Below are 187,421 nucleotides of genomic sequence, written 5' to 3'. Positions count from 1 at the left end.
TGTCGAACCCCTATACCGGCGTGATCTCGATCTTTGCCGACCAGATCATGCAGGGCAAGACGCTCAACATCTTCGAGGACGGCGACATCACCCGCGATTTTGTCTATGTCGACGACGTTGTGCGCGCCTTTGCCAGCACCGTCGCACTGGACAGTTTCTCGGATCAGATCGTGGATATCGGCGCGGGCGAGGCGGCGACCATCATCGACGTGGCCCGGCAACTGATCGACCTTGTCGGGGACGCGCGCAACGGCGTCCAAGTCACCGGCGATTTCCGCGCCGGCGACATTCGCTATGCTTTGGCCGATATCTCGAAGGCAAGCCGCCTGCTGAACTGGTCCCCACAGGTCTCCGTCAGGGACGGCCTCAACCAATTCAGCATATGGGCAAAAAAGGAGCAGGGGTGATTTGGCAGCGGAGACAAGGATGAGTGACGTCGTTCTTTATGACTACTGGCGGTCATCGGCCAGCTACCGGGTTCGGATCGCCCTTAATCTGGCTGGCATCCCCTATCGGTCGGAAGTCGTCGATCTGGTTGCGGGCGAACATAAATCCAAAGCCCACCTGGCCCGGAATCCACAGGGTTTCGTTCCCGTTCTGGAGATTGACGGCCTGCGGCTGACCCAGTCTCTGGCAATCCTTGAGTATCTCGATCAAACGCGAAATCTGGGGCTGCTGCCAGCTGACGCAGGCAAACGTGCCAAAGTTCAGGCCCTGGCGCATTCCATTGCCATCGACCTGCATCCCGTCTGCAATCTTTCCGTCGCGCGCCATGCCACCACGCTGAGCGGCGGGGCCGGTGACATGCCCGGGGACTGGATGCGTCACTTCATTCGCCCCGGTCTGCTGGCGTTTGAAGACCTGCTGGGCGGGTTCGATCAAACCCCGTATTGCACCGGAGACGCGCCCAGTCTGGCCGATCTGTGTCTGATGCCGCAGATGTACAATGCGCGCCGCTGGCAGGTCGACCTGAGCGGAATGCCCCGAATCCTGCAAGTTGAGGCCGCGTGCACCAAACACCCGGCCTTTGCAGCGGCACATCCTGACGCGCACGCCCCAACCTGATTCAGCGCACAGTCTCTGTGTGTTTGGCAAGGATGGCTAGGAAGCCGTGCAGCCGGTACACTTTGGCCAGTGAATGATGATCGAGGTCCTATATGACTGAAATTACCGGCTATCACGCCCATGTCTATTTTGACGCGGATACACAGGAAACCGCCCGGCTTGTCTGTGAAGAAGCCGCGCGCCTGTTTCCCGTTCAGGTGGGCCGAATGCATGCGCGCAATGTCGGCCCCCACCCCCGGTGGAGTTGCCAGTTGGGCTTTGGGCCGGAGGCATTCGACCAGGTCATTCCCTGGCTTATGATAAACCGCAGGGGTTTGACCGTGTTCACCCACCCCGAGACCGGCGAACATCTGAGCGATCACCGTGACCGCGCGATCTGGATGGGAGAGATGCTGCCTCTCGATCTGTCAATATTCGATGACGCCAGGACCTAAGAAAGCCCTCGCGCCTGATCACGCAGCTTGAATTTCTGGATCTTGCCGGTCGAAGTCTTGGGCAATGCGCCGAAAACTACCGTTTTGGGCGCTTTGAAATGGGCCATGTTGTCCCGGCAGAAGGTGATAATTTCAGCCTCAGTTGCTTCCCTGCCCGGCTTCAGCTCGACAAATGCACAGGGTGTTTCGCCCCACTTGTCATCCGGGCGCGCGACCACTGCCGCCTCCATCACGGCGGGATGCTTGTAAAGGATCCCCTCAACCTCGACGGATGAGATGTTTTCGCCTCCCGAAATGATGATGTCCTTGGATCGGTCTTTCAACGCGACATAGCCGTCGGGATGCATCACCCCAAGATCGCCCGAAGCGAACCAACCACCCCGGAACGCCTTGTCCGTGGCATCCGGGTTTTTCAGGTACCCTTTCATCACGACGTTGCCCTGCATAAAAATCTCACCCATGGTTTCGCCATCGGCCGGAACAGGTTCCAGTGTTTCCGGATCCGCGACCATCAGGCCGGACAGCGCCGTGTATTTCACACCCTGCCGCACCTTCAGCGCGGCGCGTTCATCCGCGCCCCGCTCGTTCCATTTCTCTTTCCACGCACAGACAACCGAAGGGCCATATGTCTCGGTCAGCCCGTAAACATGGGTCACTTCAACGCCCATGGCCTCCATCTTTTCGATGACGGCGGCTGGCGGCGGCGCACCGGCAGTCATCACCTTGATGGGATGATCAAAAACCTTGAGGTGGTCCGGGGCATTGGCCAGCATGTTCAGAACAATGGGGGCACCGCAGAAATGGGTTACTTTCTCCTCTCGGAACGCGGCATAGATCGGCTCATCCCGCACTGCACGCAGGCAGACAGAAACCCCGGCATTGGCCGCCATGGCCCATGGGAAACACCACCCGTTGCAGTGAAACATCGGCAGGGTCCACAGATACACCGAGTGTTTCGGCATGTCCCAGTCCAGAATATCCGATTGCGCGTTCAGGGCAGCACCCCTGTGGTGGTAGACGACGCCCTTCGGGTTTCCGGTCGTACCGGAGGTATAGTTCAGCGTGATGGCGTCCCATTCATCTGCCGGCAACGACCAATTGTAATGCGGGTCACCTGTGGCCAGAAAATCATCATAGGTCACTGATCCGATCTTTTCGCCACCGGCAAAACTTGGGTCTTCAATGTCGATGACCAGAACCTCGTGATCGACCTGTTTCAACGCCTCGTTGACCACGCCCGAAAACTCGGGATCCACCAGCAGAACCTTGGCTTCGGCATGGTTCAGGATGAACGCAACGATCGGAGCATCCAGCCGGGTGTTGATCGCGTTCAGCACTGCCCCTGCCATTGGCACGCCAAAATGCGCCTCGTACATTTCAGGCAGATTGGCCGCAATGATCGACACCGTATCCCCCTGCCCGATTCCGTGCGCCGCAAGCGCCCCGGCAAGCTGGCGGCAACGCGAGTAGGTTTCCTCCCACGTATACCTGCGATCACCGTAAACCACGGACGGATAATCCGGATAAACCTGAGCCGTCCTTTCGATAAAGCTGAGCGGAGACAACGGTGTGTAGTTCGCGCCGCTTTTATCCAGATGGCGGGTATAGATGTTGGTGCCTGACATCCGCTGGTCCTCCCAATTCGTGCCGGTAGACTTCACCACAAAGACAGGGCTGTGCAAATCCGTAAAAATACTCTGGCGTATGCTCTGGAGATACGGGATGATGCGATCTGGCCCTATCTACAAAGCACCTTTCAAGGTGATCTGGGCCATCGGAAACACTTCCCGGGACAGGGCTGATTTCGCCGCCGGGCACTGCATTTTGGAAAGGACATGTCATGGACGGCACGTTCAACGAAAACGATCTTTCGCGCGTAGTCGAAGCCGACCGCGCCCATATCTGGCACCATCTGCTGCAGCATAAACCTTTTGAAACCAGTGACCCGCGCATCATTGTCGAAGGCAAGGGCATGCGCGTCTGGGACCAGAAAGGCAAAGAGCATCTGGATGCCGTATCCGGCGGGGTCTGGACGGTCAACGTAGGCTATGGCCGCGAATCGATCTGCAAAGCGGTGTACGACCAGCTGATGAAGCTGTGCTATTTCGCCAATACCGCAGGTTCGATTCCCGGTTCGATCTTTGCTGAAAACCTGATCGAAAAGATGCCGGGGATGAGCCGCGTCTACTACACCAACTCGGGCTCGGAAGCGAACGAGAAAGCGTTCAAGATGGTCCGGCAGATCGCGCATAAGCGCTATGGCGGCAAGAAGACCAAGATCCTGTATCGCGACCGCGACTATCACGGCTCGACGCTGGCGACCATGTCGGCAGGCGGTCAGGACGAGCGCACCGCGCAGTATGGTCCGTTTGCGCCTGATTTCGTACGCGTTCCGCACTGCATGGAATACCGCAAGCACGAGCTGGACGGCGCGCCCGAGGAAAACTTCGGTGAATGGGCCGCAAACCAGATCGAAGAAGTGATCCTGCGCGAAGGTCCCGACACCGTTGGCGCGCTGTGCCTTGAGCCCGTGACCGCCGGTGGTGGCGTGATCGAAGCGCCGGAAGGCTACTGGCAGCGGGTGCAGGAGATCTGCAAGAAGTACGACGTGCTGCTGCATATCGACGAAGTCGTCTGCGGCGTCGGCCGGACCGGCACATGGTTCGGCTATCAGCAATACGGAATCAAGCCGGACTTCGTGACCATGGCCAAAGGCGTTGCCTCGGGCTATGCGGCGATTGCCGTGATGGTCACCACCGAGGAAGTCTTTGACCTGTTCAAGGACGACGCATCCGATCCGCTGAACTACTTCCGCGACATCTCGACCTTTGGCGGCTGCACCGCAGGTCCGGCGGCCGCGATCGAGAACATGCGCATCATCGAAGACGAGAACCTGCTGGGCAACTGCACCGACATGGGCAACCGCATGATGGGCAACCTGCAGGCGCTGATGGAAAAGCACAAGGTGATCGGCGACGTGCGCGGCAAGGGCCTGTTCCTGGGTGCCGAACTGGTAACCGACCGCGCCACCAAGGACCCGATGGACGAGAAAAGAGTTCAGGCGGTCGTGGCCGACTGTATGGCACAAGGTGTGATCATCGGGGCCACCAACCGCTCGATCCCCAGCCGCAACAACACGCTGTGCTTCTCGCCTGCGCTGATTGCAACGGCAGACGACATTGATCAGATCACCGACGCCGTCGACGGCGCGCTGGGGCGTGTGTTCGGGTAAAAAAACTCGAGGTGATTTGCAAATTGAGCCGGCGCTTTTAGCGCCGGTTTTTTGACCACAATCTGGTTTCTTGTCAGCAAAAACCGCAGGGCCAGCTATTATTCGGAAAGCGCGTCCAGATTGATTTTCATGAGAACAGCGTTTGCCGAGTTTCCTGCATCCCGTGCGCGATCATCTATCTGGAAACCACTCGCCAGATAAAGGGCCAGAGCTTCGTGGTGGCGCGGCAGGGCGCTCAGCGTCATGGTTCTGAAGCCCATTTCACGTGCCCGCCGTTTGAGTTCCTGGACCAGAGCCCGGCCTACCCCCAGCCCCCGCGCGGTTTCGCGAACGAACATCCTGTTCATTTCGCAAGTCCTGTTTCCGAGATCCTTCAACATCAGAATTCCAATCGCTTGCCCATTATTGACCGCAAGCAGGCATTCCCCTTTTGGCGGGGTGAAATGGAACAACACATCTCGGATCTGCTCATCAAACTTCTGGTGTTTGAGGTAAACATCAATATCTGCCGCCATTTCCGGATAGCGTTCGCGCAGCCAGTCCGTGAACTCGTATGCCAACGAATAAACGGCATCTGCCTGTGTTTGGGTTCTGACAGCCTGAATTTCCAGCATCGCTCCCTCCAGAGCCACTGCTTGAGCCCAGCATAAGACAAGAATTTCTCTGTCAGAAGAAGTTACTTGTCGGAGATGCCGAAAATGCACTGCAACGAGAAAAAAGGCCGCCCCAACGGGACGGCCCTTTATTCACTGTCTCTCGAAAGAGGATCAGGCAGTCAGAGCAGCCTGAGCTTTGGCGACGATCGCGCCGAACGCTTCCGGTTCGTGCACGGCCAGGTCGGCCAGAACTTTGCGGTCCACTTCGATACCGGCCAGGTTCAGGCCGTTGATGAAGCGGGAATAGGTCAGTGCTTCGTCATGCGAACGGACAGCAGCGTTGATACGCTGGATCCACAGCGCGCGGAAGTTGCGCTTGCGGTTCTTGCGGTCGCGGGTTGCGTACTGGTTGGCCTTGTCGACGGCCTGACGGGCAACCTTGAAGGTGCTCTTGCGGCGACCATAGTAACCTTTGGCGGCCTTGATGACCTTCTTGTGACGGGCGTGAGTTACGGTTCCACCTTTAACGCGGGACATCTCTTAATCTCCTCTTAGCGGTCGTAGGGCATGTAGCCCTTGACGATCTTGGCGTCGGGGGCGGACAGGGTGGTGTTGCCACGGGCGTCGCGGATGAATTTCTTGGTCCGCTTGATCATGCCGTGCCGTTTGCCGGCCTGGCCAGCAAGGACCTTACCGGTCGCAGTCACCTTGAAGCGCTTCTTGGCGCTCGCTTTTGTCTTCATCTTAGGCATTTCCGTCTCCTTTTCCGGGTTCGGTTTCAAACGCGACTCGGCATGCCATCTCGGCCGGTCACGCGATCAGAAGCGCCGTTTACGCAAGTTCCGCCATACTGGCAAGGGGGTTTCGACCAGAATCTTCGCTTTTCCAGCCCGGCTCAGGCACCCCGGCGACACACCGGGGCATCGTTATCTCTTCAACCGGGGTCGGTGTTGTAGATCAGCCGTTCGTCACAAGGGGCAATGCGCAGAATATTGGTGGTGCCCGGCACGTTGAACGGCACCCCTGCGGTAACCACGATCTGATCGGACTCGGACGCAAATCCACCGGCGCGGGCAGCACGGGCCGCGTTGACCACCGCACCTTTGAACCGCTCAAGCTCGGGCGTCATGACACAATGGCAGCCCCAGCTCAGGCACAGGCGCCGTGCGGTGCCTCGGGCCGGCGTCATGGCGATGATCGGAACACCGGGGCGCTCACGGGCGGTCAGCAAGGCTGTTGTGCCGCTTTGGGTAAAGCAGCAGATGGCCTTGATATCCGTCTTTTCAGCAATCTCGCGGGCGGCGGCAACGATACCATCGGCGATCGTTGTCCCCTTGGCCGAACGCGAGGCCGCGATGATCTGCGTGTAGGTCGGGTCGGCCTCGACCTCGATGGCAACCTTGTTCATGGTCTGAACCGCCTCGACGGGGTAGTCCCCGGCAGCGGATTCCGCGCTGAGCATGATGGCATCGGTACCCTCATAGATCGCCGTGGCCACGTCTGAAACTTCGGCGCGCGTTGGCATCGGGCTTTCGATCATGCTTTCCAGCATCTGCGTGGCCACAATCACCGGCTTGGCTGCGGCCCGACATCTGCGTACCAGTCGTTTCTGGATCGGGGGCACAGCCGACACCGGCAGTTCAACGCCCAGATCGCCGCGTGCGACCATGATCCCATCAGACGCATCAAGAATGTCCTCGAACGCCTCGACAGCGGCGGGTTTTTCGATCTTGGACAGGATCGCGGCCCGGCCATCGGCCAGCGTGCGGGCCTCATAAACATCCCGTGCCCGCTGCACGAAGCTGAGCGCCAGCCAGTCCACGCCCAGTTGGCAGACAAATTCCAGATCGTCACGGTCCTTGGCCGAAAGGGCCGCCAGTGGAAGCACCACGTCCGGCACGTTCACCCCCTTGCGGTTCGAGATCGTACCGCCGACCTCGACCGTGCAATTGGCGAAATCCTGACCGCAATCGGCAACGATCAGACGAATTTTGCCATCGTTGACCAACAGGCGCGCACCCGGTTCCAGTGCGGCGAAAATCTCGGGATGCGGCAGGCAGACACGCTCGGCATCACCAGGCGCCGGATCCAGGTCCAACCGGAACGCGGCCCCTTCCTGCAATTCCTCTTCGCCATTGCCGAACACACCGACCCGCAGCTTCGGGCCCTGAAGATCGGCCAGAATCGCGATCGGGCTTTCCAGGTCCTTTTCCACCTGCCGGATGATCCGGTGCCGTTCGCGGATTTCATCATGGCTGCCGTGGCTCATGTTCAGGCGGAAGACATCCGCTCCGGCTTCGTGCAGGGCGCGAATGGTGTCATAGTCGTTGGACGCCGGTCCCAGCGTCGCCACGATTTTCACATTTCTCAGGCGTCGCATCGGTCTTGCTCTCCTCGATGACTCAATGTTACCGCAAACAGTGCTTGGATGTGCTTATTGCGCAATTCCCTTTCCGAAGCAACTGCCCTACACCTGCGGCAAACTTGATGACAGGCTCATGACGTACACTCCGTTTTTCATTCACGGCGAGGATCGCCCGTCCCGCTGGCTGATTACCTGCGACCATGCAACCAACACCGTACCGCCCGAAATCAACGGCGGAGACCTTGGCCTGCCGCGCGAGGATATGGAGCGTCACATCGCCTATGACGTAGGCGCCTACGAGGTGTCGAAACATCTGGGCGAAATTCTCAACGCTCCGGTGATCGCCGCCAATTTCTCGCGTCTGGTGATCGACCCGAACCGCGGCGAGGACGACCCGACGCTACTGATGAAGCTCTATGACGGTTCGATCATCCCCGGCAACCGCCACGCGGACGCGGCCGAAAAGGAACGCCGCCTGAACATGTGCTACCGCCCCTATCACGAGGCGCTGGCGCAGTTGGCGGCCCTGCCGCACGCGGTGATCGTGTCGATGCATTCGTTTACCCGTCAGTTGCGGGGCCGCGAACCGCGCCCCTGGCATATCGGAATCCTGCACACGCCGGATGAACGTTTCTCACGTCCGCTGATCAACCGGCTCAAGGCAGAGGGCGATTTGTGTGTTGGCGTTAACGAACCCTATACCGGGGTTCTTCCCGGCGATGCGATCGATAAGCACTGCACCAGCTTCGGTCGCCCGAACGCGCTGATCGAACTGCGCAATGACCTGATCGCAGACCATACCGGACAGCGTGAATGGGCCGAACGTCTGGCCCCGATCTTGCAAAGCGCCTTGGAAGACAGCGACCTGTGACGTTGGGTCACCTCGGGCCGTTTCCCGACCTCACGTTATTGTGAGCATACCCCGCGAACCCCATATATTTAGGGAAAGGAGACGACCATGACTCAGGAAATCCTGACGACCGTCTTCGGCTGGATGACGGTCCTGAACATCGCCCTTTTGGGCTTTACCACATTGATGATCATAGTCCTTCAGGACTGGATCGCGGGGATTCACGGCCGGATGTTCCAGATGGAACGCGCCGACGTGAAAAGGGCATATTTCAGGTATCTCGCCAACTACAAGATCCTGACAATCGTATTCTGCCTGATGCCCTGGCTGGCGCTGAAACTGGCATGAATTCGATTTCAAAGGCTGGGAGGATTCCGTTAGGCCCTTCCTGTTTGTTGTAACAAAGCCGCCGGATTGTTAGTTCAGGCTCGGAACACAAGACAATAACTCGGAGCCATCTCATGGACAAGCAAACCGAAATCGAACTTCAGGCCGCGGCCTTCCGCCGGTTGCAGAAGCACCTGATGGAAGACCGCACCGATGTGCAGAACATCGACATGATGAACCTTGCCGGATTCTGCCGCAACTGCCTGTCGCGTTGGTATCAGGAAGCGGCCAATGAAAAGGGCATTGAGATGGGCAAGGAAGAAGCCCGCGAAGTTTTTTACGGCATGACGATGGATGAGTGGAAAGCCAACTTCCAGACCGAAGCCAGCCCCGAGAAGCAAGCCGCCTTCAAGGTCGCCTTCGAAGAGAATGTCACCAAGAAAGGCTGACGCCTGAAAAAAGGCCCGCCAATGCAGCGGGCCTTTTCTTTAGATCGCGGCCTTGCGGCTTTCGTCCAGATAAATCTCGCGCAAACGCTTGGCAATCGGACCCGGCGTTCCGTCGCCCAACGCCACACCGTCAATCTCGACGACGGGCATGACAAATGCACTGGCCGAAGTCGTGAAAGCTTCATCCGCCTCTTTGGCTTCGTCGATGGTGAACAGCCGCTCTTCGATTTCCATCTGCGCTTCTGCCGCCATACGCAGCACGGCCTTGCGGGTAATGCCGTGCAAAATGTCGTTGGACAGCGGACGGGTGACGATCTTGCCGTTCCTGACGAAATAGGCGTTGTTGCTGGTGCCTTCGGTCACATAACCGTCCTCGACCAGCCACGCATCGTCACAGCCCGCTTTCTTGGCCATCATCTTGCCCATCGACGGGTACAGCAACTGCACGGTCTTGATGTCGCGGCGGCCCCAGCGGATATCCTCGATCGAAATGATCTTGGCACCCTTTTTGGCGGCCGGGCTGTCGGCCAGACCCGGCTTGTTCTGAGTGAACAGAACAAGGCTGGGTTTGGTATCCGCAGAGGGGAACACAAAGTCACGGTCGCCGTCCGATCCGCGGCTCACCTGAAGGTAAATCAGACCCTCATCAATGCCATTCAGCTCCACCAGCTTTCGGTGGATCTCAAGCAGTTCTTCCTTGGTGCAGGGCTCGGCCATCTCCAACTCGTCCAACGAACGTTTGAGGCGCACGGCATGACCTTCAAAATCAATCAGCTTGCCGTCCAGAACGCTGGTGACTTCGTAAACGGCGTCTGCAAACAGAAAGCCTCTGTCAAAAATGGATACCTTCGCCTCGGTCTCGGGCAGGTACTCGCCATTCACGTATACGGTGCGGGTCATGTATGTCTCCTCAGCCCCAAAGTGCCGCCACGGGCGGGTGCACTCCGGCGTCATCAAAAATCAGCGGGTTGTCGCGGTCTTCAGCCAACAGAAGCGGACCGTCAAGGTCCGTTACCATCGCTCCCTGCGCCAGCAATGTCGCAGGCGCCATCGCCAGCGAACTGCCGACCATGCAGCCAACCATCACGCGATAGCCTTCGGCCAGTGCGTGTTCGCGCAACGCCAGCGCCTCGGTCAGACCTCCGGTTTTGTCGAGCTTGATGTTGACCACGTCATATTTGCCCTTCAGCGCAGGCAGACTGGCCCGGTCATGACAGGATTCATCAGCACACACAGGCACCGGGCGGTCCATCCCGATCAGGGCCTCATCATCACTTGCAGGCAACGGCTGTTCGACCAGCGCCACACCCAGACGCACCAGATGCGGGGCAAGATCAGCATATACCTCAGCGGACCACCCTTCATTGGCGTCCACGATGATTTTTGCGTCAGGCGCGCCAGCGCGAACGGCTTCAAGCCGCGGCATGTCGTCCGGAGTTCCCAGCTTGATCTTCAACAGCGGCCGGTTCGCGTTTTCGGCCGCCTGCTTTCGCATCGCCTCAGGGGTGTCCAGCGACAGCGTGTATGCAGTGATTTCAGGTCCCGGAACCGGCAAACCGGCCATTTCCCACACACGCTTGCCCGCGCGTTTTGCCTCCAGGTCCCAAAGCGCGCAATCAACCGCATTCCGCGCGGCACCAGCGGGCAGCAAACCAGTCAGCGCCTCCCGGGAAATATTCGCAGGCAAACCCGCGATCTCGGCCTCAACCGAATCCAGCGTTTCGCCATACCGGGCGTATGGCACGCATTCGCCCCACCCCTGATGCGTCCCGTCCGAAATCCGAACCGTCAGCACCCTTGCCTCGGTTCGCGACCCGCGCGAGATGGTGAAGACCTGCGCCAGCCGAAACACATCGCGAGAAACTTCAATCTGCACGAACACGCTCCTTCATCTTTTTCCAAATACTCCCGCCGGAGGCAGAACAGCGCCTGCCGCCGGCGAAACGTTCAGATCACAACGCAGCCAGCGCGTCCACCAGCTTGCCCGACCCAAATCGGAACGGGTCCGTTGCCGGCAGGCCCATGTCGGCTTCGATCCTGGCCAGATAAGCAGTCGCATCTTCCTCGGACATGTGCTGAGTGTTCACCGATACGCCCACAACCTGACAGTCCGGGTTCGCCACTTTCGCAAGTGCCAGCGCTGTGTCGCGCAGGTCTTCCAGACTCGGCAGCTGGTAAGTCGGCAAGCCGCGCATATGCTCACGCGTCGGTTCATGGCTCAGGATCAGCGCGTCAGGTTGACCGCCGTGGATCAAGGCCATGGTCACGCCCGAATAGGACACGTGGAACAGGGATCCCTGCCCTTCGATCAGGTCCCAGTGATCCTCGTCATTGTCAGGTGTCAGCCATTCCACAGAGCCCGCCATGAAATCCGCAATGACTGCGTCCAGCGGCACACCGTCACCAGTGATGAGGATCCCTGTCTGACCGGTTGCGCGGAAGGTGGATTTCATGCCGCGCTTGCGCATTTCGGCGTCCATCGCCATCGCCGTGTACATTTTGCCCACCGAACAGTCCGTACCCACGGCCAAACAGCGCTTGCCCTTGCGTTTGATGCCGTTGGCAATCGGGTAGTCCACCTCGGGCACCCGGACATCATGCAGCGTGCGCCCGGTGGCTTCTGCCACGGCAACCAGATCGGGCTCATCCCGCAGCAGGTTGTGCAGACCCGAAGCCAAATCAAACCCTTCCTCCAGCGCCATGACCAGAACTTTTTTCCATTCCTGGCTGATCACACCGCCACGATTTGCGACCCCGATCACAAGGGTCTTGGCACCAGCCTCACGCGCTTCGACCAGCGACATGTCGGTCAGACCCAGATCGGCCTTGCAGCCTTCCATCCGATACTGGCCCACGGCATTCTCCGGTCGCCAGTCCTTGATGCCAACAGCCACTTTGGCCGCCAATTGGTCGGGCGCATCGCCCAAAAACAGCAGATACGGTGTTTCGATCATCGCCATGCACTCCTTTGATTCCGGCGCAGGCTAAAGAACGCAGCAGACGAGCGTTTCGCGTTTTCGCCCGGACGCACCCTACGCAATAGGATTATCTTGCATTAACCCGCAGAATTGCGGGACAATCTTGCAAGTTTTCAAACTGATTAAACTTTAGTCACCGTCAACACGCCGATTTTCGGCGAATGCTGCAACAGCATTGCCGCAGCTGCACAAAGGCGCTTGCGCCTGACCGCGCAATTTAATACCTCATTGAGCAAGAATACCGCAATTTCCTTTCTCGCACGAGGTCCCGATGAGCTTTCGCATCCAACCCGCCGCCCCTGCGCGCCCGAACCGCTGCCAATTGTTCGGGCCGGGATCGAACACCAAGCTGTTTCCGAAAATGGCCGCTTCGTCTGCGGATGTCATCAATCTGGATCTGGAGGACTCGGTTGCCCCGTCCGACAAGGATGCAGCCCGTGCCAACGTGATCGAGGCGCTGAACACCGTCGAATGGGGCTCCAAATACATGTCCGTGCGGATCAACGGGCTGGATACACCCTATTGGTATCGTGATGTCGTGGACGTGCTGGAACAGGCCGGTGACCGCCTGGATCAGATCATGATCCCCAAAGTGGGCTGCGCCGAGGACGTCTATGCCGTGGATGCCCTTGTCACCGCCATCGAACGGGCCAAAGCGCGCACCAAGCCGATCAGTTTCGAAGTCATCATCGAATCCGCTGCCGGTATCGCGCATGTCGAGGCCATTGCCGCGTCCTCTCCCCGTTTGCAGGCAATGAGTCTTGGTGCCGCTGATTTTGCTGCCTCGATGGGCATGCAGACAACCGGCATCGGCGGAACGCAGGAAAACTACTACATGCTGCGCGAGGGCGAAAAGCACTGGTCCGACCCGTGGCACTGGGCGCAGGCCGCCATCGTCGCCGCCTGCCGAACCCATGGGATCTTGCCGGTGGACGGGCCGTTCGGCGATTTCTCGGACGACGAAGGCTATATCGCGCAGGCGAAACGTTCGGCCACTTTGGGCATGGTCGGCAAATGGGCAATCCACCCCAAGCAGATCGCTCTGGCCAACCAGGTGTTCACCCCGTCAGACGAAGCTGTGTCCGAAGCGCGTGAGATTCTGGCGGCGATGGAACAGGCCAAAGCCAATGGTGAAGGTGCAACGGTCTACAAGGGCCGCCTGGTCGACATCGCCTCAATCAAACAGGCCGAAGTTATCGTCGCACAGTCCGAACTGATCGCCGCGAACGGCTGAACGCCATCTCTTTTTCGATGTAGTCTTTTGATAATGCGCCTCCCATCAAAGGAGGTGCATTTTTTTGTGTCCTCGCCAAGCCTTCGGACCACGCGCTCGCCTACCCGTTGTCGGATACCGTTCCGTTGTCTATCGCTTCCGGATACCGCCCACCCCGCAACAATGTCAGTCGCTTGGCGGCCTTCCTGACATTTTCCTCGATGATGCTCTGATGCGCCTCGGTCGCCCGAACGGCGGGCAGAGCCACGGCCACGGCCCCGCACACTTTGTTGCTGGGGCCAAAATACGGGGCCGCTATCCCGATTACACCTTCCTCGAACGTGCCGCTTGAAATCGAAAGGCCTGTCTGACGGATCTGATCCAGTTGCTGCCGGATTACAGCCGCATCGGTTTGGGTTTGCGTCGTATGCGACTGCAAGGCGCCTCCTTCAATAAACGGCTCTACAAAGGCAGGGGCCGCGAAAGCCAGATAGGCCAGCCCCGAGGCCGTCGCGTGCAACGGCAGCGACTCGCCTGATCCTATGATGACCCGGTTCATGCTTTTGCTTTCGATCGTGGCAATATTGGCCAGCGTTTGGCCCGCGATGCGCGACGCATGCGCCGTTTCGCCCGTGATCGCATTCAGATCCCGCAAGACGATCTTTACCGCATCGACAAGCGGAAAACTGGCCTCGCGCAATTGGGAAAACCGCAGAAACGCGGGGCCCAGATTGAACAAACGTGTTTCCTCGTCCTGTTCGACAAAGCCCTTGGATTCCAGCGCGGCTAAAAACCGCATCGTTGTCGCCTTGTTGTAACCGGACAATTTCGAAAGCTCGCTCAGGCCGATACGGTGGCGTCTTTCATCAAAAAAATCCAGCAATGACAGCGCCTTATGTACTGTTGATGGGCCTTCCGCCATGTCACCTCGCAAACCAGACCTGATGATCCTTACCCCATGCATGAATAGCTTGACAGAGCAGAAGGTCAAAGCAATATTTGATCCATCGGCTCAATATTTGAATTGACGCGCAGCGCAAGAAGAAGCAAATAGACGTCAGCGGACGTGTCGGTCTGTCTCAGATCAAGGCGGCAGAACCCGTCGTGGCGTATTCGCATGTCAGGGCGAAGGCAGCACAGGCTGACCGCCCGGATCGTAACTTATGGGACCCACCCGCCGCGCTGCGGTTTTTGCTGTGCGGATGACAGAACGTCAAAGGAACAGGAAATGGCCAAGGCATTCGCCTCGCAGGGCGATCTGAGCGAAAAGAAAATCACCTTCGATGAAATCGGCGACGGGCTGTACGCTTTTACCGCCGAAGGGGACCCGAATTCCGGCGTCATCGTCGGCGATGACAGCGTGATGATCGTCGAGGCACAGGCCACACCGCGTCTGGCAAACAAGGTGATCGAATGTGTCCGATCCATTACTGATAAGCCGATCAGCCACGTGGTGCTGACACATTATCACGCCGTGCGCGTTCTGGGTGCCAGCGCCTTTGACGCCGGGCAGGTGATAATGTCGAACGCAGCCTACAACATGGTTCTGGAACGCGGGCAGGAAGATTGGGACAGTGAATTCCAGCGCTTTCCGCGCCTGTTCGAAGGACATGAGAGCATTCCGGGCCTGACCTTCCCGACAACGACTTTCTCGGACAGCATGACCGTGTTCCTGGGCAAACGCCGCGTCGACATCAAACAGATCGGCCGCGCCCATACGGCAGGCGACGCCATCATTCACGTGCCGGATCAGAACGTGATGTTCACCGGCGATATCGTCGAATATCACTCGGCCTGCTATTGCGGCGACGGGCATTTCGCCGACTGGGGTCAGACCCTGGACAACATCAAGGCCTATGACGTGGACGCCATCGCACCGGGGCGCGGCGATGCGCTGGTTGGAAAGGAGATGGTGGAAAAGGCCATCGAAAACACCCGCGACTTTGTAGACAGCACCTACCGGCCTGTTCGCAGGATTGCTGCCCGCGGCGGATCGCTGAAAGAGGCATGGGATGCCGTGCGCGCCGAATGCGACCCGAAATTTGCCGATTACGCGATCTATGAACACTGCCTGCCCTTCAACGTCGCCCGCGCCTATGACGAAGCCCGCGGTATCGCCCATCCCCGCATCTGGACCGCCCAGCGCGATCTTGAAATGTGGGAAGCCCTGCAAGGCTGACGAATTGGGGCCGGTTTGATTCAGATCGTGGCGACCCGAATCAGACGGTGAAACTATTGACCTGACGCTCTGGCGCCTGCGCGCCAGGGTTCGAATTTCTGCGCCCTGTTGCGCAACACCTGGGGAGAGAGCCTGTGAACAAGATATTCGAAGACCCTCTTTATGCATACGAGCCCAGCCCGGATCAGACCGCGCCGACACCAGTGCGTCACAAGGTCATTGTTGTCGGCGCGGGCCCGGTCGGGTTGGCCGCTGCCATCGATCTTGCACAGCAAGGGGTCGAGGTTGTCGTGCTGGATGACAATGACAAGGTCAGCTTTGGCAGCCGGGCCATCTGTTTCGCCAAGCGTCCGCTGGAAATCCTCGACCGGCTGGGATGCGGTCAGGCGATGGTCGACAAGGGCGTCGTCTGGAACAAGGGCAAGGTGTTCTTCGATGACCGGCAGGTCTATCATTTCGATCTGCTGCCCGAGTACGGGCATCAGCGCCCGGCTTTCATCAATCTTCAGCAATATTACTTCGAGCAGTTTCTGGTCGAACGGGTTCGCGAATTGCAGGCGCAGGGCGCACCGATCCAGATCCGGGGCCGCAACAAGGTCGAGGCGGTCGGCACCCATCCCGATCACGTCAGGCTTGAGGTGGAAACGCCCGAAGGCTCGTACACCATCGAAGCGGATTGGGTGATCGCCTGCGACGGGGCCGGATCGCCGATGCGGGCCATGTTGGGCAAGGACTTTGTTGGCCGTGTGTTCGAGGACAACTTCCTGATTGCCGACGTGATCATGGAGGCCGACTTCCCGTCCGAGCGCTGGTTCTGGTTCGATCCGCCCTTCAACAAGGGGCAATCCGCGTTGCTGCACAAACAACCGGACGGCGTCTGGCGCATCGACCTGCAACTGGGCTGGGACATCGACAAAGAGCGCGAGAAGCGCCCCGAAAACGTCATCCCGCGCCTCAAGGCAATGCTGGGCGATGATGTCGAGTTCGAGTTGGAGTGGGTCAGCATCTACACCTTCCAGTGCCGCAGGATGGAACAGTTCCGCCATGACCGGGTGATCTTTGCCGGCGACAGCGCGCATCAGGTAAGCCCGTTTGGCGCGCGCGGTGCCAACTCGGGCCTGCAGGACACGGACAACCTGTGCTGGAAACTGAAGCTGGTGATCGACGGTCTGGCTCCGGAAACGCTTCTGGACAGCTATGATATCGAACGTATCCACGGGGCGGATGAGAATATCCTGAACTCGACCAGGTCCACCGACTTCATCACACCGAAATCCCAGATGTCCCGCATCATGCGCGACGCGGTGCTGGATCTGAGCGAACATTATGAATTCGCCCGTCCGATGGTGAACTCCGGTCGGTTGAGCGTTCCCTGCACCTATGATGGCTCGCCCCTGAATTCGGCGGATGCGCTGAACGGGCCGGCTTCGACCCGTCCGGGCTCGCCCTGCCCAGATGCGCCATTGGGGGACGGCTTCCTGCTGCCGAAACTGGCCGGGAAGTTCACCCTGATGACCATTGATGCCGATGCCCCGGATGAGATCGAGGTGGACGGCATCACGGTTTCGCGCCTGGCCCTGTCGATCAAGGACGACCGGACAATGGCCCTGAAACGCCGCTATCTGGGTGATGCGCCGCAGGGGGTCTATCTGATCCGACCGGATCAGCATGTGGCGGCGCGACGCGACACCTACGAAGAAAACGCATTCCGGCATGCGGTCCGCCGCGCCACAGGTAAGGAGTAATCGCCATGGCCGATCTGATCCTCACGCCAAATTTCGACAATACCGATGGGTTCTACGCCGATCTGCTGGATGCACATGAAGGGCTGGACAAGGCACAGGGGGACGCGCTGAACGCGCGCCTGGTGCTGGTCCTGGCCAACCATATCGGGGACAACGACGTGCTGCGACAAGCCCTGCGCGCCGCGTCGCTTCAACAGGAGGACAACACGTGAAAATCGAGAAAATCCACCACGTCGCCTATCGCTGCAAGGACGCCAAGGAAACCGTCGAATGGTACGGCAAGATGCTGAACATGGATTTCATCCTGGCCATTGCCGAGGATCACGTACCATCGACCCACGAGCCTGATCCCTACATGCATCTGTTTCTGGATGCGGGTGACGGCAACGTTCTGGCCTTTTTCGAGCTGCCGACCAAGCCCGAGATGGGGCGCGATCCCAACACGCCAATCTGGGTGCAACACATCGCCTTCAAGGTGAAAGACCGAGAGACGTTGCTGCAGTTCAAAGACCATCTGGAAGCCAACGGTGTCGAGGTTCTGGGCGTCACCGACCACTCCATCTTTCACTCGATCTACTTCTTCGACCCAAACGGGCACCGGGTCGAACTGGCCTGCCCCGATCCCGAGGAAGAGGCGATGCTCAAGCGCATGGACGAGGTCAAATGGCTGATGCTGGATGAATGGTCAAAGACCAAGAAGGCCCCGAAACACGCCGACTGGCTGCATGCCAAAGAACTGAACAAATAACGTGGCAAAAAGGCCGCCTGTTTTTTGCATAACAGGCGGCCTTTTTTCTCAGCTATCGCGGAACGTCCAACCCGTATTTGTCAAGAATGGCCGAGGCCGCGACAATCCAGCGATCGCGCAGTTCGGCATTCCCGGTGCGGCGCAGCCCCAGCGCCTGAAGATCTTTCAGCCGCGCCGGGTCATCCCCCCCGAAGGAAACGGCGACGCGTGGCCACCAGTAGTCGACCGACGCCTGAATCGCGGCCGTATCACCATCCTCTGCCAGTCTGGCCACACCTTCCTCGGCCAGCTCGGCGTGGCGCGCCTCAACCGGTGCGATCGCGCGAAAGGCTTCGGCCAGAGGTTGATACGAGACATTGCTGAATTCCGCCAGTTGCACGCCAACAGCGCGCCCCATGATCAGGTTCATGACCACTGCGTCCGTCCACCCTTCAAGCGGATAATTGAAGACGGCAAGTCGCATATCATGTTCGTTGCGGGTCGCGCCAATATCGGCTGAACGGTCCAGCCGCGCAGCCCAGGGGTGGTGCGTCGCGTAGCGTTTCGTGTTGGCACCGAACTCACCCATGATGGTCAGGACACGATCGGCATTATCGGTTTTCTCCAACACGATCTTGGCGGCGGCAATACGTTCCTTGATGCCCGGGCCGGTGTTGATGACGTCGGCAAACCCGGCGGCACCGGCCAGCTCGCTGTCCACAAAGGTCGCCATCAGCTTCATCAGTTCGGCGCGATACCGCGAAGGCACGTTCGAAGGGTTTGTCAGCACCCCACCCTGCGCAAGGTAGCTTTCAATGCTCATATCATCCGGCATGACAGGTCCCCTTCTTTATTGATCATAATCGACGACGACGGTGTCGGTCAGAGGGAAGGACTGACAGGACAGAACATAGCCCTTCTCGACCTCATAATCCTCCAGCGCATGGTTGGTCACCATCTCCACCTCGCCCTCAATCACTTTGCAGCGGCAGGTCGAACAGACCCCGGCCTTGCAGGCATAAGGTGCATCCATTGCGTTCTGCAAGGCCGCGTCCAGCAGCGTCGTGTCCTTGGGCATATCGATGGTCTGGGTTGCGCCGTCCAGCGTGATGGAGGCCTTTGCCGTATTGGCGCTGCTGGCGGAATCCTTGGCCTTGGCTTTGCGCTTCAACCGACCGGGCTGGGCGCTGGCGAAAAGTTCGAATTTGATCTGACCGTCATCCAGCCCATGGTCGCGCAATGCACGGGCTATGCCCAACATCATCGGCTCGGGGCCGCAAATGAATGCGGTATCGACATTTTCGATGTCGATCCAACCGGTTTTGAACAGTTGCGCGCATTTTTCTTCCGTCACCATTCCGGTGAACAGATCGATTTCCTGTGCATCCGTTTCGAGCACATGGATGACGTTGAAACGTCCCATAAAGCTGTTCTTCAGGTCCTCAAGCTCCTCGCGGAACATGATCGAATTCACGCTCTTGTTGGCGTAAACAAGCGTGAAGCTGGAATTGGGTTCGCGTGACAGGGTGGTTTTCAGGATCGACAGCACCGGGGTAATGCCGGACCCGCCCGCGAAACCCAGATACTGCTTCTCGTTTCCGGCATTCAGTTCGGTAAAGAACCCACCCATCGGCGGCATCACCTGAATGGTGTCCCCCACCTTCAGGTCTTCGTTGGCCCAGGTCGAAAACGCACCGCCATCGACCCGCTTGATGCCGACCTGCAGGACACCGTCATCCTTGCCCGCGCAGATCGAATAGGATCGGCGCAGTTCCTCACCGTCAAAGTCGCGGCGAAATGTCAGGTACTGGCCTTGCGTAAACTCGAACTCGGCAGCCGCACCATTCTCGGGCTTCAGCGTCACGACCACTGCATCGCGGATCGTTTTGCGGATGTCTGTGACTTCAAGATCATGAAAGCGCGCCATGGGTTCCTCCCTCAGATGCACTTGAAATAGTCGAACGGTTCCAGGCAGTCGCAACACCGCCACTGCGCCTTGCAGGGGGTCGAGCCGAACTGGCTGAGCTTTTCGAGATGGTTGCCACCACAACGCGGGCAGCGTTCGGGTCCGCCTGCCGGTTGCGGCGGTGCGATGCCGAACTCTTCCAGGCGCAGGCGCCCCTTGTCCGACAACCAGTCGGTGGTCCATGCCGGTGAAAGCTGACGGCGAAGTTCCAGCCGGTCGATCCCCTTTTCGCGCAGCGCCGTCTGGATATCCAGATTGATGACGCTGGTCGCCGGGCAACCCGAATAGGTTGGTGTAACCGTGACAACCAAAAGATCATCTTCCCACGCGACGTCGCGGATGATCCCCAGATCCACCAGAGAGATCACGGGGATTTCCGGATCGGGCACATGGTCCAGCCACTGCCAGATTTCGCCGACGGAGGGCCGCGCCATCACTGTCACCACCGGCAACCGGGATAGGCACGCGGCAGCCACTGCATCGTGCACAGCAGATGGCCCAGATGTTCAGTATGCATCTGGCCGGTGCGGCCACCCTTATGGGCAAACCGGCTTTCGGGAATGATCAGCGTCGCCTCGGACAGGACCCGGCCCACCAGCGTGTCGTATTCTTCACGCAACTGGCCGGGGTCGCTCGAGATACCGGCCGTAACCATGGCCTCATCGACCGCGTCGCCTTCAAACATTTCTCCGACATAGGGCCACAGGTAGTTCAGGGCGGCCTGCATCCGGTTATGGCTTTCCTCGGTTCCGTCTCCCAGACCGACAACCGTGTCGGCAGATCTTTCCAGGTGATACGCCACTTCTTTGCTGGCCTTTTCAGCGATCTCGGCCACAGTCCGATCCGACGATCTGATCAGCCGGCCCAGCATGATGGAATGCCACGCATCGAACAGAAACTGACGCATCAGGGTTTGACCGAAGTCGCCATTGGGCATCTCGACCAGCAGAACGTTGCGAAAATACCAGACGTCGCGAAGAAAGGCCAGATCGTCCGCCGACTTGCCTTCGCCCTCAATTTCGGCCGCATAACCCAGCCAGAGCTGCGTCTGACCGATCAGGTCCAGCGCCGTATTGGCAAGCGCGATGTCCTCTTCCAGCACCGGCGCATGACCGCACCATTCGGACACCCTGTGCCCGAGGATCAGAGTATTGTCGCCCATCCGCAGCAGGAATTGCAGCAGGGCCTGTTTGTCGACTTCTGCCATCACATATGCCCCACTTCGTCCGGGATGTCGTAAAACGTCGGGTGGCGGTAGACCTTGCTCTCGGACGGTTCGAACAGAGGGCCCTTCTCGCCGGGTGCGGTGGCCGCGATGTGCCGGGCTTCTACCACCCAGATCGACACGCCTTCGTTGCGGCGCGTATAGACATCGCGCGCGTTCTTGATCGCCATTTCGGCATCTGGTGCATGCAGTGAACCAACATGCCGGTGGCTCAGCCCATGCTGGCCGCGGATGAAGATTTCCCAAAGGGGCCATTCATTTTTCATAGCGGAACCTCCTGATTACTCTGCCGCGTGCTTGCGGGCGGCTTTCTTGCGGGCATGTTCCAGCAAGCCGTCGCGCACCCACGCGCCGTCGTCCCACGCCTTGTTGCGCGCAGCCAGCCTGTCCACGTTGCACGGACCATTGCCCTTGATGACGTTGAAGAACTCGGACCAGTCCGGGTCGGTATAATCGTAGTGGCCGCGCTCTTCGTTCCATTTGATGCCGGGATCCGGCAAATCGAGGCCAAGGAACTCGATCTGCGGAACCGTCTGGTCCACGAACTTCTGGCGCAGCTCGTCATTGGTGTTGATTTTGATTTTCCACGCCATCGACTGCGCAGAGTGCACTGAGTCCTTGTCGGAGGGGCCGAACATCATCAAAGACGGGAACCACAGCCGGTTCAGCGCGTCCTGAGCCATTTTCTTCTGCTCGGGCGTACCTTCAGCCATCTTGCGGATGGCGTCATATCCCTGACGCTGATGAAAGCTTTCTTCCTTGCAGATGCGGATCATCGCGCGCGAGTACGGCCCGTACGATGTGCGCTGCAACGGCACCTGATTCATGATCGCCGCACCATCCACCAGCCAGCCGACGGCACCGATATCCGCCCAGTTCAGGGTCGGATAGTTGAAGATCGACGAATACTTCATGCGCCCGTCCAGCAACATTTCGGTGATCTCATCGCGGCTGACCCCAAGCGTTTCCGCAGCACAGTAAAGATACAGACCGTGCCCGGCCTCATCCTGCACCTTGGCCAGCAGGATGGCCTTGCGTTCCAATGTGGGCGCACGGGTGATCCAGTTGCCTTCGGGAAGCTGGCCGACGATTTCTGAATGCGCATGCTGCCCGATCTGGCGGATCAGGGTCGCACGGTAGTCGTCCGGCATCCAGTCCCTTGGTTCGATCTTGATATCGCGGTCGATCTTGTCCTGGAACTCACGCTCCTGATCCGTCATCTCGTCTTTGGATTTGACGCCGGTTCCGGCCGTTTTCACAAGTTGAGCATACATCTGGGGTCTCCTCCCTTAGACGCGTTCAAGGATCAGGGCGACGCCCTGACCCACGCCGACGCACATGGTGCAAAGCGCATAGCGCCCGCCCGAGCGTTGCAGTTGATAAGCCGCGGTCAGCACGATGCGGGCTCCCGACATGCCCAGCGGATGACCCATTGCGATGGCACCACCATTGGCATTCACGTGCGGTGCATCATCGGCAACACCAAGCTCACGCAGCGTGGCAAGGCCCTGAGCCGCAAACGCCTCGTTCAATTCTATCACATCCATCTGATCGATACTCAGACCGGCGCGGGCCAGCACCTTGCGGCTGGCCGATACCGGGCCGATCCCCATGACGCGCGGCTCGACACCCGTAGCGGACATCCCAACCACGCGCGCCATGGGCGTCAGGCTATTCTTTTGCGCGGCCGCCTCGCTGGCCAGAAGCAGCGCCGCTGCGCCATCGTTCACACCCGAGGCGTTACCCGCAGTCACGGTTTTGTCGGGGCCATTCACGCCTTTCAATCCGGCCAGCTTCGCAGCATCGGTTCCGGGACGGGGATGTTCGTCCGTATCCACGACAACCGGATCGCCCTTGCGCTGCTGGACCAAGACCGGGGTGATCTCATCCCGGAAAATCCCCGCCTCATGCGCTGCCTGCCAGCGAGCCTGGCTGCGGGCCGCGAAGTCGTCCTGATCCTGACGGCTTACGCCATAGTCTTCGGCCACGTTGTCAGCCGTTTGCGGCATGCTGTCCACGCCGTACATGTCTTTCATCTTCGGGTTTACGAACCGCCAGCCAATCGTTGTGTCATAAACCGCATTGGCGCGGCTAAAGGCGCTGGTGGCCTTGGGCATGACGAAAGGCGCGCGGCTCATGCTTTCCACGCCGCCCGCAATTGCCAGATCGAAGTCGCCCCCCCGGATTCCACGCGCGGCCATGCCCACCGCATCCATGCCGCTGGCGCAAAGCCGGTTCACCGTGGTTCCCGGAACATAAACCGGCAAACCCGCCAGCAGCGCCGCCATGCGGGCCACGTTTCTGTTGCTTTCACCGGCCTGATTGGCATCGCCGAAAATCACGTCATCCACACTGGCCCAGTCCACATGCGGATTCCGGGCCATCAGTGCAGCGATCGGCACCGCCGCAAGGTCATCTGTTCTGACCGAAGACAACGCGCCACCGTACCGGCCGATCGGGGTACGTGTCGCGTCACAAATGAATGCGTCCATCAAAGGCCTCCTGTCGCAACGGCCGGAAATACCAACCGTATGGTCGGTTAATACGGGTCGCGATGATTCGAAGCAAGAAATATGTTACGACTTTTTTGCCATTTCTGAATCAATGTAACTTATTGTTCGACACAACGACCTTCGCCACCAGGAAATACCGCGATCACTATCCGGTCAAAGCGGATTCAAGCGCCTTGATCGAAGGGCGCGGCAACCTGTCGAGGATCTGGAAAACAACCTTTCGGCAGGCCGGACCCTTCCACGCCTCAGGCAGAAACTCTGACGGCAAGTCCGGGTGCCGCAAAACGATGCGGCGCCAGCTGTGAACGATCAGGACGCGCAGCACCGCCGCCTGGAACGGATCGCCGACACCCGAGGCCGGAATGCTCTCCTGAACCGCCCGCAATCGGGTCAAAAGCTGTTTATATCCTTCGTTCAGCGCATCTGGTCCGCAACGTTCGCGCAGCCAGCGGGGAACCGAGAGGTCGCCGCTTTGAACAATAAACAGGTCTTCGATACCTTCCGGAGCCTCACCGGGTGCCATCGCTGCCGTGCTGCTCAGTGGAATGTAGTCACCGGTCAGCAGCAGATCGGCCAGTTCCTGCCGGGACCCGTCCGAACTGTCCGCGATAAGGACATGCCAGGTTTCCGGGCGCACGGTTTCGCGGGCGTAGATGCGCGGCACCGCTGCGGCGCTTTGAGCGCGCCCGAACGCCGTCAGGCTGTGCGTGCTGTTGCGCCCGCTTCGGGTGCTTTCGATCCAGCCCTCCTTGCGCAGTCGGTGCAAAGCAACACGGGTCGCTTCAGACTTTATCCCGGCAAGTCCGGTCAGCCGGGTGATAAGGGCACCGCTGATCTGATCGGTCTCGTTCTGGGCCAGATCGCCGAAAATTGATACCAGCACCGACCAGACCCGCTGCGTGCCGGACGCCGTCAGCTGGGCAATACAGGTTTCGAACCAGTCAGAATGCGGATCCTTCATAGCCTAAGTATAGCCCGGCCAAAGGAAATTGCCATCCGGCCCGCTTCAGTAGGCTACCATTGTCAGCAATTCATATTCCGCCACCAGATCACCATCCTGGTTGGTCAGCGACACGTGCCAGCGCACTTCTCCGTATTCATCATTGCGCCCGGTCTTCTTCATGACAGTCAGCCGCACCTTGATCGCATCGCCCGCTTCCACCGGTTTCATGAAACGCAGGTTGTCCAGCCCGGTATTGGCCAGAACCGGACCTTCGTTGGGTTCCACAAACAGACCCGCCGCAAACGAAAGCAACAAATAACCATGCGCCACGCGGCCGGGGAAGAACGGGTTCCGCTCGGCCGCGGCCTGATCCATATGGGCGTAGAAAGTGTCGCCCGTGAAATGCGCGAAATGCTCGATATCGTCCATGGTGATGGTGCGCGGTGCCGTATGAATGGTCTCGCCAATCGCCAGATCGTGATACCGGCGGGTAAAAGGATGCGCCGGGCCTTTGATCTCGGTCGCGCCGGAAACCCACCTGTCGCCGATCGCGGTCAGGATATCGGGTGAGCCCTGAATTGCCGTGCGCTGCATGTAATGCTGCACCCCTCGCACACCACCCATCTCTTCGCCGCCTCCGGCGCGACCGGGGCCGCCGTGGACCATGTGCGGCAACGGAGACCCGTGGCCCGTTGCTTCCTTCATCGAATCCCGGTTGTTGAAATACAAACGCCCGTGATAGGCCCCGGCCCCCATGACAATCTCGCGCGCGACGGATGGGTCGCGGGTGATCACGGACGCCACCAGTGAACCCTGCCCCTTGTTCGCCAATTCAACCGCATGGTCCAGATCACGATATCCCATGATGGTGCTGACCGGGCCGAAGGCCTCGGTATCGTGCACCCGCCGGGCAGTATCAGGGCTGGCGCAATGGAACAGCATCGGCGGGACAAAGGCGCCCTTTTCGACATCCGCACCGTCAATGGCGAAGTCTTCAGGATTGCCGAAAACCCGCTCGGCCTCCTGCCCGATGATCGCGGCTTTTTCCAGAACATCACGCCTCTGGCCTTGTGAAACGAGCGCGCCCATGCGGGTGGTTTCAAGCCTCGGATCGCCGATGACCGTCTTTGCCAATCTGCCAGAAAGCGCATCGATCACAGCCTCAACATTTGTTTCCGGCGCGATGATCCGGCGGATGGCCGTACATTTCTGCCCCGCCTTTGTTGTCATTTCGCGCTGAACTTCCTTGATGAACAGATCGAACTCGGGCGTTCCGGGTTCCGCATCCGGTCCCAGAACCGAGGCATTCAGGCTGTCCTGTTCGGCCACAAACCGTACCGAGTTCTCAAGGATCACCGGATTGGCACGCAGTTTCAGTGCCGTTTCGGCCGAGCCGGTAAAGCTGACCACGTCCTGCATTCCCAGCCGGTCGAGCATATCGCCCAATCCGCCCGTCACCAACTGCAAGGCACCCGTGGACAAGATGCCTGAATCCAGCATGATGCGCACGCACAACTCTGTCACGTAGCAGGAGTTGGTGGCAGGTTTTATAATCGCCGGAACCCCGGCCAACAACGTTGGCGCCAGTTTTTCCAACATGCCCCAGACCGGGAAGTTGAATGCGTTGATATGCACCGCGACGCCCTGCAACGGGGTGCAGACATGCTGGCCCAGGAACGTTCCGTTGCGCGACAATTGCTCAACCTCGCCGTCCAGGAAGACATGCCCATCAGGCATCTCGCGACGCCCCTTGGACGCATAGACAAAAGTCGTGCCGATGCCGCCATCGATGTCGATCAGGTGGTCGGATTGAGTCGCGCCCGTATCGAAAGACAGATCATACAGTGCCTGTTTGTGCTGCCCCAGATGCATGGCCAGCGCCTTCAGCATCTTTGCCCGCTCATGGAACGTCATTCTGCGCAGGGCGGGCCCGCCTACATCCCGCGCGTGGTCCAGCATTGCCTGCACGTCCAGCGCGTTGTTACCCGCGGTCGCGATTACGTCTCCGGTGACTGCACTGGCGATGGAACGGGCGCCTTCACCCGGCGCAATCCATTCACCGGCGGCAAAGCTGGAAATCTGTTGGATGGTCATATGTGCCTCCTCATCCTTGGCATCCGGTCGGCGAATTTGGCCGGGTCGTTCGGATCAAACTATTATTAACCGATCGGTCGGTCAAATATAAAACAGCAAAAATGCCTATCTATTCCGCATCTATGCCACCCGAGCTGGCAGACGGGCAAAGCCGCGAAACCTGATGCGATTTCCTCTTTGCGCACCCTCCTGCAACTCAAACCCGGGAAAGCGCTCGAGAAAACGGCCAACGGCAACACGACCTTCCATTCGCGCCAGAGTCAGCCCGACGCAGGTATGCGGTCCGCCGGCAAAGGCGTGGTGTTTGTTGGGACGGCGATCCAGTTTCACGGTATCGGGGTCGTCAAACTGGCGCGGATCACGGTTGGCAGCACCAATACAGAGGTGAATATCCGTACCCGCCGGGATCATGTGACCATGGAATTCAACTGCCTCGGTGGTCAGGCGATTGCCGAACTGGTTGGGGCTTTCCAGCCGCAGGAATTCGTCCACCGCCGTCGTGATCAGGTCGGGTCTGGTCCGAAGTTCAGCCCGTTTATCCGGGTGCCTGTGCAACAGATCTAGCGCGTTACCGATCAGGTTTGTGGTGGTTTCGTGACCGGCATTCAGAATGAAGATGCAATTCTGATACAGCTCAACTTCGGTCAACCGTTCGTCCACATCACCCTGCATCAGACGGGTCAGGACATCTGTCTCCGGGTCGCCCGGACTGGCGCGGCGGTCGTCGATGATCCGGCGCAGGTATTCGACGAAATCGGCGACAGCGCGATTGCCCTGCTCCTCCTGCTCGGGCGTCAGCTTGGGCTCAAGCGCCCCAAGTATCGCGAGCGACCAGTCCCGCAAAGGCTCACGCTCGTCACGGGGAATGCCCAGAAGATTTCCGATGATCTCGATGGGAATGGCACCGGCAAAATCTTCGATCAGTTCGACTTGGCCCTTGGCCTGCATCTCGTCCAGCAGGCGATCAACCAGTTCGACCAGCCCCGGCTCCATCTGCGCCAGCGCGCGGGGGTTCAGCGCGCCGACCATCACCTTGCGCACACGGGTGTGCAACGGCGGATCGTTGAACACCAGACTGGTGGTGTGGTGTTCGTATAATGCGCTATCGACCCCGTATTTCGGGCCAAATACCGCTCTCTTGTCCGAGATGAACCGGCGGGTATCGCGATACACCAGATCCAGATCTTCGTATCTGGACAGGATCACGCTGCCATCCGGTTGCACACAAACGGGCGCATCCTCGCGCAAAGCGGCGTAGGTCGGATACGGGTCCTGATGGAACCCCTCGGGAAGTGCGGTCAGCGCGAACATCAGTGCCCCATCGCGCCCATCTGCTCGGGCAGGACCAGCACCAGCCACGGCACCAGAACGATCAACGCCAGGCGGAAGATGTCGGCAACCCAGAATGGTGTCACGCCCCGGAAGATCGTACCGGTCGACACATCGCCCACCACGCCTTTCAGGATGAACACGTTCAGACCGACGGGCGGGGTTATCAGGCTGATCTCGGTCACAACGACCACGACAATGCCGAACCAGATCGGGTCATAGCCCAGCGACGTGACCAGCGGGAAAAAGATCGGCACCGTCAGCAGCAGCATCGAAAGCGACTCAAAAACGCAGCCAAGGATAATGTAGATGCCCAGGATCATCAGAATCACCACGAAAGGCGACACTTCATACGCCGTGACCAGCGCAATCAGCGCTTCGGGCAGACCCGCCAGGTTGATGAAATTCGAAAAGATCTGCGCCCCGATCAGGACCGAGAACAAGGCCGCGGCTGTATAAGACGTCTCCTTCAGCACCTCGAATGTCGAACTCAGCGTCAGGCCGCCGCGCGAAAGGGCGATCAGGAACGCGCCCATTGCACCCATGCCCGCCGCTTCGGTCGGGCTGAAGGTCAGGTTCAGCGGGTGAAAATCAAACGCGCCGTAGAGGCCCCCGATAACCAGGAAGAACAACAAAAGCACGGCCCAGACGGATCGCAGCGCCGTCAGACGCTCGCCCCAGCCGTGGCGTTCACCGGCAGGGCCTGAATCAGGCTTGCGCCAGACGGTCCAGCGCACCGCGAACAGGTAGAAAAGGATGCCCATCATCCCCGGCAATATCCCGGCGACAAACAGCTTCCCGATCGAGGTTTCGGTCAGCAGGCCATAGATCACCAGAATGACCGAAGGCGGTATCAGAATGCCCAGCGTCCCGCCTGCCGCAATCGAGGCGGTCGACAACTCGTCCGAATAGCGATAGCGCCGCATTTCGGGCATCGCAACCTTGGACATTGTAGCAGCCGTGGCCAGAGACGACCCGCAGATTGCCGAAAAACCACCGCAGGCGGCGACGGTCGCCATCGCGATACCGCCCCGAAAATGCCCCAGGAAAGCGTTCGAAACCGCGTAAAGTTCACGCGCCAATCCGCCTTTATTGACGAACAGGCCCATCAGGATGAACAGCGGCACAACCGACAGGCCATAGTCCTGCGCGGTGTCCGTGATCTGGCGGCCCACCATCGACATGGCGGCCTTGAGCCCCCGTTCCGAAAAAATCGCGCCGCCGCGTTCGTAGGCGAAGCCAAACGTGCCAACCAAACCCATCGCAAAGACAATGGGCAAACGAAGTAGCACCAGAACCAGTACCAGTGCGAAACCGATCAGGGCTGCGGTCATTGGGTCTGCTCCGACAGGGCGTGGGGTGCAAAGATGTACATCAGCCCGGTAATCACCATCGCGATGGCGGCAATAACGGTGAAGAAGGTGATGAACCAGCCGACATAGAAGACCGGGATCGACAGGTATTCTGTGACGTCCCCGTAGTCGCGCGCGCGCTCGGACAGTATCCAGACCCTATTGATTGGCCAGATCAGCATGATGCCTGATGCCAGGTAAACCACAGCGTCACGGGCCCGGCTAAGGCGAAGACGGGAAAACAGACCGTCTGTGAGATCGACCGCGATCTGGCCTTTTCCCGCGGAAATCATGGGCAGGACCGAAAACACGAGGATGGCCATCAAAATCCGGGTCAGTTCGGTCGCAGCCTCGATCGGAGCATTGAAAACCGAGCGCAGAATGACATCGCAGAATGTCATCACCATCAGGATGAACAGGGCCACACAGGCCAGCAGCGTCGGAAAAAAACTGGCGCGCCGCGCCCAGATCACGAGATTTCGCATGATTATGTCTCTTGCCGGTAAAAAATGGCTGGTGGGAAACCCCACCAGCCGGACAGCCTTACTGAGCCGCCATTTCTTGCACGATCAGGTCATAGGTTGCCTGCGCGTCGATACCGGTTTCATTGACTTCGCCAATCACCTTGCTTCGAACGTCGGCCGCAATCTGATTGAACTGTTCAAGATCTTCTGCGGACGCGGCGTTGATGCTGTTGCCATCCGCCGCCTCGGTCGCCTCGCGCCCGATGGCGTCGATCTGGTCCCAGATCTTGCCGATCTCACGGCTCAACGGCTCGCCGAAGACCTTCTCTTCCAGCGCCTTCTGCAGATCTTCGGGCAGGTCGGCAAACGTATCTTCGTTCATGATGAACGCAAACGAGCCGCGATAGAGCCCGCCGGGCACTTCGTAAACGTTCTGTGCAACCTCGGTCAGCTTGAAGCCCTTGCGGGATTCAAACGGCATGACAACGCCATCCGCCGCTTTGGACGCGAGCGTTTCATAGACCTTGGGGGCTGGAACCTGAATGCCGGTTGCGCCCAGCGCCGTTCCAACGTCGCCACCCACACCACCGGGGATACGTACCTTCAGCCCCGAGACCTGATCCAGCGATGTCACCGGAGCGCTTGAATGCAGCTGCGCCGGACCGTGCGTGTGCAGCGCGATCAGCTTGACCCCGCGATGCTCGTCGGCCGCTTTCAGGTACTTCTCATAGGCGCGCCAATAGGCGACCGATGCGGCCTCGGCCGATCCTTCGTACCCGGGCAGTTCGATCATCTTTGTAGTGACGAAGCGACCCGGCTGGTAGCCGTGGAAAATGATCGAGGCATCTGCCGCGCCATCCATGATCAGGTCCATTTGCGCGGGCGGCGGTGCAAGGCCAAGTTTCAGCTCGGCGGTGACTTTACCATCCGTGGCTTCTTCGACCATTTCGGTGAATTTCGGCCACATCATTGCGTTGATGCCATGGGTCGGCGGGGCCCAGCTGGAAATGGTCAGCGTGTAATCCGCCGCCAACGCCACAGTACCCGAAACGGCCAGCGCGGCCGAGGCAAGAAGGGTACTCAACTTAGTGAACTTCATGGATCTGTCTCCTCCCAGTGAAACATGAGTTAAGAATGCGTTAATGGTCCTTTTTGTAACCATCAACGGGTTTAGAGCTTTCGGGTACCGCCGCCAACTTCCAGGACGCAGGGCTTTCGGACGCCACCAACTGCATGGCTTCCAACGTTTTTTTCCATCCCACCTCAGTCGCGTATTGCATCGGGCCGCCGCGCCAGCGTGGGAAACCATAGCCATGGATCTGAACCATATCGACGGCATCCGTGGTTTCGGCGATACCTTCCCTGACAATCAGCGCCCCTTCGTTGGCGAGAACGGCCAGAATGCGGGAGGTGATTTCCTCAGCCGAAAACTCCCGGCGTGTAATGCCCTGCTCGGCAGAATATGTTTCGATCAGCGCCTCGACCTCGGGGTCGCGGATGGGTGCGCGGTTGCAGTCTTCGTAACGATACCAGCCTTTACTGCTGCGCTGCCCAAAACGCTCCAACACGCAAAGCTGATCGGCGATGGTGACGTACCGCTCTTGCGGATCACGCGTGACCGCATTGCGTTTTCTGTTGGCCCAGGCGATCTGCAACCCGGTCAGGTCTTGCAATTCATATGGCCCCATCGGCATTCCAAAAGCGCGCATCGCGGCGTCAATCTGATACGGCATGGCACCATCGGCCAGCAGGTAATCCGCCTCGCGCCGGTACGCGGCCAGCATTCGGTTGCCGATAAATCCGTCACATATTCCCGACAGGACCGGAACCTTGCGCAACGTCTTGCCCAAAGCAAAACCTGTCGCGATCACCTCGGCACTGGTGTGAGGGGTTTGCACGATCTCAAGCAGTTTCATGACATGCGCCGGGCTGAAGAAATGCAGCCCCAAACAACGGACAGGATTTTGCACCCCTTCGAATATGTCGACAGGATCAAGATAAGACGTGTTGGTGGCCAGAATGGCGTCCGGCTTCATGTGGGCGGAAAGGTCTGCAAAAACCGCGCGCTTGACGCTCAGATCCTCGAATACCGCCTCGATCGCCAGATCCGCGTCTGCGGCGCCAGAATAATCTTCAACGGCGCTGAAGGCCGACAACCGATCCTGCATCTGTGCTTCGGTCAATCTGCCGCGCTTTACTGCCCCATTCAAAAGCTCTGAAACGCGCACCTCTGCCGCTGTCGCCGCCTCGGCATCACGTTCGATCAGGGTTACAGCAAGACCACCGTTCAGCGCGGCCGTGGCGATCCCGGCCCCCATAAGCCCGCCGCCCACCACAGCAATTCTATTAACCGCGCGGGGTGAGGCACCCTGAATTACCGATGGCTTGGTCACCGTCCGCTCCGCAAAAAAAGCATGACGCAATGCACGGCTTTCCGGGGTTTGTCTCAGCTCCAAGTGACGCGCCCGCTCTTTCGGCTGGCCTTTCGAAAATGGTTCCAGCGCCCATGACAACGCCGTCAGGTTCTCCAGCGGGGATTGCTGACCTTTGGCACGTTTTCTTAGCGCCTCTCGCGACACTTCTAAAAGATCGGGCGCTATGTCTTGCACTTTCCGCTGACTGACGGGAACAGGCCGCGCAGGAAGATCCGCGACAAACTCTCTGACCTCCAGGTCGATGTTTTCAGCGACCAGATCGACACCCCCAAGCTCTTGCAGGGCTTCGGCTGTCAGCAGCTTTCCCGAACAGGCCATGTCGATGGCAACGCCCATCCCGGCAAGGCGTGGCACCCGTTGTGTGCCTCCGGCACCGGGGATCAGCCCTACATTAACCTCGGGCAGCCCAAACCGTGTGCCCGGCGCAGCGATCCGCCAAGCACAGCCCATGGCAATCTCGAAGCCACCGCCCAACACGTTGCCATGCAACTGGGCAACAAACGGAACCGGGCTGTCCTCGATCATCTGCACAACATCAGGCAGGTGAGGTTCAACGGGCGCACTGCCGAACTCCGACATATCGCCACCGGCAATGAAGGTCGAACCGGCGCAGCGCAGAACGGCAACCCGGGCATCCTTGACGGCATCAACCGCATCCGCCAGCCCCTGGCGCACCTGCAACGACGTCGCATTCACCGGCGGATTGTTCACCGTGACCCAGGCGATGTCGCCTTCCAGATCCACTTTGACCAGCGGGGATTGCGTCATGCCGGCTCCCAGTTCGGTTCAGATTCGCAACTCGGTTATTTATTGACCAACCGTTCGGTTAATGCAATATGGAACTTGCCGGATTTCAAACACGAGGTCGCCATGAGCGATACCATTCTTGCCATAAGTCACGGGAATTGGGTCGAAATCACCCTGAATCGCCCTGACAAACTGAATTCCTTCAACGAGGAAATGCACCTTGCCCTGCGTTCCGCGCTGGAAAAAGCGCGCGACGACGGAGCGCGGGCCATCTTGCTGACCGGCGCCGGGCGCGGTTTTTGTGCAGGGCAGGATCTTGGCGACCGGGACCCTTCGAAGATGGATGGGCCGCCCGATCTTGGGCACACTGTGCGCACCTTCTACGCGCCGCTTGTTCGGCTGATCCGGTCGCTCAACTTTCCGGTCATCTGCGCGGTGAACGGTGTTGCCGCCGGCGCGGGCGCAAACCTTGCATTGGCCTGTGACATGGTCCTGGCAGGCGAGAGCGCGAAGTTCATCCAGAGCTTTTCCAAGGTGGGGCTGATACCCGATACCGGCGGAAGCTGGCACCTGCCCCGGTTGCTGGGTGAAGCGCGGGCCAAGGGCCTGGCCCTGACAGCGCAACCCCTGCCTGCCGCGCAAGCCGCCGAATGGGGGCTGATCTGGAAAGCGGTGCCGGACGATCAACTGATGTCCGAGGCCCGCGCGCTGGCTGAACAGTTCGCAAATGGCCCGACGCTGGGCTACGGGCTGACAAAAGAATGCATTCACGCCGCAGCCAAAAACACCCTTTCCGATCAGCTGGATCTGGAGGCGCAGGCCATGAAAACCTGCGGTCAGAGCGCGGACTATGCCGAGGGCGTCGCCAGCTTTCTGGAAAAGCGCAAACCGAATTTTCAGGGCAGGTAAGCATGAACGCGAAAGAACGGGCAGAAAAATCAGCGTCCGCCATGTGGGCCAACGATCAGGCAAGCAAGTGGTTCGGTATGGAAATACTTGAGGTCGATGAAGGCCGCGCCGTGCTGACACTGACCGTCGCCGCCCACCATTGCAACGGTGTGGGCATCTGCCACGGCGGCGTCAGCCACGCCCTTGCCGACAGCGCCTTTGCGTTTGCCTGCAACAGCAGAAACACCGTCACCGTGGCGCAGCATACGGTGATGAGTTATCTCGCCCCCGGACAGTTGGGCGACAGCCTGACCGCCACGGCGACGGAAATATCCCTGACCGGGCGGAGCGGCATCTACGACGTCCGCGTCACCAATCAGGACAACAAACTGATCGCCGAGTTTCGCGGCATGTCCCGCGCGATCAACGGCCAGTTGTTCAAAGAATAACTTCGCGTTTGGAGGAGACCGCGATGGAAGATCTTAGCCCCAACAAAGCTGACCTGGACCCGATTGAAATCGCATCGATCGATGAGATACGGGCTCTGCAACTGGACCGGCTGAAATGGTCGGTACGCCACGCCTATGACAACGTGCCGATGTACAGGTCGCGTTTCGATGAGGCCGGCGTTCATCCTGACGACCTGCAAAGCCTGTCTGATCTGGCAAAGTTCCCGTTCACCTACAAGAACGACCTGCGGGATAACTACCCATTCGGGCTTTTTGCTGTTCCACGCCGCGAAATCGTGCGCATTCATGCGTCTTCGGGAACCACGGGCAAGCCGACCGTTGTTGGCTATACGCAAAACGACATCGACAACTGGGCCGATCTGGTCGCCCGCTCAATCCGCGCCAGCGGGTTGCGCAAGGGTGACATGATGCATGTGGCCTATGGGTATGGCCTGTTCACCGGCGGTCTGGGCGCACATTACGGGGCCGAACGGCTTGGCTGCACGGTCATACCGATGTCGGGCGGACAGACGGAAAAGCAGGTCGGCCTGATCACCGATTTCCGTCCGGACGGGATCATGGTGACGCCGTCCTACATGCTCAACATTCTCGAACAGTTTCACAAGGCCGGGCTTGATCCGCGCGAAAGCTCACTCAAGGTTGGCATCTTTGGCGCCGAGCCATGGACCGACGCCATGCGCAAAGAGGTGGAGGCCGCCTTTGACATGCATGCGGTCGACATCTACGGCCTGTCGGAAATCATGGGGCCGGGTGTCGCCAACGAATGCGTCGAAACTAAGGACGGTCCGGTGATCTGGGAGGACCACTTCCTGCCCGAAATCATCGACCCGGAATCAGGGGAGGTTCTGCCGGACGGGGAAATGGGCGAACTGGTCTTCACCACGCTCACCAAGGAAGGCCTGCCGATGATCCGCTACCGCACCCGCGACCTGACGCGTCTGCTGCCGGGAACCGCCCGGTCGATGCGCCGGATGGCCAAGATCACCGGGCGCAGCGACGACATGATCATCCTCCGCGGCGTCAATGTCTTTCCCAGCCAGATCGAAGAACAGGTCATGGCGACCGGCGGACTGGCACCCTATTACCAGATCGAGCTTTACAAGTCGGGCCGCATGGACGCAATGCGGGTGCTGGTCGAGGCCAATCCGGATTCGACCGATGAGTTGTCCAAAACCGCGGCGGCGCGCATGCTGACCAAGCGGATCAAGGACATCGTTGGTGTTTCAACCGAGATTATTGTAGAGGACCCCGGACAGGTTGAACGCTCGCAAGGCAAAGCCAAACGGGTCGTCGACAACCGCGATAAGGAGTAGACCTTGGCCCGTACCATCGCCAAAGATCACGATCAGAAACGTGCTCAAATCCTGAAATCGGCGGCACGGGTATTTGCCAATGAAGGGTTCGACCGTGCCTCGATGTCCTTGCTGGCCAAGGAGTGCGGGATATCAAAAGCCAATATCTACCACTACTACGACAGCAAGGATGCCATCCTGTATGACATCCTTGAAACCTACCTGCGCGATCTGCGCGACAGGATTTGCGGCATCAACACGGATGGCCTGACGGCTGAACAGAAGTTGCGGGCCGCGATAAAAGAAATCCTGTTCGCCTATCAGGGCGCGGATGATGAACATCGCGTTCAGGTCAGCGGCATGTCCGCACTGCCCGACGAGCAGCAAAAGGTCCTGCGCGGCTATCAGCGGGATCTGGTCAATTTCGTCAGCGACATCCTGAAAGAACTGGCTCCGGGTGTTCTTGGAACAGACAAGAACAAGCTGCGCGCCGCGACCATGTCCGTTTTCGGCATGTTGAACTGGTATTACATGTGGAACACTGGTGCAGGGTCAAAAGCGCGCGAAGATTACTCGGACGTGGTCAGCACACTGACCCTTCACGGAATTCAGAACCTGTAGAAGGCGTGTGTCTATTGGGCCAGGACCGAGGCGCGCAACTCGTTTAGGGCCTGACTGTCCGGCACTTTGCTCAGGGCCTCCTCCAGAATGGCCAGCGTCGCCTCGCGCCCGTCGACTGCTGCGGCAATCCGGACCAGCATGACCCAGGCTTCTTCGCGTTGCGGATCCATGCGCACCACCTCGCGAAAGGCGCGTTTTGCTGCGGGAATATTTCTGAAGGTCAGCGCCATTCCACCCAGTACCAGATGGGTTTCCGGGAAGTCCGACCGCGCCCGCAGCGAGGCCCGCCACTCGGACATCGCCTGCTGCAACTTGTCCTGCTCCTGCTCCGGAAGACCGGCGGCAGGAAAATCCAGCATGGCCTTCGCAGCCTCGATCCGCACCATCCTTTCCGGGTCGTCGAGCAGTTCGTTTAGCCTGTCCGCCTGCAACCGGGGCGGCGCAGCCCTTTGAATTGCGATGGCCGTCGCCCTTATCAGCGGATCATCATGCGCCAACAGAGGTGCCATATCCTCGGCGGTAGTCTCATCCGCGACCTGAGACAACAGCCATAGGGCTGTTGCCCGGACCAGGCCCGCCTGACTGTCATCAAGCGCCAGAGAGTTCAGGTCCGGCTTGGCGCCCACTGGATCAGACCGCCCGGCCGCCAGCGTGACGCCGTAATGCGGGCGCGCTGCTGCATTCGGATGGTGTTTTTCTATCTCCGCCGCCGCCCATTCTGCCGACCGATCCGCGTGGCAGTCGGTACAGGCATCCGGTGCACCGGTTACGTCCGCCAGATCCGGCCTTGGGATACGAAAGCTGTGGTCCCTACGACCGTCTGTCCCCATATAGACACGCTCGATCATATGGCAGTTTTTGCACTGCGCACCCTCGGACCCCGCTTCATGGAAATGATGCGAAGGATCATCGTAGAGCTTTAGCGGCAAAGACGTGAAATCGGGATTGCCTGCCGGGGAATGGCATTGCGTGCAGCCGCCGTTTCCGTCTGCCTTCAATTCGGCGCTGTGGGCGTCGTGGCAATTCAGGCAAGTCACGCCCTTTGAATACATCCTGGATTGAAGAAACGACCCGTAGACATAGACCTCGTCCAAAATCTGCCCATCGGCGTGGTATAGGCCGGGGCGCAGCAATGACAGGTTGTAAGCCTCATGAAAACTGGTTCCGGGCATTGGGTTTCCCTCGCCAAACGGCTCACGTCGGGAATGGCAGGTCGCACATTGCTGTATCGCAGCCTCAGCCCCTGCCCCGGCGAAATCCATCGCAAATCCGTATCCCGCGGGCGCGGGCACCGATGAGGTTCCGGCAGATTCCGCCCAGTCGACATGCGCCGAACCGGGGCCGTGGCAGGCTTCGCATCCGACCCCCGTTTCGACCTGAACCGAAGCATAGGCCTGACGGCGTTCGTCATAGCGCTTTTCGAAACCGGTCGCATGGCACTCCGCGCAGCGGGCATTCCAGTTCTTGTATGGTCCGGTCCAGTGCAACCCGTCATCCGGCGGCAATGTCTGGTCGGGGTACAAGTGGTACCAACGACCGTTTTCGACATCCCAAACGACATCAAAGCTTTGCAATCGGCCCGGCTCGGTTTCGATCAGATACTGTTGCAGCGGCGCGACCCCGACAACGGAATGGACGGAATAGTCTTTCACCGTGCCGTCGGTCTCGGTCAGGTGAATGCGGTAGTTTCCGTTGTCGACTGAGAACTCGTATTGCACCCCGTCGTGCTCGAACCGGGTTCCGTCAAAGTCGGCCAGGACGGTATCCGGCGCGGGGCTGGTCCAGGCAAGCGCGTGATGCGACCCCATCCAGGCGTCGGTGGCATCCTGATGGCAGCCCGTACACTGCTCCGATCCGACATAGTGCTGGTCCGTGTTCTCCGACTGTATCTCTTGTCCCCTGACGGCAGCGGCAAGGTACGCCCAAGTTGCCAGAGCAAGGATCAGTACAACACCGAAATCCGAAATCCTGCCCGAGCAACCGGGCAGGTCAATGCGCCGGGGAACCGCCCAGCGAGGCTTCCAAAAACAAGTGTGCCGTCGCAATTGGAATGCTCCCCGGGCCCGTCGGATCACGCGGCGGTCTCTCCAACCACGTCTTCACCACCTTCTACACGATTGATGTCGGTGTTTGGAAAAAACTCGGACCAGACATGCCAGAACACGCCGGCCCGCAGCGTCTCGACCCTCTGCAACTGGCCCTGATCCGAAACACCCCAGAAATCGCATCGGGTCACGGGCTGGCCGCTGTCGTTGTACCAGACACCCAAACTCTCATAACGAGGGTCCAGACTGACAACGACGTCGCGCCCGCCAACCCGCGCGTTCACGATCCAGTCATTCTCGACAATGAAATCGTCGGTCCAGCAGGCCGCATCATCCCCGATTGTGATCCCCCAGACATAGGTCTTGTTCGGCAGCCGATTGTCCGAGCGGTCCATGTTGTCCATCACCGGCGCATCTTCCTGATGCTGGCGGGAAATACCCCAGCCAAAAGTGATTTCCGTCACCATGTCCAGCAGGCGCAGCAGCGGGTTCGAAGAGGGTTTGTTCAGATAAACCTCGCCGTCGGGAAAGGCCTTCTGAAACCCGCGAAACGTCATCCGATACGTGGGCCAAGGCTTCATCCGAGCTTCCGGCCGCAGGGGGCAGGCAGGTCCGTCCGCATTCGGGTCGCGATCCGCTTCGCGGAAGCCGTAGATATGCTGAATCGGCTCGCCGGTATCATTGTCACGCAGGATCAGGTTGTTGCCATGCTGGGCCAGAACCTCAAGGTTCAGCCGCTTGCCTTCGATGGCCGGCATATATCCCTGACCGAGATTGGCCATGGCACAGTAGGTCATCACGACGTCTTCGCCGCCCAGACCTTTTTCATTGCCCGCTAGATGCGGGCGCATAATCTGCGCATCCGGATGGGCGCGGGCATGCCCGTTGTTTTCGATCACGATAACCGGCGCCGTCGACCCGACGTATTTCCGCGCTTCGCTGATCGGAAAATACTGCGCAGTGTTAAGCTGGTTCCGCAAACCCAGATGTACCCAGACATAGGGAAACCCGTACAGGAATATCACCAGCAGCGCGGCGACAAACCAAAGCCAGAACGGACCGCCACCAAACAGGAAATGCGCCAGCGTCGCAACGGCAAACCCACTCAGCCCTATGCCGATGAGGCGGTATTCGTTTCGGATGAACCGCACCATATTTTCGCGCTTCACCTTCAGCAGCATCTGCGAGATGTCGCCAAGATCGCGGAAATAGACAAAGCCGATCCCAAGCGAGGCGATCAGGCCAAGAGCGAAGAGTATGTTTCCGACCATCTGCACCTCGTGATCCTGGTCCGGTTTTCGCGTTATTGCTGCGCAGAGGCGCGTTTGGTCATGAACGCATCTACGGCCTGTTGTGTTTCAGGGCGTATGTTCTCGATCCCTTCATAGGGCACACCGTAGGCAGGCGTTGTGTCGGGGAATTTCTCTTTTCTTGCCATGTGGCGCCCCAGAATCCGCGCGAACTCCTGACCGCCCCAGGCGCCGACCTCGGTCGAGACCGAGTATTCTTCGCGCGTGTCCCGGTAGAGATCGAAGAACTTCGCGAGAATCGCACTTTCCCCGGGCCCCGGCAGTTTCAGCTTAAGCTGGTCTTTCACAACGGCCTCAGGCTTGTTGACCGAATAGATGATGACATGATCGCGCCGCGCCTTGGTTTCATCGGCAAACAACAGGGCGGCCGATTGGTCCACCCCGTCAACCAGACGATCTCGTGGGATATGCTGATCGGCCCCGGCGAACCGAGAGAGCGTTGTGTAAAGATCCGAGACGTGAATGATGCTGTTCAGCAGACCATCAGCCTCGATCATACCGGGCCATCGGATGAAGGCATCGACGCGGACGCCGCCTTCGGTCGTGTCACCTTTGCCACCTGCATAGATCAACGGCGTAAAGCCGGATTGTGGAGCGTATTTTGTGAAATGTCCGTTATCGCCCATCACTACGACAACGGTGTTGTCGGTCAGCTCAAGTTCATCCAAGCGGGCAAACAGATCGCCCAGCCACTGATCCAGCAGCTGCATCTTGTCGACATAAAGTCCCCCATTCACGCTTTCCGGTCCCGATCGTCCGGCACGGGTGTTGTCCAGCGGCATCATTGGCCAGTATTGCAGGAAGAACGGCTGCTCACCCCCTGCAAGGCGGTCCAGTTCCTCCAGCGTCTTGTCCTGGAACGCCTGGTTCATCTCGTCATATTTCGCGGCATTCCAGCGTTCACCGGTCTCCATGCGGATTTCACGGATCGGGCCGCCGGTTTCACCTTCGATCACGGTCATCATTGCGGCGGCATCCGGCCGGAACCAGCCGTCCAGCGTGTACTTGTCGTCGTAATCCCGGATCGCGACCGAAACCTGTTCCCTGATCGCGTCGTCGTTGAAAATGGTCAGCTGCCCCTGCTGATGGATTGCGTGCTGGGCATAGTCAAAGCCCTGGTTCATCGCCCAGCTTTCAGCGATGTCGCCCATATGCCACTTGCCCACATGACTGGTCGCATAGCCCGCCTGTTTTAGGACCTCGGCCAGCGTGACTTCGTTCTCCGGCAGGCCAAAACCTGCGATGTCGACTGTCGTGTCGCCCATGCCCATCCGCACCGGCAACCGCCCGGTCATCTGCGCCACCCGCGTCGGCGTGCAGGAGGGTTCGGTATACATGCGTACCATTCGCATGGCCTGATCCGAGAAATCGTTGATATTCGGCGTTTCATATCCCCGCACGGCGTTCAGCTCGGGTATTCCCATGTCGCCAAAACCCATATCGTCGATCAGCACACTGACGATGTTCGGTGGGTTGCCTCCGTTGCCGTCCCGAAATGCGGCCAGAGCGTCGTTGACCGCAGCGTCATCCTGTGCCCATTGGTCTTCATGCTGGGACTGAAGAATGTAAAACTCGGCATCGTGTATGATCGGAGCATCCTGCGCAAATCCAGGCGACGCGAAAAGACCTGCCGTCAGCACCCGATAGCAAAACTGTTTCATACACTTCCCCCCAGATAGACATTTTACCGGCAGACCGCCGGGTGTTTCACATCGATACATTGCGATACTAAATGTGAACTTCCCACGTACGCAACCTTCCGGGCAAAACGTCAGGGGCGGAATCGCCTGGGCACAGCAAGCTTGGCCCGGTTTTCGGAGCCGCAACCCAAAGCCCACAATGGCACAATCTTCAGAACGGGCGATGTGCGGATCGACTAATTTCCGATGACTTGTGGTATGATATGCTCACGGGTCGGTGACCTTGATTGCCGCTGCAAAATCACCTCAATCGTACTCGAAAAATTTCAGGAATTAAGACCTGGGTAGAAGCCAACTGCGCTTGTTCGGGCGCTGCCCCGCAAGGCTTGCATATACGCGAGGGCTCGGCCATCAAGCCGTCACCGTGTCGCATTTCGACCTTGTGCATTGACAGGCGCCACTGCATTGGCCCCAGAAAACCACTCGCCGAAACGAAAAAACAAAAGCCGGATCGGCCAATGGACAACCTTGCCTATGGCCGAACCGGCATCCCTTTGCACCGTTGTCGCGTTCTAGTACGGCGCCTCAAGCGGCGTCATGCGGACATAGACGGATTTGAGCTGGCTGTAATGTTCGATCGCAGCCTTGGAGTTCTCGCGCCCGACCCCCGATTGCTTGACGCCACCAAACGGCGCTTCGACCGGCGCGTCATTGTACGAGTTGATAAAGCAGCTTCCGGCATCCAGTTGCGCGATGACCCGGTGCCCGCGTTTCAGATCGCTTGTGAACACACCGGCGGCCAGACCGAAATCGGTGGCATTGGCGCGCGTGATCACCTCTTCCTCGGTTTCGAAATCCAGCACGGCCATCACGGGACCAAAGATCTCTTCAACCGCGATCTTCATATCGTCGGTAACGTCGGCGAAAACCGCAGGCGTCATCCAGTTGCCCGGACGTTCAATCCGTTCGCCGCCACAAACCAAGCGGGCCCCTTCGGATTTCCCTGCCTCGATATAGCTTTGGGCGATCTCCAACTGACGCGCGCTGACCAGCGGGCCAAAATTGGTGGCCTCATCCTGCGGGTCACCGATGATCGCGTTGGCAAGCCGCTCCTGCAGGCGGTTCAGAAACGCGTCCTTGATGCCCTTCTGAACAAACACACGCGTCCCGTTCGAACACACCTGCCCCGAAGAATAGAAATTGCCAAGGATCGCGCCGCTGATGGCGTCCTCCAGATCGGCATCGTCAAACACGATCATCGGAGACTTGCCGCCGAGCTCCATCGTGACATGTTTCATGCCCGTAGCCGCAGCGGCATAGACCTTTCGCCCGGTGGGCACCGAACCGGTCAGCGATACCTTGTTCACCCGGGGATCAGTGACAAGGGCCGCGCCGGTTTCACCCCGCCCCTGCAGCACGTTGAACAGGCCCGGCGGCAGGCCTGCCTCGGACAGGATTTCAGCAACCTTGAGCGCGCAGAGCGGTGTTTCTTCAGAAGGCTTGAAAATCACGGCGTTGCCGCAGGCCAGTGCTGGCGCGGCCTTCCAGCAAGTAATCTGCGTTGGGTAGTTCCAGGCACCAATACCGACGCACAGTCCCAGCGGTTCGCGCCGTGTGTAAACCCAGTCTTCGCCAAGCTGTATGTGCTCGCCGGTCAGGCTGCCTGCAAGGCCACCAAAATACTCCAACGCATCTGCGCCCGATGTAGCGTCCGCAACCAGGGTTTCCTGCAACGGCTTGCCGGTATCATAGGTTTCCAGCACTGAAAGCTCATGGTTGCGTTCGCGCATGATGTCGGCGGCTCGGCGCAGGATGCGCCCGCGTTCGGTTCCGGACATGGCGGCCCAGGCTTTTTGCGCCGTCCGGGCCAGCGCGATCGTCTGATCGACGAGTTCGGGCGCGGCCTCGTGCAACCGCGCGATCACCTCCCCGGTCGCTGGATAAATCACATCAAGGGATCGACCGTTTTCATCTTCAAGATAGGCGCCATTCACGTAATGGCTGGCCTGAGGCTGCGCGATCATGTTCTGAGGTCTCCGAAACATGGCTGATGAGTAGTCCGGAACTGGTTTTCTCCGGTGGGTTTGTATTGCGAACGCATGGTTCTGAGCAGACGGGCCAGCGCGGATCGAACCGGCCATTTTAGCTGTGGGGATGACCATGATGGATTTTTATTGATCAGTCAATCAACTAACCGGATGATCCCATGCACACCGTCAGAGACCACGTTCGCAACAGGTTCCGACACCAGAATCCTATTCGTAAAACCCCCAGTTGGAGAAGAGCCCTGACCGAACGGCTGGCGCGGGCCGCCCCAGGTCCTGTCGCCGCAAAATGGGGGAATCGATAGCGGACCGATCGCCCCGGACCCAGCGCCGAAACGGGAACCCGAATTGGGGCGTTCGCAAGCACAACCCCGGCGGCAACCCAATCAGCCAGGCCAAATTGACCATCAACGCAATGTGCGCGAGCGACCCGCCCTAACAAACCCGCTGCACTGCAACCGCCCGGACAACCTCGGGATGTGCGCAACTTATCAACCTTTTACACGAGACGGGACCGGAAAACCTCTTTCTGCAAACGCTGGATCATTGACGCAGAACCGGGCTGGTGCACAGGCAAGCCGACCCTTTCGGCGTCCGGCGGACTCTGTTTAGAATTGAAAAAACCAGCCTAAAACGCTATTATGATCGCGTTTATACGAGTTATTGAATGTAGACGGCGGGCACCACTTTTTCTCCGCTCGGTGGCCTCAGAGCCATTGTTCCAAAGGATTGCGGCTTGAACTGCGGCTGGACCTGACCGAAGCATACAGCGCCCCTTCGACAGCAGGCTTTTCTGCCTCTGACGGAACGCCACCGCTTTCGGATGAAACACCAGACACGTGCCGTGGCATTAACAAGTTAATCCGTATTCTTTTGACCTGATGCTTTGACGCCCGGGCGAGCTCGCATCTGCGCAGGTATTGAAAGCAACGGTCATGAGCACTCCCCGCTCGAATCTCCGACGAGAATTTGATATGGCTCCGTGTATTACGCCGGATCCCGTACGAACCGAGGTTGTGAAATGGCACTCCTTCACAAAACAGGTGTTGAGAAGACCACAACGGATCGAACCGCCTGGATCCACCGAGGGCATATTCTGTCGCGAGACCTTTCGTCAGACACCACCCACCCTTTGCAAAGGGTCCGGCCGTGAATATGCGCGTTATGGTCGAGATTACCGCGTCTGCACATTTCGATTTGCAGGATCCCGAAGCACTGGCCACTCAGATGAGAAAGCTGGGGTTCGAACTCGACCCGGATCTGGAACCTGTCCCGATGAGCGAGACAGGCCACGGCGCACAAAGGCAGCCGACCAGCGTGATACTCAGCGGAACCATTGCCGACGCGGAAGCTCTGGACGCACTCAATCAGCGGCCGGACGTCATAAACATTTGGGGCGATACGCCAATTGCGCCTTTTGCCCCGTAGGCCGCGTTCAACCTGCTGAACCGGATTTCTTCCACCACTCAAACTCAACCAATCCCGAAATCTGTCGTGGCGACGTTCGCCGCGACCGACAACCTGCGCAACCAGTTTCCAGTTCACCAAATTTAACCCAATGGAGGTATAAAGATGGCTGCTAAAAAAACCACGCGTGGCAGGAAGTCCAACGGCGACAACGGCTCGCCCCCAAACGGGGTTCCCCAGCCCACTGACGGCAAGGGCCGGCTGAGCATACTGGTCGAAATGCGCTATACACCCGGCGGCTCCGGACCTATGGCGATGTCCTCGGCCGAAGGTTTCTCGGGGGACGGCTTCGCTGTCGACAATGAATTCGAGCCCGTCAGCATGGGCGGAACCGGAAGTGCCGAATTTGCCGCTTCGGGTCAGGCCCCTGACGAAACCTTCGTGGTGCGCGGCACCGTTGCAAGCGAAGACGAAATGGCAGCCTTGCGCAACCGCCCCGAAGTGGCCGGTGTCTGGCGCGACGTCCCAATCGACGGCTTCCCCGTCGACAACCCGTACGGGCCGCAGACAAGCGGCGGCATGGCAGCATGCCCGATCCCGCCCTGCGACTGCAGCCCCGGCACGCCAAAGGGTAACATGGCCGACGTCGCCACCTATCTGGGCGTCGATCAGGTCTGGGCGGCGGGGTTCCGTGGAAACGGAATTGTTGTCGGCGTTTTGGACAGCGGCATCACCGCGCAAGGCCGACCGGTCAAGAACGGAGAGACCTCGCGTCGAATCCCGCGCGTAATCGGCGGATGGCCGTCAGACTGGGGCACCGAATCCGGCAAATGGGGCAATCACGGCAACATGTGCGCCACTGATGTTCTTGGCATGGCGCCCGAAGCCCAGCTTTACGATCTGCGGATTGCCGGATCTGGCGGCTCGCCCGGGACGATCAGCCGGGCATTGCAGGCGTTCAACTGGTCCATCAACCAGTTCCGAAGCAATGGCACTCCGCAAGTTCTGACAAACAGTTGGGGTATTTTCCAGGAAACATGGGATACCACCTATGCCCGCAACCCCAACCACCCGTTTACCCGCAAGGTGGTCGAGGCGATCAACGAAGGCATTCTCGTGCTCTTCGCCGCCGGTAACTGCGGAGATACCTGCCCCGACAACCGTTGCGGCGCCGATAACGGCCCGGGACGCAGCATCTGGGGTGCAAATGGCCACCCGCTGGTGATGACCGTAGGCGCGGTGAACAAGAACGAAGAGTTCATAGGATACAGCAGCCGCGGACCTGCCGCTCTGGATTCGAATAAGCCTGACTTCTGTAGCATCAGCCATTTCACGGGGTATTTCACAAGTGACTCCGGCACCTCGGCTGCGACGCCGATCCTTGCGGGTGCGGTGGCGTTGCTGAAGCAATCCCAGCCCAGCGCAACGCAGGCACAGCTGAAATCCATACTGAAAGCAACGGCCAAGGATATCGGGGCCAGCGGCTTTGACCAGCATTCCGGATCCGGCATTGTCCAGATCAAGGCCGCGTATGACCGGTTGCACCGGCCTGTCCGCAGAACGATCGTCGGACCCGCATGCCCGCGCAGAACGGTGGTTGGACCCCTTTGCCCGCGCCGGACCCTGACCGGGCCGTGGTGCCCGCGTCCGACAACCGTCGGGCCGCGCTGCCCGCGCCGGACTTTGGTTGACCCATGGTGTCCGCGCCGGACCCTGGTCGGGCCGTGGTGCCCGCGTCCGACAACCGTCGGGCCACGCTGCCCGCGCCGGACCTTCACCGGACCGTGGTGTCCACGCCCGACCTTCGCCGGATGCCCACGCCCGACCCTGAGCGGGCCGAGATGTCCTCGGGTCACGCTGGTAGGCTGTCCGCGCCCGACACTGGCTGGATGTCCGCGTCCGACGCTCGCAGGCTGCCCACGTCCTACGCTGGGTTGCTTCCGCGCTGGCGACGAGGATTACTATGACAGCGGTTGGGACGACGGATACGACGACTGGGACGACGGTTACGCGATGTACGAAGACGCCTATGACGATGAATGGGTGGATGAGTACGGCGCCGAGTCCGACGCCGACTATTGGAACGACGACTACGGGTATGATGACGAGTACTAAGTCATCCTGCCGGATGTAACGACCACGCACCCTCGGGCCAACCGCCCGGGGTGTTCCTGAGGGCCTTACGACATGACCGATGCCGCCATTCGTTCGAACACAGAACCATCGCGCAGGCCGCGTGCGGAAGAACGGGTCGCTTCTGTTCTGCGCAGGTGCAACCTGATCCCCACGGCGCGGATCGTGCAACAAGGCATGCGCATCATGGCCACCCGGCGCGACCGCGCGACAACAGCCACTGTTCATCTGGGCGGAAAGGGGACGTTTCTGGTCAAATTGGGCACCCGATCCGCCAGCAACTGGAACCGGCGCGAGATAACCTGCTATCAGGCGGTACAATCGCTCAGCCCCGGCATCGCGCCCTACCTGGCGCAGTCCGATCCGGATCGAGGCATCCTGATCACCGAACTTCTGGACCCGGCCACAACCCTGCACGACTTCATGGGGCGCAACCCCTTGGATGACCCAGCCGTGCTTGATGGTCTGGCAAACGTTCTGGCCCGTCTGCATCAGGGACACGTAGATGACACGCACCTTCCCTCGGCTCGTCCCTGGATGCTGGCCGGGGATTCCGGGGGGCTGCACGAGCAGTTGCATCACCTCCTGCCCGATCCGGCTGCGCGTGCGGCGGTCATGGCCTGCATCAGCCGCGCTCAGGCGACATGGCGGGAAACTTGTCTGATCCATGGCGATCTCAAATGGGACAACTGCCTGCTGCAATCCGGCCCGGACGGCACGGTGCAAATCCGGCTGGTCGATTGGGAACTGGCGGGTCTCGGCGATCCCGCCTGGGACGTCGCAACGGCCGTGCAAGAGTACCTTCAGCTGGCGCAACTGCCCGTCAGCCCGAACAACAAGCCACTGGCCTCTCTCCCTGAAAACGAAGCCGGCCGGGCTGCGGTCCATCTGTATTCAGGCTACACGCGCGCCACCGGCACTTCAGGATCCACAAATACGGATTTCCTGAAAAAATGCAGCCTCTACACCGGTATCCGACTTGTCCAGACCACTCTCGAGTTGCAATCGATGGAAAGCCCGGACGGGACGCGCAGTCAGGTAGCCTTGGCCATGGCGCTGAGGGTGTGCCAGACTCCGAAATGGCTTGAAACCCTTCTTCGGGACGGGCCGCGAATTGGAACAGGATCGGTATAGCAATGGGTGCTGATGCGCTGGACGAGGCCTTACCTGCGGCGTTTGACGTCATTTCGCGGGTATTGGCCAGTGGATCCCTTAGGAGCGGCGATCCCGCCCCCCTGACGGATGCGCTCTATCGGGACTGGTATTGTGCAGTCGGTGAAAAACCGGGCCTGAATGCAGAAGACCGCGATCTGTGCGAGTTGCTGAGAACAGCGCACGCATCCTCGCACCGATGGGAGGAAGGGTGGCATGTCGCGAAAGTGTCCAGACGCGGCAAGGTTGCCGTAACGCGCGGACGCGAAAGGCGGGTGCTCCACGTTATCGATTGCCTGCCCGAAGATGGCTGGGGCGCACGTATTCGCCCCGGCGACACCGTTTCGGTTGTGGCCCGCCGGGATTCCGAAACCATGAACCCTGGCGATTACGTCACCTTCTCGGAACCCTGGCATGCAAACCGGCACCCGATTGTCCGGGTGTACTGGAACGCAATGCCAATAGGTGCACCTGTTCTGGTTCACGCGCTGAGTCAGGCTTTGGGCGACGCATTCCCATATTTCCTCAAGTGCCCCAGACGCCCGGCCGAATATGATCGCCGGGATGCGCTTGTCCTTTATCTGCCCCGACCAGATTTCGCAAAGGCAGCCGAGGCCATCGCCGCTACCGCCAGGCGTGCATGCGACGACCTGTGTGATCCGGTTCCCCACCTGACCAGAAAGCTTTGCCCCGGGGTCAGCGTGGCCGACGACCCGGCAGCACGGGGAGAAAGCTTTGGGTCGTCCCGATGCGCGTTGGTGGCGCGGGGTGTCCTGCGCTGCGTTGATCGAGGTATCGAACAGCCCACGGACTGGGTCAAATCCGTGCGCGCCGTATTCTCGTCCGAAGGCATCGCACCGGATCGGCCATGGGCCGAAGCTGCCGACAGCCCGGAGTACGCGTTGCCGTGAGGAAACTGGACCCATCACCCCCGCCTCCCGGCGGCGACCAGGGCCCGGCCTTTCTTGCGGTCGCCACTGCTATCGCGGATCAACTGGTGCGCGATGCTGTCCGGGACGAAGATTGCTGCACCTGGCTTGGGTATGAAATGGAATTGGTCGACGGGGAATGGCGGTCCGTTTACCAGACCATCGACGAATCCCTTTACGGCGGACTGGCCGGGGTTGCGCTGTTTCTTGCGGAGATGTGGCGGCAGACCCGCAATCCAGACTACGCCAACACCGCATCAAGCGCAGCCAACGGCGCCATGCACCTGATACGTGAACGGCGCAGCGTCACACCGCACGGATGGTACAGCGGCCTCATCGGCACTCTGAGCACCGTTCGGTCCGTGTACGACATGCTGCCAGAAACGGAGATGGCAGACGATACGAGTCTTCTGCACGAAGTTCTGACGGCGGCGCCCCCACAGGATGGCAGCTTTGACCTGATCGCCGGGCCATCGGGAACGATTGCGGGCTTGCTGACACTGCACGGCTCGGAGTCCGGCGATAATATCTTGCGCGCCTGTCACCTCAATGGCGAATGGCTGTTGGACCGAGCGCAGCCCGGACCTGGTATCGGGTTGTCCTGGCAGGAAGAAAATGCGGAAACATCACACGCCTTTCCACATTGCGGCCTTGCACACGGTGCCTCTTCCCCAGCGCTCGCGCTGCTGGAGCTTTGGGCCGCGACCCGGGACGAACGTTATCGCAAAGCCGGTTTCCGCGCCTTTGAGTACGAGCGGCAATGGTTCGATCGCCACCAATGCGGCTGGCCCGATCTGCGCGATGTCAGGGCCGATCAGGCCGGTGACCCCAAAGCGATGGTTTACCCCACCTACTGGTGTTACGGGTCGGGCGGCATCGCGTTGTCGCGACTTCGGGCCTGGCAATTGACCAGCGACAAGACAGCCCTTGCAGAAGCCAACGCCGCCATCTTCGCCTGCAAGCGACGGGCGCGGCAGGCTCTGACCACCGAACGCGCCGGTTTCGAAGAAAACGCAAGCGTTTGCCATGGCCTTGGAAGTATCGTCGAACCCCTGATCTACTCATCTCAGGTCCGCCCTGATCCCGAGGCAATAGCCCTGGCCCGCGAACTTGGTCTGGCAATGCGACCCCCTGCAAACGAGGAATGGAAATGCGGCCTGGTCGAAGGCGGTGAAACGCCAGGCCTGATGCTTGGTCTGGCGGGGATCGGGCGCATGTATCTGGGCCTCAGCGACCCGGTCCGGTTCCGGCCATCCGGCCTTGTATTGCCTGCGTCCAAGCGCGGGGATTCGGCCTGATCAACCCTTGGCGTGTTCCAGCCGGCGAATGGGAAACCGCGCGCGGATTTCCGCGTCCAGCCGATCCGGGATATGACCGGGATCGGGGGCCGCCAGTAATTCGCGGGTACGCTGCCGGGCCCGTTCCAGCAGATCCCTATCTGTCGCCGCCGCCCATTCCTGTGGCGTGCGCCGGTCCGCCATCGCCGGATAGTAATAGTCGCTTTCCATCCGGTTCAGCGTCTGATCATGCGCTAGAAAATGTCCCGGCCCTCCGACACAGACATCGCGGATGGTTTCAAGGGACAACGTGTCTTCCGAAACCTCGAACCCGCGCGTCGCGCGCATCACCGAACCGATCATGTCATTGTCGAGAACAAAGCTTTCTAGCGAACAGCCCAGAAGCGAACCATACATCCCTGCCGCCTCGTAGATCAGGTTGGCACCCGACAGCGCGGACAACAGCTCGGTACAGCCCTTTTCATATCCGGCCTGAAAATCCGGCATCTTGCTATCGGTCATCCCTGCGCTGACTGCGCAGGGAATGTCATAAAACCGCGCCATCTGTGCACAGGCCGCCATCAGCAGCCCCTGTTCCGCACTGCCGCCCGACATCGCACCGGTGCGCAGATCACTGACAAAGGGTAAGGCTCCAAAAGTGGCCGGATGACCGGGATTCAGCAGATTGACATATACCAGCCCTGCCAGCACCTCGGCGGTCTGCTGGGCAACCGCCCCGGCCAGCGGTGCGGGGCTGGTGGCGCCCGCCTGACCCGCCGAAACCAGCTTTAACGGAATGCCATGGCGCGCGGCAGTCGCGATGACTTCCAGCGCCTCTTCGGCAAAAGTCAGCGGCGGCACCACAAAACAGGTTGAGATACAAAGCGGCGGCCGTGCCCGCAGCGCTTCGGCCAGCCGCGCCATATCGTAAAGATCGCGCAAGGTCGTGTCGCGGATCTGACCGGTTTCGCTGTCGATGATATGAACCGCCGCACCCGACGTGCCGAAATGCGTTCGCGCACCTGACGGGTCCAAATCATGCTCGGGCCGCTGGCCAAACAGGTGAAACCCGCGGCCGGCGGTTTTCAGAACCCGCCGCACCATGGGCTCGGGAAACAACAGCCGCCTGTCCGTGGTCAGGGATCCACCAGCAGCACAGACCGTGTCGATGCAGTCCCGGGTCGCCCCCTTCAGCCCGATTTCCCCAAGAATACGCATCGCCGTGGTGTCGATCATCGACAGTTCCCGGGCCGAAAGTGCGGCGAACTTTCCGGCTTCGATCCCCGGCCAGATCGCCTCGGTCACGCCCATTCCCGCGCCATCCTGCCTCGCGTGCCTGCGGGCGGCGCGTCTGCCGTTGCGTTTAAGCGCAGTCATTGATCGATCCTGTCAAAAAAACTGGCAACGTTGTCCGCCTGCGGCCAGTTGAGTGCAGTCTTGTAACTGTCCTCAGGCAATCCAGTCAGACCAGAAAACTTGTCCGCCAACTGGTCAGGCGTCATTGGGTTGGATGGATGACCCAGAGGGGCGGCGCAGGTGGCCTGGACAATTTCGCCACTTGTCAGTTCAACCCTGAGCCTGTCTGGCTGATCCGGGTCATAATTCAGCGCCGGGTTTTTGGCCTGTTCTGCCTTGACGGTGGTCAAATCGATCAACCGGGCAACTTCGGGGTCGGCCCAGAACGCATCCGCGCTGTTGTGCAGCGATAGCTGTCCCTTTGCCAGAACTTGCGCAACACAGGCCTGAGCCGAAAACAGGGCTTCGGTACGCGATGCCGGGCGATCGAATGGCAGGATTTCATAATGGAAATCCGGCATGAATGCCTCGATGGCCGTAATCCCATGCACGCACCCGGCCAGTCGCGAACGGATTTCCACCGCCGCAGTCATCAGGCGGTGCGTGTATCCGCACGAGGGCCAGGGTTTCAGGATCAGCCCATAATCGGACAGAGCCCAGCCCTGCCCCAACCGCGACATGACGCCTGAGAACCGGTCCGCATCATAGGCACTCAGAAGCCCTGCAAACCCGCGTTCGTGGTCCATCACATGCGGTTGCCCCGTCAGGCACTGGGCTGCCAGCAAGGCGGCCTCAACACCGTTGCGGGCGGCCCAACCGGCCTGCAAGGGCTTGGCGTTGGACCCGAATTGCCTTGTGTAGCCCGCCGCCTGCGACACCGCAAAAGACAGGGCATGCACTGTCTGGTCCGCCGACAGCCCCAACAACCGCGAAACCGCCCCGGCGACACCGATGACACCCAGCGTGGCCGTGGAATGAAACCCACGTGCATAATGCGCCAATGACACCGCTTTACCCAATTGCATGATGATTTCGGCCCCCACGGCATAGGCCGTCATCAGGTCCTTTCCGGAAACCGGGGTCAGATGCGCGGACGCCAGCAAGGCGGGCAGCAGAACAACAGTCGGGTGGGTATTTCCCGGCTCTTCCCAGTCATCCAAATCCCAGGCATGGCCCGCGACCCCGTTTACCAGCGCGGCAACCGGGGCCGACAGGGTCTGATCCGCACCGTAAACACGGACCGGACCGGGCGCGACCAAGGCCAACGCCGCCCGTGTTTGACGCGCCACCGCACTGTTCGCGCCAGCCAGTATGCACCCGAAACAATCGACGACCGCCGGGGCAATCTGCGCCTGTACAGACGGGTCCGGGCGGGCCGCAACCGCAAATTGCGCAAGTGTTTCAATGGCCGTCACGGTGTACCCCTTTCGGCTGAGTGGACCCGGAAAGCAGCGTCATCCAAATGCTCATCCTCGCACCCACTCAATCCGCGAAAGGATCAGGTTGATGCGGGTTCGTCGACAGCCAGACGGATTTGGTCTGCATGAAGCAGCGCATCCCTTCCCAGCCGTTTTCGCGCCCGTAGCCTGATTGTTTCATGCCTCCAACCGGCGACTGGGTGGCTGCGTTGAAGTAGTTGTTGATATAGACGGTCCCGGCCTCGATCCGGGACGCCACCCGCATCGCGCGTGCGACATCGCGGGTCCATATCCCGGCGGCCAGCCCGTAAACCGTATCATTGGCGATGCGAATGGCCTCGGGCTCCTCGGTCCAGGCTTCGGTGCTGACAACCGGGCCAAAAACTTCGTTTTGCGCCAGGTCGGCAGAGTTCGGGACATCGGAAAAGATGGTGGGACCGATATAATAGCCCTTGTCCCTGCAGGCCGTGCGTCCGTCCAATCTCAGGTAGTGACCGGCCTCCTCAGCGGCGGCGATCCGGCTCAGAACAGATTCATAATGTGGCCGGTTGGCTATCGGTCCGATCTGGGTTGCGGGATCAAGCGGGTCGCCGACCCGCGCCTTTTTTACGACATCCACCAGGCGGTCGGTGAAATCTTCGATCACTTCGGCATGCACCAGCAGGCGCGAGCCGGAAATGCAGCTTTGCCCACCGGGTGGAAATATCCCGGCAGCCACGCCATTCACCGCCAGTTCCAGATCCGCATCCGGAAACACGATTTGCGGCGACTTGCCGCCCAGTTCCATCACCACCGGTTTGACCTGTTGCGCAGCCGCGATTGCTGCGGCCCGCCCGCCAGCCGTGCCGCCGGTAAAACTGACCATGCGCACATCCGGGTGTTCGATCATCGGTTTGGCGGTTGTCGGCCCATACCCTGTGACCACATTCAGAACCCCGGGTGGCAGATCGGCCTCGAGCAAGATGTCCATCAGCTCAAGCGTCGAACAACTGGAATGCTCCGAAGGTTTGATCACAACGGTATTTCCCGCCGCCAGACAAGGCGCAAGCTTCCAGATCAGCGTACCCAACGGAGAGTTCCACGGCAGCACCTGTGCCACCACGCCAAACGGCTCCCATGTCATGTAGTTGTGGATGTCCGGTGCCTCGGCCGGTATCACACGGCCTTCGAACTTGTCGCACATGCCTGCGTAATAATGCCAACTGTCGACCTGCCACTGACCCGGTTGCAAGCCCGGCGTGATCATGGAAGGCAGCTTGCCGTTGTCCTGTGTCTCAATCACCCCAAGACGCTCGGCGTGTCGGGAAATCACGTCCCCGATCCGGCGCAGCACCCGCCCGCGTTCGGCGGGCTGCATTCGTCCCCAGGGTCCGTCGTAAAATGCCTTTCGCGCCGCCTCGACCGCTCGGTTCACATCTGTTTCGCGGCAGTCCGGTACACGGGCCCATACTTCTTCGTTGGCGGGGTTTTCGCTGTTGATATATGCGCCGCCCGCCGGGTCGTGCCATTGGTTCCCGGCAAAGTGCCGAAAGGTCCGGATATTGCTCATGACGCGGTCTCCATTGGATGTTCAGCGGGACGAGGTGCCCGGCCAAGGATCATGTCGGCGGTTTTCTCGGCCATCATCACAACGGTTGCATAAAGGTTTCCGGTGATCTGAGCGGGCATGGCCGAGGCATCGCAAACCCGCAGCCCCTCAACCCCGTGCACGCGCAGTTGGGAATCCAGCACATCACCCATCCGGGCAGTGCAGCACAGGTGATGGCCGGTATAGGCGGTTCTTCGGATGGCATCGGTAATCTGCGCATCGGTTTTGGCCCCGTGCCACGGGCCGATTTCACCCGTCAGATATTGCGCGATCTGGGGTTGTGCCATCACCTCGCGCATCGCGGAAACGCCACGCTTCAGACACTCCAGGTCGCGGGGGTCGGCGAAGTAATTGGGGTCGATGACCGGGTGCAGAAGAGGGTCCGTGCCGGACAATCGAACCGTACCCTCCGAGATCGGTCGTTCCAGATTGATGTCGATCTGCACACCGGGTCGCGCCATCTTTCGCCCGCGCACCAGTAACTTGCGGCCTAATCGGTTCAGCAACGGCACAGTTTCATGCGCACCGTCACCCAGGTTTTCCTCAACCACCATCGGGGTCATGTGCACCTGAAGCTCGGGCCATTTGGGGTCGTCGAAGGCGTGAAACAGCACTGTCGAGAAAAAAGCGCCGCCCCCGGGGCCCGATCCGTTCAGCAACCATCGTCCCATCAGCAGAGCTGCCCTGTCCAGACGCTGATGTTTGGCGTGGCTCTGGTCCGCGCGGTCGGATCCGTATTGCATCGACACGTTCGGGTGATCCGAAAGATGCGCGCCAACCGAGGGCAGGTCGGCCAAAACCTCGATATTGTGAAACCGCAGATGATCCGCCGGTCCAATCCCCGACAACATCAACAACTGCGGCGTCCCGATGGCGCCCTGACACAGGATCACTTCGCGCTCTGCCCGGATGACCTCACCCGTCAAGGTCAGCAGTCCGACGGCACGGCAGTCTTCGGTGACAACCCGCGCAACATGAACGCCAGTGCGGACGGTCAGGTTCTTTGGCCGGGATTTCAGGTAGGCAATCGCCGCCGACTGCCGGACGCCTTTGGCAACCGTGCTGTCATTGCGCGCCACACCTGTTCTGTGCGGACCGTTCAGATCGTCCAGTTCGCGATGCCCGGCGGCTGCCGCCGCCGCGATAAACGCCTGCTCCATCAGGCCGAAATTGCGCGCCGGTTCCGTCTTCAGGGGGCCATCCGCGCCATGCCAGGCATCCCGTCTTTCACGGGCGCCTTCGGCCCGGCGGAAATAAGGAAGGACCTCGGCGTAAGACCATCCGGTCAGCCCCTTCTGCCGCCACAGATCATAATCCGCCGCGACACCGCGCATGTAGATCATGCCATTGACGATCGAGGACCCGCCCAGCGCCTTGCCACGCGGATAGTAAACACAACGGCCCCCCAATCCGGGCTGAGCAACGGATGTATAGCCCCAGTCCAGCCTTGGGTTGCCGAACACGAATCCGTTCCCCGCAGGCATCCGAATAAACAGATCGCGCCCCTCGCCGCCCGCCTCGACCAGACAGACCGATATGTCCGGATCTTCGGCCAGCCGCGCCGCCAGAACGCATCCGGCCGAGCCGCCTCCGGCGATGACATAATCGAAGGAACTATTCATCGCGGCAGCCTGTCCAGAATGGCACCGGTCATCTCGGCGCCGGTTGCTGGGCCGCCCAGATCGGGCGTCATGATCCCGTCCCGCAATGTGGCAGAAACAGCTCTGTGCAGGTGGTTTTCAGGGTCGGGCAGGCCAAAGCTGTATTTGAACATCATTCCGACCGACAGGATCGTCCCCACCGGATTGGCGATCCCCTGACCCGCAATGTCCGGCGCAGACCCGGCGGTGCTTTCATACATGCCAAACACCGGACCACGGGCGGGACTGGCGCTCAGACTTGCCGAGGGCAGCATACCCAGTGACCCCGCGTACACAGCCGTCAGATCGCTGAGCACATCTCCCATCTGATTGCAGCACAACACGACATCAAAATCAGCAGGCCGCTGCATCAACTGATAGGCGCAATTGTCGGCGAACATGTTTTCGAATTCGACATCCGGGTATTCCTGCGCCACCTCGGTCACGACGTTGCGCCACAGTTTGTAGCTTTCCATGACATTGGATTTGTCGCAGCTGACCAGACGCCTGCGCCGTTCGCGAGCCAACTGAAACCCACCATGTGCAAACCGGGCGACTTCGTTTTCGTCATAAGCGGTCAGGTCATAACCCTGCCGCACCCCATCGACCCGACGCTGGCCGCGTTCGCGGGCAAACATCGCACCGCCACACATTTCGCGCAGGATCAGCACGTTCGCCCTGTCGGCAACACCGGCCCGGAACGGGGTCCGGTTCATCAATCCTGCCCATGCCCGCGCGGGCCTTAGCCCCAGATAGGTCTGCAGATGGTGGCGCAGATACATCAGCCCGTCCTGGCATTCCGCGCCGCCGGATACCCGGATGTCATCCCAGTCGGGTCCGCCGACCGCGCCCACCAGAACAGCATCCGATGCCTTTGCAAGTTCCAGAACCTCGGGCGTGCAAAACGTGCCATGCACCTCCCACGAAGCGCCGTGCAGCAGCCCGTGCCTGACGCACAGCGCAATACCGTATCGCTGCGCCAGCACTTCGGCCACCTGTAGTCCATAGCCCACGATCTCGGGACCGATGCCATCGCCACCCAGCGCAAGAATCGTCTTTTCCATGGAACGACCCTGATTTGGTTCCGCAAACAGATTTGCCCGCTTGCAGCGAAAGAAAAAGACGGAAATGATGAATGAATATTGTTCCTGCAATGAATGATTGTGACGCATGTCCATTCCCCTGCACCAGATCAACGCCTTCGACGCCGCCGCGCGCCACCTCAGCTTTTCCCGTGCAGCCGAGGAGTTGAACGTGCTGCAACCCGCGATCAGCCGCCATGTCGCGGCGCTTGAGGCGGAACTGGGGACCCGGCTTTTTGCCCGCACCAAGCCCCGCCTGACCCTGACAGAATACGGGGTTTTGCTGGCCAAGGCAGTGTCACAAGGATTCGGGGCCATCCGAGGCGGGCTTGACGCGGTGCGAACCCGCGCGCACGAGGACACGATCGTGGTCAGCGCCAGCATCGGTTTCACCAGCCTCTACCTGTTGCCGAGACTGGCCGGGTTTCAGGCGGATCACCCCGACACCAAGCTCCAGATTGTTACCCGGGATCAGAACCCCGACTATGATCCGGCAAAATGTGACGTCGTTGTTCTTTTCGGCGAACACGGCATTCCGGGTTGCTCATCGCTGCAAATATTCCCCGAGCGCATGGTGGCCATTTGCCGCCCCGACCTGCTGCGCGACGGGCAACCCTATTCCCGCGCGGCATTGGCCGGGCAAAAACTGCTGAATATGTCCGAGCGTGACCATAACGGCGATTGGGTGCGGTATTTCCAGGGAACCGGAAAGAAAGTGCCGTCACCACCCGGCCATGACACCTACCTCAGTTTCATGGTCTATCTGCGCGCCATACAGAACGGTCTGGGCATCGGCATTGGCTGGCGGCCCTTGATTGACGAGTTTCTGGCCAACGGAACCCTTGCGCTCGCTTGCGACCACGAGCTTAAAGGCAAACGTGGGTACTTCTGCTCGGTCACGGCCTTGGGGAAAACAAAAACCGGCGCCCGCCTGTTTCAAAAATGGATCGCGCAGGCGGCATAGGGTTTGGCCCTGCTCACCCAACGGGGACAGCGTTTTTGCTTTTCCGCTTTCCGGTTTCTCGCCATGATCGAACCACCGTGCAGGCACAGCGGATCGCAGCAACCCGATACAGGATAGCCCCATGACCAGATCGGAGAATCCCGGCCCCGCAACAACGCCGCGCACACGCGTCAAGGCCCGCCACATTCTGGATAACTATTATATCGGACCGGCTGTGGACGGCTCAGTTCTGGAAATTTGGGGCTATACGGACCGCATGTCCTATGCACCGGGCGATCGGGTTGCGTTGCGGGTTTCGACCACTGCCCAAAACTGGACGCTGGAAATTGGCCGCGACGGGACGGATTACGAGCCGCTGCTTCACGAAACCAACCTGCCCGGCATGCACCAAACCACCCCGCCGGACTGTTCGGTGAATGGATGCGACTGGGCAGTCGCCTACGAATTCACCATCCCCGATGACTGGCGCCCGGGCGGATACCTGATCACCTTCAGTGCGGAGCAGGACGGCGACCGGGTCGAAGAGCATCACCTGTTTCTGCTGCGCCACGCGGCGGATCACGTGCCCGCCCCTTACGTTCTGATCTGTGCCACCGGCACCTGGCTGGCCTATAACTGCTGGGGAGGTTCGAACCATTATCAGGGCATTACCGGACCCGACGGCAATGCATTTTCACCCGTGGTTTCGACCCGGCGCCCCTGGACCCGTGGGTTTTGTAAACTGCCCCACGGCGCCCCGCGCGCGGTTCCCGAAGCCCCGCATGTGCCCGGTGGAATGGTACGTTACCCCTACATGGAATGGGCCTATTCCTATGGGTACTCCAAGAAATACGCCTCGGCCGGCTGGGCCAGTTACGAGCGGCATTTTGCTGTGTGGGCCGAAGCGAACGGTTTTGATCTGGATTTTGCCACTCAGCACAATCTTGATGCTGACCCGGACCTGCTGAACCGCTACAAATGTGCGATTTTCGTGGGTCACGACGAATACTGGTCTGCCCCGATGCGCCACGCCGTGGACCGGTTCACCGAAAACGGCGGCAAGGTGGCTCGGTTTGGCGGAAACTTCCTATGGCAGACCCGGATCCAGGATCAGGGCCGTCAGCAGGTCTGCTATAAGTACAATGCCGATCAGGATCCTCTGGTAGGAACAGACCAGGATCATCTGGTCACTTCCGCATGGGAGGTCACCCCCGCCAACTGGCCCGGCGCACAGACCTTTGGCGCAAACGGACTGGGGGGCGTGTATGCCAGCCTCGGACGTTGCGCGGGTCAGGGCAGCGGCGGCTTCACCGTCTATCGCCCCCGACACTGGGCGTTTGCAGGCACCCAACTGGGTTACGGCGACCAACTGGGTGCGACCTCGCGCATTTTCGGGTACGAGGTGGATGGCGTCGACTACCGGATGGAGGATGGCCTGCCCTTTGCCAGCGGAAATGACGGCACCGATCCGGAGGTCGTAATCCTTGCGCTGGGGATGGCCACAAATATCGAGCCGGAATATGGCGTCTGGGGTGAAACCGTCTACATCGGTAACGATGATGCCAGTTTCAAAGCGCAGGCAATCTTTGGCGACGTCACAGAAGAAACGCTGGACCGTAGCACCCGCGGCAACGGGGTGATCGTGCACTGGCACCGCGGCAAGGGTGAGGTGTTCAACGCCGCCACCTGTGAATGGGTCATGGGGCTGACCCGGCGGGATTGGCAGGTTGAACGGATCACAAGGAACGTACTGACCCGGTTCGGTATCTGAACGTCGCGGACGCCGCGGTTGCTTTGCGTGCTATTGGGTGCAGGCCAAACCGGCAATCGGGTCTGTGCGGGAAACTTCCTTTACCTGAGCAACATCGCCGCAAACAACCTGAAGCCGCAGCATCCCTGCGTTCGGAAACCTGTCGAAATACGCGAACTTTACTCGATCAAGCTGCTCTGCGTTCTGGCAAGTGATCCGATAGTCGGCAACAAATTCCATATGCCGTTCGTCACCTGCCTTGTCGCTCTGCCCCTGTGCGACGCTGGTCAGCGTTACATTCGCTGACGCGTTAAAACAGCCAGCTTCGACCGGAGGTTCAAACAACTCCAGCGGTTTGGACAGGTCCGACACGGCCCGGGCTACCAGCACGCGATCGTCGTTGTTTTCCGCCGGATGTTCGAACCCGACGATGTCCGCTCCGGGCGCGGAAAATGAGAGCTGTATGCTCGTATCGGAGTGGGTAACGATCAGTGTTCCCGTACCGTGGCTATGTGATTGAGAAATATTGGATTCTTCGGCCAGAACAACGACTGGCATCAGGGAAAATGCGACCATCGCTGCTTTCATAACCAGTGCACCGTTCAAAAAGAATCACTGGCTTTATTGTATTCCGATCCGTCAATCGCGCAATGTCAGCACCCCAACCAGACCTCGCCAGATATGGGTAGGGGGCGCGGTCGGAACATAATACGACTATTTCCGACAATAAAACTCAGGTTGACATTCCTGACTAATTAAATCAGCTATAGGCGGAACGGTGCCTGCCACAAGACACCCGAACTATTGTTTCTGACAGGAAAGAAAATCATCATGACCAAACGCTTTGCCACAGCGGGTACGTTGACACTACTTGCCGCAACTTCAGCAATTGCCGCTGATGCGCCCTCCCGGGCGGACGTTCTGAACACCTATGCCAATATCGCCGAAGCCACGTTTGAAGACAGCCTGATTGCCGCGAAATCCCTGCAAACCGCCGTCGACGCACTGATTGCCGATCCGTCCGACGCCACGCTGAACGCCGCACGCGCCGCGTGGGTCGCGGCCCGCGTGCCCTATCAGCAGACCGAAGTCTATCGCTTCGGCAACGCCATCGTCGACGACTGGGAAGGCAAGGTGAACGCTTGGCCGCTGGATGAGGGGCTGATCGACTATGTCGACGCCTCCTACGGCGGACCGACCGACGAGAATGAGTTTGCGGCGCTGAACGTCATCGCCAACCCCAGTTTCGATCTGTCCGGCAACACTATCGACGCCGCCGAAATCACGCCCGAATTGCTGAGTGAAACCCTGCACGAAGCAGACGGCATCGAGGCCAACGTCGCAACCGGCTATCACGCCATTGAATTCCTGCTCTGGGGCCAGGATCTGAACGGCCACGGCTCGGGCGCGGGAAACCGTCCTTCCACCGACTATGTGCAGGGTGACGATTGCACCGGCGGCAACTGCGATCGCCGCGCTCAGTATCTGAGCGCCGCAACCGAACTGCTGGTCAGCGATCTGGAATGGATGGCCGCCCAGTGGCAGTCAGGCGGTGCGGCACGCGCCGCGCTGGCCGAAAGCGACAAGGCCGGTGTCAGCGCCATCCTCACCGGCATGGGCTCGCTGTCCTATGGCGAACAGGCGGGTGAGCGGATGCGCCTTGGCCTGATGCTGAACGACCCCGAGGAGGAGCATGATTGCTTCTCGGACAACACTCACAACAGTCATTACTACGACGGGCTGGGCATTCAGAACGTCTATCTGGGCAGCTATACCCGCATCGACGGCACACCGGTTTCCGGTGCGTCGCTGTCGGACCTGGTACTGGCCACCGACCCGTCGCTGGACGCTGAGATGAAGGCCAAGCTGGCCAACACAATGCAGGCGCTGGGTCGTCTGAAATCGACAGCCGAGGCAGGCTTTGCTTATGACCAGATGCTGGAACGCGGCAATGAAGGCGGTGAGGTCCTGATCATGGGCGGTGTGAACGGCCTGATCGACCAGACCAAGACCATTGAGCGTGTCGTGGCTGCGCTGGATCTGGATAAGGTCAGCATCGAAGGCTCGGACAGCCTGGATAACCCAGGTTCGGTGTTCGAATAAGACCTGTCTGGTCGGACACCCCCCTCCCGGCCTGACTGAACCGGAAGCATCTGAAAGCGGGTGCTTCCGGATATCCGGATCACCGGGGTTTGATGTGAAAAGCCGCATCCGAACCCCCGACTGACATCAAAGCTCGACCACAACTATGGGCGCATTACCATGATCATCTGCCACTGCACACATATCTCGGACCACGACATCCGCGCCGCGATCGACTGGATGCGCGCGTCTGACCCGCACACAGTGATCACGCCCGGAAAAATCTACCATGCGCTTGGGAAATCAGCGGATTGTGGCGGATGCATGCCGCTTTTTCTCGACTCGATGCGGTCCTGCGATAATCTGGAAGTCCCCATGCAACTCCGCGCCCTGCGCAGCGGAGCAACACAGGAGAGTGCAGATGAAAGGCGACCCCAAAGTCATCGAATACCTCAACAAATCCCTGCGGCATGAACTGACGGCGGTCAGCCAGTACTGGCTGCACTACCGCCTGCAAGAGGATTGGGGCCTTGGCCATATGGCCAAGAAAAGCCGCGAGGAAAGCATCGAAGAGATGGGCCATGCCGACAAGCTCATCGAACGGATCATCTTCCTGGAAGGGCATCCCAACCTGCAAAAACTCGATCCTCTGAGGATCGGCCAGACCCCGAAGGAAACGCTGGAATGCGACTTGGCGGCGGAACAGGATGCGCGAGCGCTTTATGTCGAAGCCCGGGGATATTGCCGCGAGGCGGACGACTATGTGTCGATGTCATTGTTCGAGGATTTGATCAGCGATGAAGAAGGCCATATCGACTTCCTCGAAACGCAGCTCGACCTGTATGAAAGGATCGGCGAAGCCAATTATGCGCAGCTCAACGCGTCGAAAATGGACGAAGTGGACTAAACTCTGTCTTTTGTCGGTGGTCACGTGCGTGGCCACCCCCTCCCTGTCCGCCGAACTGCGTGACATTCACCTGAACTTCCAGCCCAGAACCGAGGAAGAGCGCAACCGGATCTCCGCCGTCACGGCGTTGCCCGATGATTTCAGCGCGCCGCAACGGTTCGAGGACCTGCCCGCCGGGGCGGCCACCGTGCGGGCGCGCCAGGACGCCGATGCCTTTTCACAACCCTCGGGCAATCTGAGCTTCGAGCAGGAGCTGGAATTCCGGGTCGGCAACGGGCTGTTCAGAAAGATTTGGGTATCGTCCCCCGCATCTACATTGGCCTCGGATGGTCTGGGCCCGCTTTACAACGCCCGATCCTGTCAGCGATGCCACATCAAGGACGGGCGCGGCCATACGCCCAACGGCCCGGACGACAACGCGATATCGATGTTCCTGCGCGTGTCTGTTCCCGGTGGCCCCGACGACGGGTATTCCGAGATCGAGGACTACATCGCCACCCGTCCCGAACCGAATTACGGCGGCCAGATGCAGGACCTAGCCCTGCCCGGCCATCCGGCCGAATACCGGCTGGATATCGCATATGAGGATGTCCTCGTTGAGCTGTCGGAAGGCGAAACTGCCATCCTGCGCCGCCCGACCTACAGCGCGGCAGATCTGGGATACGGCCCGTTGCACCCGGACGCGATGCTCAGCCCCCGCGTGGCGCCTCAGATGATCGGATTGGGGTTGCTTGAAGCCATTCCGGTCGACGATCTGCTGGCCAACGCCGATCCCGAAGATATGGATGGCGACGGGATTTCCGGACGACCGAATATCGTCTGGTCAGCGGAATTTGGTGAACCGATGATGGGCCGTTTCGGCCATAAGGCCGGAATGCCGACGATCATGGAACAATCCGCCGCCGCCTTTGCGGGTGACATCGGCATTTCCAGCCTGCTCTACCCGGCGCCGCACGGCGATTGCACCGACCGCCAAACTGCTTGCGTTGCGGCCCCCCATGGCGATCAGGACATTAGGGAATTCGAAATTGACCAGCAGGGCATGGACCTGGTTGCATTCTACAGCCAGAATCTTGGCGTTCCGGCCCGACGCGATGTGGATGATCCGCAAGTGCTGCGCGGGAAAGAGGTGTTCTACACCTCCGGCTGTGTTTCCTGCCATACGCCCGCTTTCGTCACGCACCGCATGGACGACCGGCCTGAACACAGCTTTCAGCTGATCTGGCCGTATTCCGACCTGCTGCTGCACGACATGGGCGAGGGACTTGCAGACAACCGCCCCGAAGCCCGCGCCGATGGCCGGGAATGGCGCACCGCACCGCTGTGGGGCATTGGCCTCACCGAACAGGTGTCCGGCCATACCCAGTTTCTGCATGACGGGCGTGCCCGGTCGCTGCTTGAAGCCATCTTGTGGCATGGGGGTGAGGCGCAGGCGGCGCGGGACAGTGTTGTTTCGATGCCAAAAGCCGACCGCAATGCCCTTGTGCGTTTCCTCGAAAGTCTCTGATTCATGCGAAATCTCACCTTACTGGCTGCCCTCATATTGCCAATAGCTGTCCAGGCCCAGGACCTTCAGGCTGTACTCGCGGACACGGTGCAATCCCACATCCTGCCGCGTTTTGCGCAGCTTGCGGACACGTCCGGCACACTGAAAGCATCGTCGCAAGCGGATTGCTCAACGGACACCCCCGATCTGCAGGCAGCTTATCACGATACCTTCGACGCATGGATTTCTGCCAGCCACCTGCGCTTTGGCCCTTCGGAAACCGATGACCGCGCCTTTGCCCTGGCGTTCTGGCCCGACAGCAAAGGTTTCACGCCCAAAGCGTTGTCAGGACTGATCGCCCGGGAAGATGATGCGGTCTATTTCGCCGAAGGGTTCGCGGAAACATCCATCGCTGGGCGCGGTTTCTTTGCTCTGGAGCAGGTTCTGTTCGACCCGCAACTGTCCGTGGCAGGCGCGGATAACTATCGCTGCGCGCTGGTTCGGGCCATCGCGACAGATATCAAACGGAATGCGCGGGCTATCGACAACGACTGGCAGTCCTATGCCGGCAAAATGGCTCGACCCGGACCCGACGGCCCCTACCGGTCCGATGATGAAGCGATGCAGGAACTGTTCAAAGCCCTGATCACCGGTCTGGAGTTTACCGCCGACACCCGCCTTGGCCGCCCCATGGGAACGCATGACCGCCCCCGCCCCAACCGGGCCGAGGCACGCAGGTCCGAACGATCCCTGCGCCATGTGGAATTGTCGCTGATCGCCTTGCACGATCTTGCCACTCATCTGTCGACCGGTCATCCCCGGATTGCCGACGATCTGGACGCCGCCTTTGCAAGAGCCATAAGCCGGGCACAATCACTGGACGATCCGGCCTTTGCGGGTGTCGCCGATCCACAGGGACGCATCCGGGTCGAAGCGCTGCAACAGTCGATCAACGACATCCGCGCTATTGCCTCTACCGAACTCGGCCCGACCCTTGGCATCAGCGCCGGGTTCAACTCACTGGACGGAGACTGATCCGCATGACCACCCGCCGCCGCTTTCTGGCCGGTCTGACCGCCGCCGGTCTTGCCCCGATGCAAGGGTGGGCGTCGGTGGGCGGCCCGGACTATCTGGCTGCGGCGTTATTCCCGGATGATACGTACCGCCTGGCCGGGTTGGATGTGAACGGAACCATCGTGTTTTCCCGGCCATTGCCCGCCCGGGGCCACGCCGCTGCCGCGCATCCATACTTGCCGCAGGCGGTGGCCTTTGCCCGCCGTCCCGGTACCTTTGCCGCGGTGATTGATTGCGCCACTGGGGCGCAAATCGCCGAGTTGCAGGCCCCAAAAGGGCGCCATTTCTATGGCCACGGCACCTATTCGCGAGATGGAACAAGGCTGTACACGACCGAAAACGACTATGACGCTGGCGCGGGCATCATCGGCATCTGGAACGGCCAAGATTACACCCGGATCGGAGAGATTTCCTCGGGCGGTATCGGCCCGCACGACTTGCGCCTGATGCCGGATGGCGTTTCTTTGGTCGTCGCCAATGGCGGGATCGAAACCCATCCCGACACGGGCCGCACCAAGCTGAACCTGCCGGTGATGCAACCCAACCTGACCTATCTTGACCTGTCCGGCGACATTCTAGAGACGGTGGAACTGCCGCGCGCGATGCACAAGAGCTCGACCCGTCATCTGGCGGTGCGCCGGGATGGACTTGTTGCCTTTGCCATGCAATGGCAGGGCGACGCGACCGCTCACCCGCCGTTGTTGGGCCTGCATCACCGTGGTCAGGCGCCCCGGCTCCTGTCGGCACCCGACACCGATCAAGCCACGCTTTAGGGATACGCAGGAAGTGTCGCGTTTTCTGCCAATGGCGAAACCGTCGCGATCACCTGCCCGCGCGGCAACGCGTTGCATCAGTTCAATGTCGCAGACGGGCGACTGGCCAGCATCCACCAGCTTGACGATGTATGCGGGTTAAGCGCAGGGCCCCAGGGGTATGTCTTTACCACCGGCACCGGAGTGATCGGCAGCCTGAGCGGCATCAGCGCCAACAATTTGGCCCAACCGGACTGCCAATGGGACAACCACCTGATCCCTGTCCGGGCGTTTGGCTGAACCTCGGCATTTTCCATCGCATAGATTACACTTGGACGAATCAAACTGCTGCCGTATTGGCGGGCGCAAAACCGGCACTCCAGACGCACAAGGACTGGCTTGATTGAAACATACGCCCAACGCACCGCATTCCATCTACGGGGTTGAGAAATGGGGCAAAGGCCTCATCGAGGTGACGGAGCAGGGCGAGATCGGTCTGCGCAATCCCATGGCGCCCGAGGCTGCGGCAATCAGCCTGCCCGGCATCCTGAGCGACCTTGAGGAACGCGGCATCAGGGCCCCGATGCTTTTGCGTATCAGTTCCTACCTGGAAAACGAGATCGCTCATATCAATGAAAGCTTCCGCGATGCGATTGCCCGTACCGGGTACAAGGGGCACTATCGCGGTGTTTTCCCGATCAAGGTGAACCAACAGGCGCAGGTCGTGGACCGGATCGTCGAGTTCGGGAAGAAGTACAATTACGGCCTGGAAGCCGGATCGAAACCCGAACTGGTGATCGCGCTTGCCCATCGTCTGGCCAGCGAAGCACTGATCGTGTGCAACGGCGTCAAGGATGCCGAGTTCATCCAACTGGCAATCCTCAGCCGCAAGATCGGCTTTAACACGGTCATCGTGCTGGAAAGCCCGAAAGAGGCCGACACGGTGATCGAGGTATATAACGAACTGGGCATCGAGCCCCTGATCGGTGTCCGGGTCAAACTGACCAACCAGATCAGCGGCAAATGGGAAGAAAGCTCGGGCGACCGGTCCGCCTTTGGCATGAACACCGATCAGCTGGTCGCTACTGTCGACAAACTGAAAGCGGCTGGCCTGCTGCATTGTCTGAAGCTGCAGCACTCGCATCTCGGATCTCAGGTGCAGGACGTCAACGACGTGCGCCGCGCCGTGGGCGAGGCTTGCCGCTATTACACCGAGCTGACGCGCGAAGGCGTGCCGCTGACCCATCTGGACCTCGGCGGCGGCATGGGTGTGGACTATACCGGCGAGAAGAAAGCCGCCGAGAACTCGATCAACTACACGGTCGAGGAATACTGCGCCAATGTCGTCGAAACCGTGGCCTACGCGATGGATGAGGCCGAAGTGGCCCACCCGACTCTGGTCACCGAAAGCGGTCGCGCTGTGGTGGCAACCTCGTCGATGCTGCTGTTCAACGTGCTGGAAAGCACGCTCTACGATGCGCCCAACGGACCCGAGGTGGAACCCGATGACCACCATATGGTATCGGACCTGGCCGCTGTGTCGAGTTACCTCAGCATCGACCGGTTGCAGGAATGCTGGAACGACGCCACCTTCTATCGCAATGAACTGCGTGCCCTGTTCCGGCGCGGCTATGTCGACTTGCGCCAGATGGCCCGGGCCGAGCGCATCTACCTGTCGCTGATGACCCGCCTCAAGGCGCTTGCGGCCAGCGACGATCTGGAAACCGATGTGGACGACCAGCTTGAAAAAGTGGCCGATATCTACCACTGCAACTTCTCGCTGTTTCAGTCCCTGCCCGATGTCTGGGCCATCGACCAGTTGCACCCAATCGTCCCGCTGCAGGGTCTGAACGAAACACCCGACCGCCGCGCGGTCCTGTCCGACATCACCTGCGACAGCGACGGCAAGATCGACCGCTTCATCCTGGCCGATGGTGTCTCTCCCAGCCTGCCGGTGCATTCGCTGCCTGAAGAAGACGAATACTACATGGGCGTCTTCTTTGTCGGTGCCTATCAGGAAACGCTGGGCGATCTGCATAACCTGTTTGGTGATACCAACGTCGTCACCATCGACCTGCGCGTTGACGGCGGCTTCGACCTGCTACACGAACAGGAAGGCGACACCATCTCCGAAGTTCTGTCCTATGTCGAGTTTGATCCCGGCGATTGCGTCGCTGCCTTCCGCAAAATGGTGGACGAGGCGATCTCGACCGGTACTCTGAAAGCCAAGGACCGCAAAACCCTGATGAGCGCCTACCGCGACTCGATCAACGGCTACACCTATTACGAATAACCCCCTGTGAGAGGAGAAAACCCCATGGGCAAAACACTGGTTGTCGGCGCAGGCGGCGTATCCCACGCCGCCGTGCACAAGATGGCGATGAATTCGGACATCTTCACCGAGATTACTCTGGCCAGCCGCACGAAATCGAAATGCGACGCCATCGCCAAATCGGTGAAAGAGCGTGTGGGCGTTGATATCGCCACCGCAGAACTGGACGCCTACAAGGTCGAAGACACGGTCAAGCTGATCAAGGAGACCGGCGCGGAAATCCTCGTGAACCTCGCCCTGCCCTATCAGGATCTGGTTCTTATGGATGCATGTCTTGAGGCCGGTATCCATTACCTCGACACCGCGAACTACGAGCCCGAGGATGAGGCCAAGTTCGAATATCACTGGCAGTGGGCTTATCAGGAGCGGTTCAAAGAGGCTGGCCTGACCGCCATCCTCGGCTCGGGTTTCGATCCGGGTGTGACCAGTGTGTTCGCCAAATGGCTCAAGAAACACAAGCTGGACACCATTCGTCAGATCGACGTTCTGGACGCCAATGGCGGCTCGAACGATCAAGAATTCGCCACCAACTTCAACCCGGAGATTAACCTTCGCGAAGTATTGGCCGAAGTGCGCCACTGGGAAGGTGGCGAGTGGAAACACTCGCCGGCAATGACACACAAGGTCGAGTTCGATTTCCCCGCCATCGGCCCCAAAAACATGTACCTGATGTATCACGAGGAACTGGAATCGCTCTCGACCCACTTCCCTGAGATCGAGCGCGCCCGCTTCTGGATGACCTTCGGTGACGCCTATATCACCCACGCCAAAGTGCTGGAAAACGTCGGCATGACCCGCATCGACCCGGTGATGCACGACGGCAAGGAAATCATCCCGATCCAGTTCCTGAAAACCCTGCTGCCCGATCCTGGCGATCTGGGCGCGGAAACCAAAGGCAAAGCCTGCATCGGCGACATCGCCACGGGTCAGGCCAAGGATGGCTCGGGCGAGAAGACTTATTACATCTACAACATCTGCGACCACGAGGAATGCTATGCCGAGGTCGGCAGCCAAGCGGTCAGCTATACCACCGGCGTCCCTGCCATGATCGGCGCGGCACAGGTTCTGAAAGGCAACTGGACTCAACCGGGCGTGTGGAACATGGAACAGCTCGACCCGGATGATTTCATGGACATGCTGAACAACCACGGCCTGCCGTGGCAGGTTCACGAACTCGACGGCCCCGTCGCATTCTGATCTGGTCTTCATCTTTTTCCAAATACTCCGGGGGTCCGGGGGCAGCGCCCCCGGCCTCTCCACCCCAAGGAGACGCCGGTTATGTCCGACATGATGACCACACAAGCCGGGGATGCCGGAGCCTTCCACAACTTCGATCTCAGCCGCGTTCCCACGCCGTGCTTTGTGGTCGACGAAAAAGCCGTCGAACGGAACCTGAGCATCCTCGCCGATATCGGAACCCGCTCGGGCGCACATGTGCTGAGTGCTCTGAAAGCCTTCTCGATGTTCTCGCTCGCCCCGCTGGTGCGCCAATATCTCGGCGGCACCTGCGCCAGCGGCACCTTTGAGGCTCGGCTGGGCCGCGAGGAATATGGCGGTGAGGTCGCCACATTCTGCGCCGGGTACAAGGACGCGGATATCGACGAGATCCTGTCACTGTCCGACCACATCATCTTCAACTCTCCTGCGCAAAAGGATCGGTTTCTCGCCAAGGCACAGGCTGCGGGCGTTCAGGTCGGCCTGCGCATCAACCCGGAACACTCCGAGGGTGAAATTCCGAAATACGATCCCTGCGCCCCCTGTTCTCGGCTGGGAACGCCCGTCAGCCAGCTCACCTCGGGAACCCTGACCGGGGTTGATGGCCTGCACATGCACACGCTCTGCGAGCAGGGATTCGAGCCGCTGCAGCGCACGTGGGACGCCGTCGAACCGAAACTCATGCCGTTCATGGGGCAACTCAAATGGCTGAACTTCGGCGGCGGGCACCATATCACCCGCGACGACTATGACCGCGACGGGCTGGTCGCTTTCATCAAGGGCATCCGCGAATCATATGGCATCGATGTCTATTTTGAACCCGGCGAAGCCGTCGCACTGGATGCAGGCGTTCTGATTGGCGAAATCCTCGACCTGCCGACCAATGGCATGAACCTTGCGATCACCGATATCTCGGCCACCTGCCACATGCCCGACGTGATCGAAGCCCCCTATCGTCCGGCTTTGATGGATGAAGCCGAGGCTGGCCACACCTACCGTCTGGGCGGCCCCTCCTGTCTGGCGGGTGACGTGATCGGCGACTACACATGGGACAAGCCGCTGGAGATCGGGCAGCGCTTCGCCTTCCTGGACCAAGCCCATTACTCGATGGTCAAGACGAACACATTCAATGGCGTGCCGCTGCCAACCATCGCGCTGTGGAACAGCGAAACAGACGAACTGAAAATCATCAAAAAGTTCGGCTATGAAGACTTTAAGGACAGACTCTCATGAGCATTTTTCTCGACAGTGAACTGACCGCTTCCGAGCGCACCGAGGACGCGCGGTTCCACGTGATCCCGGTGCCGCTGGAGCGCACGGTGTCCTATGGCTCGGGCACGGCCAAAGGGCCCGAAGCAATTATCGAGGCCTCAAATGAGCTGGAGCGGATCGTCGGCAGCGCTGAACCCTGCCTGCAGGGCATCTTCACCGAGCCGCCATTGGATTGCGATGCCTCGCTGCCGGAAATCATGGAACGCCTGGCCCAACGCACCGAAACCGCAGTGCGCGCGGGTAAGGTGCCGGTGACGCTGGGTGGCGAGCATTCGCTCAGCTACGGTGCAGTCATGGGTGTTGCGCGCGCGTTGGGTCAACCAATCGGTATTGTTCAGGTGGACGCGCATGCCGACCTGCGCAACGCCTATCAGGGCGAAAAACACTCCCACGCCTCGGTCATGCATCTTCTGGCCGAGGAAGGCATCCGCCTGGCCCAGTTCGGCGTTCGTGCCTTCTGCAAAGAAGAGGCCGAGAGCCGTGTACAAAACAACGTTTTTCACGTCGATGCCGAAGAACTGGTGACCAACAACATCCACGCCATTGACTTGCCCGAAGACTTCCCGGAACTGGTTTATGTCAGCTTTGATGTTGATGGACTGGACCCGGCGATCATGCCGGCAACCGGCACCCCCGTTCCCGGTGGGCTGGCCTATTACCAGGCGCTGCATCTGGTGGAACACGCGTTGAAGGGGCGAAAATGCGTCGGACTCGATGTGGTCGAACTGGCCCCCGATGGCGATGCCGCATGGGATTTTACCGCCGCGCAGATCGTCTATCGTCTGATGGCAAGCTGCTGATCGGTTCAGGCGGGCCACTCAGGCCCGCCTGTCATTTTTCTTAATCAGTCTTGCCGTCGTCCGCCGTCTCGTTCAATTCCATGTGGCCTTCACCCTTGTTCAGAACCCGGCGCAACAAGGGTTCAAAGAACTCCAGCGGTTTGGTCGGGTAGTCGGGGTCGAAAGCGCACTGGTCGTATTCGTGGCAGAAATACCGGCCGTCTTCCCAGTACGGGCTGTCACGATACTTGTCGCGGGCGTTGCGGTCGCCACCCAGGAAGTGATTGTAATAATACCCCTGAAACACGCAGTGATGCTTGAGAATCCAGTAGGTTTTTTCGCTGACATAGGGCTTCATCATCGCCGCTGACAGCTCACCATGGTTGTAGGGGGACAGGATATCGCCCGTATCATGCACCAATGCAGCGATGACGATCTCTTCGTCGGCACCGTCGTTATAGGCACGGGTCGCGGCCTGCAGGCTGTGTTGATAGCGGTTTACAGGATAGGGCGTCCACTCTTCATCGAGCGAGCGGATTGCATCCAGAATGCGATCCGGCAGGGCCGCATTATAGGCGTCTTCGTAGTCCATTACCGCCAGAAAATCTTCCTTGGTGGCGTTTTCGAAACTGGTCCAGGTGGGTTTGTGGCTTTTGTCCAGCATGGCGCGTCCTTTGGCTGAAGTTGCGCATCATGATAGTGCAATCCCTATGGTCAAAAAAATGAATTGATTTTATCGGTTCGATCAAAAAATACTTTCGACATGCAGATCAAAGCGCTCGAAACATTTCTTTGCGTTGCCGAGGTCGGAGGCTTTCACGCCGCGGCCCGCAAGCTGAACGTGACCCAGACTGCCGTCAGTGCGCGTATCCGCGCGATTGAAGATGAAACGGGAAAGCAACTGTTCAATCGGGGCGCGGGTGGCACCACACTGACTGATTTCGGGCGGCAATTCCGCCCTTACGCTGAACAGATGCTGTCGCTTTGGTCCTTTGCTTCACACGACCTGCCGTCTCAATCCCAGAACCGAATAGCCTTGCGGCTTGGCGCACAGCTGAGCATCTGGGATCCGTTGCTGGTTGATCTGGCCGTGCGGTTCGAACGGCAGTCCGGAAAACTGTTGCTGACGCTGAACTATGACCACGATCTGAACATGGTCGACGCTGTCGCGACGCATGTTCTGGATGCCGCCCTGACCCATGAAAAACCGGCTGATCCGCGCGTGGTGTTTCACGACTTGGGCACCGAGCGCCTGATACTTGTCCGAACCCAGGGCACGGCCGACACCGGCCAGGATCTGGTATTTGTCAATTTGGAATTGGGTGAAGTCTATCAGGACCACGTGAGATCCGTGGCCCGACAGGCGCCGGGGCAGACGATTTTTCTTGGCAATTGCATGATGGCGCTGCGCTATGTGTTGCGCCGGGGCGGAACCGGGTATTTCCCGCGCTATGTCATCGAAGACCACCTGCGATCACAGGAACTGATCCCGATCGAGGGGGCGCGAGACCTGTTTCTGCCGCTCTATCTGGTGACCCGCCGTGATGGCGCGGGCATCGACGATATCCTGAGCTGCCTTGCCGATCTTCGCGGCTGAACTCAGGTGCCTGCCTGCGGTACTTTCTGGCTTTCGGTTCGCCGCATCACGACAAGCGGCCGGCCCGCAACAAACAGGAACATGCAGGAAATCAGGATGCCCCCGAAGGCCGGCAGATACAGCAAGGGCCAAATGTCAGGATCGGCGATGACAATGGGAGAGATAAATCCGCGAACACCCTCCAGCAGAATAAGAATGGTGAAAGCCCCGAATATCTGGGGCCAAAGGCCAAACCGCGAGAAACTGCCCAGCATCAGCGTGGAATACCCCGCCATCGCGACGGCAATACAGATCGCGATCCAAGAGAACCGCTGGTGCAGCTCCTCGATCATCTCGCCCTGGCTGAATCCTTCCGCTGCCGAGATTGCTTCCCGGTCATTGAGCAACTCGATTGTCGGAACCGCTTCGAGGCTGCGGTCGTTCATGCCGCGCGAACTGGTCAACCCGGATATGTCGTAAGACGCGTCCTGAAACAAGGTCGAAGATAAGGTCCGGCCTTCACGGTCAAGCCGCAGCGCGATCCCGTCCAGCATCACAAGATGCAGACCCGCATCGTTGTTGACCAGATACGCCGTCTTGCTGGAATAGCTGGCCGAGTTCAGTTTGTCGCGACGATCGGAAACAAACACTTCGTGCAGAGTACCGTCCAGATCAATGCTGCCGATATAGACCGTCACCGAAGTGGCCGGGTGCAGAAATTCACCCTCGTTCAGCAATTGCGCGGTGACGTCCCCGGCGACTTCGGCCTGCCGCTGCTCAAGCTGATCGACGGATGCGGGGCGCAGGAATATGCTTATGACTGCCATCATCAGCCCAGCAATGACACCAAAAACCAATACTCCGCGCGCCAGCCTCCACGGGCTTGACCCGGTGGCCAGCATCACCGTCATCTCGCTTTCGCGACTCAGCCGGTTGGTGGCGTAGACTGCGGCGGCGAATACGGCCATTGGCATCACCGTGCGGATCAGCGTCGGCAGTGTCAGGGCCGTAAATTCAAGAAACACCATAGCCGACTGACCACCGCTGATTACCCGGTCAAACAGGCTGACTGATCGGGTAATCCAGAAGACGCCAACCAGAACCAGAGTGAAAAATCCGAACAGCACCAGCAACTGCCGCAGGAAGTAACCATCGAAACGCGACATGTATCCCCATCCCGGTGCGTTCTGTCTGCACGGGACAATAGGCCATTCATTCGCCAGAGGGAACAGCGATTGCCCGTGAAACTGAACCCGCACAAGGAAGGGTATCCCCAACCTGGGCTTCGTCGACAACATGGAAGGAAATGGCAGGGGCAGCAGGGTTCGAACCCGCGACCTACGGTTTTGGAGGCCCTATAAAGTCATTGTTTTCATTGATAGAATCATCCAAATAAGTAGATTTCCAATCTTTAGAGAACAAGGAGTTACATAAACTTTCCCAACTAAAAGTCGTGGCACATGTCTCGCAGAAATAGGAGACTCTTCAATGGTGCCTCAATTCGAGTTCACGAACTTCGGCGTTTCAATTTAGGCTGCACTCGATTTGAACTGCCAAAGAAATCTAGACAACATCACTTGTTCTTTCCTACTTGTCGCAACGTCCGAGTTGAGCATCAGCACACATTTTTCCGTAAAGTTGCGATCCTCGACCGGGCTTGTACGATGAGTACATAACATTCCAGCAGTTGAGGTAATTCGTGGAACTTAAAATAACGCTACAGTCAGGCGAGCACCAAGTTTTTTCAAGGCCCCAAGATGTGATCGATTGGACAGCCAACGAGCGTTCGAAATGGAGCTGGCTTGAAAAAACTAATTACGGTCAAAGTATTTGGACTCGGTATTCAAGATTGCTAGCAGATCTCTCTTCTGCGTCGCAAAGGTTGGAGCAGAATCCATCAGACGGTATCCGCGAAAGGGAAATGTCAGATTCGTTAAGAAATACCAGTGATCAAATAGCGAATGGCACATTCGTAAACTCAGGCAGCAGCCTTGGAAAATTCATCATTGGGGAGCAGGGTCGCGACAGTGAGCTTGCAGCGGCGATTCTCAAATTTGCTGAGCTCAAAACGCATCAAAACGCCGCAAACGACAAAATCATGCTCTTAGCCGCTGTGGCGTATTCGAATTTCGAGAGGGGTCTAAGTAAGGCTGGGGCGGCTTCCACTGCGCAGAGCCTAAAACAACTATTGGATGAATATTACTCTAGAATTTCTGAGCTTGACGATTCTAGCAAAAAGAAGCTCGGCCAACTAGACGATGCTATCGCAGTGAGGTCAGACAAGGCAAAACAGTCCATCGTGGGCCTCGCAAAATTGCTGAAAAAGGTTAGCGACAGGCTCGAAAGCGAACGAGCTAACATGGCAGCGGAGATGAAAAAAGAAATCGAAAAGACGGTCAGCGATACAAGAGACAGCCTCTCAACATTTGAAGACACCATAAAGACCGAGATGTCTCTACGCGCGCCTGCCGAGTACTGAAAAAAAAGAAGTACTGGCATCGGCTAAGCACATTCCTTTGTGGTGCAGTGTTTCTTGCCGCGTCAGGTGCATCGGTTTGGATATTTTGGGTATACTTTCTGTCCTACAACAATTTGAGCGAATTCTTTGAGTTTTGGAGGGACGCTTCAATAGCATCGTTTGCTTCATTTGGCACATTGGTTGCGGTCGGAATGATATTTTTGCGGATCCTCTACAGGCTGTTTGCTAGCCAGCTTCACTTGTGGAACGACAGCTCAGAAAGAGTAACGATGATTTTGACATACTTAGCGCTGGCAGAAAAAGGGCATGCAAAAGACGAATTTCTTGGCGGCCTACTTGCAAGGCTGTTTTCACCGGCGTCAGACGGTGTAATTAAAGACGACCTTGGCTCGGTGGGCCCTATGGATTACTTCGCGAAGAACTTTTCGAAGGGATGAGAGGGCGGCTGTTTGTCCGCATTGCGTACGATGGCAACTAGTATTCTTAGATGCCTTCATCGGATGTGTATCGGCTTCCCTAGAGCAAGCCAATTCAGGCAATTTAACCGGCGTTGTTTGATGAATCTTAATCGTGCCTGCCACAGAGAACTCACTCAATTCGGCTAAAGGGAAACTTGGACATGCACTGTATGCGCTCAGATGACGTGGATAGGGAATCGAGCATCTGAGAACTGGAGCGACGGTAATCGGGCGCAAAAAATCCCAACAGCGTCCCAACCAGTCCAATCTAGTCCAAATACAATCGACGTAAGTGGTTGATTTTAAATGGCAGGGGCAGCAGGGTTCGAACCCGCGACCTACGGTTTTGGAGACCGTCGCTCTACCAACTGAGCTATACCCCTGTGGTGCGACCCAGATATGCCAGCCGCGCGGCGGACTCAAGAGGCTTTTTACGATTCATCGTCAGATCATCCCCGGGACAAACAAGTTGCACAGAACGCGCAGTTCTTTAAGACAAGGTCTGGTCAGCAAAAGGATACAATACGTGAGCCTCCGCAAGAAAATCGCAGACAGCGAAGCCGTTCTCAACTGGGCGGCGCGGCGGATCGCCAGCTACATCCGGATGGTTCATCGCAACACAAGCTGGCAGCGCCTCGGGTTTGAGGAAATGGACAAACTGGTGGAACAGGGTGAGCCGGTGATCGTTGTGATGTGGCACCAGCGGCTGACGCTATCGCCCTTCCTCTTTCCATTGGACAAGGGACGGGTTTGCACCATCACCTCCGCCGCGCGCGCCGGCAGCATGGTGGGCCGGGTGCAAAAGCTGTTCGGATTGGACTCGATCGCCATGACCAGCCGGAAACGCCACGTCGCCTTGTCGCGCGAGGTGCTGGGGATGATCAAGCAGGGCATTTCGATTGGCATTGCCGCCGACGGACCGCGTGGACCCGAACGGGTGTTGTCGACCGTGCCGCTGGTTTGGGCCCGCACCTCGGGCAAGCGGGTGTTTGGCATTACCTTTTCTACCCGCCACGGGCGCGAGGCCGGAACGTGGGACCGCATGCTGCTGCCCCGCCCCTGGCGCAATCAGGGCGTTTTCCTGTGCCGGGAATGGACCGAAACCGTTCCCCGCAAAGCCAGTGAAGAACAGATCGAAACGCTCAGGCAAAGCCTTGAGCAGCACATGAACGATATCACGGCAGAAGCGGACCGGATGGTCGGGCGTGAACCCTGGCAGGGTTAACAAGCCAAGCATCAAATCCAGCCAAAGCAACCCGACTGCAACTGCTTCAAACAAGGTGTAGTTGATTTGTCTTCTTGCAACAGTCATTTCGAACGGCATGTTTCGCCGCCACGCATTCTCGCAGCGGTTGAAATTTTCAATTAACGTCGGTGCCGAATCACGAGATACGACACCATGACCGATTCAAAGCAAAAGCAAGATTTTTCAGAACGAATACAACGCATTCAGCAGAAACACGGCACCCCTCCGCCACCGCAAGTCCAAACAGAAGCTCCACCCAGTGAACCGGCGCCGAAAGGTCATAATCTCCGCAACGCTATGATCTGGGCCATATTGGCGGCCATGGCCGGGGTTGGTGGGTTCTACGGCCTGATGATGTTCGACGAGTGGAAACTGTCGCAAGCAGCGGCCCCGGACAACCAGTCGGCCCCACAGCCACAACCCAAGCCTGTGCAGGACGTTCGCCAGATCACCGATCAAGGCTGGAGCATTCCCAGCCCGGGTCTGGCAACTGCGGACCGGGAACAATTAACCGTTCTGGATGTGGCGACGGGCTTTGATCCGGCAGGGCAGGACGCGCCGCCCAACGTGCTGATCCCTTTTGCCGTTAACTCCGAATGCACCTTCAAAAGACCGCAGCCGAATGATGTTGTCTATAACCTGCGCATGGAGACCGGCACGCTGCCGACAACGACCCATGTGTTCTCGAACCGGGCCATCGCGAATGCGCTCATCGACCATATTGAGGGTGTGCAGGTTTCGAAAAAACACTATCAGACCGGATCCCGGGCGCAGGGACGGATGTTTGCCGTGGACGTGTTTGTCACGGACACGTCGGCACCCGTCTATCTGGTGCTGCAAAGCTTCCGCCAGAACGTGATCTGGAACCTGCAACTGGCCAGAGGAGTCACCCTGTCGCATGTCGCGATGATCGGCGAGAACTCGGGTCTTGTGGCGCCTGAACAGGACGTGCCGTTCGAGGCAATCAGGATCAGCGACTTTGTAACGAACTTTGAATTTGGCGCGAATGATGACCCGGGGCCTTGCATGGTTGCACCATGGCGAAGGCCACAGGCGCATTGGCCCGCGCAGGCCAAGGCGGAAAACGGCAATGATCTGTACACGAACCAGATTTACAGCTTCAACACCGGCTACCGCGCGTTTGACGCATGGTACCGACAGGTCATGGGTGTGCCTGCGGACACCAATGTAACAGGCCCCCACAGTGCGGCCCATGTCTTGGTCGGCGACCTGCCGGACCAACCGATCGAATATCGCAGCATGGCCGGACGTGATGTCTATGCCTCGGAAAACGACTTTACTCTGATCGGAGATGACACGTTTGAGGACACGCATATCATGCTGCTGACCGCTGCGGTCGGTGGTGACCTTGCGCTGCTTGATCCCGCGCCGCAGGAGGTGCCCCGCCAATGAAACTGATAGGTACGGCCCTGACTCTGTCGATCCTCGCCCTACTTGCGGTTTGGTATCTGCCGACGATGTACTGGGGCTATCAAATCAGCCGCGCGGTTTCACAGGCGCAGTCCGGCGACGACGCGGCGTTTGAAACCGTGGGTGAACTTGCCGAAGGCCCACCACTTGTTGCCTGGCTGCGCAACAACAAGAAGCTGAACGCAGCATTCAACCCCACGGACCTGACCACAGGCCGCTATGTGTCATACAAGCTGGAAATGCCGTTTGAGGCTTTGCTGAAGCCCGGAGAAACCCTGCCAGAGCCGGATTTTCAGGAACTTTATGCCCATGCACGCGCGCCGCAAACTCTGGCGGGATACTGTTTCGAAGTACTGGGCAACCTGGGAACAAAATGTGATGTTTCCAAATCCAACGCCACGCTTTCACGGGATGGAACCGTCAGGATCATCGGAAACCTGCAATATGTCCCGGATTACGAAACCGGCGATCCGTCAGTCGTCAAGAACGGCGAACTCATCTCGGCCCGGGTGCGGCTGATTGGTGGCCGCGATCTTCACAACACTCTGGGCAACCGCGCAGAGGTGTTCGAAAAGGTACGCAAAATCTGTACTGAAATCCGCGCCTTACTGGGAAACTGCATTATTTCTTCGATCAGTTTCGAAATCACCCCACGGGACGGCGTTCAAATTCTGCGGGCCTCGGCCCGTTTCGACGCCTTCGCCGACAGCACGCAATATCGACGCGACTCTCTGCAATCCGCCGTGGATCAAATAGCCGAAGGTCTAGTGAACTGATCGTTGCCCCTTCCGGGTCAACCTCGCTTAGCCGCCACGCAGGCGTTGCATCAGGTAAATCTCGCTGCCTTCCGGGATCGGTTCGGTCAGTCCCGAGGCGATGACGCGGCCGTCGATGGCGATCGACACACCGGCATCAATCGGTGCCTGCAATTGCGGATGCGCGCGAACAAGTTCGCGCAGCAGCTCGCCGGTGGTTGTGGCCTGCACCTCGACCACCTGCTGGCCCCCGGTCAGAGACCGGAGGCCGGACCAGAGGTGGACTTCAACCATTGTCCTTGAGCGCCGCCAGAATGCGGGGCGGCGACATTGGCAGTCGCTTCATCCGCACGCCCGCCGCATTGGAGACAGCGTTGGCGATGGCCGCGAGCGGCGGCACGATGCCGGTCTCGCCCACGCCGCGCACACCGAATGGGTGGCCGGGGTTGGGCACTTCGACAATCACCGTGTCGATCATCGGCAGATCACTGGCCACAGGAATGCGATAGTCGAGGAAAATCGAGTTCTGCAGCCTGCCATCTTCGCCGTAGATATACTCCTCGTTCAGCGCCCAGCCGATGCCTTGCGCGGCACCGCCCTGATACTGACCTTCCACGTAAGTCGGGTGGATGGCCTTACCGGCATCCTGAATGACCGTATAGCGCGTGATCGCGGTTTTGCCGGTTTCCGGATCGACCTCGGCATCGACGATGTGGGTGCCAAATGACACGCCCGCCCCTTCCGGAGTGGCTTCGAAATGCCCCGAGATCGGACCACCGGTCGCACCCATATCTGCGGTGATATCGGCCAGCGGCATTGGATCGAAATCGCCTGCGTTCGGACCCGAAGGCACGGCACAGCCGTTTTCCCATTTCACCGCATCGACCGGGATACCCCATTTGGCCGCCGCGCGTTCACACAGACGTTCCACAGCGTTTCTGGCTGCCTTGATGGTCGCCAGTCCGCTGGCATAGGTCACGCGCGAGCCGTGGCTTACGTCATTGTAGCCCAGCGTCGCCGTATCCGCGACGGTGACACGAATGTTCTCGTATGGGATACCCAGCACTTCGGCCGCCATCAGGGCCATCGACGCACGCGAGCCACCGATGTCAGGTGTGCCGACCATAACCTGGGCCGAGCCGTCCTCGGACAGCGCAAGCGAGACGCTGGTTTCACCACCGTGATTGAACCAGAACCCGCACGAAATGCCGCGCCCCTGCCCCGGTTTCAGCGGTGCCGAATAGTGGGGATGGGCCTTGGCCGCCTCAAGTGTTTCGACCAGACCGATACGTTCGTAAGTCGGGCCATAACTGGCTTTGGTGCCTTCGTGCGCCGCGTTCTTCAGACGCACGTCCACCGGATCCAGCCCCAGCTTTTTGCACAGCTCATCCAGCACGGATTCCACCGCAAAGGCCCCCATGGGCGCGCCGGGCGCGCGATAAGCGGCTTGTTTCGGACGGTTGGCCAGAACGTCATAGCCGACCTGACGAACATTGGTCAGGTTGTAGGGCGCAAAAGCGCACATGGCGGTCATATCCCCGGGCGCTCCCGGAAAGGCACCGCCCTGCAGTCGGAAGATACCTTCGGCCGCCGTGATCGTGCCGTCTTTCTTCATGCCGATTTTGATATCCATCGACGCGGACGAGGTCGGGCCGGTAGCTCGGAACACCTCAGAGCGGCTCATTACGATCTTAACAGGCCGGTTGGCCTTGCGGCTCAGCGCCAATGCAACCGGTTCGATGAACACGGTGGTCTTGCCACCAAAGCCACCACCGATTTCCGAGGCGGTCACCCGCAGCTGCGCCGTTTCAATGCCTAGCAGCGTGGCGCAGTATTTCTGCGCGTACCAATGGCCTTGCGTGCAGCACCACAGCTCACCCTTGCCGTCACTGCCCAGAGATCCAAGGCAGGCGTGCGGTTCGATATAGCCCTGATGCGTTGCCTCGGTCACAAAACTGTCTTCCAGGATCAGATCCGCCTCGGCAAACCCGGCCTCGACGTCGCCATGGCCGCTTTCGTGATAACGCACGACGTTGGGGTGCATCCCTTCGGGCACAGAATAGTCCGCAGCCCCTTCGCGGATTACCGGCGCATCAGGGGTCATCGCCTTGTCCACATCCGTGACGTGGGGCAGCACTTCGTACTCGACCTCGATCAGCTTGAGCGCATCGCGCGCAGCCAAAGCCGACGTGGCCGCAACCGCCGCAACAGCGTGACCGTCATAGAGGGCCTTTTCACCCGCCATGACATTTTCCAGCACGCTCCAGAATTCGCCTTCCAAACCGGGCTTGAAGGGCACATCCGCGAAATCGGCCCGGGTCACAACGGCTTTGACGTCCTTCAGCGCCTCGGCCTTCGATGCGTCGATCTTCACGATCCGCGCGTGCGCATGAGGGGAACGCAGGATCGCACCATGCAGCATACCGGGCGCATAAGCATCGGCGCCAAACCGGGCCCGGCCCGTCACCTTGTCCAGACCATCCGGCCGGTCAGGACGGGTACCCACGAAATTGAATTCGGATTTCCGATCGTCGAGTGCCATTACGAAGCCTCCCGCATCTCAGCTGCCGTATCCATCACGGCGCGAATGATCTTGTCATATCCCGTGCAGCGGCACAGGTTGCCCGCCAGCCAGTACCGGGTCTCCTCCTCGGTCGGGTTCGGGTTTTTTTCCAGCAGGGACTTCGCCGCAACCAGAATACCCGGCGTGCAGATGCCACATTGCAGGGCGGCGTATTCAATGAATTTCTTCTGCAACGGGTGCAGAACATCGCCATCCGCGATACCTTCGACGGTTTCGATCTGCTTACCTTCCGCCTCGACACCCAGCATCAGGCACGAGCATACCAGACGGCCGTCAACCGTAACTGAACACGCGCCGCAATCGCCGGTGCCGCAGCCTTCTTTGGCGCCGGTCAGGTTCAACTTGTCACGCAGGCAGTCCAGCAGGGTTTCGCGGGGATCACACAGGTATTCAACCGCGTCACCGTTCACGGTGGTGGATACGTGTAATTTGCTCATGCTTGCTCTCCCTTCGCGCGGGCATAGGCGATTTTTGCGGCACGCTTTGCCAGAACACCCGAAACTTCGGTGCGGAATTCGATTGTGCCGCGTTTGTCGTTGATCGGATTACAGGCGGCGGATGCAGCCGCAGCCAGTGCATCAAGCGCGGCGTCGTCCAGAGTGGTGCCGATGATGGCCCTGGCGCAGTCTTCGACCAGCAGAACGGTCGGGGCCACCGCACCCAGCGAAACACGCGCCTCGGTGATCTTATCACCATCCAGGCGCAGGTTCACGCCGACGCCGACGACGGCGATGTCCATCTCGGTACGTGGAATGAAGCGCAGATATGCGTCTCCACCGTTGTCTCCCCGCGCCGGAATGTGCACTGCGGAAATCAGCTCGCCCTTGGTCAGCGAGGTCTTTCCGGGGCCGACAGGAATATCTTCGACCGCGACCTCCCGCGTGCCGCCAGGACCGGTCACGGTCACCGTGACACCGGCCGCTACCATGGCCGGCACGGAATCAGCCGCAGGCGAGCCATTGCACAGGTTGCCCGTCAAAGTCGCGCGTCCCTGTACCTGGGTCGAGCCAATCAGATCCATTGCCTCGACCACGCCGGGCCAGTCGCGGCCAAGTTCGGGGTGCTCGCTCATTTCGGCACCGGTGGCGGCGACGCCAAGGGTCCAGCTGCCATCGGCGTTACGGGTGATGTCCCGCACCCCGTTGATTTTTTTCACGTCGATCAGTGTATCGGGGGTCACCAGTTCCGAACGCAATTGCACCAGTACGTCGGTGCCGCCTGCAAGAAACCGGGTCGTTCCCGTTGCATTCGCTGCCAGCGCCGAAGCTTCTTCGAAACTGTTGGGGCTGTGATAGTCCATTTGTTTACCTCGCACCTGTGGATCAGGATTAACTGGGGTTTGAACGGGACGTTAGTGCAGCAACCAGGTGGCGTCCATGGCCGGAACGACCAAAATTTAGGTTTCCCAAAGTCGTTTTTGAACAATTGTCAGAGGTCAATCTCGATCACGCCATCCGCATTCGCGGCGCGGCTTTGGCATAAAATGATAGCTCCTTCGCGCTGCCGGTTCGACAACACAAAATCACGATGCTCAATTTCGCCCGAGATAACCCCGCATTTGCAGACCCCGCAAATGCCGTCGGCGCATTTCACATCCACATGAATTCCCGCCTCATTCAGAACCTGCGCGGCATCCTTGTCCGATGGGACGGTCAGCTCCCTGCCTGACTTTGCTAGCTTCAGAATGAACGGATGGTTTTCGTATTCGGGTTGCTCGGGAACCGAGAAATACTCCAGATGCCGGGCGTCTTCGGGAAAACCCTGTCGTTCTGCCGCTTGTATCACGCCGTCCATATATCGATCCGGACCGCAGGTATAAACGTGCCATCCTTCCTGATAATCAGACAGGATGACATCCAGATCGGCCCGGGTGTTTTCGTCTGAAAAATGGTAGTGCACATGATCGCCCCAGGGCGCTGCGGCAAGGTCCTGCAGGTAACCAGCGTCCGCCCGCGTACTGGCGGAATAGTGCAGCTCGAAGTCTCTGCCCAGCGCGTGAAGCCTGTGCGCAAAGGCAATCATCGGGGTGATGCCGATACCGCCGCCCATCAGGAACGTCTTGCTAGCAGTCTCATCCAGTTCAAAGTGATTGATGGGTTTTGAAATGAATACCTTGCGCCCCTTGCCGAAGATACGGTGCAACAGCGCCGAACCGCCGCGCCCTTCATCTTCGCGCAGGACGCCGATCTGATACGTAGTCCGGTCAGCAGGATCGCCCGACATGGAATACTGACGCAGAAATTCCGGGGCGACCAATACATCCAGATGTGCGCCGGCAGTCCAGTCCGGCAACGGCGCACCATCCATGGCCGAGAATTCGTATTTCGTGACATCAGAAGACAACTTGTCGACCCTGGTCAGTTCAACCCGCATCACCGGTGCGTCTCCGGCGATCTGATAGCGGTGAACCACGCTCATATCCCCGGCAGCTTTGCGCGCCTTGTACTCGTCTGCCGAAACCAGAGCCTCATAGGCGGCGATCCCGGCCTCGCGGTCCATCGCGAACGGATAGGGCCATGGGTGCGGGGCCAGGTAAGCCGGGTAGACCGCCAGCGTCTGATCCTCGTATTTCAGGTCCAGATCCTTTTGCAGGTCACGCCGGTTCAGGGGATGGGTCGAAGGGCAATAGGCTCCATCCGCCTGCAGTTCGATATCCCACCACCATTTCTTGGTGTCGTTCAAACCGCCATTTCCGACCGCGTCGTCCAATCGCGCCAAAACGGGTGCGGCGGATGGGATGTTCATCGCTGCCCAGCGGAAAGGGCGTTCGCTGAACAGGCCTTCAAGGTTCCAAGGGCAGGTTTTCATGCACCGCCCGCACATGGACCCGCCCGGCGTCGTGATCCGATAGGTGGCGCATTTCTGGCTGTCGGATTTCCAGATTTCATAGCCGTTGAACATCAGTTTCGGTCCGGCAGTGATCGCCCCCGAGGGACACTCTCGCGCGCATTTGTTACAGGACTCGCAAAAGCTTTGCAGGCCAAAGTCGATGGGCTTGTCGTGGCTCATCGGCATATCTGTCGTTACCACGCCGGATTTCAGACGCGGCCCCAGATAGGGGTTCAGGATCACCTCGCCAATGCGGCTGACTTCGCCCAACCCGGACAGCAACAGCAGTGGTGGCTGCAGCACTTCGCCATCCATGACCGTGTGCGCCTTGGCCTTGTAGCCCAGATTGCGGATTTGCTGGGCAATCACTCCGCCCAGTAAGGAAAATCTAAGATACGCACGCATGGACTGGGCGACGCTGATCCAATCGTCACCGCTGGCGCCCTCCATCGTCTCATATCCCTGATCAATGATCATGCTGACGGCCTGATCATGGGGCGGATCGATGGCTTCGCCGGTTGCGTCGTGGGAATACCAGGCCCATTCCGGGCACCGGCTGAGACCGACCGCATCGACCCCCAGAAAGTAGGACGCCGCCTTGATGTTCGCCGCGTTCCGCTGCGCATCTGTTGGCTTGAACCCGTCGGCGCTGTCGCCATCCTGCAGCAGAACGAAGGCACCCAGCGCGCGCCTTTGTGCGAAGCTGGGCGCGGATTTGCGGACGTAGTGCCCGCCTTTGGCCGCGTCCTGCAGGGGCTTGCCCATATCTCCGAATTGCGCGCGGGCAAACATGTCCGCCCGTTTCGGCACACGAGCCACGTTTTCCTCGTCAATGTATGTGGTTGGATCGTCGACACGCGTCAGCTTTTCGAACGGATGCGCGCCATCCACATAGCGCCGCTTGGCATAAGGGTCACGGTTCAGCGCACTTTTGGCGAAACCTGCGCCCAGCCACCACGCAGGGCCCTGAGTTTTGAACCACGGCTGCTGCGCCATGGGCTTCAGGGGCCTGTCATGGGCGATCTCCATCTCGGTGGTGATTGCAGCCAACCCGAACCGTTTGCCAAGCCAGGGGGCGACAAGCGCGCCGTCCTCGGCCGTGACCAGCCCCGCGGCAACGGCCAGCCTGTTCAGATCCACCTCGGACGACATGACCGTATGTGCCCGCGCATCGAAACCGAGCAATCGGATATAGTTGGCAATCACAACCGCGTTTTCAGTCGCCAAAAGGCAGGCACGATGGTCCTGTGCATCCCTGATCCATTCTGTGCCCGGCTCATCCGCCTCCGGGTCGCGATGATGTTCGTACAGGAAAACAATCGCGTGTCGGTGGGCGTTTATCGAGCCGGACTCCGCCTCCATGCTTTCCTTCAGATCCGCCATGATCACATCGATGCCCGAGGCCAGCGTCTTGGTCTGGCGCGTTCTCAGGGCGTGGGCCAGCCGGTCGATGTCGCGGTTTCTCCGGGGTTCGGGCAACAGCGCCTCAGTCGGCAGCGGTCCGCATCCGATCATCGAGGCATTATTAAAATAACCAAACGCTTTCAGATGATTGGCGCGCTCCGACGGGCTGTCCGGGATTTCCGCCATCGCGGGATTCACGAACCCGTCACGGATGGCATCCATCATTGCCTGAAATTCGCCCATTGCGTTTACGATGCTTTCAGGCTGGTCGGGGCGGTGAAAGCTGAGCTCTTTCATCGGCGGCACAAGCGACAGATCCGGAAGGTTGTCCTGCCGGGCCAACCGCTCCATTGGGTACGTTCCCATGTGAACGGGTCGGTTCTTGTCCGAGAAAAAGCGTATTCCCATTTCGCGCCTCCTGATCTGAAAGCTGCCTATCCTGCCGTGGACAGCAAATCCATTCATGAATAATCATAGATTGTATGAGCAAAACTGATTTTACTGATTTGGATGGCAAGGTGCTGCGCATCTTCCTGACGATACTCGAGGAAAGCTCGGTCTCTAAGGCGGCCGACCGGCTTGGCGTTACACAATCCGCAATCAGTCATACACTGGCAAAGCTGAGACTGGTGTTGAACGATCCGCTGTTCATTCGTTCAGGTCAGGGCCTGACCCCGACCGAGCGCGCCTTGTCCCTGAAAGAGCCGGTTCAGACGCTGCTCGACGATATGCGGGCCCTGACCCACGAGCGCCCATTTGATCCCTTGTCCGAAGAAATGGCGTTCGGGATCGCCACCAACGACATGCCGCGCGAGCTGATCTTTCCCGAGCTGCTGCGCGCCAGCCGCGCGGACGGCATTCGCGTTGAACTTGGTTTTATTCCGTCAGGTGTACCTGACCCCGACCTGCTGCGCGGTGACAGGTGCCAACTGATGCTGACGCCGCTGCCGCCGGACGGGCCGGACATCATTCAGAAGCTGTTGATCACCAGCCCGCTTATGATTTTCTATGACAGCGCGATGCGAACGCCCCCGGACAGCTGGCCCAGCTATTGTCAGGCGGAACATGTCGAAGTGCGGTTTGCCGATGGGCGCAGTTCACGCGCGGTGATGCGCGGCGTTGATCAATCGCAGATCAGGCCACCCACCGTGGCCCTGCCGCATTTCAACGCTATTCCATCTTTCGTGAAAGGCAGCGATCTGATCTCGACCGACACGGCGCTGATGAAGCAGGGGCCGTTGTCTTCGCTTGATTGCGCGCCGCTTCCGTTCAACTGTGACCCTGTTTCGATCTACATGGTCTGGCACCAACGATCGACCAACGACCCCGCGCATCGGTGGCTGCGAAACCGGATCGAAGCGGTTGCTGCAAAGCTTCAGGTCTGAGACAACAGCCAGTCGCGAACCAACCCGACCAGTTCTGGCTGTCGTGGTTTGGCAGGCGCTACGACGTGAAACCCCAGATCCCCGATCAGAACATCCGGCAGTGCTTGCACAAGACGACCGGATTCCAGTTCCCTCTCTACCAGCGGCGCGTTTGCCAGCGCGATCCCCTGCCCCGACATCGCCGCATCGATGGCAAGGCTGGTCTGGCTGAAACTCATCATCCGGGGTTTGCCGGTTACTCCGACACGCTCAAGAAAAAGTGGCCAGAGTCCGTGCGTATCGTTCAGCAGGACCTGGTCAAGAAGATCACGTGCAGCCCGCACATTCCCTGCCAGGTCCGGACTGCAAACGGCGACGAACTCGGTCGAAAACAGGGGTGTTACGACCAGCCCGGGTCCGAAAGGTGCGCGACCTTGTCTGACGGCGATGTCCACATTGTCGGTCCGGAAATCTGCCAACCGCTCGCGGGCGTCTACCTGAACCGAGATGTCGGGGTGCAGGTCCGTGAATGTGTTCAGGCGCGGGACCAGCCATTTCGACGCGAAGCTGGGTGTAACCGAAATGGTGATCTGTCTTGTACCGGCCAGTTCATCGACGGCCTCTTCGATAAGCTGGAAGGCCCGTTGCAGCGGTGCGTGAAACCGCCGCCCCGCTTCGGTAAGGCGCAACCCGCGGGGCATTCGGTCGAACAGTTTTTCCGTCAGCCGCGCCTCCAACCCGCGTACCTGCTGCGCGACCGCGCCTTGTGTAACGCCCAGTTCATCAGCGGCGCGTCGAAAGTTCAGGTGTCGTGCCGAAGCTTCAAAAGCCCGCAATGCATTCAACGGAGGTAGAGCGGCCATCGCATAAACCAGTAGATTTTCTACTGTTTTATGGCAGAAGAACTGATTGGTCAAACCCGGCCGCAACCTCCACATTCAATCCAGACATTCAATCGGAGAGAAGAAATGGCAAAAGTGGCTCTGATCACGGCAGGCGGCAGCGGCATGGGGGCGGATGCGGCGCGTCGGCTGGCGGCGGATGGCTTCAAGGTCGGCATCCTGTCCTCATCCGGCAAGGGCGAGGCGCTGGCGGATGAGTTGGGCGGCGTCGGCGTTACCGGATCGAACCAGTCCAATGAAGATCTGCAAAGGCTGGTTGATACGTCCATGGCGCAATGGGGCCGCATTGATGTGCTGGTCAATTCCGCCGGACACGGACCGCGCGCGCCTGTTCTGGAACTGACGGACGAGGACTGGCACACCGGAATGGACGTCTATTTCATGAATGCCGTCCGCCCGACACGGCTGGTCACACCAATCATGCAGACGCAGGGTGGCGGATCGATCATCAATATCTCGACCTTCGCCGCATTCGAACCGGATCCGGTGTTTCCGACCTCCGGCGTATTTCGGGCTGGTCTGGCGGCCTTTACAAAACTGTTCTCGGACAAATACGCAGCAGACAACATCCGCATGAACAACGTGCTGCCCGGCTTTATCGACAGCCTGCCCGAGAAAGAGGAATTCCGGGCGCGCATACCGATGGGAAGGTACGGTCGCAGCTATGATGAGATCGCGTCCGTCGTTGCCCTGCTGGCATCCGAAGGAGGCGGGTACATCACGGGTCAGAACATTCGCGTCGACGGTGGCATCACGCGATCCGTCTGACCTCAGAACCGTGCCTTCACCAGATGCGTCAACGCCGCGCCTGTTTCGAAAAAGGCGCGGCGCAATCCTGTCCAGCCTTCACGATGCGCATCCACGGGCTGTACTGGCAGCACTGACGGATCATCCACCAGAAGGCTTTCGGCCATGAGACGCCCAAACACCGTTCCCGGCCCGATGCCGCGCCCGGAAAAACCGTGTGCGGACAAGGCGCGCGGTCCAAGCCGAGTGATTTTCGGGATGTGATCCGATGTCATTGCAATTCGCCCATGCCAGCCATCTGTCAGCGGCTGGTCCGCCAGTTGCGGATAAAGCTCGGCCATCTTGCGGCGCACCCACCCGGAATGGGCCCACCGCCCGGCGCGGCCCAGATCCCCCATCGCGCCGATGATAAAGCGCCCTTCGGCATCCAGTCTGAAGGATGTCATGATCAGGCCGGTATCCCAGCACCCTTCGCCGCCCGCAAGGATGGTGTCGCGCACACCATCCGGCAAAGGCTGCGTTGCATATTGGAAGTAGTAGACCGGCACGTAGGCAGGCGCGGTTTCCTGCAGGTCGCAGTGATAGGCGTTTGTCGCCTGAATGAGCGCCTTGGCCCGAACAACTCCGCCTTCCGTGATCAGTGACCAGCCGCCCTCGTTCTGTGTCACGGAACGCACGGGGCTGTTCGTGAACACTCGCGCCCCGGCCGCGATTGCGGCCCGGGCAAGCCCCTGAACATAAGACAGCGGCTGGATGGTTCCCGCCCGGGGATCAAAAAGCGCATCGTGAAACGCGGAACTGCCGGTACGTCTGCTGGTTTCCTCGGCAGTCAACAGCTCGACCGGAGCGCCGGATGCGCGGAGCTGCGCATGGCGTTTCGCAAGGTCCTGATTGCCTGCCGGGGAATGTGCGCAATGCAATGTCCCGTTCCTGACCGGCGCACAGTCAATTCCGTGTTGCCCGATCAGGCGAAAGACTTCGTCCGGAGCCCCGGCCAACAGGTCAATCAGTCGGTCGCCTTCGGCCTTACCGAGATGCGCGCGGATGTCGTCAGGGGGCAGCCATAGGCCCGCATTGGCCAGCCCCACATTGCGCCCCGATCCGCCGTGCCCGATATCCTGCGCCTCGAGCAGACAGACCGATGCGCCTGCTTTGGCGGCCGTCAGGGCAGCGGAACAGCCGGTGTACCCCCCGCCGATTATCGCCAGATCCACGGTCAGATCGGCAGTCAGCCGGATGCTGTCCACATGCTCGCGGCTGGTATTCAGCCACAATGGCTTTTCATGATCGCTCAACTCGACGCCCTCGGATTCGCACCAGTCCTCATCGGTGTATCAGCCGGTTACCAGCATTCTCTGATCGTCGCGACCCATGGCAATCAAAAGGGGCTCTGCCTCCTGTCGGGCCTGAAACGCAGCCTTGTCGGCCATGCCCTGCCAATTTGCCAGAACCAGTGATTGCGCGACCGCGCCACCAAGCGTTGCGCCCGGCCCGGTGACAATGAACAGATCGGGGGCAAACTCGCGCGCGGCGGTCTGCACTGCACGTGAAAAGTCATAGGTTTCCGTGACCTGATGCCCCAGCGTGTAGTACCAAAGCGCCTCTGTGTCGGTTGCACCGGGCCACCAGATCTTGCCGCGTCCGTCGATCAGCGGCAGATCCGGCTGAGCGAACAGTTCCTGGCCAAGCAGGGCACGGCCCCTGGCTGCAACCGGTGCCTGAAGCCCGGTATGGAACGCCGCGTGATTTGCCAGTCGCATAGGAAACCGTTCCTGCACCACCGGCTGCGACTGCTCAAACGCTTTCAGCCCGTTTTCGTTGCCCGCCAGCACAAGCATTCCCCCCAGATCAATGGAGAGTGCCAGATCGTGGCCGTTCAACGCATCAATTCGCGCCACATCCGTCAGCAACTCTGCCTTCCGCGCAGGATCGTTCACCCAATCGTCACCCACAAACGGATACACCAGCTGACCGCCAATCAGCTGTTCCTGCATGAGGGTTCCCATCGTGGTAACCACCCGGAACCCATCCTGCGTGCTCAGCGCGCGCGCGGCGGCCAAGGCGATATACCACCCCATCGAATTGCCGGTTACGGCCACAATTTCGATATCGTCCGAAAGCGACTGAGCATCCGCAAGCGACGCCGCATAAATCAGGGGCGAGGCCACATCGCCTCTGGAGTACTTGCCGACCGTGTAGCGCTGAGCGCCATCCAGCGCCGTGACACCTTCCTGACCCGCTTCGGCGCGAATGGCATCAAACGCGGCGAACATGTTCATCCGATCCGAATGGTGTCGGTGCAGATAACCCAGTTCGGGCTTGTTATAGGTACCCCGTCCGGGGCAGATCACAACGGCGGTTCGGGTCATGGCTGCGCTCCGGTCAGCTTCAGTGCAGAGGCGACGATACCATCTTTGGACGGCAGCGGCGCGGCATAGGCGGGGCCCGTCGCTATGAAACAATCTTCGGCCACGACGCGGGCGGTTGGTATCCCGTCACTTTCTTCGCGGAAGAACGTCATCAGCGCTTCGGACTGGCTTCCGGTCCTGCGGCATTCGTCCACGATCAACACATGCCGGCACGATTTGGTAGCCTGCCGCAACGCGTCCTCCGGAAGGGGGGCCAGCCAGCGCATATCGATGACACGCACGCTCAGCCCTGCGGCCTCCAGTTCGGGCAAGGCCTGCCGCGACAGGTAATATCCGTTGCCATAGGTCACGATCGCAAGATCGGTTCCTTCGCCATGTACGCCCACGTCCCCCAACGCAATTCTCTGGTCGGGCGAAGGATAGGTCGTCATCCAACCGCCATCCTGCGGTGCATGCAGATCCCGCATCGGATACAGCGCGATGGGTTCCAGGAACACCACCACCCGTTGCTCTTCCCGGGCCAGACGGGCGCACTCGCGCAACATTTTCGCGGCATCCGCTCCGTTCGACGGGCAGGCAATGATCACACCCGGAATGTCCCGCAACACGGCCAGCGAGTTGTCGTTGTGGAAATGCCCCCCAAAGCCTTTCTGGTATCCAAGGCCCGCAATCCGCAGAACCAACGGGTTCGAGAACTGCCCGTTCGAGAAAAACGGCAGAGTCGCCGCCTCGCCCCGGATCTGGTCCTCGGCGTTGTGCAGATAGGCGAGGAACTGAATTTCCGGGATCGGAATGAACCCGTTGTGCCCCATTCCGATCGCCAGCCCCAGGATGGATTGCTCGTCCAGAAGGGTGTCGATGACCCGATCCGGTCCGAACCGTTGCTGCAGCTTCTGTGTCACGCCATAGACACCGCCCTTGCGCCCGACATCTTCGCCCATGCAGACGATCTCGCGATGTTCCAGCATCAGATCGGTCAGTGCCCAGTTGATCAGGCGGCTCATTGGTTGCGGTTCATCCATTGCCCGCATATCTCCGCCAAACGTCGTGGATCGGGCCCCGGCGCTGGGGCCGTTTGTGGGTTTGCAGACGCGTTTTGGTGGGACCAGGCTGGCCACAACGTCTTCGGCACTGGCCAGATGAGGGCGGGTCGCGGCCTCGGCGGCGATCCGGTCAGTACGGGCGCAGGTCTGGTTATAGATTTTCAATGCCTCGTCCGGCGTCAGGGCCCCGGCCTGATCCAGCAGGCGAACGGTATGCAGCAAGGGATCGTTGGCTTCATCCGCCTCGACCTCGGATTTGCTGAGATAGGTTGTCGGCACATCCGCCCCCGCATGGCCATAAAGACGAACCGTTTTCAGATGCAGGAAAGCCGGCTTGCGGCGCGTCCGGACATATTCGGCTGCTTCCTGTGCCACGGCATAGGTCTCGAAAATATCCAGCCCGTTGGCCTGAAAGTACTTGATGCCCGGCCGATGCTCCATCGAGGCCTGAATCCAGCCTTTTGGCGTCTTCACTGAAATACCGATGCCGTTGTCCTCGCAGACAAACAACAAGGGCAGCGGCGTTGACTGCACGCTGGTCCAGCCGGCCGTGTTGATTGCACCCTGTGCAGTCGAGTGATTGGCCGACGCATCACCGAAGGAACACATGGCGATCCCGTCTGCGGGCAGGTCCCGATGCTCGGGGTCATGACGCCGGGCGGTACCCAGCGAATAGGCCGCGCCCACGGCCTTGGGCAAATGACTGGCAATGGTCGAGGTCTGCGGCGGTATCATCAGCGCCCGGGATCCCAGCACCTTGTGCCGGCCGCCTGACGTCGGATCCTCTTTCGAGCAGGCAAAGCTGAGAAGCATGTCCCAGGCGATCTGCTGACCCGGAACCTGTTCAGCCCGCGCAATCTGAAACGCGGCATCGCGGTAGTGCAGAAAGGCAATGTCGGTCGGCCGAAGCGCGTGGGCCACGGCCGCCATGCCTTCGTGCCCTGAAGAACCGATGGTATAAAACCCTTGGCCGGCCTTCTGCATCGCCCGGCTTGTCCGGTCCAGCGCTCGGCTGAGAACCTGCGATCGGTAGAGCGAGACAGCCTCGGGCCCGCTCAGCCCCGGATGCGGCGGCGCGCCTTCGGGCAAGTCGCGACGGGCGACGCGGTTCAGGAAGTTGTCGTGAACGATCTGGGCGCGGTCCATTGCAAATCCCCGGTCTTTGAATTCAAATCTTTTCGACGGCGGCCGCGATGCGGCTCAGCCCTTGTTGCAGGCTTTCGGTGGCATAGGCAAAAGAAAGCCGCAGATGCCCCGGCATCCCGAAGGCCCGCCCCGGGACCAGCGCGACACCCGCTTCGTCCAGCAGGTAACGGCAAAATTCGTGATCGACCGGCATTTCATGTGGAGTTTCGGGGAACACATAAAACGCCCCGTCCGGTACCGCACATTTCATCCCCGCCGCATTCAGACCACGGACCACCAGATCACGGCGCACCTGCATTTCGTTGCGCCGGTCCACCAACAAATCCTGCGGTCCGGTAATCGCAGCCAAAGCCGCAGCCTGCGCGACCGAACACGCACCCGAAGTGATCTGCCCCTGCACCGCGATCATCGCCTTGATCAAGGGTTCAGGCCCAATACCCCAGCCGATCCTCCAACCGGTCATCGAATAGGCTTTGGACACGCCGTTTACAGTCAGCGTCCGGTGCGCAAGCTCGGGCAAGGCCTCGACAAACGGGGAAAACGGCACATAGGACAGATGCTGATAAATCTCGTCAGCAATGACCCAGACCTGCGGATGACGTTGCAACACCGCGCCCAAAGCCTGCAATTCCGCCTTGGAATAGACTGCTCCCGTCGGGTTTGACGGCGTATTGAGCAGCAGCCAGCGCGTGCGCGGCGTGATCGCCGCCTCCAACTGTGCGGGCAAGAGTTTGAAATCTTGCTGTTTCGGGCACTTCAGCACCACAGGCACACCGCCCGCCAGCCTTACCATGTCTGCATAGCTGGTCCAGAACGGGGCCGCGGTGATAACTTCGTCGCCCGGGTTCAGGGTCGCCATCAGCGCGCCGGACAAAACCTGCTTGGCACCTGTCGACACGATGACATTCGCGGGTCCGACCCCCGCTTGGCCTGCAACCGCGGCACGCAGGGCCGGTGTTCCCCCCGTGGCCGGGTATCGTGTCTGACCCTGAACAGCAGCAAGATGCGCGGCCTCGACCACGTGCGGCGGCGTGGGAAAGTCGGGTTCTCCGGTGCTGAGAGCGATCACATCCACGCCCTCGGCCCGAAGACGCGCCGCATGTTCGGAGATCTGAACGATTTCCGAAAGCTCTATCCCGTCGAGTCGCTCGGCCCGGTGAAACTCGGCCACTGTTTCTAGACTGCCCATATGCGAGAATCCCGTTACCCATCAGCCTGCCCTGTATCGGGCTAGCGCCTTCGCAATGCCAGTGATATTCCATCCGAAAGGTATGAGGATTCGTTATATGATTGCGCCGCGCCGTTTTCTGCCTTCGATCCCGTCGTTGCTGGCGCTGGAAGCGGTTGATCGCCTCGGCAGCGCCTCGGCAGCGGCCGAGGAACTGTCGCTGACACAAAGTGCGATCAGCCGTCAGCTCAAGACCATGGAGGAGCAGCTGGGCGTCGAACTGATCCAGCGCACGCAGATGCGCCTGCATCTGACACCGGCGGCCAAGGAATATGTCCAGATTGCCCGAACCGCACTGCACCAGCTTGCGCAGGCCTCTCTCAAGCTCAAGGCAAACCCGACGGGCGGATCGCTGAGCCTGTCCATTCTGCCCGCGTTTGGCATGCATTGGCTGGCCCCCCGGCTTCAGGATTTTGCACGCCGTCACCCCGAAGTGACCGTGAACCTGAATACCCGCCTCAGACCGTTTGACTTCCAGACCGAGCATTTCGATGCCGCCATCCATTTCGGACAACGGGACTGGCCCGGCGTCAATTACCTGCCCATCATGCGGGAAGACATTCTGCCTGTCTGCGCCCCGGATCTTCTGCCAAAGATTCAGGACAGTATAGAATGGCTGACGTCGGCCCCATTGCTGCACATCGAAACCCGCCCCGACGCGTGGGAGCAATGGTTCGCAATACAGGGACACCCCGTCAAAGGCCTGACCGGAATGATGTTCGATCAGTTCTCAACCATGATTCAGGCCACAATCCACAGGCTGGGTGTCGCACTGCTTCCCAGCTATCTGGTTGCCGAGGATCTCAGGAAAGGCAGGCTGTCGCTGGCGTGGCAGGGTCCGCCGGTCAGCCTGGGTGACTATTACCTGGTGTGGCCGCAGCACCGACCTGCCGCAACACCGCTTGTTTCTTTCCGCGCCTGGCTTGAGGGGCAGGTCGCAACACCACCGGATTAAGCGGCTGGACCGCTGTCAAAGGAGGCCGAAATGGACGACAAGATCACCATTCGCGAAACGCGCGCACCAGATCGGGCGCAGATTCTGGAATTGTACCCTGATGCGTTCCCGGACGAAGATCTGACACCGCTGGTCGCGGAACTTCTGACGCTGGAACAGGATATCCTGTCATTGGGTGGATTTACCGGTGATCGGCTGGTGGCCCATGTCCTTTTCACCACCTGCCGGACGGAGAACGACCCGGCACCGGGGGCCCTGTTGGGGCCGCTTGCCGTTTCATCGGACCTTCAGCGACAGGGGATCGGCACACGGCTGGTCAACGCAGGCATCAGCAAGCTTGAGACACTCGGGCATCTGCAGGTCTATGTGCTTGGTGATCCGCAGTATTACAGCCGTTTTGGGTTTCTTGCGGAAGACCGGGTATCCACGCCCTATCCCATTCCAACGGAATGGGCCCCGGCGTGGCAGTCCCTGCACATCAACCGGAACCAGACAAAGGCGTCTGGCGTTCTGCGCCTGCCAGATCCCTGGATGAACCCCGCTTTGTGGGGCTGACCCATCTGCTGTCACGAACGCAGCGCGCCCCGGCGCGCTGCGCGGCCCGGCGCGCTGCGCGGCCCAACAGGAGGAGGTGTTCCGCAAGGAACATTGACGACTGGCGGGAGCGTTCAGGACTCAGACGTCCAGGGAACGGGCGATGAGCTCCTTCATCACCTCATTTGTCCCGCCGTAGATCATCTGAACCCGCGCATCCGCATAAAGGCGGGCAATCGGATACTCCATCATGAACCCGTATCCACCAAACAGTTGCAGGCATTCATGCATGACCTCGTTCTGAACCTCGGAGCCCCAGTACTTCACCATTGACGCCGTGGCCGCATCCAGTTCGCTCGCTTCAAGCTTTCCGATACAGTCATTCACAAAGCTGCGCAGAACTTCGGCCTTGGTCTTGCATTCGGCCAGCTTGAATCGCGTGTTCTGAAAATCCATCACGCGCTGGCCAAAGGCTTTTCGTTCCTGCGTGTATTTCACCGTTTCCGCGATGGCGAAGTCGATCGCGCCCAGTGCCATGATGCCAATGGTCAGACGCTCCCAGGGCAGCTGCTTCATCAACTGATAAAAGCCCTGCCCCTCTTCCGGGCCGATCAGGTTCGTCATCGGAACCTTGACGTCCTCAAAAAACAGCTCGGCCGTGTCGTTGGCCTTCATACCCAGTTTCTTCAGGTTGCGGCCCCGACGAAACCCCTCCGCGCCGTCGGTTTCAACCGCAATCAGGGACACCCCTTTGGACCCCTGCGATTTGTCGGTCTTGGCCACCACAATGACAAGATCGGCGGTCTGGCCATTGGTGATGAAAATCTTGGATCCGTTGATCCGGTAGGAATTACCATCCTTCTCGGCCGTGGTTCGCACCGCCTGCAGGTCTGACCCGGTTCCCGGCTCGGTCATGGCAATGGCGCCGACCATCTCGCCGCTGGCCAGTTTTGGCAGCCATTTCTGTTTCTGATCTTCGCTGCCATAGGTGGTGATGTAATGGGTTACGATGGACTGAATTCCAAATCCCCATCCGGCATCGCCTCGTGAAGCCTGTTCGTAAAGCGTGACCGAGTCGAACCCCATGCCGCCGCCGACGCCGCCGTAAGCCTCGTCAATCGAGCCCGCCATCAGGCCGGTTTCGCCCGCTTTCGTCCAGAAGGCGCGATCAACGATCCCCTGATCGACCCAGCGATCAATGCTCGGGACAAGCTCGTCATCCATGAACCGGCAGGCCATTTCGGCAAACATCCGGTGTTCGTCGGTGACCCATGCGGCGGTCGAAGTGAAAAGCGACATATCGTATTCTCCGGTCTTTGATAGTCCGATGCTATCCCCGGCCCCGGATTCTTCCAATCCGGGTGACGCCGCGTTCTCAACCCTTGCTACGCGACGTTCCTTTGCGCGATCTGGCGTCTGACTTGCTCATCAAACCCGGTCATGTCAGCGCGTGGTCCAGCAGAACCTGCGCCGCCTCCTTTGCATCCTGTGCAGGGTCGCATTTTTTCAGAAGAACCGCCGTCACAATCGCGCCCTCCTGCAAAAGCAGCAGCTGGCACCCCAGACTTTCAGGATCACGAACCCCGGCCTTGCGGCACAGATCGGTCATGTAGTCCAGAAGCAACCGCTTGTGCTCGGCCGCCTGAACGTGGATCGGGTGGTCTTTTTCCTGATACTCCGCCCCGGCCTTGATGAACATGCAGCCGCGGTATTTGTCTTCCTCGAACCATTCCTTCAGCACATCGAAACTGGCGATCAGCTGACCGGCGGGCGTTTCTGAAAGGTCTTCAATCCTTCGGACGAACCAGTTTCGGAAGTTTTCATCTCGCAGGCGCAATGCCGCAAGGATCAACTCCTCCTTGGTGCGGAAATGCTTGTACATCGATGTTTTGGATACGCCTGTTTCAACCACCAGCTTGTCCATTCCGGTGGCATGAAAACCGTCCCTGTAGAAAACCTCCAAGGCCTTGCGGACAAGCTCATCACGTTTGTTGGGGCGCATTCCTAGCTCCTGATTGTACTGATCAGTACATATACACTTTCTAAAGAGGCTTCAATGACAACAAGTAACATATTGTTTTGTAACACTATTACCAAAGCCAGGAGAGTGAAGTCGAATATTTTGAAAAAATGGGCTTGAAAAAATGTACCGATCTGTACATCTTATCATCAAGATTGACCGATCTGTACACCAAAGGATTTCACCGATGCGACGCCGTGCCAGCCTATTTTCACCGCAGTACGTTCCCTTTCTTCTGACTCTGGCGCTGATCACGGCCGCCTTAACCTGAAAGCCTGAAATATGAACCGCCCCCCTTTGCCGCCCTTCACGCATGAAACGGCCACCCGGAAAGTGCGCATGGCGGAAAACGCCTGGAACAGCCGCGACCCGGACGTCGTAACGCCCGCCTACACGGAAGACAGCCGCTGGAGAAACCGCGCCGAGTTCCTGAGCGGGCACGCCGAGATTCACGCGTTTCTGACACGAAAATGGGCCAAGGAGCTTGATTACCGCTTGATCAAGGAATTATGGGCCTATCGCGACAATCGCATCGCTGTACGGTATGCTTATGAATGGCACGACGACAGCGGTCAGTGGTTCCGGTCATATGGCAACGAAAACTGGGAATTTGCTGAAGGCGGCCGAATGGCCTCGCGCCACACGTCGCTGAATGATCTGCCGATCACCGCAGAACAACGCATGTTCCACTGGCCCGCAGGACAGCGCCCCGACGACCATCCCGGCCTGTCTGATCTGGGTCTCTGAAAGGACAGCCCATGCCACGCGCGTTTTCCGAACTGACCTTCACCCCCGCCGTTCGCGCCCATCAGGAGAGGATGGGTTCGGCGCGAAGCTATGCCAAGTTCCTGGACAGCGGTCCGCAAAAAGGACACCTGATCGGAGAGGCTGAAAAGGCATTCATTCAGGCCCGCGATAGTTTTTACCAGTCCACTGTATCCGAGACCGGTTGGCCCTATGTTCAATTCCGCGGCGGTCCTGTCGGGTTCCTGAAGGTGCTGGGGTCGCAAACCATTGGATACGCTGATTTTTCAGGCAACAAACAGTACATTTCACGCGGGAATTTGGACGGCAACGACCGGATTGCCCTGATCCTGATGGATTATGCCAATCAGCGCCGTCTGAAGATTCTGGGACGGGTCGAATTCACCGAAGGCGAAGCCGCAGCCGCCAGGCTTTACCCAGACAATGCCCAAGCCCCCGCCGAGCGCGCAGTGATCATCAAGGTCGAGGCCTTGGACTGGAACTGCCCCCGCCACATCACCCCTCGTTTCACCGAGGCCGAGCTTCGGCCTCACCTGAATTCGCTTGGTCAGCAACTGGCGCAGCTTCAGGCCGAAAACGAAAAGCTCAGGCAGCAATTGGCAGAGCGATCCTGAACACAACGTCAACAACGCTCCTTACCCTTGAATTAGAACAAGGAATTACCCGAATGATGCGATCAACAATGAATTTGGCCAGCGCGCTGTTAGCTGGCATCGTTTTTTCACTGGCAGTGATTTCATTTGGGTTCTTTGCCTCGCCCGAAGCGGTTCGAACGTCTCCGCCCGCGGCGTATAATTCGCTTCTGCTGATACAGTTTGAAACCAGGTAATGCCGAACCGTCTAGGGGTTTGCGGATCGAACAAGCGCTTCGATCCCTGCCGCGCAAAAATCGATCAGTTCATCGGTCCCAGCAAGTTGCCCGCCTTGTGACAAGGCATCCACCCGCCATGCACTGTTGAGATGCGCCAGAACTGCAGACACCGAATACACCTGCCCGCTGGCCAGCAAAGCGGCATCGACCTTCGTGTACAGCGCCGCGATTTCCGCAATGAAACGCCGCGCCGTTGGGTCGAAGCATTCCGCCGCGATGGCGCGCCAGCGCGGGTCCACAGACACATGCGCCACCAGACGCCCATAGGCCATCCATCCCGCTCCGCCCGTTTCGGCTAACGTAATGTAAGGCCGAATGAAGCAGTCCAGAACACCGCGCAGTGTTGGCTGACCAGCTTCTTTCAACGCGTTCAGGGCGTCCAGCCGGAATTGGGCCAGTTCATCCGCGCGACGCGCAACGGTCTTGTGAAACAACTCTTCCTTGCCGCCTCCGTGGTGATGCACCAACCCGACTTGCACACCGGCTTTGGCCGCGATGTCCCTGATCGACGCCCCTTCGAATCCGCGATCGGCAAACAGCGCCTCGGCCGCGTCCAGAATGCGCGCCCGGGTCTGCAGCGATCGTTTCGATGGTGCCCTTTGTCGTTTTATTTCAGTCACTTTGGCGGTCATGAAAATCATCTTGCCTTATTTTGTACGATCGTTCAACTTAAGCCGTGCGAACAGGGGAGAGTTCATGTCAGTAAAGCGCGAGGCATTCGCCCTGATCGGGGCGGGCCCGATGGGGTTGGCTGCGGCCAAGGTGCTAAAGGAACAAGGTATTCCATTTCAGGGGTTCGAGTTGCATTCGGATGTCGGTGGTCTGTGGGACATTGATGCCCCCAGATCAACCATGTATGAGACTGCACACCTGATCTCGTCAAAGCGGATGACGGAATTTACCGACTTCCCGATGGAGGATGGAGTCGCCGAATATCCGTCGCATCGGGCAATGCGGGACTATTTTCGCGCCTTTGCCGACCACTTCGATCTGCGCAAACACTTCATTTTCAATGCCGAGGTAACAGAAGCCAAACCGCTGGGCGCACCCGGCGATGGCTGGCGCGTTTGCTGGCGGGATCAGGACGGGGAACATGAGGCCGAGTTTGCCGGTGTTCTGATCGCCAACGGCACCCTGTCCGAACCTAACATGCCGCAGTTCGCAGGCACCTTTGAAGGCGAACTGATCCACGCCTCGCAATACAGGTATCCTCAACAGTTCGATGGCAAACGCGTGCTGATCGTGGGCGCAGGAAACTCGGGTTGCGACATTGCGGTGGACGCCATTCACCATGCCGTGCGCTGCGATCTGTCGATGCGGCGGGGGTACTATTTCGTTCCGAAGTACGTGTTTGGGAAGCCAGCTGATACGATGGGCGGAATGATCCGCCTGCCCATGTGGCTGAAGCGCAAGATCGACAGCCTGATCCTTGGGTGGTTCGTCGGCGATCCGCAGAAATACGGCTTTCCCAAACCGGACTACAGACTGTACGAGAGCCATCCTATCGTGAACTCACTGGTGCTGTACCACGCGGGTCACGGAGATCTGCGCGTTCGGCCCGACATTCAGCAGATCGACGGCAAAACTGTGCATTTCACAGATGGCGGCAGCGAAGACTATGATATGATCCTCGCCGCGACCGGGTACAAACTGCATTACCCGTTCATCGACCCGGATCTGCTGAACTGGCAGGGCGATGCGCCGCATCTTTACCTCAACTCCATGCATCCGGACCGCGACGACCTGTTTGTTCTGGGCATGATCGAAGCGACCGGTCTGGGCTGGCAGGGACGCCACGAGCAAGCCGAGATGGTGGCGCGCTATATAAAAGGTATTCAGAGCGGCTGCACCGCGGCGGCCGAACTGAAAGCCACAAAACAAAAATCCTATGAGCGCGCCACCGGGGGCATGAACTACCTCAACCTCGCCCGCATGGCGTATTACGTGGACAAGGCGACCTATCGCAAAGCGGTTACCGGCTGGATCGACGAGCTCAGGAAAGCCGCTCCATGACCGGCATCGATGAGATTACCCTGAACTTCAGCCCTGCCTCTCTGACATTGCTGAATGGCATTCTTGCAATCGTGATGTTTTCGATTGCAATCGACCTGACCCCGCAGGATTTCAACCGTCTGCGCCGGGCGCCCAAGCCTGTGATTGTGGGGCTGACCTCACAATTCGTGGTGCTGCCTGCGCTAACGTTTGTACTGGTCTGGCTGGCGGCCCCGCGTCCTTCGATTGCTCTGGGGTTGATCCTTGTCGCAGCCTGTCCCGGCGGCAATATTTCTAACTTCATAACGCATCGTGCTGGCGGCAATGCCGCCCTGTCCGTATCGATGACTGCATTCGCCACGATCGGGGCAATCGCAATGACCCCGTTCAACATTGCGTTTTGGGGCGGGCTTTATCCACCGACCCGGGAAATCCTTCAAAGAACGGCAATCGACCCCTGGCAGATTGCGATCATCGTGGGGCTGATGCTGATCCTGCCTCTGGTGCTCGGCATGGCGCTGAACCAGCGCCGTCCGGATCTGACCGCGCGGTTGCGGACACCACTGCAGTACCTGTCCATGGGCATCTTCGTTACGTTCATCATTCTTGCTCTGGCGGCCAACTGGGACTTTTTCCTGAGCTTTGCCGGAGCCGTCGCCGGGCTTGTGATCATTCACAATGCGCTGGCTTTGGGGGGCGGTTGGGTTGTGGCCACTCTGACCCGGCTGTCCCCCTATGACCGCCGTGCCATAACGATCGAAACCGGTATTCAGAATTCCGGCCTCGGGCTGGTCCTGATATTCGCGTTCTTCAACGGATTGGGCGGCATGGCCGTTGTGGCAGCCTTCTGGGGCATCTGGCACGCGATCTCAGGGATTGCGCTGGCAACTGCCATGGCCCGGACCGAGGCGGCCCGATGACCCGCATCCTGATTACCGGTGCCGCCGGAACAGTCGGGCGCGCCCTTCTGGCCGAAGTCCGAGACCTTGCTGTATTTGCCACAGACCTGAACCGACCGTCCGACCTGCCCGAAGACATCGCGTTTCTGCATCTGGACGTGACCACTGACGAAGCGGCCCGTGTGATCGCAAAGGTGAAGCCGGAAGTCATCGTTCATCTGGCCTCGATTGTGACACCACCGCCCGGAATGGGCCCCCAGAAAGCGTTTGATGTGGATGTCACAGGCACAAAAAACGTGTTGAACGCTGCAATTTCCAATGGCGTTCGGCGGCTGGTCGTCACGTCGTCGGGCGCTGCCTACGGCTATCACCCGGATAACCGCGTCCCGCTGCGCGAAAAGGATCCGCTGCGTGGCAATGCCGAATTTCCCTATGCCGACCACAAACGGCAGGTCGAGGAGATGCTGGCCGAGGCCCGTCAACGTGCGCCGCAGCTTGAGCAGGTTGTCCTGCGCGTGGGCACTGTACTGGGGGAAGGCACGGACAATCAGATTACGGCGCTGTTTCACAAACCTCGCCTGCTGGCGGTGTCCGGCAGTAACAGTCCCTTTGTCTTCATCTGGACCCGCGATCTGGCGCGTATACTGAAACGTGCGGCGACAGATGGACCGGCCGGTATCTTCAACGTGGCCGGCGACGGAGCGCTGGGAATAACAGAACTGGCGCACCTCCTGAACAAACCTGTTTTGCGCCTGCCTGCGTGGGCGATCCGATCAGTCCTGAGCCTTGCCCGCCCCCTTGGCCTGTCGCGATACGGACCGGAACAGGTGCGATTTCTGCAATACCGGCCGGTGCTGGACAACACTGCGCTGAAAACCGATTTCGGATACACCCCGGAAAAGACCAGCGCCGAGGTATTCGCGCTGTGGAAAGGATGGGCGGGGCTATGAAAACAGCGGTGATATCCGGCGGCGCAGGTGGGCTGGGTCGGGCCTTGTCAGCGGAGCTTCAGCGGCGGGGCTGGCGTGTTGTCCTGCTGGATCTGAATGTTTCAGATCTTACGGCGACCCCAACACAGCTTCCGATCGGGTGCGACCTGACGAAACCCGAGCAGTTGCAGGAAGCGGTCCTTGAGACCATCAAATCCAGCGATGGCATCGATCTGGTCATCTACAATGCAGGTGTCACCCAGATTCGCGGGTTTGACGTTTCCGATGATATCAGCCATCGCAAACTGTTCGAGATCAACTATTTCGCCGCCGTCGCAATGGCGCGCGCGTTTCTTTCGGAACTTCGCAAAACGCAGGGCACGCATCTGGCGATCTCGTCGGTCGCGGGCTTCGCGCCGCTTTATCATCGTACGGCCTATGCTGCCTCGAAACATGCGCTTGAAGGGTTTTTCAAATCGCTTCGATCCGAAGAGGGGCCGCACGGCGTCAGAGTGCATATTGCCGCGCCGTCCTTTGTTTCCACCAATCCCGGCAATGCCGAAACGCAGGCAGATGGAATGGCACGTCCCGGCTCGGCATCCGATGAAATGGACGCAATGAGCCCCGAAAAAGCCGCCGAGGTCATCCTGCGGGGGTTGGACAGGTCCAAGCCCATGATCCCGGTCGGGCGTGTTGCGCGCATTGCGTGGTGGCTCAACAGTTTGTCGCCGCGCCTGTATCAGCGACTGATGGAACGGAACATACGCGGATCCTGAATTCGGACAAAAAACCATTCGAACCCCTTGACCTTCCCGTGACTGGAACCCCCATGTGCAGGGAAGAACTTATGTCGGGACGAGTCGGATGGCTGAACTGAAAACACTGCAACTCAGGATCACGGGCATGGGATGCGCTTCCTGTGTCGGACGTGTGGAAGCGGCGCTGCGGGGTGTTTCCGGCGTCACTGACGCTTCTGTCAATTTCGCAACGGAAACGGCACAGGTTTCAATCGAAGGCCCCTTGGCAACGCTGGTTCAGGCGTTGGACAGCGCTGGATACCCGGCTGCAACCCAGCAAGCGACGCTGAGAATCGAGGGGATGAGTTGCGCCTCATGCGTGTCCCGGATTGAACGGGCCTTACTGGCCAGCCCCGGTGTCATTGATGCGCAGGTCAACCTGGCGACCCGGACAGCACTGGTCTCCTACCTCGAAGGGACGACGACCCCCGAGGCACTGGCGCAGGTGTCGGACGGAATCGGGTATACCGCGCATGTCGACCAGGGGAATGCGCCTGATCCCAAGCCCGCCGATAAATCGGACGAGATGAACCTCCTCCGTCGCTCGACCCTGCTGGCGGCGGTTCTGGCGTTACCGGTTTTTGTGCTTGAGATGGGCGGACACATGGTCCCTGCCTTCCATCATTGGGTACAGGCAAATATCGGCGCGCAAACCAGCCACATGATCCAGTTTCTTCTGACCGCAGTTCTGCTGGTTGGCCCCGGTCGTGTCTTTTATGCAAAAGGCGTCCCGTCCCTGTTGCGTGGTGCGCCCGATATGAATGCGCTGGTTGCTCTCGGCACAGGCGCGGCTTTTCTTTATTCGGTCATCGCCACCTTCGCGCCTGGATTACTGCCGCAAGGAACGGCGAATGTTTATTTCGAAGCGGCCGCCGTCATCATCGTGCTGATCCTTTTGGGACGCCTGTTGGAAGCGCGCGCCAAGGGTCGAACAGGTGCTGCGATCCGCAGGTTGGTTGGATTGCAGCCGAAAACGGCGCGGGTTGAAAGGAACGGCATGGTCGCTGACCTTCCCGTCGCAGACATTGTAGTGGGCGACATCCTGCAAATCCGCCCGGGCGAGCGCGTTCCGGTGGATGCCGAGGTGCTGGACGGCACGTCATATCTGGACGAAAGCATGATCACCGGCGAACCCGTGCCGGTCGGGAAATCCGCCGGAGACACCGTGGTCGGCGGCACGGTCAACGGCACCGGGGCGCTGCGCGTCCGTGCCATACGCGTGGGGGCAGACACCGTGCTGGCCCAGGTCATACAGATGGTTGAAAAGGCGCAGGGCGCGAAACTGCCAATTCAGGGTCTTGTCGACCGTATAACCTATTATTTCGTTCCTGTGGTCATTGCGGTGGCAATGCTTACAATCGCGCTGTGGCTTGTTTTTGGTCCCGAACCCGCACTGCCCCTGGCGCTGGTTGCGGGCGTTTCGGTGCTGATCATAGCCTGCCCCTGCGCGATGGGGCTGGCAACACCGACCTCAATCATGGTCGGCACCGGGCGCGCGGCCGAATTGGGTGTTCTGTTCCGCAAAGGTGATGCCCTGCAGCAATTGCAGCAGGCGCAGGTCATTGCTTTTGACAAAACCGGAACGCTGACTTTGGGCCGGCCCGAGCTTGACGGCATTATCCCGGCCAACGGATCTGACCCAAAAAAAATGCTGCGCCTTGCCGCCGCGCTTGAGGCACGGTCCGAACATCCAATTGCCACCGCGATCACGAGGGCCGGTCCACCGGATTTGCCTGAGCTGTCCGGGTTTGAATCGATGACCGGGCTTGGCGTGCGCGCCGAGGTCGAAGGACAGGACGTCATGATCGGCTCAGCGAAGCTGATGATGCAAAACGGAATAGACATTGACGATCTGAGGGCCGAGGCGGACAGGCGCGCGGCATCGGGGGCCACGCCCTTGTATGTTGCCATTGACGGCGCGGCAGCGGCCTTGCTTGCCGTATCCGATCCGGTCAAGCCGGGAACAAAAGAAGCGTTGGCGCAGCTTCGCGACATGGGGCTGAACCTTGCAATGATCACTGGCGACAACGCCCGCACCGCGCAGGCGCTGGCCGATGAGTTGGGCATTGACCATGTCGTGGCCGATGTTCTGCCCGATGGAAAACTTTCCGCGGTCACCGAACTGCAGGACAGTCTTGGCGTGTTAGCCTTTGTTGGCGACGGGATCAACGATGCGCCGGCGCTGGCTGCTGCAGATATCGGCCTTGCCATTGGTACGGGAACGGATGTGGCAATCGAGACGGCAGACGTCGTTTTGATGTCCGGCGATCTGCGGGGCGTCGTGAACGCCTTGGAAATCAGCCGCCGGACTATGCGCAACATCCGCCAGAACCTCGGCTGGGCCTTTGGCTACAACACGCTGCTGATCCCCGTCGCCGCGGGTGTTTTGTTTCCGTTTGGCGGGCCGCTGCTGTCCCCTGCGCTCGCGGCGGGGGCGATGGCCTTGTCCAGCGTCTTTGTTGTGACCAACGCACTGCGTTTGCGGCGGGTGAGCGTCGGCGCGCCCGTACCCTCTGCAATCCCAACAACCCAATCGGTGACACCATGAATATCGGAGACGTTGCCAGCCAGACCGGTCTGCCCGCCAAAACCATCCGGTATTACGAGGATATCGGACTGATCAGGCCCATGCGTGATGACAACGGCTATCGCAGGTTTCGCGAACAGGACGTGCACAAGCTGATCTTTCTGGGTCGCGCCCGCGCGTTGGGGTTTACCATAGGCGATTGCAGGACACTGCTGGCCCTTTACGAAGATGAGACCCGCGCCAGTGCTGATGTCAAAAAGGTCGCGCGCGATCACCTGGCGCAGATCGAAATCAAGATTGCGGATCTCAACGCCATGCGTGACACGCTAAGCCACCTGATTGATGCCTGCGCCGGAGACAATCGGCCCGACTGTCCAATCCTCAGCGATCTGAGCCGCAAAAGCTGACACGGGGTTGCCCTTTGCCCGCAGCTTTGCTTTGTCTCTGCTGAACATTCCGGCCCGCCACCAGACGGATGCAGGGTCGGACAGCTGGGAGGATCACCTGATGGCAAAACTCGCGTTCCTAGGTCTTGGTGTCATGGGTTATCCCATGGCTGGCCACCTGCAGGCAGCAGGGCATGACGTTACCGTTTACAACCGCACGGCAAAACGGGCCGAGGCCTGGGTTGATCAGCACGGCGGCGCAATGGCGGGAACCCCGGCGGAGGCTGCTCAAGGCGCGGAACTGGTCTTTGCCTGTGTGGGCAATGATGACGACCTGCGCGCGATCTGCACCGGCGAGAACGGCGCTTTTGACGGCATGTCGCAAGGTGCCGTCTTTGTCGATCACACCACGGTATCCGCCAAAGTGACGCAAGAGCTTGCATCGGTTGCGGGTGATAGGGGATTTGCCTTTGTGGACGCGCCCATTTCGGGTGGCCAGTCGGGCGCCGAGAACGGCGTTCTGTCCATCATGTGCGGCGGTGCGCAAAACGCCTATGACAAGGCCGAGCCGGTCATGCAGGTCTATTCGAAGATATGCCGCCGCATCGGCGACAGCGGCGCGGGCCAGTTGACGAAGATGAGCAACCAGATCGCCATCGCCGGTGTTGTGCAGGGGCTGAGCGAAGCCCTGCACTTTGCCGAAAAAGCCGGGTTGGGTGGCCGTGCCGTGATTGAGGTGATCAGTCAGGGTGCCGCCGGAAGCTGGCAGATGGAAAACCGGCATGAAACGATGCTGGACGATCATTTCGACTACGGGTTCGCGGTGGACTGGATGCGGAAAGATCTGGGTATTTGTCTGGACGAGGCAAACAGGAACGGCGCGTCGCTGCCGCTGACGGCATTGGTTGATCAGTTCTACAAGGACGTTCAGAAACTGGGCGGCGGGCGCTGGGACACCTCTTCCCTGATCAAACGCTTGCGCGCGCTGGACTGAAGGCAAGGCGGCTGCCCCGTTTTGCCGTAAGCGGCAGTTCACCCCCGAGATATTTGGGCACAAAAGAAGAGATCGGCTTTGGGAAAGGACACAAAGCGCATGAAGGATCTGACGCAATTCTGGGCGGACGCGCTGCGTGCGACCTGGGGGATCGAAGCGAGGCTGACCCGGCTGGACGGCGAATACGATCTGAATTTTCTGGCCGAAGACACCAACGGACGGGACTACGTTCTCAAGGTGATGCGGGCCGGGTTTGAGGCCGAGTTTGTGGACCTGCAGGTTCAGGCATTGCGCCACATCTCATCCGAGGCCCCCGGCTTGCCGTTCCCGGCGGTCATCCCGGACCTGACCGGTGGATTGCTGCCCGAAATCCCTGACGATCAGGGTCAGCCGAGACTTGCCTGGTTGCTGGAGCGTCTGCCGGGCCAGTGCTACGCCAAGGCCGCGCCCAAAACCGACGAGCTGATCATGAAGTTGGGCCGTGTTCTTGGAGCGACGGATCGAGCTCTGGAAAAGTTCGACCATTCAGGGCTGAGCAGGGAGCATTTCAAATGGGATCTGACGCAGGCCCGGTGGATTTCCGGCAGGCTTGAGGTTGTCTCGGATCCCAACCGGCGTGCGCTGCTGACCGAAATCTGTGATGGGTTCCATGAGGTATCCGGCAGGTTGGCCGCAATGCCCAGGCAGGCCATCCACAATGACGCAAACGATTACAACATTCTTGTTGAGGGTGAGCTTGGACAACGCCAGAAGATCTCGGGCCTGATTGATCTGGGCGACATGTGTGCGGCGCCGCGTATCTGTGACCTCGCAATTGCCGGGGCCTATATTGTTCTGGATCATCCCAGGCCTGAACGCGCCCTGACGGCGCTGGTGCGTGGCTATCACGCCGCCAACCCGCTGCGCACCGACGAAGTCGACCTGATCTGGCCGTTGCTGCGGATGCGTCTGGCGGTGTCTGTCGTGAATTCAACTCTGATGGCGGCTGAAAACCCGGATGATCCCTATGTCACCATCTCACAGGCTCCGGCCTGGCGGTTCCTGGAGAACACATCCGTCAATGGCGGTCTGATGCCCGCCCGCCTGCGCGCGGCCTGCGGGCTGCCGGTCACGGACGGGGCCGAGCGTATCCACGCCTATCTGTCCGACCACCGCGGCCAGTTTGCACAGATGTTCGGGCAGGATCTGGCGGATGTGCCGATGGGATCGCTTTCGGTTGAAAACTCGACATGGCCGCAGAACCCGTTCCATATGCCTCTGGAAGAGGCCGCCCGCGTGGGCGCCGAGTTCGGCGATGGCCTGTGGCTGGGGTATTACAACGAGCCGCGCCTGATTTATGCCGAGACCGGTTTCCGTAAGGGACCTTGGAAGGCCTCGGACCGGCGGACTGTTCATCTGGCCGTTGATGTCTTCGCGCCCGCCGGAGCCGTGCTGTATGCCCCGATGAGCGGACGTGTTGAAGTGGTCGAGAACCGCGATGCCCATCTGGACTACGGCGGCGTTGTGATCCTGCATCATGAAACCCCTGAAGGCGATCCGTTCTATACCTTATATGGTCACCTGGATCCCGAGGTCTGTGCGCGGCTGAAGCCGGGCGATCCCGTCGCACAGGGCGCGGCCTTTGCCCGCCTCGGGGATGCCAGTCAGAATGGAGGCTGGGCCCCTCATGTGCATTTCCAGCTGGCCCTGACCACCGCCGGGATGGAGGCGGACTGGCCCGGTGTCGGCGACCCGGACGAGATGTACCTGTGGCACGCAGTCTGCCCGAACCCTGCGGCAATACTGAACCTGCCGGACGACAAGGTGTTTTATCGCCCGACCGACAAACAGGCGATCCTGCGCGGGCGCCAAGACCATTTCGGTGGCAACCTGTCGCTGACCTATGACGATCCGGTCATGCTGGTTCGCGGCTGGAGGCATCATCTGTTCGACGAGTGGGGCCGCCCCTATCTGGACGCCTATAACAATGTCCCCCACGTGGGTCATGCACATCCCCGCATTCAGGCGGTCGCAGCGGACCAACTGAAGCGGATGAACTCGAACACGCGCTATCTTCACCCGGCCCAAACGGCATTTGCCGACAAGATTCTGTCGAAACTGCCGGATCACCTCGAGGTCTGCTTCTTCGTGAACTCGGGGACCGAGGCGAACGAACTGGCCTTGCGGCTGGCGCGGGCGCACACGGAGGCAAAAGGGATCGTAACGCCGGATCACGGCTACCACGGCAACACCAATGCGGCTGTGGCGATCTCGGCCTACAAGTTCAACAAGCCCGGCGGTGTGGGGCAGGCGGATTGGGTCGAACTGGTCGAAGTGGCCGACGACTATCGAGGTTCATTCCGACGTGACGATTCCGACCGTGCCGCGAAGTTCGCAGACTTGGTGGACCCCGCGATTGCTGCATTGAAGGCCAAAGGACATGGGGTTGCGGGCTTCATCGCGGAAACCTTCCCATCGGTCGGCGGCCAGATCATTCCACCCAAGGGCTATCTTCCGGCCGTTTACGAAAAAATTCGGGCCGCAGGTGGCGTTTGTATTGCGGACGAAGTGCAGACCGGCCTTGGCCGGCTGGGCGAGTATTATTTCGGCTTTGAACATCAGGGGGCACTGCCCGACATCGTTGTCATGGGCAAACCCATCGGCAATGGCCATCCGCTGGGCGTTCTGGTCACGACCAAGGAAATCGCGAACAGCTTCGACAATGGCATCGAGTTCTTTTCGACTTTCGGCGGTTCGACCCTGTCCTGCCGGATTGGGAAAGAGGTGCTGGACATCGTCGATGACGAGGGATTGCAGGACAATGCCCGGAATATGGGTGTACGCCTGATGGACGGCCTGCGCGGGATTGAGGCTGATTTTGGCTGCGTCGGAGATGTACGCGGGATGGGTCTGTTTCTGGGCGTCGAACTGATCAACCCTGACGGATCGGAAGGAACCGAGATCTGCAAGTTCGTCAAAAACCGGATGCGGGATCATCGCATTCTGATCGGAAGCGAGGGTCCAAAGGACAATATCCTGAAGATTCGCCCGCCGCTGACGATCGAGGCTGAAGACGTGGACATGATCCTTTGGGCCTTGAGAAGCGTTCTGAGCGAAGTGGGTGATTATGCACCCACCCCAGTCTGCGATCACGACCACCATGTTGGTTGCAGTTGCTGCTGAATTCAGAAGAACCCCGCTGCGCAGCGCGGGGTTCTCTCATCATTCGGTCTCTTTCAATGTAAAGTAGCTGCCGGGGTATGATGCCCCGTGTTGGGCAACGGAGCCGAGATGGTCATTCGGCGCAGCGCCAGCCCAAATTCTTCGGACAGACAGACAAGCGCCGGTGCAAAATCCGGCCTGATGATAAGCGAGGCCATCATCATCGCATCCTCTCGCGCCCCTTCGGATGCGGCAGCAATCATCTGCGCAAAGCAGTTTTCGTCCGCACCCAGGCATGCGCAGTTCAAGCCGTGGCGTATCAGAGGTCGGCGCCCATGGTTGGCGCACAGCGAGCACAACCTGTCCAAGGTCAGCATTGCGGCGCGACCGTGATCATTACCCAGAGCGATTTCAAAATCGCTTGCGGCATCAGCGCGGCCGTTGGCACCGTTTCCCCACAACCGCAGATACATGACGGCTCCTGCTTCGACCGGACTCAGATCCGCCAAATGTCCAACCGTTGCCCCGCCGCGCGAGGACTGCGCGCTCATTTCGTGAGGATCAGTTTGCCGGCGCGGGTGATACGCAGCGTGTACAGCTGGTCCCCCAACTCGATATGAGCCAGATTTCCACCCTTGGTCAGGTCTTCCGCCTTATGAGCTGGCAACATGGAAACGGCATAGGCCTGGCTTGGATTCGGGTTCTGCATGTTCATCGGGCAACTCCGGATAGGTTTTGGCAAATCGTCTTGATCTGATTGCGTTTTTCAACGATCTGGCTGACCCGAAGCCGGGTTGGCTGACTGTCTGCGCCTTAATCTGATTATTTTACTCAGGTTTGTCAAGCATGTGCCTTCACATTTCCGAATAACTGTTTGATTGCGTCGGGCCGGGACACCGGGTAGGTCTTGGAACGCATTGATACCGGTGGACATTTCTGTGACTGCAACCCTTGTATTCGATCTGGATGGAACCCTGCTCGACAGCCTCGCCGACATTGCGGCGGCGGCAAACCGAATGCTGGATGATGTCGGTCATCCACCGTTGGAACAGAATACCATCCGGCAATTCGTTGGAAACGGCCTTCCCAAACTGGTCGAGCGGGTCATCCACCATTGCGGCCTTCCCCTTGAACAGCATTCCGACCTGACACAGAGAACCCTGGCCCACTACAACGCCGCCAGCAGCGTCCACACCGTTGCGTATCCCGGCATGATCCAGGCGCTGCATGCGCTTAGCGAAATGGGCTGTGCGATGGGTGTATGCACCAACAAACCCGAACGGCCCGCCCGGCACATCCTGGAAGCGCAGGGAATGTCAGGTTTCTTTGATGCTGTTTTCGGTGGCGATACATTGAACATACGCAAGCCCAATCCGGCCCATCTTAATGCCTGCTTCGAAGCCCTGCCCGACACAGGACCGCGGCTGTTTGTCGGAGACAGCGAAGTTGACGCTGAAACGGCGCGCCGCGCGCAGGTGCCTTTTTTGCTTTTCACCAATGGTTACCGGAAATCGGCCATTTCGGACATTCACCATGATGTCGTGTACAACGATGCATTGAAACTGCCCGCGCTTGTCGCGCGGTTGGCGACTGGTCAGGCCGGAGATCTGTAAACTTTCCTAAAAGGGGTAAGGGGCCGGCCGAGGGGGTAAGTAGCCAGCCCCTTCTTGGGGGAAAAGTGGTTTGGTCTGTTTAGACCCGGTATCTGAAATACATAATTAACGATTCGCGGCTGACAGCGATATTGGGGGATTCCCGTAGGATCCAGTTTTCACGCCCATGAACACCGATTTTCCTGACAGAATGCGGCTCGAGGATTGGTGGACAATGCCGCAGATACTTGAGTGTATCTGGCCTGGATTTCCCCACTGGACTGGCCGGATGCACCCCGCAGGCAAAGATCGGATTGACACCTCAGCCCAAATCATGAATGTGCCACGGGGTTACAAGACAACCTGAGGGTCATGACGTCAGCATCACCTGTCACGGCAGGACAAGCGCCGAGTATCGTTGGCAATCAATTGCGGTGATGTTAGATTGAGAGCAGAAACGAAGAAAATTTCGCTCAACCTGACAGTTTGGCTGAATCGTGTATCGGCCCACTAATATTGCAAGATTACAAATAGTTGGCCTATGAAGGGGCGAATTCATGAAAGTGCCGCACAGTTCAGACGCAGGAAACACTTCTGGCTGCTGCAACGTTGTCGTGCCCGTTCACCGGGAACTGACGAACACGGAAATGGCGGCCCTTCTGCACAATGTCAGGATACTGAAGTCACACGATGTCACCATTCTGGGGCCAGACGCCCTGTGCGATTACCTGGAAAACACGGTCACAAAAAACGTCCTGCGGGAAACGGAAGGAACAGCGCGGACTCTTTGCCTGTCCGATTCCCATTTTGTCAGCATCGACTCGTACAACCAACTGATGATCAGTCAGGAGTTTTATGACCAATTTGCTGATTTTTCCTACATCCTGATTTGCCAGGTCGATTGTCTGATCATTCAGGATCATCTCGATTCCTGGACCGCGCATGGATATTCCTTTGTCGGAGCGCCGGTTTTTGACGGGTACAGCCAACCAAACCTGCCGTATGACTTCACGGGTGAACTGAACGGTGGATTGTCCCTTCGCAAGATCAGCGATTGCCGTAGGGTGACGCATGAGGCGCTTTTCCTGACTTGCGCAGGTGCCGTCAGAATAGCCAACAAGGTTGGTGCCGTGGCCCTGGCAAACCTAGTGCTTCGTCTGTTCGGAAAAACAATCATTCCCGTAAAACCCGGCGTGAACGAGGATGTAATCTGGACCAGCCTGGTGCCGCGTTATTTCAGCGGGTTTACAATTCCCACGCCGATGCAGGCGTCGCGGTTCGCGTTTGAAGCCGCGCCGGAATACCTGCTGGAATGCAACGACGGGAAGCTGCCATTTGGCTGCCACGCCTTCCAAAGATACGGCAGTACGTTCTGGCGCAAATATTTCCCGGACGAGTATTTCAGCGCCGACCGGTAATCCGGCCCACGCAATCTTCATCGGTCTTTAAAACTCGCGGATCGGAAAGCGATGGGACTAGTCCACCAGATTGCGCAGGTATCTTCCGTATGCCGTTTTCCGGAACAATTCCGCGCGCTTCAGAAGCTGCTCCTGCGAAATCCAGCCGTGTTCGAACGCAATCTCTTCCGGGCACCCGACCTGCTGACCTTGCCGGTTCGACAACGTGTGCACGAAGTTTCCGGCCTCAAGCAATGACGCATGAGTGCCGGTGTCCAGCCAGGCATAACCGCGCCCCATCTGCCTGACGCGCAATGTTCCATCGTCCAGGTACGTCTCAAGCAGGGACGTAATTTCAAGTTCTCCGCGTTCCGACGGCTTGACCTGCCGCGCACGCTCTGGCGCGGTACCGTCCAGAAAATACAGTCCCGTCACGGCATAGTTCGACGGCGGCACTTTGGGCTTTTCAATGATGCTCTGCACTGCGCCGGTCGCATCAAAGCCAACCACGCCATAACGTTCCGGGTCGGCCACGCGATAACCAAAAACAGTTCCGCCTGTGCTTTGCGCATCGGCCTTTTGCAGTTGGGTCGGCAGACCATGGCCAAAGAAGATGTTGTCCCCCAGCACCATCGCCGACGGCGCGCCGTTCAGAAACTCTTCGGCCAGCAGATAGGCTTGCGCCAGACCGTCCGGCGACGGCTGGGTGATGTAGGTCAGTTCCAGACCCCACTGGCTGCCATCCCCCAGCGTGCGCTGAAACTGGTCCTGATCCTGGGGCGTGGTGATGATGCAGATCTCGCGGATTCCCGTCAGCATCAGTACCGACAGCGGATAATAGATCATCGGCTTGTCATAGATCGGCAGAAGCTGTTTGGACACACCCATCGTGATCGGGTACAGACGGGTGCCCGAGCCGCCGGCCAGAATGATACCTTTACGGTTCGTCATGATGAAATCTCTTTGCTGTTCAATACGTCGCGCAGGCCGGCCCGCCAATCGGGGCGTTCCAGACCGCAGGCAGACAGGCTGCTGCAGTCCATTCGCGAATTCAGGGGCCGTTTGGCCGGAGTAGGATAGTCAGAGGTCGGAATACCCGTAACAGTCACGGACCGACCGGCTTGCGAGAAAATCTCGCGCGCAAATCCGGCCCAGCTGACGTCCGGTGAACCGCCAAAATGCAGGGTTGCGCTGTCCATCTCACCAGCCATCAGGCGGTCGGCCAGATGCAGGCAGGCCCGCGCGATGTCAGCAGCCGGGGTCGGGCCGCCAATCTGATCGTCTACAACGTTCAGCGCATCCCGGGTTTCAGACAGGCGCAGCATGGTTTTGACAAAGTTGTTGCCATGGGCCGAGAACACCCACGAGGTGCGCAATATGGCGTGACGGCAGGTGCTGGCCCCGATCGCCGTTTCACCAGCCAGCTTGGTGCGGCCGTAGGTGTTGATCGGGTTTGTGGTATCTTGCGGCCGGTGCGGGGCCTCACCCGAGCCGTCAAATACGTAATCGGTCGAGATATGCACCAACGGAATGCCCAGCGCGGAACAGGTCCGGGCAATGGCCCCAACCGTCGTGCCGTTGACGGCCATTGCTGTCTCGGCCTCATCTTCAGCTCGATCCACGGCGGTATAGGCTGCGGCATTGATCACCGCTTGCGGCCGGTGCGTTTCGATGGCGGCCTGGCACTGTTCCGGGTTGGTCAAATCCGCTGCATCCCGGCCAAGAAACACGATCTCGCGCTGGCCCGCATTCAGGGCGATTTCCTGGGCGACCTGCCCGGTTTTTCCAAAGACAAGGATCATTTTCCCGTCCCCAGTCGCTGGCCAACGCCGTCGCGATATTGCAGCGCGCGCCACCAGTCTTCGTTGTCCAGATACCACTGGACGGTTTTTTCCAGCCCTTCCTCGACGGTTACGGACGGGCTCCAACCCAACTCATTGCGAATGCGGGTCGGGTCTATGGCATACCGTGCGTCATGGCCGGGGCGATCGGTTACAAAGGTGATCTGATCTGCGTAAGACCCGCTGTCTTTTGGACGTTTGCGGTCAAGGATTTCGCAAAGGGTTTTGACCAGTTCCAGATTGGTGCGCTCGTTTTCGCCGCCGATGTTATAGGTGCGGCCCACCTGCCCCTTTTGCACCACCAATAGAAGCGCATCCGCGTGATCTTCCACGTACAGCCAGTCACGGATGTTCGAACCATCCCCGTAGATCGGCAGTGGCTTGCCCGCCAGAGCATTGAGGATGATTACGGGGATCAGCTTTTCAGGAAAATGGAACGGCCCGTAATTGTTAGAACAATTGGTCAGCACGACCGGCAGGCCGTATGTTTCGGCCCAGGCGCGAACAAGGTGATCGCTTGCCGCTTTCGAAGCGGAATAGGGCGAACGGGGATCGTAGGACGTCTCCTCGGTGAACTGAACCTGCGGGTCAGCAGGCAGCGAGCCATAAACCTCATCCGTCGAGATGTGGTGAAACCGGAACGCCTCGGGCTGACCCATACGTGTCCAGTATGCTCTTGCAGCTTCGAGCATCTGATAAGTGCCCGTGATGTTGGTTTCGATGAAATCGCCCGGCCCGTCGATCGACCGGTCAACATGGCTTTCCGCCGCCAGATGCATGACCGCGTCCGGCTCATGTTCTGCAAACACCTTGTCCAGGGCTGCGCGGTCACGAATATCGGCCTGTACAAAACCGTAATTGGGGTGGTTGGTCACACTGGCCACGTTTTCAAGACACGCCGCGTATGTCAGCGCATCCAGGTTGACCACGCTGTGGCCGTCACGAATGGCCTGACGAACAACTGCGGATCCAATGAACCCGGCCCCGCCGGTCACGAGAATTTTCATTTCTGACCTTCATATACAAACGGATTGTCCAAAGTCGCCAGTGTCACGGCCGCTTCATCCTTGGCGCTCAGCACAGGATCAATTTCCAGCTCCCAGTCTATACCGATATCGGCATCGTCGAACCGGACCGAGCGGTCGCAGTCCGGGGCGTAGTAGTCCGAACACTTGTAGACGATCTCGGTGTCCGGCTCACGGGTGACGAAACCATGCAAAAACCCGGCCGGAATCAGCAGTTGCTTGCCGTTCTCGGCACTCAGTTCGACGCCCACCCATTTCCCATAGGTCGGGCTGCCCTTGCGAATATCGACGGCTACATCAAACAACCGTCCGCGCCCACAGCGCACCAGCTTGTCCTGCGCGTGAGGCGGTGTTTGCATATGCAGCCCGCGCAGCGTTCCCACCGTTGCAGATACCGAATGATTGTCCTGAACAAACTCGAAGTTCAGTCCTGCATCCTCCATGCGTTTCCGGTTCCAGCTTTCGGAAAAGAAGCCACGGTTGTCGCCAAAGCGTGCTGGCGTGAGGATTTTCACACCTTCTAATGAAGTATCTTCTATCTGCATCAAAAAACTTCCTGCCGTTTCAATCGCAAATGTTCGGTTTGTCGATTGCCCACCCTCTAACCCGCTTGATGTGGAATTACCACCACGCGCACGCGGTTTCGGCAAGAACCACCTGACTGCATCAGTTGCAATCTGTTTCACCTGTGCAAAACTGTCACCTGCCCGAGACCGGGTGGTTACAGAATTTTGGGGAGTTCCGATTTTGCCCGTATCTGCTCGACTGAGCCTGTGTTTTTTCATGACTTGGCAGTCTTCGGCTTGGGCAAGCGACGCCCAATGGCCCCCAATTCTGATCGACCCATCCAGCCAGTTGCACGGCCCTGCGGATCTGGTCTTACCGATGCCCTGCGGCGGTGGAATGGCCTTTCAGAAGGTCAACGTGCCGGTCGATATCACCCGCCCATTGTCGGACCGACCCTTTCGTATGGGGCAGTCTGACGCCGATACCGCGTTCTCGGACTACCTCAAGCCCACCTATCTGCGCGGAGCATTCGACGACCCCGATAACAGTGTCAGCTACTATTATATCGCCCGGTACGAATTGAATGAGGCCCAGTACCGCGCCATTAACATCGATTGCGACGGCGGCTTCAAACCGGTCGAAGCCAGGGCCAAAGGCGGATTAAGCTGGTTCGAAGCCGTTGATCTCTCGCGCGCCTATTCCGAATGGCTGATGCAGAACGCCCGCGACAGCCTGCCCCGGCAGGGTGACCGCACCGGCTTTCTGCGGCTGCCGACCGAACCTGAATGGGAATATGCCGCCCGTGGTGGCGCCAAAGCAGACGCCTCGGTATTTGCTGCCCGCAGGTTTTTTTCCGAAGGGACATTGTCCGATTACGCCGCCTATCTGGCGCCCGGCAGCGGCAGCACTAAGCTCAGCATCATCGGAGCGCGACGGAAACCCAACCCGCTGGGCCTTCTGGATATCTATGGCAATGTTGAGGAACTGATGCTTGAACCGTTCCGCCTGAATGCCATCGGACGCAGTCACGGCCAGTCTGGCGGACTGGTCACGCGTGGCGGTTCGGTCGATCAGGAAGACACGCAAATCTACACCGCGCGCCGCAATGAATACCCGATGTACAGCAGTCTAAATGGACAGGCTCTGGCCGGCGAATATTTTGGCGTCAGGCTGGTCATCAGTGCCGCCGTGGTATCCGAAGACCGCTATGACGCGATCCGTGATGGCTGGACGCAAGAGGCTGATCGGTCCTCGGAAGAGCAATCTGACCCACTGGCGACCCTGAACGCGCTGTTGGAAGAGGAAGTGGACCCCCGCCGCAAATCTGCCTTGGGCGATCTTCAGCTGGAATTTCGCATCGCGCGGGAACAGGCTGCGGAATCCCTGTTTCAAGCCGCAAAATCCACGCTTCTGAGCGGGGCAGCTTTCGTAGAGACCTTGATCGAAGGCAGCCGCGAAATTCAGCAACTGGAACGGGACAGCCTGCGCCTGCTGGACACGATCAAGGTCACGGTCGGCAATCAACGCACCCAACTGATGCAAACATTGAACCTGAACCTCGACCGGCTGGATGCCTTGCGGGCAAGCCGGGATACGTACTTGCTGTCTTACCGGGCAACGCTTGAGACCTTGGGTTCCGACGTCGAAGCAGAAATCCGTGAACGCGCCTATGAAGGGCTGGCGCAGGATCTGGCCCAGGCGGAACAGGCTCAGCTTTTGACAATGCTCAACCGGTTCTGGACGGATATGGGGCTTTATCTTGAAGAACCGGATATGGAGAAAGATCAACTGCTGCAGATCGCTATTCAGTAGGGCAAACCTGTGCGGTTTGTGGACCCATTCATTTGACTGAGCAGCCCCCGCAAATCTGAATGGCCAAAAGCTGTTTCGCGCAAAATTCTGGACCTTCTCCGTTCCTCGGCGACCTAATGCATGATTGCGCTGTGGGTCAGACTTAAGGCCAAAAAACCGAAGGCTAAAATCAACTCTTTGAAAAGAAACAGCAAAGCTCGAACTTCCCTCCGATCCTGAGCGATAACATTTTTTGTAACGGGCTATTTTGAACGGCACTGGCTAGCGTTGGTCCCAGATAGTTTTTTGCTTAGGGGGTCGACAATGGCACGCAGTATTTTCAAACACACGCTGGGCGGCGCATTGGCCGCATCCATGTTGATGACAGCATCGGTTGAACGCGCAAACGCGGGCGCGAAGGAAGTGATCGGTGGAATAGCGATTATTTGCCTCGCCAACCCATCTCTTTGTCGCGGCCCCAAAAAGCCGATTGGCGGCGGCGGAGGTGGCGGCGGCATCAGCCCCGCACAGCGAGAGCAAAACCGCGACGTGCAGAACGCCTTGAACACATTCGGCTTTCCGGTCGGAAACGCTGACGGTGTATTGGGCCGCCGGAGCCGCGCAGCCATCCGCGACTATCAGTATTTCATGGGCGATCCCGCCAACGGACGCCTTTCCCAGTGGGAACGGGATACATTGATCAACGCATGGCGCAAGTATCAGGCTGGCGCGGGCAACGCATATCCACGACTGATGGCCGCCGAAGGCCCACGTGGCCTGCTGAAGCTTGAACGCAACCCCGGCTATGCTGGGCATTATGCCGACGGGCAGCAACCGCAGCCATACCCATCGCCACAACCCGAAGACGGCCACATTGTCGCTCCGAACAAACCGTCCCCGCCACCTACTATCGGCGAACTGCCCAAACGCATAGGAACACCCGTCAAATCTGTGGCCGCGCGCTGCGAACTGGTGGATGCCACCTCGAAAATCCAGGGCGGACTGATCCACGCGGACAATGTGACCGATCACCATCAGGCGCTGAGTGAAAAACTGTGCGAGGCACGCGGGCTTGTCATTACTTTGGGACAGTCCTCGCAGTCACATTTCGCGGTTTCCGAAACCGAAATGACAGAAATCTGCAATCACATCAAAGCCACATTCTCGGGCACGATCAGTGCTTTTCCCGGAACGCCGGTGCAGTCCACCCTGGACAGCGCGCGGAATGCGAATGCTACGCTTGGGCTGAACATGCCTCAGATTGCCAGGGACTATGGCGAGATCTGCACTGGAATGGGGTATCGCATGGATGACGCAGAGATGGCGCTGGCCGGTGCCCTTTCACTGACCGCATCCGGCCACGCTGCATATGGCGAACTGGTTGGCCACCACCTGCGGGAAGGTTTCGGCACCGCCGAAGCTCCGAAGGCGTCGGTTGAGTGGTACGCGAACGCGATGACGGCACTGGAAAATGGTGCGCCGGCAGTGTTCATGGCCAGCGCCACACAGGATCGCATCAGCGTAATCCGCAAGGCAATGCAAATCGCGGAAACGCAGGCTGCACTTCACGGTGTTCCCGTAAATGCCCAATGGTCGGCAGGTAATTGACGATTTATCGAGATACTGTTTCGACATTAAGGGTCATTACGCCTGAATTGTCGAAGTTTTAGGGCGCCATCCCCACCCTCGGCGTCCTAAAATTATTTGTTTTCAATGCTCAATTGCATGGGTGCAAACAGGTGACATTTTTTGTAACATGCACTGAATCACATGTTTAAGTAAGAATAGCGATATAGATTTTGGGTAAGGAGGTGACTTAAAGATGCCACGTCATATTTTAAATAAATCCGTCGGCGGCGCATTGCTGGTCTCCCTGATGATTACCATGGGCGTCAGCCGCGCAAGTGCAGATCTGGCAGATGTGATTATCGGTGGCGGTGCCGCTGTGATCCTTGGGTGCGCCACAGGCGCAATCAATTGTAACAAAAACAAAAAACGTAGCCAAACGACGACCACGCGCCGCTCGACTGTGAATTCTGCCCAGCGGCAGCAAAACCGTGAGGTTCAGAGCGCGCTCAACGGCTTCGGCTGGAACGCGGGAACGGTCGACGGCGTGATGGGAAACCGCAGCCGTGCTGCGATCCGTGACTATCAAGGTTACATGGGATACCCCCAGACCGGCCAGCTTTCGGATTGGGAACGTCAGAACCTGGTCAATGGATGGCGGCAGTATCAGTCAGGTGCCGGTGGTGCCTATCCACGCACGATGGCTGCTGAAGGCCCGCGCGGATTGCTGAACATCGGTCGTGACCCCAACTATGCCGCACGTTATGGCGACAATGCCGGGCCGAACTACGGTGCAAATACTCCCAATTATGGCACCAACAACAACGGCACTGTTGACCCGTGGGCCAACAATGGCACTCAGGCCGCAGCTGCGCAGCCCCTGAACCAGGTACCACGCCAGCAGGTCCCGCAGGCGGTCATTCCCGACCAACCCCAGCAGGGTGGCGGTCAGGTTATCGGCAATGGCGGCACGGTGCCAAAGCTCAAGCCCCTGAAGCCGGTTGGGCAGCCCACTGTATCCGCCGCTGCGCGGTGTGAACTGGTTGACCAGACAACGCGCATTCAGGGCGGTGTGGTTCAGGCGTCGAACATGACAGATCCGAACCAGGCGCTCAGCGAAAAGTTCTGCGAAGCACGTGGGTTTGCCATTACGCAAGGTGGATCGCTCGCGTCGCAATACGCGGTGTCCGAAAACGAGATGACGGAGCTGTGCAGCCAGATTGCGGGTGGGTATTCCGACGTCATGTCCGGCCTGCCCACAACGGATCAGGCACAGGTCATGCCGGCGGTGCAATCGACCGCCACGCAACTGGGCCTGAGCGACGCCGCAACAATGGGTGTATATGGCCAGATCTGCCTGGGCATCGGTTATCGTCTGGATGATGCCGAGATGGCTCTGGCTGGCGCATTGACAATGATGGCTGCGGGTCAGGCTCCTTACGGAGAGCTGATTGGGCACCACCTGCGTGAAGGGTTCGGTGTGCCGGCGACCCCTGCGGCAGCGGTTCCGTGGTATGTGAACGCGATGGATTCACTGGAAAGCGGTGCAACGCCTGTTTTCGTCCCCAGCACGACAACCGAACGGGTTCAGGTCATCCGTTCTGCACTGCAGGTACAGAATCAGCGTGCAGGAAACAACGGGCAAAGCTTGCCCAGGGTGGTTCCGGTTGCAAATACGCTGCCGCTGCTGACGCCCAAGGACTAAGCTACAACTGCCAGAAAAAGCAAATGGGCCGCCTGATCAGGTGGCCCGTTTTCTTTTGTGGCGCAGGTCATCTGTCAGCCTGCGCCAATCATCAGGAACGGGGCCCAGATCGACGGGTGGGAATTGGGCAGCTGGGTCTGATCGCGGCTCGTGTCGTCAAAAAGAGCTTTCATCGCCAACCTCAGCGACTCGGCCTTGCTGATCTGATTTTGCGAGGCGGTCACGGTGCGGGTAATCAGCGCCTCGGCGGCGCGATCATCTACGCGCCAATGCGAGACAAGCATATTGCGCGCGCCAGCCGAGAAAAAGCCCTGAACCAACCCCCCCAGACCTTCGCCGCCGATGGAATCTTCCCCTGCTGTGTCGCAGGCCGACAGAATGACCCAGTCAGCGCCAATATCGAGCTGCGCGGCCTCGGAGGCGGTCAACAGGCCATCGCCAGTGAAACTTCCTTGCGCCGGGGCAGTCGCGTCTGGCGTCAGCGCCAATGCGGGTTCGGCCAACCCTTCGAACGCGCCCGACAACAACCCATGCGTTGCAAAATGCAGAATTTGCGCCTGCGCCAGTTTGCCTTGGTTGTTGAGCGCAACGATTTCCGCTTCGCTTGCTGAGGAACCCAACCGAATGTCGCTGCGGGTCTCTCCGAACAACCCTGCCAGCGTTTCAACTTCGCGCCGGGTGCCCGGCAAACGCGGAAGCGCGCGTACTGCGGTTGCTCGTTGCGAGATCGATCCGCGCATAACGACGTCTGTCTGAGGCAAGGCCGCCAGTTCCGCCCCCTGAAACGCAGGGTCGCCAAATCCGACATATGCCAGCCTGGAGGCTGGTTGCTCGGGGACCCGGGGACGTTTTCGCAGGTTTTCAAGGGCCGCGACGGACGGCACAACCCGCAGCGCGCGCTCATGCCCCAACCAGCGTATTTCGCGCAGGTCCCTTGCGGTGCGACGGTCCTGCAAATGTCGGCCCGGGTCATCCACGATCAGGGCCGCGAAAGGTATGCTCAGCGTTTCACCGTAGGGGACCAACGTCCAGGTCGACTTGGAACCAATCAGATCAGCTATTTCCGGCGATCCGAAAAACGTCTTGTGCAGTCGTTCTGCGGCATCGAAAGCAAACGGGGCGGCATACCGCGTCGCTGCGGCGCCCGACGCGCCCTGCACGTTGGCAAGCGGCGCCCGCAATTGGGCCATCTGCTCTGGCGACTTCGGGTCAAGCGTACGCTGGAGATCAAGTATGTCCTGCACCAGAAGGTTCCACTTCTGAGGCAATTCAACCATCGCCGCGCCGTCCCGGGTCACGGCAAGAACCAGCCCTTTGATCCCTTTCTTATGCGCGCTCTGGGTTGTGGCTGTCAGGATCATGATCACAGCCTCATCCGGCGCGATTACCTCGCGCTGGATATGGCTCATCGTCAGCGGCGCAGGGATTTGCCATTCGAAGTATTCGGAAAACTGTGCCGACATCCGGGACCGCAAACGGTCCAGATCCGAATTCTGAACATCGTTCCCGACCCGCTGGGCCAAAGTCGCATTCTGCCATTGCGCCGCAAGTTGCACCAGATCGGGGTTTTGCGCCTTGTCCCGGATCGCCGCACGGGCCACAGCGACAGAGGCGGGGCCGTAACCCGCCAGTTGCATGGCCTCAAAGGCCATCTGAACATAGCGGTTCTTCTCCTGCTCACTGCCGGTTTCGGCAGCCTTGAGCGCTGATGAGGCGAACAACTCACCATACACCTGGCCAATCAGGTATACCTTTGCCCCGCCCGCTATCCCTTCCAGCCATTGAAACCCGCGCAGATAGTTCAACAGGTCGACTGTTCCATTCTGAAAGACGGCTGCCGCAGCAGAGAATTGACCGCCTTTGAGCAGTGCTGTCCCATGCGCGTCAACCAATCGGTAGTTGATGTCCAGATCGGGTATGGAACCCGTCCGCTGTTCTCCTTCCCGCTTTTCGATCTGGTTTCTTATGACTGCCAGCGCGGTTTCAATTTGTCCGGCTTCTTGCAGGAAAAAGGCATAGTTGAGTTGTGATGCATAAGCCTCAAGCCGTGTGCCTTGCGCTTCCTCTGCGTCGGCCAGTCGGCGCAGCATTTCCAGATCAGAGGCCGTTGGTGCCTTTCCCGCCTCTGTTCCATCCCAGAACGCAAGCTCCTCCTTGGGTCGATCCAAGACAACATTGGCCTGAATTTCCTTGTCCTTGGCCTGCAGCCTGCGGGCCTGGACTTGCAGGGTTTCGCGGTGATCCGGTCCTAGTTCGCGCGTCAGGATATCGATGGATCGGGCATATAGCGGCTTTGCCGTTTTGAAGTTCTGGCGGAAATTCACCAGGTGATCGGCCACTGCGAAATAGACCTGGGCCTTTTGTCTTTCGGGGATCGCAACCGAGTCCGAAACGATTAGTTCAAGCGCCGCCATCATTTTGGCCTCATAACTCTCGAACTCGAGATTCGCCAGATCATGTCCGGCCAGTACCAGCAGCGCGTCAAGACGCAGAACAGGATCTTCACTCGACAGGGCGTCCTCAGCGACTTGCCGGTTCAGTTCGATAGCCGTGAACTTCCGCCCCTCCGCGCGTTCGATATCCTCCAGCGTTCGGCGCGCCCATTGAATAACCTCGTGACCCTCAGGCAGTTTGCGCTGCGCCGAGGCAAGAACGTCCTCAGTAATGGATCGCGCCTCATCCAGTCTGCCAACACGCTCCAGCGCAATTCCGTATCGCAGCCGCGCGTAAAGGTGGGACTCGCTGTCAACCGCGTTTAATCTTTTGCCCAGTTCAGACGCTTCTCGTGTGGGTTCAAGCGCTGCTTCATAGGCTTCCATCGCGTTCAGGGTATTGGCCAAACCGTTCAACGCCACTTGCAGCTTGCGGCCTTCCGTGTCGTGTTCCCGCGCGATCCCGACCATGTTTTCAAACATTTGCCGGGCGCCATCCAGCTGGTTTGTATCCAGAAGAATTGCGCCAACCAGAATACCGGTGTCCAAACCCGCAGCGCTGTTTGTAAAACCTAGTTGCTCAAGATCCTGCAGCAGCTCTGAGCTGATACTCAGCGCTTTCTCGTGCTGTCCGAGAAGCTGCAGAAGACTTCCGTATTCATAGCGGACATACAGCCCGTCTCGCTGAAGCCACAGGCCCTCAATCCTGGCTGCTTCGACCGATTTGGTGTAGGCGCGCAATGCGTCTTCCCTGTCGCCGATGCCGAACAGGATTTCTCCTAGTATCCCATATTGTGCTACCCCGTTCCGCCCTTCGGTACGCAGGCCCCGGTCGATCATGGGTTCCATCTGCCTGACAAGTTCCCGGACCGTGGCATGATCCTGTGCAACGAAGGCCTGACCAGCTCTGTTTTGCAGCGCTTCCAATTCGGCAGAGTTCTGGTTCTGGGCGACGACCGGCAGGGCCAGAGCCAGCAATAGCGCGAAAACAGCGCCCGACAGGCGGATGCCGGTCAACCCGGCGCCTCGCAATCCTGATGGGGCGACTGTGGAACAAACAACGCGACGCGCCCCTGACTGCCGCCGGCATTCGTGATCCGCAACGTCGCGTTGACGCAACTGTCGATCCAGACATCCACCAGCGCTGCAATCCCTTCAATGCCGGTCTGCGGGCTGATGTCTGCGGCGATGCTGGTTCCGTCCGAGCCCACGAGTTCAACGTCGATATCAGCCCCACCAGACCCGCGCCACAAGCGGGCCTCGATCCACGTTACTTCCGAGCCGACAAGAAAAACGTCCGTTTCATGAGTTTGTCCGGGCGCAAGCAACAGGTCCAGACGGGCGGCGCCACCAAGCTGACCGCGGGATCCGGTTTCGAGAACCGCGTCCAGCAAATCCGCTCCTCCGGGCATGTCACGCAGCGCGTCGGCCAAAGGCAAGACCGAGAACGGATCCTCCGGGTCCAGAGTGCCGCCTTCCTCAAGCAACACAGCCAGACTGCTGGCAAGGGCCTGCGGTTCGTTTGCCTCAACGGCCCATTCTGCCACAACCAGGGCGCTTTTGCGCAGGTCGGCCGCCTCGGTCGATCCACCCTGACCAAGGAACATCAGGCTCAAAACAGTCAGAACCGCAATGTTGATTTTACTGCGCACCGCGTTCGGCCCCCACCTCTGCAACGGTTTTCAGCGGAATAATAACGGCACCGCTTTGCTTTATTACAGTTTCACCGACGGAACGGGTTTTGGCCAGCCCGAATCCGGCATCGGTCAAAAGCGAGGATAACGAGTTGGCGGGCGCAGACCGTGTTGTGGGTGGCGCGCGTTCGTCTTGTAAATAACGAAAATCGACCGGGTCCGACCCGGGCATGCCGCGTTCGGCCAGGATCAAAACATGCATCTGACCAGTAGCCAGCACTGCCCCATCCGGCCCACGCGTAGCTTCGGTATAGCGCAGGGTATCGGTCTCTCCTGCCCCTATGCGCCAGCCGCCTTTTTCGGCATCCCTGTATCCCGACAGGAAATACACCTTATTGTCCGGCGCGACATAAAGGGGCGTCAGATCAACCGGCCAGGGATTGCGATTGTGAACGGAGACCAACACTGTGTCACAGTGGCCAACCTGCAGGATGCCCTGAGGTGCGAACTTCGGCTCAACCTGAACCGCCAAAGCCTCCTGACATACAAATTCTTCGTCTGCTTCACCGGGGATGCGACGGGCACTGGCGGTGATCCCGTGCGACAAGGGGCTGGTCTGCAATATCGCCGCAACCGAGATCAACGCGCGCGACTTTGCGGCCTGCTGCAACATCTGCTCCAGCAGAGGCAATTGGGTCGCATCAAACGGAACAGACAGCGCATCGCGCGCACCGTCGGGAACGGGGTGCAGCACCAGCCGGTCCTTATCGGCGACGATTTGAATGTCCGGATCGTTCTGATCAAGGCGCAACCGTGGCTGCAGGTCCGAGATCATCTGAGCAATCTGCTCCTCAAATTGCGAGCCAGCAGATAGCAGCGACAGCCCTACTGCCAGCGAAAGATCTGTCGGGCGCGAAGAAACCTTTGCGGCCAGGCGGGGCGCGCGGTGCTGAAGCCAGCGCATTCGGAACTGTTCGGGGTCCAGACCCTCGGCTTTGATCTTCTCATCCAGTGTGGCGCGGGTGGTTTCCGGAAGCGGTGCGGTGGCTTGGGTCAGCGTCACTTCGGTTGGCGACACATCGAACAGCAAGGCGCCATCGCTGTCCTCGACTGAAAACACCGTATCTGTCGTAACGCCATCGATGACACCAGCCTCGACAACAACGAGGTCCGAGATGAAAACGGCAAACCGGTTCGGCTCTCCGGCACCCTCAGAAAGCATGGGCTTTGTACCCAAAGCCCCCTCAAACCGCGGATCTGCACGCCCCCAGCCAATATCCCAGAGCGTCGCGGAAACCTGTCTGGCCAGTTCTGAATATGTGGGGGCTTCGGCACTTCGCAACGCACTGGCCAGCGCCCATGTCAGCAGACCATGAACCGTTGGCGAACCCGGCGGTTTCAACTCGTAGGCCAATGATCCAGCCTCGGCGGCATAGAAGCCGGTAAAGTGACCGGGTGCGAGAGTACTGGCTTTCGACAGGTCCACGAGTGGTTCGGCAACCGGGCTGACTGTCTTGACGGGCCTCAGATCGACAAAGCGCGCAACGGCTGTCTCACCCCGCCGAAAGCTGCCGGAATGACAGGTATCCGCAATCAGCCACACATTCGCCCCGGCGGCGATCATCCGGTCTATTCTGGCCCCGATCTCATCGTCCCGGACAACATTGACCGGCGCGTCATCGGCATCAAATGCAAAATCCGAGGGCAAGAAAACCTCATCCAGCCCGTCCACCTCGGATGTGTCCAAACCGGACGCAATCTGCGCACCGTGGCCCGCCATGTAGATCGCTATCTTGTCGCCCGTCTGCGCCTCTGCCGCCAGCCCATCCAGCGCGGCCAGAATATTGGCGCGTGTTGGGGCGTCGACAGAAACACCTTCGGTTTCAATCAGTTCTGGCGAATCTGACAGTACCGATATCTGTTCCGATGGAATACTCTTGCCAGCAAAAACCTGCGTCATCAGCGCCACGTCCGGGCCCGGTCCGGTCAGGACGCCACCCAGACGGGTCAGATCAGCAGTGTAATTCATCACGCCAATCAACAGTGCTTTGCGGTCAGGCCCAGCGGCGGAGGCACCGGCCGACAGAAGACTGGCTACTATCAGAAAAACGCGGATCATGGCTCTACAGGCCGGGTCTCAATGACGACCCAGTCAGGACCACCCGGCACGTGATTGATTTGTATCTCACCTTGCAGGTCTGCAGGCACACAGTCCCAGTTCTGCGCCTCACGTCGGCAGGACGCCCCCGACGGACCAAACACCTGCCGCGCTGAGACGCCTGTTGCGGATGCAAAAGATGCAACACCCTGCCCCTGTGGCGGTTCGAACCGGCTGCCGCCTGGGACAATCCAAACCGTGTTTCGCAAAGATTCAGGCGAGGTATTGCTAATCAAACGATCAAACCGCTCACCCAGCTCTTTGTCCCCTCGCATCAAAAACCGCGCCTCGGCCTGATAGCGGTTTCGCAGTTGCATTGCGGTTTCGCCTTTGGGGGCGTGTGCGGAAACAATCTCGAGCGCGGTTAGCAACAGGGGCGCGTTTTCAGTTGATACGGCCCAGTCGGCAAGAACCAGACCGGCAGAGACCCGTGCTGCCGCACTGTCTGGTTGTGCCTGCATTCCCGTTGGCAGGACGATCACAAGAAAGGCTGAAAACACTTTTGCCTTCATCATGGCCTACCCTCCCCCGCCCGATGCCGCGCCGGATACCGATGCAACGACCCGCCCGCTGCCTGCATCTTCCGCCAGGCTGGCCGAAAAACGATGTTTCTGCACAATCGCTTTCACCAACCCCAGACCCAACCCATACCCGGTAATACCGGAATGCTCGGCACCTTGCGCGAAACGCTCGAACGCATGCTCGGTAAAGCCTTGCGACAAGGCCCCGGCATTGGAAATCTTGAGGTCGAATCGTGTCGCATCCCCGGTCAATTCGACCCGGATTTCGCTGTTTGCGGCAGCGTATTTTACGGCGTTGGACAAGAGGTTCGACAGCATGAGTTCCAGAAGATGCGAGTTGCCGGTGACACGTAGCGACTTGTCTATGTGCTGAACCAGACTTCGCCCGTTTGCCTGCAGGTCTTCTTCGAAATCGTAAACAAGGTCTTCCAGCAGATCCCCCAGCGGGACGTCAGGTTCCAGCCGGATATCCGCATCGGCCTGAAGCCGGAACAATTGCATGATGGATTGCAGGCGGGCGTCAGCGGCATCTATTCCCATGTCGATACGCTGTGCGTGAATCTGCCTATCCTGCGCGTTTTGTGCATTCAGCAGCTTCCGCATGCCGCTGCGAATATTCTGAAGCGGTGTCCGCAACTCATGCGCCAGATGGGCGGACAGGGCACGCAAATCAGCGAACAGCCCGTCAATCTTGGGCAGCGCTTCGTTCAACTGGCGACCCAGCTCGCGCAATTCCGGCGCGGGCGTTTCATCTTCAAACCGAATGCCGGTCTCGCCTGAAGAATACCGCTCAAGCAGCCGGTTCACCCGTTGCAGGCTGCGTCGGTACCGTTGCCAATGGGCGATCTGCAACAGGATCATCAAACCGCACACGACAAGTGAGACACCGGCAATGGCAAGCGCCAGCCAACGTGCGCGTTGGGTTTCGAAACTGGGTGATTCAATTCCAAAGACAAGCGCCACATCCCCAACGGGCAGCGCCCAGTCCTGTGAGGCCGCAGCAACATCAACCGATCTGGTTTCAAAGTCGGCCCCATCCAGCGACGCATGTCCCTGCCCGTGCTCAAGGGCGCTGGCTGCGCCCGGTGTTGTTTCCAGCAGAACGCGCCTGCGATCTCCGCTGATCTGCCAGATCGCCAGTTCCAGCCGATCGGTGCCCGGCAGAACTATGTTGCGTGACCGATCGAACGCGGTGGCCAGCCCACTGACGCCACTGTCTTCGAGAATACGCAGCATCTGCGCTTCGACGCTTTTTAGGGTTTGCCGGTCCGCCCTGTCTGCCGCCGAGAATACGGACAGACAGAATATTGCCGCCAATGTCAGGAAAACACCAAGCGCCGCGTAAAACAGCCCTTGTCCCGTTACCATGCGGGACAGTTTCGGGTTTTCTCCGATCAGGTGGATCACTGATCCGGGCTTTCATCAGCGGGAATGCGCAGCAATGCCTCGGACCGGAAAACATAGGCATCCCCATCGGTTTCCAGGAATTCCGGGTACGTCTCGCCGCGCGAATCCAGGGCGGACTTGAAATCGCGCACCAGCCGGTGCCGGGCCGCCGTCACCGGGTTCGAGCCGACATCCATGAACGTCTTTTGCCAAACGTCCAGATAGATCATCCGCTTGGGGATCGGTAGGCCGTCGCGCTCGGCCAGGTAGATCAGCATTTCACATTCTTTCGGCCGCAGTTCGACACGCGCGCCGCGCCACCGGACGATCCTGTCCTTGCGGCTGATCTCAAGCGGGCCAAACACCATCGTTTCTTCCGAAACCAAGGGACGCAAAAGCACCTGAACGCGTGCGCGCAACTCGCCCTCGTGAACCGGCTTGCAGATGTAGTCATCTGCCCGCGCGGTCTCGAGCCCGCGGATACGTTCCTCGATGGAATCCAGTGCGGTGAACAACAGGGCCGGAATTCGGATGCCGAGGTCGCGCAGACGCGAGATGAAGGTCAGCCCATCCCCATCCGGCAGGCCGCGGTCCACGACCAGCGCGTCAACAGGTCCGGCTTCGAACCTGTTCTGCGCATCCTTCAGGGTGCGTACACGCATGGCGTCCATACCGGCCTCGCGCAGGACATCCACCGCCCAGTCTCCGATTTCCTCTTCATCTTCCACAATCAGCACGCGCGGAGGCTGCGCCTGATGCCGAAGCGCCTGCACCCGGGTCAGGAACTCATCATCCGCCCCGGTGGCCGACATGACGTCGTCCGCGCCAAGCGCAATCAGCTCGTCCCGGCGATTGCGAAAACTGACCCCGTGGGACAGAGAAAAAAGAACCAGAACCCGCGCCGCGTTCTGTGCAACCTGTTTCAGACGCTCATTCGCCTGGTCATCCGTCAGGGTTTCAACGTCCAGAACAGTGACTGTCGCACCCTCGTCGCCGATGATCAGCTTTTGCGCATCCAGAATGGCAATGCGTGAAGCTTTCTTTTCCGGAACACCGTCCAAATATGAAACATCTACAGTATTCATGATGTACTATCCGTTTTCTCCGATTGGGGACGATATGATTTGAACTGTCAATTCCCTAGGCTGCCTGCAGGTTTCCAACCAACGGCAGAGGCTCAACAATCGTTGCTTCGGCCAACAGTTGCGCTGCTTCAAATAGCCTTTCCTTCCCCGAAAAATCCGCGATTTTACGCATGTTGCGCAGTTCACCGGGCTCAAGTTCAAAACCAAGCGCATCGAAGGTGTCGCGGGTCAGGCTCATGTCGTAATGGGTATGCTGCAATCCCGAACCTAACATGTCTGCCATATCACGCATCAGCTCCCGAGACAGCGCCTCTCCATCCTTGATCAGGCCGAAGAGGCCACGGAAGGCCCTGAAGACTGACACTTTGTCTGTCAGAGAATTGCCCGAATAAACAGGGCGCGAACTGCCCGTACCCAGCGAGGTCAGCGCAATGCGCTGCACACCACGAGCCCGGGTCAGACGGGTCAGCAGGTAAGACGGATCATTGAACAGGCTAAAGCCGCCATCCACCAGACGGGTCTCGCCCACGCCGCGCAATGTCATGGACACCGGCGAGAACAGACCCGGGGCTGCAGTGCTTGCGCGCAAGAGGTCGGACAGAGGCAGTTTTTCGCATCGGATTTCGGCGGACAATACACGATCCACACCGTAGTCAATCGTTGTAAACGCGATCGAATTCCCGCGCTGCAGGTCTTTGGCCAGCAATGTCAGGTCGCATTCCAGATCGTTGCGGTCCAGCAGCCGCCCCTGCGTGCGCTTTTCGAAGAAGCTGTGCAGCAGATCACCGTCGAAGATGTCCTGCAAGAGCGGTACAGCCCGCTTGCGCCGTTTGAAACCGCGCGGCACATCCTGCAAATAAAAATCCGCGATATCCTGAGCGGTAAGACCCAGCGCGACGCCGGCGGCAATCACTGCCCCGGTCGAGGATCCGGACACGGAATCGAAGCTGTCGGACAGGCGATAATGGGGGCCATATTTCTCTTTCCCCAGGGCCTCGATACGCAGCAACATGGCGGCCGGGATAACGCCCAGCAAACCGCCTCCGGAAACGGACAACAGTGAACTTTCGGTAACTGGTCCTGCTGTGTTTTCAAAGTCAAACATCTCGAACTCTCCGGACGATTTTGCCATTGCCGAAAATGGTAGTCTCTGCGGTTAGAAGTTTGAAATGACAGCTTTTGTAAGCGCGGCTGTGTGACAAGTTCTGTAACTGGTCAAATTCTGAGATTTGCGTTGACCATGAGTTATGAGTCACGTTTACTTATCTTCAATTTGTAGGGGGCTATTTTTCTTTTGTTTCGGGCTGTGTTGGCATTTTTGACGACTGGTGTGTTGATCGCGATTGTTGCCTGGTCTGCCGCTGCGCTTGTTCCTGCATGCGGCGCAAATGATCGGGTCGCAGGAACCTGGTTGGATTGGTGCCCGGTCAACAAGGCCGAGCAGGCTGAACAGAGGCTGGCGGCACTCGAACGACAAAACCAGGAACTGGTCGATCGCATTTTGCGGCACGAACGCGAGCTTGCATTGTTGCAGTGCGAACCCAAGGCACCGCAACAGGCCGCGCTGCCCGATTTGGCCCCCATACCCGACAAGATCGACCCTCAGGACTGGGACAATCAGCGTATCGGATTGCTGGAAGGGTGCTGGGAACTGGATTCCCGGTTTGTGACCACCAACAGACGGACCGGCGTGAAGACTGATTACAACCAGTGGACCATGTGTTTCGACGCCAGTGGCAATGGGCGCGAAGAAATGCGCGCCGATAACGGCAACAGCTGCGCCGGACCGGTGACCGGCGCGTTCGCAGCTGATGGATCGCTGATTATCGACGAACCCGGCAACCTGCAATGCAGCGACGGCGGATACATCTACCGCCTGAGCAGCAGCTGTAAACTGAATGAATCCGGCACGGCCAGCTGTGTCGTGACACAACCAGAAGTCGGCAGTTCGACAACCGTCGAATTCCGCCGACCCGCAAGGGGCAACTGATGGCTGAACACTTTCTGACTAAGACGCAAATCGAATTGGGCCAGTGCCTTGAGGCTGGAGACGAGCTTGCGATTGAGGCCTATCCGGCTCTGCTGGACGCGCTCACCGCGCATGGGGGTGAGGAAACGGCGCATCTTTTTGCCGAACCGCTGCTTAGCCGGGGAAACGATCAGGTGGCTCCGTCGGTGTCGTGGTATACCGACATCAAGGGAAATGCGACGCCGTTCAATCGTCTGGATGACGCCGCGCAGAACGCGTTGGGGCAGGAGCTGACCCGCAGGCTGGCGCCACTTCAGACCGCCTTGGGCAACGAGCAGACCGGAAGCCTGATTGGCAGCGCCCTTCATATCCCTGACATGAACGATGTCTGGTCCGTGGACGGAACACCGGTCATCATCAACTGGGGCATGTTGCCCGCCGGAGCCAGCCGCGAGACCGAGACCCGCGCGAAACACTATGCGCAAACTCTGGGGCGTTTTCTTCCCCTGCCTTCTGCACCGCCTTTGTCATCAGTCGAAGCGCAGGAAATGGCCGCGCAGAAACAGGCTGCTGCCCCGGCAACTCCTGCGCCAGACGCGGCGGCAGCGACAGCAGCGGCAGCCACGGCGGCTCCGGTCGCAGCAGCAGCCGCAACGGCCGATCCAACACCGCCGCCTCCGCCTTCTCAGGCATTGGCAACACCGCAGCGGGTGCCGCTTTGGGCCTGGCTGCCGTTACTGTTGCTGCTTCTGCTGGCCGGCGGCGTCCTGATTTGGCTGCTGATCCCGGGAAATCGCATTTTCCCGGACCTTGCCAAAGACCGCGCGGTCACTGACGAGGCTGCACTTGCGGCGGTTCTTAGCACCAACAAATCGCTGGAGCAGCGTCTGGCAGACCTGCAGTTTGCGTTGGATGGCGCGGTTTGCGAAGCGGATGGCACCTTGCTGATGCCCAACGGTCGCACGATCGAAGGGTTGCTGCCGCCCGATCCGAATGACCGCGCCGACATACCCGGCGCAGTGCGCCCGGCTGACAGAACCTCTATTCTGCCCCCCAATCCGGAGCGCGTGAAAATTCAGGATTCCGATAACCCCAAGGACACCAAATCGCTGCTTGCCTATATCGAGGAGCGGACTGCCATGGTTCTCGCCCCGTCGCCGGAAGGGTTGGGCAGCGGGACAGGTTTCTTTGTGGGCCCAGACCTTCTGGTCACCAATCACCACGTTATCGCGTCGCCGGGTGCAACGATTTATGTAACCAACAATGCGCTCGGTTCACTGAGAGAAGCGCAGGTTCTCAAGACATTTGGCCCGTTCCAGTCCACGGGTGGCGATTTTGCGCTGCTGCGTGTTCAAGGTGCACAGCAGCCTTCGTTCAACGTGCTGGATTCCGCGGAATCGCTGCGCCTGCAATCCGTTATCGCCGCGGGCTACCCGGGTGATCTGCTGCAAAGTGACGCGAATTTCCAACAACTCCGGTCCGGTGACAGAACCGCAGTTCCGGAATTGGCGGTGACGGACGGCACTGTATCGGCCGAACAGACACTGCCACCGCAAACCAAAGTGGTTGTGCATTCAGCGCCGATTTCCAAGGGCAATTCGGGCGGTCCGCTGGTTGATATGTGCGGCCGGTTGGTTGGCGTGAATACCTTTGTCAAAGTCGGCCCGATGCGCAGCCTGAATTTCGCGCTGTCCACCGGCGACCTGATGCGTTTTCTTGCCGACACAGGCGCGCTTCCCGCCGTTGTGACACAAACCTGCGCCCCGCAGGTTCAGCGCCCGCTGCCGCCGGAAACCGCACAGGCGTCGGGGGCGGCACCTGAGAGCCCCGCCCCGGAAGCCAACGCGCTTCCGAAACTGCCGGCGCTGACGCCCAAATCCGAGTGAGCCGCAACGATGTTTGAAGCTTTCCTCGCAAATACGTCGACGCAAGGGCTTTCCCCGCTGGGAACGGCACCGCAGCGGTCATTCGAACTGATCTCGGGCACGGTTCGGGACAAATTGGGCGAACGTCACGCCGCCCTGTTTGCCGAACCGGTGGCGACCCAGTACGGGGATCGGTTCGACTGGTATGCCGTGACGGGCGGCAAACCCCACAGGCTGGACACATTCGAAGAGGAGGAGCGCGCCGCCATCGACGCGGACCTTCAGGGCCTGTTGTTGGACATCCGCGAATTGGGCCAATCCCTGCTGGACAGCAACGACCCGGACCAGCAGCGGCTTGGCGAAGCCCTGTCCAACGCAACACGTTATCCCGATGACGATTGCATCTACGTACTGACAGATGGCGAAACACGTCAGCCCGTGCTGTTGAACTGGGCCTGGGTCTCGGACAATCAGGCTGCAGTTGCAGGCGACCTGAGTGGCAAGGAGGGGGCTGCAAGAGCACAGAAGAAAGCCACGGAAAAAGCGGCAGCGGTTGCTGCGGCCACTGCTGCAGCGGCACCGGCATCCGCCGGAGAAGCGCAGGCCACGGCGGCTGATCGGGGTCCGCTAAACCTGTGGTGGCTGATGTGGTTTGGCTGGCTGCTGCTGATGCTGATGATCGCAGCCATCCTGTATCTGATGGTCGAAGCCTGCGCCCTGCGCATTCCGGGTTTGCCCGGTTACTGCCCGCCGCCGGGTGTGGAGGCATCCGAAGAAGAACGCAGGACACTTTGGCTGCGCGATCGGATCGCCAGCCTCGAGAAAGACATCGGCATTGCCGACCGCGCCTGTCAGCCTGACAAGGCAACAGCGCCGATCCCCGACCCGAAAGACCGGGCGCAACTGGTTCCGGATATCGACAGCGAAAGACTGGCTGAACGCGGTGCACGCGAAGGAAAACTGACGATTTCGTTGCTGTGGGACTCGGTTGCGGACTTGCATATGGATGTGCGGTGCCCGGGCAATCAGATCATCAATTACGACAACCGCGCGGCTTGCGGTGGCAACCTGGATATCGGCGGTAATCACGACATTCGTACGGCCGTGCCCAACGCAATCGAAAGCATGTATTTCGACGCCCCGGCCAATGGACCGTACAATATCGCAGTCTCGTTGTTTGACCCCCATGGCCAAAGCACCACGCAATCCTTCCGATTGCGTATCAAGGACGGGGTCGAGACCAAAATATTCAATGGTTCCGTCACAAGCGGCCAACCCGCATGGACCAAACAATACGAAGTTGGAAAGGGAAACTGATGCTCAGGGATCGGAAACCACAAATTCGCAAACTCGCGAATTTGCGCGAAGAAATCACGCTGATTCCGTTCTCGGGAATTCAAATGCTGGATTTCGGCTTTGACATTTCCAAGCTCGAAATGCGCCCTCTGCGATATATTGAAAGGGTCACGGGCGAGCAGGATGGTGAGAACATTCTGACCCTGTTCCCGCTGTCCGGCGATGACACGCGCGACGCCGAAATCCTGGACGCGCGGCGAGACGATGACGACGAATATTCGGTTCGGCCAACTGCGGCGCTGGACCCGTTTCTGGACAAATGGGTGCCGGTGCCTTTCCTGCGCCAGAAAAGCCAGCGCGGCCATGCCGGTGAATTGCAGTTCGACCCCGGCCCGTCCAGCTGGGCGCGTATGCGAACCGTCGAACTGGCCGAACCGGACGCCGAAACCGGGCATACCCACAGGATCCAGATCGCGCTGGACACCACGTTGGTGGATCATCAGCAGGACATGAATTACGTCGCGCCTGAGAAATCGGATGCCGAAAAGGCCCGCGATTTCAAACTGGTGACCGAACCCAACGACATGAGATGGTTCCTGCGCCGTCCCGAAACGGACGAAGACGGCAACATGCTGGATCATCAGCGCTGGGTGTCGGAGTGGCTGAAGGAGCTGTTCATCAACTTCAAGCGCGCTGAACGGCCCGGACGCCGTTTTGCGGAAGAGGACCTGCCGCACCGGTTCGAACATTGGGCACGATACCTGGCTTATCTGCAGGTCGTACAGAATACCGCGAACCCGCCGACCGTCCGTTTTGCCAATACCGTCAGCGAGCGGGACGCTGTTACACCGGTGAATGTCGATCTGGTTCTGGACGTCGGCAACAGCCGGACCTGCGGCATTCTGATCGAGCAGTTTCCGGGTGAAACACGTGTCGATCTGGCGCGGTCCTTCCCGCTGGAAATCCGCGATCTCAGCAAGCCGGAATTCTACTACAGCGGTCTGTTCCCCAGCCGGGTCGAGTTTTCCGATGTCCGGTTCGGCGATGATCGCTATGCCAGTCGTTCGGGACGGCGCAACGCGTTCCTGTGGCCCAGCTTCGTGCGCATCGGCCCCGAAGCGGTGCGGCTGGTTCAGGGCGAGGAAGGGACGGAAACCCTGTCCGGTCTCTCGTCACCGAAACGATACCTATGGGACAGCGCCGCCGTTCAGCAGGACTGGCGGTTCCACAATCACATGGACCCAAACAACCTGCCCAAGGCGGTGCGATCTGCCATGCGCCACCTCAATGAGGCGGGCGACGTGATGAAGCAGGTCCGGTATGAGGAAGAACAACGCCTGCGCCGCCGGGGCGAAACACCCAGCACTCCGGCCATCCGGCCGCGCTTTTCGCGCAGTTCGCTGTTCGGGTTCATGATGGGCGAGATCATTGCGCACGCGCTGATCCAGATCAACGATCCCGCCGGGCGATCCCGCCGGGCGCAATCGGATCTGCCACGCCGTCTGAACCGCATCATCCTGAGCCTGCCAACCGCCACACCGATCAAGGAACAGGCCATCATCCGTTCGCGCACGCAAGGTGCGCTTGGCCTGATCTGGCAGCAATTGGGTTTGGACAGTGCTCAGAAGCCCTATTCGACCAAGCCCGAGGTGATGGTGGACTGGGACGAAGCGTCGTGTACCCAGCTTGTTTACCTTTACAGCGAGCTGACGCAGAAATTCGACGGGCGCATCGATACGTTCATCAACCTCAAGGGCAAGCCCCGCATGTCTCCATCGGGGGCCGAGGAACCGTCCTTGAGGCTGGCCAGCATTGATGTGGGTGGTGGCACAACCGATCTGATGATCACCACCTACCGGAATGAAGCCAACCGGGTTCTGCACCCCGAACAGACGTTCCGCGAGGGGTTCCGCATCGCGGGTGATGACCTGGTTCACCGAGTGGTCAGCGCCATCATCATTCCGCGCATTCAGGAATCCATCGAAGCCGCAGGCGGTGTCTACGTGGCCGAGAAGCTGCGCGAGCTTTTTGGCGGCGACATCGGCGGGCAGGATCAGCAGGCCGTTCAGCGACGCCGGCAATTCTCGCTGCGCGTGCTTGTGCCACTGGCCGAGGCAACGCTGGCCCACTGCGAAACCTCGGAAGAGTTCGACCGGTTCGACCTGCCCGTGGCCCGCATTCTGGGCATGCCAGAGCCGCTTGATCCCGAAGATCGGCCTGACGGTGAAGAAGAGGTAGCAGAAGCACCAACAACCGAACCGACACCCGATGCGAATGGTGGCCGCGAAGTCGGTTCTGACATCCTGTCATATGTCGAAGACGCGGCGGCTGCCCTTGGTGCACGCGACTGGAAGCTGGCCGATCTGGTCCTGACCAGCTCGCGCGAAGATGTCGATGCGATCAGCCGCGAGGTGTTCCAGCGCGTTCTGGGCAACATGTGCGAGGTGATCGACCATCTGGGCGTTGACGTCGTGCTGCTGACCGGACGGCCCTCGCGCCTGCCGGCCATCCGCTCGATCGTCGAGGAAATGCTGGTTGTGTCGCCGCACCGGCTGATATCGATGCACCAGTACAAAACCGGGCGCTGGTACCCGTTCCGGGATCCGGTTTCGCAAAAGATCGGCGATCCGAAATCGACCGTTGCGGTCGGCGGTATGCTGATTGCGCTTTCGGAAAACCGTATCCCGAATTTCAAGGTCACGACCGGCGCGTTCCAGATGCGCTCGACCGCGCGGTTTGTCGGTGAGATGGACATCAACGGCCAGATCCCGGACGAACGCATCCTGTTCTCGGATGTCGATCTGGACACGGATGGGTCCAGCAATGACACCGCGACCGTGAACCTCTATTCGCCAGTCTATATCGGATCGCGGCAGTTACCGTTGGACCGCTGGACAACCACGCCGCTGTTCCGGCTGGATTTTGCGGATACCGGCAACCAGTCACGCCCGCTGCCGATCCGGGTCGAACTGCGCAAGACCGACTTTGACGACAGCGATGGGGAAACCAGCGAAGACAAGCTGCGCCGCGAATCCATGCGCGAGGCCTTCGAGATCGATCAGGTCGAAGACGGCGAAGGCGGCGCGATGAAATCAAGTGATGTCATTTTGCGCCTGCATACGCTTGGGTTCGAAGATGAATACTGGATCGACACTGGCGTGTTCCAGGTCTGATCCGGTTTGAAGATGTGAGACGATGATATGAGCCAACAAGACGCCCTTACCAACCGCTGCACCGATGTCGCCCGCCTGTCCCGCGCCGCGCTGGAATGGATCAATGATCCCGAGAACGCGCAGACCGTCGAGGGCCGCGTCGCCCATCTGCCCAAGGTTCTGCGCAAAGCTGCAAGGCGGGCCGAACGACTGGGGCGCGCTTCGCAAACCAAGATGAGCGTCAGTGTTTTCGGTCCCTCGCAGGCCGGCAAGTCCTTTCTGGTCTCGGTTCTGGCCCGCCCGAACGAGGGGCGTCTGGTGGCCGATTTCAACGGCCCGGGCGGCAAGCTTGACTATATCAGCCAGGTGAATCCGGCAGGTGACGGCGAGTCCACCGGGCTGGTGACGCGGTTCACCATGACCAAGGCCCCGACGCCGGACGGGTATCCGATCCAGCTCAACCTGCTGACCGAGGCTGACATCGCGCGCACGCTGATCAACAGCTTTTACGAGGATGGCGACCTGTCCGAAGAGCCGCCGACACCGGAATCGCTGGGGGCTCATTTTTCGGCCCATTCAGGCAAGGCGCAGGCAGCACCCACCGGCGGGATAGACTATGAAGAAGTCTACGAGATTGCCGATTACGTCCAAAAGTGGGTCAGCAAATCGTCATACGCCTTCAATCTGGGCGGGTTCTGGGACGAAGCGGCCGAACTGGCACCGCGCCTGTCACCCGAAGACCGGGGTCAGTTCCTGTCAATTCTGTGGGGCGGGTACGAGCCGCTGACCAACCTGTACATCAAACTGTCTAAAGCGCTGGCGACGATCAACCATGCCGAGGTGATCTACGCCTCGCTGGATTCGCTGCAGCCGCGCGAGACCTCAATCATCGACGTCAACACCCTGTCGGGTCTGTTTGGACCGGAGGGCGAGGATATGCTGAATATCCAGACCGCCGCCGGGCAAAACGGTCAGCTGAACCGGGCGGTGACAACCGCGCTGGCGGCGGAACTGGTCTTTCCGATGGAAGAACAGCCATCACCCCTGTTTGCCGAAACCGATCTGCTGGACTTTCCCGGGGCCCGCAACCGGTTTGAGGCACCGCTGTCAGTCACCCTTCGCAATCCCGAAGAGGCCGTGACCAACATGCTGTTGCGCGGCAAGGTGGCCTATCTGTTCGACCGCTACGTTTCGAACCAGGAAATCACCTCGATGCTGCTGTGTGTGCCTGACAGCAACATGGAAACGCTCAGCTTGCCGGGACTGGTCGAGCAGTGGATCGAGCTGACCCATGGCGCGACCCCGGATGAACGGGCCAAGAACGACTGTATTCTGTTCTTCGTGATGACCAAGTTCGACAAACACCTGATCGACAGCGCCTCGGGCGCCGAGGATTACGAGCGGTTCGAGCGGCGAATGGATGCGTCCTTGCTGAAAGGGTTCGGCAAGGTCCCAACGTCCTGGGTTCACAAATGGGCCGGGACCGAACCGTTCACCAACTGCTACTGGTTGCGAAACCCCTATTATCCGATCGAAGCGCTGATCAAATACGAGGATGAACGCGAGGTCGAGATCATCCCCGACAAGGTCAACCGCCTGGCCGAACTCAAGGCGGGCTGCCTTCAGGCGGAACCGGTGCAAAAGCACTTCAAGGATCCCGAACGGGCATGGGAAGCTGCGCTTGGCCTGAACGATGGTGGTGTCAGCTATCTGATCGAAGAACTGACGAAAGTCTGCAAACCCGAAAGCAAACTGCGCCAGATCAGCAATCAGGTCGAAGCGGTTGCCGCCAATCTGTATCAGGAACTGGCCCAGTTCTACATCTCCGATGACGTCGAAAAACGGATCGAGGAAAAGAGACTGGCCGCCGCCGGTATCATCGACAGTCTTGAACTGACCTTGTCCAACCACCGGTTCGGTGCCTTCCTGAATGCGTTGTCGGTGGATCAGGATGCTGTGCAGGACCGGATTTCGCGGGTGCCTTCGTCGATCCGCATCACGAACGCGGTTGCGAACGAAGCGCACAAACCTGCCGCAGTAACGCCGGCCGCCGCGACCAGCGCAGCAAGCCCGGTTCGCCCCGGCGCACCGTTACGTCCCGGCGCACCGGCCAGACCATCGGCCCCGACCTCGCAGGCCAATGCAGCCCCGCCTGAAACGCCCGAGGCCGAGGATGACAAGCCAAAGACAAAGTCAATCCGCACCATGACACCCGAAACCTTTCAGGCAGATACCGCGATTTCCGTCTGGGTCGAGGGCCTTAACCGGTTCCGTGAGGATGAAGAACGGCTGGCCATCTTCCAACTGACGCCGGAAAAAGCCGGCGATCTGGTGAATGAAATGGTGCACGGTTTCTCGCGCACCAATGTCCAGAGCGGCATTATGGAACTGCTGCGAAGCATTTCTTACAGCCTGACCGTCGACAAGCAGGCGCCGTCTGCCGCCATTGTCTGCTCGGAACGAATTAATAATTTTGTCACTACGCTTGGCGCCCGCGACATGTTTAATGGACAGGGTCTGGACATTGATCTTGGCGAAGGAGCAAGCAGGAAAGCGTTCGAAAAACACAAAGGCGCAGATACTGCCGAAAGCCTGCCGGAAGTGCCGCGCGCAGCCGCGACAGATACCTGGACGGATTGGGTATTCGCATTGGACGCGCTGTTTGCAGAAAACGCCAAGGACGGTGATGCCGGCACGGTAAATATTGAACAGAACATCAAACTGGGCGGCGTCCTCAACGAGCTGACAGTCAACGCGGAGCAACCCTCGTGATCGAGATCAAACCAGATCCCAAACATCCTCGCGGTGGCTTTGCCGAAATCACCATATCCGGTGCGACCGCTGATGATGATCCGGTCAGCGTTGCGGTGTTCAACAGCTATCAGCAGAAATGGCTGGGCGCGGATGGCTGGCAGCCGAACCGAGCGAGTATCCCGGCGCGCACCGCCGAACAGGGCGGGGACACGCTGCGACTGGTCGTCGGACCCGAGGTTGTAAACCACATCGAAGAAGATACACCCGTTCGGATCGAAGTGGGCGGCGGCAGTTGGGACACCTATTGGCCTGACGATATCAATGCTGGCCCGGACGAGGCCGTCATTGGTGGCATCGGCGGCACCGGCACGGCACCCGAAGTCAAAGCACCAACCGTAATGGTGGCGCAACCGCAGACAGACGATGCCGAAAGTGGTGTCGACGTGGGCGATGATGGGGACGCAAAGTCACCTGACAGCAATCTGGAAGGCAAGGGCAGCGCCGCACCGTCAGATACGTTCGAAGAAGAATCCGAAGGGAAGTCCAGCAAGACCGGATTGATTATTGGCGGGGTCGTGGTTGCAGCGGTCCTCGGCGCGCTGGCCTATCTGTTTCTGATCCCGGGCACTACGCCGGAAGAAGACCCGGTCGAAGTGACCGAGCCAGAACCGGAAGCCGCGCCCGACCCTGAACCGGCCCCGGTACAGAATGCCTGCGCCATGTCTCAGTTTGCCGAACTCTCGTCGCAAGGTTTCGACGCGGTAGCAGGCAAAATGCGCGAATGCGGTGGCAGTTTGTCGGCCGATGACGCACTGGGTCTTGTCGAAAAAGCGGCCCTTGCCGGAGATGCCGAAGCGCTTGCCCTGTTCGGCTCGATTTACGACAGTGGCGTCACGGATGACGTCATCGAAGGTCGGATCGGCCTGACATTCCCTGATAAGCCGTCCCTGGCGGCCGAGTATTACGACAGGGCCGTCAAGGCCGGGTCCCAGGAAGCAGCGGATCGCCTGGCAGCGGTCTGTACACGTCTGCGGATCAAGTCCGATTCCCTGTCGAAAAGCGCGTTTGAAGATTATTGCCAGTGACCCAGAGGACCCTGAAAACCATGCACCCTGCCCTGATACTCCGGTTCGTTGCCGTCTTTGCATTGCTCTGGGCGTTTGGGGCGGATGGTGCAGAGGCACAGCAACGCAAACCCCTGCTACTTGAAGGAACTCAAACCATCTATGAACGGGTGCTGACCCGCCCCGGCACCACGCTTCACCCGTCGGCAAACGGCCCCACCCAATCGACCTATCCAGCCTTTCAGCCGCTTTATGTCTTTGCACGGCAAGAGGGTTGGCTTGAAGTTGGCCCAAGCCCGAATATCGCGCCCGAAGGCTGGGTGCAGGAGCCCGGCACCGTACCCTGGAAGCAGAACATTGTCGGCGCCTTTACCAACTCAGCCGGTCGCAGTCGTCAACTGCTGTTCGACACGCAGCAGAACCTGGATTGGCTGATGAACCACGAAGCGCTGCGCGATGTGCAGGAACGTCTGGTCGCCGAAGCCTCGGCCGGTGTTGTTGACGGTCAGAACGGTGTTGTCTCGGTCGAACCACAGGAATTCGTCAATATCCGCGACGAACTGTATCTGATGCCGATCCTCGATTTCACCGAGGCCTTGCATCCGCTGACCTATGACGAGGTCCTGCTGATGCAGGTGGCCTCGGTCCCGAAACAAGAGGATACGGCTGGCGCACAGGAACTGCAGGGCGATCCGGCGGCCTTTGATGTGGGCATCGTCTTTGTTCTGGATACGACACAGTCGATGGAGCCTTACATCGCGGCCACACAGCGCGTTCTGCAGAACACAGTGCGTCAGATTGAGGGCACTGAAATCGGCAAGCTGGTCAATTTCGGAGTGATCGGATTTCGCGACAACACCGAAGCTGTACCAGAGCTGGAATACCGCACCAAAACTCTGATGGATGTGGAACGGCGTCAGGATCAAAGCCCGGTTCTGTCTGCGATTGGCGAGGCAACGTATGTGGCCCGCGCCAATTCGCCCGGTTTCAACGAAGACAGCCTTGCTGGCGTTGAGGATGCGATCGATACGATTGATTGGGAACTGTCCAAGGGTGACGGCGACAAGATCGATGCGCGCTATGTCATTCTGGTGACCGACGCCGGGCCGAAGGACCCGCGGGATCCGAACGCGCGGTCCGAGATCGGAACCGTCGAACTGCAGAAAGACGCCGAAGGCCGCAATATCGTCGTCATGACGCTGCACCTCAAAACCCCCAACGGGCAGGGCAATCACGCTTATGCCGCCGCCAAATACCGTGAGCTTTCGCGCTTTGCCGGACGGGAGTACTATTTCCCTATCGAAGGCGGCTCGGAACAGGCGTTCGAAGGCGTCGTCACCCGGCTGGTGACCGCACTGACCGACCATGTCCGTATCGTCCGGGGCGAAAAAACGGTGCTCAACCCGGAAGAGGCTGGCGAGGGCCTGGTCGAACTGGGCCGCGCCATGCAACTGGCCTGGCTGGGCGAACAGAAAGGCACGCAAGCCCCTGACGTGATCAAGGGCTGGCTGTCCAATCGCGCTGTCGAAGCACCCGACCGGCTTGCCATCGAACCGCGCCTGCTGGTGACCAAGAACGAGATGGCCAGCATGGCCGAGTTTCTGGACAATCTGGTGCGCTTTGGCGAAACCGCGCAAAGCTCGGAACAGTCGCTTGATTTCTTCTCGCAGGTTCGGGGCCTGATCGCGGATATGGCGCAGAACCCGGACCTGCTGGTCAACGCAAACGCCGACACGCTGGGCGGCGCGATGGAGTTTCTGGACCGCCTGCCCTATCAAAGCCAGGTTCTGGGCATGAGCGAGCAACGCTGGGCAGAAAGCGCCATGTTCCGCCGCAGCGTGATCGATGGCATGCGCCAGAAACTGACCCAATATCGGAAGTGGCTGTTTGACAGCACCGTCTGGACTGCACTTTACGAGGGCGCGCCTGACGGCGAGCATGTCTTTGCCATGCCCTTTGACGTGTTGCCCTGACCCGTGTCGGCTCAGCTGCTTCTTGAAGGTGTCTCGGTCAGCCTGAGCGATCAGGAACGTCGGTTTACGCTGGATGTTCCGGGCCTAAGCCTGACCTCGGGAGACGCGATAGGCCTGACCGGCCCCAGTGGCACGGGCAAGACCCTGTTGCTTGAGACACTCGGGTTGCTGCGGCGTCCTACAACGGCGAAGAAATTTCTGATCGGGGTTGGTGAGGACGGTCTGGATTTTGGTGGCATCTGGAACAATCCCAGCATGTCGCCTGCGGAAATTCGCGGGACGATGTTTGGGTTCGTTCCACAAAGCGGCGGCCTTTTGCCGTTTCTGACCGTGGCTGACAATGTTGCGCTGTCGCAAAAGATTGTCGGTATGGATGATCCGGGATGGTGCAGCGAGTTGCTGCAGCGATTGGGGATCTCGGAAATTTCCGCGCTGTATCCCGGCGCGTTGTCAATCGGTCAGCGTCAGCGTGTGGCCATCTGTCGTGCGCTGGCGCATCGCCCCGCCTTTGTGATCGCGGACGAACCCACCGCAGCGCTGGACCCCGGGGCGGCCTCGACCGCGATGGGGTTGCTGATCGATATGGCCATTTCGGGCGGGGCCGGTGTAATCATCTCGTCCCATGATCTGGACCTTCTGGACCAGTTTTCGCTCCGCCGGATCGCCCTTGGACTGGTGGATCCGGCGAGCCAGTCCAACGTCGTCAGCCAACTACACGGCCAGACCGGAGTGGCGACAGCGGGGGACGCGGCATGAGATTGATGATCGAGCTGGCCCTGCGCGACCTGTTGCGCCAAAGCGTACATTTGATCTGCAATGTCGCAATTCTTGCCGGGGTCCTGGTGCCGCTCATGGTGGTCTTCGGCGTCAAGAACGGGGTTTATGACGCGCTGATCGGGCGGCTGTTGAACGACCCGGCGACCTTGCGGATCGAAACCACCGGAAACAGCGCGTTTGTTGAAAGCGACGTAGCCGAGGTGGCGGGCTGGGAACAGACGGCCTTTGCCACGGCAAAAACCCGGTCGATCTTTGATTTCGTCAATGTCCGAAAGGAAGGGGCCGTCGCCAAGCGAGACGCTGTTCTGGTTCCGTCGGGCACAGGCGACCCGACCTTGCCAAAGGACCTTGAACTGGGCGCAGACCAGGTAGTCCTCAGCGCCAGTCTGGCACGTCAGCTCGAGTTCTCCGTTGGCGACACCGTGCAAATTTTCACGCAGGCTACAGAACGAAAACGGCAACTGATGCTGCCGCTGGAACTTGTCGTGATCCTTCCGGATTCCGCGCTGTCCGGCCGGTCCGTTCTGGCCAATATCGAGGTGCTGGATCTGGTCGAAGCCTTTTATGACGAATACGCCCTGCCCGAACATGGAATAACCGAAGGGCGCGACATCGCTGCACGCAAGCCCGAATTCGAAGGAATGCGCGTCTTTGCCCGCGACATCACCGAACTGGCGGCCTTGCAATCAAGGCTGGAACAGCGGTTTGGCGTGCAGACCGAAGCCCGCACGGCCGAGGTCAGCGGCGTCCTCAGCCTGGGACGCAATCTGAATCTGGCACTGCTGCTGACAGCCGGGGTTGCCAGTCTGGGTCTGGCCGCCGCGCTGGTCTTCGGGTTCTGGGGTGAGGTCGCGCGCAAGCGTCAGACCCTCGCCTCGTTGGCCTTGTTGGGGATCGGCCCGCGCAGGCTGTGGATGTTTCCCGTCGTTCAGGCATTTGTCAGCGGATTGATCGGCTTGCTGGTCAGTTTCGCACTGTTCTGGATCGCGGGCAATCTGGCCGAGCGCTTGTTTGACAGCGGCCTGACCGAAGAAAACGGCCTTGTCGTTCTGGGGTTACTTCAAAGCCTGGTCATCATCGTTCTGACACTGGTGTTTGTGATGGCCGCCGCCTTTTTTGCGGCTCGCAGTGCTGCGCGTGTGGACCCCGCTGAAGTGCTGCGCGAAGGGGCGACCTGATCAACTGCCGCTTTTGTGTGTAGGCAGGTTGTCGAAAATCTCTTCGTCGCTGTCGATCGGGATACGGTTGTCGCCGGGGTAATAGCTGGCAGAGATATAAGGCCGCTTGCGCCCGCCACCGGGTTTGTCAGCTGTTTCGACAAGCGAATACAGCACGACCTGCTGCCCGCTGAAGTCCTGAAACGTGCCGACCGGGGCCTCACCCTGATTGGGCACGGATTCCCAATGCCGCAGCAAATCCAGTGCCTTCACGGACTCGCGCCCACCGATCAGCGTTGTGCCGATGAAATCGCCGTCCGTTGACGGGTTGGTGGTTCCCTTGAAGCGCGCGCCCGGCACCAGTGCGCCCAGCGCCGCGTTGGCGTTGACCTGCCAGATATTATGGTCCGTCCCGATCAGAACGCCGCCGCCCCGCTCGGCCAGCGCCGACAGCTGATTGATCAGAATGGCCCCGCTTGATCCGTTCCGGCCCGGAAACTTCGTGGTCGGGTTATGATTGATGTTCCGGATCGCGAAAGATCCGTCCAGCATCAGCGTTCGGCGCCCTGCCCCGTAAAACTGCTGCAGGGCCTGCACGTCTTCAGCATTCATCCGTTTGCGTTGATTAGCTGTGTCCAGGATCAGAATATCGTATTGCCCGCCCCGCAAAGCCGCCGCCAGGCCACCACCCTGCAGGTTCCGTTCGTATGTGACATTGAAAACCTTGCCTTCGCGATACTGATCGAGGAACTCGGCCATTTGCTGACGGTGCCGCGATACAACCTCGGGGCTGTAATCGGGCATCGCGTTGAACCACAATACGCTGCGGGTTGTGTTGTGCCCCTGGTGCTGGGCGTGGGCCAGTGTGCCGGCAAAAAGATACAAGACAAACCAAATTCGAAATAGACGGCTCAAAACAGTCACGACCCAACTCCACCAATACAGGTTTCAGTTTATCCGACTTCCCCGCCCCGCAAAATAACGAAAACTGTCATTCTGCTCAGGCAAGGGGCGGATTGACCAACGGCCTAATATCCGCAACTCTGCCAGAGGAGTTTTTGAGATAATTATTAGGTATCGCTAAGGAATATGCCGGTCAGATCAACCCTGCCAGTCATGATTGCCAGTGTCGGCATCGTCGGCCTCGCCGGTGTTTCTGCGGCACTGATCCTGCAGGCATGTGCGTTGCAGATCCCGATACTGCGGGACCTGACAGGCTGTAAGCCGCAAACGCAACTGGTCGCGCAGGAGCAACTGGGTGTGTCGAAAGCAGCCGGTCTGGAGCTGGAACGGCGGATTTTTCAGTTGGAGAGAGAACTGGCCGCGCTGCAATGCGTCAAGGCCCCACCCGATGCCACCGGACCGCTGCACGATGAGGGGTGGAACGAGGCGGATCTGGAAATGCTTTACGGCTGCTGGTCGCTGGACACCACCTATCGCACCCGTGACGTCGATTCCGGTGAAATCCGCACCTATCGGGACTGGCAGATGTGTTTCGACACCAATGGCAACGGCAAGCAGGTCATGCGGTCGAACGATGGGATCACATGCGAAGGCCCGGTTCAGGCGCAATTCGCGCAAGGTCAGCTGAACCTGATCGAGCCTAGAAATCTTGCCTGCCAGGACAACGGCTACATCCATCAGCGCCAGATCAGTTGCGCCCTGGCGGAAAACGGCAAGGCGAGTTGCGAGACCTTGCAGCCCGAAACCGGAGGTGAAGCCACGGTCGGGTTCGAACGTGCGCCGGCTTGAAGTTTGAGGATAGTTTTCGTGCGTCGCCAAGCGCGATGAGGGTCACGCTGTCGGCACCCGCGTTTGGCAGAATTTCTCCGAAGACCAAAGACAGTCCGGGCTTGAACTCGGCACATCGTCAAGCTGAAGCATCCGCCCCAAATGGGGCGGCCCGCTACGTGTCGCCGAAATTCAGGCAGTTCAGGAAGTCTCCGGTTCAATCCGATTTCTGGTGTGTCAGTGCGCCACCCATGATCGTGTAGACAACTTCGACATCCGAGATGGCTGATGGTTCGACTTCGAACAGGTTTTCCCCAAGCACTACAATATCGGCCTTCTTTCCGACTTCGATGCTCCCGATCTCGCCGTCCATTGCCATACCTTTTGCGGCGTTGATCGTATGTGCTTCCAATGCCAGTTGCAGCGGTATTTTGGCCTCTTCTCCGCCCAGCGGCGGAACATCCACGCGACCGCGCAATTGGCGTGTTACCCCTGCCTCAATGGCTGCAAGCGGACGATACTCGGATACGTACCCGGACACAGGCCAGTCCGAACCGAATGAGAATATGCCACCCTCGTCCGCGACCCTGTTCACCGGAAACATCGCCTGCACGCGCTCTTCACCCAGTCTGGAGGTCGAAATGGACTGCATGAGCGGGTCAAAGGTCATCCACGCGCCGGTCGTGTCATATATGACGCCCAGTTCTCCGAACCGGGCGTAATCCTCAGGATGAACCAGGGTGCCATGCGTTATCTTGTGCGCACGTTCACGGTCAGGGTTCACTTCGATTGCGGCTTCAATGGCGTCCAGAAGAGTTCTTACCGCCAGATCCCCGAAGCAGTGACACGTGACGTTGAAGCCTGCGGCGTCGGCGCGGATCACCGCGTCTTTGACCAATCTGATCGGAATAATCGGTTCGACCTCGAGTTCGGGTTTGTCGGCATATGGATCCACATAGAGCGCATTCCATTTGTCGTCCCCACCATCAATATTGATCTTCAGATAGCGAGCCTTGACCAATTCGGAGTCGAACTTGTCGCTGAGCTCCTGAGTGCCGGGAAGGGGGTCAATTGCCCCGTCGTTCCAGTAGAATGAGCCGATGAAGCGTATTGGCAGATCCCCGTTATTCTCGAAATCGGCCATCATCTGAAAGCCTTCTTCTTGGCTCATCCCCTGAATGCCATGGTCATGAACTGCGGTGATTCCGGCAGCAGCGAAGCGCTTTAGCCAATTCGAAACGCCATCCGCCAAGAACTCGGGGTTGATGTCTATCAGCGATGTCAGAACCTGCATCTGGGCTGGCACCTCAACGATCCACCCGGTCGGGTTGCCGTCGGTGTCACGTTCAAAAAACGAAAAACCCGGCGCTGTGTCAGGCGTGTCCTTGTCGACACCGGCCATTTCCAACGCCTTGGAATTCACCCAAGCCGCGTGGCCGTCGATTGCCCACAAAAACACAGGTCGATCAGATTCAATTTCATCGAGCATGGCGGCCGTCGGATTTCCGTCCGTCCATGGGTTGAAACGGACCCCGTATCCCAGAATTATGCCGTTGTCGTTGGTTTCGGCTTCCTGGCGGATACGGGAAAACAGCTCGTCCTTGTCATCTGTCTGCAGATCCACGCCAAGCATGATCAACCCGCCTGCGGCTGCATGTATATGCCCATCAACGAAACCTGGAAGGGCCATTCTACCCTTGAGGTCGATGACTTCGGTACCGATGCCGATGACGTCCTTCAAACCGGCGGCATCGCCCACATAGACGATTTCATCGCCTTCTATTCCCACGGCGGTTGCAATGCTTCTGCTTGCATCCATCGTATGGATCTCTCCGTTGATCAGAGCGTAATCGGCAGTTGGGTTACTTCGATTGGACTGTGCGAATGCGGGGGATGTACTGGCAAAAATGGCGACAGCCGAAACAAGTAGTTTAATCATTGCAACCTCTCCAAACGAACAATTCGAAAATGATCATAGTGTACCAATCCCAAAAAACGACCTTTACGGCTGATTGCTGGTCGTGCGACGAAGTAGGCAAGGCCAAATCCAAGCCGATATCAATTCGCCCTTGCCAAACTCCTCACACCCCTGTAGATCGCGCGAGTTCTCAACAAGAACATCAAGGCGGGGTGATTCCCGCCTTTTGGGTTCGATGAGGGTTGGCGATGCGCGTCTGTCCTCCTCTCAACCTCAACGCCTGATAAAAGGCTGTTAATATGCAAAGCCAAAACATCCGTATTCGGCTGAAGGCATTTGACTATCGCGTTCTGGATGCCAGCACGCAAGAGATCGTCAACACTGCCAAGCGGACCGGCGCGAACGTGCGCGGCCCGATCCCGCTGCCGAACAAGATCGAGAAGTTCACGGTTCTCCGTGGCCCTCACGTTGACAAGAAATCCCGCGACCAGTTCGAGATCCGCACGCACAAGCGTCTGCTCGACATCGTTGATCCGACCCCCCAGACCGTGGACGCGCTGATGAAGCTCGACCTGGCTGCTGGTGTGGACGTCGAGATCAAGCTGCAGTCGTAAGATCGGAGGGTATAGATTATGCGCTCTGGTATTATCGCAAAAAAAGTTGGCATGACCCGCCTGTTCATGGAAGACGGCAAGCAGATTCCTGTGACCGTTCTTCACCTGGACAACCTGCAGGTTGTTGCACAGCGTACCGCTGACAAAGACGGCTACACCGCCGTTCAGCTGGGCGCCGGTGCTGCCAAGGCAAAACGCACCTCGAAAGCCATGCGCGGTCACTATGCCGCTGCCAAGGTCGAGCCCAAGCGTAAGCTGGCCGAGTTCCGCGTCTCTGAAGATGGCCTGATCGAAGTGGGTGCCGAAATTTCGGCAGAACACTTCCTGGCAGGTCAGAAGGTTGACGTTTCGGGTACCTCGATCGGTAAAGGCTTTGCCGGTGCGATGAAGCGCCACAACTTCGGTGGTCTGCGCGCCTCGCACGGTGTTTCGATCAGCCACCGTTCGCACGGTTCGACCGGTCAGTGTCAGGACCCGGGCAAGGTGTTCAAAGGCAAGAAGATGGCCGGTCACATGGGTGCTGCCCGTGTCACCACCCAGAACCTGGAGGTTGTCAAAACTGACGCCGACCGTGGTCTGGTCTTCATCAAAGGCGCCGTTCCCGGACCGAAATCGGGCTGGGTCACCGTCAAGGACGCCGTCAAGAAGAAAGCACCGGAAGGCCTGCCTTTCCCGGCTGCTGTGAAATCGGCTGCAACCGAAGCACCTGCGGAAGAAGCACCCGCGGAAGGTGGTGAAGCATGAAACTTGATGTAATCAAACTGGACGGCGGCAAAGCCGGCAACATCGAGCTGGATGCGGACCTGTTTGGCCTGGAGCCGCGCGCGGACATCCTGCACCGTGTGGTCCGTTGGCAGCGCAACAACGCGCAGGCCGGCACCCACAAGGTGAAGACCCGTTCGGAAACCAGCTACTCGACCAAGAAGATCTATCGCCAGAAGGGCACCGGTGGCGCACGCCATGGTGACCGTAATGCACCGATCTTCCGCAAGGGTGGTATTTACAAGGGCCCGACCCCTCGTTCGCACGGCCACGACCTGCCGAAGAAGTTCCGCAAGCTTGGCCTGCGCCACGCTCTGTCGGCCAAAGCCAAGGCAGGTGAACTGGTTGTGATCGAGAACGCCGAAGCCGAAGGCAAGACCGCCGCTCTGGCCAAACAGGTTGCAAACCTGGGCTGGAAACGCGCTCTGGTCATCGACGGCGCGACCGTGAACGAAGGTTTCCTGAAGGCGTCGCGCAACATCGAAGGTCTGGATATCCTGCCGTCGATGGGTGCAAACGTTTATGACATCCTCAAGCGTGACACCCTGGTGCTCACCAAAGCGGCTGTCGAAGCACTGGAGGCTCGTCTGAAATGAGCGCGAAGGCAGAACACTACGACGTGATCCGCAAGCCGGTCATCACCGAAAAGTCGACCATGGCGTCCGAAAACGGCGCGGTTGTCTTTGAAGTGGCGATCGACAGCAACAAGCCGCAGATCAAAGAGGCCGTCGAGGCGCTGTTTGGTGTGAAGGTCAAGGCGGTGAACACCACCGTGACCAAAGGCAAGGTCAAGCGGTTCCGCGGCCAGCTGGGCCGTCGGAAAGACGTCAAGAAAGCATACGTGACCCTGGAAGAGGGCAACACCATCGATATCTCTACCGGTCTCTGATCGGAACTGTCTTTGGACAAACCAATAAGACCCCCGCGAAAGCGGGGGTTTTTCTTTAGGTGGCGACACCAAAAATTGAGCGCCAAACCCAGCGTCTCGACAAGAAATGGATTGCTATGCCGGTAGGGTCGTCTATCTGGGATGCAACAAACAAAAGATATGGCAGGCGCATGACCCAATCCTCTTTCTCGACCCGGGACAACCCGGATATGACCGTTGCGCGGGATTGGGTGTCGACACTGGCAAAATATCGGGAACCGAGCCAGCCGCGCAGTTGGTTCGAGCTTGGAGCCACCATAATCCCTTTCATCGCGCTTTGGGCGTTGGCGTGGGCGTCTTTGTCTGTCAGCTATTGGCTGGCCTTTGCAATCTCGGTTATGAATGCGGCGTTCCTGCTGCGCCTGTTTGCCATACAGCATGATTGTGGGCACGGGGCGTTTTTCACGAACCGGACGGTCAGTGACTGGGTCGGGCGGGGGATCGGTGTGCTGACCCTGACGCCCTATGACGTCTGGCGTCGTACGCATTCCACGCATCACAACTCTTCCGGTAATCTGGACAAGCGCGGGATGGGCGACGTCCATACGCTGACGGTGGACGAATACCGCGCACTGAAGCCGATGAGCCAGTTTTGGTACCGCGTGTATCGTCATCCGATCACCCTGTTTGGCTTTGGTCCCGGCTATCTGTTCCTGTTGCAGAACCGCCTGCCGCTAGGCCTGACAGGAATTCCGAAATTCTGGGTCAGCGCGATGGTGACAAACCTTGCCATTCTGACCGTGCTGGGGGCGATCTACTATTTTGGTGGCCTGATGCCTATGGTGCTGATCTTTCTGCCGTCAACGCTGGTTGCCGCCGCGGCTGGCGTCTGGCTTTTTTACGTCCAGCACCAGTTTGAAGAGACGCAATGGGATCCCGACAAGGACTGGCAATTGCACGAGGCCGCCCTGCACGGCAGTTCGCATTACATCCTGCCATCCATATTGCAGTGGTTCACGGCCAATATTGGCATCCACCACGTCCACCACCTGTACAGCCGCATCCCGTTCTACCGTCTGACCGAAGTGCTGCGCGACCATGATGAACTGGCAAATAGCAACCGGATGACCATCCGTGAGAGCCTCGCCAACGCGCGTCTGCATTTGTGGGATGAAAAGAGCCGTCGCCTGTTGTCCTTTGCGGAGGCGCGGGCGCTGTATGGGTGAGCGGTAGTTACCGCGGACAGTTGGGCAAGCGGAAAGACTTAAGATAGCCTGCGTGACCCTGGAAATAGGTAACACCATCGTCGTGTCCTCCGGTCTCTGATCGAACCGGTTTTTGGAGAGTGATGAAAGCCCCCGCCAAAGCGGGGGTATTGTTTTCTGGTTTACGGGAAGTTGGCAGAGCTGCAGTCATTTTTGTGAATTTGCACAATGGGACAAAACGCTGAATAAATGAAAAAGTCTTGAGCTCGGTTTCTTACTCAGCAGCTTCGATCGGTTGTGATCTTGCGACGTTTTCCCTGGCCTCAGAGAGCAGCCATTCGCGGAAACTGTTGACGAGTGGGTCGTCGCGCTTTTCCTGTTGCGTTGCGATTGCATAGATGGTGAATGGAATCGTTGTGGCCTCGAACAATCGTACGAGGCGACCATCGTTGACCGAACTGCCTATGACGGCTTCATAGGCAAGCGATACACCCAGACCAGCCTCTGCCGCAGTGGAAGCATATTCGCAGTTTGGATAAATCGGGTCACCATGCGGAAGCTCGGCAACAACGCCTGCGGCACGGAACCATTCAGCCCACTGGTCGTCAACTTCGTCGCGAAACAGCGTCAAGCGCAACAGGTCCCTTGGATGAGAGATGTTTTCGCGTTCCAACAGCGATGGTGAAGCGACCGGGTAGCGCGCCGAGTTCAGGAATGGCACGACATCGACACCTACCTCGGGGTCATCGCGCCACTTGATTACGACATCGGCATCGTTGGTTGCAAAATCTGTTGAGGGCGCGCCCTCGGCAATGCGCAGCCTGACCGCTTTCGCGTGCTCAAATCGCCCCATCCGTGGCACAAGCCATCGGGCGGCAAATCCCGGAGTGGACAAGACCCGCAATGTTTGACCATGTGCGTCAGCCTTCGCCGCGCTGGTGCCGTCTTCGAGGTTGTCCAGCAATTGCGTCAACCGGCCTGCGTAGTCTCGACCGGTGCCGGTCAAACTGATCCTGTTACCTTCCCGGCGAAAAAGAGCAGTTGCGAGATAATCCTCCAATGCGCGGATTTGGTGCGAAATTGCTGAAGGGCTTAAGCAAAGTTCGTCCGCAGCATCTTTGAAGCTCAGATGCCGGGCTGCGGCCTCAAATGCTTTCACGGCCGAGAACGGGGGCAATTGCCGTTTCTTCACGCGTGAATTTTCCTCATCAAGCAATGAAAAACGATCTTTTGCGGTCGATAATACCTGTCGGCTAGGCTCGAGGCAATTCCTCATCTGTCGGAAGGAGGGAACAATGCTGTTCCTCAGACGTGTCACGCTCGCCGTGGCCGCACAGTTTCTTTTTGCCTTTTCCTACGCGGTTGCGGCAGAGACCCCGACGGTTCCAGACGATGTGACGGAAGAGCTTCACCGCTGGATAGATACTGCCACGGACCTCCCAAGGGCGCCTTCACCAGCAAGCATCTTTTTTGCTGATACCAAGGATTTGGCTGAACCGAGTGAGATGGCTTGGATGATTGGCGGCACGCCCCGCGGGATCTATGATCCTGAAACGAGGAGGATAACGCTGGTCCTTCCTTGGAGCGCAGAAGACCCGCAGGACATTTCTGTCCTGCTGCACGAACTTATTCATCATCGTCAGGAGGGTGAGCATTATTACTGTGAGGCCGCCAAGGAACAGGTCGCCTATGGTTTGCAGCAGGCCTGGCTGGCCGAGCGCGACCTTTCGCTGGACGTCAATTGGATCGCGGTTGTCCTGGCTTCAAGTTGTACGGCACGCGACATTCATCCATAGTGAGAGATTGTTGGTCTCGCGAAACAACGGCGTCGTTTTTACTGTGCCCCCTGACTGCTGAGTTGGTTCCGAATTTGAGTGCCAGAAAATCAGCAGGGCCCTATAGACACCTACCCCCAACACTGCTACATGCACCCAATCTTACGGCCTCGGATTCGTTCCGGGGCCTCTGATATTTGTAACCGGGGACCTTCGGGGCCCTATACCCTTGGCACCTACGGGGGCCTATCACATAGCAGGGAAATCCCCTGCACTTGCTAAACGGAAGACAGAAAGCATGGCACTTAAGTCGTACAAGCCGACGACGCCGGGCCAGCGCGGGCTGGTGCTGATCGACCGTTCGGAGCTTTGGAAAGGACGTCCGGTCAAGTCTCTCACAGAGGGTTTGACCAAATCGGGCGGCCGGAACAACACCGGACGGATCACTTCACGCCGCCGCGGCGGTGGCGCAAAGCGTCTCTACCGGATCGTTGACTTCAAACGGAACAAATTTGATGTCGCGGCAACCGTCGAGCGGATCGAATATGACCCGAACCGGACCGCATTCATCGCACTGGTAAAATACGAAGACGGCGAGCAGGCATATATCCTGGCTCCGCAGCGTCTGGCTGTTGGTGACAAAGTCGTGGCATCCGCCAAGGCTGACATCAAGCCGGGCAACGCAATGCCGTTCTCGGGCATGCCCATTGGTACCATCGTCCACAACATCGAGATGAAGCCTGGCAAAGGCGGTCAGATCGCACGTGCGGCCGGTACATACGCTCAGTTCGTTGGTCGCGATGGCGGCTACGCTCAGATCCGTCTGAGTTCAGGCGAGCTGCGCATGGTCCGTCAGGAATGCATGGCCACCGTTGGTGCCGTGTCCAACCCCGACAACAGCAACCAGAACCTCGGTAAAGCCGGTCGTATGCGCCACAAGGGCGTTCGTCCGTCGGTTCGTGGTGTTGCAATGAACCCGATCGATCACCCGCATGGTGGTGGTGAAGGTCGTACCTCGGGTGGCCGTACGCCGGTTACTCCGTGGGGTAAGGACACCAAGGGTAAGCGTACCCGCAACAAGAACAAAGCGTCCCAGAAGCTGATCATCCGCTCGCGGCACGCCAAGAAGAAGGGACGTTAATCTATGTCTCGCTCTGTTTGGAAGGGTCCTTTCGTCGATGCTTACGTGCTGAAAAAAGCCGAAGCAGCGCGCGAGTCGGGCCGCAACGAAGTCATCAAAATCTGGTCGCGTCGTTCCACCATTCTGCCCCAGTTCGTGGGTCTGACCTTTGGTGTGTACAACGGCCAGAAGCATATCCCGGTAAACGTCTCGGAAGACATGATCGGTCAGAAGTTCGGTGAATACTCGCCGACCCGTACCTATTATGGCCACGCCGCAGACAAAAAAGCGAAGCGGAAGTAAGTCATGGGCAAGGAAAAGAACCCCCGCCGCGTGGCTGAAAACGAAGCAATGGCGAAAACCCGCATGCTTCGCACCAGCCCGCAGAAACTGAACCTGGTTGCGCAAATGATCCGTGGCAAGAAAGTTGAGAAGGCTCTGACCGACCTGACTTTCTCGAACAAGCGCGTCGCGCAGGACGTCAAGAAGTGCCTGCAGTCCGCAATCGCGAATGCCGAAAACAACCACAACCTGGACGTTGACGAGCTGATCGTCGCCGAAGCATGGGTTGGCAAGAACCTGGTCATGAAGCGCGGACGTCCGCGTGCCCGTGGCCGTTTCGGCAAGATCATGAAGCCGTTCTCGGAGATCACCATCAAGGTGCGTCAAGTTGAGGAGCAAGCCTAATGGGTCATAAAGTAAATCCGATCGGCATGCGCCTGCAGGTCAACCGCACCTGGGATAGCCGCTGGTACGCCGACACCAAGGACTACGGTGATCTTCTGCTGGAAGACCTCAAGATCCGTGAGTTCATCAACAAAGAGTGCAAGCAGGCCGGTGTTGCCCGAGTGATCATCGAACGTCCGCACAAGAAGTGCCGCGTTACGATCCACACAGCACGTCCCGGTGTCATCATCGGCAAGAAAGGTGCAGACATCGAAGTTCTGCGCAAAAAGCTTGCTCGTATGACCGACAGCGAACTGCACCTGAACATCGTCGAAGTGCGCAAGCCCGAGCTTGACGCGCAGCTGGTTGCCGAGTCCATCGCTCAGCAGCTAGAGCGCCGCGTCTCGTTCCGCCGCGCGATGAAGCGGTCGGTTCAGAACGCCATGCGCATGGGCGCCCTGGGTATCCGGGTGAACGTCGCTGGTCGTCTGGGCGGCGCCGAAATCGCACGGACCGAGTGGTACCGCGAAGGCCGCGTGCCTCTGCACACCCTGCGTGCCGACATCGATTACGCACATGCCGAAGCGATGACTCCTTACGGGATCATCGGGATCAAGGTCTGGATCTTCAAAGGTGAGATCATGGAGCACGATCCGCAGGCACGTGACCGTAAAGCACAGGAACTCCAGGACGGCCCTGCACCTCGTGGTGCTGGTGGCGGTCGTCGCTAAGGAGGGAAAGATATGCTTCAACCAAAGCGTACAAAATTCCGCAAGATGCACAAAGGCCGGATCAAGGGCGAAGCCAAAGGCGGCTCTGATCTGAACTTTGGCACCTACGGCCTGAAAGCCATCGAGCCTGAGCGTGTGACTGCACGTCAGATCGAAGCTGCGCGTCGTGCCATGACCCGTCACATGAAGCGTCAGGGCCGTGTCTGGATCCGCATCTTCCCCGACACTCCGGTCACTGCAAAGCCGATCGAAGTTCGTATGGGTAAAGGTAAAGGTTCCGTGGACCGTTGGGTTTGCAAGGTCAAGCCCGGTCGTGTGATGTTCGAGATCGACGGCGTCAATGACGACATCGCCCGCGAGGCCCTGCGCCTGGCCGCGATGAAGCTGCCGATCAAGACCCGCGTCGTGGTTCGCGAAGACTGGTAAGCGATTGGGGGCAATCCCGTTCGTGACTGAAAAGACCCCCGCCGGGACACCGGCGGGGGTTTTCTGTTTCAACGATGCACTGCATTCGCGGTCGCGTGATTGGATTCGACGAAATACGAAGGCACCCCTAGGCTGTCAGTCAGTTAGCCGGAGGTTCCCATGGTTCAGTTACGTAAGAAAGTGCTTATCAAAGAAGTGATCACCACAGATCAACTGGGCCAGCCATGCCCACCCATCGTTCGCGTGGCAGCTATGGCCGTCTTTCAAAACCCTCTGGCAGGCAAGTTTTCAGAAGACTTATCGGACTTGTTCGAGATCGGCGGAGCGCTTGGTGCCGATCTGGCTGCCGAAGCAATTGGGCAGCTGGACGGAGATCCGGTTTCATACGGCAAGGCGACCATCATCGGCATAAACGGAGATCTTGAACAAGGCGGGGCTGTGATTCACCCCAAGCTAGGTGCCCCAATGCGCACGGCGGCTGGCGGGGGCGAGGCTGTGATCCCATCAAATGCAAAACTGGGTGCACCAGGTTGCGCGATCGATCTGCCGCTGGGACACAAGGACAACCCGTGGTCATTCGATCATTTCGACACGATGACACTGAATGTACCCGATGCGCCGAAACCGGACGAGATTGTATTGTGCCTTGCCTATGCGGATGGTGGCCGCCCTATCCCGCGCTGTGGCAAAGGGCCCCTTAAGACGTAACCCAGGAAACATTAACTGGCCTTGCTGCAAGGGCTGGGTTATGCCCGGCCCATGCCACAGATTGATTCACTCTTCGTCACCCGCCTCTACCGCGCTGCCCTTTCCGAATTCGATCCGAAGATCGATCCGGAAGAGCTGGAAAATTCATGCATCGTCATCGCCGAGGATGATGAGGCCGGACAGGACTGGTGTGAGGAAAACGGCTATCCCGGTTATACCAGCTACGCCTCCCTGACCGATCTGCCATGGCGGTTCCCAATATTTGCCGATCTGGTCAAGGTTTTGGACAGCCATGTGGCCGCGTTTGCCAAGGATCTGGAGTTCGATCTGGGCGAGGGCGAACTGAAGCTGGAAGACCTCTGGATCAACATCCTGCCCGAAGGCGGGATGCATTCCAGCCACCTGCACCCTCACAGCGTGATCTCAGGCACAACTTACGTCGCGATGCCAGAAGGCGCCAGCGCGCTGAAACTGGAAGACCCTCGGTCCGGCCGCATGATGGCCGCCCCCACGCGCCTCAAGGGTGGTCGGCGCGACTTGCAGCCGTTCATCTATGTAAAGCCGAAGGTAGGGGACGTGTTGCTGTGGGAAAGCTGGCTGCGCCATGAAGTACCGATGAACATGGCCGAGGACGAACGGATCAGCGTCAGCTTCAATTACCGTTGGGATTAAAAAATCTGGTCATTGCGGGGGCACCAAAGCCTTCCCGTCCGCGTATCGCCTGCGGTCGCTTTCGTCTTACGACATTGAAAGCCCATCAGGCCGGCGCCTTAGGGCAAGGCCGTCCAGCCTTGGGTCAGGACCCATTGATTTCCGAGAGGTGGCGTGATTCACGGTTCGAAAACGAGCCGTGAACATGTCTGATCTGCCTTAGCTGAGCGACGTCCAGATGGCGTGTCTTGCGCATTTCTTTCCGAAGTCGCACGGCAAGCCTCGCGTTGATGGTCGAGGAATGTTAAGCGGTATTATCTGCATCACTCGCAATGGCTTAACATGGCGCGACGAACCCCTTACCTATGACCGCACAAGATGCCCTACAACCGTTGGAAACGGTGGAGCGACAAGGGGGTCTTCGTCCAGATGATGGCTGGTTTGGCCGTCGGCTACGGCGAAGAAAAGACTGTGATGATAGACAAATCTTACTTGAGCGCACACCGCACAGCCACCAGTTCGGGCGTCAAAAAAGGACGCCTGATTGGCCGAACCAACGGCGGCATGAACACCAAGCTGCACGCCATCTGCGACAGTCATGGACGTCCCCTCAACCGGTTCGTTACGGCACGACAAATCAGCGACTACATCGGTGCGCGAGCGTTGTTGGGCAGCCTGACGAATGTCGACAGGCTGCTCGGAGACCGAGGGTATGACGTCGATTGACCCCGGGAGCGGTAAAAGACAAAGGGATATCGGACCCGTCGATCCGCACCGGAGCGTTGGAGATCGTACAGGGACTGATCAATTGGATCTAGGTCTAACATGAGTGGGTTGGCGTACAGATTGATGTGAAAGGCGCCCTTACGGCGATGATTGGTCTGGCTCGGAACGAGCAAAGCCGCCCTTGGGCGGCTTGTTCTGTAGAAGTGACTGCGGGAGTAGGATTTGAGCCTCTGACCTTCAGGTTATGAGCTTGATGAGGTGAAGACGTTAAGCGATTGATCCGGGGGATCAATTGCAGTCTGAACAGGCTGCATGGGATTTTCTGACGCTGGTTGCGGGAGCAGGATTTGGCCTTTGCCGAACAGCTGAAATATTGAAAGTGCCCCGTCAAACCAGTTGCCAAAGTTGGCAAAAGCAATCTGATCAGAAAAACCTTGCGTAAAGTGGAAGTTCAAATGGCTCAGGACTTGTTGTTGCCCGTCGGCTAGCACGATTCATGTCAGTAATTACCAGCCGTGGCGATGCTTGAGTTTTGTTTGATCGAAGGGAAAATGGCTCGCTCGAACCCCAATACCCGAGATTCCATTGCAAGCGTCACGTTGATGATCAACGTGTTTGGAGCGGTATTATCTGCTTCAATCACAATGGGTTTAGGTTAAGGGGCGCACCTACGAAATATGAGGCACACATGACACTGTGAAACCGTTGGAAGCGATGACACGACTAGAGCCTCTTTGCCGATATGATTTGCTACCAAATGCGAGTTACGGACAGTGATGAACGACACAAAGGGGCTTATTTTAGTGTTGTTATAAGCTTTTTTTGGCTGGGTCTGTACCCGCTGGCAATTGTCATAATCTCATGGCACCGATAGATACGCTTTATCCAACAAAAAGATGTTAGTGGTGCTACGTCCTACATCGCGAAATCTTGGGGTTTCTTAGCGCTGAAGGTCTGGGAAAACCCACTTCACAACTGGCGTTCAATTGGCAGCCAACCGGAAATCTTGGCGATCAGTTTGCGCCAAAACCCAGCTGATGGCTCTTTCGATATCGGCGCGTTCGTTTCAATATTCGCATATACCCATTGGAGCTTTCCTGAGTCGTTGAGCGTTACCGAATAAGAGTATAGTGGTAATGCCGCATCCAATTGCGCTTTGATCTGCTTCGCCAGACTAGAGCTACGCACCAACATTGCGATTTCCGAGTTCTGTCGGATGGACCTAGGGTCGACATTTGCAGAACCCACAAAAACATAAGCGTCATCAATCAGGGCGATTTTGGTGTGTAGGGTCAAAGGCGTTTCGACGCCTTCCTTCGAAGGCGGTACGCTGGCGCGTACCTCAAAAAAGTTAACTCCGGCGCGCAACAGTCGCTTACGATAGCGCGCATAATGACCATGAGTGTACGGATGATTGGTCGAGGCAAGAGAGTTAGTCACGACCGACACGTCAATTCCTTTTCTGACCAGTTGCTCAAAATACGCCGCACCGTAGTCTTCTGGAATAAAGTACGGCGTAACAACAATTACGCTTTTTTTAGCGCGTCCGAGACTATTATAAAATGCGTTTCCTACAGCAAATGGTCCGGTGCCAGCAGGAGTGCGAAGCTTCTCAATGTCATCCACCACGATATTTGCGCGGCCATAGTAAACAGGAACTTGACCACTCTCGAGCCATCTTATGTAATCAGATGCCAGGGCTCGGTCGTAAATCGCGACTTCCTCGTCAAGAGCGCGCTTCCGAAACTGTTCATACGCCTCGCTCAAAGGAACAATGTCGCCATCGTCTATGGCGTCAAAAGGCAGGGACCAAGCATCATTCCAATACGCATCAAAGGTGTTTGACAAGACATGAACAGGCTTTCCGGCCACAAAGAGATCGAAGTCGGCAAAGTCGTAATTTGTTCCAATACTAAAGTATTCATCAACAATGTTTCTGCCGCCTAAAATTGCATAGCTGCCATCTGTGATCGTGACTTTGTTGTGCATGCGGCGATTCACTCGGGTAAAATCCAACAGGAAATTGACAGCCACAGTGCTATTTCGGGATAGCGGGTTGAACACGCGAATTTCCACGTTCGGGTGGGCATTCAGTGTCGCGATCTGATCATCACGTGCCGTCGTGAAAACGTCGTCGAACAACAGCCTGATTTTCACGCCTCGCTCCGCTGCGGAATACAGGGCGAGCCACATCAGCGAACCGGCCAAGTCCGGTTTGATCAGAAACGTCTGTATGTCAATTGAACTTTCCGCCGTTTCGATCATTCTCAGTCGCGCCCCGAGCGCGTCATTGCCGTCGAACAAGGGCAACATTGCCAATAGTTGGCCATCGTGGCCTGTAAGGTCAGACACTACACGTCCGGCACGAGTCCCATCGGCGGGGATAGCCCGTGAGCTTTCCTTAGGAGAGTCAAATGGCACGTGGGTGCAGCCGTTAATGAACAGAAGAAAACCACATACCAAAATGAGCTTTTCAATGGTCCTCATTGGCGCTCCGGTTCGGCAAAAGCTGATCCCGTCGCCCGTCCAATATGAATATGCCATTCTTCGAACGCAACTGAACTCTAAGTCCAGCACCCTAGGTTCTTTAAGCTAATCAACTGATTAAGGATAAGCTAAGAAATCGGCTTGTCAATCGCCACACCGGCAGTGTGCCGGGCAATAAGCCTGGGTTCCGTGATCTTTACAGGCATCCTATTCTGAACAGTTTTTTGCTTTCAGGTTGGCATGCCACGCTGTTACCTGGTCTATGAAGTCGCTCTGATCGCCTTTGCTTTTCAGATCCAAGTATTTGCTAAAGCTTCGAAATTCCTCGACTGCGTATAGGATTTACACTATTTTTCTAATATCAGATTTTCGCATACACTATCGGACGTCTTCGATTGTTATATTTGCTCATGTTTGCCAGAGTGAAGCGCTCCCTTCGGATAGTTTTGTCCATATCTCTGCTGTTTGGCATTCTTGCCGCATGCGAGCGCGACCGACCAAAACCAACAAGTGAATTGACCCCTCAAGCACTGCTTGCAGCCGCCGAAAATCGTAAAGGAATTGATCCCACCAAATACAAAGGCGACATCGAACTCCTTCTATCTAGCAAGGTGCCCATAGGCGAGGAATCGTTTGATATTGTGTTTTTCGCAGGTTTGAGCCCGGCGACAGAAACCCGTTTGCGGGCGAACGTCGTGGCGGACTTGAGGGCGATCCAAGCACGATTCCCAGAGCTAGCATCGGGGGTCTATGATGATAGTTGCTCACGAAAAGTATCAGTTAATATTTTAGAAACAGAGGCGATTGAAGATCACGTCGAATTGCGTGGAACTTTGTTTGTACGATTCTTTTCCTGCGATCAGAACTCCCCGGGCCAAGAGCGGGGCAATCCTTGGTTGACACAAGAAATTGATGCAAAGGCAAAAGTGGAAGCCTTCGTCGAAGACCAATGTGTAAGGTTTTCCGTGGTTGAGCTTGAACTCGACCCGCGTGGGTTTACTGGGGTTGTCGCAAGATTATTCGGTGTCATTGAGACTGCGCGCGCCGAAATCATCAAACAGGCAGAGATCTATTTTGACGGCAACCCAATCTGCCTAACAGTCCCGAAGGAATTGGAGCCGGTATCACCGAAGGCCACACTCGTCAAAGCGCTCGAAATTGGCGAAGGCGGCATCGGCGCCGAAATTCAGGGATTGATCGATACAGACGCGACGACACTTGTCAAACTGCTCAACGTGATGGAATTGAGCGACATTATCGAGGGGCAACAATGAGGCACGTTTGTTTTACGATGTTTCTGATCGGCGGCTTCGGTCTCGCATCCCCTTCAACAGCACAAGTTGCCGAATTCGACATTAAGGACACTCTGGTCGTCGGCACAACGGAAATTGATTACGGTCTCAATGTCATTATGACTGCGGTTTCGCCAACACGAGTTGGCATTGAAGCCGTGCTTGACTTTAGTGATTTGCAAGCTCGTTTACCGGACCTGTTTGCTGACGAACCAATTTCAGACACATGTGGAACCCGTACCGATCTCAGTGAGTTTGTTGTTGAGGCACAAGGTGAAATTATCTCTCTAAGAGGAAAACTGGATACTCAGTTCTTTGAATGCACCAAGACAAACGAAAACGTCTTTGTACGCGGCAAACCGATGGACAGATGGATTTTCGACTTTTCATCTTCAGCTACGGCCCGGTTTAGCGAAAAGTGCGTAACCTACGAAATAGTAGACGCAACCGTTCAACCCCTTGAGCATTTGCGGGACATTGAGGGGTTCGTTGAAGATGTCGAAGCGCTGCGTTCCATCCTGCTGGAAGTCGCTGGACGCTTTTTGAGCGAACGCCCGTTTTGCCCTGCATTTCCTGAAGAATTTGAACCTTTGGACCCAGTATATGAAACCGGCGGACCACGTGAAATAGGAGAGGGTGGACTGGGCGCTTTCCTAAGAGGATCAATCGACACCAGCACCACAACGATCATCGGAATACTACGCGTATTACAAGAGGAAGAAGTAATACCGGGCCCTCCATGAGTTTTTTCAAGCCAAGTAGACGCCTTCAAACTGCCTAAACAAAAATTGAGTAAGTCCGCTCTATCATCCAGTATGTTGCGATTGTTCCAATGCCATAGACGAGGATCAATTGAGCGCTTGTCTCCCATTGTTGTGCAGCGGGTATTTGCAAGAACCCCCATCCTACGACCAATGCTGCAGCAACAAAGATTAACTGACCAAGCTCGACGCCAACGTTGAAGAAAAGAAGCGCAATCGGAATCTCAGATGGCGGCAGTCCGATTTCGGCCAAGGCTCCAGCAAATCCGAGCCCATGCAATAGTCCAAACGCAAATGCCACAACCCAAGGCGCTCTTGCCGCCAAAGAAAAACGGCCGCGGGACTTCCAGACGATCTCGGACGCCAGGAAAACAATCGAAAGAGCAATTGCCGCCTCTACAGGCGCAGACGGTAGCGAAACAAATCCCAGCGTGGCCAAACCCAGTGTTATCGAATGAGCTACTGTAAACGCAGTTATTGTTTTGATCAGCATCCACCAGCCTTCTACAAGAAACAGCAAAGCCAGCACGAACAGCAAGTGATCCAAACCCTCCAAAATGTGTTCAATTCCCAGAACGGTATAGCGCTTAGCCGCGCGTGATGCAGATCCCGAACCAGCCAGCCATTCGTCTAGGTTGACTTCGATAGTCGTCCCCTCTCGTTTAACCAAACGCGTGACAGGTTCCTGACCAAACCAACGAACCGTCAACAGAGCCCCTTCGCGGTTCCACGGAAGCACTAGGCGATCTTCGGATGTCATGGGGGTGGCACAGGTGAAGGTAAATGTGACCGAATAAGATCCCCTTTCACCATTCGGGCTCCCCCCAAACTCACACTGCTCAGGCAAATCAGGTGACAATATCGCAGCTGACAATCTACTAGGTACTTTTGAGACTAGTCTGTATTCGCCGGGAGCCGTTTCAATCAGTTCCGCGCGATCCAAGCCAAGTGTATGCGCATGAGCACCGATCCCTTGTAGCACTATTAGCGTCGCAGCCCACGCAGAGATGAGGAATAACCTAATCAACGTCTTTGGCCTTTTGCAGCGGCGCTATCTCGATCTTGTAGTCGCCTTCTACAGATTCCAGTTCTTTCTCCATCAACTCACGGGATTTGTCCGTCATCCACCGGGTGGCAACCCAATCTTGAGCCTGCTCAAATTCAGGCAACTGAGCGGGGTTTTCCTTGAGAACCCTGAGGAAGTGAATCGTCCCAGTCTGGGATGGGAACGGTCCTTGCCAATCGTCGTTCTTGTCAATGGCCGCCAAAACCTCTTTTGCCGTTTCGCCGCCGAAAGCCTGCACAAGGCGTTTCTGGTCCATGTATCTCAGTGTATTTCCAAAGGTGATGTCGACGTCACCGAGGGATGTGGGATCTGCGCCTTCGTTCAACTCTTCCAGAAGGTTAGGTGGAACTTCGCTGATCGAATTAAACATCACATGTTCAAGGTCATAACTGGGAGGGCTCAGAAACTTCTCTTGGTTGCTGTCAAAGTATTCTTTGAGTTCCGCTTCTGTCGGCTCTGCCAAGTCTCCGGCAATGAAAAACCGCATGTTTTGAAGAAGTAATGCACGAATACGGGATCCGTCAGAAAAACCTCGCTTCACTGCCTCACGGACCAGGATCTCTTCCTCAACGAAGTTTCTGACTAGGTCCTGTTTTTCTGCTTCACTTAGCGGGCGCAAAAGCAATTCCGACTCTTGGTCGAAAAGGTATTCCTGCGTCACTGCATCCACCACGATCAGATCTCGATCGTCCTTTGCAAAAAGCGCCTGCGCGATGAACAAAAGTGCTGCGAGGACGAGAAACTGAAACAACGGCTCTCTGACGAGATGAAAGAGAAATGAGTGCGGCGTACCACTGTCGTTACCGGCAGGTCTTCCCGAGGGATGGTCTGAAGTACTGATGGACATTTCTGAACCTATGTTACCGCACCGAAAAAAGACGCCTCAATTCAAGGCGCCTTTTCCGAAAAAAGCAACTCTTTGGAATGCAACGCATCATTCGCCCAGTTCATTACCTTACTTGCTGTTATCCTCGAGCATTGCAGGATGAACATAGTTTGGATCAGTGATACCCTCTTTGCGAGCGGCCATCGCGGCCAGGGTATGTCGCTGCAAACGGCTTATAACGTTGCCTGTGGAGCGACGGCGGTCGTCCAAAAGCGGAGAATACTCAACCCAATCGATCAACAGTATCTCGTTTTGAAGAGCCAGCTTTCGAAGAATCTGCATGAATTGTAGCGTGGTAAAGCCACCTATTTCAGGGTTTGAAACACCCGGCGCCAACGAGCCGTCCAGAACATCCATATCGATTGAGATATACAGCCGGCGTCCTTCGAGTTCTGAGATCAGTTCGTCGACAGTTGCATCAAATCCATTTTTTTCAAACTTCGGCATGAAGTAGTAGTTGGTCTGATTGTTGAACATCCAGTCCATTCTCTCGACGCTCTCGTATGCACCGCGAAGGCCGATGTGGAAAATCTGATCTCCGGTGGTCCACCCTTGCTCGTGCGCGAAACGGAGGGCTGCCCCCCCATGGGTGAACATTCCAAGTCGCCCATCAGGCGGTGCAAGGTCGGTATGGGCGTCAAAATGGACTGTTGTGAAACTCTGCGGACCGTAGTGATCAATCAGCGCCATTAGTGACGCGACCTGGGTGCCATGGTCTCCACCTATTACGAAGGGTATCGCACCGCCATCGAGGATTTCCTTAAACACACCAGCCTGATCTGCAAAGTTCTGCATCATTAAAGATGGGTGGGCGTTGGCGTTTCCATAGTCCACAACGTTCAGGATATCGAAGTACTGGTTGTTGAACCACATATCATGCCCCGACTGGGCAAAATCATAATTGTGGTTTACGCGCATATAATTTGCCGCCCAGCCGTTGCCGTCAGCAGGATTAAACTGGCTTGGCGCCCCAACAATAGCCACGTCGACCTCTCCGGCAATCAGATCTTCAGTTGTCAAAGCGATCGGCAAACCGAAATACGTGGGGAATGCGTGCTTGGTCGGCACGACGTAGTAGCGCTGTAAATCAATTGGACCGGGTTCCCGCGGAGGGTTATCACCTACCATATCCTTGCGCAGATAGTATTTGTTCCAGCCAGGATCGAGGATTTGAACATTTGGATTGCTTGGATCTCTCCACGGCTGCATCGAAGATGGGAACCCATCAACTAAAGGATCAGCGGAAAAATCTGGTGCGGGATTGTCTTGTGCGTATCCCACTCCAGCTAGTGTTGCTGCGAGCAGAGCGGACCATTTGAACAATACTGGTATGCGACGCGCCACTTTCTAATCCTCTCATTTTAAGACCAAATTTAACTTGACTACGGAGAGGATATTTTCTCAGGCTATTGATGACTGTGCAAAAAGTGCAAGTAGCACACATCTTTGCAATCGCCCGGCATGAGTTACGTGATCGGGTATTGGCATTCGACCTGTATACCCATCCCCGAGACTTTGGGTTTGTTGATAGAGGGGTAACTGCTTTGGCATTCGATCGTTTTTCAATTGATCTCGCAGATGAGGATGCACTGGAAAACTTCTATCTTGAGCAAACCAATACAGACACCCGCTTTATGCAATTCACTTCTGGCCCCGCGATCCTGAGCGCCCGTAGCATCGATTTTGGCGACATCAGGCTCCTGCAAGTATCAGGGGAAGGCAAACATCTCTGGACCGACACTATGTTGGCGCGTGAGTGGCGATTTGCGATCATGGTTTCAGCAAATGGCAGCCCTCGGATAGGCCAGTCTGGCATTTCTAACACCACCGCCCATCTACTGAGGCCAGGTGAAACGGCGGAGTTGTTCACAAACGGCAGATACAAAACTCTGGAGATTACGTTCACGGAAGAACTTCCCAAAAAGCTCGGGTGGAATTGCCGTGGTGGTCAAATTACTGATGTGCCTGAAGACGTCGCAAGAAGCCTGGCGTCGATTGCGCAGGAAGGCTTTTCTGCGGCTCTCAATGACGACTCTGGAGATTGGTGTTTTAGCTCTCTCGCGGACACTCGGTCTAAACTCATCGATGCTTTAGAAGTTGCCCTTCAACCTTGGGCGTCGCCCAAACACCATGACAGTGATGTTCTGTCGCGTGGAGCACGGGCTGATTTGCTCCGCGATGCCCGTAGACTACTGCAGGACAAAGACAACAACCTATGTGTCAGTGTTGACGCTTTGGCTGAAGAAATTGGCGTGTCCAAGCGCAGTATTTTTCAAGCTTTCCAAAACGCTTATGGGATTGGACCGAGGAGATTCCGAGAAGTCGTACGTTTGAACGGTCTTCGCGCAAGCTTGTATCGTAGCGAGCCGGACAACTCGTCTGTGACCCACCTGGCGAACGATCATGGCTTTTCAGAATTGGGGCGTATGGCAGGCAAATACCGGTCATTGTTCGGAGAACTTCCAAGCGAAACGCTTAAGCGACCTAGGCAGAGCTGGTTAAACTAGGAGCGCAACGTCTGGCTCGGGCTCTCTCCAAACTGTCGACGATACTTTCCGGCCATGCGCCCAAGATCCCCAAACCCAAGTTCGGTTGCCAGTTCAGTAACTGTATTTTCTTCAGGGCCGGTATTTTTCAACCGGGTTCGCAATTCTGCGAGGCGTCGTATTTCTATGTACCGCCTTGGCGTAATACCTAACGACTGACGTAGCGAATAGAACAACGTGCGCCTCCCAACGCCCAATTCCCTTGAAATGGAGTTTAAGCCTGGCAACCCATCGCCTAACTCTAAAAGAAGGCGATCAAAGTTCTTCAATACCGAATATCGCTTCGTGCATTCATTAAGTTCCGAACTCGAATTGGTACCTTTAGGTAACCAAGGGCACAACGCCCGCTCCAGAGCATCTAAAACCATCCCACGCACTTCTGCCATTAGTTCAGGCCTCAAATATTCATCGTTGGACACAGTGATCTTTTTTGCTTGGCGACAAACAGTCTCGAGTTGTTGCAATCGCGTTCCACGGATGCGTGCCAAAGGTGCTCCTGAAAAAGTCCAGCCAAGACTGTCTGCAATTTCTTTGGATACACCTATTTCCAGTGTTTCAACCGGCCCCAGAAACACATAGTCCATTTCCTGGCCGGGGCGAAACAGCATCGCGTCTTTAGGACCAATTTCGTGACCAAGCGATCTGACGCCGCCTTTTGCGTTCAGCACTATCCCAAAATGCACTCGACCATCGTCAGACATCTGGTCTTGCCACCTGCAATGAGCAATCCCCGAAGCCCAAAGCAGAGTGACGCCGTCTAGATCCACAACCTTGTATTCAAGTTTTGCGGGGCCTGCTGAGAATTGAGTATAGCCAGGCATCATCCCAGTTGCTTGGAACAGAAACTCCGAAATATCTTCGGCTTCATGCAGAAGAATACGCTGTATACCCATGCAGTTAATCTGTACGCGCGGCACTGTGTTCGGCAAGGATTAATTCCGCAAAGATAGATTCCAAATGCACTAATTACGTAGCACCCTTGCTACCTGTCCGCCAAAATCAAACGCAATCCAATGACAGAACCGGACTGCTTTGAATTTGAAAGGAAAGACGATGCATTACTGCAAGTTGTTGTCCACAGCTGTGTTCACCGCGGTACTTGGAGCCATTCCTTTTGAAACTTCAGCGCAAATGCTCAAGGACATTGCTGCAGCTTCGCCAAATGAAAACATCGGTCCGATGCCTCACCAGGTCCCTGACGACCCGACAAAGATGAATATCAAACAGGACAAGTCTACGGACATCTGGCGAGCAGAACGTGAACCATCCGGACGTCCTGCAGGACCAATGGACGTACAACGATACCAGCTGCAGATGGAACCTGTGGGTATCCAAACGTTCTTTAAGCTGCCCGTTGCTCTTACACCCGAAGACTTACAGGCCGGCGAAATCGATGTTGCGATATTCGGCGCACCAACTGGAGCACTTCCGCACTCCGCAGGCAATATGTGGGCGCCCGCCGAGGTGCGGACTACACGCGACTATGGCGGCTACGGTGACCCCAAATTCCCTTTAAGCTGGGTTGAATACGAGACCCTTCTCGCTCCATTCACAATCTTAAATGCGGTTGACTACGGCGATGCCGGACTAAATGCGTACAATCAAGCTGCGACTTTAGAGGAAATACGTCGTATGACACGGGAGATTGCTTCCGTCGGCGCAATTCCCTTCATCGTTGGTGGGGACCACTCGGTTCCCAACGGCACTTTCCGCGGTATCGTTGATGTCTACGGAAAGAACAACGTTGCTTTCGTGCATTTTGATGTCCATCTCGACCGAGACGCTGGCATGGGCAAGTTTGGTGCCTATTACCATTCAGGCAGTTTTATGAATCGCGCTGTTCAGGAAGGTATGGTCGAAGGGCGCCATGTCATTCAGTATGGCATGTCTACACCGGTCTTTGGTCCAGAGGAGTGGGATCAGGTGGCCTCTGAAGGCGGGAAGGTTTATCATATCCACGAGATCAGGAGAGACGGCGTCGAAGAGACTTTTGACAAAATATATAAAGACTTAGAAGACATAGATCTTGTTTACGTGTCCTTCGACATTGACACATTTGACATGAGCTATGCACCCGGAACAGGCTCCTCATCGCCCATCGGTTCGCATCCCGAAGACCTTTTCCCCATGTTGCGCCAATTTGCGGCAACAAAAACCATCGTCGGCGTTGATTTCGTTGAGTTCAACCCCTTCTACGATAACCGCGGCCAACAAACCGCGCGGCTTGTTCGGCGAACCATGTTTCAGTTTCTAACCGGCATTGCGATGAAAAAAGACGGGATCGAACCGGACTATATTCACCCGCGCATCTCCGGAGAACCGTAAGAACAGTCTGGTTCTGGCGATCAGCGGTGCGCATTGCCCGAAAAGGCCTAGGGATCCCTTCAAAAAGAATGGTGGCGCGGCAATGCGCCAGAGCCAAGTGGCGACTGATAGTTAATGCCCGTTTTTTGCAAAACGCCTCATCGCTTTTCTCTTGCTAAATTGAGCTCGCTGCGGAGGGTTTTCTGCGTTTCGTGCATCAGGACCAATGTATGACAAGTTTACCAAAACTCACATCGGCGGTTTCAGACGCCCCTGCTAAAGCCCACCCTAGTGCAATTTCTGAGTTACATCAGAATGTAGTTTTGAGTCCATCGGCTGAATCGGACAAGTTACCTATCGGAACAGATCTTCTAAACTTCGTTGGAACTGGCAACAAAAAAGCACCTGTCTATCCGCAAAAATTCTCAACCTGTATCACAGGACTACGTGCTGCTGAGGGGTGTCGCGCCAGACCTTCAGAAACTGGACATAAAGGCTTGGCTCCTTCAAATATGGAAGAAGCAAGTCAAGCCAGTGGAAGCAACTAGAATGTCGGCTACGGCAATGAGTTTCGAAAGCTCCGCCCTGCGAGTTGGCATGGTGGGCAACCTTGCAATGGGTTTCGCTGGTGTCGTAGCTTCAGTTCTGTCGAACTCACAAGCGCTTCTTGTTGATGGGCTTTTCTCTCTTGTTGGCTTTTTTGCTGCTATTATAGCTGTTCGCGTAGGTAAACAGTCATTTGCGCAACCCGATGATGCAAGACCGCTTGGCTATGCTGCCGATGAAGCAGTTTTTACCACGTTCAGGTCCTTGTCCCTTCTGGGCCTCGTCGCATTCGCTCTCATTAATGCTGTTGCCAAAATTGCGGCATATATCGGTGGTACTGTGCCTGCGCCCGTGAAGTACGAGGTCGTTGGTGTTTACACGGTTGCCATTTGTCTGATCTGCGTCGGGCTTTGGCTAAATCACCTACGCTGTTGGAAAAAAACAGGAAAAAATAGCGACATACTGAAGCTCGAAGCCCGGGCAGCGGCCTTTGACGGTGTTATCACCGGGACTGCTGGCTTGGGCTTCGGGCTTGTTTATCTTTTTCAATCTGGCCCATTGGCGTTCATTGCACCGGTCGGGGACTCAATCATTGTTATCGGTTTGTGCCTCATCGCATCGGGCACATACTGGTCCGACTTCAAAAGCAGTTTGGGTGAACTTGTGGGTGCCTCGGCCGGAGCAGAGATCGTCGAAAATGCGCGTGCAATTGCTGAAGAACACTTCGCCTCAGAAGATATCGCGTTGGTTGACGTTGTTGTTTTGAAAGCGGGCCGCACCTACTCGGTCATTGTGTTTGTGAACCCGCGAGACACGATCTCAGGGAAGCAGGCTGACAATTTATCTGCTTCATTGAACGCGAAACTGAGTACGCAATTCGCACGAACCGAAGTACTGGTTGTGGTTTCTGAGATCGGTCGTCGTGTTTTAGGGGCTGCGTCAGATGAGTAATCTTTTGAGATTCTGCCATTTTGGTACAACTCAATCACCTATTCGATACCGTTCTCGGACTTTGGCTTTTGTTCGACCGATTGGATCTGGGCGAGCGACATGAAGACCCAACTCACTTTATCCCAACGATGACTTAGGAGCGTCTAAATGAAGAAGTTTTTACTCGGCATATCAATGTCATTTCTCGCAGGCGAACTGGCGGCGCAATCGCAATTGACGACCGCGTCGCCCATTCCTGATGGCGCGGAAAAACGGTTCTGCTACTATCAGGGTCTCGTGTACTCTGAGAACGCCTTCATACTATTGGTCGGCACCAACACCGTAACTTCTACAGCTCCTCAAAAAGAAGAACGGTTGCTGCGTTGCTTTCGTGGAGACGATGGAAATTTGTCCTGGCGACCGCAGAGCACACTTCAGCTTGGCAAGTAGAGACCCTGAACCCATTTTCTGTGCTTCAGTAAATGGGTCGGAACGCCTCTAACCAAAAGGAGGCGCACCACGATGCCACAGATCAATGCCAAACTGTCCGAACTCTATTGTTCCAAGGTTGCTCATCTGGCGCATGCGCCATCGCTTCCCCCGTGACGTCGGCCTCTCGTCTTTAGGACGGGAGGGTCCGCTGTCGCGGACTTGTGCATCGCCGGTCTAATGCGCCGTCTTGGCCAAAGCGCTGCATAGCTAAGCAGGGAAAGCTACTCACCAGTCGGACTGCACAGTCTCCCATGGAAACCGTTTTGGTGATCCGCCTCGATTGAAATGGTCTGCCGTTATGGCTAAGAAAACTGGGGAACCACAAGCGTTGCATCTGGCCTCTCAGCTAGGATAGCCCTATCTGTCGATCCGCGTTCTGGGCATCATGCCTGGAATTCATCGTTGAACACACTTCAACCTGTTCTCTGCTTACCGATTGCCAGAACCAGGTCCGCCTGCCAGCATTGCTGCTTGGCGCATTCGCTGGAACTCGTCAGGTGTGACGGTTCCATCGCTGACATCAATACCCTTGGGAATCCGCGCTCGTTTGTGTCCGACTACACGAACGCTGCTTCTTGTGATTTCCAGGCAGGCAGAGTTGTAGCAAGTCAGCCCATTTGTGTTGATTTGAATAGCGGTCTGACCAATTGCATTGGTGACCAAAGGAGCCTGGGTAGTAGTGGCGCAAGCTGAAGCCAACACCGCAAACCCGAAACACGCCCATTTTTTCATACGCAACTCCTTTATTCCTCAAAGATAGGTCAGCAACCGTTCAGTCAAATTTTTCGAGCGTCTACTTCGAGCCCAAAATGCGCAATTCTACGTCTTGTGCGAAATCCTTTTTTTTCAGGCAACGCGCAACGAAGTCGGACGTCCATCCAACAACAGTTGCACTACTGTAGGACACCTCCAAGGAACGGTGAACTCTTCACATTTTCGTTTTGCACAAACTGGAAAGGTGGAGAGAAAAGATGTCACAATTTGATCTGCTAACGACGCTGCGAAACCAATACCCGGCGACTACGGCTGCGGCACACAATTTGGTCTTACGTACGTCTGAGCTTTCAGTTGCCAGAAAGCACAAAGTTCAGATTTACGTTGACAAGACTCCTCGGGCGCTGATCGCCTTCGAAAATGGCCTTTGGGAAACCTTACTTTGGGCCGCCCGAGAATCCAATGCGACAAGTGCAGAGCGGCTGTTCAAATTCACAGCAAACTTCTTCGCTCAGTTCGCATTGGCATGTCCAACGTGGAATAACGTCCTGCCCGAAATCACAGATTACTTGATTGCAGCAAGCAGTGCAGAAAAGTCCCTGCTTACTGACGCTGTCGACCAGGTCAAAAGAGAACAATCCATAATGATTGGCATCGGGCGCGAGAACCCATCGAACCGGACGAGCAAACAACAGTGATCCGCATTCGGCCTTAACCGGGTCGCTGCAAGAAGAGGCACCGGGTGTTTTAGGGGCTCCACAGTAAACGCATTGATTGGAGAAGAAAATGAAAGACCTTGATTCACAAGCTTGGGACATTGTCCTTTCGATAACGCCCAAAGACATATTGAAGTTCTACCAAAAGACTGACGACCTTAGTGATCTACACCAAAAAATTTATGAAGAGTTTCTGGTCAACGGTCGGTTTGCTTGCGTGCACCATGAGTTTTTCTTTTACTCAGATGCAGCTGAGCAGCAAGCCTATGTACTGCGTGTTCAAAGACTCACTGGGACCCAACCGGACTCTTTTCGGCGGTGATTCAAAGTATTACGAAGGTTCGGCCAGGTAATACGAGACTCGTCTTCAACCGGACGCAAGAGACGCCAAAAATATTACGATTGGCTGCAGATTGTTGGACGATTCAGGAAGAAAAAAAACGGTTGAACCTTCGAAAACCGCGCTGTGTATGAGTAAGAACAACGAATTTTTTATTTGCCTGCGACTTTGCGAAAATCAAAACAGCAGTTTTGTCTCCTTCCATCACTTGCCAGAATCTACCGATTCAAAGGCGCTCTAACCCTGCACGGATCATTTCAACCAAGCCGCGCGCGAAGGGTAGATCGTTTATGTATTCGTCAATTGTGAAGTCGCCGTTTACTTGAGGCAATTGTGCTCTGGCCAGCCCTGTTTCACCGGCGAGGCTATGCACCGCGGAAATAATCAAACGATCAATGAAATAGTCTCGCACATCTATTTGGCGTACTTTTTTGACAGCGGCCTTGAAGTCTCCTTTCTCAACGTCTTCCAAGCAAAGTGTAATCTGGGTCCAAGTTGGCAACATGGGATTCGCATCCGTCGCTTGTCGCACCAATTCCGCGCCTTTATTGGGATCGCCGACAAATGCAATCCATCCTCCAGCCACAGCGAGCAGAAGATTGCCATTCGGATTGGCGCGAATTGCGGCATCAATTAATTGCGTAAAACTAGGTTTATCTCCATCCAATTGGGCATAGACGGCTGCTGCGATCAGAGCCTCCTGGCAATTTGGCTCAAAAGCCAATGCTTTCTCTGCGTGAGTTCGGCCATCTTCGACAACGGACTTCAATCGTTTTTGTCCAACACCTACCTGTTCAACATATCCAAACGCCAATAGTGCGTGCGCCAAGCCACTGGTTGGGTTCTCCCTGACAGCAGCTTGCGACAGTTCCAACATTCGCGCCAAGCTGCTGACTTTATTTGCGCGAAGGTGGGTGTGGAACGCCAACAGAGCTTCATACACGTTTGAGTCCGAAGCTGGTCGCGTTTGAGCGTTTCTCGCAGCGTCGGTTGCAACAAACCCATATGCATCCGCAATGCAGACCGCGCAGCGCTTTGCGACGTCTTCTTGAGCTTCGAAAATATTGGCGTTGCTCAAAAAGATGTCTTTGCGCTCCGACCAAACTAGGTCTCCGGTGTCTCTACGTTTCAATTGAACAACTATGCGCAAACACTCGCCATCTTCGCGAACCGTTCCTCCCAGAACATAATCGCAGCGCTCAAGCGAGTTATGTTCTTCCTGAGTTTGTGACTTAGAGTTTTCGGCCCTAAAACCTGTAAGTACCCGAACATAACCGAAACGGGCGAGTTCCAGCGCAATCTCTTCTGGCAAACCACCGCGAAAAAAAATTGCACGCGCAGTCTCTGACCCTGAGAACGATCTAATGCCTAGCGTGGGCAACCTTGGCGTTTGCTCATCAGTCAAACTCGCGTCGCTTGCCTGAAATTCTCGAATGCGAAAGGTTGGTCGATACCGACCTTTTGGAACCGATATTTCTACCCTATTTTGTCTACCTGAGGTCAAATAATAGTAATCTAACGCCTTTCGCAGTTTTACCGCTTCAGTTCGCACAACGGGATCAGTGTTGGGATCAAAGTCTGCGCCTCGTCCAAACACATCCATTGCCAACGCAGTGCCATGAAGTTCTTTACCCTTGCCGTCGATTTCACTTCTGACGAGGTGTTCAAAAAAAATTCTGTTGCGTTCGCTGACCGCGAAGTCACTCGAACCAACAATACGTTCCAGCTCTTCCAGGACCTCTTCTCTACTCACTTCTAAGGGCAAGAGTCACACCTTGGGGTCAGCCGCGCCAAATAACCTAAGTAGCACACTCTGGGTAGCACGACAAAGGAGACAACACCTTTTGGAAGTGATCGCCATCTCTAAGTTCGGTGTTTCGTGTTCCAACTTATTTTTACTGCGATAGCAAATGTCGCAAACGACCTGACGGGTGCATTGTGCACAATTCGCTTTTCTACTGCATTTATGTGGGCAAAACTGTCGTTCAAAGAATCTTTTGAGACGAAAATGCAAATGCGTGGTAGCTCCAGATTATGGCAACGACAACTGCGCGAAATCGACCGCCCATACCTTACGCATTTGCGGTTGTTGGTGTCCTTTTTGCTTCAATCTGTTTCGGACTGGTTCCCTATTTCAGCCGCAGCCTGACCGAGCAAGGCGTCGCACCCTATGTGGTCGCATTCTATCGCTACATTGTTGCGGCAATTCTTTTGCTTCCAGTTCTCATCTTGCACCGAAAAGAATGGCGAGAGATCACTTGGGGCCTTTCAGCCGGAGCAGTAATGGGGATTGGTTGGATCGGATATGTAACGGCGCTGGAGAAGTTGCCCGCATCGACAGTGGGTGTGCTCTACATGACCTATCCGGTGTTCACCCTAGTTATTGCTTGGGCTGTGTTTGGCGATGCACCCACGCGACGCGCCATATTGGCCGCTGGTCTGATTGTGGTGGCGGCTGTCATTGCTGGTTCGCCCGCGTCAGTGCCTGCGGAGCATCTGCCAACGCTGTTGATATCTCTCGCCGCTCCATTTGGGTTTGGCTTCGGAATTTGCGTCCTCGTACACAAGTTGGCACGGATTGCGCCGTTGGCACGAATCGCGTCAGTTTCTCTGGGGTCTGTACTGGGCCTCACACCGCTCATCCTTGGTACTGAGGTTGGAGAGCTTCTTCCTAGAGAACAATCCGACTGGCTTTTCATTGTTGGTATTGGTCTGGTGACCGCTTTCGTGCCTCAGCTCATCTACACGATTTGCTCGCCTGTTATTGGAGCTTCCCAAACTGCGGTCGTCGGAAGTATCGAATTACCCACGATGTTTGCCGTGGGATATCTTGCTTTTGGCGAAGCCATCTCTTTTCCTCAAGCTTTTGCATGTGCCTTAGTGCTGGGCGCAATCGCGATCACAAGAAGTAGAAAGACGCGCACCGTATCTACCGTGCTCGCAAAATCACCGAGGCAGTACTAATGGGCTTATTATGGTCGTTCACTACATGTTGTCGGAACGATTAGTTGGTTACTAAAAGCGGCTATAGACTTGAGGTTATGTGCTAGAGAACCCGCCAGAGCTGCGCTTCTGCCGATCTCATTTTTTGGCAAACTTTCACCCTGCCTTTGCGTCAGACAATATCCGGCCCCCGCTCCTTCCCCCCGTCATGCAGGAGAAGGCCCTTCACTTTCAGGTTCGTATCCGCGCGATGCCTATTGTCGGTGGCCAGCCGCTTCCCCGCAGGCTTCTCACCTGCCCCGCTTTGACCGCGCACGGTCTCGGCGGTCCCCGGTCCGACGAGTGTCTGGAGACATCTGTCGACCGGTGGGTTCCGTTGTCGTGTTTCTGCACCGGGCCAGAAGGAGCCGCGTCGGTGCGGGATGGTGTAGTCCCCGAACCATAGTTCACTATTGGAGGCCGGTCGTGAACGTACCGTGGTCACCGCTTTTTTGATCGTTTGCGAGGGAAAGCAGCAAGCATAAACCGGGCGCAACGGAGACGAGGAGACCCGTCCCGGCCCGGAACGTCCGATTTTTCGTTCTTGCTGACTAAGTGTTTTGATCTGTTTTTTTGTTCCTTGTGTTTCGCTCGTCTGCCAACTTTAAAAGCCGCAGCTGTCTCGAAGCGCTGTAGTCTATCAAAAGCGCGGGCGTTTTGGGTCAGCGATTCAAGTCAGAACCTGGTACCAAATTGTTCTCTTCCTGTTCTTTTGTTTGTGTGCAACGTTTGAATGGATCGCCTTGTGTCATCCAGCCCGATTTTTCGGCAAGCAGAGTTGCTGTGATGAACATTGGCTTTTGGACGTGTGGCTCGAATGCAGAGTGTGCCAAACGGAGAATAAGATGAGCGCTGACTTGGACGCTGGCCTGAACGATCAAGGCGACGTTGAAGATGGTGATGGTGACTATTCCGTCTATCCGCACATGGATGGGATAAAGTGTTCCATGTCATGGAAGCTCGGCAGTTATGGAGAACGCGGTGCTCTCTCTGATGACATGATCGAGAGCTTGGCTGAACGGTTTGACCTGCCAACTAAGCTCGTACGCGAGCTCTCTGTGCTTCTTGGGAATTGCCTCAACAGCGATGAAGACATCGCAATCAACCTGACCGAGGTCCGGCGCTCGCAAGCGATTGAACGAGGTCAAAAGCACCTCAAGACACTCCTGCGGGAAGCCAAACGGGGCACAATTGCTGCACAAGAACTCCGGAACGCATTGGGCTCGCTTTCGACTTATTTCGCGTCGACGCCAGAAGACGCAGACCTTCTTCCCCAAGTCCTCGACAAGCTTGAGACCGCAACGACACTTACTCAGGACGTCATAGATGACATTCGGCGCATCATCGAGACACCCGGCGCGGTTGCGGAGATGTCGCCCCGAGACAAGCGGTTCTCGCGCGACAAACGCCGTCAGTACATCGTCGAGAGTTGCTGCTATATCTGGAAAGATGCCGGTCGCCCCCTGACCTATACGACATATTCAGACGGTCGCCCCGGAGGACAACGGCAAGGCCCGCTCGTAAACTTTATCCAGGCTGCCGTGAGGATCATAACCGAACCGGAGCAAATCCTGAGCGGTGAGACGATCCGCGTGGATATTGACTATTTTCGCGACAAGCTTGAGCGCGAAGAGAAGGAGCGTTGGGCGCCGCCGGAATCGGGCAATCAATACACTTAGAATGAGCAAGCCTGCGTTGTCATGGTCATGGCATGACACGCGTTCCTGCCAAACCCCCTTCTGACGACCAAGCGCACCAGCAGGTTGAGACAGCGATAGGCCAGTTGGTCCGATTGCTGGCTGCCCAGGCAGTACGGGAACTGGACCGGGATGCGTCTGACCAAAAGGAGGCGCATCAGGATGCCACAGATCAATGCCAAGAAGAACCGACCCAGCAAGCTGCTGACGGTGAAAGACGTCGCTGAACTGGACAATTGTTCCGAGAAGACGGTGCGCCGTGCGATTGCGTCAGGCCTGATTGAGGTTATTCGGGTCGGCCCCGGTGGACGCCTCATCCGCATTGATCCGGCAGCACATGCCGCCTACCGGCAGGCACAGTGCTGGTAGGCACTCGTGATCGTTAATGTCTATTAATGTCAATGTGTTAAGCGCATTTCGGGAGGAGGGCATCCCCGTTAGTTTCTGACTTTCTGTGCTATGCTTTTCCCGAATCGGACACCCTGTCCACACCCGTCCACCCGAGACCTGACATGTCCAGAGGAACGCAAACCCGATGACTAAGCAGAGGCCCGTTCCAGTGACGCTGGCCTTCGTCAAAGCCGACACACCGATGTTTGCCGACCTTATCGAGCAGCTGCACTCCGACACCTCTCTGTCTGACGCGCGCCGCCGCGACTTGATCTCCGGCCTGCGCCGCGTAGCTAAAGCCCTTGGGTTGCCGCCAGAGGATGTGCCCTGCGACAGTCGCTGGTTGCAGCCCCGTCTGTCCAAAATCGCCCCAGCCACACTTGGTCTGACACCAAAGAGCTGGCAAAACGCGGTTAGTGATGCCCGGGCTGCGCTCTCGCACTTCGGGCTGGTGGAACGGCGCTTCAACCGGATCGAAGATCTGTGTCCTGCCTGGCAAGCGCTCTGGGCGGATGTACTGGCGTCGGGCGACAAGACATTGCAACCCGCGCTCTGCCGCTTCGTGCACTTTCTGAACCGGCAGGGCGTTGAGCCAGCCATTGTATGTTCAGACCACGCCGAAGCCTATCGAGAAGCCCTTGAGCATAATGAGATCAGCAAATCGCCTGATGTTGCATATCGGGCTGCGGTCAACGGCTGGAACCTGGCGGCACGCCGTGTTTCACAATGGCCCAAGATCACCCTGCCCCTGGATTCGCGTCAAAAGGTCATCACCTTTCCAGCGACTGATTTTCCGGCGCCATTCCAGACCGCTCTTGCAAAGCTGATGCATCGTCTTGCAACTCCGGACCCGCTGGCAGATGACGGCCAGAACAGAACGCTCCGTCCTGCAACCCTGTCTCAATACCAAAGACAGCTGGTTCGGTTCGCCTCCGAACTGGTTCACTCTGGAATCCCAATGAAGCACATTGGCGGTTTGGATGTCCTGATTGATCCGGTGGTGGCTGAACGGGGTTTCCGCCAGATGTTATCGCGCACCAACAACCAGACTACAAAGATGATCAGTGAGATCGCCTCGCTGCTCCGCAACCTAGCCCGGATACTCAATGCACCCGATGATACCCGGGACGCGCTGTCGGGGCTTGCCGCGCGCCTGGCCGTCAAACCTCAGAATGGCATGACCCAAAAAAACCGAAGCCGGCTGCGGGTGTTGCAGGAGGACCGGCATCAGCTGCGCCTTCTGCTTCTGCCTGAACGGATTTTCGCGCGACCAAGCGGCAAGTCCAAGCCGTATGGCTGGGCTCTGGCGCGCGAAGATGCGCTCGCCATCGCCATCCTGCTGGTCTGCCCGGTTCGCATGAAGAACCTGGCAGACATCCCCCTGGAACGCCACCTGCACCGTCCCGGTGATGGCCGGGCCTACCTGGTTCTGGAAGACGGCGAGACAAAAAATGAGCGACCTGTCGAGTTTGAGATCCCGCGTGATGTATTGCGCATGACCGACGTACATCTCAAATTTCGCTGTCCGGAACTCTGCCCCGCGGGAACACCTTGGCTGTTTCCCCGGAGGGATGGTCAGCATTCGGTTGATCCCGGCGTTCTGTCTGTGCGCATCTCCAAACGGATCCGGAAGGAAACAGGGTTGGAGATGAACGCCCACCTGTTTCGGCATTTCGCGGTGATGAACTGGCTCGACGCCAATCCCGGCGGCTACGAGGTTGCGCGCCGGTTGCTCGGGCATTCGGAAGTCAGCTACACCATCAACATGTATTCCGGTCTTGAGGCACGGTCGGCAACACGTGCCTTTGTTGACCTGATAGACGCCAAGAAAGGGCGTCGCTGATGAGCCTTGTTCTGCCTCTGTCTGATTGGCCCACGCAAGACCGCGAGATGTGGATCAACCTTCAAAAGGAAGGTGGACCGCTTGACGATTGCGGCGCGCTCTCACATCAACGCGCGACCTCGCTGAAGACTTTGGAGTTGCGCTATGCCCGATGGCTGCAATGGCTGATTACAAACGATGCGAAGGCAATCATAGTACCTCCGGCTCGACGCGCGACTCTGCCGCGCAGGTCCGCTTGGCTTCGGGACCTCTCACACACCCGGCCAATGACCCGGTTGATGTTCATTGATGGCGTGTTGCGTATCCTCTCCGCGGCTGACCCGACACAGGACTGGTCCGCTCAGCGAAAGTTGAAAGCGGGATTGAAGCGCGCCACGGGTCGAGGTGATCGGGATCGCAAACTTGGGCGTGTGTTGTCCAGCGAGGTTCTATTCAAGGCGGGAATGTCTCTGGCGATGGGTCATGCAGAAGCGGCGCCAACACTGCTGCGCCGTATGATGTGCCTGCGGGATGGCACCATGATTGCCATGCTGGCTTTGATGCCGATGCGGCGACGCGCCTTTGCGGGCCTTCGGATTGGCACATCCTTGCATGTCACAGCAGACACCATGACCGTCGCGCTCCCGGGGGATCTGACCAAATCAGGGCAGCCGTGGGAGGCTGATGTTCCCCAGAGCATTGAGCCGCTCTTGCGTCGTTATGTCAACGAAGCCCGTCCCTTTTTTATGGAGCGTGGCCAACAACAACACGATGTCTTGTGGGTCGGAAGGACAGGTGCACCATTAAAGCAAGGTGCGCTGAGCCCCCGGATCGCGGAGCAGACCCTGAAGCTGACGGGTCGCCGCATCCCACCGCATTTTTTCCGGGATGCCGCCGCAACCACATTGGCCCGCTCTTCTCCGGAACACGCCAAGCTAATTCGACCAATTCTTGCGCATACGAGCTTCGGAACCGCCGAGCGCCACTACATCCACGCCCAGACAATTGAAGCGGGCCGCGACTACGTGGCTTTGATCAACCAGAAGAGAAAGGCCCGGCGATGACCCGAGTTGTAATCTATGCCCGTTTCTCCAGCCAGATGCAGAGAGACGCATCAATCGATGACCAGATGCGTTTGTGCCGGGAACGTGCAGAGCGTGAAGGCTGGACTGTTGTCGACGCCTATTCTGATCGGGCGGTCTCTGGTGCGTCCATGTTGCGTCCCGGGCTGCAAGCGCTCTTCAATGCAACCCAGGAAGGACGGGTTGATCTGGTCTTGGCGGAGGCGCTGGATCGGTTGAGCCGGGACCAGGCAGACATCGCTGCGATTTTCAAACGCCTGAGCTTTGCAGGGGTCGGCATCATGACTCTGACCGAAGGCGAGATCAGTGAGTTGCATGTGGGTCTCAAGGGGACCATGAACCAACTGTTCCTCAAAGATCTGGCCGACAAAACCCGGCGCGGTCTGCGCGGGCGGGTGGAGCTTGGACGCTCCGGTGGCGGCAGCAGCTATGGCTACGACGTCGTCCGGCGTCTCGGGCCGGACGACCAACCCGTCACAGGAGAAGGAATGATCAACGCAGCAGAATCCGAGATTGTCCGGCGGGTGCTTCAAGAGTTCTCAGAGGGGCATTCTCCCAAAGCCATTGCGCGCCGCCTGAACGCCGAAGGTATTCCCGGTCCCCGTGGCAAGTTGTGGCGTGACACCGCGATCCGGGGGCACCGAATGCGTGGAACAGGCCTTCTCAACAATGAGCTCTACATTGGTCGCCTGGTCTGGAACCGGCTGCGTTATATCAAGGACCCCGAGACCGGCAAACGCGTTTCCCGTCTCAACGATCCCTCCAAATGGATCATCACGGAGGTCCCCGAGTTGCGGATTGTCGGGGATGAACTTTGGAAGGCGGTCAAACAGCGACAAGGCGAGATCGAGGCTGATCCCCGCGTCAAAGCCATCAAGGAAACCAAGTTTTGGGAGAAGCGTCGCAAGAAGCACCTTCTGACCGGTCTTGCATTCTGCGGCACCTGCGGAGGGCCGCTCGCGACAGTCGGGCGCGACTACCTCGCCTGCTCTGCTGCCCGCAAGCTCGGCACCTGCACGCACAGGCAATCCATTCGCCGCCATATACTGGAAGACGCCGTGTTGGATTTGCTGCGCCGACGTCTGATGCAGCCCGACGCAGTGGCCGCTTTTTGTCAAGTCCTTCAGCGAAGCCGCCAACGCAGAAGTAGGTACAGCGGAGGTAGCCCGGACCCGTCTGCAATCCGAGCGGGACAAAGCGGCGCGCAAACTGAATGGGTTTTATGATGCGATTGCAGAAGGCATTCGCACCCCTGGACTTCAAACCAAACTCGAAGAACTCGAAGCGCAGATTGCCGATCTTGAGGCGAAGCTCTCCGAAGCTACGCCCTCACCGGTGCGACTGCAGCCGAACCTTTCCGAACTTTATCGCTCCAAGGTTTCCGATCTGGCGCAGG

165 protein-coding genes, 1 tRNA gene and 2 pseudogenes are annotated in these 187,421 nt (G+C 58.3%); 96 read left to right on the top strand and 72 right to left on the bottom strand.

The features are described 5' to 3' along the window. From ACR0JW_RS17355 to ACR0JW_RS17345, 3 genes are all read left to right on the top strand, one after another. A partial coding sequence (locus ACR0JW_RS17355; protein WP_480714247.1) for a GDP-mannose 4,6-dehydratase occupies positions 1–407 on the top strand: 407 nt, incomplete at its 5' end. 19 nt (positions 408–426) lie between these two features. Next, complete coding sequence (gene maiA, locus ACR0JW_RS17350) at positions 427–1,065, top strand: maleylacetoacetate isomerase (RefSeq protein WP_170682113.1); 639 nt, start codon at positions 427–429, stop codon at positions 1,063–1,065. A gap of 92 nt (positions 1,066–1,157) precedes the next feature. Next, positions 1,158–1,499, top strand: a complete 342-nt coding sequence (locus ACR0JW_RS17345) for a DOPA 4,5-dioxygenase family protein (RefSeq protein ID WP_170682114.1) — start codon at positions 1,158–1,160, stop codon at positions 1,497–1,499. Here the strand turns inward: ACR0JW_RS17345 and ACR0JW_RS17340 are convergent. After that, positions 1,496–3,124 carry an acyl-CoA synthetase gene (locus tag ACR0JW_RS17340; RefSeq protein ID WP_170616063.1) on the bottom strand — a complete coding sequence of 543 codons (1,629 nt, stop codon included), beginning with the start codon at positions 3,122–3,124 and terminating at the stop codon, positions 1,496–1,498. The two genes, ACR0JW_RS17345 and ACR0JW_RS17340, sit on opposite strands and share 4 nt — an antisense overlap. Before the next feature lie 215 nt (positions 3,125–3,339). On the opposite strand from ACR0JW_RS17340, the gene ACR0JW_RS17335 reads away from it, so the two are divergent. Then, entirely contained in the window at positions 3,340–4,731 is a 1,392-nt protein-coding gene (locus ACR0JW_RS17335) for an aminotransferase family protein (protein WP_170616061.1), read from the top strand. Positions 4,732–4,829: 98 nt separating this feature from the next. Here the strand turns inward: ACR0JW_RS17335 and ACR0JW_RS17330 are convergent, their stop codons facing one another. The 4 genes from ACR0JW_RS17330 to pyk all read right to left on the bottom strand — a co-directional run bounded on the left by ACR0JW_RS17330 (position 4,830) and on the right by pyk (position 7,707). Then, positions 4,830–5,345, bottom strand: a complete 516-nt coding sequence (locus ACR0JW_RS17330) for a GNAT family N-acetyltransferase (RefSeq protein ID WP_170682115.1) — start codon at positions 5,343–5,345, stop codon at positions 4,830–4,832. 153 nt (positions 5,346–5,498) lie between these two features. Further along, complete coding sequence (gene rplT / locus ACR0JW_RS17325; protein WP_152457001.1) at positions 5,499–5,864, bottom strand: 50S ribosomal protein L20; 366 nt, start codon at positions 5,862–5,864, stop codon at positions 5,499–5,501. A 14-nt stretch (positions 5,865–5,878) separates the two neighbouring features. Then, a complete protein-coding gene (gene rpmI / locus ACR0JW_RS17320; RefSeq protein WP_088632295.1) occupies positions 5,879–6,079 on the bottom strand; it encodes a 50S ribosomal protein L35 in 201 nt (66 codons plus the stop codon). 182 nt (positions 6,080–6,261) lie between these two features. Continuing rightward, entirely contained in the window at positions 6,262–7,707 is a 1,446-nt protein-coding gene (gene pyk, locus ACR0JW_RS17315) for a pyruvate kinase (RefSeq protein WP_170616057.1), read from the bottom strand. Positions 7,708–7,825: 118 nt separating this feature from the next. On the opposite strand from pyk, the gene ACR0JW_RS17310 reads away from it, so the two are divergent. From ACR0JW_RS17310 to ACR0JW_RS17300, 3 genes are all read left to right on the top strand, one after another. Continuing rightward, positions 7,826–8,563 (top strand): N-formylglutamate amidohydrolase, encoded by a 738-nt coding sequence (locus tag ACR0JW_RS17310; RefSeq protein WP_170682116.1) that lies wholly within the window; start codon positions 7,826–7,828, stop codon positions 8,561–8,563. 87 nt (positions 8,564–8,650) lie between these two features. Further along, positions 8,651–8,890, top strand: coding sequence for a DUF6868 family protein (locus tag ACR0JW_RS17305; protein ID WP_170682117.1), 240 nt, complete (start codon positions 8,651–8,653; stop codon positions 8,888–8,890). Positions 8,891–9,003: 113 nt separating this feature from the next. Then, on the top strand, positions 9,004–9,318 hold the full coding sequence (locus ACR0JW_RS17300) for a DUF1244 domain-containing protein (protein ID WP_170682118.1): 315 nt from the start codon (positions 9,004–9,006) through the stop codon (positions 9,316–9,318). Positions 9,319–9,357: 39 nt separating this feature from the next. On the opposite strand, the gene ACR0JW_RS17295 is transcribed toward ACR0JW_RS17300, so the two are convergent. From ACR0JW_RS17295 to dgcN, 3 genes are all read right to left on the bottom strand, one after another. Beyond that, the gene (locus ACR0JW_RS17295; RefSeq protein ID WP_170682119.1) at positions 9,358–10,218 is read right to left on the bottom strand and encodes a D-amino-acid transaminase; all 861 of its coding nucleotides are present in this window, start codon (positions 10,216–10,218) and stop codon (positions 9,358–9,360) included. 10 nt (positions 10,219–10,228) lie between these two features. Further along, positions 10,229–11,194, bottom strand: a complete 966-nt coding sequence (dgcA, locus tag ACR0JW_RS17290) for an N-acetyl-D-Glu racemase DgcA (RefSeq protein WP_170682120.1) — start codon at positions 11,192–11,194, stop codon at positions 10,229–10,231. Positions 11,195–11,270: 76 nt separating this feature from the next. Next, positions 11,271–12,272, bottom strand: a complete 1,002-nt coding sequence (gene dgcN, locus ACR0JW_RS17285; protein WP_170616045.1) for an N-acetyltransferase DgcN — start codon at positions 12,270–12,272, stop codon at positions 11,271–11,273. Between the two features lie 295 nt (positions 12,273–12,567). On the opposite strand from dgcN, the gene ACR0JW_RS17280 reads away from it, so the two are divergent. Then, entirely contained in the window at positions 12,568–13,530 is a 963-nt protein-coding gene (locus ACR0JW_RS17280) for an L-malyl-CoA/beta-methylmalyl-CoA lyase (RefSeq protein ID WP_170682121.1), read from the top strand. Between the two features lie 100 nt (positions 13,531–13,630). Here ACR0JW_RS17280 and ACR0JW_RS17275 read toward each other — a convergent pair whose 3' ends face one another. Beyond that, complete coding sequence (locus ACR0JW_RS17275) at positions 13,631–14,431, bottom strand: IclR family transcriptional regulator (RefSeq protein WP_480714246.1); 801 nt, start codon at positions 14,429–14,431, stop codon at positions 13,631–13,633. 306 nt (positions 14,432–14,737) lie between these two features. On the opposite strand from ACR0JW_RS17275, the gene ACR0JW_RS17270 reads away from it, so the two are divergent. From ACR0JW_RS17270 to ACR0JW_RS17255, 4 genes are all read left to right on the top strand, one after another. After that, complete coding sequence (locus ACR0JW_RS17270) at positions 14,738–15,688, top strand: MBL fold metallo-hydrolase (RefSeq protein WP_170682123.1); 951 nt, start codon at positions 14,738–14,740, stop codon at positions 15,686–15,688. 134 nt (positions 15,689–15,822) lie between these two features. After that, positions 15,823–17,433, top strand: coding sequence for an FAD-dependent oxidoreductase (locus ACR0JW_RS17265; RefSeq protein ID WP_480714245.1), 1,611 nt, complete (start codon positions 15,823–15,825; stop codon positions 17,431–17,433). Positions 17,434–17,438: 5 nt separating this feature from the next. Beyond that, a complete protein-coding gene (locus tag ACR0JW_RS17260; protein ID WP_170616035.1) occupies positions 17,439–17,645 on the top strand; it encodes a DUF2783 domain-containing protein in 207 nt (68 codons plus the stop codon). Beyond that, positions 17,642–18,181, top strand: a complete 540-nt coding sequence (locus ACR0JW_RS17255) for a VOC family protein (protein ID WP_170616033.1) — start codon at positions 17,642–17,644, stop codon at positions 18,179–18,181. The genes ACR0JW_RS17260 and ACR0JW_RS17255 overlap by 4 nt, the downstream gene beginning before the upstream one ends. 52 nt (positions 18,182–18,233) lie before the next feature. Here ACR0JW_RS17255 and ACR0JW_RS17250 read toward each other — a convergent pair whose 3' ends face one another. The 14 genes from ACR0JW_RS17250 to ACR0JW_RS17185 all read right to left on the bottom strand — a co-directional run bounded on the left by ACR0JW_RS17250 (position 18,234) and on the right by ACR0JW_RS17185 (position 33,249). Then, entirely contained in the window at positions 18,234–18,995 is a 762-nt protein-coding gene (locus ACR0JW_RS17250; protein ID WP_170682125.1) for a Phenylacetic acid catabolic protein, read from the bottom strand. 15 nt (positions 18,996–19,010) lie between these two features. After that, positions 19,011–20,087: a 2Fe-2S iron-sulfur cluster-binding protein gene (locus tag ACR0JW_RS17245; RefSeq protein ID WP_480714244.1), complete on the bottom strand. Its 1,077-nt coding sequence runs from the start codon at positions 20,085–20,087 to the stop codon at positions 19,011–19,013. An 11-nt stretch (positions 20,088–20,098) separates the two neighbouring features. Further along, positions 20,099–20,560 carry a 1,2-phenylacetyl-CoA epoxidase subunit PaaD gene (gene paaD / locus ACR0JW_RS17240; protein ID WP_170682127.1) on the bottom strand — a complete coding sequence of 154 codons (462 nt, stop codon included), beginning with the start codon at positions 20,558–20,560 and terminating at the stop codon, positions 20,099–20,101. Between the two features lie 5 nt (positions 20,561–20,565). After that, entirely contained in the window at positions 20,566–21,333 is a 768-nt protein-coding gene (gene paaC / locus ACR0JW_RS17235) for a 1,2-phenylacetyl-CoA epoxidase subunit PaaC (protein WP_170682128.1), read from the bottom strand. Continuing rightward, on the bottom strand, positions 21,333–21,617 hold the full coding sequence (gene paaB / locus ACR0JW_RS17230) for a 1,2-phenylacetyl-CoA epoxidase subunit PaaB (RefSeq protein ID WP_170616022.1): 285 nt from the start codon (positions 21,615–21,617) through the stop codon (positions 21,333–21,335). Before paaB ends, paaC begins: the two co-directional genes overlap by 1 nt. 15 nt (positions 21,618–21,632) lie before the next feature. Continuing rightward, positions 21,633–22,625, bottom strand: a complete 993-nt coding sequence (gene paaA / locus ACR0JW_RS17225; protein ID WP_170682129.1) for a 1,2-phenylacetyl-CoA epoxidase subunit PaaA — start codon at positions 22,623–22,625, stop codon at positions 21,633–21,635. 15 nt (positions 22,626–22,640) lie between these two features. After that, positions 22,641–23,843: a 3-oxoadipyl-CoA thiolase gene (gene pcaF / locus ACR0JW_RS17220; protein WP_170682130.1), complete on the bottom strand. Its 1,203-nt coding sequence runs from the start codon at positions 23,841–23,843 to the stop codon at positions 22,641–22,643. A gap of 166 nt (positions 23,844–24,009) precedes the next feature. Then, positions 24,010–24,825, bottom strand: coding sequence for a PaaX family transcriptional regulator C-terminal domain-containing protein (locus ACR0JW_RS17215; RefSeq protein ID WP_170682131.1), 816 nt, complete (start codon positions 24,823–24,825; stop codon positions 24,010–24,012). Positions 24,826–24,870: 45 nt separating this feature from the next. Beyond that, entirely contained in the window at positions 24,871–26,901 is a 2,031-nt protein-coding gene (paaZ, locus tag ACR0JW_RS17210) for a phenylacetic acid degradation bifunctional protein PaaZ (RefSeq protein WP_170682132.1), read from the bottom strand. 120 nt (positions 26,902–27,021) lie between these two features. After that, on the bottom strand, positions 27,022–28,212 hold the full coding sequence (locus tag ACR0JW_RS17205) for a cytochrome P450 (RefSeq protein ID WP_170682133.1): 1,191 nt from the start codon (positions 28,210–28,212) through the stop codon (positions 27,022–27,024). Next, complete coding sequence (locus ACR0JW_RS17200) at positions 28,212–29,564, bottom strand: TRAP transporter large permease (protein ID WP_170616009.1); 1,353 nt, start codon at positions 29,562–29,564, stop codon at positions 28,212–28,214. Before ACR0JW_RS17200 ends, ACR0JW_RS17205 begins: the two co-directional genes overlap by 1 nt. After that, positions 29,561–30,067, bottom strand: a complete 507-nt coding sequence (locus ACR0JW_RS17195) for a TRAP transporter small permease (protein WP_170616007.1) — start codon at positions 30,065–30,067, stop codon at positions 29,561–29,563. Before ACR0JW_RS17195 ends, ACR0JW_RS17200 begins: the two co-directional genes overlap by 4 nt. 58 nt (positions 30,068–30,125) lie before the next feature. Next, on the bottom strand, positions 30,126–31,145 hold the full coding sequence (locus ACR0JW_RS17190) for a TRAP transporter substrate-binding protein (protein WP_170616005.1): 1,020 nt from the start codon (positions 31,143–31,145) through the stop codon (positions 30,126–30,128). A gap of 40 nt (positions 31,146–31,185) precedes the next feature. Continuing rightward, positions 31,186–33,249: a 3-hydroxyacyl-CoA dehydrogenase NAD-binding domain-containing protein gene (locus ACR0JW_RS17185; protein WP_170682135.1), complete on the bottom strand. Its 2,064-nt coding sequence runs from the start codon at positions 33,247–33,249 to the stop codon at positions 31,186–31,188. A 102-nt stretch (positions 33,250–33,351) separates the two neighbouring features. On the opposite strand from ACR0JW_RS17185, the gene paaG reads away from it, so the two are divergent. The 4 genes from paaG to ACR0JW_RS17165 are packed head-to-tail and all read left to right on the top strand — an operon-like array spanning position 33,352 to position 36,499. Beyond that, positions 33,352–34,137, top strand: a complete 786-nt coding sequence (gene paaG, locus ACR0JW_RS17180) for a 2-(1,2-epoxy-1,2-dihydrophenyl)acetyl-CoA isomerase PaaG (protein ID WP_170682136.1) — start codon at positions 33,352–33,354, stop codon at positions 34,135–34,137. Positions 34,138–34,139: 2 nt separating this feature from the next. Then, positions 34,140–34,565 carry a hydroxyphenylacetyl-CoA thioesterase PaaI gene (gene paaI / locus ACR0JW_RS17175; protein WP_170682137.1) on the top strand — a complete coding sequence of 142 codons (426 nt, stop codon included), beginning with the start codon at positions 34,140–34,142 and terminating at the stop codon, positions 34,563–34,565. A gap of 23 nt (positions 34,566–34,588) precedes the next feature. Next, on the top strand, positions 34,589–35,899 hold the full coding sequence (gene paaK, locus ACR0JW_RS17170; RefSeq protein ID WP_170682138.1) for a phenylacetate--CoA ligase PaaK: 1,311 nt from the start codon (positions 34,589–34,591) through the stop codon (positions 35,897–35,899). 3 nt (positions 35,900–35,902) lie between these two features. Continuing rightward, on the top strand, positions 35,903–36,499 hold the full coding sequence (locus ACR0JW_RS17165) for a TetR/AcrR family transcriptional regulator (RefSeq protein ID WP_170682139.1): 597 nt from the start codon (positions 35,903–35,905) through the stop codon (positions 36,497–36,499). An 11-nt stretch (positions 36,500–36,510) separates the two neighbouring features. Here the strand turns inward: ACR0JW_RS17165 and ACR0JW_RS17160 are convergent, their stop codons facing one another. The 4 genes from ACR0JW_RS17160 to betB all read right to left on the bottom strand — a co-directional run bounded on the left by ACR0JW_RS17160 (position 36,511) and on the right by betB (position 43,518). After that, a complete protein-coding gene (locus ACR0JW_RS17160) occupies positions 36,511–38,544 on the bottom strand; it encodes a cytochrome c3 family protein (protein ID WP_480714243.1) in 2,034 nt (677 codons plus the stop codon). A gap of 26 nt (positions 38,545–38,570) precedes the next feature. Then, positions 38,571–39,815: a DUF3179 domain-containing (seleno)protein gene (locus tag ACR0JW_RS17155; RefSeq protein ID WP_170682140.1), complete on the bottom strand. Its 1,245-nt coding sequence runs from the start codon at positions 39,813–39,815 to the stop codon at positions 38,571–38,573. Positions 39,816–39,847: 32 nt separating this feature from the next. Then, entirely contained in the window at positions 39,848–41,515 is a 1,668-nt protein-coding gene (locus tag ACR0JW_RS17150; RefSeq protein ID WP_170682141.1) for a sulfatase-like hydrolase/transferase, read from the bottom strand. Positions 41,516–42,066: 551 nt separating this feature from the next. After that, positions 42,067–43,518, bottom strand: a complete 1,452-nt coding sequence (gene betB / locus ACR0JW_RS17145; protein ID WP_170682242.1) for a betaine-aldehyde dehydrogenase — start codon at positions 43,516–43,518, stop codon at positions 42,067–42,069. A 1,170-nt stretch (positions 43,519–44,688) separates the two neighbouring features. Here betB and ACR0JW_RS17140 point away from each other — a divergent pair. From ACR0JW_RS17140 to ACR0JW_RS17120, 5 genes are all read left to right on the top strand, one after another. Continuing rightward, positions 44,689–44,967, top strand: a complete 279-nt coding sequence (locus ACR0JW_RS17140; RefSeq protein WP_170682142.1) for a hypothetical protein — start codon at positions 44,689–44,691, stop codon at positions 44,965–44,967. A 144-nt stretch (positions 44,968–45,111) separates the two neighbouring features. Further along, positions 45,112–47,061, top strand: coding sequence for a S8 family peptidase (locus ACR0JW_RS17135; RefSeq protein WP_480714242.1), 1,950 nt, complete (start codon positions 45,112–45,114; stop codon positions 47,059–47,061). Between the two features lie 72 nt (positions 47,062–47,133). Continuing rightward, positions 47,134–48,213 (top strand): phosphotransferase, encoded by a 1,080-nt coding sequence (locus tag ACR0JW_RS17130; protein WP_170682143.1) that lies wholly within the window; start codon positions 47,134–47,136, stop codon positions 48,211–48,213. 2 nt (positions 48,214–48,215) lie between these two features. Continuing rightward, complete coding sequence (locus tag ACR0JW_RS17125; RefSeq protein WP_170682144.1) at positions 48,216–49,142, top strand: T3SS effector HopA1 family protein; 927 nt, start codon at positions 48,216–48,218, stop codon at positions 49,140–49,142. Beyond that, positions 49,139–50,458, top strand: a complete 1,320-nt coding sequence (locus ACR0JW_RS17120; protein ID WP_170682145.1) for a lanthionine synthetase LanC family protein — start codon at positions 49,139–49,141, stop codon at positions 50,456–50,458. The genes ACR0JW_RS17125 and ACR0JW_RS17120 overlap by 4 nt, the downstream gene beginning before the upstream one ends. On the opposite strand, the gene ACR0JW_RS17115 is transcribed toward ACR0JW_RS17120, so the two are convergent. From ACR0JW_RS17115 to leuB, 5 genes are all read right to left on the bottom strand, one after another. Continuing rightward, positions 50,459–51,814 carry a trimethylamine methyltransferase family protein gene (locus tag ACR0JW_RS17115; RefSeq protein ID WP_170682146.1) on the bottom strand — a complete coding sequence of 452 codons (1,356 nt, stop codon included), beginning with the start codon at positions 51,812–51,814 and terminating at the stop codon, positions 50,459–50,461. It lies immediately after the preceding gene. After that, entirely contained in the window at positions 51,811–53,148 is a 1,338-nt protein-coding gene (locus tag ACR0JW_RS17110; protein ID WP_170682147.1) for an MmgE/PrpD family protein, read from the bottom strand. The genes ACR0JW_RS17115 and ACR0JW_RS17110 overlap by 4 nt, the downstream gene beginning before the upstream one ends. A 67-nt stretch (positions 53,149–53,215) precedes the next feature. Next, positions 53,216–54,700: an aldehyde dehydrogenase gene (locus ACR0JW_RS17105; protein WP_170682148.1), complete on the bottom strand. Its 1,485-nt coding sequence runs from the start codon at positions 54,698–54,700 to the stop codon at positions 53,216–53,218. Next, a complete protein-coding gene (locus ACR0JW_RS17100; protein WP_480714241.1) occupies positions 54,697–56,361 on the bottom strand; it encodes a GMC family oxidoreductase in 1,665 nt (554 codons plus the stop codon). Before ACR0JW_RS17100 ends, ACR0JW_RS17105 begins: the two co-directional genes overlap by 4 nt. Continuing rightward, on the bottom strand, positions 56,358–57,443 hold the full coding sequence (gene leuB, locus ACR0JW_RS17095) for a 3-isopropylmalate dehydrogenase (RefSeq protein WP_170682150.1): 1,086 nt from the start codon (positions 57,441–57,443) through the stop codon (positions 56,358–56,360). The genes ACR0JW_RS17100 and leuB overlap by 4 nt, the downstream gene beginning before the upstream one ends. Before the next feature lie 106 nt (positions 57,444–57,549). On the opposite strand from leuB, the gene ACR0JW_RS17090 reads away from it, so the two are divergent. Together ACR0JW_RS17090 and ACR0JW_RS17085 are read left to right on the top strand one after the other, a co-directional pair. Further along, a complete protein-coding gene (locus ACR0JW_RS17090) occupies positions 57,550–58,425 on the top strand; it encodes a LysR family transcriptional regulator (RefSeq protein WP_480714240.1) in 876 nt (291 codons plus the stop codon). Positions 58,426–58,546: 121 nt separating this feature from the next. Continuing rightward, positions 58,547–60,175, top strand: coding sequence for a N,N-dimethylformamidase beta subunit family domain-containing protein (locus ACR0JW_RS17085; protein WP_480714239.1), 1,629 nt, complete (start codon positions 58,547–58,549; stop codon positions 60,173–60,175). 30 nt (positions 60,176–60,205) lie between these two features. On the opposite strand, the gene ACR0JW_RS17080 is transcribed toward ACR0JW_RS17085, so the two are convergent. Beyond that, the gene (locus ACR0JW_RS17080; protein WP_170615965.1) at positions 60,206–60,742 is read right to left on the bottom strand and encodes a ZrgA family zinc uptake protein; all 537 of its coding nucleotides are present in this window, start codon (positions 60,740–60,742) and stop codon (positions 60,206–60,208) included. Between the two features lie 243 nt (positions 60,743–60,985). Here ACR0JW_RS17080 and ACR0JW_RS17075 point away from each other — a divergent pair, with 243 nt between their 5' ends. The 10 genes and pseudogenes from ACR0JW_RS17075 (at position 60,986) to speB (ending at position 72,074) form a co-directional block, all read left to right on the top strand. Next, entirely contained in the window at positions 60,986–62,257 is a 1,272-nt protein-coding gene (locus ACR0JW_RS17075) for an imelysin family protein (protein WP_170682153.1), read from the top strand. Positions 62,258–62,416: 159 nt separating this feature from the next. Next, the gene (locus ACR0JW_RS17070; RefSeq protein ID WP_170615961.1) at positions 62,417–62,710 is read left to right on the top strand and encodes a (2Fe-2S)-binding protein; all 294 of its coding nucleotides are present in this window, start codon (positions 62,417–62,419) and stop codon (positions 62,708–62,710) included. Then, entirely contained in the window at positions 62,658–63,143 is a 486-nt protein-coding gene (gene bfr, locus ACR0JW_RS17065) for a bacterioferritin (RefSeq protein ID WP_170682154.1), read from the top strand. The genes ACR0JW_RS17070 and bfr overlap by 53 nt, the downstream gene beginning before the upstream one ends. Next, a complete protein-coding gene (locus ACR0JW_RS17060) occupies positions 63,103–64,650 on the top strand; it encodes a di-heme oxidoredictase family protein (protein WP_170682155.1) in 1,548 nt (515 codons plus the stop codon). Before bfr ends, ACR0JW_RS17060 begins: the two co-directional genes overlap by 41 nt. 3 nt (positions 64,651–64,653) lie before the next feature. Further along, positions 64,654–65,664, top strand: coding sequence for an imelysin family protein (locus tag ACR0JW_RS17055; protein ID WP_480714238.1), 1,011 nt, complete (start codon positions 64,654–64,656; stop codon positions 65,662–65,664). A gap of 5 nt (positions 65,665–65,669) precedes the next feature. After that, positions 65,670–66,755 (top strand): annotated as a pseudogene (locus tag ACR0JW_RS17050) (DUF1513 domain-containing protein). Between the two features lie 103 nt (positions 66,756–66,858). Continuing rightward, the gene (gene speA / locus ACR0JW_RS17045; RefSeq protein ID WP_170682158.1) at positions 66,859–68,748 is read left to right on the top strand and encodes a biosynthetic arginine decarboxylase; all 1,890 of its coding nucleotides are present in this window, start codon (positions 66,859–66,861) and stop codon (positions 68,746–68,748) included. A gap of 24 nt (positions 68,749–68,772) precedes the next feature. Beyond that, entirely contained in the window at positions 68,773–69,984 is a 1,212-nt protein-coding gene (locus ACR0JW_RS17040; protein ID WP_170824712.1) for a saccharopine dehydrogenase family protein, read from the top strand. Between the two features lie 81 nt (positions 69,985–70,065). Continuing rightward, positions 70,066–71,235, top strand: coding sequence for a carboxynorspermidine decarboxylase (gene nspC / locus ACR0JW_RS17035; protein ID WP_480714237.1), 1,170 nt, complete (start codon positions 70,066–70,068; stop codon positions 71,233–71,235). Then, positions 71,232–72,074, top strand: coding sequence for an agmatinase (gene speB, locus ACR0JW_RS17030; protein WP_480714236.1), 843 nt, complete (start codon positions 71,232–71,234; stop codon positions 72,072–72,074). Before nspC ends, speB begins: the two co-directional genes overlap by 4 nt. Positions 72,075–72,114: 40 nt before the next feature. Here the strand turns inward: speB and ACR0JW_RS17025 are convergent, their stop codons facing one another. Further along, positions 72,115–72,717 (bottom strand): HD domain-containing protein, encoded by a 603-nt coding sequence (locus ACR0JW_RS17025; RefSeq protein ID WP_480714235.1) that lies wholly within the window; start codon positions 72,715–72,717, stop codon positions 72,115–72,117. Between the two features lie 99 nt (positions 72,718–72,816). Between ACR0JW_RS17025 and ACR0JW_RS17020 the strand changes: the two genes are divergently transcribed. Beyond that, positions 72,817–73,650 carry a LysR family transcriptional regulator gene (locus tag ACR0JW_RS17020; RefSeq protein ID WP_170682163.1) on the top strand — a complete coding sequence of 278 codons (834 nt, stop codon included), beginning with the start codon at positions 72,817–72,819 and terminating at the stop codon, positions 73,648–73,650. Positions 73,651–73,652: 2 nt separating this feature from the next. On the opposite strand, the gene lptF is transcribed toward ACR0JW_RS17020, so the two are convergent. Then, a complete protein-coding gene (gene lptF, locus ACR0JW_RS17015; RefSeq protein ID WP_170682164.1) occupies positions 73,653–74,795 on the bottom strand; it encodes an LPS export ABC transporter permease LptF in 1,143 nt (380 codons plus the stop codon). Between the two features lie 533 nt (positions 74,796–75,328). On the opposite strand from lptF, the gene ACR0JW_RS17010 reads away from it, so the two are divergent. Beyond that, positions 75,329–76,108, top strand: a complete 780-nt coding sequence (locus ACR0JW_RS17010) for a hypothetical protein (protein WP_480714234.1) — start codon at positions 75,329–75,331, stop codon at positions 76,106–76,108. Beyond that, positions 76,105–76,545, top strand: a complete 441-nt coding sequence (locus ACR0JW_RS17005) for a DUF6161 domain-containing protein (protein WP_480714248.1) — start codon at positions 76,105–76,107, stop codon at positions 76,543–76,545. The genes ACR0JW_RS17010 and ACR0JW_RS17005 overlap by 4 nt, the downstream gene beginning before the upstream one ends. A gap of 328 nt (positions 76,546–76,873) precedes the next feature. On the opposite strand, the gene ACR0JW_RS17000 is transcribed toward ACR0JW_RS17005, so the two are convergent. After that, positions 76,874–76,949 (bottom strand) — tRNA-Trp (locus ACR0JW_RS17000). A gap of 143 nt (positions 76,950–77,092) precedes the next feature. Here ACR0JW_RS17000 and ACR0JW_RS16995 point away from each other — a divergent pair. The 3 genes from ACR0JW_RS16995 to ACR0JW_RS16985 all read left to right on the top strand — a co-directional run bounded on the left by ACR0JW_RS16995 (position 77,093) and on the right by ACR0JW_RS16985 (position 80,019). After that, on the top strand, positions 77,093–77,791 hold the full coding sequence (locus tag ACR0JW_RS16995) for a DUF374 domain-containing protein (protein ID WP_170682165.1): 699 nt from the start codon (positions 77,093–77,095) through the stop codon (positions 77,789–77,791). 318 nt (positions 77,792–78,109) lie between these two features. Continuing rightward, positions 78,110–79,225 (top strand): hypothetical protein, encoded by a 1,116-nt coding sequence (locus ACR0JW_RS16990; protein ID WP_480714233.1) that lies wholly within the window; start codon positions 78,110–78,112, stop codon positions 79,223–79,225. Next, positions 79,222–80,019 (top strand): hypothetical protein, encoded by a 798-nt coding sequence (locus ACR0JW_RS16985; RefSeq protein WP_170682167.1) that lies wholly within the window; start codon positions 79,222–79,224, stop codon positions 80,017–80,019. Before ACR0JW_RS16990 ends, ACR0JW_RS16985 begins: the two co-directional genes overlap by 4 nt. Before the next feature lie 27 nt (positions 80,020–80,046). Here the strand turns inward: ACR0JW_RS16985 and ACR0JW_RS16980 are convergent, their stop codons facing one another. The 5 genes from ACR0JW_RS16980 to ACR0JW_RS16960 form a co-directional block, all read right to left on the bottom strand. Then, positions 80,047–80,292, bottom strand: coding sequence for a MoaD/ThiS family protein (locus tag ACR0JW_RS16980; protein ID WP_170682168.1), 246 nt, complete (start codon positions 80,290–80,292; stop codon positions 80,047–80,049). Then, on the bottom strand, positions 80,285–82,540 hold the full coding sequence (locus ACR0JW_RS16975; protein ID WP_170824708.1) for a xanthine dehydrogenase family protein molybdopterin-binding subunit: 2,256 nt from the start codon (positions 82,538–82,540) through the stop codon (positions 80,285–80,287). The genes ACR0JW_RS16980 and ACR0JW_RS16975 overlap by 8 nt, the downstream gene beginning before the upstream one ends. Next, positions 82,540–83,019 (bottom strand): (2Fe-2S)-binding protein, encoded by a 480-nt coding sequence (locus tag ACR0JW_RS16970; protein WP_170615926.1) that lies wholly within the window; start codon positions 83,017–83,019, stop codon positions 82,540–82,542. Before ACR0JW_RS16970 ends, ACR0JW_RS16975 begins: the two co-directional genes overlap by 1 nt. Continuing rightward, positions 83,016–83,882, bottom strand: coding sequence for an FAD binding domain-containing protein (locus ACR0JW_RS16965; RefSeq protein WP_170682170.1), 867 nt, complete (start codon positions 83,880–83,882; stop codon positions 83,016–83,018). The genes ACR0JW_RS16970 and ACR0JW_RS16965 overlap by 4 nt, the downstream gene beginning before the upstream one ends. Positions 83,883–84,010: 128 nt before the next feature. Further along, positions 84,011–87,223, bottom strand: coding sequence for a reductive dehalogenase (locus tag ACR0JW_RS16960; protein ID WP_170682171.1), 3,213 nt, complete (start codon positions 87,221–87,223; stop codon positions 84,011–84,013). 74 nt (positions 87,224–87,297) lie between these two features. Here ACR0JW_RS16960 and ACR0JW_RS16955 point away from each other — a divergent pair, with 74 nt between their 5' ends. Then, entirely contained in the window at positions 87,298–88,200 is a 903-nt protein-coding gene (locus ACR0JW_RS16955) for a LysR family transcriptional regulator (RefSeq protein ID WP_170615919.1), read from the top strand. Here the strand turns inward: ACR0JW_RS16955 and ACR0JW_RS16950 are convergent. Beyond that, positions 88,191–89,042: a LysR substrate-binding domain-containing protein gene (locus ACR0JW_RS16950; RefSeq protein ID WP_170682172.1), complete on the bottom strand. Its 852-nt coding sequence runs from the start codon at positions 89,040–89,042 to the stop codon at positions 88,191–88,193. The genes ACR0JW_RS16955 and ACR0JW_RS16950 overlap by 10 nt on opposite strands. A gap of 105 nt (positions 89,043–89,147) precedes the next feature. Between ACR0JW_RS16950 and ACR0JW_RS16945 the strand changes: the two genes are divergently transcribed. Continuing rightward, positions 89,148–89,849, top strand: coding sequence for an SDR family oxidoreductase (locus tag ACR0JW_RS16945; protein WP_170824707.1), 702 nt, complete (start codon positions 89,148–89,150; stop codon positions 89,847–89,849). A 2-nt stretch (positions 89,850–89,851) separates the two neighbouring features. Here ACR0JW_RS16945 and ACR0JW_RS16940 read toward each other — a convergent pair whose 3' ends face one another. From ACR0JW_RS16940 to ACR0JW_RS16925, 4 genes are read right to left on the bottom strand one after another with little or no spacing between them, the layout of a single operon-like run. Further along, positions 89,852–91,123 carry an NAD(P)/FAD-dependent oxidoreductase gene (locus tag ACR0JW_RS16940; protein ID WP_170682174.1) on the bottom strand — a complete coding sequence of 424 codons (1,272 nt, stop codon included), beginning with the start codon at positions 91,121–91,123 and terminating at the stop codon, positions 89,852–89,854. A 39-nt stretch (positions 91,124–91,162) separates the two neighbouring features. Then, positions 91,163–92,197, bottom strand: coding sequence for an ACP S-malonyltransferase (locus ACR0JW_RS16935; protein ID WP_170682175.1), 1,035 nt, complete (start codon positions 92,195–92,197; stop codon positions 91,163–91,165). After that, complete coding sequence (locus tag ACR0JW_RS16930) at positions 92,194–94,386, bottom strand: thiamine pyrophosphate-dependent enzyme (protein ID WP_170682176.1); 2,193 nt, start codon at positions 94,384–94,386, stop codon at positions 92,194–92,196. The genes ACR0JW_RS16935 and ACR0JW_RS16930 overlap by 4 nt, the downstream gene beginning before the upstream one ends. Positions 94,387–94,408: 22 nt before the next feature. Next, positions 94,409–95,575, bottom strand: a complete 1,167-nt coding sequence (locus ACR0JW_RS16925) for a pyridoxal phosphate-dependent aminotransferase (protein WP_170682177.1) — start codon at positions 95,573–95,575, stop codon at positions 94,409–94,411. 97 nt (positions 95,576–95,672) lie between these two features. On the opposite strand from ACR0JW_RS16925, the gene ACR0JW_RS16920 reads away from it, so the two are divergent. Together ACR0JW_RS16920 and ACR0JW_RS16915 are read left to right on the top strand one after the other, a co-directional pair. Next, a complete protein-coding gene (locus ACR0JW_RS16920) occupies positions 95,673–96,569 on the top strand; it encodes a LysR substrate-binding domain-containing protein (protein ID WP_170682243.1) in 897 nt (298 codons plus the stop codon). A 30-nt stretch (positions 96,570–96,599) separates the two neighbouring features. Beyond that, complete coding sequence (locus ACR0JW_RS16915; protein WP_170682178.1) at positions 96,600–97,124, top strand: GNAT family N-acetyltransferase; 525 nt, start codon at positions 96,600–96,602, stop codon at positions 97,122–97,124. A 120-nt stretch (positions 97,125–97,244) separates the two neighbouring features. On the opposite strand, the gene ACR0JW_RS16910 is transcribed toward ACR0JW_RS16915, so the two are convergent. Both ACR0JW_RS16910 and ACR0JW_RS16905 read right to left on the bottom strand, forming a co-directional pair. Continuing rightward, the gene (locus ACR0JW_RS16910) at positions 97,245–98,402 is read right to left on the bottom strand and encodes an acyl-CoA dehydrogenase family protein (protein ID WP_480714232.1); all 1,158 of its coding nucleotides are present in this window, start codon (positions 98,400–98,402) and stop codon (positions 97,245–97,247) included. Positions 98,403–98,541: 139 nt separating this feature from the next. After that, positions 98,542–99,105: a TetR family transcriptional regulator gene (locus ACR0JW_RS16905; protein WP_170682180.1), complete on the bottom strand. Its 564-nt coding sequence runs from the start codon at positions 99,103–99,105 to the stop codon at positions 98,542–98,544. A gap of 300 nt (positions 99,106–99,405) precedes the next feature. Between ACR0JW_RS16905 and ACR0JW_RS16900 the strand changes: the two genes are divergently transcribed. Continuing rightward, the gene (locus ACR0JW_RS16900) at positions 99,406–99,870 is read left to right on the top strand and encodes a nuclear transport factor 2 family protein (protein WP_170682181.1); all 465 of its coding nucleotides are present in this window, start codon (positions 99,406–99,408) and stop codon (positions 99,868–99,870) included. Between the two features lie 11 nt (positions 99,871–99,881). Further along, positions 99,882–100,502, top strand: coding sequence for a pyridoxamine 5'-phosphate oxidase family protein (locus tag ACR0JW_RS16895; protein WP_170682182.1), 621 nt, complete (start codon positions 99,882–99,884; stop codon positions 100,500–100,502). A 226-nt stretch (positions 100,503–100,728) separates the two neighbouring features. Here ACR0JW_RS16895 and ACR0JW_RS16890 read toward each other — a convergent pair whose 3' ends face one another. Next, positions 100,729–101,391, bottom strand: coding sequence for a TetR/AcrR family transcriptional regulator (locus tag ACR0JW_RS16890; RefSeq protein WP_480714231.1), 663 nt, complete (start codon positions 101,389–101,391; stop codon positions 100,729–100,731). Between the two features lie 64 nt (positions 101,392–101,455). On the opposite strand from ACR0JW_RS16890, the gene ACR0JW_RS16885 reads away from it, so the two are divergent. From ACR0JW_RS16885 to ACR0JW_RS16850, 8 genes are all read left to right on the top strand, one after another. After that, a complete protein-coding gene (locus ACR0JW_RS16885) occupies positions 101,456–102,772 on the top strand; it encodes an NAD(P)-binding domain-containing protein (RefSeq protein ID WP_170682184.1) in 1,317 nt (438 codons plus the stop codon). Then, positions 102,769–103,671 carry a bile acid:sodium symporter family protein gene (locus tag ACR0JW_RS16880; RefSeq protein ID WP_170682185.1) on the top strand — a complete coding sequence of 301 codons (903 nt, stop codon included), beginning with the start codon at positions 102,769–102,771 and terminating at the stop codon, positions 103,669–103,671. Before ACR0JW_RS16885 ends, ACR0JW_RS16880 begins: the two co-directional genes overlap by 4 nt. Continuing rightward, complete coding sequence (locus tag ACR0JW_RS16875) at positions 103,668–104,600, top strand: SDR family oxidoreductase (protein WP_170682186.1); 933 nt, start codon at positions 103,668–103,670, stop codon at positions 104,598–104,600. The genes ACR0JW_RS16880 and ACR0JW_RS16875 overlap by 4 nt, the downstream gene beginning before the upstream one ends. Next, complete coding sequence (locus ACR0JW_RS16870; RefSeq protein WP_170682187.1) at positions 104,597–105,355, top strand: SDR family NAD(P)-dependent oxidoreductase; 759 nt, start codon at positions 104,597–104,599, stop codon at positions 105,353–105,355. Before ACR0JW_RS16875 ends, ACR0JW_RS16870 begins: the two co-directional genes overlap by 4 nt. A gap of 88 nt (positions 105,356–105,443) precedes the next feature. Then, positions 105,444–107,924: a heavy metal translocating P-type ATPase gene (locus tag ACR0JW_RS16865; RefSeq protein ID WP_170682188.1), complete on the top strand. Its 2,481-nt coding sequence runs from the start codon at positions 105,444–105,446 to the stop codon at positions 107,922–107,924. Further along, on the top strand, positions 107,921–108,310 hold the full coding sequence (cueR, locus tag ACR0JW_RS16860; protein ID WP_170682189.1) for a Cu(I)-responsive transcriptional regulator: 390 nt from the start codon (positions 107,921–107,923) through the stop codon (positions 108,308–108,310). The genes ACR0JW_RS16865 and cueR overlap by 4 nt, the downstream gene beginning before the upstream one ends. A gap of 100 nt (positions 108,311–108,410) precedes the next feature. Next, positions 108,411–109,283, top strand: a complete 873-nt coding sequence (locus tag ACR0JW_RS16855; protein WP_170682244.1) for an NAD(P)-dependent oxidoreductase — start codon at positions 108,411–108,413, stop codon at positions 109,281–109,283. Between the two features lie 99 nt (positions 109,284–109,382). Beyond that, positions 109,383–112,445 carry an aminotransferase class III-fold pyridoxal phosphate-dependent enzyme gene (locus tag ACR0JW_RS16850; protein WP_170682190.1) on the top strand — a complete coding sequence of 1,021 codons (3,063 nt, stop codon included), beginning with the start codon at positions 109,383–109,385 and terminating at the stop codon, positions 112,443–112,445. Between the two features lie 53 nt (positions 112,446–112,498). On the opposite strand, the gene ACR0JW_RS16845 is transcribed toward ACR0JW_RS16850, so the two are convergent. Continuing rightward, a complete protein-coding gene (locus ACR0JW_RS16845; RefSeq protein WP_170615876.1) occupies positions 112,499–112,975 on the bottom strand; it encodes a hypothetical protein in 477 nt (158 codons plus the stop codon). Then, positions 112,972–113,139 carry a hemin uptake protein HemP gene (gene hemP / locus ACR0JW_RS16840; protein ID WP_170615874.1) on the bottom strand — a complete coding sequence of 56 codons (168 nt, stop codon included), beginning with the start codon at positions 113,137–113,139 and terminating at the stop codon, positions 112,972–112,974. Before hemP ends, ACR0JW_RS16845 begins: the two co-directional genes overlap by 4 nt. A gap of 223 nt (positions 113,140–113,362) precedes the next feature. Here hemP and gph point away from each other — a divergent pair, with 223 nt between their 5' ends. Continuing rightward, positions 113,363–114,037: a phosphoglycolate phosphatase gene (gene gph / locus ACR0JW_RS16835; RefSeq protein ID WP_170682191.1), complete on the top strand. Its 675-nt coding sequence runs from the start codon at positions 113,363–113,365 to the stop codon at positions 114,035–114,037. A 536-nt stretch (positions 114,038–114,573) separates the two neighbouring features. Then, the gene (locus tag ACR0JW_RS16830; protein ID WP_170682192.1) at positions 114,574–115,434 is read left to right on the top strand and encodes a DUF5672 family protein; all 861 of its coding nucleotides are present in this window, start codon (positions 114,574–114,576) and stop codon (positions 115,432–115,434) included. Between the two features lie 57 nt (positions 115,435–115,491). Here ACR0JW_RS16830 and rfbA read toward each other — a convergent pair whose 3' ends face one another. Genes rfbA through rfbC form a run of 4 tightly spaced genes read right to left on the bottom strand, consistent with a single transcriptional unit; the run spans position 115,492 to position 118,824 of the window. Next, positions 115,492–116,364: a glucose-1-phosphate thymidylyltransferase RfbA gene (gene rfbA / locus ACR0JW_RS16825; protein ID WP_170682193.1), complete on the bottom strand. Its 873-nt coding sequence runs from the start codon at positions 116,362–116,364 to the stop codon at positions 115,492–115,494. Then, on the bottom strand, positions 116,361–117,215 hold the full coding sequence (rfbD, locus tag ACR0JW_RS16820; protein WP_480714230.1) for a dTDP-4-dehydrorhamnose reductase: 855 nt from the start codon (positions 117,213–117,215) through the stop codon (positions 116,361–116,363). Before rfbD ends, rfbA begins: the two co-directional genes overlap by 4 nt. Continuing rightward, on the bottom strand, positions 117,212–118,261 hold the full coding sequence (gene rfbB, locus ACR0JW_RS16815) for a dTDP-glucose 4,6-dehydratase (RefSeq protein WP_170682195.1): 1,050 nt from the start codon (positions 118,259–118,261) through the stop codon (positions 117,212–117,214). Before rfbB ends, rfbD begins: the two co-directional genes overlap by 4 nt. Beyond that, entirely contained in the window at positions 118,258–118,824 is a 567-nt protein-coding gene (gene rfbC, locus ACR0JW_RS16810; RefSeq protein WP_170682196.1) for a dTDP-4-dehydrorhamnose 3,5-epimerase, read from the bottom strand. Before rfbC ends, rfbB begins: the two co-directional genes overlap by 4 nt. A gap of 238 nt (positions 118,825–119,062) precedes the next feature. Between rfbC and ACR0JW_RS16805 the strand changes: the two genes are divergently transcribed. From ACR0JW_RS16805 to ACR0JW_RS16795, 3 genes are all read left to right on the top strand, one after another. After that, the gene (locus tag ACR0JW_RS16805; RefSeq protein ID WP_480714229.1) at positions 119,063–120,598 is read left to right on the top strand and encodes a formylglycine-generating enzyme family protein; all 1,536 of its coding nucleotides are present in this window, start codon (positions 119,063–119,065) and stop codon (positions 120,596–120,598) included. Between the two features lie 303 nt (positions 120,599–120,901). Then, positions 120,902–122,185 (top strand): peptidoglycan-binding domain-containing protein, encoded by a 1,284-nt coding sequence (locus tag ACR0JW_RS16800; protein WP_480714228.1) that lies wholly within the window; start codon positions 120,902–120,904, stop codon positions 122,183–122,185. Positions 122,186–122,399: 214 nt separating this feature from the next. Continuing rightward, positions 122,400–123,848 (top strand): peptidoglycan-binding domain-containing protein, encoded by a 1,449-nt coding sequence (locus ACR0JW_RS16795; RefSeq protein ID WP_480714227.1) that lies wholly within the window; start codon positions 122,400–122,402, stop codon positions 123,846–123,848. Positions 123,849–123,922: 74 nt separating this feature from the next. Here the strand turns inward: ACR0JW_RS16795 and ACR0JW_RS16790 are convergent, their stop codons facing one another. From ACR0JW_RS16790 to ACR0JW_RS16760, 7 genes are read right to left on the bottom strand one after another with little or no spacing between them, the layout of a single operon-like run. Further along, the gene (locus tag ACR0JW_RS16790) at positions 123,923–127,297 is read right to left on the bottom strand and encodes a CHAT domain-containing protein (protein ID WP_480714226.1); all 3,375 of its coding nucleotides are present in this window, start codon (positions 127,295–127,297) and stop codon (positions 123,923–123,925) included. After that, positions 127,294–127,932, bottom strand: a complete 639-nt coding sequence (locus ACR0JW_RS16785; protein WP_170682201.1) for a hypothetical protein — start codon at positions 127,930–127,932, stop codon at positions 127,294–127,296. The genes ACR0JW_RS16790 and ACR0JW_RS16785 overlap by 4 nt, the downstream gene beginning before the upstream one ends. Then, complete coding sequence (locus ACR0JW_RS16780; RefSeq protein WP_170824699.1) at positions 127,922–130,033, bottom strand: caspase family protein; 2,112 nt, start codon at positions 130,031–130,033, stop codon at positions 127,922–127,924. Before ACR0JW_RS16780 ends, ACR0JW_RS16785 begins: the two co-directional genes overlap by 11 nt. After that, positions 130,030–130,587, bottom strand: coding sequence for a hypothetical protein (locus ACR0JW_RS16775; protein WP_170682203.1), 558 nt, complete (start codon positions 130,585–130,587; stop codon positions 130,030–130,032). Before ACR0JW_RS16775 ends, ACR0JW_RS16780 begins: the two co-directional genes overlap by 4 nt. A 3-nt stretch (positions 130,588–130,590) precedes the next feature. Continuing rightward, positions 130,591–132,000: a sensor histidine kinase gene (locus ACR0JW_RS16770; RefSeq protein WP_170824698.1), complete on the bottom strand. Its 1,410-nt coding sequence runs from the start codon at positions 131,998–132,000 to the stop codon at positions 130,591–130,593. Continuing rightward, positions 131,997–133,064, bottom strand: a complete 1,068-nt coding sequence (locus ACR0JW_RS16765) for a response regulator transcription factor (RefSeq protein ID WP_170682205.1) — start codon at positions 133,062–133,064, stop codon at positions 131,997–131,999. The genes ACR0JW_RS16770 and ACR0JW_RS16765 overlap by 4 nt, the downstream gene beginning before the upstream one ends. 55 nt (positions 133,065–133,119) lie before the next feature. Continuing rightward, on the bottom strand, positions 133,120–134,169 hold the full coding sequence (locus tag ACR0JW_RS16760) for a patatin-like phospholipase family protein (protein WP_480714225.1): 1,050 nt from the start codon (positions 134,167–134,169) through the stop codon (positions 133,120–133,122). 228 nt (positions 134,170–134,397) lie between these two features. Here ACR0JW_RS16760 and ACR0JW_RS16755 point away from each other — a divergent pair, with 228 nt between their 5' ends. The 9 genes from ACR0JW_RS16755 to ACR0JW_RS16715 are packed head-to-tail and all read left to right on the top strand — an operon-like array spanning position 134,398 to position 149,092. Then, the gene (locus tag ACR0JW_RS16755; RefSeq protein WP_170682207.1) at positions 134,398–135,054 is read left to right on the top strand and encodes a hypothetical protein; all 657 of its coding nucleotides are present in this window, start codon (positions 134,398–134,400) and stop codon (positions 135,052–135,054) included. Then, positions 135,054–136,919, top strand: coding sequence for a S1 family peptidase (locus ACR0JW_RS16750; RefSeq protein ID WP_170682208.1), 1,866 nt, complete (start codon positions 135,054–135,056; stop codon positions 136,917–136,919). Before ACR0JW_RS16755 ends, ACR0JW_RS16750 begins: the two co-directional genes overlap by 1 nt. Before the next feature lie 9 nt (positions 136,920–136,928). Next, positions 136,929–138,215, top strand: a complete 1,287-nt coding sequence (locus tag ACR0JW_RS16745; RefSeq protein ID WP_170682209.1) for a hypothetical protein — start codon at positions 136,929–136,931, stop codon at positions 138,213–138,215. Between the two features lie 41 nt (positions 138,216–138,256). Continuing rightward, entirely contained in the window at positions 138,257–141,367 is a 3,111-nt protein-coding gene (locus tag ACR0JW_RS16740; protein WP_480714224.1) for a virulence factor SrfB, read from the top strand. Between the two features lie 27 nt (positions 141,368–141,394). Continuing rightward, positions 141,395–144,118, top strand: coding sequence for a virulence factor SrfC family protein (locus tag ACR0JW_RS16735; protein WP_170682211.1), 2,724 nt, complete (start codon positions 141,395–141,397; stop codon positions 144,116–144,118). Next, the gene (locus ACR0JW_RS16730; protein WP_170824695.1) at positions 144,115–145,185 is read left to right on the top strand and encodes a hypothetical protein; all 1,071 of its coding nucleotides are present in this window, start codon (positions 144,115–144,117) and stop codon (positions 145,183–145,185) included. The genes ACR0JW_RS16735 and ACR0JW_RS16730 overlap by 4 nt, the downstream gene beginning before the upstream one ends. Further along, a complete protein-coding gene (locus ACR0JW_RS16725) occupies positions 145,182–147,137 on the top strand; it encodes a vWA domain-containing protein (protein WP_480714223.1) in 1,956 nt (651 codons plus the stop codon). Before ACR0JW_RS16730 ends, ACR0JW_RS16725 begins: the two co-directional genes overlap by 4 nt. A 3-nt stretch (positions 147,138–147,140) precedes the next feature. Next, the gene (locus ACR0JW_RS16720; RefSeq protein ID WP_170682213.1) at positions 147,141–147,893 is read left to right on the top strand and encodes an ATP-binding cassette domain-containing protein; all 753 of its coding nucleotides are present in this window, start codon (positions 147,141–147,143) and stop codon (positions 147,891–147,893) included. After that, the gene (locus tag ACR0JW_RS16715; protein ID WP_480714222.1) at positions 147,890–149,092 is read left to right on the top strand and encodes an ABC transporter permease family protein; all 1,203 of its coding nucleotides are present in this window, start codon (positions 147,890–147,892) and stop codon (positions 149,090–149,092) included. Before ACR0JW_RS16720 ends, ACR0JW_RS16715 begins: the two co-directional genes overlap by 4 nt. Here the strand turns inward: ACR0JW_RS16715 and ACR0JW_RS16710 are convergent, their stop codons facing one another. After that, positions 149,093–149,956, bottom strand: a complete 864-nt coding sequence (locus tag ACR0JW_RS16710; RefSeq protein WP_170682215.1) for a hypothetical protein — start codon at positions 149,954–149,956, stop codon at positions 149,093–149,095. A 204-nt stretch (positions 149,957–150,160) separates the two neighbouring features. On the opposite strand from ACR0JW_RS16710, the gene ACR0JW_RS16705 reads away from it, so the two are divergent. After that, positions 150,161–150,823, top strand: a complete 663-nt coding sequence (locus ACR0JW_RS16705; protein WP_170682216.1) for a hypothetical protein — start codon at positions 150,161–150,163, stop codon at positions 150,821–150,823. Between the two features lie 196 nt (positions 150,824–151,019). Here ACR0JW_RS16705 and ACR0JW_RS16700 read toward each other — a convergent pair whose 3' ends face one another. Beyond that, the gene (locus ACR0JW_RS16700; protein ID WP_480714221.1) at positions 151,020–152,741 is read right to left on the bottom strand and encodes an amidohydrolase; all 1,722 of its coding nucleotides are present in this window, start codon (positions 152,739–152,741) and stop codon (positions 151,020–151,022) included. A gap of 278 nt (positions 152,742–153,019) precedes the next feature. Here ACR0JW_RS16700 and rpsJ point away from each other — a divergent pair, with 278 nt between their 5' ends. The 5 genes from rpsJ (at position 153,020) to ACR0JW_RS16675 (ending at position 156,190) form a co-directional block, all read left to right on the top strand. Beyond that, a complete protein-coding gene (gene rpsJ, locus ACR0JW_RS16695; RefSeq protein WP_008756422.1) occupies positions 153,020–153,334 on the top strand; it encodes a 30S ribosomal protein S10 in 315 nt (104 codons plus the stop codon). 18 nt (positions 153,335–153,352) lie between these two features. Then, positions 153,353–154,078 (top strand): 50S ribosomal protein L3, encoded by a 726-nt coding sequence (gene rplC, locus ACR0JW_RS16690; RefSeq protein ID WP_170682218.1) that lies wholly within the window; start codon positions 153,353–153,355, stop codon positions 154,076–154,078. Continuing rightward, positions 154,075–154,692, top strand: a complete 618-nt coding sequence (gene rplD / locus ACR0JW_RS16685) for a 50S ribosomal protein L4 (protein ID WP_170334382.1) — start codon at positions 154,075–154,077, stop codon at positions 154,690–154,692. The genes rplC and rplD overlap by 4 nt, the downstream gene beginning before the upstream one ends. Then, the gene (locus ACR0JW_RS16680) at positions 154,689–154,985 is read left to right on the top strand and encodes a 50S ribosomal protein L23 (protein ID WP_170615810.1); all 297 of its coding nucleotides are present in this window, start codon (positions 154,689–154,691) and stop codon (positions 154,983–154,985) included. Before rplD ends, ACR0JW_RS16680 begins: the two co-directional genes overlap by 4 nt. Before the next feature lie 170 nt (positions 154,986–155,155). Next, positions 155,156–156,190: a fatty acid desaturase gene (locus ACR0JW_RS16675; protein ID WP_321249171.1), complete on the top strand. Its 1,035-nt coding sequence runs from the start codon at positions 155,156–155,158 to the stop codon at positions 156,188–156,190. A gap of 253 nt (positions 156,191–156,443) precedes the next feature. Here ACR0JW_RS16675 and ACR0JW_RS16670 read toward each other — a convergent pair whose 3' ends face one another. Then, complete coding sequence (locus ACR0JW_RS16670; RefSeq protein ID WP_480441780.1) at positions 156,444–157,361, bottom strand: LysR substrate-binding domain-containing protein; 918 nt, start codon at positions 157,359–157,361, stop codon at positions 156,444–156,446. A gap of 103 nt (positions 157,362–157,464) precedes the next feature. Here ACR0JW_RS16670 and ACR0JW_RS16665 point away from each other — a divergent pair, with 103 nt between their 5' ends. The 9 genes and pseudogenes from ACR0JW_RS16665 to ACR0JW_RS16625 form a co-directional block, all read left to right on the top strand. Continuing rightward, positions 157,465–157,965 (top strand): DUF6647 family protein, encoded by a 501-nt coding sequence (locus ACR0JW_RS16665; RefSeq protein WP_480714220.1) that lies wholly within the window; start codon positions 157,465–157,467, stop codon positions 157,963–157,965. A gap of 277 nt (positions 157,966–158,242) precedes the next feature. After that, positions 158,243–159,085 carry a 50S ribosomal protein L2 gene (gene rplB / locus ACR0JW_RS16660; protein WP_008757664.1) on the top strand — a complete coding sequence of 281 codons (843 nt, stop codon included), beginning with the start codon at positions 158,243–158,245 and terminating at the stop codon, positions 159,083–159,085. Between the two features lie 3 nt (positions 159,086–159,088). Next, on the top strand, positions 159,089–159,367 hold the full coding sequence (gene rpsS, locus ACR0JW_RS16655) for a 30S ribosomal protein S19 (protein ID WP_005980699.1): 279 nt from the start codon (positions 159,089–159,091) through the stop codon (positions 159,365–159,367). A 3-nt stretch (positions 159,368–159,370) separates the two neighbouring features. After that, the gene (rplV, locus tag ACR0JW_RS16650; protein WP_039538267.1) at positions 159,371–159,751 is read left to right on the top strand and encodes a 50S ribosomal protein L22; all 381 of its coding nucleotides are present in this window, start codon (positions 159,371–159,373) and stop codon (positions 159,749–159,751) included. Further along, entirely contained in the window at positions 159,751–160,461 is a 711-nt protein-coding gene (gene rpsC, locus ACR0JW_RS16645; RefSeq protein ID WP_008758042.1) for a 30S ribosomal protein S3, read from the top strand. The genes rplV and rpsC overlap by 1 nt, the downstream gene beginning before the upstream one ends. A gap of 12 nt (positions 160,462–160,473) precedes the next feature. Continuing rightward, positions 160,474–160,887 (top strand): 50S ribosomal protein L16, encoded by a 414-nt coding sequence (gene rplP / locus ACR0JW_RS16640; RefSeq protein ID WP_170615802.1) that lies wholly within the window; start codon positions 160,474–160,476, stop codon positions 160,885–160,887. Positions 160,888–161,046: 159 nt separating this feature from the next. Continuing rightward, positions 161,047–161,595, top strand: a complete 549-nt coding sequence (locus ACR0JW_RS16635) for an amino acid synthesis family protein (protein ID WP_170682222.1) — start codon at positions 161,047–161,049, stop codon at positions 161,593–161,595. A gap of 51 nt (positions 161,596–161,646) precedes the next feature. Beyond that, entirely contained in the window at positions 161,647–162,267 is a 621-nt protein-coding gene (locus ACR0JW_RS16630) for a 2OG-Fe(II) oxygenase family protein (protein WP_170682223.1), read from the top strand. Positions 162,268–162,484: 217 nt separating this feature from the next. Beyond that, positions 162,485–162,969, top strand: a pseudogene (locus tag ACR0JW_RS16625) (IS5 family transposase); the annotation flags it as partial. A 972-nt stretch (positions 162,970–163,941) separates the two neighbouring features. On the opposite strand, the gene ACR0JW_RS16620 reads toward ACR0JW_RS16625, so the two are convergent. After that, complete coding sequence (locus ACR0JW_RS16620) at positions 163,942–165,459, bottom strand: phospholipase D family protein (RefSeq protein WP_480714219.1); 1,518 nt, start codon at positions 165,457–165,459, stop codon at positions 163,942–163,944. Between the two features lie 422 nt (positions 165,460–165,881). Between ACR0JW_RS16620 and ACR0JW_RS16615 the strand changes: the two genes are divergently transcribed. Next, positions 165,882–166,733, top strand: a complete 852-nt coding sequence (locus tag ACR0JW_RS16615) for a hypothetical protein (protein WP_480714218.1) — start codon at positions 165,882–165,884, stop codon at positions 166,731–166,733. 17 nt (positions 166,734–166,750) lie between these two features. Further along, on the top strand, positions 166,751–167,494 hold the full coding sequence (locus tag ACR0JW_RS16610; protein WP_170824690.1) for a hypothetical protein: 744 nt from the start codon (positions 166,751–166,753) through the stop codon (positions 167,492–167,494). 34 nt (positions 167,495–167,528) lie between these two features. On the opposite strand, the gene ACR0JW_RS16605 is transcribed toward ACR0JW_RS16610, so the two are convergent. From ACR0JW_RS16605 to ACR0JW_RS16595, 3 genes are all read right to left on the bottom strand, one after another. Then, positions 167,529–168,221 carry a HupE/UreJ family protein gene (locus tag ACR0JW_RS16605; RefSeq protein ID WP_480714217.1) on the bottom strand — a complete coding sequence of 231 codons (693 nt, stop codon included), beginning with the start codon at positions 168,219–168,221 and terminating at the stop codon, positions 167,529–167,531. 310 nt (positions 168,222–168,531) lie between these two features. Continuing rightward, positions 168,532–169,425: a peptidyl-prolyl cis-trans isomerase gene (locus ACR0JW_RS16600; protein ID WP_170682227.1), complete on the bottom strand. Its 894-nt coding sequence runs from the start codon at positions 169,423–169,425 to the stop codon at positions 168,532–168,534. A gap of 108 nt (positions 169,426–169,533) precedes the next feature. After that, a complete protein-coding gene (locus tag ACR0JW_RS16595) occupies positions 169,534–170,808 on the bottom strand; it encodes an arginase family protein (protein WP_170682228.1) in 1,275 nt (424 codons plus the stop codon). 68 nt (positions 170,809–170,876) lie between these two features. On the opposite strand from ACR0JW_RS16595, the gene ACR0JW_RS16590 reads away from it, so the two are divergent. Beyond that, on the top strand, positions 170,877–171,971 hold the full coding sequence (locus ACR0JW_RS16590) for a helix-turn-helix domain-containing protein (protein WP_170682229.1): 1,095 nt from the start codon (positions 170,877–170,879) through the stop codon (positions 171,969–171,971). Here ACR0JW_RS16590 and ACR0JW_RS16585 read toward each other — a convergent pair. Beyond that, positions 171,968–172,903 (bottom strand): helix-turn-helix domain-containing protein, encoded by a 936-nt coding sequence (locus tag ACR0JW_RS16585; protein WP_480714216.1) that lies wholly within the window; start codon positions 172,901–172,903, stop codon positions 171,968–171,970. The genes ACR0JW_RS16590 and ACR0JW_RS16585 overlap by 4 nt on opposite strands. 178 nt (positions 172,904–173,081) lie before the next feature. On the opposite strand from ACR0JW_RS16585, the gene ACR0JW_RS16580 reads away from it, so the two are divergent. The 3 genes from ACR0JW_RS16580 to ACR0JW_RS16570 all read left to right on the top strand — a co-directional run bounded on the left by ACR0JW_RS16580 (position 173,082) and on the right by ACR0JW_RS16570 (position 176,240). Then, positions 173,082–174,335, top strand: a complete 1,254-nt coding sequence (locus ACR0JW_RS16580; RefSeq protein WP_480714215.1) for an arginase family protein — start codon at positions 173,082–173,084, stop codon at positions 174,333–174,335. Between the two features lie 360 nt (positions 174,336–174,695). Further along, on the top strand, positions 174,696–175,811 hold the full coding sequence (locus ACR0JW_RS16575; RefSeq protein WP_170682232.1) for a cation efflux transmembrane domain-containing protein: 1,116 nt from the start codon (positions 174,696–174,698) through the stop codon (positions 175,809–175,811). A gap of 147 nt (positions 175,812–175,958) precedes the next feature. Then, on the top strand, positions 175,959–176,240 hold the full coding sequence (locus ACR0JW_RS16570; RefSeq protein WP_170682233.1) for a hypothetical protein: 282 nt from the start codon (positions 175,959–175,961) through the stop codon (positions 176,238–176,240). A gap of 471 nt (positions 176,241–176,711) precedes the next feature. Here ACR0JW_RS16570 and ACR0JW_RS16565 read toward each other — a convergent pair whose 3' ends face one another. Then, positions 176,712–177,014: a hypothetical protein gene (locus ACR0JW_RS16565; RefSeq protein ID WP_170617598.1), complete on the bottom strand. Its 303-nt coding sequence runs from the start codon at positions 177,012–177,014 to the stop codon at positions 176,712–176,714. 239 nt (positions 177,015–177,253) lie between these two features. Between ACR0JW_RS16565 and ACR0JW_RS16560 the strand changes: the two genes are divergently transcribed. Next, the gene (locus ACR0JW_RS16560; RefSeq protein ID WP_170682234.1) at positions 177,254–177,694 is read left to right on the top strand and encodes a hypothetical protein; all 441 of its coding nucleotides are present in this window, start codon (positions 177,254–177,256) and stop codon (positions 177,692–177,694) included. Positions 177,695–177,782: 88 nt separating this feature from the next. Next, positions 177,783–178,034: a hypothetical protein gene (locus ACR0JW_RS16555; RefSeq protein ID WP_170617602.1), complete on the top strand. Its 252-nt coding sequence runs from the start codon at positions 177,783–177,785 to the stop codon at positions 178,032–178,034. Between the two features lie 244 nt (positions 178,035–178,278). Here ACR0JW_RS16555 and ACR0JW_RS16550 read toward each other — a convergent pair whose 3' ends face one another. Next, positions 178,279–179,805 (bottom strand): hypothetical protein, encoded by a 1,527-nt coding sequence (locus tag ACR0JW_RS16550; protein WP_480714214.1) that lies wholly within the window; start codon positions 179,803–179,805, stop codon positions 178,279–178,281. A gap of 281 nt (positions 179,806–180,086) precedes the next feature. Between ACR0JW_RS16550 and ACR0JW_RS16545 the strand changes: the two genes are divergently transcribed. The 6 genes from ACR0JW_RS16545 (at position 180,087) to ACR0JW_RS16520 (ending at position 187,251) form a co-directional block, all read left to right on the top strand. Continuing rightward, positions 180,087–181,016, top strand: coding sequence for a DMT family transporter (locus ACR0JW_RS16545; RefSeq protein ID WP_480714213.1), 930 nt, complete (start codon positions 180,087–180,089; stop codon positions 181,014–181,016). Between the two features lie 863 nt (positions 181,017–181,879). Beyond that, on the top strand, positions 181,880–182,713 hold the full coding sequence (locus ACR0JW_RS16540; protein WP_170824684.1) for a hypothetical protein: 834 nt from the start codon (positions 181,880–181,882) through the stop codon (positions 182,711–182,713). Positions 182,714–182,893: 180 nt separating this feature from the next. After that, positions 182,894–183,100: a helix-turn-helix domain-containing protein gene (locus tag ACR0JW_RS16535; protein ID WP_170682238.1), complete on the top strand. Its 207-nt coding sequence runs from the start codon at positions 182,894–182,896 to the stop codon at positions 183,098–183,100. 166 nt (positions 183,101–183,266) lie between these two features. Next, positions 183,267–184,964 (top strand): site-specific integrase, encoded by a 1,698-nt coding sequence (locus ACR0JW_RS16530; RefSeq protein WP_170682239.1) that lies wholly within the window; start codon positions 183,267–183,269, stop codon positions 184,962–184,964. Further along, the gene (locus tag ACR0JW_RS16525) at positions 184,964–186,007 is read left to right on the top strand and encodes a tyrosine-type recombinase/integrase (RefSeq protein ID WP_480714212.1); all 1,044 of its coding nucleotides are present in this window, start codon (positions 184,964–184,966) and stop codon (positions 186,005–186,007) included. The genes ACR0JW_RS16530 and ACR0JW_RS16525 overlap by 1 nt, the downstream gene beginning before the upstream one ends. Then, positions 186,004–187,251 (top strand): recombinase family protein, encoded by a 1,248-nt coding sequence (locus tag ACR0JW_RS16520; RefSeq protein ID WP_480714211.1) that lies wholly within the window; start codon positions 186,004–186,006, stop codon positions 187,249–187,251. Before ACR0JW_RS16525 ends, ACR0JW_RS16520 begins: the two co-directional genes overlap by 4 nt. The last annotated feature ends 170 nt before the right edge of the window (positions 187,252–187,421 follow it).

Source organism: Ruegeria sp. BG6 (assembly GCF_056538465.1).
This window is presented reverse-complemented; position numbering and strand designations above follow the sequence as displayed.

Excerpts from the sequence above, each read along its gene's own strand:
- maiA (WP_170682113.1), top strand. The coding sequence starts at position 427 with ATGAGTGACGTCGTTCTTTATGACTACTGGCGGTCATCGGCCAGCTAC.
- ACR0JW_RS17345 (WP_170682114.1), top strand. The coding sequence starts at position 1,158 with ATGACTGAAATTACCGGCTATCACGCCCATGTCTATTTTGACGCGGAT.
- ACR0JW_RS17340 (WP_170616063.1), bottom strand. The coding sequence starts at position 3,124 with ATGTCAGGCACCAACATCTATACCCGCCATCTGGATAAAAGCGGCGCG.
- ACR0JW_RS17335 (WP_170616061.1), top strand. The coding sequence starts at position 3,340 with ATGGACGGCACGTTCAACGAAAACGATCTTTCGCGCGTAGTCGAAGCC.
- ACR0JW_RS17330 (WP_170682115.1), bottom strand. The coding sequence starts at position 5,345 with ATGCTGGAAATTCAGGCTGTCAGAACCCAAACACAGGCAGATGCCGTT.
- rplT (WP_152457001.1), bottom strand. The coding sequence starts at position 5,864 with ATGTCCCGCGTTAAAGGTGGAACCGTAACTCACGCCCGTCACAAGAAG.
- rpmI (WP_088632295.1), bottom strand. The coding sequence starts at position 6,079 with ATGCCTAAGATGAAGACAAAAGCGAGCGCCAAGAAGCGCTTCAAGGTG.
- pyk (WP_170616057.1), bottom strand. The coding sequence starts at position 7,707 with ATGCGACGCCTGAGAAATGTGAAAATCGTGGCGACGCTGGGACCGGCG.
- ACR0JW_RS17310 (WP_170682116.1), top strand. The coding sequence starts at position 7,826 with ATGACGTACACTCCGTTTTTCATTCACGGCGAGGATCGCCCGTCCCGC.
- ACR0JW_RS17305 (WP_170682117.1), top strand. The coding sequence starts at position 8,651 with ATGACTCAGGAAATCCTGACGACCGTCTTCGGCTGGATGACGGTCCTG.
- ACR0JW_RS17300 (WP_170682118.1), top strand. The coding sequence starts at position 9,004 with ATGGACAAGCAAACCGAAATCGAACTTCAGGCCGCGGCCTTCCGCCGG.
- ACR0JW_RS17295 (WP_170682119.1), bottom strand. The coding sequence starts at position 10,218 with ATGACCCGCACCGTATACGTGAATGGCGAGTACCTGCCCGAGACCGAG.
- dgcN (WP_170616045.1), bottom strand. The coding sequence starts at position 12,272 with ATGATCGAAACACCGTATCTGCTGTTTTTGGGCGATGCGCCCGACCAA.
- ACR0JW_RS17280 (WP_170682121.1), top strand. The coding sequence starts at position 12,568 with ATGAGCTTTCGCATCCAACCCGCCGCCCCTGCGCGCCCGAACCGCTGC.
- ACR0JW_RS17275 (WP_480714246.1), bottom strand. The coding sequence starts at position 14,431 with ATGGCGGAAGGCCCATCAACAGTACATAAGGCGCTGTCATTGCTGGAT.
- ACR0JW_RS17270 (WP_170682123.1), top strand. The coding sequence starts at position 14,738 with ATGGCCAAGGCATTCGCCTCGCAGGGCGATCTGAGCGAAAAGAAAATC.
- ACR0JW_RS17260 (WP_170616035.1), top strand. The coding sequence starts at position 17,439 with ATGGCCGATCTGATCCTCACGCCAAATTTCGACAATACCGATGGGTTC.
- ACR0JW_RS17250 (WP_170682125.1), bottom strand. The coding sequence starts at position 18,995 with ATGCCGGATGATATGAGCATTGAAAGCTACCTTGCGCAGGGTGGGGTG.
- ACR0JW_RS17245 (WP_480714244.1), bottom strand. The coding sequence starts at position 20,087 with ATGGCGCGCTTTCATGATCTTGAAGTCACAGACATCCGCAAAACGATC.
- paaD (WP_170682127.1), bottom strand. The coding sequence starts at position 20,560 with ATGGCGCGGCCCTCCGTCGGCGAAATCTGGCAGTGGCTGGACCATGTG.
- paaC (WP_170682128.1), bottom strand. The coding sequence starts at position 21,333 with ATGGCAGAAGTCGACAAACAGGCCCTGCTGCAATTCCTGCTGCGGATG.
- paaB (WP_170616022.1), bottom strand. The coding sequence starts at position 21,617 with ATGAAAAATGAATGGCCCCTTTGGGAAATCTTCATCCGCGGCCAGCAT.
- paaA (WP_170682129.1), bottom strand. The coding sequence starts at position 22,625 with ATGTATGCTCAACTTGTGAAAACGGCCGGAACCGGCGTCAAATCCAAA.
- pcaF (WP_170682130.1), bottom strand. The coding sequence starts at position 23,843 with ATGGACGCATTCATTTGTGACGCGACACGTACCCCGATCGGCCGGTAC.
- ACR0JW_RS17215 (WP_170682131.1), bottom strand. The coding sequence starts at position 24,825 with ATGAAGGATCCGCATTCTGACTGGTTCGAAACCTGTATTGCCCAGCTG.
- paaZ (WP_170682132.1), bottom strand. The coding sequence starts at position 26,901 with ATGACCATCCAACAGATTTCCAGCTTTGCCGCCGGTGAATGGATTGCG.
- ACR0JW_RS17205 (WP_170682133.1), bottom strand. The coding sequence starts at position 28,212 with ATGTTCGCGCTGACCGCACTTCCCGAGGGGTTCCATCAGGACCCGTAT.
- ACR0JW_RS17200 (WP_170616009.1), bottom strand. The coding sequence starts at position 29,564 with ATGACCGCAGCCCTGATCGGTTTCGCACTGGTACTGGTTCTGGTGCTA.
- ACR0JW_RS17195 (WP_170616007.1), bottom strand. The coding sequence starts at position 30,067 with ATGCGAAATCTCGTGATCTGGGCGCGGCGCGCCAGTTTTTTTCCGACG.
- ACR0JW_RS17190 (WP_170616005.1), bottom strand. The coding sequence starts at position 31,145 with ATGAAGTTCACTAAGTTGAGTACCCTTCTTGCCTCGGCCGCGCTGGCC.
- ACR0JW_RS17185 (WP_170682135.1), bottom strand. The coding sequence starts at position 33,249 with ATGACGCAATCCCCGCTGGTCAAAGTGGATCTGGAAGGCGACATCGCC.
- paaG (WP_170682136.1), top strand. The coding sequence starts at position 33,352 with ATGAGCGATACCATTCTTGCCATAAGTCACGGGAATTGGGTCGAAATC.
- paaI (WP_170682137.1), top strand. The coding sequence starts at position 34,140 with ATGAACGCGAAAGAACGGGCAGAAAAATCAGCGTCCGCCATGTGGGCC.
- paaK (WP_170682138.1), top strand. The coding sequence starts at position 34,589 with ATGGAAGATCTTAGCCCCAACAAAGCTGACCTGGACCCGATTGAAATC.
- ACR0JW_RS17155 (WP_170682140.1), bottom strand. The coding sequence starts at position 39,815 with ATGGTCGGAAACATACTCTTCGCTCTTGGCCTGATCGCCTCGCTTGGG.
- ACR0JW_RS17150 (WP_170682141.1), bottom strand. The coding sequence starts at position 41,515 with ATGAAACAGTTTTGCTATCGGGTGCTGACGGCAGGTCTTTTCGCGTCG.
- betB (WP_170682242.1), bottom strand. The coding sequence starts at position 43,518 with ATGATCGCGCAGCCTCAGGCCAGCCATTACGTGAATGGCGCCTATCTT.
- ACR0JW_RS17135 (WP_480714242.1), top strand. The coding sequence starts at position 45,112 with ATGGCTGCTAAAAAAACCACGCGTGGCAGGAAGTCCAACGGCGACAAC.
- ACR0JW_RS17130 (WP_170682143.1), top strand. The coding sequence starts at position 47,134 with ATGACCGATGCCGCCATTCGTTCGAACACAGAACCATCGCGCAGGCCG.
- ACR0JW_RS17125 (WP_170682144.1), top strand. The coding sequence starts at position 48,216 with ATGGGTGCTGATGCGCTGGACGAGGCCTTACCTGCGGCGTTTGACGTC.
- ACR0JW_RS17115 (WP_170682146.1), bottom strand. The coding sequence starts at position 51,814 with ATGACTGCGCTTAAACGCAACGGCAGACGCGCCGCCCGCAGGCACGCG.
- ACR0JW_RS17105 (WP_170682148.1), bottom strand. The coding sequence starts at position 54,700 with ATGAGCAATATCCGGACCTTTCGGCACTTTGCCGGGAACCAATGGCAC.
- ACR0JW_RS17100 (WP_480714241.1), bottom strand. The coding sequence starts at position 56,361 with ATGAATAGTTCCTTCGATTATGTCATCGCCGGAGGCGGCTCGGCCGGA.
- leuB (WP_170682150.1), bottom strand. The coding sequence starts at position 57,443 with ATGGAAAAGACGATTCTTGCGCTGGGTGGCGATGGCATCGGTCCCGAG.
- ACR0JW_RS17090 (WP_480714240.1), top strand. The coding sequence starts at position 57,550 with ATGTCCATTCCCCTGCACCAGATCAACGCCTTCGACGCCGCCGCGCGC.
- ACR0JW_RS17085 (WP_480714239.1), top strand. The coding sequence starts at position 58,547 with ATGACCAGATCGGAGAATCCCGGCCCCGCAACAACGCCGCGCACACGC.
- ACR0JW_RS17080 (WP_170615965.1), bottom strand. The coding sequence starts at position 60,742 with ATGAAAGCAGCGATGGTCGCATTTTCCCTGATGCCAGTCGTTGTTCTG.
- ACR0JW_RS17075 (WP_170682153.1), top strand. The coding sequence starts at position 60,986 with ATGACCAAACGCTTTGCCACAGCGGGTACGTTGACACTACTTGCCGCA.
- ACR0JW_RS17070 (WP_170615961.1), top strand. The coding sequence starts at position 62,417 with ATGATCATCTGCCACTGCACACATATCTCGGACCACGACATCCGCGCC.
- bfr (WP_170682154.1), top strand. The coding sequence starts at position 62,658 with ATGAAAGGCGACCCCAAAGTCATCGAATACCTCAACAAATCCCTGCGG.
- ACR0JW_RS17060 (WP_170682155.1), top strand. The coding sequence starts at position 63,103 with ATGCGCAGCTCAACGCGTCGAAAATGGACGAAGTGGACTAAACTCTGT.
- ACR0JW_RS17055 (WP_480714238.1), top strand. The coding sequence starts at position 64,654 with ATGCGAAATCTCACCTTACTGGCTGCCCTCATATTGCCAATAGCTGTC.
- ACR0JW_RS17040 (WP_170824712.1), top strand. The coding sequence starts at position 68,773 with ATGGGCAAAACACTGGTTGTCGGCGCAGGCGGCGTATCCCACGCCGCC.
- nspC (WP_480714237.1), top strand. The coding sequence starts at position 70,066 with ATGTCCGACATGATGACCACACAAGCCGGGGATGCCGGAGCCTTCCAC.
- speB (WP_480714236.1), top strand. The coding sequence starts at position 71,232 with ATGAGCATTTTTCTCGACAGTGAACTGACCGCTTCCGAGCGCACCGAG.
- ACR0JW_RS17025 (WP_480714235.1), bottom strand. The coding sequence starts at position 72,717 with ATGCTGGACAAAAGCCACAAACCCACCTGGACCAGTTTCGAAAACGCC.
- ACR0JW_RS17020 (WP_170682163.1), top strand. The coding sequence starts at position 72,817 with ATGCAGATCAAAGCGCTCGAAACATTTCTTTGCGTTGCCGAGGTCGGA.
- lptF (WP_170682164.1), bottom strand. The coding sequence starts at position 74,795 with ATGTCGCGTTTCGATGGTTACTTCCTGCGGCAGTTGCTGGTGCTGTTC.
- ACR0JW_RS16990 (WP_480714233.1), top strand. The coding sequence starts at position 78,110 with ATGATCTGGGCCATATTGGCGGCCATGGCCGGGGTTGGTGGGTTCTAC.
- ACR0JW_RS16985 (WP_170682167.1), top strand. The coding sequence starts at position 79,222 with ATGAAACTGATAGGTACGGCCCTGACTCTGTCGATCCTCGCCCTACTT.
- ACR0JW_RS16980 (WP_170682168.1), bottom strand. The coding sequence starts at position 80,292 with ATGGTTGAAGTCCACCTCTGGTCCGGCCTCCGGTCTCTGACCGGGGGC.
- ACR0JW_RS16975 (WP_170824708.1), bottom strand. The coding sequence starts at position 82,540 with ATGGCACTCGACGATCGGAAATCCGAATTCAATTTCGTGGGTACCCGT.
- ACR0JW_RS16970 (WP_170615926.1), bottom strand. The coding sequence starts at position 83,019 with ATGAGCAAATTACACGTATCCACCACCGTGAACGGTGACGCGGTTGAA.
- ACR0JW_RS16965 (WP_170682170.1), bottom strand. The coding sequence starts at position 83,882 with ATGGACTATCACAGCCCCAACAGTTTCGAAGAAGCTTCGGCGCTGGCA.
- ACR0JW_RS16960 (WP_170682171.1), bottom strand. The coding sequence starts at position 87,223 with ATGGGAATACGCTTTTTCTCGGACAAGAACCGACCCGTTCACATGGGA.
- ACR0JW_RS16955 (WP_170615919.1), top strand. The coding sequence starts at position 87,298 with ATGAGCAAAACTGATTTTACTGATTTGGATGGCAAGGTGCTGCGCATC.
- ACR0JW_RS16950 (WP_170682172.1), bottom strand. The coding sequence starts at position 89,042 with ATGGCCGCTCTACCTCCGTTGAATGCATTGCGGGCTTTTGAAGCTTCG.
- ACR0JW_RS16945 (WP_170824707.1), top strand. The coding sequence starts at position 89,148 with ATGGCAAAAGTGGCTCTGATCACGGCAGGCGGCAGCGGCATGGGGGCG.
- ACR0JW_RS16935 (WP_170682175.1), bottom strand. The coding sequence starts at position 92,197 with ATGACCCGAACCGCCGTTGTGATCTGCCCCGGACGGGGTACCTATAAC.
- ACR0JW_RS16930 (WP_170682176.1), bottom strand. The coding sequence starts at position 94,386 with ATGGACCGCGCCCAGATCGTTCACGACAACTTCCTGAACCGCGTCGCC.
- ACR0JW_RS16925 (WP_170682177.1), bottom strand. The coding sequence starts at position 95,575 with ATGGGCAGTCTAGAAACAGTGGCCGAGTTTCACCGGGCCGAGCGACTC.
- ACR0JW_RS16920 (WP_170682243.1), top strand. The coding sequence starts at position 95,673 with ATGATTGCGCCGCGCCGTTTTCTGCCTTCGATCCCGTCGTTGCTGGCG.
- ACR0JW_RS16915 (WP_170682178.1), top strand. The coding sequence starts at position 96,600 with ATGGACGACAAGATCACCATTCGCGAAACGCGCGCACCAGATCGGGCG.
- ACR0JW_RS16910 (WP_480714232.1), bottom strand. The coding sequence starts at position 98,402 with ATGTCGCTTTTCACTTCGACCGCCGCATGGGTCACCGACGAACACCGG.
- ACR0JW_RS16905 (WP_170682180.1), bottom strand. The coding sequence starts at position 99,105 with ATGCGCCCCAACAAACGTGATGAGCTTGTCCGCAAGGCCTTGGAGGTT.
- ACR0JW_RS16900 (WP_170682181.1), top strand. The coding sequence starts at position 99,406 with ATGAACCGCCCCCCTTTGCCGCCCTTCACGCATGAAACGGCCACCCGG.
- ACR0JW_RS16895 (WP_170682182.1), top strand. The coding sequence starts at position 99,882 with ATGCCACGCGCGTTTTCCGAACTGACCTTCACCCCCGCCGTTCGCGCC.
- ACR0JW_RS16890 (WP_480714231.1), bottom strand. The coding sequence starts at position 101,391 with ATGACCGCCAAAGTGACTGAAATAAAACGACAAAGGGCACCATCGAAA.
- ACR0JW_RS16885 (WP_170682184.1), top strand. The coding sequence starts at position 101,456 with ATGTCAGTAAAGCGCGAGGCATTCGCCCTGATCGGGGCGGGCCCGATG.
- ACR0JW_RS16880 (WP_170682185.1), top strand. The coding sequence starts at position 102,769 with ATGACCGGCATCGATGAGATTACCCTGAACTTCAGCCCTGCCTCTCTG.
- ACR0JW_RS16875 (WP_170682186.1), top strand. The coding sequence starts at position 103,668 with ATGACCCGCATCCTGATTACCGGTGCCGCCGGAACAGTCGGGCGCGCC.
- ACR0JW_RS16870 (WP_170682187.1), top strand. The coding sequence starts at position 104,597 with ATGAAAACAGCGGTGATATCCGGCGGCGCAGGTGGGCTGGGTCGGGCC.
- ACR0JW_RS16865 (WP_170682188.1), top strand. The coding sequence starts at position 105,444 with ATGGCTGAACTGAAAACACTGCAACTCAGGATCACGGGCATGGGATGC.
- cueR (WP_170682189.1), top strand. The coding sequence starts at position 107,921 with ATGAATATCGGAGACGTTGCCAGCCAGACCGGTCTGCCCGCCAAAACC.
- ACR0JW_RS16855 (WP_170682244.1), top strand. The coding sequence starts at position 108,411 with ATGGCAAAACTCGCGTTCCTAGGTCTTGGTGTCATGGGTTATCCCATG.
- ACR0JW_RS16850 (WP_170682190.1), top strand. The coding sequence starts at position 109,383 with ATGAAGGATCTGACGCAATTCTGGGCGGACGCGCTGCGTGCGACCTGG.
- ACR0JW_RS16845 (WP_170615876.1), bottom strand. The coding sequence starts at position 112,975 with ATGAGCGCGCAGTCCTCGCGCGGCGGGGCAACGGTTGGACATTTGGCG.
- hemP (WP_170615874.1), bottom strand. The coding sequence starts at position 113,139 with ATGAACATGCAGAACCCGAATCCAAGCCAGGCCTATGCCGTTTCCATG.
- ACR0JW_RS16830 (WP_170682192.1), top strand. The coding sequence starts at position 114,574 with ATGAAAGTGCCGCACAGTTCAGACGCAGGAAACACTTCTGGCTGCTGC.
- rfbA (WP_170682193.1), bottom strand. The coding sequence starts at position 116,364 with ATGACGAACCGTAAAGGTATCATTCTGGCCGGCGGCTCGGGCACCCGT.
- rfbD (WP_480714230.1), bottom strand. The coding sequence starts at position 117,215 with ATGATCCTTGTCTTTGGAAAAACCGGGCAGGTCGCCCAGGAAATCGCC.
- rfbB (WP_170682195.1), bottom strand. The coding sequence starts at position 118,261 with ATGAAAATTCTCGTGACCGGCGGGGCCGGGTTCATTGGATCCGCAGTT.
- rfbC (WP_170682196.1), bottom strand. The coding sequence starts at position 118,824 with ATGCAGATAGAAGATACTTCATTAGAAGGTGTGAAAATCCTCACGCCA.
- ACR0JW_RS16805 (WP_480714229.1), top strand. The coding sequence starts at position 119,063 with ATGACTTGGCAGTCTTCGGCTTGGGCAAGCGACGCCCAATGGCCCCCA.
- ACR0JW_RS16800 (WP_480714228.1), top strand. The coding sequence starts at position 120,902 with ATGGCACGCAGTATTTTCAAACACACGCTGGGCGGCGCATTGGCCGCA.
- ACR0JW_RS16795 (WP_480714227.1), top strand. The coding sequence starts at position 122,400 with ATGCCACGTCATATTTTAAATAAATCCGTCGGCGGCGCATTGCTGGTC.
- ACR0JW_RS16780 (WP_170824699.1), bottom strand. The coding sequence starts at position 130,033 with ATGATCCGCGTTTTTCTGATAGTAGCCAGTCTTCTGTCGGCCGGTGCC.
- ACR0JW_RS16775 (WP_170682203.1), bottom strand. The coding sequence starts at position 130,587 with ATGATGAAGGCAAAAGTGTTTTCAGCCTTTCTTGTGATCGTCCTGCCA.
- ACR0JW_RS16765 (WP_170682205.1), bottom strand. The coding sequence starts at position 133,064 with ATGAATACTGTAGATGTTTCATATTTGGACGGTGTTCCGGAAAAGAAA.
- ACR0JW_RS16760 (WP_480714225.1), bottom strand. The coding sequence starts at position 134,169 with ATGTTTGACTTTGAAAACACAGCAGGACCAGTTACCGAAAGTTCACTG.
- ACR0JW_RS16750 (WP_170682208.1), top strand. The coding sequence starts at position 135,054 with ATGGCTGAACACTTTCTGACTAAGACGCAAATCGAATTGGGCCAGTGC.
- ACR0JW_RS16745 (WP_170682209.1), top strand. The coding sequence starts at position 136,929 with ATGTTTGAAGCTTTCCTCGCAAATACGTCGACGCAAGGGCTTTCCCCG.
- ACR0JW_RS16735 (WP_170682211.1), top strand. The coding sequence starts at position 141,395 with ATGAGCCAACAAGACGCCCTTACCAACCGCTGCACCGATGTCGCCCGC.
- ACR0JW_RS16715 (WP_480714222.1), top strand. The coding sequence starts at position 147,890 with ATGAGATTGATGATCGAGCTGGCCCTGCGCGACCTGTTGCGCCAAAGC.
- ACR0JW_RS16705 (WP_170682216.1), top strand. The coding sequence starts at position 150,161 with ATGCCGGTCAGATCAACCCTGCCAGTCATGATTGCCAGTGTCGGCATC.
- ACR0JW_RS16700 (WP_480714221.1), bottom strand. The coding sequence starts at position 152,741 with ATGATTAAACTACTTGTTTCGGCTGTCGCCATTTTTGCCAGTACATCC.
- rpsJ (WP_008756422.1), top strand. The coding sequence starts at position 153,020 with ATGCAAAGCCAAAACATCCGTATTCGGCTGAAGGCATTTGACTATCGC.
- rplC (WP_170682218.1), top strand. The coding sequence starts at position 153,353 with ATGCGCTCTGGTATTATCGCAAAAAAAGTTGGCATGACCCGCCTGTTC.
- rplD (WP_170334382.1), top strand. The coding sequence starts at position 154,075 with ATGAAACTTGATGTAATCAAACTGGACGGCGGCAAAGCCGGCAACATC.
- ACR0JW_RS16680 (WP_170615810.1), top strand. The coding sequence starts at position 154,689 with ATGAGCGCGAAGGCAGAACACTACGACGTGATCCGCAAGCCGGTCATC.
- ACR0JW_RS16675 (WP_321249171.1), top strand. The coding sequence starts at position 155,156 with ATGACCCAATCCTCTTTCTCGACCCGGGACAACCCGGATATGACCGTT.
- ACR0JW_RS16665 (WP_480714220.1), top strand. The coding sequence starts at position 157,465 with ATGCTGTTCCTCAGACGTGTCACGCTCGCCGTGGCCGCACAGTTTCTT.
- rplB (WP_008757664.1), top strand. The coding sequence starts at position 158,243 with ATGGCACTTAAGTCGTACAAGCCGACGACGCCGGGCCAGCGCGGGCTG.
- rpsS (WP_005980699.1), top strand. The coding sequence starts at position 159,089 with ATGTCTCGCTCTGTTTGGAAGGGTCCTTTCGTCGATGCTTACGTGCTG.
- rplV (WP_039538267.1), top strand. The coding sequence starts at position 159,371 with ATGGGCAAGGAAAAGAACCCCCGCCGCGTGGCTGAAAACGAAGCAATG.
- rpsC (WP_008758042.1), top strand. The coding sequence starts at position 159,751 with ATGGGTCATAAAGTAAATCCGATCGGCATGCGCCTGCAGGTCAACCGC.
- rplP (WP_170615802.1), top strand. The coding sequence starts at position 160,474 with ATGCTTCAACCAAAGCGTACAAAATTCCGCAAGATGCACAAAGGCCGG.
- ACR0JW_RS16635 (WP_170682222.1), top strand. The coding sequence starts at position 161,047 with ATGGTTCAGTTACGTAAGAAAGTGCTTATCAAAGAAGTGATCACCACA.
- ACR0JW_RS16630 (WP_170682223.1), top strand. The coding sequence starts at position 161,647 with ATGCCACAGATTGATTCACTCTTCGTCACCCGCCTCTACCGCGCTGCC.
- ACR0JW_RS16620 (WP_480714219.1), bottom strand. The coding sequence starts at position 165,459 with ATGAGGACCATTGAAAAGCTCATTTTGGTATGTGGTTTTCTTCTGTTC.
- ACR0JW_RS16610 (WP_170824690.1), top strand. The coding sequence starts at position 166,751 with ATGTTTCTGATCGGCGGCTTCGGTCTCGCATCCCCTTCAACAGCACAA.
- ACR0JW_RS16600 (WP_170682227.1), bottom strand. The coding sequence starts at position 169,425 with ATGTCCATCAGTACTTCAGACCATCCCTCGGGAAGACCTGCCGGTAAC.
- ACR0JW_RS16590 (WP_170682229.1), top strand. The coding sequence starts at position 170,877 with ATGACTGTGCAAAAAGTGCAAGTAGCACACATCTTTGCAATCGCCCGG.
- ACR0JW_RS16585 (WP_480714216.1), bottom strand. The coding sequence starts at position 172,903 with ATGGGTATACAGCGTATTCTTCTGCATGAAGCCGAAGATATTTCGGAG.
- ACR0JW_RS16570 (WP_170682233.1), top strand. The coding sequence starts at position 175,959 with ATGAAGAAGTTTTTACTCGGCATATCAATGTCATTTCTCGCAGGCGAA.
- ACR0JW_RS16565 (WP_170617598.1), bottom strand. The coding sequence starts at position 177,014 with ATGAAAAAATGGGCGTGTTTCGGGTTTGCGGTGTTGGCTTCAGCTTGC.
- ACR0JW_RS16560 (WP_170682234.1), top strand. The coding sequence starts at position 177,254 with ATGTCACAATTTGATCTGCTAACGACGCTGCGAAACCAATACCCGGCG.
- ACR0JW_RS16555 (WP_170617602.1), top strand. The coding sequence starts at position 177,783 with ATGAAAGACCTTGATTCACAAGCTTGGGACATTGTCCTTTCGATAACG.
- ACR0JW_RS16545 (WP_480714213.1), top strand. The coding sequence starts at position 180,087 with ATGGCAACGACAACTGCGCGAAATCGACCGCCCATACCTTACGCATTT.
- ACR0JW_RS16540 (WP_170824684.1), top strand. The coding sequence starts at position 181,880 with ATGAGCGCTGACTTGGACGCTGGCCTGAACGATCAAGGCGACGTTGAA.
- ACR0JW_RS16535 (WP_170682238.1), top strand. The coding sequence starts at position 182,894 with ATGCCACAGATCAATGCCAAGAAGAACCGACCCAGCAAGCTGCTGACG.
- ACR0JW_RS16530 (WP_170682239.1), top strand. The coding sequence starts at position 183,267 with ATGACTAAGCAGAGGCCCGTTCCAGTGACGCTGGCCTTCGTCAAAGCC.
- ACR0JW_RS16525 (WP_480714212.1), top strand. The coding sequence starts at position 184,964 with ATGAGCCTTGTTCTGCCTCTGTCTGATTGGCCCACGCAAGACCGCGAG.
- ACR0JW_RS16520 (WP_480714211.1), top strand. The coding sequence starts at position 186,004 with ATGACCCGAGTTGTAATCTATGCCCGTTTCTCCAGCCAGATGCAGAGA.